General features: G+C 35.6%; 204 protein-coding genes, 3 tRNA genes and 1 pseudogene (2 of these 208 cut by a window edge). 124 read left to right on the forward strand and 84 right to left on the reverse strand.

Annotated features, from left to right (window positions below; translation table 11 throughout):
* Window positions 1-618 carry the end of an efflux transporter outer membrane subunit gene (locus tag H033_RS0101550; protein WP_026836760.1) on the forward strand. It extends 789 nt beyond the left edge of the window, so only the last 618 of its 1,407 coding nucleotides appear in the window; its start codon lies off the left edge, out of view; it ends in the stop codon at window positions 616-618.
* A 133-nt stretch (window positions 619-751) separates the two neighbouring features.
* On the opposite strand, the gene H033_RS0101555 is transcribed toward H033_RS0101550, so the two are convergent.
* Together H033_RS0101555 and H033_RS0101560 are read right to left on the reverse strand one after the other, a co-directional pair.
* Window positions 752-1,225 carry a CYTH domain-containing protein gene (locus H033_RS0101555; RefSeq protein WP_026836761.1) on the reverse strand — a complete coding sequence of 158 codons (474 nt, stop codon included), beginning with the start codon at window positions 1,223-1,225 and terminating at the stop codon, window positions 752-754.
* Window positions 1,226-1,237: 12 nt separating this feature from the next.
* Window positions 1,238-1,894 (reverse strand): NAD(P)H-binding protein, encoded by a 657-nt coding sequence (locus H033_RS0101560; RefSeq protein ID WP_034885998.1) that lies wholly within the window; start codon window positions 1,892-1,894, stop codon window positions 1,238-1,240.
* Between the two features lie 373 nt (window positions 1,895-2,267).
* Between H033_RS0101560 and dinB the strand changes: the two genes are divergently transcribed.
* A complete protein-coding gene (gene dinB, locus H033_RS0101565) occupies window positions 2,268-3,368 on the forward strand; it encodes a DNA polymerase IV (protein WP_034885999.1) in 1,101 nt (366 codons plus the stop codon).
* 81 nt (window positions 3,369-3,449) lie between these two features.
* On the opposite strand, the gene pyk is transcribed toward dinB, so the two are convergent.
* The 5 genes from pyk to H033_RS0101590 all read right to left on the reverse strand — a co-directional run bounded on the left by pyk (window position 3,450) and on the right by H033_RS0101590 (window position 7,723).
* Window positions 3,450-4,880: a pyruvate kinase gene (pyk, locus tag H033_RS0101570; RefSeq protein WP_026836764.1), complete on the reverse strand. Its 1,431-nt coding sequence runs from the start codon at window positions 4,878-4,880 to the stop codon at window positions 3,450-3,452.
* A complete protein-coding gene (locus tag H033_RS0101575) occupies window positions 4,880-5,365 on the reverse strand; it encodes an IPExxxVDY family protein (protein WP_026836765.1) in 486 nt (161 codons plus the stop codon). The genes pyk and H033_RS0101575 overlap by 1 nt, the downstream gene beginning before the upstream one ends.
* Before the next feature lie 110 nt (window positions 5,366-5,475).
* On the reverse strand, window positions 5,476-6,210 hold the full coding sequence (gene rnc, locus H033_RS0101580) for a ribonuclease III (protein WP_026836766.1): 735 nt from the start codon (window positions 6,208-6,210) through the stop codon (window positions 5,476-5,478).
* Between the two features lie 9 nt (window positions 6,211-6,219).
* Entirely contained in the window at window positions 6,220-7,473 is a 1,254-nt protein-coding gene (gene fabF, locus H033_RS0101585) for a beta-ketoacyl-ACP synthase II (protein ID WP_026836767.1), read from the reverse strand.
* A 16-nt stretch (window positions 7,474-7,489) separates the two neighbouring features.
* A complete protein-coding gene (locus H033_RS0101590; protein WP_010227409.1) occupies window positions 7,490-7,723 on the reverse strand; it encodes an acyl carrier protein in 234 nt (77 codons plus the stop codon).
* Between the two features lie 146 nt (window positions 7,724-7,869).
* Between H033_RS0101590 and purN the strand changes: the two genes are divergently transcribed.
* The 4 genes from purN to H033_RS0101610 all read left to right on the forward strand — a co-directional run bounded on the left by purN (window position 7,870) and on the right by H033_RS0101610 (window position 11,922).
* Window positions 7,870-8,472: a phosphoribosylglycinamide formyltransferase gene (gene purN, locus H033_RS0101595; RefSeq protein WP_026836768.1), complete on the forward strand. Its 603-nt coding sequence runs from the start codon at window positions 7,870-7,872 to the stop codon at window positions 8,470-8,472.
* Window positions 8,465-8,929 (forward strand): ribonuclease HI, encoded by a 465-nt coding sequence (gene rnhA, locus H033_RS0101600; protein WP_026836769.1) that lies wholly within the window; start codon window positions 8,465-8,467, stop codon window positions 8,927-8,929. Before purN ends, rnhA begins: the two co-directional genes overlap by 8 nt.
* Before the next feature lie 94 nt (window positions 8,930-9,023).
* The gene (locus H033_RS0101605; protein ID WP_026836770.1) at window positions 9,024-9,962 is read left to right on the forward strand and encodes a PfkB family carbohydrate kinase; all 939 of its coding nucleotides are present in this window, start codon (window positions 9,024-9,026) and stop codon (window positions 9,960-9,962) included.
* A 61-nt stretch (window positions 9,963-10,023) separates the two neighbouring features.
* Entirely contained in the window at window positions 10,024-11,922 is a 1,899-nt protein-coding gene (locus H033_RS0101610; RefSeq protein ID WP_026836771.1) for a hypothetical protein, read from the forward strand.
* A gap of 234 nt (window positions 11,923-12,156) precedes the next feature.
* Here H033_RS0101610 and H033_RS0101615 read toward each other — a convergent pair whose 3' ends face one another.
* Window positions 12,157-12,771, reverse strand: a complete 615-nt coding sequence (locus tag H033_RS0101615) for a superoxide dismutase (RefSeq protein WP_026836772.1) — start codon at window positions 12,769-12,771, stop codon at window positions 12,157-12,159.
* 174 nt (window positions 12,772-12,945) lie between these two features.
* On the opposite strand from H033_RS0101615, the gene H033_RS0101620 reads away from it, so the two are divergent.
* From H033_RS0101620 to H033_RS0101650, 7 genes are all read left to right on the forward strand, one after another.
* Complete coding sequence (locus tag H033_RS0101620; protein ID WP_026836773.1) at window positions 12,946-16,086, forward strand: UvrD-helicase domain-containing protein; 3,141 nt, start codon at window positions 12,946-12,948, stop codon at window positions 16,084-16,086.
* 31 nt (window positions 16,087-16,117) lie between these two features.
* Window positions 16,118-17,311 (forward strand): glycine C-acetyltransferase, encoded by a 1,194-nt coding sequence (gene kbl, locus H033_RS0101625; protein WP_026836774.1) that lies wholly within the window; start codon window positions 16,118-16,120, stop codon window positions 17,309-17,311.
* Window positions 17,312-17,559: 248 nt separating this feature from the next.
* Window positions 17,560-18,984: an OmpA family protein gene (locus H033_RS0101630; protein WP_026836775.1), complete on the forward strand. Its 1,425-nt coding sequence runs from the start codon at window positions 17,560-17,562 to the stop codon at window positions 18,982-18,984.
* A gap of 64 nt (window positions 18,985-19,048) precedes the next feature.
* Window positions 19,049-21,808, forward strand: coding sequence for a PD-(D/E)XK nuclease family protein (locus H033_RS0101635; RefSeq protein ID WP_026836776.1), 2,760 nt, complete (start codon window positions 19,049-19,051; stop codon window positions 21,806-21,808).
* The gene (locus H033_RS0101640) at window positions 21,795-22,652 is read left to right on the forward strand and encodes an alpha/beta hydrolase family protein (RefSeq protein WP_026836777.1); all 858 of its coding nucleotides are present in this window, start codon (window positions 21,795-21,797) and stop codon (window positions 22,650-22,652) included. Before H033_RS0101635 ends, H033_RS0101640 begins: the two co-directional genes overlap by 14 nt.
* Before the next feature lie 85 nt (window positions 22,653-22,737).
* Window positions 22,738-22,811: transfer RNA gene (locus tag H033_RS0101645), tRNA-Ala, on the forward strand.
* A gap of 57 nt (window positions 22,812-22,868) precedes the next feature.
* Window positions 22,869-23,072, forward strand: a complete 204-nt coding sequence (locus tag H033_RS0101650) for a hypothetical protein (RefSeq protein ID WP_026836778.1) — start codon at window positions 22,869-22,871, stop codon at window positions 23,070-23,072.
* On the opposite strand, the gene H033_RS0101655 is transcribed toward H033_RS0101650, so the two are convergent.
* Window positions 23,061-23,981 carry a transposase gene (locus H033_RS0101655; RefSeq protein WP_026836779.1) on the reverse strand — a complete coding sequence of 307 codons (921 nt, stop codon included), beginning with the start codon at window positions 23,979-23,981 and terminating at the stop codon, window positions 23,061-23,063. The two genes, H033_RS0101650 and H033_RS0101655, sit on opposite strands and share 12 nt — an antisense overlap.
* A 58-nt stretch (window positions 23,982-24,039) precedes the next feature.
* Entirely contained in the window at window positions 24,040-24,381 is a 342-nt protein-coding gene (locus tag H033_RS0101660) for a hypothetical protein (protein WP_026836780.1), read from the reverse strand.
* A gap of 12 nt (window positions 24,382-24,393) precedes the next feature.
* Here H033_RS0101660 and H033_RS19315 point away from each other — a divergent pair, with 12 nt between their 5' ends.
* Window positions 24,394-24,789, forward strand: coding sequence for a GNAT family N-acetyltransferase (locus H033_RS19315; RefSeq protein ID WP_051227723.1), 396 nt, complete (start codon window positions 24,394-24,396; stop codon window positions 24,787-24,789).
* Between the two features lie 406 nt (window positions 24,790-25,195).
* On the opposite strand, the gene H033_RS0101670 is transcribed toward H033_RS19315, so the two are convergent.
* Together H033_RS0101670 and H033_RS0101675 are read right to left on the reverse strand one after the other, a co-directional pair.
* On the reverse strand, window positions 25,196-26,935 hold the full coding sequence (locus tag H033_RS0101670; RefSeq protein WP_026836781.1) for a M14 family metallopeptidase: 1,740 nt from the start codon (window positions 26,933-26,935) through the stop codon (window positions 25,196-25,198).
* A gap of 12 nt (window positions 26,936-26,947) precedes the next feature.
* On the reverse strand, window positions 26,948-28,588 hold the full coding sequence (locus tag H033_RS0101675; RefSeq protein ID WP_026836782.1) for a M14 family metallopeptidase: 1,641 nt from the start codon (window positions 28,586-28,588) through the stop codon (window positions 26,948-26,950).
* Between the two features lie 143 nt (window positions 28,589-28,731).
* On the opposite strand from H033_RS0101675, the gene H033_RS0101680 reads away from it, so the two are divergent.
* Window positions 28,732-30,057, forward strand: a complete 1,326-nt coding sequence (locus H033_RS0101680; protein ID WP_026836783.1) for an MATE family efflux transporter — start codon at window positions 28,732-28,734, stop codon at window positions 30,055-30,057.
* A 315-nt stretch (window positions 30,058-30,372) separates the two neighbouring features.
* Here the strand turns inward: H033_RS0101680 and H033_RS19320 are convergent, their stop codons facing one another.
* Entirely contained in the window at window positions 30,373-31,767 is a 1,395-nt protein-coding gene (locus tag H033_RS19320) for an IS4 family transposase (RefSeq protein WP_051227725.1), read from the reverse strand.
* A 222-nt stretch (window positions 31,768-31,989) separates the two neighbouring features.
* Between H033_RS19320 and H033_RS0101690 the strand changes: the two genes are divergently transcribed.
* The 3 genes from H033_RS0101690 to H033_RS22260 are packed head-to-tail and all read left to right on the forward strand — an operon-like array spanning window position 31,990 to window position 33,104.
* Window positions 31,990-32,757 carry an enoyl-CoA hydratase/isomerase family protein gene (locus H033_RS0101690; RefSeq protein WP_026836784.1) on the forward strand — a complete coding sequence of 256 codons (768 nt, stop codon included), beginning with the start codon at window positions 31,990-31,992 and terminating at the stop codon, window positions 32,755-32,757.
* Between the two features lie 47 nt (window positions 32,758-32,804).
* Window positions 32,805-32,969 carry a hypothetical protein gene (locus H033_RS21735; RefSeq protein WP_196809405.1) on the forward strand — a complete coding sequence of 55 codons (165 nt, stop codon included), beginning with the start codon at window positions 32,805-32,807 and terminating at the stop codon, window positions 32,967-32,969.
* A 3-nt stretch (window positions 32,970-32,972) separates the two neighbouring features.
* Window positions 32,973-33,104 carry a hypothetical protein gene (locus H033_RS22260; RefSeq protein ID WP_262489296.1) on the forward strand — a complete coding sequence of 44 codons (132 nt, stop codon included), beginning with the start codon at window positions 32,973-32,975 and terminating at the stop codon, window positions 33,102-33,104.
* On the opposite strand, the gene H033_RS0101705 is transcribed toward H033_RS22260, so the two are convergent.
* Complete coding sequence (locus tag H033_RS0101705) at window positions 33,105-33,746, reverse strand: 2OG-Fe(II) oxygenase (protein WP_026836785.1); 642 nt, start codon at window positions 33,744-33,746, stop codon at window positions 33,105-33,107.
* Between the two features lie 296 nt (window positions 33,747-34,042).
* On the opposite strand from H033_RS0101705, the gene H033_RS0101710 reads away from it, so the two are divergent.
* The 3 genes from H033_RS0101710 to H033_RS0101720 all read left to right on the forward strand — a co-directional run bounded on the left by H033_RS0101710 (window position 34,043) and on the right by H033_RS0101720 (window position 35,608).
* A complete protein-coding gene (locus tag H033_RS0101710) occupies window positions 34,043-34,495 on the forward strand; it encodes a 6-pyruvoyl trahydropterin synthase family protein (protein WP_026836786.1) in 453 nt (150 codons plus the stop codon).
* A gap of 173 nt (window positions 34,496-34,668) precedes the next feature.
* The gene (locus H033_RS0101715) at window positions 34,669-35,424 is read left to right on the forward strand and encodes a UDP-2,3-diacylglucosamine diphosphatase (RefSeq protein ID WP_026836787.1); all 756 of its coding nucleotides are present in this window, start codon (window positions 34,669-34,671) and stop codon (window positions 35,422-35,424) included.
* Window position 35,425: 1 nt separating this feature from the next.
* On the forward strand, window positions 35,426-35,608 hold the full coding sequence (locus tag H033_RS0101720; protein WP_026836788.1) for a hypothetical protein: 183 nt from the start codon (window positions 35,426-35,428) through the stop codon (window positions 35,606-35,608).
* A 441-nt stretch (window positions 35,609-36,049) separates the two neighbouring features.
* Here the strand turns inward: H033_RS0101720 and recJ are convergent, their stop codons facing one another.
* From recJ to H033_RS0101740, 4 genes are all read right to left on the reverse strand, one after another.
* Window positions 36,050-37,744, reverse strand: a complete 1,695-nt coding sequence (gene recJ, locus H033_RS0101725; protein ID WP_026836789.1) for a single-stranded-DNA-specific exonuclease RecJ — start codon at window positions 37,742-37,744, stop codon at window positions 36,050-36,052.
* A gap of 99 nt (window positions 37,745-37,843) precedes the next feature.
* Entirely contained in the window at window positions 37,844-38,413 is a 570-nt protein-coding gene (locus tag H033_RS0101730) for a uracil-DNA glycosylase family protein (protein ID WP_026836790.1), read from the reverse strand.
* Window positions 38,414-39,085 carry a 16S rRNA (cytidine(1402)-2'-O)-methyltransferase gene (gene rsmI / locus H033_RS0101735; protein WP_026836791.1) on the reverse strand — a complete coding sequence of 224 codons (672 nt, stop codon included), beginning with the start codon at window positions 39,083-39,085 and terminating at the stop codon, window positions 38,414-38,416.
* A 28-nt stretch (window positions 39,086-39,113) separates the two neighbouring features.
* Window positions 39,114-39,869, reverse strand: coding sequence for a hypothetical protein (locus H033_RS0101740; protein WP_026836792.1), 756 nt, complete (start codon window positions 39,867-39,869; stop codon window positions 39,114-39,116).
* A gap of 201 nt (window positions 39,870-40,070) precedes the next feature.
* On the opposite strand from H033_RS0101740, the gene H033_RS0101745 reads away from it, so the two are divergent.
* The 8 genes from H033_RS0101745 to H033_RS19325 all read left to right on the forward strand — a co-directional run bounded on the left by H033_RS0101745 (window position 40,071) and on the right by H033_RS19325 (window position 49,342).
* Complete coding sequence (locus tag H033_RS0101745) at window positions 40,071-40,712, forward strand: thymidine kinase (RefSeq protein ID WP_026836793.1); 642 nt, start codon at window positions 40,071-40,073, stop codon at window positions 40,710-40,712.
* On the forward strand, window positions 40,712-41,821 hold the full coding sequence (gene alr, locus H033_RS0101750; protein ID WP_026836794.1) for an alanine racemase: 1,110 nt from the start codon (window positions 40,712-40,714) through the stop codon (window positions 41,819-41,821). The genes H033_RS0101745 and alr overlap by 1 nt, the downstream gene beginning before the upstream one ends.
* Window positions 41,822-41,880: 59 nt before the next feature.
* The gene (mscL, locus tag H033_RS0101755) at window positions 41,881-42,306 is read left to right on the forward strand and encodes a large conductance mechanosensitive channel protein MscL (protein ID WP_026836795.1); all 426 of its coding nucleotides are present in this window, start codon (window positions 41,881-41,883) and stop codon (window positions 42,304-42,306) included.
* Window position 42,307: 1 nt separating this feature from the next.
* Complete coding sequence (locus H033_RS0101760; RefSeq protein WP_026836796.1) at window positions 42,308-42,556, forward strand: hypothetical protein; 249 nt, start codon at window positions 42,308-42,310, stop codon at window positions 42,554-42,556.
* Between the two features lie 233 nt (window positions 42,557-42,789).
* Window positions 42,790-43,785, forward strand: a complete 996-nt coding sequence (locus H033_RS0101770) for an aspartate-semialdehyde dehydrogenase (protein ID WP_026836797.1) — start codon at window positions 42,790-42,792, stop codon at window positions 43,783-43,785.
* Between the two features lie 77 nt (window positions 43,786-43,862).
* Window positions 43,863-46,022 carry a prolyl oligopeptidase family serine peptidase gene (locus H033_RS0101775; RefSeq protein WP_026836798.1) on the forward strand — a complete coding sequence of 720 codons (2,160 nt, stop codon included), beginning with the start codon at window positions 43,863-43,865 and terminating at the stop codon, window positions 46,020-46,022.
* A 652-nt stretch (window positions 46,023-46,674) separates the two neighbouring features.
* A complete protein-coding gene (locus tag H033_RS0101785; RefSeq protein WP_081661792.1) occupies window positions 46,675-48,945 on the forward strand; it encodes a PAS domain-containing sensor histidine kinase in 2,271 nt (756 codons plus the stop codon).
* 4 nt (window positions 48,946-48,949) lie between these two features.
* Window positions 48,950-49,342 carry a response regulator gene (locus tag H033_RS19325; protein ID WP_196809406.1) on the forward strand — a complete coding sequence of 131 codons (393 nt, stop codon included), beginning with the start codon at window positions 48,950-48,952 and terminating at the stop codon, window positions 49,340-49,342.
* Window positions 49,343-49,464: 122 nt separating this feature from the next.
* On the opposite strand, the gene H033_RS0101795 is transcribed toward H033_RS19325, so the two are convergent.
* A complete protein-coding gene (locus tag H033_RS0101795; protein ID WP_026836800.1) occupies window positions 49,465-50,547 on the reverse strand; it encodes a transporter substrate-binding domain-containing protein in 1,083 nt (360 codons plus the stop codon).
* A gap of 219 nt (window positions 50,548-50,766) precedes the next feature.
* On the opposite strand from H033_RS0101795, the gene H033_RS0101800 reads away from it, so the two are divergent.
* Window positions 50,767-51,111: a hypothetical protein gene (locus tag H033_RS0101800; protein ID WP_026836801.1), complete on the forward strand. Its 345-nt coding sequence runs from the start codon at window positions 50,767-50,769 to the stop codon at window positions 51,109-51,111.
* A gap of 27 nt (window positions 51,112-51,138) precedes the next feature.
* Here the strand turns inward: H033_RS0101800 and H033_RS0101805 are convergent, their stop codons facing one another.
* The 4 genes from H033_RS0101805 to H033_RS0101830 form a co-directional block, all read right to left on the reverse strand.
* Window positions 51,139-52,029 (reverse strand): carbohydrate kinase family protein, encoded by an 891-nt coding sequence (locus H033_RS0101805; RefSeq protein ID WP_026836802.1) that lies wholly within the window; start codon window positions 52,027-52,029, stop codon window positions 51,139-51,141.
* Entirely contained in the window at window positions 52,016-53,635 is a 1,620-nt protein-coding gene (locus H033_RS0101810) for a glycoside hydrolase family 32 protein (RefSeq protein WP_026836803.1), read from the reverse strand. The genes H033_RS0101805 and H033_RS0101810 overlap by 14 nt, the downstream gene beginning before the upstream one ends.
* A 52-nt stretch (window positions 53,636-53,687) precedes the next feature.
* Window positions 53,688-55,004, reverse strand: coding sequence for a sugar porter family MFS transporter (locus tag H033_RS0101815; protein WP_026836804.1), 1,317 nt, complete (start codon window positions 55,002-55,004; stop codon window positions 53,688-53,690).
* A gap of 886 nt (window positions 55,005-55,890) precedes the next feature.
* On the reverse strand, window positions 55,891-56,592 hold the full coding sequence (locus H033_RS0101830) for an arylesterase (RefSeq protein ID WP_026836806.1): 702 nt from the start codon (window positions 56,590-56,592) through the stop codon (window positions 55,891-55,893).
* Between the two features lie 70 nt (window positions 56,593-56,662).
* On the opposite strand from H033_RS0101830, the gene H033_RS0101835 reads away from it, so the two are divergent.
* The gene (locus H033_RS0101835; RefSeq protein WP_026836807.1) at window positions 56,663-57,349 is read left to right on the forward strand and encodes an ABC transporter ATP-binding protein; all 687 of its coding nucleotides are present in this window, start codon (window positions 56,663-56,665) and stop codon (window positions 57,347-57,349) included.
* Window positions 57,349-59,907 carry an ABC transporter permease gene (locus tag H033_RS0101840; RefSeq protein WP_026836808.1) on the forward strand — a complete coding sequence of 853 codons (2,559 nt, stop codon included), beginning with the start codon at window positions 57,349-57,351 and terminating at the stop codon, window positions 59,905-59,907. Before H033_RS0101835 ends, H033_RS0101840 begins: the two co-directional genes overlap by 1 nt.
* Window positions 59,908-60,154: 247 nt before the next feature.
* Here H033_RS0101840 and H033_RS0101850 read toward each other — a convergent pair whose 3' ends face one another.
* Window positions 60,155-62,752 (reverse strand): M14 family zinc carboxypeptidase, encoded by a 2,598-nt coding sequence (locus H033_RS0101850; RefSeq protein ID WP_026836810.1) that lies wholly within the window; start codon window positions 62,750-62,752, stop codon window positions 60,155-60,157.
* Between the two features lie 166 nt (window positions 62,753-62,918).
* Here H033_RS0101850 and H033_RS0101855 point away from each other — a divergent pair, with 166 nt between their 5' ends.
* Window positions 62,919-63,890 carry an ABC transporter ATP-binding protein gene (locus H033_RS0101855; RefSeq protein WP_026836811.1) on the forward strand — a complete coding sequence of 324 codons (972 nt, stop codon included), beginning with the start codon at window positions 62,919-62,921 and terminating at the stop codon, window positions 63,888-63,890.
* Here H033_RS0101855 and H033_RS0101860 read toward each other — a convergent pair.
* From H033_RS0101860 to H033_RS0101870, 3 genes are all read right to left on the reverse strand, one after another.
* Window positions 63,887-64,330, reverse strand: coding sequence for a GreA/GreB family elongation factor (locus tag H033_RS0101860; protein ID WP_026836812.1), 444 nt, complete (start codon window positions 64,328-64,330; stop codon window positions 63,887-63,889). The genes H033_RS0101855 and H033_RS0101860 overlap by 4 nt on opposite strands.
* A 1-nt stretch (window position 64,331) precedes the next feature.
* Entirely contained in the window at window positions 64,332-65,003 is a 672-nt protein-coding gene (gene mtgA, locus H033_RS0101865; protein ID WP_026836813.1) for a monofunctional biosynthetic peptidoglycan transglycosylase, read from the reverse strand.
* 98 nt (window positions 65,004-65,101) lie between these two features.
* Window positions 65,102-66,220 (reverse strand): NAD(P)/FAD-dependent oxidoreductase, encoded by a 1,119-nt coding sequence (locus H033_RS0101870; protein ID WP_026836814.1) that lies wholly within the window; start codon window positions 66,218-66,220, stop codon window positions 65,102-65,104.
* Window positions 66,221-66,781: 561 nt separating this feature from the next.
* Here H033_RS0101870 and H033_RS0101875 point away from each other — a divergent pair.
* Together H033_RS0101875 and H033_RS0101880 are read left to right on the forward strand one after the other, a co-directional pair.
* Window positions 66,782-67,123, forward strand: coding sequence for a hypothetical protein (locus tag H033_RS0101875; protein WP_026836815.1), 342 nt, complete (start codon window positions 66,782-66,784; stop codon window positions 67,121-67,123).
* Between the two features lie 58 nt (window positions 67,124-67,181).
* Window positions 67,182-68,102 (forward strand): transposase, encoded by a 921-nt coding sequence (locus H033_RS0101880; RefSeq protein ID WP_026836816.1) that lies wholly within the window; start codon window positions 67,182-67,184, stop codon window positions 68,100-68,102.
* A 554-nt stretch (window positions 68,103-68,656) separates the two neighbouring features.
* Here H033_RS0101880 and accC read toward each other — a convergent pair.
* From accC to pdxA, 6 genes are all read right to left on the reverse strand, one after another.
* Window positions 68,657-70,009: an acetyl-CoA carboxylase biotin carboxylase subunit gene (accC, locus tag H033_RS0101885; RefSeq protein WP_026836817.1), complete on the reverse strand. Its 1,353-nt coding sequence runs from the start codon at window positions 70,007-70,009 to the stop codon at window positions 68,657-68,659.
* A gap of 54 nt (window positions 70,010-70,063) precedes the next feature.
* Window positions 70,064-70,567: an acetyl-CoA carboxylase biotin carboxyl carrier protein gene (gene accB, locus H033_RS0101890; RefSeq protein WP_026836818.1), complete on the reverse strand. Its 504-nt coding sequence runs from the start codon at window positions 70,565-70,567 to the stop codon at window positions 70,064-70,066.
* A gap of 26 nt (window positions 70,568-70,593) precedes the next feature.
* A complete protein-coding gene (locus H033_RS0101895; protein WP_026836819.1) occupies window positions 70,594-71,589 on the reverse strand; it encodes a beta-ketoacyl-ACP synthase III in 996 nt (331 codons plus the stop codon).
* Window positions 71,590-71,761: 172 nt separating this feature from the next.
* A complete protein-coding gene (gene rpmF, locus H033_RS0101900; RefSeq protein ID WP_010228148.1) occupies window positions 71,762-71,959 on the reverse strand; it encodes a 50S ribosomal protein L32 in 198 nt (65 codons plus the stop codon).
* A gap of 9 nt (window positions 71,960-71,968) precedes the next feature.
* Complete coding sequence (locus H033_RS0101905) at window positions 71,969-72,511, reverse strand: YceD family protein (protein WP_026836820.1); 543 nt, start codon at window positions 72,509-72,511, stop codon at window positions 71,969-71,971.
* Between the two features lie 95 nt (window positions 72,512-72,606).
* Window positions 72,607-73,653: a 4-hydroxythreonine-4-phosphate dehydrogenase PdxA gene (pdxA, locus tag H033_RS0101910; protein WP_026836821.1), complete on the reverse strand. Its 1,047-nt coding sequence runs from the start codon at window positions 73,651-73,653 to the stop codon at window positions 72,607-72,609.
* Between the two features lie 59 nt (window positions 73,654-73,712).
* Here pdxA and H033_RS0101915 point away from each other — a divergent pair, with 59 nt between their 5' ends.
* Window positions 73,713-74,300 carry a riboflavin synthase gene (locus H033_RS0101915; protein ID WP_026836822.1) on the forward strand — a complete coding sequence of 196 codons (588 nt, stop codon included), beginning with the start codon at window positions 73,713-73,715 and terminating at the stop codon, window positions 74,298-74,300.
* On the opposite strand, the gene H033_RS0101920 is transcribed toward H033_RS0101915, so the two are convergent.
* Window positions 74,297-74,656, reverse strand: a complete 360-nt coding sequence (locus tag H033_RS0101920) for a hypothetical protein (protein ID WP_026836823.1) — start codon at window positions 74,654-74,656, stop codon at window positions 74,297-74,299. The two genes, H033_RS0101915 and H033_RS0101920, sit on opposite strands and share 4 nt — an antisense overlap.
* Window positions 74,657-75,427: 771 nt before the next feature.
* Between H033_RS0101920 and H033_RS0101930 the strand changes: the two genes are divergently transcribed.
* The 6 genes from H033_RS0101930 (at window position 75,428) to H033_RS0101960 (ending at window position 85,883) form a co-directional block, all read left to right on the forward strand.
* Window positions 75,428-76,483 (forward strand): site-specific integrase, encoded by a 1,056-nt coding sequence (locus tag H033_RS0101930; protein ID WP_026836824.1) that lies wholly within the window; start codon window positions 75,428-75,430, stop codon window positions 76,481-76,483.
* A 632-nt stretch (window positions 76,484-77,115) separates the two neighbouring features.
* Complete coding sequence (locus tag H033_RS0101940) at window positions 77,116-77,967, forward strand: AraC family transcriptional regulator (protein ID WP_034886006.1); 852 nt, start codon at window positions 77,116-77,118, stop codon at window positions 77,965-77,967.
* 485 nt (window positions 77,968-78,452) lie between these two features.
* Complete coding sequence (locus H033_RS0101945; protein WP_026836826.1) at window positions 78,453-81,653, forward strand: SusC/RagA family TonB-linked outer membrane protein; 3,201 nt, start codon at window positions 78,453-78,455, stop codon at window positions 81,651-81,653.
* A gap of 10 nt (window positions 81,654-81,663) precedes the next feature.
* Window positions 81,664-83,094 (forward strand): SusD/RagB family nutrient-binding outer membrane lipoprotein, encoded by a 1,431-nt coding sequence (locus H033_RS0101950; protein ID WP_026836827.1) that lies wholly within the window; start codon window positions 81,664-81,666, stop codon window positions 83,092-83,094.
* Window positions 83,095-83,110: 16 nt separating this feature from the next.
* The gene (gene ggt, locus H033_RS0101955; RefSeq protein WP_026836828.1) at window positions 83,111-84,793 is read left to right on the forward strand and encodes a gamma-glutamyltransferase; all 1,683 of its coding nucleotides are present in this window, start codon (window positions 83,111-83,113) and stop codon (window positions 84,791-84,793) included.
* 19 nt (window positions 84,794-84,812) lie between these two features.
* Window positions 84,813-85,883, forward strand: a complete 1,071-nt coding sequence (locus tag H033_RS0101960) for an alpha/beta fold hydrolase (protein WP_026836829.1) — start codon at window positions 84,813-84,815, stop codon at window positions 85,881-85,883.
* 271 nt (window positions 85,884-86,154) lie between these two features.
* Here the strand turns inward: H033_RS0101960 and H033_RS0101965 are convergent, their stop codons facing one another.
* The 3 genes and pseudogenes from H033_RS0101965 to H033_RS21130 form a co-directional block, all read right to left on the reverse strand.
* Window positions 86,155-87,198 carry an IS5 family transposase gene (locus tag H033_RS0101965; RefSeq protein WP_026836830.1) on the reverse strand — a complete coding sequence of 348 codons (1,044 nt, stop codon included), beginning with the start codon at window positions 87,196-87,198 and terminating at the stop codon, window positions 86,155-86,157.
* Between the two features lie 1,165 nt (window positions 87,199-88,363).
* Window positions 88,364-90,595, reverse strand: a complete 2,232-nt coding sequence (locus tag H033_RS0101975) for a TonB-dependent receptor family protein (protein ID WP_026836832.1) — start codon at window positions 90,593-90,595, stop codon at window positions 88,364-88,366.
* A gap of 204 nt (window positions 90,596-90,799) precedes the next feature.
* Window positions 90,800-90,949: pseudogene (locus H033_RS21130) on the reverse strand (transposase); the annotation flags it as partial.
* 1,391 nt (window positions 90,950-92,340) lie between these two features.
* Between H033_RS21130 and H033_RS22430 the strand changes: the two are divergent.
* Window positions 92,341-92,550, forward strand: a complete 210-nt coding sequence (locus H033_RS22430) for a hypothetical protein (RefSeq protein WP_410503514.1) — start codon at window positions 92,341-92,343, stop codon at window positions 92,548-92,550.
* Between the two features lie 122 nt (window positions 92,551-92,672).
* Here H033_RS22430 and H033_RS0101985 read toward each other — a convergent pair.
* Both H033_RS0101985 and mce read right to left on the reverse strand, forming a co-directional pair.
* A tRNA-Ile gene (locus H033_RS0101985) sits at window positions 92,673-92,746 on the reverse strand.
* 161 nt (window positions 92,747-92,907) lie between these two features.
* Window positions 92,908-93,315, reverse strand: a complete 408-nt coding sequence (gene mce / locus H033_RS0101990) for a methylmalonyl-CoA epimerase (protein ID WP_026836834.1) — start codon at window positions 93,313-93,315, stop codon at window positions 92,908-92,910.
* Window positions 93,316-93,449: 134 nt separating this feature from the next.
* On the opposite strand from mce, the gene rbfA reads away from it, so the two are divergent.
* Both rbfA and H033_RS0102000 read left to right on the forward strand, forming a co-directional pair.
* The gene (rbfA, locus tag H033_RS0101995) at window positions 93,450-93,842 is read left to right on the forward strand and encodes a 30S ribosome-binding factor RbfA (RefSeq protein ID WP_026836835.1); all 393 of its coding nucleotides are present in this window, start codon (window positions 93,450-93,452) and stop codon (window positions 93,840-93,842) included.
* Between the two features lies 1 nt (window position 93,843).
* The gene (locus H033_RS0102000; RefSeq protein WP_026836836.1) at window positions 93,844-95,043 is read left to right on the forward strand and encodes an ABC transporter permease; all 1,200 of its coding nucleotides are present in this window, start codon (window positions 93,844-93,846) and stop codon (window positions 95,041-95,043) included.
* Here H033_RS0102000 and dusB read toward each other — a convergent pair.
* The 8 genes from dusB to H033_RS0102040 form a co-directional block, all read right to left on the reverse strand.
* On the reverse strand, window positions 95,040-96,032 hold the full coding sequence (gene dusB, locus H033_RS0102005; protein ID WP_026836837.1) for a tRNA dihydrouridine synthase DusB: 993 nt from the start codon (window positions 96,030-96,032) through the stop codon (window positions 95,040-95,042). The two genes, H033_RS0102000 and dusB, sit on opposite strands and share 4 nt — an antisense overlap.
* Before the next feature lie 95 nt (window positions 96,033-96,127).
* Window positions 96,128-98,563: an outer membrane beta-barrel protein gene (locus H033_RS0102010; protein WP_026836838.1), complete on the reverse strand. Its 2,436-nt coding sequence runs from the start codon at window positions 98,561-98,563 to the stop codon at window positions 96,128-96,130.
* Between the two features lie 139 nt (window positions 98,564-98,702).
* Window positions 98,703-101,648 carry a glycoside hydrolase family 3 N-terminal domain-containing protein gene (locus H033_RS0102015; RefSeq protein WP_026836839.1) on the reverse strand — a complete coding sequence of 982 codons (2,946 nt, stop codon included), beginning with the start codon at window positions 101,646-101,648 and terminating at the stop codon, window positions 98,703-98,705.
* A 6-nt stretch (window positions 101,649-101,654) separates the two neighbouring features.
* Entirely contained in the window at window positions 101,655-102,872 is a 1,218-nt protein-coding gene (locus tag H033_RS0102020; RefSeq protein WP_034886008.1) for a C40 family peptidase, read from the reverse strand.
* 232 nt (window positions 102,873-103,104) lie between these two features.
* Window positions 103,105-104,115, reverse strand: coding sequence for a dipeptide epimerase (locus H033_RS0102025; RefSeq protein WP_026836841.1), 1,011 nt, complete (start codon window positions 104,113-104,115; stop codon window positions 103,105-103,107).
* Between the two features lie 15 nt (window positions 104,116-104,130).
* On the reverse strand, window positions 104,131-105,762 hold the full coding sequence (locus tag H033_RS0102030; RefSeq protein ID WP_026836842.1) for a glycoside hydrolase family 10 protein: 1,632 nt from the start codon (window positions 105,760-105,762) through the stop codon (window positions 104,131-104,133).
* A gap of 73 nt (window positions 105,763-105,835) precedes the next feature.
* A complete protein-coding gene (murQ, locus tag H033_RS0102035; protein ID WP_026836843.1) occupies window positions 105,836-106,654 on the reverse strand; it encodes an N-acetylmuramic acid 6-phosphate etherase in 819 nt (272 codons plus the stop codon).
* A 23-nt stretch (window positions 106,655-106,677) separates the two neighbouring features.
* Complete coding sequence (locus H033_RS0102040; RefSeq protein ID WP_026836844.1) at window positions 106,678-107,964, reverse strand: sugar MFS transporter; 1,287 nt, start codon at window positions 107,962-107,964, stop codon at window positions 106,678-106,680.
* A gap of 287 nt (window positions 107,965-108,251) precedes the next feature.
* Here H033_RS0102040 and lepA point away from each other — a divergent pair, with 287 nt between their 5' ends.
* Complete coding sequence (lepA, locus tag H033_RS0102045; protein WP_026836845.1) at window positions 108,252-110,048, forward strand: translation elongation factor 4; 1,797 nt, start codon at window positions 108,252-108,254, stop codon at window positions 110,046-110,048.
* Between the two features lie 154 nt (window positions 110,049-110,202).
* On the opposite strand, the gene H033_RS0102050 is transcribed toward lepA, so the two are convergent.
* Both H033_RS0102050 and H033_RS0102055 read right to left on the reverse strand, forming a co-directional pair.
* The gene (locus H033_RS0102050) at window positions 110,203-112,233 is read right to left on the reverse strand and encodes a cation:proton antiporter (RefSeq protein WP_026836846.1); all 2,031 of its coding nucleotides are present in this window, start codon (window positions 112,231-112,233) and stop codon (window positions 110,203-110,205) included.
* Between the two features lie 265 nt (window positions 112,234-112,498).
* Complete coding sequence (locus H033_RS0102055) at window positions 112,499-114,364, reverse strand: cation:proton antiporter (RefSeq protein ID WP_026836847.1); 1,866 nt, start codon at window positions 114,362-114,364, stop codon at window positions 112,499-112,501.
* A 304-nt stretch (window positions 114,365-114,668) separates the two neighbouring features.
* Here H033_RS0102055 and H033_RS0102060 point away from each other — a divergent pair, with 304 nt between their 5' ends.
* From H033_RS0102060 to H033_RS0102085, 6 genes are all read left to right on the forward strand, one after another.
* The gene (locus H033_RS0102060) at window positions 114,669-115,532 is read left to right on the forward strand and encodes an MBL fold metallo-hydrolase (protein ID WP_026836848.1); all 864 of its coding nucleotides are present in this window, start codon (window positions 114,669-114,671) and stop codon (window positions 115,530-115,532) included.
* Window positions 115,533-115,539: 7 nt separating this feature from the next.
* Window positions 115,540-117,216, forward strand: a complete 1,677-nt coding sequence (locus H033_RS0102065) for a S8 family peptidase (RefSeq protein WP_026836849.1) — start codon at window positions 115,540-115,542, stop codon at window positions 117,214-117,216.
* Between the two features lie 6 nt (window positions 117,217-117,222).
* Window positions 117,223-119,070, forward strand: coding sequence for a M1 family metallopeptidase (locus tag H033_RS0102070; RefSeq protein ID WP_034886009.1), 1,848 nt, complete (start codon window positions 117,223-117,225; stop codon window positions 119,068-119,070).
* A gap of 196 nt (window positions 119,071-119,266) precedes the next feature.
* Window positions 119,267-119,659, forward strand: a complete 393-nt coding sequence (gene rnpA / locus H033_RS0102075) for a ribonuclease P protein component (RefSeq protein WP_026836851.1) — start codon at window positions 119,267-119,269, stop codon at window positions 119,657-119,659.
* Window positions 119,640-121,274, forward strand: a complete 1,635-nt coding sequence (locus H033_RS0102080) for a S41 family peptidase (RefSeq protein WP_026836852.1) — start codon at window positions 119,640-119,642, stop codon at window positions 121,272-121,274. The genes rnpA and H033_RS0102080 overlap by 20 nt, the downstream gene beginning before the upstream one ends.
* A 341-nt stretch (window positions 121,275-121,615) precedes the next feature.
* Window positions 121,616-122,857: a cation:proton antiporter gene (locus tag H033_RS0102085; RefSeq protein WP_026836853.1), complete on the forward strand. Its 1,242-nt coding sequence runs from the start codon at window positions 121,616-121,618 to the stop codon at window positions 122,855-122,857.
* A gap of 330 nt (window positions 122,858-123,187) precedes the next feature.
* Here H033_RS0102085 and H033_RS0102090 read toward each other — a convergent pair whose 3' ends face one another.
* From H033_RS0102090 to rpiB, 3 genes are read right to left on the reverse strand one after another with little or no spacing between them, the layout of a single operon-like run.
* The gene (locus H033_RS0102090; RefSeq protein WP_026836854.1) at window positions 123,188-123,628 is read right to left on the reverse strand and encodes a GNAT family N-acetyltransferase; all 441 of its coding nucleotides are present in this window, start codon (window positions 123,626-123,628) and stop codon (window positions 123,188-123,190) included.
* Between the two features lie 11 nt (window positions 123,629-123,639).
* The gene (locus H033_RS0102095; protein WP_026836855.1) at window positions 123,640-124,548 is read right to left on the reverse strand and encodes a cation diffusion facilitator family transporter; all 909 of its coding nucleotides are present in this window, start codon (window positions 124,546-124,548) and stop codon (window positions 123,640-123,642) included.
* Window positions 124,549-124,551: 3 nt separating this feature from the next.
* Entirely contained in the window at window positions 124,552-124,983 is a 432-nt protein-coding gene (rpiB, locus tag H033_RS0102100) for a ribose 5-phosphate isomerase B (RefSeq protein ID WP_026836856.1), read from the reverse strand.
* 1,109 nt (window positions 124,984-126,092) lie between these two features.
* On the opposite strand from rpiB, the gene rnr reads away from it, so the two are divergent.
* From rnr to H033_RS0102120, 3 genes are read left to right on the forward strand one after another with little or no spacing between them, the layout of a single operon-like run.
* Window positions 126,093-128,288 carry a ribonuclease R gene (gene rnr, locus H033_RS0102110; RefSeq protein WP_026836857.1) on the forward strand — a complete coding sequence of 732 codons (2,196 nt, stop codon included), beginning with the start codon at window positions 126,093-126,095 and terminating at the stop codon, window positions 128,286-128,288.
* Window positions 128,288-128,962, forward strand: a complete 675-nt coding sequence (locus H033_RS0102115) for a head GIN domain-containing protein (RefSeq protein ID WP_026836858.1) — start codon at window positions 128,288-128,290, stop codon at window positions 128,960-128,962. The genes rnr and H033_RS0102115 overlap by 1 nt, the downstream gene beginning before the upstream one ends.
* A 31-nt stretch (window positions 128,963-128,993) precedes the next feature.
* Entirely contained in the window at window positions 128,994-129,719 is a 726-nt protein-coding gene (locus tag H033_RS0102120; RefSeq protein WP_026836859.1) for a LysE family translocator, read from the forward strand.
* Between the two features lie 70 nt (window positions 129,720-129,789).
* Here H033_RS0102120 and H033_RS0102125 read toward each other — a convergent pair.
* Together H033_RS0102125 and folB are read right to left on the reverse strand one after the other, a co-directional pair.
* Window positions 129,790-129,863 (reverse strand) — tRNA-Cys (locus H033_RS0102125).
* 54 nt (window positions 129,864-129,917) lie between these two features.
* A complete protein-coding gene (gene folB / locus H033_RS0102130; RefSeq protein WP_026836860.1) occupies window positions 129,918-130,274 on the reverse strand; it encodes a dihydroneopterin aldolase in 357 nt (118 codons plus the stop codon).
* Between the two features lie 198 nt (window positions 130,275-130,472).
* Here folB and H033_RS0102135 point away from each other — a divergent pair, with 198 nt between their 5' ends.
* The 4 genes from H033_RS0102135 (at window position 130,473) to H033_RS0102150 (ending at window position 133,240) form a co-directional block, all read left to right on the forward strand.
* Window positions 130,473-132,146, forward strand: coding sequence for a glutamine--tRNA ligase/YqeY domain fusion protein (locus H033_RS0102135; protein WP_026836861.1), 1,674 nt, complete (start codon window positions 130,473-130,475; stop codon window positions 132,144-132,146).
* Window positions 132,147-132,273: 127 nt separating this feature from the next.
* The gene (locus H033_RS0102140) at window positions 132,274-132,648 is read left to right on the forward strand and encodes a YtxH domain-containing protein (protein WP_034886011.1); all 375 of its coding nucleotides are present in this window, start codon (window positions 132,274-132,276) and stop codon (window positions 132,646-132,648) included.
* A gap of 4 nt (window positions 132,649-132,652) precedes the next feature.
* A complete protein-coding gene (locus H033_RS21145) occupies window positions 132,653-133,003 on the forward strand; it encodes a phage holin family protein (RefSeq protein ID WP_081661793.1) in 351 nt (116 codons plus the stop codon).
* Between the two features lie 9 nt (window positions 133,004-133,012).
* Window positions 133,013-133,240 (forward strand): DUF6327 family protein, encoded by a 228-nt coding sequence (locus H033_RS0102150; protein WP_026836863.1) that lies wholly within the window; start codon window positions 133,013-133,015, stop codon window positions 133,238-133,240.
* Between the two features lie 68 nt (window positions 133,241-133,308).
* Here H033_RS0102150 and H033_RS0102155 read toward each other — a convergent pair whose 3' ends face one another.
* Window positions 133,309-134,295, reverse strand: coding sequence for an SPFH domain-containing protein (locus H033_RS0102155; RefSeq protein WP_026836864.1), 987 nt, complete (start codon window positions 134,293-134,295; stop codon window positions 133,309-133,311).
* 71 nt (window positions 134,296-134,366) lie between these two features.
* On the opposite strand from H033_RS0102155, the gene H033_RS0102160 reads away from it, so the two are divergent.
* Window positions 134,367-135,044: an outer membrane beta-barrel protein gene (locus tag H033_RS0102160; protein ID WP_026836865.1), complete on the forward strand. Its 678-nt coding sequence runs from the start codon at window positions 134,367-134,369 to the stop codon at window positions 135,042-135,044.
* 6 nt (window positions 135,045-135,050) lie between these two features.
* Here the strand turns inward: H033_RS0102160 and gltX are convergent, their stop codons facing one another.
* Window positions 135,051-136,565 (reverse strand): glutamate--tRNA ligase, encoded by a 1,515-nt coding sequence (gene gltX / locus H033_RS0102165; RefSeq protein WP_026836866.1) that lies wholly within the window; start codon window positions 136,563-136,565, stop codon window positions 135,051-135,053.
* Between the two features lie 165 nt (window positions 136,566-136,730).
* Here gltX and H033_RS0102170 point away from each other — a divergent pair, with 165 nt between their 5' ends.
* From H033_RS0102170 to H033_RS0102190, 5 genes are all read left to right on the forward strand, one after another.
* Complete coding sequence (locus tag H033_RS0102170) at window positions 136,731-140,048, forward strand: glutamyl-tRNA synthetase (protein ID WP_026836867.1); 3,318 nt, start codon at window positions 136,731-136,733, stop codon at window positions 140,046-140,048.
* Window positions 140,029-140,463 carry an rRNA maturation RNase YbeY gene (gene ybeY, locus H033_RS0102175; protein WP_026836868.1) on the forward strand — a complete coding sequence of 145 codons (435 nt, stop codon included), beginning with the start codon at window positions 140,029-140,031 and terminating at the stop codon, window positions 140,461-140,463. Before H033_RS0102170 ends, ybeY begins: the two co-directional genes overlap by 20 nt.
* Before the next feature lie 12 nt (window positions 140,464-140,475).
* Entirely contained in the window at window positions 140,476-142,347 is a 1,872-nt protein-coding gene (gene mnmG, locus H033_RS0102180) for a tRNA uridine-5-carboxymethylaminomethyl(34) synthesis enzyme MnmG (RefSeq protein ID WP_026836869.1), read from the forward strand.
* Between the two features lie 74 nt (window positions 142,348-142,421).
* A complete protein-coding gene (locus tag H033_RS0102185; protein ID WP_051227733.1) occupies window positions 142,422-143,285 on the forward strand; it encodes a class I SAM-dependent methyltransferase in 864 nt (287 codons plus the stop codon).
* 226 nt (window positions 143,286-143,511) lie between these two features.
* Window positions 143,512-144,021: an OmpH family outer membrane protein gene (locus tag H033_RS0102190; protein ID WP_026836871.1), complete on the forward strand. Its 510-nt coding sequence runs from the start codon at window positions 143,512-143,514 to the stop codon at window positions 144,019-144,021.
* A gap of 226 nt (window positions 144,022-144,247) precedes the next feature.
* Here H033_RS0102190 and H033_RS0102195 read toward each other — a convergent pair whose 3' ends face one another.
* Together H033_RS0102195 and H033_RS0102200 are read right to left on the reverse strand one after the other, a co-directional pair.
* Complete coding sequence (locus H033_RS0102195; protein ID WP_026836872.1) at window positions 144,248-144,643, reverse strand: hypothetical protein; 396 nt, start codon at window positions 144,641-144,643, stop codon at window positions 144,248-144,250.
* Between the two features lie 8 nt (window positions 144,644-144,651).
* The gene (locus tag H033_RS0102200) at window positions 144,652-145,806 is read right to left on the reverse strand and encodes an ATP-binding protein (RefSeq protein ID WP_026836873.1); all 1,155 of its coding nucleotides are present in this window, start codon (window positions 145,804-145,806) and stop codon (window positions 144,652-144,654) included.
* A gap of 70 nt (window positions 145,807-145,876) precedes the next feature.
* On the opposite strand from H033_RS0102200, the gene H033_RS0102205 reads away from it, so the two are divergent.
* The 3 genes from H033_RS0102205 to H033_RS0102215 are packed head-to-tail and all read left to right on the forward strand — an operon-like array spanning window position 145,877 to window position 149,710.
* Entirely contained in the window at window positions 145,877-147,064 is a 1,188-nt protein-coding gene (locus H033_RS0102205; protein ID WP_026836874.1) for a phosphoglycerate kinase, read from the forward strand.
* Window positions 147,065-147,111: 47 nt separating this feature from the next.
* The gene (locus H033_RS0102210; protein WP_026836875.1) at window positions 147,112-148,710 is read left to right on the forward strand and encodes a lytic transglycosylase domain-containing protein; all 1,599 of its coding nucleotides are present in this window, start codon (window positions 147,112-147,114) and stop codon (window positions 148,708-148,710) included.
* A gap of 19 nt (window positions 148,711-148,729) precedes the next feature.
* Window positions 148,730-149,710, forward strand: a complete 981-nt coding sequence (locus H033_RS0102215) for a DUF4837 family protein (RefSeq protein ID WP_026836876.1) — start codon at window positions 148,730-148,732, stop codon at window positions 149,708-149,710.
* Between the two features lie 48 nt (window positions 149,711-149,758).
* Here H033_RS0102215 and tatA read toward each other — a convergent pair whose 3' ends face one another.
* On the reverse strand, window positions 149,759-149,971 hold the full coding sequence (gene tatA / locus H033_RS0102220) for a twin-arginine translocase TatA/TatE family subunit (protein ID WP_026836877.1): 213 nt from the start codon (window positions 149,969-149,971) through the stop codon (window positions 149,759-149,761).
* A 116-nt stretch (window positions 149,972-150,087) separates the two neighbouring features.
* On the opposite strand from tatA, the gene H033_RS0102225 reads away from it, so the two are divergent.
* From H033_RS0102225 to H033_RS0102255, 7 genes are read left to right on the forward strand one after another with little or no spacing between them, the layout of a single operon-like run.
* Window positions 150,088-150,957, forward strand: a complete 870-nt coding sequence (locus H033_RS0102225; protein ID WP_026836878.1) for a M23 family metallopeptidase — start codon at window positions 150,088-150,090, stop codon at window positions 150,955-150,957.
* 6 nt (window positions 150,958-150,963) lie between these two features.
* The gene (locus H033_RS0102230; RefSeq protein ID WP_026836879.1) at window positions 150,964-152,454 is read left to right on the forward strand and encodes a GH3 auxin-responsive promoter family protein; all 1,491 of its coding nucleotides are present in this window, start codon (window positions 150,964-150,966) and stop codon (window positions 152,452-152,454) included.
* A gap of 11 nt (window positions 152,455-152,465) precedes the next feature.
* Window positions 152,466-154,151, forward strand: a complete 1,686-nt coding sequence (locus tag H033_RS0102235; protein WP_026836880.1) for a DUF6909 family protein — start codon at window positions 152,466-152,468, stop codon at window positions 154,149-154,151.
* 4 nt (window positions 154,152-154,155) lie between these two features.
* Window positions 154,156-154,701 (forward strand): dTDP-4-dehydrorhamnose 3,5-epimerase, encoded by a 546-nt coding sequence (gene rfbC / locus H033_RS0102240; RefSeq protein WP_026836881.1) that lies wholly within the window; start codon window positions 154,156-154,158, stop codon window positions 154,699-154,701.
* On the forward strand, window positions 154,698-155,549 hold the full coding sequence (gene rfbD / locus H033_RS0102245; RefSeq protein ID WP_026836882.1) for a dTDP-4-dehydrorhamnose reductase: 852 nt from the start codon (window positions 154,698-154,700) through the stop codon (window positions 155,547-155,549). The genes rfbC and rfbD overlap by 4 nt, the downstream gene beginning before the upstream one ends.
* A gap of 13 nt (window positions 155,550-155,562) precedes the next feature.
* Window positions 155,563-156,552, forward strand: a complete 990-nt coding sequence (locus tag H033_RS0102250; protein ID WP_026836883.1) for a UDP-glucuronic acid decarboxylase family protein — start codon at window positions 155,563-155,565, stop codon at window positions 156,550-156,552.
* Between the two features lie 10 nt (window positions 156,553-156,562).
* Window positions 156,563-157,336: a glycosyltransferase family 2 protein gene (locus tag H033_RS0102255; RefSeq protein ID WP_026836884.1), complete on the forward strand. Its 774-nt coding sequence runs from the start codon at window positions 156,563-156,565 to the stop codon at window positions 157,334-157,336.
* Here H033_RS0102255 and H033_RS0102260 read toward each other — a convergent pair.
* Window positions 157,329-158,636 (reverse strand): phenylacetate--CoA ligase family protein, encoded by a 1,308-nt coding sequence (locus tag H033_RS0102260; protein ID WP_026836885.1) that lies wholly within the window; start codon window positions 158,634-158,636, stop codon window positions 157,329-157,331. The two genes, H033_RS0102255 and H033_RS0102260, sit on opposite strands and share 8 nt — an antisense overlap.
* A 90-nt stretch (window positions 158,637-158,726) precedes the next feature.
* On the opposite strand from H033_RS0102260, the gene purD reads away from it, so the two are divergent.
* Complete coding sequence (gene purD / locus H033_RS0102265; RefSeq protein ID WP_026836886.1) at window positions 158,727-160,001, forward strand: phosphoribosylamine--glycine ligase; 1,275 nt, start codon at window positions 158,727-158,729, stop codon at window positions 159,999-160,001.
* On the opposite strand, the gene H033_RS0102270 is transcribed toward purD, so the two are convergent.
* Window positions 159,993-160,223, reverse strand: coding sequence for a DUF6341 family protein (locus H033_RS0102270; RefSeq protein WP_026836887.1), 231 nt, complete (start codon window positions 160,221-160,223; stop codon window positions 159,993-159,995). The two genes, purD and H033_RS0102270, sit on opposite strands and share 9 nt — an antisense overlap.
* A gap of 45 nt (window positions 160,224-160,268) precedes the next feature.
* Here H033_RS0102270 and H033_RS0102275 point away from each other — a divergent pair, with 45 nt between their 5' ends.
* From H033_RS0102275 to H033_RS0102285, 3 genes are all read left to right on the forward strand, one after another.
* A complete protein-coding gene (locus tag H033_RS0102275; RefSeq protein WP_026836888.1) occupies window positions 160,269-161,195 on the forward strand; it encodes a DUF6427 family protein in 927 nt (308 codons plus the stop codon).
* A 150-nt stretch (window positions 161,196-161,345) separates the two neighbouring features.
* Window positions 161,346-161,954 (forward strand): DUF4254 domain-containing protein, encoded by a 609-nt coding sequence (locus tag H033_RS0102280; protein ID WP_026836889.1) that lies wholly within the window; start codon window positions 161,346-161,348, stop codon window positions 161,952-161,954.
* A 2-nt stretch (window positions 161,955-161,956) separates the two neighbouring features.
* Window positions 161,957-163,054 carry a glycosyltransferase family 9 protein gene (locus tag H033_RS0102285; RefSeq protein ID WP_051227735.1) on the forward strand — a complete coding sequence of 366 codons (1,098 nt, stop codon included), beginning with the start codon at window positions 161,957-161,959 and terminating at the stop codon, window positions 163,052-163,054.
* 131 nt (window positions 163,055-163,185) lie between these two features.
* On the opposite strand, the gene H033_RS0102290 is transcribed toward H033_RS0102285, so the two are convergent.
* Entirely contained in the window at window positions 163,186-164,232 is a 1,047-nt protein-coding gene (locus H033_RS0102290; RefSeq protein ID WP_026836891.1) for a ferredoxin--NADP reductase, read from the reverse strand.
* Window positions 164,233-164,328: 96 nt separating this feature from the next.
* On the opposite strand from H033_RS0102290, the gene H033_RS0102295 reads away from it, so the two are divergent.
* The 12 genes from H033_RS0102295 (at window position 164,329) to atpG (ending at window position 175,343) form a co-directional block, all read left to right on the forward strand.
* Window positions 164,329-165,813: a DUF5687 family protein gene (locus H033_RS0102295; protein WP_026836892.1), complete on the forward strand. Its 1,485-nt coding sequence runs from the start codon at window positions 164,329-164,331 to the stop codon at window positions 165,811-165,813.
* Window positions 165,814-165,823: 10 nt separating this feature from the next.
* Window positions 165,824-166,543, forward strand: a complete 720-nt coding sequence (locus H033_RS0102300) for an ABC transporter ATP-binding protein (RefSeq protein WP_026836893.1) — start codon at window positions 165,824-165,826, stop codon at window positions 166,541-166,543.
* Between the two features lie 105 nt (window positions 166,544-166,648).
* Window positions 166,649-169,207, forward strand: coding sequence for a tetratricopeptide repeat protein (locus tag H033_RS0102305; protein ID WP_026836894.1), 2,559 nt, complete (start codon window positions 166,649-166,651; stop codon window positions 169,205-169,207).
* Window positions 169,208-169,211: 4 nt separating this feature from the next.
* Window positions 169,212-169,622, forward strand: a complete 411-nt coding sequence (locus H033_RS0102310; protein ID WP_026836895.1) for a polymer-forming cytoskeletal protein — start codon at window positions 169,212-169,214, stop codon at window positions 169,620-169,622.
* Complete coding sequence (locus tag H033_RS20795; RefSeq protein ID WP_026836896.1) at window positions 169,591-169,818, forward strand: AtpZ/AtpI family protein; 228 nt, start codon at window positions 169,591-169,593, stop codon at window positions 169,816-169,818. The genes H033_RS0102310 and H033_RS20795 overlap by 32 nt, the downstream gene beginning before the upstream one ends.
* A gap of 9 nt (window positions 169,819-169,827) precedes the next feature.
* Complete coding sequence (locus H033_RS0102320; RefSeq protein ID WP_026836897.1) at window positions 169,828-170,214, forward strand: DUF6168 family protein; 387 nt, start codon at window positions 169,828-169,830, stop codon at window positions 170,212-170,214.
* Window positions 170,215-170,347: 133 nt separating this feature from the next.
* Window positions 170,348-171,430 carry a F0F1 ATP synthase subunit A gene (atpB, locus tag H033_RS0102325; protein ID WP_026836898.1) on the forward strand — a complete coding sequence of 361 codons (1,083 nt, stop codon included), beginning with the start codon at window positions 170,348-170,350 and terminating at the stop codon, window positions 171,428-171,430.
* Window positions 171,431-171,458: 28 nt separating this feature from the next.
* Window positions 171,459-171,680, forward strand: coding sequence for an ATP synthase F0 subunit C (gene atpE, locus H033_RS0102330; RefSeq protein WP_026836899.1), 222 nt, complete (start codon window positions 171,459-171,461; stop codon window positions 171,678-171,680).
* Between the two features lie 80 nt (window positions 171,681-171,760).
* Window positions 171,761-172,255 carry a F0F1 ATP synthase subunit B gene (locus H033_RS0102335; protein WP_026836900.1) on the forward strand — a complete coding sequence of 165 codons (495 nt, stop codon included), beginning with the start codon at window positions 171,761-171,763 and terminating at the stop codon, window positions 172,253-172,255.
* A gap of 4 nt (window positions 172,256-172,259) precedes the next feature.
* Window positions 172,260-172,814 (forward strand): ATP synthase F1 subunit delta, encoded by a 555-nt coding sequence (atpH, locus tag H033_RS0102340; RefSeq protein WP_026836901.1) that lies wholly within the window; start codon window positions 172,260-172,262, stop codon window positions 172,812-172,814.
* 46 nt (window positions 172,815-172,860) lie between these two features.
* Window positions 172,861-174,441 (forward strand): F0F1 ATP synthase subunit alpha, encoded by a 1,581-nt coding sequence (atpA, locus tag H033_RS0102345; protein WP_026836902.1) that lies wholly within the window; start codon window positions 172,861-172,863, stop codon window positions 174,439-174,441.
* 41 nt (window positions 174,442-174,482) lie between these two features.
* Complete coding sequence (gene atpG / locus H033_RS0102350) at window positions 174,483-175,343, forward strand: ATP synthase F1 subunit gamma (protein ID WP_026836903.1); 861 nt, start codon at window positions 174,483-174,485, stop codon at window positions 175,341-175,343.
* A gap of 257 nt (window positions 175,344-175,600) precedes the next feature.
* On the opposite strand, the gene H033_RS0102355 is transcribed toward atpG, so the two are convergent.
* From H033_RS0102355 to H033_RS0102370, 4 genes are read right to left on the reverse strand one after another with little or no spacing between them, the layout of a single operon-like run.
* Window positions 175,601-177,313: a hypothetical protein gene (locus H033_RS0102355; RefSeq protein ID WP_026836904.1), complete on the reverse strand. Its 1,713-nt coding sequence runs from the start codon at window positions 177,311-177,313 to the stop codon at window positions 175,601-175,603.
* 15 nt (window positions 177,314-177,328) lie between these two features.
* Window positions 177,329-178,486 (reverse strand): DUF4249 domain-containing protein, encoded by a 1,158-nt coding sequence (locus H033_RS0102360; RefSeq protein ID WP_026836905.1) that lies wholly within the window; start codon window positions 178,484-178,486, stop codon window positions 177,329-177,331.
* A gap of 16 nt (window positions 178,487-178,502) precedes the next feature.
* On the reverse strand, window positions 178,503-181,253 hold the full coding sequence (locus H033_RS0102365) for a carboxypeptidase-like regulatory domain-containing protein (RefSeq protein WP_026836906.1): 2,751 nt from the start codon (window positions 181,251-181,253) through the stop codon (window positions 178,503-178,505).
* Complete coding sequence (locus H033_RS0102370) at window positions 181,250-181,987, reverse strand: hypothetical protein (protein ID WP_026836907.1); 738 nt, start codon at window positions 181,985-181,987, stop codon at window positions 181,250-181,252. Before H033_RS0102370 ends, H033_RS0102365 begins: the two co-directional genes overlap by 4 nt.
* Before the next feature lie 403 nt (window positions 181,988-182,390).
* Between H033_RS0102370 and H033_RS0102375 the strand changes: the two genes are divergently transcribed.
* The 8 genes from H033_RS0102375 to H033_RS21525 all read left to right on the forward strand — a co-directional run bounded on the left by H033_RS0102375 (window position 182,391) and on the right by H033_RS21525 (window position 189,846).
* A complete protein-coding gene (locus tag H033_RS0102375) occupies window positions 182,391-182,834 on the forward strand; it encodes a membrane protein (protein ID WP_026836908.1) in 444 nt (147 codons plus the stop codon).
* Between the two features lie 149 nt (window positions 182,835-182,983).
* Window positions 182,984-184,444 (forward strand): oligosaccharide flippase family protein, encoded by a 1,461-nt coding sequence (locus H033_RS0102380; RefSeq protein ID WP_026836909.1) that lies wholly within the window; start codon window positions 182,984-182,986, stop codon window positions 184,442-184,444.
* On the forward strand, window positions 184,441-184,875 hold the full coding sequence (gene dut / locus H033_RS0102385) for a dUTP diphosphatase (RefSeq protein ID WP_026836910.1): 435 nt from the start codon (window positions 184,441-184,443) through the stop codon (window positions 184,873-184,875). Before H033_RS0102380 ends, dut begins: the two co-directional genes overlap by 4 nt.
* A gap of 162 nt (window positions 184,876-185,037) precedes the next feature.
* Complete coding sequence (locus tag H033_RS0102390) at window positions 185,038-186,048, forward strand: sugar phosphate nucleotidyltransferase (protein ID WP_026836911.1); 1,011 nt, start codon at window positions 185,038-185,040, stop codon at window positions 186,046-186,048.
* Between the two features lie 24 nt (window positions 186,049-186,072).
* On the forward strand, window positions 186,073-187,443 hold the full coding sequence (locus H033_RS0102395; RefSeq protein WP_026836912.1) for a tetratricopeptide repeat protein: 1,371 nt from the start codon (window positions 186,073-186,075) through the stop codon (window positions 187,441-187,443).
* Window positions 187,444-188,211, forward strand: coding sequence for a DUF4292 domain-containing protein (locus tag H033_RS0102400; RefSeq protein WP_026836913.1), 768 nt, complete (start codon window positions 187,444-187,446; stop codon window positions 188,209-188,211).
* Complete coding sequence (locus H033_RS0102405) at window positions 188,211-189,434, forward strand: murein hydrolase activator EnvC family protein (protein ID WP_026836914.1); 1,224 nt, start codon at window positions 188,211-188,213, stop codon at window positions 189,432-189,434. The genes H033_RS0102400 and H033_RS0102405 overlap by 1 nt, the downstream gene beginning before the upstream one ends.
* A 253-nt stretch (window positions 189,435-189,687) precedes the next feature.
* On the forward strand, window positions 189,688-189,846 hold the full coding sequence (locus H033_RS21525) for a hypothetical protein (protein WP_155827671.1): 159 nt from the start codon (window positions 189,688-189,690) through the stop codon (window positions 189,844-189,846).
* 4 nt (window positions 189,847-189,850) lie between these two features.
* On the opposite strand, the gene H033_RS0102415 is transcribed toward H033_RS21525, so the two are convergent.
* Complete coding sequence (locus H033_RS0102415; RefSeq protein WP_026836915.1) at window positions 189,851-190,360, reverse strand: acyl-CoA thioesterase; 510 nt, start codon at window positions 190,358-190,360, stop codon at window positions 189,851-189,853.
* A 58-nt stretch (window positions 190,361-190,418) separates the two neighbouring features.
* Window positions 190,419-191,351: an SPOR domain-containing protein gene (locus H033_RS0102420; protein ID WP_026836916.1), complete on the reverse strand. Its 933-nt coding sequence runs from the start codon at window positions 191,349-191,351 to the stop codon at window positions 190,419-190,421.
* Window positions 191,352-191,527: 176 nt separating this feature from the next.
* Between H033_RS0102420 and dprA the strand changes: the two genes are divergently transcribed.
* On the forward strand, window positions 191,528-192,628 hold the full coding sequence (dprA, locus tag H033_RS0102425) for a DNA-processing protein DprA (protein ID WP_026836917.1): 1,101 nt from the start codon (window positions 191,528-191,530) through the stop codon (window positions 192,626-192,628).
* Here the strand turns inward: dprA and trpS are convergent.
* Complete coding sequence (trpS, locus tag H033_RS0102430) at window positions 192,625-193,593, reverse strand: tryptophan--tRNA ligase (RefSeq protein ID WP_026836918.1); 969 nt, start codon at window positions 193,591-193,593, stop codon at window positions 192,625-192,627. The genes dprA and trpS overlap by 4 nt on opposite strands.
* Before the next feature lie 74 nt (window positions 193,594-193,667).
* On the opposite strand from trpS, the gene H033_RS0102435 reads away from it, so the two are divergent.
* Complete coding sequence (locus H033_RS0102435) at window positions 193,668-194,408, forward strand: lysophospholipid acyltransferase family protein (protein WP_034886016.1); 741 nt, start codon at window positions 193,668-193,670, stop codon at window positions 194,406-194,408.
* A gap of 7 nt (window positions 194,409-194,415) precedes the next feature.
* On the opposite strand, the gene H033_RS0102440 is transcribed toward H033_RS0102435, so the two are convergent.
* The 4 genes from H033_RS0102440 to recA all read right to left on the reverse strand — a co-directional run bounded on the left by H033_RS0102440 (window position 194,416) and on the right by recA (window position 197,965).
* Complete coding sequence (locus H033_RS0102440; RefSeq protein WP_026836920.1) at window positions 194,416-195,738, reverse strand: hypothetical protein; 1,323 nt, start codon at window positions 195,736-195,738, stop codon at window positions 194,416-194,418.
* A gap of 2 nt (window positions 195,739-195,740) precedes the next feature.
* Window positions 195,741-196,283, reverse strand: a complete 543-nt coding sequence (locus H033_RS0102445; RefSeq protein WP_026836921.1) for an RNA polymerase sigma factor — start codon at window positions 196,281-196,283, stop codon at window positions 195,741-195,743.
* A 24-nt stretch (window positions 196,284-196,307) separates the two neighbouring features.
* Window positions 196,308-196,727 (reverse strand): hypothetical protein, encoded by a 420-nt coding sequence (locus H033_RS0102450; RefSeq protein ID WP_026836922.1) that lies wholly within the window; start codon window positions 196,725-196,727, stop codon window positions 196,308-196,310.
* A gap of 221 nt (window positions 196,728-196,948) precedes the next feature.
* Complete coding sequence (gene recA, locus H033_RS0102455; protein WP_026836923.1) at window positions 196,949-197,965, reverse strand: recombinase RecA; 1,017 nt, start codon at window positions 197,963-197,965, stop codon at window positions 196,949-196,951.
* Between the two features lie 367 nt (window positions 197,966-198,332).
* Between recA and H033_RS0102465 the strand changes: the two genes are divergently transcribed.
* The 6 genes from H033_RS0102465 to H033_RS0102490 all read left to right on the forward strand — a co-directional run bounded on the left by H033_RS0102465 (window position 198,333) and on the right by H033_RS0102490 (window position 205,387).
* On the forward strand, window positions 198,333-199,364 hold the full coding sequence (locus tag H033_RS0102465) for a rhodanese-related sulfurtransferase (RefSeq protein WP_026836924.1): 1,032 nt from the start codon (window positions 198,333-198,335) through the stop codon (window positions 199,362-199,364).
* Window positions 199,365-199,481: 117 nt separating this feature from the next.
* The gene (locus H033_RS0102470; protein ID WP_026836925.1) at window positions 199,482-200,648 is read left to right on the forward strand and encodes a stage 0 sporulation family protein; all 1,167 of its coding nucleotides are present in this window, start codon (window positions 199,482-199,484) and stop codon (window positions 200,646-200,648) included.
* Entirely contained in the window at window positions 200,641-201,126 is a 486-nt protein-coding gene (locus H033_RS0102475) for a gliding motility lipoprotein GldH (protein ID WP_026836926.1), read from the forward strand. The genes H033_RS0102470 and H033_RS0102475 overlap by 8 nt, the downstream gene beginning before the upstream one ends.
* Before the next feature lie 13 nt (window positions 201,127-201,139).
* Window positions 201,140-203,461 (forward strand): penicillin-binding protein 1A, encoded by a 2,322-nt coding sequence (locus H033_RS0102480; protein WP_026836927.1) that lies wholly within the window; start codon window positions 201,140-201,142, stop codon window positions 203,459-203,461.
* 250 nt (window positions 203,462-203,711) lie between these two features.
* Window positions 203,712-204,410 (forward strand): CoA transferase subunit A, encoded by a 699-nt coding sequence (locus H033_RS0102485; protein WP_026836928.1) that lies wholly within the window; start codon window positions 203,712-203,714, stop codon window positions 204,408-204,410.
* A gap of 323 nt (window positions 204,411-204,733) precedes the next feature.
* Complete coding sequence (locus H033_RS0102490) at window positions 204,734-205,387, forward strand: CoA transferase subunit B (RefSeq protein WP_026836929.1); 654 nt, start codon at window positions 204,734-204,736, stop codon at window positions 205,385-205,387.
* A 78-nt stretch (window positions 205,388-205,465) separates the two neighbouring features.
* On the opposite strand, the gene H033_RS0102495 is transcribed toward H033_RS0102490, so the two are convergent.
* The 4 genes from H033_RS0102495 to H033_RS0102510 form a co-directional block, all read right to left on the reverse strand.
* Window positions 205,466-206,458: an acyl-ACP desaturase gene (locus H033_RS0102495; protein WP_026836930.1), complete on the reverse strand. Its 993-nt coding sequence runs from the start codon at window positions 206,456-206,458 to the stop codon at window positions 205,466-205,468.
* A gap of 151 nt (window positions 206,459-206,609) precedes the next feature.
* Complete coding sequence (locus H033_RS0102500; protein ID WP_026836931.1) at window positions 206,610-207,338, reverse strand: metallophosphoesterase family protein; 729 nt, start codon at window positions 207,336-207,338, stop codon at window positions 206,610-206,612.
* A gap of 1 nt (window position 207,339) precedes the next feature.
* Window positions 207,340-208,476 carry an ATP-binding protein gene (locus H033_RS0102505; protein ID WP_026836932.1) on the reverse strand — a complete coding sequence of 379 codons (1,137 nt, stop codon included), beginning with the start codon at window positions 208,474-208,476 and terminating at the stop codon, window positions 207,340-207,342.
* Window positions 208,477-208,738: 262 nt separating this feature from the next.
* Entirely contained in the window at window positions 208,739-209,500 is a 762-nt protein-coding gene (locus H033_RS0102510) for an SDR family NAD(P)-dependent oxidoreductase (protein WP_026836933.1), read from the reverse strand.
* A 174-nt stretch (window positions 209,501-209,674) separates the two neighbouring features.
* Here H033_RS0102510 and H033_RS0102515 point away from each other — a divergent pair, with 174 nt between their 5' ends.
* The 12 genes from H033_RS0102515 (at window position 209,675) to can (ending at window position 222,715) form a co-directional block, all read left to right on the forward strand.
* The gene (locus H033_RS0102515) at window positions 209,675-210,499 is read left to right on the forward strand and encodes a DUF4382 domain-containing protein (protein WP_026836934.1); all 825 of its coding nucleotides are present in this window, start codon (window positions 209,675-209,677) and stop codon (window positions 210,497-210,499) included.
* 156 nt (window positions 210,500-210,655) lie between these two features.
* Window positions 210,656-211,660, forward strand: coding sequence for an AAA family ATPase (locus H033_RS0102520; protein WP_026836935.1), 1,005 nt, complete (start codon window positions 210,656-210,658; stop codon window positions 211,658-211,660).
* A gap of 70 nt (window positions 211,661-211,730) precedes the next feature.
* Complete coding sequence (locus H033_RS0102525; RefSeq protein ID WP_026836936.1) at window positions 211,731-212,597, forward strand: DUF58 domain-containing protein; 867 nt, start codon at window positions 211,731-211,733, stop codon at window positions 212,595-212,597.
* Between the two features lie 9 nt (window positions 212,598-212,606).
* Window positions 212,607-214,301: a hypothetical protein gene (locus H033_RS0102530; RefSeq protein WP_026836937.1), complete on the forward strand. Its 1,695-nt coding sequence runs from the start codon at window positions 212,607-212,609 to the stop codon at window positions 214,299-214,301.
* Window positions 214,301-215,305 (forward strand): vWA domain-containing protein, encoded by a 1,005-nt coding sequence (locus H033_RS0102535; protein WP_026836938.1) that lies wholly within the window; start codon window positions 214,301-214,303, stop codon window positions 215,303-215,305. Before H033_RS0102530 ends, H033_RS0102535 begins: the two co-directional genes overlap by 1 nt.
* 44 nt (window positions 215,306-215,349) lie before the next feature.
* A complete protein-coding gene (locus tag H033_RS0102540) occupies window positions 215,350-216,390 on the forward strand; it encodes a VWA domain-containing protein (protein WP_026836939.1) in 1,041 nt (346 codons plus the stop codon).
* A gap of 1 nt (window position 216,391) precedes the next feature.
* Window positions 216,392-217,291, forward strand: a complete 900-nt coding sequence (locus H033_RS0102545) for a tetratricopeptide repeat protein (protein ID WP_026836940.1) — start codon at window positions 216,392-216,394, stop codon at window positions 217,289-217,291.
* 38 nt (window positions 217,292-217,329) lie between these two features.
* Window positions 217,330-219,087 carry a BatD family protein gene (locus H033_RS0102550; protein WP_026836941.1) on the forward strand — a complete coding sequence of 586 codons (1,758 nt, stop codon included), beginning with the start codon at window positions 217,330-217,332 and terminating at the stop codon, window positions 219,085-219,087.
* Between the two features lie 2 nt (window positions 219,088-219,089).
* Window positions 219,090-219,836 carry a tetratricopeptide repeat protein gene (locus H033_RS0102555; RefSeq protein ID WP_026836942.1) on the forward strand — a complete coding sequence of 249 codons (747 nt, stop codon included), beginning with the start codon at window positions 219,090-219,092 and terminating at the stop codon, window positions 219,834-219,836.
* An 81-nt stretch (window positions 219,837-219,917) separates the two neighbouring features.
* A complete protein-coding gene (locus H033_RS19335) occupies window positions 219,918-220,205 on the forward strand; it encodes a hypothetical protein (RefSeq protein WP_034886018.1) in 288 nt (95 codons plus the stop codon).
* A 269-nt stretch (window positions 220,206-220,474) separates the two neighbouring features.
* Window positions 220,475-222,064 carry a SulP family inorganic anion transporter gene (locus H033_RS0102565; RefSeq protein ID WP_026836943.1) on the forward strand — a complete coding sequence of 530 codons (1,590 nt, stop codon included), beginning with the start codon at window positions 220,475-220,477 and terminating at the stop codon, window positions 222,062-222,064.
* A 15-nt stretch (window positions 222,065-222,079) separates the two neighbouring features.
* On the forward strand, window positions 222,080-222,715 hold the full coding sequence (gene can, locus H033_RS0102570) for a carbonate dehydratase (protein ID WP_026836944.1): 636 nt from the start codon (window positions 222,080-222,082) through the stop codon (window positions 222,713-222,715).
* 65 nt (window positions 222,716-222,780) lie between these two features.
* Here the strand turns inward: can and H033_RS0102575 are convergent, their stop codons facing one another.
* Entirely contained in the window at window positions 222,781-223,308 is a 528-nt protein-coding gene (locus H033_RS0102575) for a CvpA family protein (protein WP_026836945.1), read from the reverse strand.
* A 46-nt stretch (window positions 223,309-223,354) separates the two neighbouring features.
* Here H033_RS0102575 and H033_RS0102580 point away from each other — a divergent pair, with 46 nt between their 5' ends.
* From H033_RS0102580 to H033_RS0102595, 4 genes are all read left to right on the forward strand, one after another.
* Window positions 223,355-223,711 carry a hypothetical protein gene (locus tag H033_RS0102580; RefSeq protein ID WP_026836946.1) on the forward strand — a complete coding sequence of 119 codons (357 nt, stop codon included), beginning with the start codon at window positions 223,355-223,357 and terminating at the stop codon, window positions 223,709-223,711.
* A gap of 67 nt (window positions 223,712-223,778) precedes the next feature.
* A complete protein-coding gene (pheS, locus tag H033_RS0102585) occupies window positions 223,779-224,801 on the forward strand; it encodes a phenylalanine--tRNA ligase subunit alpha (RefSeq protein ID WP_026836947.1) in 1,023 nt (340 codons plus the stop codon).
* A complete protein-coding gene (locus H033_RS21740; protein WP_196809407.1) occupies window positions 224,802-224,969 on the forward strand; it encodes a hypothetical protein in 168 nt (55 codons plus the stop codon).
* A 2-nt stretch (window positions 224,970-224,971) separates the two neighbouring features.
* On the forward strand, window positions 224,972-225,367 hold the full coding sequence (locus tag H033_RS0102595) for a hypothetical protein (RefSeq protein WP_026836948.1): 396 nt from the start codon (window positions 224,972-224,974) through the stop codon (window positions 225,365-225,367).
* Window positions 225,368-225,378: 11 nt separating this feature from the next.
* Here H033_RS0102595 and H033_RS0102600 read toward each other — a convergent pair whose 3' ends face one another.
* Both H033_RS0102600 and H033_RS0102605 read right to left on the reverse strand, forming a co-directional pair.
* Entirely contained in the window at window positions 225,379-226,281 is a 903-nt protein-coding gene (locus H033_RS0102600) for an EamA family transporter (RefSeq protein WP_026836949.1), read from the reverse strand.
* 44 nt (window positions 226,282-226,325) lie between these two features.
* Window positions 226,326-227,321, reverse strand: a complete 996-nt coding sequence (locus H033_RS0102605; RefSeq protein WP_026836950.1) for an NAD(P)H-dependent glycerol-3-phosphate dehydrogenase — start codon at window positions 227,319-227,321, stop codon at window positions 226,326-226,328.
* A gap of 299 nt (window positions 227,322-227,620) precedes the next feature.
* On the opposite strand from H033_RS0102605, the gene lysM reads away from it, so the two are divergent.
* Complete coding sequence (gene lysM, locus H033_RS0102610; protein WP_026836951.1) at window positions 227,621-228,121, forward strand: peptidoglycan-binding protein LysM; 501 nt, start codon at window positions 227,621-227,623, stop codon at window positions 228,119-228,121.
* 147 nt (window positions 228,122-228,268) lie between these two features.
* Here the strand turns inward: lysM and nadD are convergent, their stop codons facing one another.
* The 4 genes from nadD to H033_RS0102630 form a co-directional block, all read right to left on the reverse strand.
* Window positions 228,269-228,853, reverse strand: a complete 585-nt coding sequence (gene nadD, locus H033_RS0102615; protein ID WP_026836952.1) for a nicotinate (nicotinamide) nucleotide adenylyltransferase — start codon at window positions 228,851-228,853, stop codon at window positions 228,269-228,271.
* Entirely contained in the window at window positions 228,850-229,437 is a 588-nt protein-coding gene (gene gmk / locus H033_RS0102620) for a guanylate kinase (protein ID WP_026836953.1), read from the reverse strand. Before gmk ends, nadD begins: the two co-directional genes overlap by 4 nt.
* Complete coding sequence (locus tag H033_RS0102625; protein ID WP_026836954.1) at window positions 229,437-230,294, reverse strand: YicC/YloC family endoribonuclease; 858 nt, start codon at window positions 230,292-230,294, stop codon at window positions 229,437-229,439. The genes gmk and H033_RS0102625 overlap by 1 nt, the downstream gene beginning before the upstream one ends.
* Before the next feature lie 73 nt (window positions 230,295-230,367).
* Window positions 230,368-230,686: the 3' portion of a YheT family hydrolase gene (locus tag H033_RS0102630; protein WP_026836955.1), read on the reverse strand. The gene runs 647 nt beyond the window's last position; 319 of the gene's 966 nt are visible here — the last part of the coding sequence; its start codon lies beyond the right edge, outside the window; the stop codon is at window positions 230,368-230,370.

Here is a 230,686-nt window from a genome sequence, read left to right on the forward strand (position 1 = left end):
CAAAGAGGAAATCTTAATGAACAGGAGATCACCGCAGATCTTGAAGTTGGTGTTCCAATGCAATTATTGAAAAATAGACCAGATCTTATTGCTGCAGAGTATAATTTGGTAAATGCCTTTGAGCTTACAAATGTGGCGAGAAGTAATTTCTATCCTTCTTTAAGTTTAACTGCTTCCGGTGGATTTCAAAGTTTAGATATCGATGAACTTTTTAGTGTGAATTCTCTTTTTGCAACTCTTATTGGTTCTTTAACCCAGCCAATTCTTAACGGAAGAAAGATCAGAACCCAATTTGAAGTAGCACAATCTCAAAAAGAACAGGCGGCTCTTAATTTTGAAAAATCACTATTAATTGCAGGAAAAGAGGTTTCTGATGCCTTGTATAATTATAAAGCAAGTACAGATAAGATAGAAGCAAAATCTATGGAGTTTCAAGCATATTCTGATGCTACCGTATATTCTGAAGAATTACTTAAAAATGGTTACGCTAATTATCTGGAAGTATTGACGGCTAGAGAGAATGCCTTGAGCTCTCAGTTAGATCTTGTTAATGCCAGATTCAATCAGTTGAAATCTGTGGTGGATCTTTATAGAGCCCTAGGTGGTGGGTGGAGATAAAAATTTATTAGTTGTTAGTTGAAGCATCCCGAAAGTTTTAAAGCTTCTGGGATGTTTTAATCTAGAACCTCGGGGGAATTAAATCCTCAATGAGGGAATTTTCCGCCTTTGGCTGTCCACCAAGGCTGCATTTCTATTTTGTCCAGTTCTTGTAGGGATTGATGCAAAGTTGAGAGTTATAATAGTTGTTATTCCCTGTTACTTCCTCGCCTAACCAATTAGGTTTTTCAAAAATGTCCTCCTCAGAAAGCAATTCAATTTCTGCTATAACTAGCCCTTGATTACTTCCAGAAAATTCATCTATTTCGAAAGTGAATTCTTTAGATTTCACTAAATAGCGCACTTTTTCAATAGCGCCTGGCTCACAAAGTTTTAAAAGCTCCAAAGCTTCCTCTACCGGAATCTCCTTTTCCCATTCAAACCTTGATAAACCACTTTCAGAAGACTTCCCCTTAATAGTTATAAACGCTTTTTTATCCTGAATCCGGATTCTGGTGGTTCTTTCCGGGTGCGAGTTTAAATAGCCTTGTTTTATTTCTGAACTTTTAAATGCTTCAGTTTTATATTTATCTGAAGTCACTAAAAATTTTCGTTCTATTTCTATCATAAATTTCGAGAGTTATTCTGAAGCTAATTTCTGAATTTCATCAGATTCGATCAATATCTTAGGATAGCCAGAATTTGCGCAAATATGCATTGCTTTTGCGATAGTTTTAGGATGAATAGATCTATATTTTTTTAGGGAACCAACCAGTAGGTTATTGAAAACCTTCATTCCTTTAATAGCTAGTTTTTCGAAAAATCTTTCTTCTTCTCTATCTCCAGCAATTAATGAAGGCTGAAAAATATAGGTGTTCGTAATTCCTTGTTCCAGTACTTCATGCTGCATCTCCCCTTTCACTTTATTGTAAAAAACACCGCTATTGGCATCGGCCCCAAGTGCAGAGATCACCAAGAAAGTATCTATTTTATTCTCTCTACAAAGTTTAGCAGCGGTAACCGGAATTCCCATGTCAATTTTTTTATAGGTTTCCTTGTCTGGGGTTTGACTTTTAGTTGTACCAATACAGCAGTAGACTTCGTCTGCATTGAAACTGTCTTTATAATCCTCTACCTTGAGTAGATCTACTAAATGCTCTTCCAGTTTTTCATGCTCAAACCCAACACTAGATCTGGAGAACACCTTCACTTTTTTGTAATTAGGATCATTCAGTAAAATTTTTAATAAGTAACCTCCTGTTAACCCCGTTGCCCCTAATAGTATCGCTGTTTTCATAATATCAATTTCTTTGATTTGTTAACAATTCCAATAATTCCCCATGCTGAGACCCGTGATAAAAAAATTATCCAGCCGAGGAAATTGATGTATGAAAGATGCTGAAACGAGTTCAGCATGACGGCAGTTAAAACAATACCGTCACCCTGTCCCGATACTTCGGGAGTTTCAGGGTCTCTTATTCAGAGTAACTTTGAAAATACGTCAATGGTAACTTGTTTCAGCATCTAATAAGTGACCTAAGCCTAAGCTTTTTGGTTTTATATTAAAATTTATTGACTATCCAAAGATAGCGGATTATAACCTAGTCAAAAACATTAGTTAATAAGGTTACTTAGTATTAGGCTAATTCAAGTTTCACTAAATTTACGATGTGAAAACCCAATTCCCAATAAGAAAGATAATTCATATAGATATGGATGCATTTTACGCATCTGTAGAGCAATTGGATGATCCCGATCTACGGAATAAACCAGTTGCTGTTGGTGGGAGTTCAGAAAGAGGTGTGGTTTCTGCTGCTAGCTACGAAGCTCGTAAATTTGGTGTAAAAAGCGCCATGAGCAGTGTGATCGCAAAGCGAAATTGCCCAGAGTTAATCTTTGTAAAACCCAGATTTGAACGATACAAAGAAGTCTCAAGTCAAATAAGAGAGATCTTTTTAGAATATACAGATCTTGTTGAACCACTGTCTTTAGATGAAGCTTATTTAGATGTTACTGAGAACAAAAAAGGGATTCCTAGTGCATCTATGATCGCCAAAGAAATCAGGGAGAAAATAAAGGAAAAGACTGGTTTAAATGCTTCGGCAGGAATTTCCATAAATAAGTTTATTGCGAAGGTTGCAAGTGACATTAACAAGCCAAACGGACAAAAAACAGTAAACCCAGAAGAGGTAGAAGCCTTTTTGGAGCAATTGCAGATCAGGAAATTCTATGGTGTTGGAAAAGTAACTGCCGAAAAAATGTACCTTTTAGGGATCTTCAAGGGGATTCAATTAAAAGAAAAATCTGAAGAGTTCCTCACAGAGAATTTTGGAAAGAGCGGAAGATATTATTACAATGTAGTTCGAGGGATTCATACCAGTGAGGTAAAAACAGATAGAATTAGGAAATCCCTTGGTGCCGAAAGGACTTTTAATGAAAATATCGCTTCAGAGATCTTTATGATGGAGCGTTTAGAGAATATAGCGGAAGAAATTGAACGCCGACTTAAGAAGAGTAAAGTTGCCGGTAAGACCGTCACTTTAAAGATAAAATATAGCGATTTTACTTTACAAACTAGAAGCAAGACCCTGCCTTATTATATAGGTTCAAAAGCTGTTATTTTAGACACAGCAAAGGAATTATTGTTTCAGGAAAAAATGAAAAATTCTGTTCGACTCTTGGGAATTACACTTTCCAATTTAAACACAGGAAAAAAGGAAACTCACGTAAAAGAGAAAGAAATAGCGGTACAACTAAAGTTTGATTTCTAATTAAGTGTTTTTCACTAAAAAGCCACGAATACACTAATAAAACATTAGTGTATTCGTGGCTTTTTTATTTTAATCTAGGTGTTATTTTATTTCAGAAACACGTAGGGTATTTACCATTCCTTTATCGGCAATTGGCATAGCGGCCAGATTTATTATAAAATCTCCAACTTCTGCATAACCATTGTCACTTGCTATTTTATTAATATCCTCGATGGTCTCATCTGTGCTTGAAAACTTATCATAGAAGAAAGCTTTTACTCCCCACAGTAAACTTAACTGAGATAATATTCTATGGTTAGAAGTAAACACCAAAATCGTTGATTCAGGACGCCAAGCCGAAATTTGAAATGCAGTATATCCACTATTTGTTAAGGTACATATTGCTTTTGCTTTTATTTCGTTAGCCATTATCGCTGCATGAAAACACACAGATTTTGTGATATACCTGTTAGTTCTAACATGTGGAGGATCGTGTGGCACCTTAATAAGCGGTGAGTTTTCTACACTCTTAATGATCTGTGTCATTTTCTCAATCACCTGTACCGGATATTTTCCAACAGAGGTTTCCCCACTTAACATTACCGCATCTGCACCATCCATCACAGAATTTGCCACATCATTTACCTCTGCTCTTGTTGGAGTAAGGCTTGTGATCATGGTTTCCATCATTTGAGTAGCAATGATAACGGGAATTCTTGCTTTTTTGGCAATTAGCACCAATTGTTTCTGGATAAGCGGAACTTCTTGAGCAGGGATCTCTACACCAAGATCTCCACGTGCTACCATTAGCCCGTCGCAGTATGCAACTATTTTATCTATGTTCTCTACGCCCTCAGGCTTTTCGATCTTAGCAATAATTGGAATTTTATGATCACTGTGCTTTTTGATCAATTCCTGTAATTCCATAAGGTCTTCTGCATGTCTCACAAAAGAAAGCGCGATCCAATCTACTTCTAGTTCACAGGCAAAAATCGCATCTTTTATATCCTTAGTTGTAAGTGCCGGTAAAGAGATCTTTGTATTAGGAAGATTCACCCCTTTTCTGGATTTTAAAGGACCTCCCTGAATTACTTTTGCAACTACTTCATCGGTTTTGTTAGTGCTTATAATTTCAAACATCAACTTCCCATCATCCAATAAAACTCGTTCTCCAGGTTGCACATCTCTTGGAAACTGTTCGTAGTTCATATAAACTCGAGATGCAGTTCCTTTAAATTCTTTTCCTGTGGCAAAAATGATTTGGTCTCCTGGGTTAACAACCACTTCTTCCTTCATTTTTCCCACCCTTAATTTAGGGCCCTGGAGGTCGGCAAGTATTGCTGCGGTATATCCAAATTCTTCATTAAGCTCCCGAATCATTTTAATTCGCTCCTTCACATCTTCATAATCTGCGTGCGAAAAATTAACTCTAAACACATTTACCCCTGCTTCTAGCATATCTTTCAACACAGATTTTTCGCTAGTTGCTGGTCCTAATGTGGCTACAATTTTTGTTCTTTTATTTGCTGGCATTAATCTACAATTAAATTATTTCTTGATTTTAGCTGATTTACATCAACTATATATGTTGTTATAACTCTTGGAATCCTGCTAATGGCATTCAAGAGATCCTGAATAAGCTCTTCCCCTAGATCATCTTCTATTTTTAGAAAATAATCTACCTTTTTATACTCTGGAATTAAATGCGTGAGTTGAGTAGAATTTTCTTCTTCTACAAATAACGACCCCGAACTAACCACTTTTTTTACAGATCCTTTATACTTGTTCTTGAACAAATAATACGTACGGTATTTTGTAGGTTCTCTAAAAAAATAGAGCGGATACAATGCCTGCACCTCCCCGTGATTAAAATCCACGTCGAAAGGAGTACGTTTAAGGCTTAATTGCAGGTTCATATTCAATAAAAAAGCCATTTTAAATTCCTCTAAAGAACTATGGATGGCCAATAAATGATAATCATCCTCTACATCATCCAAAAGTAATTTGTGGGATAACATACTCTTAATCTTTAATGTTAAAGATAGAATAAGAATACAGAATTCTAAGGAAATTAGAACATTTTTTGCGAAATACTTACGAAAACGTTATAGTTGGAAAGAGTTGATTTCTAGTTATCTATCTTAGTTTGAAGCGCGTAATATGCCCTTTTAGATGCCTTTTCTTCTGCTTTCTTTTTTGAAGTAGCCCTTGCTTTTGCCACCACTTTATCTTCGATTCTAAGTTTTACAGCGAAGTGTTTCATTTCTTCATTACCAGAATCATCATAAACCTCGTAATTGAAGTTTTTCTTGGTTTTTTGGCACCATTCTATAAGTAAGCTCTTATAACTAATCACTTTTCCTTCCAGCTGTTCGATATCTACATATGGAATGATAACCCTATCAAATATAAATTTCTTGCAATATTTATATCCACGATCCCAATAAATTGCTCCTATCAGGGCTTCAAAAAGGTTTCCGTGAATATTTGCTCCAAACTGTTCCTTTGGAATATTAGTTTGCACGTGACCAATAAGATTCAGGTCTTTACCCAATTCATTCAAATGCTTTCGGCTTACAACCTTAGAGCGCATCTTGGTAAGATACCCTTCATTGCCACCTGGAACTGTCTTAAACAAATAGGCTGCTATTACTGCACTAAGCATAGCATCTCCCAAAAATTCCAAACGTTCAAAATTTATAGCATTCCCTTCTTCATCTCTTTGATTTAAAGATCTGTGAGTAAATGCTTTTCTATAGAAATTGATATTCTTAGGTCTAAATCCCAAGATCTTTTGCATTTCTATAAAAAAATTCCCGCCTTTAGAAGAACGGGAATTTAATATGTTTCGAATAACACTCATTGCGATAGGTTATTCATCTAATTTTTTAAACAGTACACATGCGTTATGACCTCCAAATCCAAAAGTATTACTCATTACTAGGTTAACTTCGCGTTTTTGCGCTTTGTTCAAAGTAAGATTTAATTCCGGATCTATGTTTTCATCTTGATGTTCGTGATTGATCGTTGGAGGGATAATTCCATGCTTCATAGAAAGTATTGAAGAAATAGCTTCAATAGCTCCCGCAGCTCCTAACAGATGACCTGTCATGGATTTTGTTGAATTGATATTAATATTCTTAGCGTGTTCTCCAAAAACTTTAGAGATTGCTTTCAGTTCAGCTACGTCCCCTAGTGGTGTAGATGTTCCATGAGTATTAATTGCGTCTACATCTTCAGGTTTTAAACCTGCATTTTGCAAACAATTCTCCATTACTGCAATGACACCAATTCCGTCTGGATGTGGCGCCGTCATGTGGTAGGCGTCAGAAGAAAGTCCTCCGCCAACAAATTCGGCGTAGATCTTTGCTCCACGTGCTTTTGCATGTTCATATTCTTCTAAAACCAAAGCACCTGCTCCTTCTCCTAATACAAATCCATCTCTGGTTGCATCAAAAGGTCTAGAAGCCGTTTCGGGACTTTCATTTCTTGTAGAAAGAGCATGCATGGCATTAAATCCTCCCATTCCCGCTTTTGTTACTGCAGCTTCAGATCCGCCAGAAATAATCACATCGCTATATCCCAAGCGAATATTATTTAAAGCATCAAACATAGCATTAGCAGCAGAAGCACAAGCCGAAACTGTTGTGTAGTTTGCTCCCATGAAACCATGACGAATCGAGATATTACCAGGAGCAATATCTGCAATCATCTTAGGGATGAAAAATGGATTAAAACGCGGTGTTCCATCTCCTTCAGAGAAATTGATCACCTCATCCTGGAATGTTTCCAGTCCTCCAATTCCTGCTCCCCAAATCACTCCAACCCTATGTTTGTTAACAACATTCAGGTCTATTCCGGAGTCTTTAATGGCTTCATCTGACGCAACAATTGCGTATTGCGCAAATCTATCTAACTTTCTAGCTTCTTTCCGATCGAAAAAATCAAGCGCATTAAAATTTTTGAGTTCACAAGCGAATTTTGTCTTAAACTTTTCAGCATCGAAATAGGTTATAGGTGCACACCCACTCTTACCAGCTACCAATGCATTCCAATATTCTTCAACATTGTTTCCAATAGGCGTGAGGGCTCCTAAGCCTGTAACTACTACTCGCTTTAACTCCATATAGTACTATTCTTTTTTATTTAGCTTTTTCAATATAAGAAATTGCTTGACCAACTGTAGCAATGTTTTCTGCTTGGTCATCTGGAATCTGGATATCGAATTCTTTTTCAAATTCCATGATCAATTCCACAGTGTCTAATGAATCAGCGCCTAGGTCGTTCGTGAAACTTGCTTCTGTAACAACTTCGTTCTCGTCTACGCCTAATTTGTCAACGATAATCGCTTTTACTCTTGATGCAATGTCTGACATAATATTCTATTTTAATTTTGATTAAGTGGCAAAAATAAAAAACTTTACTTTAAAACTCGTTTTTAGTTTAAAAATGTGACGGGAATTTACGTAATTTTCATTTAAACCCTTTATTTTTACACTTAATAATTGTTAATAGCGAAGATTTGTCCCCATCAAAAAGAATATTTTCCAAGAAAATTGTTGTCTTCGCATCTGGCTCAGGCTCTAACGCTGAGAACATTATACGATATTTTAAAGCTTCTGGCACCACCGAAGTGGTTTCTGTACTATCCAATAAGCCTTCAGCAAGAGTTTTAGACAGAGCACAGAAATTAAATGTGAAAGCACTTTATTTTGATAGAGATGCATTTTATAACACGAATGATGTTTTAAATATTTTAGAAGACACCAATCCAGATCTTATAGTATTGGCTGGCTTTCTTTGGCTATTCCCCTCTTCTATTCTAGAAAAGTTTCCAAATAAGGTTATAAATCTTCATCCTGCATTACTGCCTAAATATGGCGGAAAAGGAATGTTTGGAAATAATGTGCATCAAGCTGTGTTAGATAATAAAGAAAAAGAAACCGGAATTACTATACATTACGTGAATGAGAATTATGATGATGGCCAGATCATCTTTCAAAAAGCATTTTCCATTTCTTCTACAGAAACACTTACAAGTCTTACTGAAAAAATTCACGAACTAGAACATCGGCATTTCCCGAAAGTGATCGAGAATCTATTAGAATCTTCAACAATTGATTAATCCTGAAGTTCATATTTATACGGACGGTGCCGCACGTGGCAATCCCGGTCCTGGTGGTTACGGAATTGTAATGGAATGGGTAGGCAAACCTTATAAAAAAGAATTTTCTAAAGGTTTTAAGCACACTACCAATAATAGAATGGAATTGCTGGCTGTTATCGACGCCTTAAAAAAGCTCAAAAAACCCGGAGTATCTATTCTGGTATTTACAGATTCTAAATATGTGGTAGATTCTGTAAAAAAAGGCTGGGTCTTTGGTTGGGAGAAGAAAAAATTTAAAGAGAGGAAGAATACAGATCTCTGGAAAGATTTTCTTGTAGAATACAGAAAGCACAAAGTAGATTTTCATTGGATTAGAGGCCACAATAACCATGTTCAAAATGAACGCTGCGATACGCTCGCGGTGGCAGCATCTAAAGAAAAACGTCTTCTTATAGACGAAGGTTTTGCTGAATAGATCCTCCTGTGAAAATTGATCTCATAATTTTCAAAATTGCTAAGTGTCTTGAAAAACAAACCGTATATTTGCAGCACATTTTTGAAACGTAATTATGAGTAAATTATTGATAGTAGGCACAGTAGCCTTCGATGCAATTGAAACCCCATTTGGAAAAACCGATAAAATATTAGGTGGTGCTGCCACATATATTGGTTTATCTGCTTCCCAATTCAACGTTAAAAGCGCTATAGTTTCTGTAGTAGGAGAAGATTTCCCACAGGAACATATGGATCTTCTAACCAGTAAAGAAATAGACATCCAAGGAATTGAGGTAGTAAAGGGAGGAAAAACTTTCTTTTGGAGAGGAAAATACCACAATGATTTAAATACCAGAGACACTTTAGATACGCAATTAAATGTGTTAGCCGATTTTAAACCTGTTGTTCCTGTAGATTTCAAAGATTCAGAAATTGTGATGTTGGGGAACCTTCATCCTTTAGTTCAATTGAGTGTTTTAGAACAGGTTAACAACCCAAAACTAGTTGTATTAGATACAATGAACTTTTGGATGGATAACGCACTAGAAGATCTCAAAAAAGTGATCGCTAAAGTAGATGTAATAACTATTAACGATGAAGAAGCTCGCCAATTGACTGAAGAGCACTCTTTGGTTAGAGCAGCTAGAAAGATCGAAAAAATGGGCCCTAAATATGTAGTGATCAAAAAAGGAGAGCATGGAGCATTATTGTTTCATAAAGACCAGATCTTTTTTGCACCTGCATTACCATTAGAAGAAGTTTTTGACCCAACTGGAGCAGGAGATACCTTTGCAGGTGGCTTTACCGGTTATTTAGCACAATCTGAAGATATTTCTTTTGAAAACATGAAGAATGCTGTGATCTATGGATCCAGTTTAGCTTCCTTTTGTGTAGAGAAATTCGGAACTGAAAGAATGGAGAATCTAAAACATTCTGAATTAGAATCACGCCTTCAAGAGTTTCAGAGCTTAACACAATTCGATATAGAATTAACGCCTACAAAAACCCTGTAATTTCAGGGTTTTTTTTGTGACTAAAATTATTTTTCAACCCTATTGAGGAAAGGTATTTATTATGAGTGACGCATTAAAACATGAGTGTGGGATTGCACAGATCCGACTATTGAAACCCTTAGAATTCTACAAAGAAAAATATGGGAGTGCATTTTACGGAGTAAACAAAATGTATTTAATGATGGAGAAGCAGCATAACCGTGGACAAGACGGAGCGGGCTTTGCTAGTATTAAATTGAATACAGATCCTGGAGATAGGTACATTAGTAGATTACGATCTAATGCTTCTCAACCTATTCAGGATATATTTGCCCAGATCAACGAACGTATTAATACAGAATTAATTGAGCACCCTGAATATGTTAATGATGTAGCCCTTCAGAAAAAAAATATTCCATACATAGGAGAACTTTATCTAGGACACGTACGCTACGGAACTTTTGGTAAGAACAGTATTGAGAGCGTTCATCCTTTTCTTCGCCAGAACAACTGGATGCACCGTAACCTTATTGTCGCCGGGAATTTCAATATGACCAATGTCTCCAAGCTTTTTGATAAGCTGGTAGAACTTGGCCAACACCCTAAAGAACGTGCAGATACTGTAACGGTGATGGAGAAGATTGGGCACTTTTTAGATGATGAAGTTCGTAAATTATATAAGAAATTAAAGAAAGAAGGCTATACAAAAGTAGAGGCATCTCCATTAATTGCAGATAGGCTTAATGTTGCAAAGATCTTGCGGAAGTCTGCAAAAGACTGGGATGGTGGCTATGCAATGGCCGGATTATTAGGCCATGGAGATTCATTTGTGCTAAGAGATCCTTCAGGAATTAGACCAGCATATTATTATCAAGATGATGAAATTGTAGTAGTTGCTTCAGAAAGACCTGTAATTCAAACAGTTTTCAATGTGAAGTTTGAAGATGTAAAAGAATTAGAACCCGGGCATGCAATTATCACTAAGCTGGATGGAGAAGTATCCATTAAACAAATTTTAGAGCCATTAGAGAGAAAAGCATGCTCCTTCGAGCGAATCTATTTTTCTAGAGGTAGTGATGCAGAAATTTATAAGGAGCGTAAAATGCTTGGCCGTCTTTTAATGCCAGAGGTATTAAACTCTATAGATCACGACACTATTAACACCGTTTTCTCTTTTATTCCAAACACGGCAGAAACCTCTTTCTTAGGAATGGTGGAAGCAGCGCAGGATGAATTGAACAAGCAAAAAAATGAAGCCATTCTTTCTGAAAAAGATACTCTTACAGATGAAAGGCTTAAAGAAATCTTGGCTCACAAGCTAAGAACTGAAAAGGTTGCTATTAAAGATGTGAAACTTCGAACTTTTATTACTGAAGACAGTAGTCGGGACGATCTGGTAGCACATGTTTACGATGTTACTTATGGAGTGGTAAAACCCGAAGACAATTTGGTGATCATAGATGATAGTATTGTTAGGGGAACAACCCTCAAGAAGAGTATCATTAAAATGATGGATAGATTAAATCCGAAGCAATTGGTTGTGGTTTCATCTGCTCCACAAATAAGATATCCAGATTGTTATGGGATAGATATGGCGAGGCTTGAAGGTTTAGTGGCTTTTAGAGCAGCACTTGAACTTTTAAAAGATGCCGGTAAATATGATCTTATAGAAGAGGTTTATAATAAGTGCAAATTACAGGAGCATCTGGAAGACAAGGATGTGAAGAATTTTGTAAAAGAAATTTACGAACCGTTTACAGACCAAGAGATCTCTGATAAGATTGCAGAATTGCTAAGCGAACCAGAAGTAAAAACTAAAGTAAAGATCATTTATCAAACTGTAGAGAATCTTCATAAAGCCTGTCCTGACCATTTAGGAGACTGGTATTTCACTGGAAACTATCCTACTTTTGGAGGAAATCGTGTAGTAAATAGAGCTTTTATAAACTTTTATGAAGGAAATGAAGGAAGAGCTTACTAAGTTCTTATGTTTTAGCGAATAATTTACCGTTTAACTAATATCTGGGTTGTTCATCTAAAAGTGTTTGTGTGGCTGTATTAATTACATATATTAGCAAAGCCATAGCATAAGTAGGTTAAGTTCATGGTAGATTTGGGGCAAAAAAAGGTGGATCTCATCCACCTTTTTTTATGCGCAATAGTGAACAAAAAAAAGCCGAGTTTCCTCGGCCATTTTCATTTTATATATCAAGATCTATTTTTCTTTCTCCTGAGCGTATCTTGCAGAAACCTCTTTCCAGTTAATCACATTAAAGAATGCATTAATATACTCTGGACGCTTATTCTGATATTTTAAATAATAAGCGTGTTCCCAAACATCCATCCCTAAGATTGGTTTTCCACCACATCCTGTTTTTGGCATTAAAGGGTTGTCTTGGTTTGGAGTAGAACAAACTTCTACCTTTCCTCCTTTATGCACACATAACCATGCCCATCCAGATCCAAATTGTGTAGCTCCAGCTTTAGAAAACTCATCTTTAAAAGAGTCAAAAGAGCCAAATGCAGCGTCTATAGCTTTTGCAAGTTCCCCTTCTGGTTTCCCACCTCCATCTGGTGACATAACTTCCCAGAATAATCTATGGTTATAAAAACCACCACCGTTATTTCTAACAGCTTTATTCTTCATGTCTAGGTTCTCAAGGATATTCTCTATCGTTTTGCCTTCATTATCTGTTCCCTTAATAGCGTCATTTAACTTGCTTGTATATCCCGCATGATGCTTATCATGATGAATCTCCATTGTTTTGGCATCTATATGTGGTTCTAATGCATCAAAGGAATAGTTCAACTTTGGTAATTCAAAAGCCATAATTATATGTTTTTTAGTTAATATTTATTCAATTGTTTCAAATTTAAGCATTAAGGAATTTAATCTAAATGTTTTTGTGTTATAAAATACTTAAAGATTGTGTTTTAATTAGAAGGATTTATTACCATATTCCTTTAAATTTAGACTCGCTAACTATCATAAAACTCCATTTAGTTGATCAATCCCAACACCTTTACCATATATAACGCTTCTGCAGGCTCAGGCAAAACTTTTACTTTGGTAAAAGATTACCTAGTATTACTTTTAAATAGTAGCAGAGATGATGCTTATAAAAACATTCTCGCAATCACTTTTACCAACAAAGCTGTTGGTGAAATGAAATCTAGGCTTATTGTTGGATTGAGTTCTTTAGCAAAGCAGGAAACTCCTGCTAATAGCGAATCTCTTTTGACACTTCTTATTAAGGAGACCAATTTGACTAAGGAAGAAATCCAGAAACGATCAAAAAGGATCCTTAAGAATATTCTTCATAATTACGCTGCTTTCGATATTTCAACGATAGATAGGTTCACGCATAAAATAATAAGGACTTTTGCCAAGGATCTTGGAATTCCAGTGAATTTTGAAGTGGAGCTTAATTTAGATCTTATTCTGCAAGAGGCAGTAGACCGGGTTATCAATAGAGCAGGAGAAGAAAAAGAACTTACTAAAGTGCTTTTGAAGTTTACATTAGATAAAACCGATGATGACAAGAGTTGGGATATTAGTAGGGATCTATTCTCTTTCTCAAAATTGCTCATTCGTGAAAGTCAGCAGCAATATGTACAACAACTGAAAGGAAAAAGTCTTCAAGATTTCGCCGATTTTTCTGAAAAAATGAAATTGGGAATTATTTTAATCGAAGAAGATATCACAGGATATGCTAAATCCTTTTTTGAGCTTGTAACGAATTTTGATCTCAGCGAAAAAGATTTCAATGGCGGTTATTTGTTTAAGTATTTTGCTAAAATTAAAAATCAGAATTTTATAAAATTATTTGGAGCTAAATGGCAAGATAAACTTGAAGATTCTCCTCTTTACCCACAAAGATTAAGTGATGATAAGAAAGCTGTTTTAGATCAACATCAATCTGAAATTGCAGAACTTTTTAATAGATCTAAAAGAGCTATTCTTAAACGGGACTATTTAAAAGCTATCGATAAAAGTATCATTCCGCTTTCTCTGTTAAGTGAAATTTCCAATGAGATTGATAAGATCAAGAAAGAACGCTCCCTTGTATTGATCTCCGATTTTAATCCAACCATCGCCAAAGAGATCAACAATCAACCTGTACCTTTTATATACGAGCGTCTTGGAGAACGCTACAAGAATTACTTTATAGACGAGTTTCAGGACACTTCAGAAATGCAGTGGACCAATATAATCCCATTAGCAGATCACAATCTTAACACCATACAATCCGATACTGAGCCAGCCGCAAACATAACCTTAGTTGGAGATGCGAAACAGTCAATTTATAGATTTAGGGGTGGGAAAGCAGAACAGTTCATCGATCTCTGTATGACTGAAAATCCATTCCAAGTAGAAAAAGAAGTAATAGATCTTCCTTCTAATTATAGAAGCGCTAAAGGAGTAGTAGAATTTAATAATTCCTTCTTCCAGTATATTTCTAATAAGTTCGAAAGCAACACCTATAAAACTCTTTTTATGGGAAGTGCTCAAGAACCCATCAGGCAAGTAGGCGGCTATGTGAATGTTTCTTTTTTGGAAGCTAAAAAGAAGGAGGAAGAATTAGAATTGCACCCTATAAAGTCTTTAGAAATAATTAAAAATCTAGATGAGCAAGGTGTCTCCAGAAGTGATATTTGTATTTTAACAAGGACGAGAAAGGAAAGTTTTGCCATTGCAAACTATTTAAATGAGCAAGGTTTAGCTATAGTTTCATCAGAATCCCTGTTGGTGTCTAATTCTCCAGAAGTTCGTTTTATAAATAATCTATTTACTGCTTCATTAAATCCTCGCGATAAAAATATAAAATGGGAGTTGCTTAATTATCTGGTTCAGAAATTAGATATTAAAGATGCTCACAAATTATTCCTTGAAAATTTAGAAAAGGAACATCAGGAATTTTTTGGTTGGTTAACAGAGTATGATATTTATTTTGACATTAAAAAAATTCAGATATTATCTATATATGAAGCTGCCGAATATATTATAAGAGCATTTTCTTTAATTAAAAATTCCGACTCCTATCTCCAGTTCTATTTAGATTTTGTTTTTGATTCCTTAAATAATAAAAACATTGGTGTATCAGAATTTTTAGAGCTCTGGAATCAAAAAAGAGAAAAACTAAGCATCCTCGCCCCAAAGTCTGATGACGCGGTCCAGATAATGACCATTCATAAATCTAAAGGCCTAGAATTCCCAATTGTGATCTACCCTTTTGCAAATTCTGCATTACAGGATATCTCGCGAGAATCTATCTGGTTGCCTTTACCTGAAGGTTTAAACGATATCCCTATTGGATATTTAAAAGCTTCAAAAGGAATGTTGGATTGGGGAGAAACAGAAGCGAACGCTTATCAAGAGCTTTTGGATAAAACAGAGTTTGACAGCATCAATATTCTATATGTGGCATTTACCAGAGCATCCCAACAACTTTATATAATTTCTAATTTAGACATTAGCTCTAAAGGAGAGATAAATGAAAATAAAGTATCTGGTTTGCTCATTGGATATTTAAAAGACAAGGGTGTATGGAATGATGACCAAGAAACTTTCGAGTTTGGATTGAAAAGGATAGAAAACTATAAAATTTCAGAAACTCCTACTAACCTTAAAAACAATCATTTTTTCTCATCATCAACGCAAAATAATGCCGTACAAATAATGACTAAATCTGGTTTGCTATGGGATTCCCTTCAGGAAAAAGCGATTATAAAAGGGGATTTGTATCATGATATATTTTCAGAAATAGATACTTTAGAGGATATGTCTTCAGCGATCAAAAAATTTACTCAGGATGAAAATTTATCTGAAAGCGAACTTCAGGAATTGGAGAAATTAATTTCAGAAGTTATTCTTCATCCAGAACTATCAGAATATTATACTTCGGATGCTTTAGTAGTTAAAGAAAAGAATATTTTAAGCCCTAATGGGGAGGTTTTGCGTCCTGATAGATTGAACATAAATGACAAATTTGTTACAATTATAGATTATAAAACAGGAGCTTTCCAAAAATCGCATCAGCTTCAAATGGAACAATATGAAAACATCTTATCCGAAATGGGATATACTAGCCTTAAAAAAATACTGATATATATTAATACAGAAGTGAAGCTCACATTTGTTTAAAAGATGTTTATTTTTGAATAAAATTAAAATTATGTACGGATCAATAAAAGAGCATTTAGAAGCTGAAATAAAAGAGATAAAAGAAAATGGACTTTATAAAAAAGAACGCATAATTACTTCTCCCCAAGGAGCTGCTATAAAAATAAGTACTGGCCAAGAGGTTCTTAACTTTTGTTCTAACAACTATTTAGGACTGTCTTCTCATCCAGATGTAATCCAAGCGGCTAAAGATACTATGGATTCTCATGGATTTGGAATGTCCAGTGTTCGATTTATTTGTGGAACTCAGGATATCCATAAAGAGCTGGAACAGAAAGTAGCCGATTTCTACGGGACAGAAGATACTATTTTGTATGCTGCGTGTTTTGATGCCAATGGTGGGATCTTTGAGCCTTTATTATCTGCAGAAGATGCAATAATATCAGATTCTTTGAATCATGCTTCTATTATCGATGGAGTTCGTCTTTGTAAAGCTGCAAGGTATCGTTATGCGAATGGCAATATGGAAGATCTGGAGAAACAACTCCAAGCCGCTAATGAAAAAGGTACTAGATTTAAATTGATCGTGACCGATGGCGTTTTCTCCATGGATGGTTTAGTTGCTCCTTTAGATAAAATATGTGATCTAGCCGATAAATATGATGCCATGGTAATGGTAGATGAATGTCATGCAACAGGATTTATTGGGAAGACAGGTATTGGAACCATGGAAGAAAAAGGTGTTTTAGGTAGAATAGATATTATTACCGGAACCTTTGGTAAGGCCCTTGGAGGCGCAATGGGAGGTTACACAACCGGTAAGAAAGAGATCATAGACCTTTTAAGACAACGTTCCAGACCATATCTATTTTCGAATTCCTTAGCTCCTTCTATAGTTGGTGCCTCTATAAAGGTTTTCGATATGCTTAAAAATGATACAAGTTTAAGAGATAAATTAGAGGATAATACTAAGTATTTCAAAGAAAAAATGAAGGCTGCAGGTTTTGATGTTATAGATGGGGATTCTGCAATTGTACCAGTAATGTTATACGATGCAAAGTTATCTCAGGATATGGCAGATAAATTACTAGAAGAAGGAATTTATGTAATTGGCTTCTTTTTCCCAGTAGTCCCTAAAGATAAAGCAAGAATTCGAGTTCAACTTTCTGCTGCGCATGAAAGAGAACATTTAGACAAAGCCATTGCTGCTTTCACAAAAGTGGGAAAAGAATTAAAAGTAATATAAAGGACTAACCTAATCAATCATTTGTTAAAAACATTGATTTAATCTAATTTTTTAAGGCTAATATTGATAATTTTATAGCCTAAAAATTAGATGAAATAAACTGGTTTTTTAACTTAAAACAAAGCAAAACCCTTTAAATACAGTATATATAGAGGTCAATTAAGAAAACTTTATTATTTTTATCTTTGTTAATATCGAATTAGCACATACTTTTGCTTCAATTAACACTTAAAACTAAATCAACAAATATGAAACATCTTAGCAGATTTTTATTAGCTTCAATGTTTGTTTTGGGCTTCTCTTCAATGCAAGCACAAGACGAAAACAACCCGTGGGCCATAGGTATTGGCGTAAACGCGGTTAATTATGGTGGTACTGGTGATGACACCCCGGGTATGGTCGGTAACGGCGTGGCTGGAGGAGAATTTGGAGACAAATTCTTCGATACTAACAAATGGAATATTCTTCCTTCTGTTTCTAGACTTTCTGTTTCTAGATACGTGGGTGGTGGATTCGTAGTTGAGGTTGCAGGTTCTGTTAACCAAATAGATACTTTTGGAGATCAAAGTGTAGACGATTTATCTTACTACGCTGTTGATGGTATGGCTAACTACAGTCTTAGAGCTTTATTGAACGACGGATGGTTTGACCCGCAACTTGGAGTTGGTGGTGGTTACAACTGGTTAGATGAAGAAGGTAACGGAACTTTAAACGGTAAAGCTGGATTCAATATCTGGTTCTCAGACAATATCGCTTTAAACGTACAGTCTACTTACAAACATGCTTTCAAAGATGAAGCAGATTCACATTTCCAACATGCTGCTGGTATTAAATTCATCTTCGGAGGAAAAGATACTGACGGCGATGGAATTTATGACAAAGATGATGAATGTCCTGAGACTGCTGGTTTAGCAGAATTCAACGGATGTCCTGATACTGACGGTGACGGAATCGAAGATCGTAAAGATGCTTGTCCTAACGAGGCTGGTTTAGCTGAGTTTGACGGATGTCCTGATACTGACGGTGACGGAATCGCTGATCCTAAAGATGAATGTCCTACTGTAGCAGGAATTGCTGCAATGAATGGATGTCCTGATGCTGATGGTGATGGTGTAAAAGATAGTGAAGACGAATGTCCTAACGAAGCTGGTCCAAAAGAAAACAACGGTTGTCCTTTCGAAGATAAAGATGGCGATGGTGTTTTAGATAAGGATGATGAGTGTCCAGAGGTTGCAGGAACTGTAGCTAATAACGGATGTCCAGAACCAACTGTAGTTGTAATTGCAGAATTGAACGAATATTCTAAAACTGTATTGTTTGATTTAGCTAAAGCTTCTATACGTCCAGATTCTGGTTCTGCTTTGAAATCTATTGCAGATATCATGGAAGAATATCCAAACACTATTTTCCATATTGGAGGTCATACAGATTCTCAAGGTGGTGATGAGTATAACTTGAAACTATCTAAAGAACGTGCTTCTTCTGTAAGAGAATTTTTAATCTCTGCTGGTATTCCAGATAACAGATTAACTTCTGAGGGTTACGGTGAGTCTAGACCAATTGCAACTAATAATACTGCAGCTGGAAGACAAGATAACAGACGTGTTGAAATTTCTTTAGATAAAGACAGAGAAATGAAAAACACTGAAAAAGATTCTACTGATAAAATGTAGTAGAAAACTTTAAAGTTTTTTAAAAAACGCCCCGATTCTTCGGGGCGTTTTCTATTTTTAACCTATGACATCTTTTATCTCCCAAATTCTTAAAAAACTCCTTTTACAAGAAAAGGATATTTCTAAATTGACCTTTGTGCTACCCAGTAAACGTGCTGGTGCCTTTCTTAGAAAAGAACTTGCAAACTTGGTAGATAAACCTATCTTTTCTCCAGAAGTAATTAGTATTGAAGAGTTTTCAGAAAAAGTATCTGACTTAAAAACTATAGATACTGTACACTCCCTTTTCGAATTATATGCAGTCTACAAGGAGCTTACCCCAAAAGAGAAACTAGAAGATTTCGAAAGTTTTGGCAATTGGGCACAAACCCTAATTCATGACTTCAACGAAATAGATAGATACCTAATAGACCCAAAGCAAATCTTCAATTATCTCTTTGAAATTCAGGATACCAATCACTGGTCTTTAGGTGAAAATCAAACAGACATAGTTAAGAACTATCTTGTATTCTGGAAAAAACTGCCTGAATATTACAACTTACTTAAAGAGAATTTATTAAATAAATCTGAAGGGTATCAAGGTTTAATTTATAGACATGCTGCAGAGAAGATTGATGAATTCGCTAAATTAAATGCCGCGAATTATGTGTTTTTGGGATTTAATGCCTTAAACAATGCAGAGCAGCATATAATTCAATCTATGTTGGCGAATAAAGCAAGGATCTTTTGGGACATAGATGAAGTTTTTTTGAAAGACGATACGCACGATGCATCTTTGTTTATAAGACAATACCTAGAAAACTGGCCTTATTATAAAACCAACAATTTTGAATTTGCTTTGAATACCTATAATTCTGAAAAGGAAATTGAGATTATTGGAGTTCCAAAAAACATTGGACAGGTTAAGTTTGTAGCAGAAACACTTTCAGAATTAACTAAAGATCAACTTAATTCTACTGCATTGGTGTTAGGCGACGAATCGCTTTTGCTACCCATGCTAAATTCTATTCCTAATAATATTGAAGCACTGAACATTACCATGGGATATCCCTTAAAATATAGTGTGTTCTCCAGTTTCTTTGAAAAATTATTTGAAATATATCAAATAGAAAATAATCAGATCTATTATAAAGATGTCGTTGCTATTTTGAGTTCTCCCCTTATTATCAAGGCGACTAATTTTAGATCGGAAGAGGTTATAAATAAGATTAAAACTGAAAATTTGCTTTATCTAAGCAAGCAGCAAATAGAAAGCTTTTTTTCAGCAGAACAACAGGAATTAATTTCGGCCTGTTTCACAGATACAAAGCTTAACCCAGAACAAGTTTTACGAAGCTTCGAAGTTATTATAAAGCATTTTAAGGAGCTATTAAATAAAGATGAAGACAGCCTGTCTCTTGAGTTTTTATATCATTACCATCTAGTAGTTGAAAGATTAGCTGAGTTAATAAATGAATTTCCGCATTTCACGTCTTTGGTTTCACTGCTTCAGTATTTCCGGGAACTTAGTAGTCAGCAATCATTAGATTTTCAAGGAAGGCCTTTTCAGGGTTTACAACTTATGGGAATGTTAGAAACACGGGGACTGGATTTTGAAACAGTTATTCTTACCTCTGTAAACGAAGGAATTCTACCCGCAGGAAAGAGCAATAATTCTTTTATCCCTTACGACCTTAAAAAAACATTCAATCTTCCTACCTACAAGGAGAAAGATGCCATTTACACTTATCACTTTTATCATTTGCTTCATAGAGCCAAGAAAATTTACTTGCTCCATGATACAGATACAGAAAGCCAAATGGGAAGTGAAAAAAGCAGATTCTTATTGCAGTTGCTGCATGAAAAGCAACCTGCCCATATAATAACCTCTTCCATAATTTCTCCCGAAGTTCCAGTAGTTAAAAATGAGCTTCAGCAGATTGAAAAGACGGCTGAAGTTCTAGAGAAATTAAAGCTATTAGCAGGTCGCGGATTTTCACCTTCAGCCCTCACAACTTATATAAGAAATCCTTTAGACTTTTATAAGCAATACATCCTTGGCATTAGAGATATTGAGGAGGTTGAAGAAACAGTTGCTTACAACACTTTAGGTACTGTAGTGCATGATACTTTAGAAGTGTTTTATAAACCTTTTATTGGGAAAGCGCTTACTATAGAAAAACTGAAAGAACTCAAAAAAGGAACTGCAAAAGAAGTTAAGATTCAATTTGAAAAAACCTACAGTAAAGCACCTTTAAGCTTAGGAAAAAACCTATTGATCTTTGAGGTTGCAAAGCGATATGTTATAAATTTCCTGAATATGGAAATCAAGGAATTGGAAGCAGGAAGAAATATCATTATTAAAGAAGTGGAATCTAATCTCACCTCAGTACTTTCCATTCCTGAACTTGATTTCCCTGTTAGTATTAGAGGAAAAGTGGATCGTGTAGATCTTTTAGATGGAGTTTTAAGAATCGTAGATTATAAAACGGGCAAGGTGATGCAAAATCAGTTAGAAATAGCAGATTGGGATTTACTCATTTCAGATTATGATAAGTATTCCAAACCCTTTCAGGTTTTAACCTATGCTACTATGCTCCTAAACAATACAAGTAATAATGGAGAAGTAGAAGCCGGAGTGATTTCCTTTAAAAATTTGAAAGAAGGATTTTTAAAATTCAGTTTAAAAGAAAAAAAGGGTGGAAAATCAATAAAAAATGCGAACATTACAGAAGAAATTCTAAATGATTTTCAGGTGCAATTATCAAGTTTGATTTTGGAGATTTGTAACCCAGAAATCCCATTTATAGAAAAAGAAATAAAACCCGCTTATGGAGCTTATTAAAAAGAACAATATTCAAATTACAGGAAAACATAATAAACCTATTTTAACAGATCTGGTTTATTCTGAAAACAATAAACCGAAATCAATAGTGATCTTTTGTCATGGCTATAAAGGTTTCAAAGATTGGGGCGCATGGGACTTGATGGCTGAAGAATTTGCCGAAAAAGGTTATTTTTTCCTGAAATTCAATTTCTCGCATAATGGCACAACTCCAGAAGATATGACAGAATTTTTGGATATTGAAGCATTTGGAGACAATAACTACATAAAGGAATTAGACGATCTACAATCGGTTATAGATTGGTTATTTTTATCTAACAATAAGTATCACAAGGATTTAAACACTTCAGATATTACAGTAATAGGTCACTCCAGAGGAGGAGGAATAAGCATTATAAAAGCGGCAGAAGAAAAAAGGATTACAAGATTGGTTACTTTTTCTTCGGTATCTGACTTTGCTTCTAGGTTTCCTTCCGGAGATGTTTTAAAAAAATGGGAAAAGAAAGGTGTAAACTATATTGTGAATACTAGAACCAAACAACAATTACCTCATCATTTTCAGTTTTATACCAATCTCAAAGAAAACAAAGAGCGGTTAACAATTGCTAGAGCTGCAAAAGCATTAAAGATTCCGCATTTGGTGGTTCATGGAAGTAAAGACACTTCTGTGCCTTTGAGTGATTCTGGAAAATTATTCGATTGGAGTCCAGATTCAGAACTTCTCTTGGTAGAAGGAGCAGATCACGTGTACGCGGTATCACATCCTTGGGAAAGCGATGAACTTCCTTCAGATTTTCGTTATGTGTTGGATGCAACCTTAAAGTTTATTTCCAAAAGAGCATAGCCAAACTGGGGAAAATAATCGTCTCTTAGAACTCAAAATAAATTTCGCTCCTATAAATAAATGTTTAACTTTGAAATCGAAATTTGGGGGATTAGCTCAGTTGGCTAGAGCGTTTGGCTGGCAGCCAAAAGGTCATCGGTTCGACTCCGATATTCTCCACGCAAAACCATCCATTTTAGGATGGTTTTTTTATTTTAGTCCTTTAGTAGAGAAAACATGAAAATTAGGCAAGCTTATCAGGAAGACCTTTTAAAAACTAAAGCTTTAACAGAAGCCTGTGCTGTTAGAATGCAACAATTAGGCATCATTCAGTGGAATGAACATTATCCTTCTTTAGAAAAGCTTCAGCAAGATATAGATCACACGGAATTATATGGGATCAAACCATATTATTGGGGAGCTCAAAAATTATGCATATAATTTAGTTAGTCTATAGAGGAAGAATTTCACATCTCTGACACCTCTAAATGAAGCTCTGAATTCTTTTATTTTGGCATTAAAGGATTCCGCTGAAGCGTTGGTGCTTCTGTTGTTAAAATAGTTTAGGATGGTCTCGTAGTGCAGTTGTACGGATCTTGCAATGGTATTGAAAGACTTAAATTCGGAATTGTCGACTTTGTTGTACCAGTGTGCCAATTTTAGCCTAGCTACATCTTTATTTGTGTTGTTTCTAAAAATATGGCTTAGCCCTTGAGAGAAGTTGTATGCTTTTTCAATAGTTGGGTATAGATCAAATAATATTTCAGCCCTTTCTATTTGTCTTGCCGTCCATTTGGCTTTTGATTTGAACAATAGATATCGGCCTCTAGCGAGGAGCTGCCTGTGCGTGTCCCCATTACTGAGAAGCTCTGGTTTATATGTTTTTTCATTTTTCCTGGCTTCTTCAATAGCTTTGTTTTCTTCTTCTATAATTTCCCACCTTAATCGGATACGTTCTTCTTGCACTGCTTCTGAGGCCAGTTTTTGAACATGGAACCTATCTGTGACTATTTCGGTTTTGGGGAAACATTTTTTAGCGATCAAATTCATGCTCCCGGCCATATCCACAGTGACTTCCTTTACCATATTGCGCCTTTCTACGGGGATTTCCTTTAGTACCTCAATGACATCAACTGCTTTGGTTCCTTTAACAATGGCCACTATGCTGCCTTTCTTTCCCTTGGCTACTTTGTTTGTTAGAATAGTGTAAAGCTCACCGTTGGATAAAGAGGTTTCATCTAAACTCAAATATTTGCCCAAGTTCTTTCCATAGAGCAGCCAATCTTGTGAATGCTCTTTTTGCGCCCAATCCTTAAAGTCGCTGAGATGGTTTTTGTAGTGGTACTGCAGCGCTTTGCCATTGGTCTTATAATAGTCACCAAACCGTTTGGCACTTACCGCATGAGTATCAAGCGATACCTTTTAAAAAAGAGCCAAACTCGTTAGTTATCCGAGTGCCTTTAGCTATTAAGTTCCAATCTCTTTTTACTATCTCTCCTGTATTGACCAGGGTCCAACGCCTACGTTTTATATGGAGCAATACGGATTTACCCCTTAGCGGAAAATCTTCAACCGTTATTTCTGGTAAGAAGCCTTTGGATTGTGCTATTTCTGATTGATATTCTTTGGGTAGAATGTTCTTCTCTTCTAAATAGAAATGAACCTTGTCTGTTGATGATTTATGACTGATGATCTCAAAATATTCTAATATGCCTTCTGGCAATAAATAGCGGGCTAATTCTTTATCCAAGTTCTAAGTGTTTTGCTTGCAAAGATACATTTCTCCCCAAGTATTTACCTTGATCCATTATATGTCTTAGAAGAAAATGACCAGATCTTAGGAATCATTGTGCTTTCAGAAATTATGGACGAAGAATATAAGCACATTTCTTGGTTAACCCATTCTAAAAAAAATCTTTATATCCACCGTTTAGCAACACATCCCGATAGTTGGGGAAAAGGTTTCGGGCAAAAATTAATGGATTTTGCTGAAGAATTTGCCAAAAAACTAAACTTCAATTCTATCAGGTTAGACACTTTCAGCTTAAATAAAAGAAATCAGAAATTCTATGAAGCTCGAGGTTATCAAAAATTGGAAGACATTTACTTTCCGAAGCAAAGTGCTGCGCCATTTCATTGTTATGAATTAATTCTGTGAAATATCTTTAGAAACCTAAAGATAAGACTGAATCGAACTTAACACGAAGCTATTAAATTCCAACAGATCAAGTTGAATTTAACTCCCAGATAATTCATCGAAAATCTGAATAATTCGTCCTTAGACATACTTCATAAAAAAGCCAACTTCCTCTAAAGTGAAAGTTGGCTTTGTACTCAATGATCAAGAACCGCTGGGCAAGCCCGCCCCAAACAGTTCGGGCAGGCCGGACCGAACTGTACGATACGATACGGGCAGGCCCACTAGGTATGGATTAGAAAAATAATTTTTCAAGGTAAGCCTCGCGGAATTAGACGCTCAATGAATGATTAAAAACCGATTTTGAAAAATTTTAGGCATCCCGAATGCAAACTATCGGAACTCAGAATCAAAGCCTGAAATAGGCTTATTTCTTCCATTCAGCAATTCCACCTTTCGCAGAATCTACGCTGATTTTATAATTCCCTCCTCCTGAAACGATCCAGCGAACTTTTACCGAATTCATTCCAGGAATGTTTTCTACCAACATTTTCTCTGGATTCACTTTTTGCTCTTCAACTTTATTGAAATCGGCATCTTTCACAAGCATCCCTGTTACGACATTAGTACCGGAAATAGACACATAATCTGGCCGTTCTATCTTATATTTAAGATCCTGACTACTGTGGGTGGGCATCAAACGTTCATTATAAATTGTGGCGGTTATTTGCTTAAGGCCACCGCCCAGGTTTTCCTCTTCAACATCGGTAATACTTATTTTGGGTGTGTGAAACGCGTGATATATTGTAAATGCCATATTTCTATGTGCATCCTGCTCCAGTAAAAATCCCGGATGTGCACGCCCAAAATTCTTTTTAAATCCGCCAACTTCAATTTTACCATATTGCGGATGATCATATTCTGCCCAATCTACAAAGGCATCCCCAAAGGTTAAATACCTGTCTACCTTCATTTCCTCATCTTGATTTCCACGACCTTCGTTTTGATGGAAATAAAGGTAAGAGACCATCAATTCATTGGTGTAAGTATAAACACCACGGCTTCCGTAAAACCAGTCCAATTCACCTCCAAAAACAGAATAAAGATCTTTGTAAACAACCAGATATTTATATCCAGGGATCATTTCCTCCCCTTTTTTTGCAATAGCATCATAGATTTCTATGTCTTCCTGGTTATAGATATCCTTATCTTCCTCGGCTCCAGGTCCTCTTAAGATCATTCCTCCATAATTATGATAACTCTGCGCGCCTGCTATATTGGGATGTTTCATTACAAATTCCATTACCGCACGGTTTTCCGGTAAACTAAAAGGATATTTATAAGCTCCCCGCTGTACATAATCCGGCTGCCATTTCCAACCCCAGTCGCGGTTTGGATCATAATAGCCAATTCCGTCTTCATTTACTTCCCCGTCCCCATCGGTATCTATCCCTTCATACCCTAACATTTCATATTCACCCTTTTCTTCAGCAGCAACCCTAATGAGTTTTCTATCATCCATTTGATCTTTAATATATCTACCGGTAGGTGACTTCCGAATCATCATCGTGATGTGATTATCTTCGTTTAAATCATTAAACCCATCTTCCCCGGCTTCTCCGTCGCCATCATTATCAAGGACGATCATTCCAGATCTTGGAGAATGCGGAGTGTTGGGATTATTCATATATTCATTCCTCGCATCTGGATTAATGGTAGGGTTGATATAAAAAGTCTTATCCTGAAGCAGTTCTTTGATAAAATCAAGATCATCGAACATTTCGGTAAGATACCAGGCAGTATAAAGAGAAAATTCAGCTCCTTGTATTTCGTTGGAATGTATATTCCCGTCAATATACATCGCCGGTTTTTTTGAAGGATCCCCTTTCTTAAAATCAGAAATCGTCAATAAATAGATGTCTTTGCCTTGAAAAGATTTACCGATACTTTCAAGTTTTGCAAGTTCAGGATGTGCTTTTGCAATTTTTTGCATAATATCCACTATCCCTTCATAGGTATAATATCGGTTCCAGCTTACCTGTACTTCCGGCTCATGTGGAGTACCAATAGCTCGAAAATATTTCTCCTGTGCCTGACCTGTAGGAATATTCAGCAACAGACTAAAAAACCCTAAAATCGCAGTATTTCTTATATTTTTTAAATTCATTTTTACCAAAAATTAAAGTTTTACATTCATAGTTACATACCCCGTATGCGGTGCTCCTACTTTTATATTTGCTGTTCCCCCACCTTTAACGATCCAGGAAAGGGTCTCTTTTTCATAAGCTCCAAGTTTATCCAATAGCTTGATAGTATTCCCTGCAAGTAGGTCCTTTTTATCTTTATTTACGGTAATCTGTAATTTTTGAAGCCACCTGGAACGTTCTCCAAGTTCTGAATGTGTTGGAAGCGGGGAATTGTTAAATAGATCTACGGTGATTCTGGTTAAACCTCCACTCAGTTTTTCTTTTTTTAAATTATGAAATTCCAGTTTAGGCTGAATTTCAGCGAGTTTCACTATAAAATTCGTATGATTTTCAGCAATGCTATCCACCATTCGGTATGGAGGATTTACCATTACAAAGGGTTTAATTCCACCAACCTCAACTTTTTGATTTGGGAAATCGGAGTGATTAACCTCTTGCCAGGGAATAAATACATTTTTTAGATCTTCCCTTTGTGCCCAGGCCAAAAAGTTAGTTTCTGGGGTAACTTTTACTTCTTTGATCTCTTTGTTTTCTTCGATCATTGTGGAATCTTTGGCTTCCGCTTTGACCTCTGGCACCCACCATCCTGGTGTGCTAAAACTCAATCTTCCAAAGTGAAAATAGGCCCATTGAAAATAATCTCCTTCTGTACCCTGATTTTCCTGATTGTAGGCTTTGTGTGGGATAGTTTCATTATAAATTTCTGAAACCATTTTATTGATTTCTACATCCTTTTCCAACATAGAACTCACAATCCTTTTTTCTGCATCACTTTTGTCGAATTTTAAAGGAGCTGAAAGGTTATTGGCAGGACTAAAAGTTACAAATGCAAAAATATTCCATCGCTCGAACAGGTAATCCAGCAAAGCCCTGCTTTCTTTTTGCGAAACCGGATAATCCCCTGCAAAAGGTTCAAATGCCGGAAATTTGTAAGTCAGGCTCTTATTAAACGCGATCCCTTCTTCTGAATCTTCATTATATTTTTCGTCTTTATCATTATCTATTCCTTCAGAAAACATTTTATATCGGGTAGTACTTTTACCATCATTTTCTGCTTTCACCAAAACCCGGGGATCCTTTTCGTGAGGAACATAGTCCCCTAAAGGACTTTCTACCCGAAACTTTGTTATAAATCCATCCTTATTTAAATCCTCATATCCATCTTCGCTCAATCTGCCATCCCTGTCTTGATCGATTTTTACTGTATTCCCCCTGCGCTCATATTTGATGTTGCTAAAATACTGCGAATAAGCATCCGGAGACATATTTGGAAAAACATAAAAGGTGGTAGTTTCCAGCAGTTCAGAATGATCTTTCAACAATCGGTTTGCAACCTGTAACGCCAATTCGACACTTAGAACGTGATAGCCTTCCACGCCACCTGTAATAGCGATAGCTGGTTTATTCTCAAGATCGCCTTTTCCTATTTGAAGAGCCCAAATATCCTGTCCGCCTTCTGTTTTAGTGAGTGAGATTAATTTCGAATTTCCCGAGGTGGCCATTTGTTGCAATCGTTGTGCTACCTCCTGGTTTGTTGGGTAATCCTGCTGTGCGGTCGCTGTAAATATTCCAAAAAAAGCTACTGCAAACAGGCATATTAGATTTTGATTCATAGGGGTTGAATATAATTATTGAAACTATTCCTTCAAAAATAAGATTATAATTAAGCATTTCTAATTAATCTCGCCGGATTTCTCCCGAACGCATCACTCTGAAAGCAATTACTTATTTTATATTTACCGTTCAAACTTAAAGATTGTCTGCAATAAGTTTTAAGAACATCAACAAACTCGCTATCCCGGCAATTATCGCGGGGATTGCAGAACCGCTTATTTCCCTAACCGATATCGCAATTATCGGGAATGTAGACACAAACCCCATTGAAGCCTTGGCGGCTGCTGGAATTGTTGGCTCTTTTCTCTCTGCTATTATATGGATCGTGGCACAAACAAAAACTGCCATCTCCTCGATTGTTTCTCAACATTTAGGATCGAATAGAATACACGCCGTAAAAACGTTGATTCCGCAAGCCATATTTTTTAACCTATTATTAAGCATTCTAATCTATGCCATAACTGCTTTTTTTGCCAAAGCCATTTTCAGCAGTTATAATGCAGAAGGGCTTATTTTGAATTATGCTGAAGAATACTACCAAATAAGGGCTATTGGCTATCCACTAACCTTAGTGACCTTTGCCATTTTCGGGGTGTTTAGAGGTCTTCAAAACACCTTATGGGCAATGAAATGTAGTCTTACCGGAGCTCTTGTAAACGTGGTGCTGGACTATGCGCTAGTTTATGGCGTAGGAGACTTTATTCCTGCCATGCACCTTAAAGGAGCTGCTTATGCAAGTTTAGCAGCACAGGGAGTTATGTTAGTGATGGCGCTATGGTTTTATTTTAAGAAAACACCTTTCAATTTAAAATTGAGCTTTAATATTAATCCAAGGCTTAGAGGTCTGCTTTTAATGGCCGGGAACTTATTTATAAGAACGGCTGCGCTTAATTTTGCCATTTATCTAGCCAACGCTTATGCAACAGATTATGGCAGGAATTATATCGCAGCTCAAAGTATTCTTATGAATATCTGGTTGTTCTTTGCTTTTTTTATAGATGGCTATGCAAATGCAGGAAATGCGATTGGAGGAAGACTATTGGGTGCGAAAGACTATGTAAGTCTTTGGGAGCTGAGTAAAAAGATAAGTAAGTATTCTGTGATAATCGCTCTTATGTTAATGGGAATTTGTGCTGTTTTCTATAATGAGATCGGACTCATCTTCAATAAAGAAGCCAGCGTATTGGTTTTGTTTTCATCTGTATTTTGGTTAGTGTTGCTAATGCAACCAATCAATGCAATCGCTTTTATGTTCGACGGGATCTTTAAAGGATTAGGCGAAGCAAAATATTTGCGAAATCTTCTATTGGTTGCCACTTTTTTAGTGTTCACCCCTATTTTATTGATAGGTGATTATTTCGGGCTAAAATTATATGCCATTTGGATCGCGTTCTTTGCCTGGATGCTTATTAGAAGTAGCGCCTTGGTATTTAAATTCCGTAGAAAATATCTAAAGAAAGACATTTAAATTATTGATTATGTTACTCTGAGCATTATAAGATAAATTTTATGCAACCAAGTATTATAGCAGCGGAAATAAAATATTAAACTTTAATAATATATACTCAAATATTAGAGATTCTTCAATCCGTTTCACTCCTTTCAGAAAGACACCAAGAGAGGCTTGTCATTCCGTCGAAGGAGGAATCTCATTTGAAAAAATATATTCCTATAGCGGAATCACTCTTTTCAAAATAGTAATATCAACCTTTAACACATGATATAAAAATTTATCTAGCTCAGAGAATTGAAGCATGAAAGATCCTGAAACTCCCGAAGTCTCCTATCGTGTGGACATATCTTTATGAATGGTCCACCCTTCCATTGCGGCTTTAAAATATTTCAATCCTATCCATAGGGTTGTTATACCTGGATGTCTTTTGCTTTCATACCCTTTCCAACCACCAAGTCTAGCTATCGCCCAAACATATCTTTTTAGCTCTTTTTTCTTATAGTGGTTTTTTTGTTTCTCTGTTTTACCTTCCAGACTTTTTATTTGGAGCTCTAAAAACTCTTGCTCTTCTTCTGTAAAACAGCTATCGGCGCTCATCTCTCTTTCTGGTTCTGCATACGCTAGACGCATTAGGAACAGTTTGATGACGACCTCCATTATCAATAAGCTTAGTTTTCTTACCGATGACCCATACTCCAGCTCTGACGCCTCAACATTGTAACCCTCTTTTTTTAATATTTTGAACACCTCTTCTATCGTCCATCTCCACTTATACCATTCCACGCACATTTCTGCCATTTCTATTGTCTGTATAGGCAAGGTTGTCAAGAGCCTCCAGCATATTTTATCGGGGCCAGTATAGTCAGCCTCTTTGGCCTCTACCAGATATAGTTTTATGCTGGATGCCACTCCTTTGCTTGTTGCGCTGGTTCTTTTGAGCTCCACCTCTTTATATCTGATTTCAATTTTTGCCGTCCTTTTTTTTCTTTTGGTCTTTGCACAGGCATCCACCTGTACCTCATAAAACCCTTGACAGGGTTGATCTTCCAGGCAACTGAATAATTTTGACCTATCTGCCAATGTTCTATCCACACGGGCTCTTATCAACAGATCTGTTTGTGCATCTGGTATGATTGCAAACTGTTCGTAAATATCCCCTTCTCTATCTTGTATGATCACCATTCCCTCTACCACATCCCGTAGTGAGGCCTGTGTGTTTTTGGACACCTCTATCCATTTATAGGATTCTTTTTCTTCTATGGGCAGTTTACCGTACTGTCTTTCATGCTTTGATTTGAACTCTAAGGGCCTGTTCCAAACTTTAATATCAGAATAGCCGTAGGGGGTACCAGTCACGGCATCCAAGACCAAACTTGGATGAATAAAGAATCCCAATCCTTGGGAGCCCTTTGCATTGGTAGTGCCCACAAAGCTATCTTTGTTGATCCTTTTACCATGGCTGCTTAAGTTGATTTCTGTGGTATCTTGGATACAGACAACGAATCTGCCGGCACATGCCGTGCGGCAATTATGAATCAAGTTTTCTATAATATCTTTTTCACTGACCCTGTCGTTCTGCAAAAAACGGTAAACCGCTTTTGCCTCTGATTCATTCCTGCTAATCTGACGGATTGAATGGACGCTCTTACTGAATAAATCCGATAAAATCTTATTGCCTCTATAAACTAAACGTTTATCCTCTAAGTCTGTGAATCCCCTTTTCATTTTATTAGCAAAACTATTATTAGTCAGCTAAAATATTAAAAAATTGTGTCCACACGATAGGAAGTCTCGGGACAGCATGACGGAAGATAAAACCAGCATCGTCTCCCTGAGCGGAGTCGAAGGGTCATTTAAACCTTTTGCTTAAAATTCTATCTTGCAACTTGAAGCTTTTTTCTTTTCAGGCATTCTCTTTATCTTTACATTTGATAAAATTTATTTCTTATGAGCACTACCCGCGAGAACGGAAGTTTATATACAAGCATTCAAAATAAAATTGCCACAGTAGAATTTGGGCATCCTGCTAGCAATTCCTTTCCTTCAGAATTATTAGAGAGACTTCAAAAAGAATTTCAGAAATTATCTGAAAATGAAGAAGTAAATGTGATAATTCTTAAATCTGAAGGTGAAAAAGCATTTTGTGCGGGAGCATCTTTTGATGAATTGGTAGCGATTGAGAACCTCGAGCAAGGAAAACAGTTCTTCTCCGGCTTTGCCAATGTAATAAATGCTATGAGAATGTGTAAGAAACCTATTATTGGTCGCATTCAAGGAAAAACCGTTGGTGGTGGAGTTGGCTTAGCCGCAGCTTGCGATTATAGTATGGCTACAGAAGCAGCTGCAATTAAACTATCTGAACTTACTATAGGAATTGGCCCTTTTGTTATTGCTCCTGCAGTAGAACGTAAAATGGGATTAGCCGCTTTATCTGAGTTAAGTCTTGCTGCTCACGAATGGAAGAATGCCTATTGGGCGCAAGAAAAAGGCCTTTTCGCAAAAGTCTTTGAATCAATTTCAGACCTAGACAAGGAAGTAGAATTATTGTCTGAAAAATTAGCTTCATATAATCCGCAGGCTACTCAAGAAATGAAAAAAGTGCTTTGGGAGAACACTGCTCATTGGGATAAATTATTGATCACTCGGGCTGCAGTCTCAGGCGAATTGGTGCTATCGGAATTTACTAAAAATGCCTTATCAAAATTCAATAAATAGTATCGCCCCAACAGATATAATGAGTATATTTCTATAAAATTCAAACTATGTCATTGCAAATAGGAATACCAAAAGAGAAACAAGCAACCCCAGAACAAGAGTGGGGATTTACCATTTGGGAATTCCTCCTAGAGAATAAATGGTATATCTTTGCCATCTTTTTAATTGTGGCCATCTTTCTGTATTCTAGAAATTACATGAAAAAACACTAGAAAATGACACAAAATGAGGTGCCTGTAAGTGAAACCACTTATGATATTTTTTCGTTTTTGAGTGGAATGGGATTTTGGTTACTTATTGCCATAGCCCTCATAGGGGTTGTGCTTTATAAGAAATTCAAAAAATAACTAGCGTGTTTTCAACCATCCGGTAATACTTAATCGCATGGTATTTACAGGCTTTACTTCATGTTCTAAGATCTGACTTTCAAAAACCACAACTCTTCCAGGAAAAGGATAAATAGTAATAGGGTTTTCTTTACCAGCTTCATTTTTATAGATCACTAATTCTCCACCATTTTCTGGTTTCCAATCTTCATTATTCAAATAACAAACCAAAGAAAGCTTACGCCTGTCGTCATTTTGAAAGGTGTCCAAATGCCTTTTATAAAAAGTTCCTGTTGGATATAAAGCATAATGGAATTCCTTAAAAAGAATCCCTAAGAAACAGGTCTTGTTCAAATAAGAGATAAATGGATTTATTTTATTAAAAAAGATCTTTTCATTCTCACCTGCATCAGCCTCATTTAGCCAAAGAATAAAATCTCCACGCACAGATTTTTCAATGACTTCATTTACTCTATTCCCTATTGCAGCCTTCTTAAAATTGTCCTCTTCATATTCCTGTAATAAGGTAGCACGTAATTTTCCAACCTCTTCTAAATTAAAGAAATCATCAATTATGCTGTATTGTTTTGTAACAAGATCTGTAATAATGCGTTCGTAAAGAGGATTCTCTTGGAACTCTAATTGTTCATACAATTCTAACATTTCACTCATCCCCTTCCTATATTAAGTATTTGGAACATTAAGTTGTAATTTCTCCCCAAATCAAGAACCTCGGGGCAAGCCCACGAGGTATGACTTGGAAAATATTTTTAAAAATTCGAGGCAAGCCCGCCTGAATGAAATTTTTTTCGGGCAGGCCTCTGGGAACCTGCCCAGCCGGTCAGGCGGGTTAAACCCTCAATGAGGGATTAAAGCTTACAAATGTAGGGATAGAAAGCTTTGATTGTATCTAAAACTTTTAGAAGGAAAATCTAGTACCTTTGCATCAAATTGCAGTTATGAGTAAGATTAGGATCACCAAACAATTTTCTTTTGAAACCGGTCACGCGCTTTACGGCTATGACGGGAAGTGCAAAAATGTGCACGGCCATAGTTATAAGCTAAGCGTTACGGTAATTGGAACCCCAATTACAGATACCAACAATGTAAAATATGGAATGGTGATAGATTTTACCGATCTCAAAAAGATCGTGAAATCGGAGATCGTAGATAAATTCGATCATGCTACTGTTTTCAACAAAAACACTCCACACATAGAGCTTGCAAGAGAATTAGAAAGCAGGGATCATAATGTGATCTTGGTAGAGTACCAACCAACAAGCGAGAATATGGTGATAGATTTTGCCAATAAGATCAAGAGTCAGTTACCTTCCCAAATTAAGTTGTTCTCTTTAAAGCTACAGGAAACCGATACCTCTTTCGCAGAGTGGTATGCAAGTGATAATACTTAGGGCGCAACCTTGCAGAAAAGCAAGGTCGGGCTGTGCGCTCTATCCCCGATAAAGATCGGGGGATGCCGCTGCCATCCCTTGCGCAAAACTGCTTACAAATAAAGGAAGAACTGAAATCCAATAGTTCTGCTACTTTCCTAAAATACTTATATTTACACGTCCAAACTCGAAACATGAATATTCCGAAAGGCAAAAAATTATACTTTTCAAGCGATAATCATTTAGGCGCACCTACTCAAGAGGAAAGCAAACCTAGAGAAGCAAAGTTTGTAAAATGGCTGGACGAGATAAAAGAAGATGCTGCTGCAATATTCTTACTAGGTGATCTTTTCGATTTTTGGTTCGAGTATAAACATGTAGTTCCAAAAGGATTTGTACGCACCTTAGGAAAACTTGCCGAAATTAGGGATAGCGGAATTCCCATCTATTTTTTCGTGGGGAATCATGATCTCTGGATGAAGGATTATTTCGAAAAAGAACTCAATATTCCCGTTTTTCATGAACCAAAGGAATTCCAATTCAATTCCAAAACATTCCTGATTGGTCATGGTGACGGTTTAGGCCCTGGCGATAAAGGATACAAGAGGATGAAAAAAGTATTTACAAATCCATTGTTTAAATTTTTATATAAATGGTTACATCCAGATATCGGTGTGCCTATAGCGCAGTATTTATCTGTAAAAAACAAATTGATCTCTGGAGTAGAAGATGAAAAATTTTTAGGGGAAGAAGGGGAATGGTTAATACAATACTGCCGTAAAAAACTAGAAACTCAACACTTCGATTATTTCCTTTTCGGGCATAGACATCTGCCTTTGGAAATTGAACTATCAGACACCTCAACATATATAAATACTGGAGATTGGATCGAATATTACACTTTTGCTGTTTTTGATGGCGAAGAATTGAAACTTGAAAAATTAAGTTGATATGATAATATTACTATCTAATTTAAAGAAGGCTCAAAAAATTGGAATTGCAATTTTAGTTCCAACTCTTTTGATAGCATTATTTTACTATAATGATGATTATAGTGTAATCTACGGTTCATTAACTGGAGCCGGAGCGGGTTTACTGCTTTGGAGTAAAGACCCTAAAGAAAATAAAAAATAATTCTATATCTATTGAATGTCTAAGTTTGTTGCATCAAAACCATATTTCGACAAGCTCAATATGACGAATCCCGTTTGTCACTTCAAGCGTTCCGAGAACTATTTATAAATTTAAGTTTTCTATAGAATGAAAACTCCAGTTTTTGTCATCCCGACGACAGGAGGGATCTCCAATAAAGATGATTCTGGTTCATAGAGATTCTTCAATCCGTTTCACTGCTTTCAGAATGACATCACAATCCCTTCAAACGTCGCTATATTCATTCAAAAATCAAATTTTCTTATAGAATGAAATCTCCATTTTAGTCATCCCGACGACAGGAGGGATCTCCAGTAAAGATGATTCTGGTTCATAGAGATTCTTCAATCCGTTTCACTGCTTTCAGAATGACATCACAATCCCTTCGAGCAATCTGATAAGCATCGGGATCGAGTAAATCATTTAAGCCTTAATATCCTTAAGCTTTAACTGCAAACTCACATTCCCATTCCATTCATTCTCATCTATGGAATAAACGGCATCAAAAGATTGTGAATTAATTATCAGTTCTTTTTTAGCACCCAAATTAAAACCAATAGCTCCAATTTGGCTTTTAGTTTTTCCTTGTTTCACTGCACATTTTAAATGAAGATCATCTCCACCGACACATTTGCCATAGCCTGTGTCTTTCAGATTTGTACTTAAGAAAACAGGAGACATATTTCCCGGACCATGAGGTTCAAATTGCTTTAATATTCTATGAAATTTCGGATTGATATCTGCTAGTTTTATTTCAGCATCTATAGAGATCTCTGGAGATAGCATATAATTCTCGATACTTCCGGAAACTACTTCTTCGAATTTTAATTTAAATGCATCATACTGAGATTCAGCTAAAGTTAATCCAGCTGCATACATATGTCCCCCAAATTGTTCTATATGTTCTGTACAGGCTTCAAGTGCATTGTACACATCAAAACCTTTTACAGATCTAGCCGACGCCGCTAGTTTATCTCCGCTTTTAGTAAACACCAAGGTTGGTCTATAGTAAGTTTCAATCAATCTACTCGCTACAATACCAATGACTCCCTTATGCCAGTTTTCCTGATAGACAACGGTTGTAAAACGCTCCTTTTCATCCAGATCTTCTACTTGTTGCAATGCTTCAACGGTAATACCTTTATCGGCTTCTCTACGCTCGGAATTATATGCTTCAATTTCTGATGCGAATTGTTTTGCAACTTCCAAATCATCTTCTACCAATAAATTCACCGCATGCAAGCCATGCTTCATTCTTCCAGCCGCATTTATTCTTGGTGCCAGAATAAAAACAACATCGGTTATAGTGAGAGTTTCTTTTTTTATTTGTGCTATAATCGCTTTAAATCCAGGCCTTGGAGCTACATTTATAACATGAAGTCCGTGATAGGCCAAGATCCTATTCTCTCCGGTTATTGGAACAATGTCTGCTCCTATTGCCGTAGCGACAAGATCTAAATAGGGAAATAGAATATCTAATGGAATGTCCTTTTTAATGGTCCAGGCTTGCAAAAGTTTAAAACCAACTCCGCAGCCACAAAGCTCTTTATATGGATAGTCGCAATCTTCTCTTTTTGGATCGAGAACCGCCACAGCTTTTGGAATTTCTGTGCCCGGCCTGTGATGATCACAAATAATAAAATCTATATTCTTTTCAGCTGCATAAGCGACTTTTTCAATTGCCTTTATTCCGCAGTCTAACGCAATTATAAGAGAGATATCATTATCTGCCGCAAAATCGATTCCCATATAAGAAACTCCATAGCCTTCCGCATATCTGTCTGGGATATAGGAAACCACATTTGGATAAAAGGTCTTTAAATAAGAAGAAACCAAGGCAACGCTAGTGGTTCCATCTACATCATAATCTCCAAAGACCATAATATTCTCCTCTTGCTCTATGGCTTTTTCTATTCGCTCTATAGCCTTATCCATATCCTTCATTAAAAATGGATCATGTAGATCTTCCAAAGAAGGCCTGAAGAATTTTTTAGCTTCTTCAAAGGTTTCTATTCCCCGTTGCACTAACAATGAGGCAATAGGAATTTCTATTCCAAGTTGTGAAGCTAGTTTACTAACAATTTCACTATTGGGTTTTGGCTTTAGCGTCCAGCGCATATTTTATTAAGATTGAAAACTGATTACAAATGTAATGTGACTCATTTTAAATATAGCTTAATTAGGAGTCAACACTTGTGTTTTGCTGTTAAAAAACGATCAAGATAGAATTGAGGCAATCTTTTGTTGAAGTTTTGGCACCACCGTTTCTTCAAACCAGGGGTTTTTCATTCTCCAAAATCTATTTACAGGAGATGGATGTGGTAAGGTCCAGAATTTAGGGAGATGTTTCTCATAATCTGCTACTTTTTCTGTAAGCTTGGTTTTTTCATCTGGGAGATAATAGGTGGAGGCATAAGCACCTATCAAAAGAATTAGTTTTACGTTATTCAATTCTAAAAAAACCTGATCATGCCAAAGGGGAGCACATTCTTTTCTAGGCGGCATATCACCTGTTTTGGCTTTACCAGGATAACAAAATCCCATGGGTAAAATGGCAAAATTAGAGGTGTTATAAAAAGTATCTTCATCTACTCCAAGCCATTCTCTCAATTTCTTTCCACTTTGATCTTTCCAAGCAATTCCCGACTCATGCACAACTCTACCCGGTGCCTGACTGATCAATAAAATCTTAGAGTCTTTAGATGCTTCAATAATTGGTCTAGCGCCTTGAGGTAAATGTTTTAAACAAACCTCACACTGCCTTATGGTGTCTAATAAATTTTGCATTTATGCCTTCCCTTGAACCACAATAACAATTTCGCCTTTTGGGGGTTTATTCGTGTAGTATTCCAAAACTTCTTTTGCTGTTCCGCGGATGGTTTCTTCGTGCATTTTCGTTATTTCTCGGGATACAGAAACCAATCTTTCTTCTCCAAAATATTCCATGAAATTGGCAAGAGTCTTCAGCAATTTATGAGGAGATTCATAAAATATGATTGTTCTGGTTTCTTCTGCCAAGGTCTTAAATCTGGTTTGCCTCCCTTTCTTCGGAGGTAAAAATCCTTCAAAAACAAATTTATCGTTAGGGAAACCGCTATTCACCAAAGCAGGTACAAAGGCTGTGGCACCTGGCAAACAGTCTACCTCTACTCCTTCTTGTACACAAGCTCGGGTTAGTAAAAAACCAGGATCACTTATAGCAGGAGTTCCGGCATCACTTATCAACGCAAAAGTTTCCCCATTCTTAATTCGTCTTACAATGTTTTCGACCGTTCTATGCTCATTGTGCATATGATGGCTTTGCATTGGAGTGTTTATTTCGAAGTGCTTCAGCAATTTTCCACTAGTGCGTGTATCTTCAGCAAGAATAAAATCTACCTCTTTTAAAACACGGATTGCCCTAAGAGTGATATCTTCCAAATTACCAATAGGTGTTGGCACCAAATATAATTTCGACATAATTAAGTGAACTTAATCTTTGGAAGATCTAATGGTTGAATTTATTTTCTACAAGCGCCATAAAACGCTCTTCGTACTCTTCTTTTCCTTCCCAGTTCTTATAGTCTGGCTTTACGACTTGCTGAATAAATTTATGTGCATCGTCTAGTTTATCAAAGGTGTTTAATTGAGAGATCACTCTATTATAATCATTCGTGTGTCCATCAAACAAATGCTTTATAAAAGATAAGCGTTCATTAAGACCTATATTAATTCCTTTTTTAAGTCGGTCGTTTAGAGATCTAGGCTTTTCTTTTTCCTGTCTTTTAACAGGTTCAAAACTTGGAAGATTATCATAATCTACTCCTATATCTCTAAAGTCGCTTTTCATGAAATCATCTGAATTTTCCGGTAACTTTCCGTTACTGCTTTTAGCAATGATGTTGTCTACCATACTATCCACATGCGCTGTTTCCGGAGGCATCTGGGCAACGATATCCTTGATCATTTCGGTATTAAGCTCTGTGATCGCTTCTGTATCATTATATTCAGTTCCATCTGGCAAATATTCATCTTTAGTAGATTCTGTCGCCTTTTCTGGTGTAATTTTCTCTTGCTTTACAGCAGTAGAAACATTTGGTGTTTCTTTCAATCCGGATAAATTTTCTTCAGTAAAAGCCACTATGGTCAATTTCTCATAAAGCTCTTTTGCTAGTTGCTTTAATTGCGCAGTAGAAGATCCGGAGGCGTTGTTAAGTATAGTGTTTGCTAAATTTTTTAATTCAGATTCCAATTTCTTTTTCATCACAAGTATTATTTTTATTTAGAAGATAGATACTATAAAGTGCAATAATGCTACCAAGTTTAATTTATCTTAGCTTCCGTAAGTATTAATTGGTTTACAAATTTACTTTAACGAACATCCACCTCGGTTGTATTTTTAATAAATTTGTTTCAACTTTATGCCGATTAGGTATAAATCCTAAACTGCACTGAAAAATACAAAATGTTTCTCGAAAATACAGTAAATCATAAGGAGCAATTTGGCTGGATAGAAGTTATATGTGGATCTATGTTTTCCGGTAAAACCGAAGAATTGATCCGCCGACTTAAACGAGCCACTTTTGCAAAACAAAAGGTTGAGATCTTTAAACCTGCCATAGATAAACGTTACCATGAAGAAATGGTAGTGTCTCACGATGCTAATGAAATTAGATCTACTCCGGTTCCATCTGCGGCACATATCCGCATTTTAGCCGATGGTTGCGATGTGGTAGGAATAGATGAGGCCCAATTTTTTGATGATGAAATAGTGACCGTTTGCAATGATCTTGCTAATAGCGGAATTAGAGTGATCGTTGCCGGACTGGATATGGATTTTAAAGGAAATCCTTTTGGGCCGATGCCAAATCTTATGGCAACTGCAGAATATGTTACCAAGGTACATGCGGTATGCACAAGAACTGGCAACCTCGCTCAATTTAGTTATAGAAAAGCGGTTAATGACGATTTGGTGTTTTTGGGAGAAAACGAAGAATATGAACCTTTAAGTAGGGCTGCTTATTTTAAGGCAATGCTTAAAGAACGGGTTAAACATTTTTCTGTAAAAGATGCAGAAACTGTAGATCCGGGAAAAACACCTACCTAATGTCTAGCGTTCACGAAACTACTTTAGAGATCGATCTAGGAGCTCTAACTCATAATTACAATTACCTAAGTTCTAAACTGGCCAAAGGTGTAACATTAATGGGCGTTGTGAAGGCTTTTGGATACGGCAGTGAATCTGCTGAAATAGCTAAAAAATTAAGTGAGTTAGGGGTTAGTTATTTTGCAGTAGCATACACAAAAGAAGGGGTTGCACTTAGAGATGCAGGCATCACAGAACCTATTTTGGTGCTTCACCCGCAATCTATTAATTTTGAAGAAATAATAGAAACATGTTTAGAACCTAGTATCTATAGTGAATTCGTTCTTAGGGAATTTATAAAAACAGCCGAAAAACTTGGTCTGAAAAATTATCCCATTCATTTAAAATTAAATACCGGTTTAAATAGACTTGGCTTTATTGATCCTGAATTAAATACCGTTTTTGACTATCTAGGAAAATCTGATGCTGTTAAAGTGAGATCTATCTTTTCCCATCTTGCCGCAAGTGAAGATTGGAGGGAACGCGAATTTACATTGCAACAACTGGGAAAATTCAGGAAAATGGTTTTTAGATTATTCGAAAATTTGAATTATAAACCCTTTCTTCATATAAGTAATACTTCAGCAGTAATCAATTATCCCGAAGCTGCTTTTGACATGGTGAGATGCGGAATTGGACTTTACGGATTCGGTAATGACGAAAAGATCAATGAGAAGCTAAAACCAATTGGCACCTTAAAAACGATTATTTCTCAGATCCATGAAATTGCGATAGGAGAAAGTGTAGGTTATAACAGAGCATTTACTGCAACCAAAAAAACTATGACCGCTACTTTACCAATTGGTCATGCAGATGGTATTAACAGGCAATATGGTAATGGCCGGGCAGGAGTTTTTATAAAAGATCAATACGCCCCCATTATTGGAAACGTATGTATGGATATGCTCATGATAGACATTACAGGCATAGATTGTAAGGAAGGGGATGAAGTTATTATTTTTGGTGGCCCTCAACATGCCACAGTTTTTGCTGCAAAAGGAAATACTATTTCTTATGAGTTGATTACGGGGATTTCACAACGCGTGAAACGTGTGATTATTGAGGAATAGGCTCTACAATTAATATTTTTCTGTAAATTGTGGGGTACTATCATAAAACTTGAACATTTATGGCGTTTTTTTCTGATTTTAAAGCCTTTTTAATGAAAAAGGATATCGTTGCCTTAGCAACTGCCGTAGTTATTGGAGCTGCGTTTAACAAAGTAATTTCTTCTGTAGTTGCAGATATATTTATGCCTGTAATAAGTGTGTTAACTGGAGGAACAGATTTTACTCAGAAATTCATCTCGTTGGATGGTCAAAAATACACCACTTTAGAAGCAGCACAGGAAGCAGAAGCTGCGGTCTTAACTTACGGAAATCTTCTTCAGGCAATTATTTATTTCATATTAGTTGGACTTTTTGTGTTCTTATTCCTAAAAGTTTACGAAAAAACTAAAAAGAAAGAGGAAGAAGCTGCTCCTGCTCCAAAAGGACCTACACAAGAAGAGTTACTTATAGAAATTAGAGACGAATTGAAAAAGCAAAATCCCTAAGATGAGGAATATCTACCTATATTATATTGCAATCTTAGCCCCATTGGCTTTTCTTCTTTATTTTATGAGAACAGACCAATTAAACTCATGGGTTTTAATTCTTGGTATAATTGTATATTCCATAGTTTATAGAACTTATATAGATGGTTTAAGACTAGTAAGTAAAGGGATCATTGAAAGATCTGATATTTGGAAGATGGCATACAACGGGAGACGATTTCAATATTTCAAGGAATTATATTTTAAATAAAAAACCTATCTAAATCACCGCTACATTATATATTCTAAACCTAAACCCTTCACTCTGTGGAGGGTTCTTTTTTTTACTAAAATTAAAAATGTGTTCAATTCCGTAGAATCGTCATAAATTATTGTTCTTAAACTATCCAGATATTTTTTTGTGCAATACATTTGCAAAGATTGTTAAAAACAACATTTGGAGAAGCTAAATCCTTCTCTAATTCATTTATATAAACAAACAGCATGAGAGTAGCAGTAGTTGGTGCAACCGGAATGGTTGGACAAGTAATATTAAAAGTTTTAGCAGAAAGAAATTTCCCGATTACAGAATTATACCCGGTAGCTTCAGAAAAATCGATTGGAAACAGCATTCAGTTCAATAATAAATCATTTAAAGTAATTGGCCTAGAAGAGGCAGTAAGTCTAAAACCAGATCTTGCACTTTTTTCTGCAGGTGGAGACACTTCTTTAGAATGGGCTCCAAAATTTGCTGAAGTCGGTACAAAAGTGATCGATAATTCCTCAGCCTGGAGAATGGATCCTTCAAAAAAATTGGTTATTCCAGAGATCAATGCAACAGAACTTTCTTCTGAAGATCTAATTGTTGCAAATCCAAATTGCTCTACAATTCAAATGTTAATGGCCTTAAAGCCGCTACATGATGCTTATAAAATAAAACGAGTGGTTGTTTCTACCTATCAGTCCATCACAGGAACTGGTGTAAAAGCAGTGCAGCAGTTGGAGAATGAATACAACAAGGAACAAGGAGAAATGGCATATCCTTATCCAATTCACAGAAATGCTATCCCTCACTGCGATGTTTTTATGGACAATGGCTACACTAAAGAAGAAATGAAGCTTTCTAATGAAACCAAAAAGATCTTGGGAGATGATTCTGTGCAGGTTTCAGCTACTGCAATTAGAATTCCAGTTGTTGGAGGACATAGTGAATCGGTAAACATCGAATTCGAAAATGACTTCGAAGAAAATGAGGTGAGAAAATTATTAAGCGATTTTCCTGGAGTTACCGTACAGGATAATACTTCAGTAAATACCTATCCCATGCCTATTTATGCCGAAGGAAAAGACGATGTTTTTGTGGGTAGAATAAGACGTGATTATTCCCAACCAAACACTATAAATATGTGGATAGTTGCAGATAACTTAAGGAAAGGAGCTGCGACCAATGCCGTACAAATCGCCGAATATATGCTTAACAATGGGTTGTTGCCTGCATAAATTGGGTAAATACCTTTTAAAATGTAACTTACAGGCTATAATTGTCACCTATATCAAATAAACATCTTTAAGTCACTATGAAAAAACTATTAATCGGAATTATTGCAATAGGAAGCATTTTTTCCTGCAAAGAAGATTCCAACCAAGAACAAGCAGAAGTATTGAAATATCCTGACACTAAAAAAGTTGATACCGTTACCACTTATTTTGGAACCGAAGTTAAAGATCCTTACCGCTGGCTGGAAGACGATAGAAGTAAAGAAACAGAGGAATGGGTAAAGGCAGAGAATAAAGTTACTTATGACTATCTGGCTAAGATCCCTTACAGAAAGGAACTTAATAATAGGTTAACAGAACTTTGGAATTACGAGAAATTAGGCGCGCCTTTTACTGAAGGGGATTACGATTATTTCTTTAAAAATGATGGACTACAAGATCAATATGTGGTCTATCGCAAAAAAGGAGATTCTGAAGAAGCAGAATTATTTTTAGATCCAAATAAATTCAGCAAAGACGGCACTACCTCTCTTGGTGGCTTAAGTTTTTCTGACGACGGAAAAATGGCAGCCTACAGTATTTCTGAAGGTGGAAGTGACTGGAGAAAAGTGATCCTTTTTGATACTGAAGCTAAAGAAGTAATTGAAGATACGCTGATAGATGTGAAATTTAGTGGAGTTTCCTGGAAAGGAAATGAAGGTTTCTATTATTCTAGTTATGAAAAGCCAGAAGGTAGTGAGCTTTCAGCAAAAACAGATCAGCACAAACTTTTCTATCATAAACTGGGAACCAAACAAAGCGAGGATAAACTTGTTTTTGGAGGTACAGAAGCACAAAAACATAGATATGTTGGTGGGTCTGTAACAGAAGACAATAATTACTTATTTATTTCGGCAAGAAATTCTACTTCCGGCGGAAAGTTATTTATGATGGATCTTACCAAACCAAATCCAGAGTTGGTTACATTAATTGGTAATGAGGATACAGATAGCTATGTGATAGAAAATGATGCAAGCAAACTCTTTATTGTAACCAATCTTAATGCGCCAAACCAAAAGATAGTTACTGTAGATGCAGCAAACCCAGGTTCAGAGAATTGGAAAGATTTTATTCCTGAAACCGAAAACGTATTAACGCCTTCTACAGGTGGTGGGTATTTCTTTACAGAGTATATGGTAGATGCTGTTTCTAAAGTAAAGCAATACGATTATGATGGTAAGTTGGTAAGAGATGTGGAATTACCTGGAGTTGGATCTGTGGGTGGTTTCGGTACTAAAAAGGATAAAGATTATTTATACTATTCCTTCACTAACTATGTAACCCCTGGAAGTATCTATAAATACGATATTGAGAGTGGCTCTTCAGAATTATATAACAAACCAAACATAGATTTTAATCCAGAAGATTATGAAAGCAAGCAAGTTTTCTTTAATTCAAAGGATGGAACTAAGATTCCAATGATCATTACTCATAAAAAAGGAATTGAGCTTAACGGAAAGAACCCAACCATCCTTTATGGTTATGGAGGATTCAATATTAGTTTAACTCCTTCATTTAGCATTGCAAATGCAGTTTGGATGGAGCAAGGCGGTATTTATGCAGTCCCAAACTTACGGGGTGGTGGTGAATACGGGAAAGAATGGCACGATGCGGGCATTAAGCTTAAAAAACAAAATGTTTTTGACGACTTTATTGCCGCTGCAGAATACCTTATCAAAGAGAAATATACTTCTAGTGACTACTTAGCAATTCGCGGTGGTTCTAACGGAGGATTATTAGTTGGCGCAACAATGACTCAGCGTCCAGAATTAATGAAAGTAGCATTACCAGCAGTTGGCGTTATGGACATGTTGCGTTATCATACATTTACTGCCGGAGCAGGATGGGCTTATGATTATGGTACTTCTGAAGACAGTAAGGAAATGTTTGATTATATATATGGGTATTCTCCTGTTCATAATGTGAAAGAAGGGGTGAAATATCCGGCAACTATGGTTACTACCGGAGATCATGACGATCGTGTAGTACCTGCACATTCCTTTAAATTTGCTGCCGAATTACAAGAAAAGCAGGCTGGAAACAATCCTGTGTTAATTAGAATTGAAACAAAAGCCGGTCATGGCGCAGGGAAACCAACTGCAATGATCATAGATGAATATGCAGATATCTTTGCCTTTACCCTTTTTAATATGGGATTTGAGGTTTTACCTGAAAAGCTTAGCGATAAAGTGAAAGGATAATCAATAAAATTTATAATTTTTATCCCTCATTGAGGGTTTAATTTCCCGTCCCGATAGCCATCGGGATGCCTCGAATTTTTAAAAGAATATTCCAACTCATACCTCGTGGGCTTGCCCCGAGGTTCTTGATTAAGGTCGGAGATACAAAGTATTTCCGACCTTTTTATTTATAAAAATCCAATAGTAAAGTATGCTGAAATCAAAAAATGCCCCTTTTGATTATAATGAAAACCCGGTTTTTAAAAAAGATTTAATTACAAGTTCCTTTTGTTCTGCTTAAATAAATTATCAGTAATGATCTTGTCGTTACTAGGGCTGTTTGGTTGGAGTACTGTAAAAAAGTAGTCGCCAAGAAGCTGTTTTCCATTCTAATGGGAAGAGGCTTTTTCGGGTTTAGAAGGTTTTCAGTCACCTGAACACTTTTGTGATTAATCACAATTAACCTTATTTTGATGATTCCTAATTGCAGTAGCTTATGTAGGAAATTAATTACATATAGTTTTTACTAAATTTGCTCATTTATCATAAATATGTTAAAAGTATTTTATTTTATAGCTTTTAGTTATTCAGATTATAATATTTTCATATTTTTTCCCTCTAACATAATTGGTTATTATAATAACATAATTAATTATTGAAAAAATAATTTCTAATGACCTACCATCAGAAAATTTTTAAAAACATGCCTTTTCCTTGCCTCTTATTTGAGAGAAGAGAGGGGGATTTTGTTATTAAAGAGTCGAATACTCAATTCTGTAAGATTACAAATAGTAATGAAGAAGAATTAAAAGGGAAATTAATTGAAGAAGTTTTTCCTCAAAATTCATTTTCATTAGGCTCAAATGAAATCGTCGAATCTTTTAAGATCGCATTTACAAGTCAGGAGCCCCACAAAATAGATGTTCTTAGATATGATATCTATGATAAGCAAAATGATAGTTACCAAGACAAGTACTGGGAGATTGAGAATATTCCTTTACTAGATGAAAACCATGAAAGCGAATATATTTTAAATGTTGTTAGAGATATAACATTTGACGTTTTAGAGAGTGAGCGGTGCAATGTTCTGCAGTATAATTTTGATACCAAAACTGAAAACCATGAAGAATTTATTGAACGAATTACCGATGGCCTTTTTTCTTTAGACCTGGAAGGGAATTTTGTGAGTCTCAACAAAGGGCTTATCGATATTGTAGAAACGCCTGAGTCCGAATTGTTGAAAATGAATTTTCTGCCATTTTGCGGTCAGGATCATCGTGAAATCATCGTTAAAAAGTTTAATGTAGCCATAGGTGGAAAAAATCAAAAATTTGAAGCAAATTTTATTTCGGGAAAGGGAAGAAAGATGTTCCTGGAAATTTCACTTGTTCCTTTAAAAAATGAAGGAAAAATAACCGGGTTATATGGTATTGCAAAAGATATTAGCAGGTTAAAAGAATCTGAAAATGCCTTATCTCAAAGTGAAATAAAATTTAAGTCACTGGTTCAGGAAGGTTCAGATCTTATTGGAATACTTGATTTAGAAGGAAAATATAAATTTGTTAGCGAAACTTCCTATCCTGTGCTGGGTTTTGCCCCGGAAGAATTTATTGGTAAAATGGCTTTTGATTTTATTCATCCTGAGGATAAAGAAAGGGTGATAAAGCAATTCTCAGAATTGGAGTTGAAAAGGCAAATTGAAATCCAACCTTTTCGTTTTAAAAATGCTAAAGGAGAGTGGAGATGGATCGAAACAAAAGCAACCAACTTTGCGAACGATCCAAGCGTTAGTGGTATTGTGACAAACTCAAGAGATGTTACAGAGCATATAAATTCTCAAAAAGCAATTAAAGAAAGTGAAGAACGGTATCGCTCTTTTTTTGAAAATAGTATAGATGCGGTTATGGTAACAATTCCAGATGGTAGAATATTAGCCGCTAACCCAAGTGCTTGTAAAATGTTTCAAAGAACTGAAAAGGAGCTTTGTTTGATGGGCAGAGCAGCCGTAACTGATCCTATGGACCCACGACTGGCAGAAGCTCTTAAATTGAGAAGAGAAACAGGAACAGCTAGTTTGGAGCTAAGCTTTATTCGGAAAGATGGTTCTAAATTTCCGGGTGAAATTACTTCCTCTATTTTTAAAGATGCTAATGGGGACTTACGAAGTTCCATGATCATTAGAGATATTACAGAAAGGAAGGCTACAGAAAATAATCTGTTGAAATTAAATAAAGAGCTTAAAAATTATACTAAAGAAATTCTAACTGCCAATGAAGGTTTGGAACAATTCTCTTATATAGTCTCTCATAACCTAAGGGCTCCCATTGCCAATATTATAGGTCTTGCTAATTTATTAGAAAACAATGACCAGCCTGAGGAAATTCAGAAAGAACTATTTAATGAGACATTCACAAATATTCGTCGCCTAGATAATGTAATGCAGGATTTGAATGAAACTTTAAAACTAAAAGATGATTTTTCAAAAAAGCGGGAGTCCGTAAATTTAGAAAGCTTAACACAAAGCATTATAGCTTCAAATCAGAATTTAATAGATACAGAGAATGTTAGTATTACAAATAATTTTGGTGCAATTGATAAGGTTTACACCGTAAAAAGCTACCTCTATAGTACTTTTTTTAATCTTATTTCCAACAGTATTAAATATCGTAAACCAGATGTTTCTCCTGTAATCGAAATAAGAACTGAGCGTCTAGACGATCAAGTAATCATTCATTTTAAGGATAATGGTTTAGGAATAGATCTGGAGAAAAAAGGAGATCAAATTTTTGGTTTTTACAAACGTTTTCATAAGCACGTAGAGGGGAGAGGTCTGGGATTATTTATGGTTAAATCACAGCTAGTAATGCTCGGAGGTCAAATTGAAGTAAAGAGTTTATTAGGCCATGGAACAGAATTTACAATCTACTTACCAAACAACAAATAAAAATATGCATTCTTTTAATTACATGGTAGTTGATGATGATCGCACCAATAATTTGATTTGCCAATTGATGATTCAAAAGTTTGATGAGGGTGCAGAAATTAAATTATTCTTAAAGCCAGAGGAAGGCCTAGAATATATTGAAAATTATGTGGATAAACCCACAGTGCTTTTCTTGGATGTAAATATGCCTACAATGTCAGGCTGGGAATTCTTGGACCAATTTTTAGAATTTAAACCTGAAATTAAAGAGAAGCTTCATATTTATATACTCACTTCAGCTATTCAGAGTTTTGAAAAAGAAAAAAAAACATATCCATTTGTTAAGAATATTTTGTCTAAACCTCTTAAAAAGGAGTATTTGATAGAGATGAAAAATTCATTTGAAAAACAAGTATAATCTAAGTTGAACACCAATTAAAATCATTGATGTCTAGCCCTCTATAGTTTAAAGCTGATGTCTCAATTACTCGATTAGCCTTTTAATTTTAATCATTGTAAAACATATAGAGTAAACTGTTTTTATTGATAATCCTTTATAAAATTGTTCCACTCCATAGTTTTTAAAGTGGCGATAAGTACCGGGTTAATTTTTTCCACAAGGCGCGATCCTTTTGGAAAACTGTAACTGTAATAATCTCTTTTCAATGTTTTCTGAAGTACTTCAAGTTCATCATTTAAATTTCTCCTGTCGATCTCATATTTTAATATTGGCTGGTCATAAACAAATAAAGCAGATTTCTTATCCCGAATTTTTTGAATACCCTCCCGTTCATTGACTACTTCTTCACTTCTTATGTTGTATTGATTAAGAAGCTCCTGTGCACTTGATCCGGCTACTGAAATAACTTCAAAATTATCCAAGTCATGAATGGAGTTTATCTCGTCGGATATATTTTGAACAGTAAGAGAAGATGCAATTCCCGCAGTTAAACTGGAGATCATAATTATAGCCATAAACATCCAGATTAATCCAATGAACCGGCCTCCAAAGGTTTTAGGAGATTTATCCCCGTAACCAACGGTGGTCATTGTTACAGCACTCCACCAAAATCCCTGGAAAACTCCTTTCAATCCACTTCCAAATTCTTCTTTATTCTTCTTCCTTTCAAATAGCCACACAAGAAAACCGAAAAGAAGGATCACACCCAACAGGATAAGGATGGCAGATATAAAGTTCCAGCTAATTATATTGGCCAGATAAGACCAGATCATAGTTTCACTTTTTTTTGCGATGCCTGTATAGGAAATAAAATATGGCTGGGAAAAATCCAGTCGTTTCATTCTTGAATTTGTCACCGTAACCGGGTTGATACTTAAATCTACCTCGTTATTTTCAACGGCCTCCATTAAACTTACAAGGGAAGGATACGTTTTATACTCATATTCCAACTCTAGAGATTCATTAACAAGTTCCCATGAGGAAATACTCAATCCAGAAAATTCACCGCCCTCCTCTACTATAAAAGGAGGAGTTTCCGTAATCCCTATAACAAGCTTTTTATTTATAATCGGTGCTGTTAAAGAATCTGATGTTTCCTGTGCGCTCCCTATTTCTGAAAAAAAGAAGATATTAATTAGAAATACGGCAATAATAGATTTCATGTTCTTGGTTTTGGTAACTCCCAAAATAAGAATTTTTTTTCGGCTGAAGCGAATGAAAAAGCTACTTTGCCAGATTTACCATGGCAACCACCGAGCAATGATAGATTAAAACAAAATTATGTCCTTCAGCAAATTGTGTAAATTTAATACAACTTTATATTTTTCGATTTCTACAAACAAGCTAATGCATTACCTTTGTTTGTAATAATTTTTCAGAAAATGGAAGAAGAAAAAAAAGATATTTATCAAACTGCCGAAGTGATCCTAATGATCATTAAATATGAAGGTGAGATTGAAGATGTTATTGAATATCCCTTAGAATTTGAAGCCGCTTACAAGGAGTTGCTAGAATACAAGATCATAAAAAAAGGAGAGGAGAAATACCTGCCAGACCTTAATTTCAATAAAGCTCACGAACTGGGCTTCAGTAAATATGTTGAAACGATTAACAAACCATCAAAATTTAAACAATACATCACCAGCAAACCAGCCCTAGGCGTATTAGCCGGTGCTGTTTTGGTCACTGCCGGTTACCTGATGCGGACTGAAAAAAAGTATAACTAATCAAGAAAATCGAGTCAAGCCTAACTATTACTTCGGAAACATAAAATCTTGAATCTGCCTTGTTGTGATCTCAGGATTTGCGCCATTACTTCCGGCAACAAGTGCTCCCATAGCACAGGCAAAATCCAGTGCGGTTTGAGGGTTCTCTTTTTGAAGTAATTTTGCGGTTAATGAGGCAAGGAAGGAATCTCCGGCACCAACAGTGTCTTTCACTTTAATTTTATATCCACTATTATAATACCATTTTTCCTTATGAAAAAGTACAGCTCCGTGATTTCCTTTGGTGACGCAAATTGTATTTGGCAGAAAGGTTTTGGCTATAAACTTTATATTCTGCTCAAGAGAATTGAATTTCGAACCCATCATTTCTGAAATTTCAAATAATTCATCATCATTGAATTTTACGAAATTTGAAGATCGCAGTAGATGTTCAAGCACCTCTTTTTTATAATGTGGAGGACGTAAATTGATATCGAAAACTTTATAGGTTTCCGCCCTTAGTAATTCGAATAAGGTATTTCTGCTAATTTCATCCCTACAAACCAGACTTCCGAAGATGAATACATCCGATTTTTTGGTGATGTCCACTTTGGTTTTTGAAACTTCAATTTTATCCCAGGCCGCCGGATGTTTGATCTCGTAAGATGCAGAACCTTTTTCATTTAAAATTACCTGAACCTCCCCGGTGGGATAGTTGGAAGTACTGGAAACCGCATCTACAGATATCCCTGAATTTTTTAAATAATCACGGATTTCTTCGCCGTTTTTATCCGCTCCAATCTGACTTATAACTGAGGTTTCAATACCCAAAGAATTCATCCTAAAGGCGACATTCAATGGAGCACCACCAATTTTTTTATGATTTGGAAATACATCCCATAAAACTTCCCCAAAGCAAACGGCTTTAATTTTTTCCATCTGCATTCTTATTTCCAAAATTAAACTGGCTTATCTCTATATTTTTCAGTTCAAAATCCCCTTCGGCTTTTACAGAAAATGAGGTGTAGGGTTTTTTAGGAAAGAAAATCTCGGTCATTAAAGTTTCTCCTTTATCATAAAACAATTCAATGGAAGTCCTGTCCAGTATCATTAGCACAGATAAAGTATCAGATGAGGAGGTGCGGGGGCCATAGGAAATAGTTCCTGCAAATTCATCATTGAAATCTATGATTCCTGACTCTTCCCTGTTGATATAAAATTGTTTTTTAGAATGCTTATATCCAAATTTTAAATTTTCTCCTTCTGCATTACTTAAGCTAAATTCATAGTTCGTTTGCTTCAGATTGGGAATTTCAAATTTTATTTCGGCCATGGTAAGGTCTTTTTCTACTTCAGAAGCAATTTCAGCCGAATTTTTTACCATAAGTTGATCCTTCTGAAATAGGGTTTCCTTGTAGGTATCGAGTTCTTTTACCGGCATGGAAAATATCCTGTAGGTATCACCCACTTTTTTCAGGCTGAGTTCTCTTGCAACTGTCATTGCGCTTCTCCAGGTTTCAGTTGGGACTTCTTGTGCATATAACCAGTTGGACATCCAGCCCATAAATAATTTTCGTCCATCACTGTCAGGAATATTCGACCAAGTAACGCCGGCATAATTATCTTTTCCATAATCTATCCAGTGATCATGTTTTTCAGGAAGGTTTTCCATAGAAGGATCCACCTTAAACTCTTTTCCATTAAAATCACCAACGAAATATTGAGTCCCGGAACCGCCATTAAATCCACCGGGATTGAGGCTTTGAATGAGCACCCATTTAATTTCTTCAGAATTCTCCACCTTCATTGGGAAAAAGTCCGGACATTCCCAAACTCCGTGGTGAGCTCCGGTTTCTTCTCCAAAATCTGAAAGCAGTTCCCAGTCTTTTAAATTTGGTGATCCATAAAACAGGCTTCTATCTACAGTAGCCAAAGCCATAAGCCATTGTTGATTTTGTTCATCCCATATCACCTTAGGATCGCGAAAATCCTTTATATCTGGATTGGCTATTACAGGATTAGCTTCATATTTGGTCCAGGTTTTTCCTTCGTCCAAACTGTATGCAATAGCCTGAGACTGATAATCTATCCTACCTTCTGCTTCCCCTTTTGGATCATGGTAGGTAAATATTGCTACAACTGGCGGGGTAGTTCCATTTCCAAAACCCGAGGTGTTATCAACATCTACCACGGCACTTCCGGAAAAAATATAGCCAAGTTCATCCGGTTCCAATGCGATAGGCAGTTCCTCCCAAGTCACCATATCTTTACTCGTTGCATGTCCCCAATGCATGGGGCCCCAAACATTCCCTTCAGGATAATATTGAAAGAATAAATGGTAGGTACCATTTAGGTAGAACATTCCGTTAGGATCATTCATCCAGTTTTCCTGAGGCGTAAAATGGAAATTGGGACGAAAGATCTCATCTGCGGCTACCTCAGCAACTTCCAGTTCTTCGGAATCCTGCTTTTCATTATTCTTACAAGAAGAAAGGCTCAATATGCCAAATATTGCAAGGCTGAGTATTGTTTTGGTTTTTTTCATTTCTGAATTTTTAATCCCTCATTGAAGGTTTAATTCCCCCGAGGTTCTTGATTTATTTAAAAGATAATTCTTCGCTGAGTTGCTCCAGGGATTTCCCTTTAGTTTCTGGCATTATAAATAGGACGAACAATAACTGAAGGAACATCATAAAAGTGAAAAATGCAAATACATAACCTGCTCCTATCGTAGAAAAAAGATAGGGGATCATAGCTGGAATAATAGCAGCCAGAACCCAATGAGTGGAAGCACCGAAAGATTGACCTGAAGCTCTTAAATGGTTTGGAAAAACTTCCGATATAAACACCCAAATTACGGCTCCCTGGCCTATGGCATGGGAAGCAATAAACAGGAATAGGAATATAGGGATCCATAATCCGCCCCAATTAAGAAAAAATGCAGCTGCTACCAGGCCTAAGGAAATAATGTATCCAATGGAGCCAAAGAGCATCAGTTGTTTTCTACCGAGTCTGTCAATAAGAAAAACCCCCAGTAACGTGAAGAGCAAGTTTACCACTCCAATTCCAATGCTGCTTAAAAGTGCTGTACTTACTCCCAAACCTGCCTCTTCAAATATTCGGGGAGCATAATAAAGGAATGCGTTTATTCCTGATAACTGATTAAAGAATGCGATAAGGAAGGCCAGCAGAAGTGGGAACCTGTATTTTCGCATAAAGATATTTTCCCCTGATAATTCCACCTCCGATTGTGCCTTAATTTCCACCATCTTTTGCTTCACATCATCTTCAGGATTGATGATGTGAAGCACTTTTTCGGCCTCTTCATACTTTTTCTTAGAGATTAACCAGCGGGGACTTCTGGGCACAAAAAACACAAAAATAGTATAGAAAACAGCGGGGATCGCTTCAACACCCAACATCCATCTCCAGGGTTCTGCCCCGGTATTTCTAAGAAGATAGTTCGATAAAAATGCGATCAAAATCCCTAAAACGATATTGAATTGATAAAGGGAAACCAAACGGCCCCGGTCTTTTGCAGGGGCGATCTCTGAAACATAGGTAGGTGCGGCAATTGTGGAAACTCCTACTCCTACACCACCCAAAAATCTAAAAATCGCGAAGGTTACGGGGTCATTTGCAAATGCCGATCCCACGGCAGAAATCACATAAAAGATTCCAATCCAGATCAGGGTGGTTCTTCTACCTAAGCGGTTGGTGGGGATACCACCAAAAATTGCTCCCGCCACGGTTCCCCATAACGCCATGGTCATAACCACGATTCCATGATAAGCATCAGAGGTTCCCCAAAGTTCCTGTAATTGCTTGTCTGCACCTGAAATTACAACGGTATCAAAACCAAATAAAAAGCCGGCCATAGCGGCGGTTATAGACCATACCAAAATCTTATTCATATGTATATGTTTATTGTTTTTTAATCCCTCATTGGGGACTAATTCACCTTCTCTCTAGCTATCGGGAGCAATTCGCATATCTTCAGCAGTGCTTGTATCGTATTCCCTTAATGCTCATTTCATATGTGGTTATTTTTAGGTTATATGAAATTAGCATAACTCGATTGAGACTAGCAACGAAATTCATGTTAAGTTGATCTTATATAGAGGATTTAGGAGAGTGTTCAGCTGTTCATCAGAAATAAATAACTAGTATCCATATTTAAATCTACGTAAATTTAAAATAATAGTTGAGACCTATCATAAGACTTCATAGAACTTATAAAACATAATTTCCTGCTAAAATTTGTTAATTGTAATCCCTTGGAAAAATGCGATTGAAATTGAAATGGAAGATCTTAATTCAAAAACCGATTCCTGTCCCCAAATAAATATTATTTTTTATCCTATGGATGGTAAAAACTTCCTAGTTGGATGTATCTCTTGAAAAGGACAAAAATGATATGGGTTTGTTTCCGACCACACTTATCAAAAATGCCGCTCAAATTTTTAAAAATATGGGATACCGATTATATAAGTTTTCATTGTCGTCCGACAAAAGATATAAGATCGCTGCGCTGCTAGATTCAAGACGTAAGACTTTATTCCAACTAATTGAAAATCAATATTTTAATCTGTATAAGTTTTTGAAAAAGGAAAAAATAATTCTGTGTTCCAATAGCAAGCTTCTAAACATTGAAAACAGTCTTAATCCGCGTTACTTCTAGCCTCACCGAAATCCAGAATTTTTTTACCGGACAATACTAATAAGTTTTATATTATTCTGTTAGACTACGCTCAGAAAGATGAAAATTAAGCGGAAGGGATTAACAATTTAAGTTTGTATTTATAAGGAATTCTCTACTTTATCTTTGACTATTGGCCCTAGAACATCCCAAACATTCTCTGCCAGGATCTTTTGTCCTTCCGCTGTGGGATGAATTCCATCTGACTGGTTAAGCTCAGGGTTTCCACCCACGTCTTCAAGTAAGAACGGAACCAGATAAACATCATTTTTTTCAGCAAGTTCGGGAAAAATGTTTCTGAAGCCTGAAGCATATTCCTGCCCCATATTTGGAGGGATTTGCATTCCTGTGAGAATTATTTTTGTTTGAGAATTTTTTGCTTGAACTGTGTTGATAATTGCCTGTAAATTATTCCGGGTCTCCTCTAGCGGAACTCCCCGTAACCCATCATTTGCACCTAATTCCAGCACGAAAATAGCTACATCCTGATTTAGTACCCAATTAATTCGATTTCTTCCAGCAGCTGTGGTTTCCCCACTTAAACCTGCATTTACAACTTCATATTCCAGACCCAAGGAATCGATCTTTTTCTGAATTATTGCAGGAAAGGCATCTTCCGGATCAAGGCCCATTCCGGCTGTAAGACTGTTACCAAAGAATAAGATAATTCCATTTTCTTCAGAAGTTTCCTCACCAGAAACCTGCTCTTCCACAACAACTTCTTTGTCCTTTTTTGCTGTTTCACCACAAGAAGTTAACAGAAGGAAAGCAAACAAAACATAAAATATCGACAAGTTTCTCATAGCAAAGGTTTTAAATCAAAATCATTTCTTTATTTTGTTTTATCCGAATTAAAAATTACAAAATCTAAAGATGGCAAAGATATTAAACGTTCACAACTTAGATAAGACCTATTCTAGCGGATCTAAAAAACTGACCGTGCTGCAGGATATCAGCTTCAGCATTGAAGAACGTGAAACTTTTGCCATTGTTGGACCTTCCGGAAGCGGAAAAACAACTCTTCTTGGACTTTGTGCAGGACTTGACAGGCCCAATTCCGGATCTATAGAATTGTGCGGAACAGAAATTGAAAGCCTTACTGAAGACGAAAGGGCAGTCCTTCGAAATAAGAATGTAGGCTTTGTTTTTCAAGATTTTCAACTCCTTCCCACTCTTACGGCCTTGGAAAACGTTGCTGTCCCACTGGAACTTCAGGGTTCAAAGAACGCTTCCAAAATAAGTCGGGAACTTCTTGAAAAAGTTGGATTGGGAGACCGATTTCATCATTATCCAAGTCAACTTTCAGGAGGGGAGCAACAGCGTGTTGCTGTGGCAAGGGCTTTTTCTAATGGACCTTCAATTCTTTTTGCAGATGAGCCTACAGGAAATCTCGATGCTGAAACCGGAGAAAAAGTTATTGACCTTTTGTTTAACTTAAATAAAGAATCAGGTACAACTTTGGTAATAGTAACCCACGATCTTGAGCTGGCGCAAAAAACACAGCGCATCCTTAGGCTTAAAGGTGGAAGAATCATTGAAAATCCAATATCTGCATCCTGATGATTAGCGACAAAGTCAACACATCCTCGCGCGCCAATTTTGGGTGGATCTTAAAAATGGCCTGGAGAGACGGGAAAGCCAGCGGGAGCAAACTGATCCTTTTTATGGCGTCCATTGTTTTGGGAATTGCCGCGGTAGTTTCCATTCAATCTTTCGGTCAAAACCTTAAAGAAAACATTCAGCTACAATCTAAATCCTTAATGGGTGCCGATTTCACTATTGACAGTGATAAACCCGTAAATGAGAAGGTGCAGGGGATTATAGATTCTCTTGGCGGTGCAGGTGCCCGAGAAATAAATTTTGCTTCCATGGCCGCTTTTCCTTCCACAGCAACTACAAAACTGGTACAGGTAAGAGGCATTGAAGGGAATTTCCCTTTTTATGGAGAACTGGAAACAGAACCTGCTACTGCTGCCAATACATATCAACAAAAAGGAGCCGCTCTTGTAGATGCAACTCTTATGCTGCAACTTGGCTTGAAGACTGGTGACAGAATTAAAATAGGAGAAATAAGCATCCCTATAGCAGGAACCCTTATATCTGTTCCCGGAAGCACTTCGATTTTCAGTTCTATCGCGCCGCCGGTATTAATGCCTTATGAACTTATTGAAAAAACAGGACTGGTGCAAACCGGAAGCAGAATAGGTTATGACTATTATTTTGTAGCAGATCCCGAGACAAGCATGGAAAAACTGGAGAACAGCCTGGAGGATTTACTAGACATTAACGATGCCGATCTGGACACCCATACTTCTACAAGTAAACGTTTAGGCCGCAGATATGAAAATTTTGGAAAGTTCCTCAATCTTGTCGCCTTCATCGCTTTGCTTTTGGGATGTGTAGGAATAGCAAGTGCTATAAGTATCTATATAAAAGGAAAACTACGTGCAGTTGCAGTTTTAAAATGTATTGGAGCTTCCCGGAGACAAACTTTCCTCATCTACCTTACTCAAATAGCTGTTATGGGATTGCTGGGAGGAATAATAGGAACGGCCGCAGGTATTTTACTTCAGCAACTATTCCCATTATTCTTAGGAGATTTATTGCCCGTAGATGTGCAAATGAGCTTTTCACCACGTGTAATTTTCATGGGTGTTTTACTTGGGGTTTTTATGTCTGTTTTATTTGCGCTCTATCCACTGATGGGAACTTTGTATGTTTCCCCACTTCAGGCTCTACGAGTTCAAAGTGAAGGGAAAGAAAATTCTGGAAAAGCAGGAATTCTGGTTTTAGTAGGAATATTCCTTTTTATCCTACTTTTCTCTTATTGGCTTCTGGAAGACTGGAGATATTCCCTAGCATTTGTGGCAGGAATTGTTATTACCTTTTCTATACTTTCAGGAATAGCCAAATTGTTTATGAAAGCTATTAAAAAATACTTTCCATCCTCCTGGGGTTTTCCTGCACGACAGAGTTTATTAAATCTCTTTCGCCCTCAAAATCAAACACTCACTTTAATCCTTTCTATTGGGGTAGGAACTTTTCTTATAAGTACCTTATATTTTACAAAAGATGTATTGCTCGCACAAGCCTCAATTGAAGCTCAAACTGACAGTCCCAATATGATCCTGCTCGATGTACAAACAGGGCAGCAGGAAGATGTTGCACAAACAATTTCAGAAAATGATCTGCCAGTAATAAATAATATTCCAATTGTTACGATGCGGGTTAACAGCATCAGAGGAAAACCGGTTAACGAGATCGAAAAGGATTCAAATTCTGGGGTAAACAACTGGATTTTGAACCATGAATTTCGGGTGACTTACAGAGATTCTATTATTGCTTCGGAAACTATCGAACAGGGAGAATGGGTTTCTAACATTAAGGACACAGAGCTTGTACCTATATCCATTAGTGACAATTTTGCTGAAGATGCAAAAGTTTCCGTGGGTGATAGATTAACTTTTAACGTTCAGGGAGTGCTTTTAAATACCGTTGTAGGAAGCGTAAGAACCGTTGACTGGAGCCGGATGCAGATGAATTTTTCTATTGTTTTTCCTGAGGTGGTTTTGGAAGATGCACCACAATTCCGCGTATTGACAACCCTTATTTCAGACGAGGAATCTTCAGCACGACTACAACAGGAACTGGTAAGTAAATTTCCTAATGTTTCTATAATAGATCTCAGGCAGGTTTTAAATGTTATTGAAGGACTTCTTGCCAAGATCTCATGGCTTATCAATTTTATGGCCTTTTTCAGTATTCTAACCGGAATTATAGTGTTGCTGGGTGCTGTACGTACAAGTAAATATCAAAGAATTAAAGAGAGTGTATTGCTAAGAACCATCGGCGCCACAAGTAACCAAATTTTAAAGATATTAGCTTTAGAATATATCTATCTTGGAGTTATTGGGGCATTATCTGGAATATTGCTGTCCCTGATAAGTAGCCAATTGTTGGCCTGGCAGGTTTTTGACACGCCATTTGTCCCTTCTCTGTTCCCGTTCCTGGTCCTTCTTCCCGGAATAAGCCTTTTGGTACTTATAATTGGTTTGGCAAATAGTATAAGTGTTATAAAAAGTCCTCCCCTTGTGGTACTAAGAAAAGAAGGGTTGTAAAATAATCCGGTTCCTTTAGGCACTTCACAAGTCTTATAAATCTTTTTAATCAATGCGTTTACTTTGAAGGAATTTAAGAATTCATCTTTAAGTAAGGAAACCTCTTGGTTTCCTTACTTAAAGATGAATATTGATACTAAAGGCTTCAAAAAAACACCTACTCTGAACCATTGGCTCGAAAAGCCTGCTTTTTATTTCTTCTCAAGAATACTTTCTCAGTTTTCTAAACATTTTTCAGTAGAAACTATTAATTCCCTGCATTTGGAACATTGATAATTGGTCCGAAGAAAAGCGCGTTGAAAAACAGCTTATTCGTACCATACCAGGTTCCCCTAAAATTAGGGTTATCAATAAAAGAGATCACCTTTCCTGAACCAACTTTACTCACCATAATAGAACTTGTACCAGGAAGCTTCTCAAGGTTTTCTTTGGAAACATATCCGCTAACCAAAGGATTCTCCTTATAAATGGCCACATTGCTGTAAGGATTCTTAGATTGTTTAAGGAGCGTATTGGAATTCCTGTAAACCAGTAAATCTCTGTCTGTATATCCAAAACCTAGAGGGTGTGTGGTATCTAGGTCTGCGCGATAAATGGAACCTCCAATTACTTTTGCTCCTTCTCTGGCTTCTGCACTCGCATAATCATAACGCAACTTCCCAGTATCTTCCTTTACAAGCGTATCGCTTTCCTTCACCAGTTCTTCATTGATCAGTTTATTATTGATCGCCCAGTTAACAGCCGATTTTTGAGCTATAAGGGTTCCACCGTTGTCAACCCATTCTTTGATCCTTTTTACACCCGATTCTTGCAGAAGGCTATAATTTCCGTCCACCATAATCAGCTCATTATAATCTTCAAGGTTCAACCTTTCAAAATCCAGAATATCAACCTTGGGCAATGGCATATCAAGTTTCATATCCATCAGAAACCATATCTCTCCTGCTTCATAACTGGAAACACCTTCTCCAATAATCATTAGTGGTTTTGGAGAGATCACTTTTTCAAAGTTCCTGCTTCCCAAATCAATTCCGGAGCTGCTCAGGCCTCCACTTACAGCCTGGATATCTAGTTGGTGTTCATCAGCAAGATCCTGAAGAAGTTTGTGTAAATTTTCCGAAGACATTTTTTGCATCGCTACAGGCACAAGGATACTCCCCGGAGTATATTGTTTTAGGCCATTCCCGGTTTGAATGCTGAAAGGTTGATATGCAGTTTTGGTAAGGATCTCTTCTTCCAGCAACTCCCGAAGCACCCGGGGCGCGTTGTAATCCTGCCAGCTGAACAAATATGCATAGTCACTTTTACTCACCGGATAATTCTTTGCTGCAAGGAAACTGGAATCTATTTTTTCTCCCAAACCGGCCGAACTGAATTGCCTTGAATTCAAAGTCGCGGAAGGTAGTCCGTAGGCGTGAACCATTGACCAGGCTGAAGTGTCGTAAAAAAGGCTGTCGTGGAATTCCACAACCGTATCAAACATGGTCGCAACCATCCTGAACTGGGCCTGTTCCCCGGGAACGATATATGAGGATTCCTTAGCAAAGTTGCGGTTAGCGGTTTTCAGATCCTTTTGTGACTGATATACCTTGATCTTATGTTGAAGCAAAAGATCTATGAAAGCCCTTGCTTTATTCTTATCGCCACCATCGCTGAAAACATATCCTTTCCCGGGATGATCTTTAGCCTGTTCTACAGCCGATTCAAAATATTCTTTCTGATGTTTGAGAAAGACATTTTTATTTTCCACCGCAGCTTTTACAGTAGCAATGCTATTCACCAGATGATTCCTGATGGTAAACGGAAAAGAAAGATCTCCGTGAATACTTTCCTGAAGATGTCCCCGCGAACTAGCCTGTTCAAAAACCAGCCCCAAGCCTCCCTGAATATCCGGATAAGTGGAACCATAACCGGGATAGGAATTGTCAAAAACTTCCTTTGTAAAATATAAGGAACCTATCTCATTCATCGCATTGGCAAAATAAGGCTCTAACAAATAGTTCAACTGATCGTAATTACTTCTGGGGATAATTGGATTTTCAGATCCGTATTGTTTTGTCGGTTCAAAAAAATAGGTGCTGTTTGCACCCATCTCATGAAAATCTGTCACAACATTGGGATACCATTTATGATAAAATTTCAACCTCGCCTGACTTTCAACATGTGCCAGCGGCAACCAGTCTCTGTTGAGATCAAACCAGTAATGATTTGTTCTTCCGCCGGGCCAAGCTTCATTATGCTCACGGTCTACTGCACTTGCCACAGGTGGAAAACCTCTGTGGCTGTTTGCCCAGGTGGTATGACGATCCCTGCCATCCGGATTTAGTACCGGTTCTACAAAGATCACTGCTTTTTTAAGATATTCCTCAACCTTTGGATCCTGAGAAGCAGTAAGATACCAAGCGGTTAACATAGAAGCTTCACTGCTTGATGGCTCATTCCCATGAACGTTATAACCTAACTGAATGATAACCGGCATTCCTTCAAGGGAAGGCAATGGTACCTGAGGATCGGCAAGCTTCAAATGCTCCTGCCGGATGTTTTCTAGGTTGCTGTAATTCTCCGGACTAGTAATGGTAGCCACTATCATTGGTCTTTGTTCATAGGTCTCCCCTATTTCCTGCACATGAACCTTATCTGAAATTCGCGCTAGTTCCCTGAAATAAGCAACAATCCTATCATGCCGCGTATGAAATTCCCCAACATCGTAACCAAGAAATTCTGACGGAGTCGGAATTTCTGGATCAAAGGAACTTTGATTTGGGAAAAAATAATCTTCCTGGGAGAACAGCGGAAAAGACAGAAATAGAAAAATTAAAATTGAGGTGGTATATCTTGTTTTCATAGAAGAATTGTGATTGTTTTCATTATTTCAGGCTCCCTTAAAAAAGCAATTATAAAATTGGCGGAAGGATCTAAATGAGCCTCCAATATAATTATAAAAATTAAAAACTCCTTCCTTTAGGAAATTGTTTCCGACCTTGTTATTTAATAGAATCCAATAGCGAAGTATGCTAAAGCTAAAAAATGTCTCTTTTGGTTACAATGAAAAACCTGTTTTAAAGAAAATCACATTACAAATTGCCGAAGGGGATCATGTATCCCTGATCGGGGAAAGTGGCTGTGGAAAAAGCACCTTGCTTCAATTGATCTACGGGCTTCATCACACCAATGGCTTAGTTTCTTGGAATGAAAAGGAGTTGAAAGGCCCAAATCACAACCTGGTTCCGGGAGAACCCTTCATTAAATATTTAGCTCAAGATTTCGACTTGATGCCTCCTCTTACTGTGGCACAAAATGTTGGAAAACATTTGAGTAATGCGTATCCAAGAAAGAAAAAGAAACGGATTTTAGAACTTTTGGAAGTTGTAGAGATGGCAGATCTTGCTAATATCAATGCAGGAAATCTAAGTGGAGGACAACAGCAACGAGTAGCTTTAGCTAGAGCTCTTGCTAACACCCCAGAATTGTTATTACTTGATGAACCCTTCAGCCATATAGATCATTTTAGAAAGAACAATCTTAGGCGCAAACTCTTTGCTTACCTCAAAGAAAATAAAATCACCTGCATTATTGCTACCCATGACAGCACCGATGCGCTGTCTTTTGCAGATAAAACCATTGTGCTTAAAAATGGAAAGATCCATGCAAATGAGACTCCTCAGCAACTTTATAATAATCCGCCAAATAAGTATATCGCATCTCTTTTTGGAGATATCAATGAAGTGATGCTAAAAGCCATCTCGCCTAAAGAAACAAGTAGAAAACTGATCTTGTTATACCCTCACGAAATAAAAATGGTTAAATCTTCAGACATAAAAGTTGAAGTGCTTGCATCTTATTTTAAGGGAGATACTTTTCTTATAAAAGCGGCTCTAAAAAAGCAGATCATCTATTTTGAAAATTCGGAAGAAATTCAAGTTGGAGAAATCGTGAATCTAGCAGTAGACAAGAATCTTATTGCTTCTAGAATCCGAAGCTAACTTATTGAAACGATAGTTCCAGAAACAGCATTAAAACTAAAAGAATCTCCTACAGATTTACCAATTAATGCCTGGCCTATTGGAGAACCAGCGCCAATTACATATGCTTTTTTTTCGCCTACTATCACTTCGCCTATTGGAATACAGATAAAATAAATAGCGTTAGTAGCTTCCACCAAACTTCCCATTTTAACTATCTCGGTAGCTGCGTTACGCTTTGCAAGCTCTAAAGTAACCTGTAGTTTTTGAAACTGTTGTAATTGCGTAGAAAGCTTATGTATCTCTATATTGATCATCTCTCTACTAGTTTCATATTTATCCCCAGCGCTACTCTTAGATTCATTGGTTAAAGCCGATTCCAGATCTTGTATGGAATGGGATATCCTAGGTATCTTTTCTTCCAAATAGCCTTCACACTTTTTATAAAGTTCCTCTTTCATTTTAATTTTTAATACTGAATGGACCATAATTTCGCATTTGGCGAACGATCCAAGTTTTTCTTCGTGCAATATAACTACTTGCGGGATTAGCTCTATAAACTCTTGGATTTGGTAATATGGCTGCGATAGCTGCCGCCTCGTAAGTATTCAATTTTGAAGCTTGTTTATTAAACCAATGTTGGGAAGCAGCTTCTGCACCATATACCCCTTTTCCCATTTCAATACTATTTAGATAGACTTCCATAATGCGCTGTTTGCTCCACATGGTTTCTATAAGAAAGGTGAAATAAACTTCCATACCTTTTCTAAACCAATTCCTACCAGGCCATAAAAACACATTTTTAGCAGTTTGTTGAGAAATAGAACTCGCACCGCGAACACGTTTTCCTTTATTGTTGTTTTCAATAGCCTTTTCTATGGCCTTCATGTCAAATCCGGAATGATTCAAAAAGTTTTGATCTTCACTGGAAAGTACTGCCAGTGGCAAATATCCTGAGATTTCATTATAAGAAACCCAATCATGTTTGATAGGTTCTTCCGGGTTTTCAAAATATCTAATTACCATTAGCGGGGTTAAAGGAACCGGAACCCATTTATAAAGTAATACCATGAATATGCTAAAGCCAATAAGGCCAAGGATAAGCTTTAAAAGGAACCTGAAAAATTTCTTCATATTATAATTTAATGTAAACAATCATTTCGAAAGTTCAAGAAGCAGAAGGCTTGAAAACCAATTTTCAAATTTGAGAAAGTCCTTGGAAAATTAAACCCTCAATGAGGGATTAGATCTGCTAATTCTCTCCCTACCAAACTTCCAATGGCAACGCCCATTCCTCCCAATCTAACCCCACAAAAAGTATTGTTGGAAAGCTGCTTTATAATCGGTTTCTTTTGAACCCCTACTCCCATGATTCCGCTCCATCGCCTATCTATTTCGAAATCTACATTCGGCAAAATAGTCTCTCTCAAAAGTGCTTCTAATTTATTCTGAATAAGAGCTGTTTCACCAAGAGTGGTAGTTTCTTCTGTCTCAATATCCAGATTTCTCCCGCCTCCAAGCAAGATACGACTATCTATATTTCTGAAATAATAAAAACCTTTGTCTAAATGAAAAGTTCCTTTTATCTGAAGGTTTTCTATCGGCTTGGTAATAAGAACCTGAGCTCTTGCCGGTTTTACCGATTCTAGACCCAATTGGGCAGCAAATCCGTTGGTGGCGATAAGTAGCTTTTTTGTGGAAAATTCAAATTGATCTGTCTTGATCTTTACTGAAGAATCTCCTTCAGAAAACTCTTCAACACTAATATTATTTAGGATCTTGATTCCTGCTTTACGCGCTTTTTGAAGCAAGGCTTCCATCATTTTCCCGGTGTTTATCTGACCTTCAAATTTGTTGAAGATCACCGCTTCTTCAATCTTTTTAAAATTGAATTTATTTGGAACTTTACTAAAAACATCCTCATTGAATACAGGATTTAAAAGCTTATTCACATAATCCATTTTAGAGTGGCACTCTTCCAAAAGTGATCTGTCCTCTGGAGTGAAAAGCTCATATCCTCCCCATAGATTGAAGTCTATGGCGTTATCTCCTAAAGTCTCACGTAACAAGGCTAACCCATCTAAACGTTTTTGAACCAGTTGCACTACTTCTTCCTCCGAGTGCGAATTAAGATCATCCAGAATTTCGGAAAGGCTTCCAAAACATGCAAATCCGGCATTCTTGGTACTTGCTCCATTTGGTAAAAATCCGCGTTCTAAGATCAGGATATTGTCTTTCGGGAATTTTTCTCTGAGTCTGAGGGCTGCATTAAGACCAACAATTCCGCTGCCAATAATAGTGTGATCTATATTAGATAGCCAAGACTGATGTTCCCAGTAGGATAAGTTCATGCGTTTAATTTAGCTGTGAAATTACATAAAGTTTGGGAGAAAATTTTATGGAGAAATCGCTTCTCTCCCAATAATTATCGTGAGAGAAGTGACAATCGTGATGCATTTTGTCATCCTGACGAAGGAAGGATCTCATATTAAAGAAGATTACTGCTTCTAAGAGATTCTTCGCTATGCTCAGAATGACAAGTCCGATTAATGATGATTAGCGAGTTACGACAGGGCAAAAGTGACAATCGAAATTCCATTTGTCATCCTGACGAAGGAAGGATCTCATATTAAAGAAGATTACTGCTTCTTAGAGATTCTTCGCCATGCTCAGAATGACAAGGACTATTAATGATGATTAGCACATTTCGACGGGGCCGAAGTGACATCCCAATATTATATCGAGACAATACTAGTGACAATCGAAATTCCATTTGTCATCCTGACGAAGGAAGGATCTCATATTAAAGAAGATTACTGCTTCTTAGAGATTCTTCGCCATGCTCAGAATGACAAGGGATCAAGGTAAATACTTGGGGAGAAATGTACCTTTGCAAGCAAAACACTTAGAACTTGGATATAGAATTAGCCCGTTATTTATTGCCAGAAGGCGTATTAGAATATTTTGAGATCATCAGTCATAAATCATCAACAGACAAGGTTCATTTCTATTTAGAAGAGAAGAACATTCTACCCAAAGAATATCAATCAGAAATAGCACAATCCAAAGGCTTCTTACCAGAGATAACGGTTGAAGATTTTCCGCTAAGGGGCAAATCCGTATTGCTCCATATAAAACGTAGGCGCTGGACCCTGGTCAATACAGGAGAGATAGTAAAAAGAGATTGGAACTTAATAGCTAAAGGCACTCGGATAACCAACGAGTTTGCCTCTTTTTTAAAAGGTATCGCTTGATACTCATGCGGTAAGTGCTAAACGGTTTGGTGACTATTATAAGACCAATGGCAAAGCGCTGCAGTACCACTACAAAAACCATCTCAGCGACTTCAAAGATTGGACGCAAAAAGAGCATTCACAGGATTGGCTGCTCTATGGAAAGAACTTGGGCAACTATTTAAGTTTAGATGAAACCTCTTTATCCAACGGTGAGCTTTACACGATTCTAACAAACAAAGCAGCTAACGGAAAGAAAGGCAGCATCGTAGCAATTGTTAAAGGAACCAAAGCAGTTGATGTCATTGAGGTACTAAATGAAATCCCAGTAGAAAGGCGCAATATGGTAAAAGAAGTCACTGTGGATATGGCCGGGAGCATGAATTTGATCGCTAAAAAATGTTTCCCCAAAACCGAAATAGTTACAGATAGGTTTCATGTTCAAAAATTAGCCTCAGAAGCAGTGCAAGAAGAACGTATCCGATTAAGGTGGGAAATTATAGAAGTAGAAAACAAAGCTATTGAAGAAGCCAGGGAAAATGAAAAAACATACAAACCAGAGCTTCTCGGTAATGGGGACACGCACAGGCAGCTGCTCGCTAGAGGCCGATATCTATTGTTCAAATCAAAAGCCAAATGGACGGCAAGACAAATAGAAAGGGCTGAAATATTATTTGATCTATACCCAACTATTGAAAAAGCATACAACTTCTCTCAAGGGCTAAGCCATATTTTTAGAAACAACACAAATAAAGATGTAGCTAGGCTAAAATTGGCACACTGGTACAACAAAGTCGACAATTCCGAATTTAAGTCTTTCAATACCATTGCAAGATCCGTAAAACTGCACTACGAGACCATCCTAAACTATTTTAACAACAGAAGCACCAACGCTTCCGCGGAATCCTTTAATGCCAAAATAAAAGAATTCAGAGCTTCATTTAGAGGTGTCAGAGATGTGAAATTCTTCCTCTATAGACTAACTAAATTATATGCATAATTTTTGAGCTCCCCAATAATATGGTTTGATCCATGACAAGTCCGATTAATGATGATTAGCGAGTTACGACAGGGCAAAAGTGACAATAGAAATTCCATTTGTCATCCTGGCAAAGGAAGGATCTCATATTAAAGAAGATTACTGCTTCTTAGAGATTCTTCGCCATGCTCAGAATGACAAGTCCGATTAATGATGATTAGCACATTTCGACGGGGCCGAAGTGACATCCCAATATTATATCGAGACAATACTAGTGACAATCGAAATTCCATTTGTCATCCTGACGAAGGAAGGATCTCATTTTTAATACGATGATAGTGCTTCATTGAGATTCCTCACTGCACCCAATAGTTCTTAAGATAGTTTGATCAGGAACTAAAAGGCTTCTCGTCTCCACTCAAAGTGACAATGAAAACGTAATATTTGGGTTAGGGATAGCAGCGGGTAGCTCCCAAGACCTTTTTGGATTGGGACTATGAGCGTATAGCCCGGCCGCTCTTTTAAGAGGAGCGGAAACCCCATAAAAAAAGCCCCGAAAATTCGAGGCTTATAAGTTATTCTTCTTTGATGGGATCCATTTTCCAGTCCTCCATAAATTTAGTAGTATAATTACCCTCTTTATAATCTGGATGATCCATTAACTGCCTATGGAATGGTATAGTGGTTTTTACACCTTCTATAACGAACTCATCCAAAGCGCGTTTCATTTTACTGATAGCTTCTTCTCTGGTTTGAGCAGTTGTGATCAATTTTGCGATCATAGAATCGTAGTTTGGAGGAATAGAATATCCGCTATATACGTGCGTATCTATTCTCACACCATGACCTCCAGGTGCGTGTAAATTGGTGATCTTCCCTGGTGAAGGTCTAAAGCCGTTATAAGGATCTTCCGCGTTGATTCTACATTCTATAGAGTGCAGTTTTGGGAAGTAATTCTTCCCGGAAAGCGGAATTCCAGCTGCAACCAAAATTTGCTCCCGAATAAGATCGTAGTCTATTACTTGTTCTGTTATTGGGTGTTCTACCTGGATACGAGTATTCATCTCCATGAAGTAGAAATTCCTATGCTTATCTACCAAGAACTCTACAGTTCCGGCTCCTTCATATTTAATATATTCTGCTGCTTTTACAGCTGCATCTCCCATTTGCTTTCTCAACTTATCTGTCATGAAAGGCGAAGGTGTTTCTTCGGTAAGCTTTTGATGTCTTCTTTGGATAGAGCAATCTCTTTCTGAAAGGTGACATGCCTTTCCTGTGCTATCTCCAACAACCTGAATCTCGATATGGCGTGGCTCCAAAATGAGTTTTTCCATATACATCCCATCATTTCCAAAGGCAGCGGCAGATTCTTGACGAGCAGAGTCCCATGCATCTTCCAGATTCTCTTCTTTCAATACGGCCCGCATTCCTTTACCACCTCCACCGGCAGTAGCTTTAAGCATTACAGGAAAGCCCATATCTTGTGCAGTTTTCAAACAATCTGCATAATCTTTAAGCAAGCCTTCAGATCCCGGGATACAAGGAACGCCTGCAGCCGTCATGGTTGCTCTGGCTGAGGCTTTATCTCCCATTTTATCGATCATATCTGGACTGGCACCAATAAATTTGATGTTATGTTCCTGACAGATCTTAGAGAATTTAGAGTTTTCAGCTAAAAATCCATATCCGGGATGAATAGCGTCTGCATTTGTTATTTCTGCTGCAGCAATTATGTTTGAAATTTTTAAATAAGACAGATTACTAGGAGGTGGTCCTATACAAACTGCTTCATCCGCAAAACGAACGTGAAGACTTTCGGCATCTGCAGTAGAATATACTGCAACCGTTTTTATTCCCATTTCTCTGCAGGTACGGATAATTCGCAATGCGATCTCACCCCTGTTGGCAATTAATATTTTTTTAAACATACCTTTATATTTTTTACTGAAACAGTAAAATTAAAATCTATTAGGAAGGTCGATTTAAGACGGATCTACCAAGAATAATGGCTGATCGAATTCTACTGGGGAAGAATCGTCTACTAGTACTTTTATAATCTTACCAGAGACTTCACTTTCAATTTCATTGAAAAGTTTCATCGCTTCGATCACACAAAGAACGTCTCCTACTTTAATGCTGTCTCCCACTTCCACAAAAACAGGTTTATCCGGAGATGACTTACGGTATAAAGTTCCAATAATTGGAGACTTTACAGTGATGTATTTTGAAGATTCGTCTGGGGAAGATTCCTGAGAATCGCCGGCAGCGGCTTTAGGAGCTTCTTGTGCGGCAGCCGGAGCCTGTTGTTGCTGAGGCATGGCTTGCTGCATTTGTCCTTGCATTGGCATTTGTTGAAGATAAGTTGGTTCCTTATCTTCAGATCCTGTTTTGATGGTGATTTTAATGTCATCCATTTCAAGTTTTACCTCACTAGCACCAGACTTTGCTACAAACTTGATTAAATTTTGAATTTCTTTTATATCCATAATAAGAATATTAGGGTGTTGGTTTATTAAGAATTGTATGCCCATTTAAGATAGATAGATCCCCAAGTGAATCCTCCTCCGAAAGTGGCGAATATTAAATTATCTCCTTTTTTAAATTTATTCTCGAAATCGCTCAATAATAATGGCAAGGTCGCAGAGGTTGTGTTTCCGTATCGCTCAATATTCATCAATACTTTCTCCTCTCCGAGATTCATCCTGCTTGCAGTTGCACCTACAATACGTTTGTTTGCCTGGTGTGCAATTAACCAATGAACATCATCATTAGTGAGATTATTCTTTTTCATGATCTGTTCACTAACATCGGCCATATTGGAAACTGCATATTTAAATACTGTTTTTCCATCTTGCTGAACATAGTGTCTTTTACTTCCTACCGTTTCTTCTGAAGGCGGCATCAAAGATCCACCGGCTTCGATCTTTAAAGAATGTCTTCCAATCCCATCGCTGCGTAAAATTTCGTCCTGTAAACCTAATCCTTCAGTATTTGGTTCAAACAAAACAGCTCCGGCACCATCACCAAAGATGATACAAGTTGTTCTGTCTGTATAATCTATTATAGAAGACATTTTATCGGCTCCTATAAGCAATACTTTTTTATATCTACCAGATTCTATATAAGCACTTGCAGTAGACATTCCATATAAAAAACCGGAACAGGCAGCTTGAAGATCGTATCCAAATGCATTCGTAGCTCCTATTTCTGTAGCCACATAAACAGCTGTTGCTGCTACAGGCATATCTGGAGAAATTGTGGCTAGTATAACCAGGTCTATTTCTTCAGGATTAATATTTGCTTTAGATATAAGTTCTTGGGCGGCTTTTATAGCCATAAAGGAAGTTCCTAAAGAAGGGTCTTTAAGGATGCGGCGTTCTCTAATTCCTGTACGTGAAAAAATCCATTCATCATTGGTGTCCACCATTTTCTCCAAATCTTTATTGGACAAAACATCGTTAGGGACATAGGCACCTACAGCCGTAATTGCTGCTGTGATTTTATTCATAAAAATCTAATTTTAAAGTCTTTGCAATAGTAAAGTACTATTTCTTAGAGAAAGAAAAGTACTGAAAATTCTTTTGAATCGGGTTGCAAATTAAGGCCTTTTTAGGACTTATTCAACTTAAAACAAAAAACTCCCACAACGTGAGAGTTTGTATTCTAGCAAAGCTCTATAATTAGGCTTGTACCTCTTCTGTATTATCAATTAAAACCTGACCACGGTAATATAATTTACCTTCATGCCAATGAGCTCTGTGATACACATGTGCCTCTCCTGTAGTAGGATCTTTTGCAATTTGTGGAACAGTAGCTTTATAATGTGTTCTTCTCTTATCTCTTCTCGTTTTGGAGATTTTTCTCTTAGGATGTGCCATTGCTACGTATTATTTATCGTTTAATAAGTTTTTTAATTTATTCCAGCGAGGATCTATATTTTCCTCATTGTCATTATCTTCATTATTTCCTTTCGGACTTAATTCTTCCAGTTTATCGAGTACATCAGATTTTAATGTTCCATCTTCTATACCCGGATGAATTCTTTTATGCGGAACTGCCAACACGATGATCTCATACACATATTGTGCTATGTTAATCTCGTATTCTCCATGAGGCAATATTAATAACTCCTCATTTTCATCGTTAAATTCATCTCCAAAATTCACAACCAATCTCAAACTACCAGAAATTGGCATATCGAAAGGTTCGTTTGTGAGATCGCAATTAACGTTCACAGTTCCCGAAGTTTCAAAAAAAAGCTCCATCATAGTTGCTTTCTTATCTAACACCAAATCTACATGTAGATTTGCGTTATTGAAATCTTCGTATTCAAAATGTTCAAAGAACTCTTTACCAATCTCGTACTCAAAACCATGGCTTCCAATCTTTAGCCCTACAAATGGAATTGTATATGCCGCTAATTTCCTCATATTATCATCGTTTTCAAGCACCCGCCCTCGAGCTAAGGCAGGTGCAAAGATATAAAATATAATGAATTAACTATTCGTTATAAACAATATTTTGTTTATATCTTTTTCCCTAGTTTTTTCAGGGGGTTTCGAGTGATTTTTTGATATTCCTCTCTCGTTTTATATATTTCTAAGGCTTTAAAGACCGCTTCTTTAAATGAATTTATGTTCGCACAATCTTTACCGGCAATTTCAAAAGCTGTCCCATGATCTGGAGAGGTTCTAATCTTTCTTAAACCGGCAGTATAATTTACCCCTTCTCCAAAAGATAAGGTTTTAAATGGAATTAGACCTTGATCATGATAAGATGCGATCACAGCATCAAAATTCGCATGATTCTTTGAACCGAAAAAACTATCTGCTGCATAAGGGCCATATACCAAATGCCCTTTATCTCTAATTTTTTGAAGCGTAGGCTTTAATATTTCTTCATCTTCGTTACCTATTAATCCATTATCTCCACTATGAGGATTAATTCCTAATACTGCGATTTTTGGTTTGGAAACTCTAAAATCTTGCTTCAGGGTCTGGGTAATAGTGGCTATCTTCTTTTCAATCAATTCTGGAGTGATCACGTTTGCTATGTCCTTTAATGGAACATGATCTGTTAGCAAACCAACTTTTAAATTATCGGAGATCATGAACATCAAGCTATCTCCCTTTAATTGTTTCGCTAAATAATCGGTATGACCCGGAAACTTAAAATCTTCAGACTGAATTGTATTTTTATTAATTGGGGCTGTTACCAATACATCGATTTCATCGGCAACTAAAGCATTTGTTGCAGCTTCCAGAGATTTAAAGGCATATTTTCCACTTTCCGGATCTTCTTTTCCGAAGTTTATTTCTACATTTTCCTTCCAAATATTTACAACATTGATCTTTCCTTCAATTGCATCAGCAGCAGATTCTACTCCTTGAAAATTTAGAGAGAGTTTAAAATGTTTCTTATAAAAATTTAAAGTTTTAACAGAAGCAAAAATAATAGGGGTACAAAAATCCAGCATTCTAGAATCTTCAAAAGTTTTTAGAACTATTTCTCCACCAACACCATTAAGATCTCCAATACTGATTCCTAGTTTTATCTTTTGAACGGACTTCATAATTATTCCCCTTTTTTATTTATATTTTTACACCACAAATGTAACAATAATCTACAACCATGTTTACCGGAATCGTTGAAGAAGTAGGAGAAATACTTGAAATTAAGAAAGATAAAGGCAATCTCAATATTTATGTCGCTGCCTCTATGACCTCAGAATTAAAGATAGATCAGAGTGTAGCTCATAATGGGGTTTGTTTAACTGTAGTTGCTATTAATGATAATTCATATCTGGTCACAGCTATTCAAGAAACATTAGAGAAATCTAATTTAGGAAGTTTGAATGCGGGAGACCGCGTCAATTTAGAACGAGGAATGAAACTCGGAGCCCGTTTAGATGGACATCTTGTGCAAGGACATGTAGACCAAACTGCTGAATGTGTTGGTGTTAAAGAAGAAAATGGAAGCTGGGTCTTCACGTTTAATTATGATTCGGCCTTAGGGAATATTACTATAGAAAAGGGGTCTATTACCATAAATGGGGTTAGCCTTACTATTGTTAATTCTGGGATTCATCAGTTTAGTGTAGCCATTATACCTTATACCTATGAACACACCACTTTTAAAAATTTAAAAGATGGGGATACCGTTAATCTGGAATTTGATGTTATTGGGAAGTATGTAAAGCGTTTAACTCAAATGGGTTAAGACACTTTTTTAGATCTTAAATAATAGATCCCAAGCCCAAGTCCGGCAATTAGTAAATAAGGTAATTTAGAATCTATTGGTAAGCCTGGTGGCGGTGGTACACCTTGCCTGCATTCTCTAGCAGGTCTACAATCCCCCCTGCAAAATCGTTCTCCTGATTCGCAGTTTGGACCCTTTTGTTGCGCATTTGATTCCAAATTTATAGAGGATAAAACAATAAGGGCAATTACAAAAGAGCGTAAAAGATATTTGGACATTTTGAAATTTCTACATCCAATACTGTTAAAAAGTTTTATTCCGAATAAAAAAACCGCTCTTATTTCTAAGGCTATGTAGATCAAGGCTTTTCTCATCATAATTACGTGCAATTTACTTTATATATAAATCACTTAAAAACTTGTTACGCAATATTAACGTATTAATTCCCAACGAAGTTTCAAAAATTTAAAATTAATCGAATAAAAGAATCAAAATAACTTTTCCCTAAATTTTGAATAAGCATAATGAGATTAAGTCTAACACTATTTATTTGATCGGCTTATTTTGTAAGCCAACTATGAATTTTAATAAAATTTTTAGGGTTCTTAATCTATTCAAGCTTAAACAGATAAGTAGAATAAAGATACATATCTTAATTTCATTTCGAAAATTAATTTTAAACAGTATTTGGGCATAGAATTCAAGACTGATTAATGAGATTGCGACATAAAAAAAGCCCTACATCTCTGTAAGGCTTCTATTTTAGAGTGGTCCCACCTGGACACCTATGAATTTAATTTTATGATTTTCTAAACCACTGCAAACCACACGATAAGCCCCCCTATTTATAGGTTATTAGACGATATTGTATTTAAATTTTATTAAAATTAACCAAGTGGAATTAAGGTTAATTCAGATTTGGGCGGTACAAATTAGTATAAAAACATGAGTTCTCTAACTATCAGATTAAGACCAGGAATTGATAAATCACAAAAAATTTATATCCATTTCAACTACGGGAGAAAGAAACAGTTTAGATATTCAACTGGATTAAGAATATTTCCCATTGGAGTGAATCCGGTAATTCAATTAAAAATGTAAAAGCTGAACCCGACTCTAATATAAAAAATGAAGAACTAGGAAAATTAATGTCGTTTTCAAGAACTTTAATTAGTGATCTGGAAAAAAGTGAGCTCCCAATTGATAATAGAATACTTAAGCAAAGATTGGATCAATTTAGTAAAAATGGTGAGACATCTAAAAAAGTAATTTCTTTTACAGACTATTATGATTGGTTTATTGACTATTACACTATTAAACCCCGACCCAGAACTCAAAAACCTTTAGCAAAGAGCACACTTAAACCTCATAATAATTCTTTAAGGATCTTAAAAGATTTTGAGAAATCTATAAAGATAAAACTCACTTTTGAACACATAACCTTAAATTTTCATTCAGATTTTATTGACTATCTGCAAAGTGATAATTTTACTGAAAACTATATCGGAAGTCAAATCAAAAACATCAAGACGGTTATGAATGTTGCCTTCGAAAGAGGACACCATACTTGCATGGATTATCAAAAATCTGGTTTTACCAAGCCAAGAGAGGATGTAAACTATATATACTTGATTATGGAAGAAATTAAAGATATTAAGAAAATTGACTATTTGAAAAAGCCTCATTTAGATGTTGCCAGAGATTTGTTCGTTATAGCCGCAGTTACCGGTTTAATAGTTTCAGACTATAAAAGTCTTACCACATCTAACATTAAGCAGCATAATTCAATTAATTATTTAGAAGTTAAAACCCAGAAAACAGGCGAAATCGTACATATCCCGTTACATCCCTTTGTAACTGATATTTTAAATAAGAGAGATGGCGAGTTTCCAAAAATGATTGCTGAGCAGAAAATAAATGATGCCCTAAAGATTATAGGTAAAAAAGCTAAATTAAATGAAGAAATTATAATTGAGCGCACAAGAGGAGGAATACGTAAAGAAGAACCTTATAAAAAACATAAACTATTGACTAATCACACAGCTCGGAGAAGCTTCTGCACTAATGCTTATAAGGCAGACATGCCCGTTATAGACATTATGGCTATCAGTGGGCATACTTCTGAAAAGATCTTTTACAACTACATTAAAGCTTCTCCTATGGAACGTTTAGAAAAAATATCTAAGCATACTTTTTTCAATTAAGGATTATAAAAAATCTTATAAATAATATTTTTTCAATAAGCTTGGAAACATTAAATAGATGAAATTGCACCAAACATATCGACATCATAAACGCCACCCGATATCATTTGTTTATATGGGCTTTTTAGCCGAGGATGAGATTAGAAGCTCACAATATAATTTATACAAAAAGCATTGATTTTTGACGATGAAGTAAATGCTCAAAATTTATTGTAGATAAAGCCTTAAAAAGTGTTTCCACAATAAATTTGATGTTGCAGAAAAATGCAATTCGGTAGATTCGCGTTTGATTGCTGTTAAGAAGTATGAACCTGAATTGTTTTTTTGGACATTCAATTATCAAAATAAAAGCTTTGAATGCCTTAATTATTATAGGGATAAAAAATGAAGTCATATTTACCACCGCCTATAATCCAGATACTCCGACATTTAATTATTCCTCTATGTTTTATAGAAAGCAATAGGGTCAAATTGATCCTTATCAGTGAATTTTGTCGTGACATAAAGTTTTACGCCTTCTAATTTTATTGTATTGTTTTAAATAAAGATAAATATTAGCTTGGAATGATATTCTACTAACCTATATTTCATTTCTTAATTCCATTATGTGAATTTTATTATAAATTAAGAAAATGCCAAAAGTTTTACCTTTTAAAATACCAAAACCAGAATTAGATGCTCTTGTGTATCAGGAGGATCACGAGATTGTATTTTATAATCAACTCCATCAACATGAAGAAATTCAGATAAGCTATATAGTTCAGGGATCAGGATCATTAATAATAGGGGATAGTATTAATTACTATAAGGCTAATGATATACTTGTAATTGGGGAAAATATTCCCCACGTTTTTACAAGTGATCCTTCAGTTAGCCCGAAATCTATTATGTACACTTTATTTTTTACCAAAGATTCTTTTGGTAAGGATTTTTTTAATATCAGCGATTTAATTGAGTTGAGTTCGTTTTTTAACGAATCATTTTATGGGATGAAACTTTTATCTCATCAAAATATGATCATCGAGCACTTTCGTGAATTGAAAGATAAAAATCGGATTTTACGTATTGCTTCCCTTTTAAACATTTTAAACATTGTTATACAAGCAGAAAAAGAACAATTATCTTCTTTTATATATAGAAAGAAATATACAGATGCTGAGGGGAAAAGGATGAACGATGTGATTCAATATGCAATGGATCATTTTAATAGATCTATTTCCTTGGAAGATATTTCACAAAAGGCTAACATGAGCAAAAATGCATTTTGCCGATATTTTAAAAATCGAACTAATAAAACCTTTTTCCAATTCCTCATTGAAATTCGAATTCAAAATGCCTGTAAACTGCTTTATAAAGAAAAAGAGTTTCCAGTAGCTTTGATTTCAGAACTCTGTGGTTTTCAAAATATTGCAAATTTTAATAGAAAGTTCAAAGAACTGAAACATTTGACACCTACTCAATATAAATCTCGATTTTTAAATTGAAGTCAAAGAGGTAATTAAATAGTTCATGTTAAAATATTTATTAATCTTTTGTGTGTCAGGTTGAGACCCAAGAAAATATTTTTTTCATGGCAATAGTTCTCGATTGAGCTAGAACTGACTAAAGAACTATTTTTATAGTGTTAATAATCTATAAGTGAGATTTATAGAAGTATATGCTATTTACCACGGACCTCTATAAATTTTTATTCCTTTAATTTCACACTTATCCCAACTCTTGAGGTTTAATCTCACCTATTCCTAATTCTCCTTAAAGTTATCTTAAAATCTACTTTATATAAATAAAAGAAATTTTCAAAGAAAGTTGCTTATTTACTAGAGGGATATTATATGTCTTTTTAATTTTTGATATGCTACATTTTAGGGTAATATAATATCATTATGGGATAATTTGATGTTAATGGTTTCTTAAAACAATTTTCTAATTTTGGTTAAAATAATTATTGAGTATTTAAAACACATGTAATATGAACAAAAAACTATTTCTCTTATTTATTTTAGGGATACTTACCATTTCATCGGTGTATGCCCAAGAAATGACGATTACTGGTACAGTAACCGATGATACAGGCCTTCCTTTACCAGGAGTTAACATTGTGGTAAAAGGAACCTTAAAAGGAGTGCAATCTGACTTTGATGGGAATTATTCTATTGAAGCAGCTAAAGGTCAGGTGTTAGTGTTTTCTTTTATTGGTTTAAAAACCGCAGAATATATTATTGGCGGCATTAGTGTTATTGATGCAATGTTGGCAGCAAATGCTGCAGAGTTAGACGCCGTAGTTGTAACGGCCTTTGGAATTCAAAGGGAAAAAAATACGCTGCCTTATGCTGCCCAACAAATTGATGGAGATGAGGTAAACCAAACCAAAGTGGGCAATGTTGCCACGGGATTATCGGGGAAAATATCTGGTTTGCAAATTACTCAAGGGAATGCCGTAGGTGGATCTGTAAATGTGGTAATTAGAGGGGCAAAATCTTTAACAGGTAACAATCAAGCACTTTTTGTTGTTGACGGAGTTCCGATAGACAATTCTAATACAAACTCAGCCTCCCAACAAACAGGGGGTGGAGGATATGATTATGGAAATGCCGCTGCAGATATCAACCCCAATGACATAGAGTCTATTAATGTTCTAAAGGGAGCCGCTGCCAGTGCTTTATATGGTTCGAGAGCAGCAAATGGAGTGGTTATGATCACTACTAAAAAAGGGGGGAAAGGTTTAAATATTTCTATTAATAGTGCTATTATCGTTGGTAAAATTGATGAATCTACTTTTGTGACCTATCAAAAAGAATATGGAGCAGGTCGTTCTGCTGAGTACGGTAGAAATGGGTTCTTATTATCGGACGTTAATGGAGATGGGACAGAAGATCTAGTGGTTCCCACTTTTGCTCCTCGTTCTTGGGGTACACGATATGATGAAAACTTATTAGTTTATCATTGGGATGCATTTGACGCATCATCCCCCAATTTTCAAAAGCCTAAACCGTGGGTATACCCAAAAAATGGACCAGAGACTTTCTACGAAACCTCTGTGTCTACAAATAACAGTATCATTATAGATGGCAATATTGCGGACAAAGGTTCTGTTAAGTTTGGTTATACTAGAAATGATGAAAGAGGTACTGTGCCCAATAGTCAGGTTTTGAAGAACATAATTAGTCTTGATGCAAGCTATAACCTAAAAGAAAACTTAACCCTGTCTGCAATGGCTAATTATTCACAGGTTGATGGTAAAGGAAGATATGGAACTGGGTATGATAGTGGCCGAAATATAAATAGCACATTCAGACATTTCAATCAAACCAATGTTGATATCCAGGAACAAAAGGATGCTTATTTTAGAACGCGAAGAAACATAACCTGGAACTGGGCAGATCCTACTACAATGGAAGGAATAAGACCGGCATTTTCCAATAATGCTTACTGGACCATATATGAGAATTTTCAAGATGACCAGAGAAACAGGATTTTCGGAAATATCTCCCTTAACTATAAATTGACAGACTGGTTACAGTTGCTTGGCCGTGTTTCTGTAGATAATTATAATGAATTCCAACAACAGCGAGTGGCTGTAGGTAGTTCAGGAATCGCTTCATATTCCAGATTTGACAGAAGGTTTAATGAAACAAATTATGATTTTTTGGCAACGGTTAATAAAGAATTATCAGAAGATTTTGATTTAAGTGCGTTAGCAGGAATTAACATACGAAGAAATACTGTAAGTTCTACTTTTTCATCAACTTCAGGAGGTTTGGTAGTACCCAAATTATATGCGGTTTCAAATTCTTTAGGAACCATTCCCGCTCCAATAGAAACTTATCAACCCAAAGCCGTTGATGGTTATTTTGCAGGAGCTACCATAACCTACCAAGATTTCTTAACCTTAGATGGAACCTTTAGAAGAGATATATCTTCTACCCTTCCAAAAAATGCTAATGCTTATAACTATTACGCACTATCTGGAAGCTGGCTTTTCTCTCATCATTTAGAAGATGTGGAATGGATTTCATCTGGGAAGATTAGAGCCAATTATGCTACGGTGGGTAATGATGCGCCTTGGGGAAGTCTTAAAGATGTATATGACAAACCTAACCCATTTGGAAGCGGCTTATTATTTTCTTTGCCTGATACAAAAAACAACAGCAATTTGAAGCCTGAGATGACTGAGAGCAAGGAGATTGGATTAGAAATGGCATTTTTTAAAAATCGTTTTGGGTTTGACGGCTCCTACTATCATACAAACACTGTAGATCAAATAATACCAGTAGCAGCTTCCTTATCAACTGGATATTCAAGTAAATTCGTTAATGCAGGTAATATAGAAAATAAAGGAATAGAATTATCATTATTTGGCTCACCTGTTCGGAACCAAAATTTTTCCTGGAATGTTATTGTCAATTTTTCAAAAAACAAGAATAAAGTGCTTTCACTTTACGAAAATAGCACAAATCTTCAGCTAGCTTCTTTCCAGGGAGGAGTAAGTTTAAATGCATCTGTTGGTAGACCTTATGGAGAGTTGCAAGGTGGCGATTACGAGTACTTAAATGGGGAAAGAGTAGTTAAAGAAAATGGGTTATGGAAAGTATCCTCTACTACTTCTAATATTATAGGAAACATAAATCCAGAATGGATCGGTGGTATAAGTAACACTTTTAGATATAAAGACCTTTCGTTAAGTTTCTTAATTGATGTACGTAAAGGTGGCGATCTGTTTTCATTAGATATGTATTATGGAAGTGCTGCAGGACTTTATCCACGTACGGCTGGTTTGAACGAATTAGGAAATCCTGTTCGGGATGCCGTTGAAGATGGGGGAGGAGTTATTTTGCCAGGAGTAACAACAGATGGAAGTCCTAACGACAAAAGAGTAACTATAACATCTAATAACAGTTTTTATGAACCACAGTCAGAATTTGTTTATGATGCCAGTTACGTAAAACTAAGGGAGCTATCTTTATCTTATTCTGTACCAGAAAAATGGACTTCTAAGTATTTTAAGGATATTGATTTATCTATTATTGGAAGGAACCTTTGGATCATCCATAAAAATGTTCCTTATGCTGATCCTGAAGAAAATCTTTCTTCTGGTAATATTCAAGGATATCAAAGTGGTTCTTATCCTACAACCAGAACAATCGGTCTTAATGTTAATTTGAAAATATAATTATACGATTATGAAATATACATATATATTAATTATTCCGTTTATCTTATTATTCTCCTCTTGTACTAAGGATATTACAGATTTTAACGAAGAAACAAAAAGAGCAGCAGTAATTCCCCCAGGCCCTTTACTTACAAATGCAGTTAAAAATCTATCTGATGGTTTAGCCACTGCCAGTATAAATGTTAATATTTTTAGACATTTTGTGAAGCACTGGGGGCAGGCAGTTATCCAACAGGAAACTCAGTACGATTATATTACCAGAGCTGTCAATGAAAATTGGTGGAGCATTATGTACAAGGATGTTTTAAACGATCTAAAGGAATCTGCAAGAATAATCAACGAAGATGAATCACTTAGCCCAGGACAAAAAGCTAATCAACTCGCAATGGTAGATATCATGCAAGTTTACACCTATGATATTTTGATTAAGACTTTTGGGGACATTCCTTATACAGAAGCTCTTGATAATAATAATCTGTTTCCGGTATATGATGACGCTCAAACTGTTTATAATGATTTGCTTCGAAGGTTAGATGAAGATATTGCAAATCTGAACACTTCTGCCTCCGGCTTTTCAGCATCTGAGGATATTATTTATCAGGGAAATGTTTCCAACTGGATGGCTTTTGCAAATTCTTTAAAATTAAGAATGTCGATGACTTTAGCGGATGTTGACAGTGGAACCGCCAAAACAGCTTTTGAAGAAGCAAATGCGAACGCTATTAATTCAAAAGATCAAAACGGTTTTATTGAATATTACGATTCACCGCCAAACAACAATCCATTATATGATCAATTGGTATTAGCAGGAAGAACAGATTTCATCGCTTCAAAAGATCTTTTGGATAAGCTTGTAGAATTGGATGATCCCCGTTTACCAGGGTATTTCGGATTAAATGATAATGGTGAGTATTCCGGCGGAGTTGTTGGCCGTGCTACTAGTTATTCTGATAGTTCAAAACCTAGTGACCGTGTCGCCGCGCCTGATGCTCCGAATGTACTTATCGATTTGGCTGAAGTTGAATTTCTTCGCGCAGAAGCTGTAGAAAGAGGATATGATATACAGGGCTCTGCAGAAGAACATTATAACAACGCAATAATAGCTTCAATTATTTATTGGGGAGGAACTGCTGAAGAAGCACAAGAATATTTAAATCAACCTGAAGTGGCCTATTCTTCTGCAGCAGGAGATTATAAGCGAAAAATTGGTTTACAAAAATGGATAGCCTTATATAACCGTCCTTTTGAAGCTTGGACAGAGATGAGAAGACTGGATAATCCACAATTACCATTGGCAGAAAATGCAATTTCAGGTTTTCCAAATAGATTGAGATATCCTGGAAATGAACAACAACTAAATAATGCAAATTACATTGTTGCCGCGTCTAACATAGGTGGAGACGAGACAGAAACTAAGTTATTTTGGGATATTTTTTAATAAGAAAAAAATTTAAATGAAAATAAAACTTTTTACACTACTTGTCTTTCTGAGCATATCTACATATGCTCAGGATAGACTAACGGGAAGGAATTTTGCAACACGATCTGAAGTAATAGGCAAAAATGGGATGGTGGCGTCAAGTCAACCACTTGCGACTCAAATTGGTTTGGATATTTTAAAGAAGGGTGGCACTGCTGTAGATGCTGCAATAGCAGTAAATGCAGCTTTAGGATTAATGGAGCCAACTGGAAGTGGAGTTGGTGGTGACCTTTTTGCTATTGTATGGGATTCAAAAACGCAAAAGCTTTATGGATTAAATGCTAGTGGAAGATCTCCAAAGACATTAACTATGGAGTATTTTAAGAAAAATAATATTACAAAAATTCCGGCAACAGGTCCCCTTCCAGTAACAGTACCGGGTTGTGTTGATGGCTGGTTTGAATTGCACAATAAATTCGGAAAATTATCTATGGATGAAATTCTTTCTCCTACTATAAAGTATGCAGAAGAGGGTTTTCCTGTTACTGAACTTATTGCTTATTATTTAGAAGGTTCCGTTTCAAGATATATGAAGCAATTCCCTAACGTTGAAGAAACCTATACAAATAACGGAAAGATACCTGAAAAAGGCGATCTATTTAGGAACCCATTATTAGCTGAAACCTACAGAAAAATTGCCAAAGATGGTCGTGATGTGTTTTATAAGGGAGAGATTGCTAAAACTATCTCGAGTTTTATTAAGGAACAGGGAGGATTTCTTAGCTATGAAGATCTTGCTAATCACCATTCTGAATGGGTAGAACCTGTTTCCGCCAATTATAGAGGGTATGATGTTTGGGAACTTCCACCGAATGGGCAGGGGCTTGCAGCATTACAAATGCTCAATATTATTGGAGGTTTTGATTTTAGTGATATTCCATTTGGCAGTGCACAGCATTTGCATATTGTTAACGAAGCCAAAAAATTGGTTTTTGAAGACAGGGCCAAGTACTACGCAGATATGGATTTTGTGAAAGTGCCTGTACAACAAATGCTTTCAAAGGAATATGCAGATATAAGAAGAGAATTGATAAATCCAGATAAAGCGGGAACTTATCAGGCCGGAAAAGTAAAACATACGGGAACAGTATACCTGACCGTAGCGGATAAAGAAGGAAATATGGTATCACTGATACAAAGTAATTATAGAGGAATGGGTTCTGGAATGGTTCCTCCAAAATTGGGCTTTATGCTACAAGATAGAGGGGAGTTATTTGATCTACAAGAAGGAAAACCAAATTCATTCGCGCCGCAAAAACGTCCCTTTCACACCATAATACCAGCCTTTGTTACCAAAGATGGAAAACCTTATATGAGTTTTGGAGTAATGGGGGGAGATTTTCAACCTCAAGGCCACGTACAAATCTTAATGAATATTATAGATTTTGGTATGAATTTACAAGAAGCAGGAGATGCCCCCAGATTTGAACATATAGGATCATCTACCGTTACAGGCGAGCTTGCATTAGGTAAGGGTCAAATATTAATTGAAAGCGGTTTTGATTTTGAAGAAGTTCAAAAGTTAATGTATATGGGTCATGAAGTTGGTTTTGGAGGTTACTACGGAGGTTATCAGGCTATAATGCAAGATGCTGAAAAACAAGTGTTTTTTGGAGCTTCTGAATCCCGCAAAGATGGGCAAGCAACCGGGTATTAATTAAATTAAAAATAATCTTATGAAATATAAATTTCTAGTATCAATATTTGCTTTTATTTTAACTGTCAGTTTGTTTGGGCAGAATTATCCTACTCCGGTGGAAGGGGATTATGTAATTAGTGATTTCGAATTTGAAAGTGGTGAAGAATTAGAGAATTTAAACCTTCATTATACTACGCTGGGCAAACCGACCAAGGGTGAAGATGGAAAAGTAAATAATGCCATTTTAATTAAACATGGAACTACTGGAAGTGGAAAGGGTTTTTTAAGCTCTAAATTTGCGGGAAATCTTTTTGGTTCCGGGCAGACTCTGGATGCAACTAAATATTTTATAATCCTAACAGATGATATTGGACATGGCAAATCTAGTAAACCAAGTGATGGATTATTGATGGATTTCCCAAAATATAATTATGACGATATGGTTCTCGCAAATTATAAATTATTAACAGAGCATTTAAACGTAGATCATTTACGATTGGTAATGGGCACATCCATGGGCGGAATGCAATCTTGGGTTTGGGGATACACTTATCCAGATTTTATGGATGCTATAATGCCCTTAGCTAGTTTACCAGTAGAAATAGCCGGAAGAAATAGAATGCAAAGAGCATTGATTGTTAATCTTATAAAAATGGATCCTGAGTGGAAAAATGGAAATTATAAGGAGCAACCAAAGCTTGGTTTATCAGGTGCTGTTGGGCAACTAATGTTCATGGTAAGCAGTCCACTTCAGTGGCAGAAAAATGCTCCTACTAGAGAAGAATCAGAAAAAATGCTGGATAATTTAGTGGACAGATATGTGTCCATCATGGATGCGAATGACATGATGTATGCTTTTGAATCATCAAGATTTTATAATCCTGCCCCACATCTTTCTAAAATAAAAGCACCCTTAATTGCTGTGAATTCTGCTGATGATCAAGTGAACCCTCCGGAATTAGGTTTGATGGAGAAAGAAATTACCAAGGTGAAAAAAGGAAAATTCATCTTGTTGCCAATAACTGATGAAACCAGCGGACATGGAACTCATTCTGACCCTACCATTTGGGGAAAATATTTAGAAGAATTAATGTCCATTTCGGAATAAAAGTTAAGAATCACCATGATTAATTTATCTGTTAAAAGGTTTTTATTTTTTTAGGTTAGGTGTTAAGAAGCCTAAATTTGAATTGCCATTCGGCTGGAGCTTAGCTCTAGCCGTTTTTTTATATCTGAATAAGACTACTTGAGACCGTTGCAAAATTCAATAAATTACTGCAATCCATTTTTTAGATGGATTTCCGATTGTTTTTTATCAAGAACTGTGGTTTTTACTTCGTTTTTTTGTCTTTAGAATTCATTTTCTTACTGTTTTTCTCTTATTTTTTACCATTGGACGCAATTATCCTTGGACTTCGATACAAATTATAGCACATGGCCTCCATCAGGTTTTGGGTATGCATTTTTTCCATTCCCCGGTATCTTGCCAATCCTCCGCTGAACCATCTTTTTATCCCGCCAAATGTCCGCTCTACCTTGAACCTTGTTTTACCGATCAATTTATTGAACTTCTTCTCCCAATAGGTCAATGGTTTATTCTTTTTTGCCTTTTTTAGAATATGATTTTTCAGATTCCTTTTTTTCAACAGCTCCATGTTTTTCTTCGATTGATAGCCTTTGTCGGCTTTTAATGGAATATCTTTTGGCAAATCTACGTTCACTGTTTCCAGCACTTCTTCTAAATTGGCTATCTCGTTTTTACTTGCCGTGGTGGTCAATACTCCCAAGACAAGTCCTTCTTGATCTGTAACGTGATGTTTTTTAAACCCAAAATGATATTTCCCTCTTTTCTTTAGCCAGGTACCATCTTTATCTACACTCTCGGCATACTCTTTTTGTACTGCTACCTCTTGGTCCGAGCGATCTTCGGTTACCTTGTGATTGGTCTTTCCTTTTGGTCGAAGTGGCGTGTCTATGACACTGGCATCCACTATAATTCCTTTTTTGACAATGATCTTGTGAGCCTCAAGCTGGTCATTGATCGAACCGAAGAGCTTCTCAAAGGTCTTGGTTTTGGTTAGTGCGGTTCTAAATCTGCTTAAGGTACTATGGTCGGGTGCAACTTCATCTATGTGCATTCCACAAAAATAACTGAATGAGATACTATCGTTCAATCGATCTTCTACTTCATAATCGCTCAATCCGTACCAACTTTGCAAAAGACACATTTTAAATAACAACAGGCCGTTATAGGAAGGTTTGCCTACAGCACTTTTTCCTTTGGAATAATCGGTATCTATTAGTTTTTCGATTGTGTCCCAATCGATCAGCGCATTTATTTGATTAAAAAATGTTGTTTTTATCTTTCTTGCTCTCAAATCGCAAACTGTGTCTGCCAATGTGGGTTGTTTCTGTAATTTCATACATTAAAAATAAGACTTAACCAGTTAAATATCAAGTGATTAAATTGTTTTTATACTCCGATTTTAAACAATTTATTCCTTGAAACGATCTTAAATGATGCTTTAAAAAAAATAGGTAAAAAAGCGAAACTCAAATCGGAAGTTATTATCGAAAGAACTACAGGAGGAGTTTTAAGGGACTATCTCATAAAGTGTGTAAGTTAAAAAATGATTCTATTGGTTGGCGCACGGTGGATACCGACTTAGAAAACAGATCATTGGCGGCCCTGTCGAACTTCTTTTCCTAGTCGCTTTGCCCCTTTACCTCTTTTACTGGAGTGTACATTGTTCAGTATTTTTTACCTTTTAGTTTGTGGAAAAAATCCTTGTCCGAGTATATTTTATTGCCAAAAAAATGCCTGTTGGCAATGCCCGACCACGAATTCTTGAAAACGTTTAGCTCGTTTTCACAGGCTGGTGTGATGAGCAATTGCTCTGGAAAAGGCAACTTTCCTGCTCGTCGAAACCCCAGGGCATGTAGCTTTAAGCGATGGTACCACATGTTTTTTGTGGAACAATAACTTTTGTCAACAAGTTCCCTTGCCACACGTGGGGTTCGTTTTCCCGAACAGGTGACAACGGGCATCGAATCCAATAGGCTTTGTGCCGAAGAACAGTCCGAAGGCCTGAAATCCGAGATCAAAGAATTCCCCAGTTGGCCAAATGCCCCGGATAGCCTCTTTATCCTGTTGTTAAATGCCGCATAGGAACCAAGTTCGGGAAATCGTCATTATTTATTGGTCTGTCAGTTTTGGTTCGTCGTTGTTGCTGCTGAACCTTTGGCAATGGTATTTCAAATCTTCATTGTACCTTTCACAGATATAAAAGTAAATTTTCACTAGTTTTAGACTTTTAGCATCGGAGATCATATCTTATGATTGTGTGATTATAATCATATTACATACTGATTTCCAGTCTTTTAATCTAATATTTTAAGCCTTATCTCTCTGGTTTTTAGAGAAGTATATCAGCAATTTTTTATTGATAACCAACCCTTGATTCGCATTATTAATTCAAACCTCTAAGAACGAACTGATACTTGAATAGAAATAAAGCCTAAAAAGCCACAGATTTAATAGTAGATCCGTGGCTTTTTAGGCTTTATTAGTTCTTTTTTAGCGAATGCCTAAAATTGAAAATTCAATCCAAGATATGCTCCAAAAGGATGACCGGGTCTTAATCCAGATGGTACTCTTGCTACTGCATATTCATTATCCAGGGCATTTATCACATTTCCTGTAAAGCTTAAGTAGGAGGCAAGATGATAATTTGCTGCAACATCTATGATGAAATTGGAATCTACACGCTCGTTATTAGAGATGTCACCGCTTCCGGCCATAGTTCTAAATTCTCCCATATATCTTCCGTTTAAATTCACACTAAATTTAGAATGCTCCAATCCAATTCCAACATTGAACTGATGATTTGGGATATAGGGCATTTCATCCCCTGCATTAATTTCTCCCCAAATCCCCTCGCCACTTGCAAAGCTGTTTTGGAACTCTGTATTCGTATAAGTGTAGGAGAAATTCAGTGGTAATCTAAACTGGCTGCTTCTTTTTTCCAGAAGATCGTAATTCAAAAGGAATTCAATTCCTTTAACCTCTACTTCTCCTGCGTTGAACTGTTCCAAAGTCCCTGTTCCGCCGGTTGCTGCCAGGTCACTTCCCAAAAGGTTGCTGTAATCATTATAAAAACCTACCAGTTCTCCTTGTAAACCAGCAACATTAAATCTGGAACCAAGTTCATAATTTATACTCTCTTCAGGGTCTTCGCCCGTGCTGTTTCCCGGTGGGGAAAAACCTTTATGAACCCCTCCAAATAAAGATACTCTGTTGTCAAACTTGTAGTTGAATCCTACACCAGGGATAAATATATCCACTTTATTCTCTTTGGTTTTTAAATCTGTTCCCGAACGGGTCACATCATTTTTCCCAAAATCTTCCTGAGCTAAAGTGATATTTTCATAGCGTATTCCTGGAGTGAACGTCCAGTTATTAAATTTGATTCTATACATAGCAAAAGTAGCAAGGGCTTTAGCATTGCTTATCCTGTTAGCATCTGTTCCGGGAGTTCCAGCAGTGGTTAAATTCATAACTCCATTGTTGATATTGTAAGCATCTACCCACTGGAAACGGTCTTCCTCATCATAATGATATCTCAAACCAACCTCGATATCGTGAAATACATTTTCGGTAGTCCAGTGGTAGTCCAATTTGGTTTGGACACCTTTAGAAACGTATTCTCTGTTGTTATTTTTTACATTCAAGGCATTTGCTCCAGAATTGATTCTCCCTGTAACTATGCCAAAGGCCTCCGGGAAATTTGATGGATTATCAAGAAGGTTGGAAATGCCCACCTTTCCTTCTGCAGAAACAACATCGTTTAATTTATACCAGTTTCGGCTAAATTCATTGAGATATCCGGTTGTGGTTATTCTGAAATAATCACTGAAACTCAGGGTATGAGTAGCCATAAGTTGAAGGTGATCTGCATTCATTTGATCTTTTTGTGAACCAGAATACCTTCTGAAGGGGTTTTCATTGAAATCATTTTCGGTTAAACCCAAATAAGTTTCATCAGAGGTTTCATCAGAATATTGAAATTTCAAATCAAGGGCTTGTCCAACCTTAGCATCAGGATTTGTATTTACCCTAAATTTTGCAACGATATCGTCTTTATTAAATCCAGTATCCCCGCCGGAATCCAGGTCCTTAAACCCATCAGATCGATAATTTTGATATTCTACAAGATACCCTATATTTTTATGTGAATTCCCGGCTTTTGCATGCAGGTTAGAGGTATTAAAACTTCCATAATTAGCAAACAAAGAGCCGGAGAAATCTGTAGGGATTTGTGAGGAAATAAAATTGATAGCTCCTCCGGTGGTATTAGGGCCATACTGAATCTGGCTGCTCCCCTTTAGAATCTCTACGGCTTCCATTCTGGCTATAGAAGGGAAATAATAGGCCGCTGGAGCACTATATGGTGCCGGCGCGATTAAAACCCCGTCTTCCATCAAGGTAATTTTCGAACTGCGTTCAGGAGATGTTCCTCTTAAACTAATGTTGGGGCGTAGTCCAAACCCATCCTCTTCATAAAAATTTACCCCGGGAACCTGGCCCAGGACGCGATTTATATTTGTATACCGGTGTTCTTTTAGTTCTTCCGAAGAAAGGTAATATGCAGAACCGGTTCGATTTTCTACTTCAAATTTACTTCCTAGAAGAACTTTTGCTGAAATAATAACCTCATTTAAGGTTTCTACAGAATCTTTAGATTTTTTAACTTTTTGTTCTTGTGCCTGAAAAGTAATTGATGCCATCCCTAAAATGGCAACGAATAAACATCGTCTCATCTTTATATAATTAAGGTTTCTAATTTAGATTGATTTTAGATAACGGCGCAAAAGTAAATCGCTTTTATGTTTCAGGCAAGCTTATTTAGACTTAATTTAAATAAAAAATGAAACTATTTCATTATTAATTCTTTACAGTTAGAATTTATGTTTTGTTGAGTGCGATTGGGTTAAAGCATCTTATTCCTTTTTTTTTATATCCGTTTAATGTCCACTGGCTGTAATACTTGCTATTACCATTCTATCAAATATACGATCATCAAAATACCTCCTATTGAGTTTATAAACGAACTCATTGAGGTATAGCTGCAAGTATTTTTTCTTGATCTTATGATATGTACCCACAATCCTTTTGTTGACCTGACCTTGCTTGCCCTTTGAAAATCTGTTTTTGCGATCAACCAGTTGAAAAATGATTCTATTGGTTGGCGCAAGGCGGATACCGACCTCGAAAACAGATCATTGGCTGCCCTGGAGAACTTCTTTTCCTAGTCGCTTTGCCCCTTTACCTCTTTTACTGGAGTGTACATTGTTCAGTTTATTTATCTTTTCAGTTTGTGCAAAAAATCCTTGTCCGAGTATATTTTATTGCCAAAAAAATGCCTGTTGGCAATGCCCGACCACGAATTCTTGAAAACGTTTAGCTCGTTTTCACAGGCTGGTGTGATGAGCAATTGCTCTGGAAAAGGCAACTTTCCTGCTCGTCGAAACCCCAGGGCATGTAGCTTTAAGCGATGGTACCACATGTTTTTTGTGGAACAATAACTTTTATCAACAAGTTCCCTTGCCACACGTGGGGTTCGTTTTCCCGAACAGGTGACAACGGGCATCGAATCCATTAGGCTTTGTGCCGAAGAACAGTCCGAAGGCCTGAAATCCGAGATCAAAGAATTCCCCAGTTGGCTAAATGCCCCGGATAGCCTCTTTATCCTGTTGTTGAATGCCGCATATGAACCAAGTCGGGAAATCGTCATTATTTATTGGTCTGTCAGTTTTGGTTCGTCGTTGTTGCTGCTGAACCTTTGGCAACGGTATTTCAAATCTTCATTGTACCTTTCACAGATATAAAAGTAAATTTTCATTAGTTTTAGACTTTTAGCCTCGGAGATCATATCTTATGATCGTGTGATTATAATCATATTAAATACTGATTTCCAGTCTTTTAATCTAATATTTTAAGCCTTATCCCTCTGGTTTTTAGAGAAATATATCAGCATTTTTTTGTTGATAATCAACCCTTGATTCGCATTATTAACATCGGAAGCCCCAATTGGAGAGTATTATTTTATTCTAAATAAAACAGATTATTGTCTAAATCAAAGATTATTTGGAATTAGAGCTGATCCAAAAATATTATTACCAGAGTTACTTTATTGTTTTTTTTCATCAAATGTGTTCAAAACCAACTGTTAGGAAGAGGTTCTGGTTCAACTGTACAAGGAATAAAGCAATCAGAACTTCGTAAACTAAATCATTGTCGTCCGACAAAAGATATAAGATCGCTGCGCTGCTAGATTCAAGACGTAAGACTTTATCCAACTAATTGAAAATCAATATTTTAATCTGTGTAAATTTTTGAAAAAGGAAAAAATAATTCTGTGTTCCAATAGCAAGCTCCTAAACATTGAAAACAGTCTTAATCCTCGTTACTTCTAGCCTCACCGAAATCCTGAATTTTTTTACCGGACAAAACTAAATATTATAATCCCAAATATGGATAATCAAATAAACGTAGCAAAAAGTTTATTTGGATGGCGACTGGCGGATTGATGAATCTTAAATATGATCTTCTGAAACCCTGGGCCAATCGAAAAGTAATTTTATTCCCGGATGCAGGATGTTTCAAACTTTGGAATGATAAAGTTAAAGACCTGCCTAAAAACATACATTTCATGATTTCAGATCTTGTAAAAATAAGTCAACTGACGAAGAAAAGGAAGAAGGCTGGGATATAGCAGATTATATCTTGCCTATTTGGCTAAGTAGAAACTAAATTTAGGGCGGTACAACGGGCGGTACAAATCTTAATAAAAAATCCGTAAAACGCTTATATATTGCGTTTTACGGATCGTGCATGTGGTCCCACCTGGACTCGAACCAGGGACCACCTGATTATGAGTCAGGTGCTCTAACCAGCTGAGCTATAGGACCGGCTCAATAGGTGTAATGAGGGCGCAAATTTATGTAATTGCTTTTTAGTGAACAAGCATTTTTTAAAGAATGTTTTCCGGCTTTCTTCCCTAAAAACACTAATACATTTATTTTCAGCATCAAAATCGAAAAATTAGATCTTATTTTTCGATATTAATGGACTATTTGGTAACTTTTTCTTGACACAATTCCACCAGAACTCCGTTAGCAGATTTTGGATGCATAAACGCAACTAACTTATTGTCGGCTCCAGGTTTCGGGAAATCATTCAGTAAGACAAAGCCTTCTCCTTTTAAACGTTCAATTTCAGATTGAATATCTTCTACATTAAATGCGAGATGATGAACCCCTTCTCCCCGCTTCTCCAGGAATTTAGCAATAGGACTCTCTGGGTTTGTAGCTGCCAGTAATTCAATTTTGCTGTCTCCTACTTTAAAAAAAGAAGTATCTACTCCTTCGCTTTCTACTTTTTCTGTTTTATAACTGGCTACTCCTAGAATCGCTTTGTACGTTTTATTGGCCTCCTCTAAATTTTTAACCGCAATACCAATATGTTCTATCTTATTCATTCTTTATTTTATTTTCTAATTATGTTGCGGATCTGGTATAAAAACTGGTTGATCCGCCTTTTGGTTTTTCGTAACTTCTTTCAGTTTTCCGATTATAAAAATACTATAATCTTTAAATATGGTACTTTTGCAAGATGGAAACAAATAGACAAAAAAAAATAGGTGGGGTTTTGCAACAGGATTTAGCTGAAATCCTTCAAAATCACTTGAGAGATTCTGGGGTAACGGGTATTTTGATCTCGGTTTCTAAAGTAAAAGTAACTACAGATCTTTCTATAGCAAAAGCATATTTGAGCGTTTTTCCTTCAAAAAATGGAGAAGCGATCCTAAATGATCTTAATGAAATAAAATATAAAATTAAGCATGAGCTGGCACAACGAACTAAAAATCAGTTACGCAGAATGCCAGATCTAACATTTTATGTAGATGATTCCTTAGAATATATAGACCAGATTGAAAAATCCATGAAAGGGGAAGATAATCCCATTTCTAAACCGGATCTTTTAGACAAAAGGAAAAAATCTTAATTTGAATTTCCCCTTTTATATTGCAAAGCGGTATTTGTTCACCAAAAGTTCGAATAATGCCATAAATATAATTACCATAATTGCTGCAATAGGGGTTTTTGCGGGTGCCTTTTCATTATTCATAGTGCTTTCCGGTTTTTCAGGGCTAAAAGATTTTAGCCTTTCTTTTACTAATGAATTTGATCCCGACCTTAAAATACTTCCAGAAAGTGGAAAAAACTTTAACTTTTCTGAAACTGAAAAAGGAAAGTTATTAGCTATTGATGGAATTCAAGCTGCTTCAGAAATAGTTGAAGAAAGAGTATTTCTTGATTACAAATCTAAAAATCACACTGCTTTTATTAAAGGGGTTGATGCAAATTATAGAAAAGTAAACTCCATTGACAGCACTATTGTTTTTGGTACCTGGTTAACACAAAGTGAATTCCAAGTAGTTGCTGGAAATGGAATATCCAGGCTACTCTCCTTAAACACCTTCGATTATAACAATCTTTTGGACATCATGGTGCCGCGACCCGGGAAAGGCCAAATCACTAATGCCTCTCAAGCTTTTAACAAAGAGAGTGTAATAGTTACCGGGATCTATAGCGTAAATGAAGAGTTAGATAGTAAATATGTTTTTACCAATATTCAGTTTGCCCGAGATTTACTGCAAATAGAGGAAGGACAGGTTTCTGCAATAGAGCTAAAGGTAGATCCAAGTGTAGATCTGGAAGTAATTCGAAATGAAATTGGAGGAATTTTCGATAATAAAGTGATTATAAAGGATCGAGCGCAGCTAAATGAAACGCTTTATAAAATGCTAAATACCGAAAATCTTGCGGTATATCTCATTTTTACCTTAGTATTAATCATTGCGTTATTTAATGTAATAGGATCTATAATCATGGTGATCCTGGATAAGCGAGAGAATATTAAAACACTTCATAACCTTGGGGCTACCAAAACATCTATAAGGAATATCTTCTTTTTGCAAGGTTCTTTAATGACTATCGTTGGCGGACTGCTAGGTTTATTTTTTGGATTAATCCTGATCTATCTGCAGCTACAGTACAATTTTGTAATGATAACTCCCAGCCTGCCTTACCCAGTAAAGATCAAAGCTGAAAATATTATCCTGGTATTTTTAACCATTAGTGTTTTAGGGATCTCTGCTTCTTATATAGCAGCTAGTAGAAGTAAAAGTGCACTAAACTCTTAAGCAAATTCGAAGCCGGAGAATTCTCTTTCTACCTCATTAAATGCCTCAAAAACATCTACAGAATGATCACTAGTCACCATTTTCATTCGGTATTCCTTGAAATGTGGAATCCCTTTGAAATAATTGGTATAGTGTCTACGGGTTTCAAAAACACCTAATTTTTCGCCTTTCCAGTCAATCGCCATTTGCAAATGACGTCTTGCTGCATCTACACGTTCTTCCAAGGTTGGAGGTCCTAAATGTTGACCTGTTTCGAAGAAATGTTTCACTTCCCTGAAGAACCACGGATAGCCAATACTAGCTCTCCCAATCATCGCACCATCTAAACCGTATTTATCGCGCATTTCCATCGCTTTTTCTGGCGTATCCACGTCTCCGTTGCCAAATACAGGAATGTGCATTCTTGGGTTCTCCTTTACTCTAGAGATTGGAGCCCAATCGGCATTTCCTTTATACATCTGAACTCTGGTTCGTCCGTGAATTGAAATAGCCGCGCAACCTACATCTTGTAAGCGTTCAGCAACTTCAACTATCTTGATAGAATCGGTATCCCAACCTAATCTGGTCTTGACTGTAACAGGTAAATTCGTATGTTCTACCATGGCTTTGGTCAAAGAAACCATAAGATCTATATCTTTTAAAATACCCGCGCCTGCTCCTTTTGAAACTACCTTTTTTACGGGACAGCCAAAGTTGATATCTATAATATCTGGGCCAGATTTTTCAACTATTTCTATAGATTGTAGCATAGATTCCAAGTTAGCACCAAAGATCTGGATACCAACAGGACGCTCTTTTTCGTAGATATCTAACTTCATCATACTCTTCGCTGCATCACGAATAAGTCCTTCCGAAGAAATAAATTCTGTATATACCACATCTGCTCCTTGCTCCTTGCAGAGCGCACGAAAAGGTGGGTCACTCACATCTTCCATTGGTGCAAGCAACAACGGAAACTCTCCTACATCTATATTTCCAATTTTGGCCACTACTTTTTATTTAAGTGCTGCAAAATTAAGAAATTAGATCGAGTTTGCTAGTAACTAAAGTTTAAGATAGAAATGTATTTCAGAATTAAAAAATTTTACATCATCTGTTGAGCTTCCAAGCGGTCTTTTTCATCTGCCTCCAATGCTCGCTGATTATCTCTTAACTTGAAATTTCCGAATTTATAAAGTAAGCCAAATCGGATACTTCTGGACTCTGGCATAGCGAAAAATGAATTATCCTGATTTAAATAATTTGACCGTAATGGTATATTATAGGTATTGAAGATGTCTTCCACGTTTACAGTAGCGCTTAATCTATCATTAAAAAAAGTTTTTCTTAAACCTAAAGAAACTCCATATTGAGGCTCATCGAAATCGTATGACCCTGCAATGAAGTCTGGCGAATATGTTGCTGTCAAATTTCCTGAGAATGAACCATCTTTTGATAAAGTAAGATAATTAGACGCACTTAAATAAACACTTGTTACCTCATTATTTACTTTCTGGTTTTCACTTTCAAAAGCTATAAACTCATTTTTCATTTTAAATATAGAGCTATATATGTACAAGTAGTACCAATCTGTAACATATTCATAATAAGAAATATCGAAACTAAACTGCTGATCATAGATTAAATTATCTGTTACTGATCTCAAAGTTCGATTTTCATTATTTTGAAAAGGAAGAATGGCTGGCGAATCATCTATTTTGTCATAATATAGATCGAAAGACAACTTATTCTTAAATGTATAGTTTAAGCTGATTTTATTAGAAATACCTGGCTTTAAGTTGGGATTACCAACCTGAAAATTATTTTCATTTAAAAAATAACGATACGGATTTAAGCTTTGAAATCTCGGTCTTGTAATCCTTCTGCTATAATCCAAACCAAAAGAATGATTTTCACCCACGCTATGCATTAAATAGAAAGTTGGGAATAATTCGAAATACTCTTGAGTATTCACAGCTCCAAAAGATGCAGAATTTCCTTCAATATCTGTATACTCTCCACGAAGACCCGCTTTTAAACTCCAAGTATCCCAATCCTTGGCAAGACTAACATAACCTGCAAGGATGTTTTCATTATAATCAAATTCATCTGAAAGCGCATCTACAAAATTTCTATTTCCTGTATTTGTATCGAAAAAATCCAATCCGCTTTGAGAATCTATTCCCGAATATTTAGCTCCATATTCAGAATCAAGTCCGGCAATGCTTGAAGTAAAATCTATCTGACCTGTATAAATATCGGTGCTCTGATTGGCAACCGTATAAAAGGAATTGTCACTCAATATGTTTCCCGAAGGAGCGAAATATTGAGTTAAAAGATCCTGAGTTTGGTCGTCTTCATATTTTATATAATTTGCCTGAGCAGAAAATGTGCTTCCATTCTCACCAAGACTGGTCGAGTAGTCTGCATTAAGCAATATGTTGTCTTGATTATTCTCTAATCTACTATCTGTGGTATAAAGTGAATCCAACTGCATTTGCGGATTAAAAATATCTGTTCTCCCGTCAATATCAGAATTAGCCTTTGGAGTGTATAAAATATTTGCACTTAAGCTAAGCTTGCTTTTTTCAGAAAGTGTAAAATCCAGGATTGTACTTAAACTGTGAGATTCCCTTTTGGTTTCTTTATTAAATTCATCTTCCCATCTGGAATTTATTCCTCCTGCTGGATCAAAATAAGTGATGTTTCCCAGATCTGTTTTTACATCGGTCCTGGTGTTGTAGTTGTAACTAGCAAATGCATTCAGCCAATCGGTTTTGTAATAATGGCTGGTCCCTACAGAATATTTTGGTTTAATGGCAATCGTGTTAGAAGCATTAAGGCTTCCTTTATATCCAACAGACAAGTTTTTGGAAGTGATTATATTCAGAATGGATCCTCCTTCTGCATTGTATCTTGCAGGCGGATTAGTAATAACCTCAACCGACTTTACATTTTCTCCTGAAAATCCTTCTAGCAATTGCTGAAGTTCTTGTGAGGTTAAATAAACCTTATTGTCGTTGATATAGACATCTGCAGGCCTGTTCTTGATTAAAAGTTGCCCTTGGCTCACAATTACCCCAGGCGTTCTTTTTAAGATCTCGTAGGAGTTTCCTGAAGAAAGCACCGAGTTTTCCACGTTAAAAGTAATTCTATCTACACTTCTAGAAATGGTAGGTCTTTTTGCAGTAAGGGTAACCTCATCTAGATTTGAAGCCGATTCTACAAGGACTAATTTTCTGAGATTTGTATTCCCTTTGACTTCAATTTTCTTGACGAAATTCTCATATCCAACAAATCTAACTTCCAGAACATATTCGTTATCCTCGACAGCTTCAATTAAAAAACTTCCATCCTCTTCAGATACAGTTCCTTTATAAACAGTTGTAGAATCTGATGCTTGCAAAAGGATCACGTTGGCAAAGGGAACAGCTTTTTGGTTTTCATCTATCATAACTCCTTTTAGGGAATTCTGAGCGTGGGTAGTGAATGACAGTAGGGAGATCAGACAAAAAAGGGGGGTAAAATAAAAATTTTTCATTCTTAGAATTTGGCAGACTTGTTTGAGGATTTGATTGATATAGTGAACAAATATAACATTTCCTATAACATACATGCCAAATTCCAAATGGAATATCTCTTAATTTTAAGTATAAAATTCTAATACAATCTCCTGTGATTTATTCTATAATCGCATCATACAGAATCTGCTGAATATTGGTTCTCGTGTTTAGTTTATAAAGCAAGGTATTGTCTCGAGTAGGTTGCACCCTGTTTGATAGAAAAATGTACAAAAGTTTAGTTTCAGGATCCATCCAAACCATAGTTCCCGTAAATCCAGTATGACCAAAACTAGCATCACTAGCTGAGATTGCAGTATTCCCGTTTATTGAGCGTTCATTTAAAGATGGTTTGTCAAAACCTAAGCCTCTTCTATTCCCGTTCTCGGGAAATTGATATTTCGTGAATTCCTCTAGAGTAGCTTCAGAAATATAGTTCACTTCACCATAAATTCCTTTATTAAGATACATCTGCATCAATTTAGCTACATCATTTGCGTTGGAAAAAAGGCCAGCATTCCCGGAAACACCGCTCATCATTATAGCACCTTCATCATGCACTTTTCCATGAATAGTTCTTTTTCTGAAGAAAAAATCGTTCTCGGTAGGAATAATTTTATCCAGATCATATTTCTTCATTGGATTATAAGTAAGGCTAGTTGAACCTAACTTATCATAGAAATTAGCATCTAAATAACTTGTAAATTCTTCTTTAGATAGGTTTTCAATAATGCTTGGCAACAAATAAAAGGCAAGTCCGGAATAAAGATATTTTTGTTCTTTTTCCAAGTCAGATCTTTTGATCTGCTTAAAGATCTCTTTCTGATAATTCTTAAAAAGCCACATATTTTCAGCGATCTTTACAGGAAATCTTGCCGAAGAATCCTTCTTAATGGTTTTCCATTTATAGGTGCCATTTCTTCTAAGAGTAGTTTCCCAATAAGGGATCCATGATTTAAAGCCTGCTTGATGTGCCAGGATCTTTCTCATGGAAATACCCGACTTATTAGAGTTTTTGAAATAAGGAAGATAGGTGTCTATTCCTGCTTCCAAACTAAATTTCCCTTCATCCTTCAGTTTCATTAAAGCTGGCAGAACAGAAGTTATTTTAGTAACAGATGCAAGATCATATAGATCTGATAATTTCACTTTTGTGGTGTCTGAATAACTTTGGTAACCATAAGCTTTATGAAAAACGACTTTTTGATCTCTTGCTACCAGAATTTGTCCTCCGGGAATAGCCTTTAAATCCATTGCCTGTTGCATCAGGGAATCGATCTTTCTATTTAAAAGTTCGGCATTCATATCAGCATCTTCGGGCAATGTATATTTAAATCTGAGTCCACCAGAAAATGTTAATCCATCACCTTCTATATATTTATTTCCAATACTTACAGGAAGTTTCCCGTTGGCTCCTACTCCACCAAAGATTAATTGCGCTGCTAGGTCTTCTGAATTTTTACTGTCCTGATAAGTAAGTATCAAGGCCGAAGTACTTTCAGCAACCTCAAGATTTGCTAAGGAATAGGGATTCTTGAAAAATGTAAGAATGCTTTTCTTCGTTTCAGCGATAGCTTTCAGAAATGATTGCACTTCTGCAGAGATCTTCATATTGTTTCTAGGATACTTGCTGTCATCATGAATTCCAATGATCACAAGATTGAATGCTGAAATATTATTTTTTACCGAATCCAATTCCGTTTTAGTAGCTTCATAAGGAATGTTGAAATGTTTTATTTCTGAATACAATCCCAAAGTCTTCTGAAACTGATTGTTTGCTTCCCCTCCAACAGATATAGAAGCGATTTTTAAAGAATCAAGTCTTTGTAATGGCAATAGTTCTGACTCATTCCTTAGAACCGTTAAGGAAGCTTCGGTAAGGTTTCTGTTTAAAAGCTCTGCAGAAGAGGAATTGAGATCTTCATCAATATTCTTTATAGCTATTGGCTTGTAATTGTTAAGTCCAACCCATTGTTTTATAGCTAGAATTTTTCTACATCGATCATCGATCTCTTTTTGAGAGATCAATCCTTTCTTAATTGCTTTTTTGATCTCCTGAATTGCTTTTGGAACATCCTCTGTAAATTCCAGAAGATCATTTCCCGCAAGAATTGCATCTTTATCGACAACACCGGGAGAATTATCTTTGGTAACACCTTTCATGTTCATAGCATCGGTAACTATTAATCCTTGAAACCCAAGTTCGTCCTTTAATAAACCCGAAATAATAGGTTTAGAAAGTGTGGATGGAATTCCAGTAGAATCTAAAGCTGGAATGTCCAAATGAGCCACCATAACCCCGCCAATTCCAGCTTTTATGATCTCCCTGAAGGGATATAACTCTGTGTCGTCTAGTCTTGCTCTGGAATGCATTATTCTGGGCAGAGCGTAATGAGAATCGGTATCGGTGTCTCCATGACCAGGAAAGTGTTTGGCCGTTGGTAAGACTCCGTTATCTTGCAAGCCAAGCATATAGGCAATTCCTTTTTCTGCTACTTTCACTTTATTCTCCCCAAACGACCTAAAATTGATCACAGGATTTGCAGCATTATTATTTACATCTACCACAGGGGCAAAATTTAAATGCAGTCCTACCCGCTTAATCTGTTTGGCAACTTCAACTCCCATAGCATAGATCAAACTATCATTTTGAAGGGCACCTAAACTCATCTGAAAAGGATAAATTATAGTACTATCCAAGCGCATCCCAATTCCCCATTCCGCATCTATCGCTCCTAATAATGGCACTTCTGAAGCTGCTTGATATTCATTAATTAGTTTAACCTGACGCACTGGCCCGCCCTGAAAAAAGATAAGACCACCGATCTTTTGTTTCTTTACCAGCTTTAAAATTTCTTGCTTATGTTCCTCTCCTCTATTGGAATAAGCAGCAACCATTATAAGTTGGGCAATTCTTTCTTCTTTGGACAAAGTTGTCATTACAGAATCTACCCATACGCTTTGCGTGAATTTTAAAAATTCAGGTGATTTTATAGAATCCTTTTGGGCATACCCAGAAAGGTTAAAGCAGAAAAATACTAAGCAAAGGAATTTGAAAGATCGCATAGTGATTTACTTTTGGGCATCTATTTTTCCGTAGAGATCACTTTGTGAAAGTCGAATTACTTTTTCGCTGTCCGGCAAAATTCTCTTAGTTCTAAGGTATCTGTTGTAATTATATTCGTCAAAATCTGCAGCAGTGGTATCTGTAGTGCTAATATGTACATTCCCTAAAGAATGAATAAATTGGTTATCACCTATCCACATTCCTACGTGTACCACCTTCTCTGAAGTAGAATCTGTTGCTTTTCTTCCGAAGAATAAAAGGTCTCCGGGAATCAATTTTTCGAAGTTTCTGGTAGAATCAATCAGTTTTCCGGCATGGACTTGTTGAGAAGCATCCCTTGGTAGAACAATTCCATTCAAGAAATAAATAGTTTTAGTGAATCCGCTACAATCTACTCCTTTAGAAGAAGTGCCACCCCATAAATAAGGTAATCCCATCAAAGATCTGGAAGTGTTTACCAAATTTTCTTCGGAAGGATCTAAGGATTTTATCCATTCTGGATATAATTTAGCTTCATCTTTTTTGATAAAAGCAGGAGTTCCTGAAGGATATTTAACCTCATAAAAAGAGCCTTTTTCGCTCACTATTTCTACAACATTTCCTGCAACAAGATCTGAAACTACTTGTGCTTCATCTGAAGCTTCGGTAAAGGAAGATCCAAAAGTATTTGTGAAAATAAGTTTAGGTTTGTTTAACCAGATTTCCATTTCTGAATCCGACATCAATTGGATTCCGCCTTGATCTACCCATGCTAAATATTTGTCCGGTGTTTGCACCAAATACCAATCTCCTTCATGTTTAAGAACATTTAAAGGAGTTCCCATAGTGGCCTGTGTAGCTAATTCTGCAGAGTGTGCCGGATTAGATCGAATATTCGCTACTGAGATCTTAACCACAGCATTTGAGGTGTTCTTAAGCTCACCCTCTGGTAAAAGATGTAAACTATCTATAAATGCAATGTTTTTAGCTGCTAATTGAGACCTTAAGCTATTAACCGCATTGGGAAGATTTGAATCTCCTTTCACGATCAATTTTCCATCCTTTTTATAAGATTCAACTTCAAAAAGAGCTACTCGTTTATCTGGAACATATTCATTTTTTACCTCCAAAATAATAGAATCTGCTTCTGAATTTATTTCCTCTTTCTCCTCCTTTTTATCACAGGAGGTTATTACTAACCCAATTGCCGCTAGTCCAATTACACTTTTTATATATTTTCTCATTTCAAAATTTTCTGTTTGTATTCATTTAAATCCAATTTAATAGACTTTGTCATTCCAGCCTGATTGCCATCGGTAAATCTCTATGAAATGAGATTCTTCTTTGTCATTCCGTTCCGATTGCCATCGGGAGAGGAATCTCGATAAAATGAGATTCTTCTTTGTCATTCCGACGAAGGAGGAATCTCGACACAAAGAGATTCTTCACTCCATTACATTCCGTTCAGAATGACAACTAAAGCAACTCAACTCCTGTTCCATTTCTCTCAGGAAATATAATTTTTCCATTTGCTGATTTGACGCCATCTGCAATGTCATTTTTCAGCAATAGTGCGCCATCCATATCCACATAATCTAGCAAAGGCAATAGTTGTGCTATTGCAGAAATACCCACACTAGATTCGGTCATACAACCCACCATGACTTTCAAATTCAACTTTCTGGCTTCAGAAATCATTCGTAATGCAGGAGTAATTCCGCCGCATTTAGTGAGTTTTATGTTGATGCCATGGAAAAATTCACTGCATTTTACAACATCCTTTTCTACTAAGCAACTTTCATCTGCGATTATAGGTAATACCGAATTTTTAAACACTTCCGGCATCCCTTCATTATTATCTGCAGCTAATGGCTGTTCAATAAACTCAACTTTTAATTCCTTTAATTTTATAGCGTTTTGTATGGTTTCTTCTACTCCCCAGGCACCATTTGCATCTACCCTAAAAGTTGAATCGGTATGTTTTCTTAGTTCCTTAATGATCCTAACATCATCTGTAGTCCCCAGTTTTATTTTATAGACCGGCCAAGGAAACTGACGGATCTTATCGATCATTTTCTCAACAGAATCTATTCCAATGGTATAATTGGTGATCGGAAGATCCTTTAGCTCTAAGCCCCACATTTTGTAAAGAGGTTGGCCGTTCCTTTTTCCATGCAGATCGTGCAGCGCCATATCTAAAGCACATTGTGCAAATGGCTGATCTTTTAATAGCGGATAAGTAAGTTCCCAAAGTTCTTCTGGATTTCGCTGAACATTCTCCTTTAAAATTGGTTCCACCTTTTTAATAGCCGCAATCATTCCTTCTGTAGAAACACCGTAATAAGAAGTGGCAGCAGCTTCGCCATATCCCGTGACATTACCTTCAGAAATAGCGACGATCAAGGTTTCTTGAAAATTTCTAGACCCATGCGAAATGGTAAAAGTGTCCTTTAGTTCCAGATCGAAGGTGAAGAATTCCAGTTTCATAGTTGATTTTTATAACTAGAGTTTTATCTCTTTAAAATCGCTTTCATTTCCTGTTCTTCCAACAGCAGTTACTCCTACTGCCAGTAAAGGAATTTTCTTTCCGTTCTCAATAAGTAGTTTGTCAATGTCTAGATTGGTTTCTTTTCCACTTAATATTTTATATTCCCAGCTTGAAGCATATTTGTAATAAACCACCCAATTTGAGATCTCTTGAGTATCTGCTTTTTCCCATGCTATATTAATTTTTCCTCCTTCAGAAATAATTTGAGTCTTTGGCGCTGCTGGCGATTTTTTGTTCAGCCACGGGCTAGCCGGTATTAAGGCTTCGTTTTTATAAGGACCATCTATTAATCCTTTAGATATTATAGGATATTTAAGCAAAGAACCGATACTCCAGTGAACCGCACCTTTACTATCTGGCAACATGCCTCTTGTAAGCATGATCTGGTTGATGGTTTCATCTACATTCTTGGTATCTCCCCCAAAATCTATATTTATTCCTGGCCATAAATGGCGTTTTTCGGTGTTCTCACTTTCCCACCATCCCAATAACACTGGAAAACTCTGAGCCGTTTGATTTATCTTCCAATACAACTGTGGTGTAAAATAATCTATCCAACCTTTATTCAACCATAACTTGGCATCGGCATATAATTCATTGTATTGATCCAAGCCAGAGATAGATTTTGGAAATCCCGGTCTCCAGATTCCAAACGGACTTATTCCAAATTTAACCTCCGGTTTTTCAGCTTTAATATCTTTATAGATACGCTCTACAAAACCATTTACTTCATCTCTTCTCCAATCTGGCTTAGTAAGCTTTCCGCCTGTTTTTAAATAAGCTTGGTAACTTTCTGAATCCGGGAAATCCTGTCCTTTATTATAAGATGCATAAGGATAGAAATAATCGTCGAAATGAATTCCGTCTATATCATATCTTTTAACGATATCCATAACCACAGCAGCAGAATGATCTTGTGTTGTCTGTTTGGAAGGATCCATCCACCACATTCCGTTCTTTAAACTCACCATAAATTCCGGATGCATTTTTACCGTAGATTTTGGACCAACTACTCCACCTGTAGAATGATGTGCACGATATGGGTTTAACCAAACATGTAATTCCATCCCGCGATTATGGGCTTCGTTCACCCAAAATTCCAAGGGATCGTAATATGGATCCGGAGCTTTTCCTTGTTCCCCAGATAAAAAGAAAGACCAAGGTTCTAAATCACTTTTATATAAGGCGTCTGCCTGAGGCCTTGCCTGAAAGATCACTGCATTAAAATTATGATCCTTTAAATAATCTAAAAGAGCGAGTGCTTCTTTTTGTTGTTGTGCGGTAGAAAGTCCAGATTTACTTGGCCAGTTAATATTGGCAACTGTAGCAACCCATGCTGCTCTAAATTCGCGCATTGCAGTTGGCCCTTTGCGGTCTTTAAGTTCTGCAATTGGTTCTTCAATTTCCGGTTTCTCTATAATTTCTACGGAATGAATTGGTCGTTCGGGAACGTTCTTATTTAATACTTCCGGAACTTCATGTTTCGGTTTTTCCGGAGTTTTTGTAACGGCTTTTTTGGCTGAACAAGCTGAAAGTAGCGTCAGACTCACAAATAGAAGCGCAAGAATGATTTTATTTCTACGCATAGTTTTTATTGGGGTTATAAGTGAATTTTTGAAGTCTTCTTAAAGTAAAAACTACTAAAGAGTTCCAACTATTTTAAAGCTCATTTTTATGTTTTTTAAGCACCTCTCGAACATTCTTATGCTCTTGAAGCATTTTTGCAGCCAATTGCTCTTCCACATTCAGCTCTGCCATGATCATTCTAATTCCGCGATCTACCAACTTACTATTAGAAAGCTGCATATCTACCATTTTATTGCCTTTTACCTTGCCTAATTTTATCATGACTGCAGTAGAGATCATGTTTAAAACCAATTTTTGGGAGGTTCCAGATTTCATTCTGGTGCTACCGGTAACAAACTCAGGGCCTACTACAATTTCTAATGGATATTCTACAGCCTTGGATAATGCCGAATCTGCATTATTGGTGATACACGCAGTTACAAGTCCGTTCTTTCTAGCTTCTTTTACACCTCCTATTACATAAGGAGTGCTTCCAGAAGCTGCAATACCAAGCAAGACGTCATTCTCATTAATATTGAATCTCTGAAGATCTTTCCAGGCCTGTTCTTGATCATCCTCTGCATTTTCTACCGCTTTTCGTAGTGCTCCATCGCCACCTGCAATTAAACCGATAATTACATTATCTGAAACTCCAAATGTTGGCGGGCATTCTGAGGCATCTAATACTCCTAACCTTCCGCTGGTTCCTGCTCCAATGTAGAAAAGTCGGCCATTGTGCTTGGAGATCTTATCCACTATCACATTAACCACTTCTTCGATCTTCGTGATAATCTTTTCTATGGCTTGGGGAACTTTTTTGTCTTCAGCATTCATGTTCTTCAGCAATGCTGAAGTGCTCATTTTTTCCAGATCCTCGTAATTAGAACTCTGCTCTGTGGTCTTCTGATTCATGGGTTTTATTTCAATAGTCAAATTTAATCTCTTCTAATTTTATATCCAGAGGTCGCGAAGAATAATATGAACAAATAACAAGGGATCACTACCCAATAGGCCTCTTGCGGAGAAGAAAGATCTGCGAAATATCCATAAACCAATGGCATAATAGCTCCACCGGCAATTGCCATGATTAAAAACGAAGAGCCAACTTTAGTAAATCTCCCTAATCCTGAAATTGACATTGGCCAAATTGCCGGCCAAACCAAAGCATTTGCAATACCCAATAATGAGATGCACAATACTGATATAAATCCATCGGTGAATATGGCAGCAAGCCCAAGTACTAATCCGATAATTGCAGAGATCTTCAATGCTTTTTCTTGAGATAGATATTTAGGAATACAAAGAATCCCTATTAAATATCCAACCAACATAGCGATTAAGGTGTATGTAGTAAAGAATTTCGCATTTGCAAAAGATATTCCTTGAGCCACCCCATAAATAATCACGGTGTCCCCGGCAATCACCTCTACTCCTACATATAAGAATAGTGCCAATGCTCCCAATAATAAATGTGGGAATTGAAAAATACTTGTTTTTTTACTATTGGTATTTGCCAGTTCTTCATCTTCCTGATCTGTATCTACTTCAGGTAAAGTTGAGAAATAGATCAAAATTGCCAGAACAATTAGTACTGCCATCATCACTAAATATGGAAAGATCACTCTTTCTGAAAGCAGATCCAGTTCTACTATTTTTTGTGCTGTCGGCATAGTTTTAAGGTTCTCTACCAAAGCATCCACGTCTTTTAATGCGATAGCTCCAAGAATAATTGGAGCTATAGAACCAGCTACTTTATTACAAATTCCCATAATGCTTATCCGCTTTGCTGCACTTTCTATAGGTCCAAGAATGGTTACATATGGATTAGCAGCCGTTTGAAGTATTGCCAAACCTGTTCCTTGAACGAACAAGCCTAACAAGAACAATTCATAAGTACGAGAATAAGCTGCAGGCACAAAAATCAGCGATCCAACTGCCATTACCAGCAGACCCAGAGACATTCCTTTTTTGAAACCCGTAATTTTTAAGATCCAGGCTGAAGGTAATGCCATTACCAAATAGGCGATATAAAATGCGAAGGTCACTAAATAAGCTTCAGAATAATTTAACTCGCATGCAATTTGTAAATAGGGAATAAGCACCGAATTCAACCAGGTTACAAACCCGAAAATGAAAAACAAAGCACCGATAATAAATATAGATTTGTTTGTACCGGAGGATTTATTTACTTCAACAGGATTGGCAATAATAGGGTCTTTCATGTATAGAATTGTTGCTGCTATTTAGCTATTTCTTCAGAAAATTTCGGTTTTAAAAGAATTCTTTTAAAAATTAAACCAAGATATACATTTCAAGCAGAAAGCTTAAAATCAATCTGTTTAATTTCCGAAGAAAAAAGACCAGAGTGAATATTTCATAAAATACAATCTGCCAGAAGACTGCTATTTATCTATTTAAGATAAATTCTTTAATGGTTTCTAAAAAAACTATATTTGTAAGCTTAAATAAGATTGCCAATTACAGGCAATACCTACTCTGAAATTGACTCATGAAGAACATACGTAACTTTTGTATAATTGCACATATAGATCACGGAAAAAGTACTCTGGCAGATAGATTGCTTGAATTTACTGGATCTGTGACCGATCGTGAAAGTCAGGCCCAATTACTGGACAGTATGGACTTGGAACGTGAACGCGGAATAACTATCAAGAGTCACGCGATCCAAATGAATTATACCTATAAAGGAGAAGAGTATGTATTAAATCTTATTGATACTCCGGGACACGTTGATTTCTCTTATGAGGTATCTCGATCTATCGCCGCCTGTGAGGGCGCATTACTAATTGTAGATGCAGCACAGAGTATCCAGGCACAAACTATTTCTAACTTGTATTTGGCATTAGAGAACGATCTGGAAATTATTCCGGTACTTAATAAAGTGGATCTTCCAAGTGCAAATATAGAAGTGGTAACAGATGATATAGTCGAATTATTAGGATGTGAAGTAGAAGATGTAATTCCTGCCAGCGCAAAAACCGGGATTGGGATTGAAGAGATCCTTTCAGCAATTATAGAAAAGATTCCTGCGCCAACAGGGAAAATAGATGCTCCGCTTAGAGCTTTGATCTTCGATTCTGTTTACAATCCTTTTAGAGGGGTAGAAACTTACTTTAGAGTTATAAATGGTAGCATTAAAAAAGGCCAACACATAAAATTCGTTGCCACAGGAAAGGATTATTTTGCAGATGAAGTTGGTACCTTAAGATTGAAACAGGAACCAAAGAAAGAAATTTGTGCAGGGGATGTAGGATATTTAATTACTGGGATTAAAGAAGCTCGTGAAATAAAAGTAGGAGATACTATTACTGATGCAAAAAATCCAACTACTGAAGCCGTTGCAGGATTTGAAGATGTAAAACCAATGGTTTTTGCGGGAATTTATCCTGTAGATACCGAAGATTATGAAGATTTGCGTTCTTCTATGGAAAAACTGCAATTAAATGATGCTTCCTTAGTATTTATCCCAGAAAGCTCTGCAGCTCTAGGTTTTGGGTTTAGATGTGGATTCTTAGGAATGCTTCACCTAGAAATCATTCAAGAAAGATTAGAGCGTGAATTTGATATGACAGTTATTACGACTGTTCCTAACGTATCTTATCATGCATTTACTCATAAAAATCCCGAAGTAAAGATCCTGGTAAACAACCCAACAGATCTTCCAGATCCTTCAAGTTTAAATAGAGTAGAAGAACCTTATATAAAAGCTAGCATCATTACAAAATCTGATTTTGTAGGGTCTATAATGTCTTTATGTATTGATAAACGAGGACAGATTACCAATCAAAACTATCTTACTCCTGAACGAGTAGAACTAACTTTTGATATGCCCTTAGCAGAGATCGTTTTCGATTTTTATGATAGGCTAAAAACTGTTTCTAAAGGATATGCTTCTTTCGATTATTCCCCAATAGGAATGAGAGCATCTAAACTTGTAAAGGTAGATGTCTTGCTTAACGGAAGTATTGTTGACGCACTTTCTGCATTATTACATGCAGATAACGCTTATGATATTGGTAAGAAAATGTGTGAAAAGTTAAGGGAATTAATCCCAAGACAACAATTTGATATCCCTATACAGGCCGCTATTGGTGCAAAAATCATTTCCAGAGAAACCGTTAAAGCATTGAGAAAAGATGTTACCGCAAAATGTTATGGTGGTGATATTTCCAGAAAGAGAAAGTTATTGGAAAAACAGAAAAAGGGTAAAAAACGCATGAGATTGGTAGGTAACGTAGAGATTCCTCAAGAGGCATTTATGGCTGTTCTTAAACTGAACGATTAATACGCTGAAATATCCTCCTTACGCAAAGAAAATAAAAATAAACGCTGAGAGCATACTCCAATTTATCAATTACCATGGAGCAAGTTCATGAGATATTTAAAAACCCCAACAGATTTCAAAATCTGTTGGGGTTTAATTTTATTTAAACAGAGGCTTATTGTGGAAAAACCATGATCCTTGCATTTTCATCAAAATAAGTTTCCATTTTTAAAGGGATTGTATCGAGAACTGGCTGGTAGGCCACACTGCCTTTTCTTGCGCTAATAAGCATAATAATATCTTCCGGTTGAACATTTTTGGAAATAATAAGAAAGTCTTCCCAGTTACTAAATTCCTTAAATTCAAATGGAGCTTTTAAATTTAATTTATCTGTAAGTTCCTCAATAGCAGCCTGGGTTTTCTTTGTGCAGTTTACAATTATGGGTACACTTAGCTCCTCTGAAATTTTAATGACCTTTTTTACCCAAAGCTCAAAACCCTCCATATCTTGAGATCTTTCAGGTACAGCCAAAATAATTTTTTGATGTGTGGCCCAGGGTTTATCGCTATGGCAAAGAAAGATGGTTTTGGTAGTATTCTCTATTATACCGTGCATTTTTTCACCTATCACTTTAGCCTTTCCAGAGCTTGTAGGCCAGCCCATCACGATTAAATCGGCGATAAGTTCCTTGGATTTCCTGGAAATTCCATTGGCAACATCTTGATCTATAGTAGAAGTTATATTTACTTCAGTTTCTGTAGCAGAAGCTTGCTTTATAAAATCCTCCAGCTTTGTTTTCGCTTGGGCGATATTTAATTCTGCTTCCTCATCGTTAGGAACAACGGTAAGTATAGAAACCGGATTTTTGGAACTCTTGTCTTTTATAAGAATTGAAAATTCCAACAATTTTTCAAGGTTTATCATATTGGCCAAAGGAAGTAAAATACTTTCCATTTTATAACTTTCAGATTCCTTGATCTCCTCCGGATTTGTATCTTTAGCTTCAGCAACCATAATTTTTGAAGCATTTTCAGTTGCTAAAGTTGCCACGATTGACGTTATAAGTATAAGTATAATAGTTCCGTTTAAGATATTGATATCAATTATTTCGGCATTATAACCAACAATAATTACTGCCAAGGTAGCCGCGGCATGCCCGCTGCTTAAGCCGAAGATCACTTTGCGTTGTGAGGCGGTATATTTGAAAACGTACTGAGTGAAAAATGCGGCAAGCCATTTCCCTGAGATCGCAACCACAGAAAGTGTAATTGCGATGACTATAGCCATATATCCTCCAAAGATCACGCTTATATCTACCATCATACCTACGCTAATAAGGAAAAATGGAATAAATAAGGAGTTCCCCATAAATTCAATTCTGTTCATAAGCGCCGAGGAATGAGGAATAAATCTATTAAGAGCAAGTCCTGCCAAAAACGCTCCAATAATGTCCTCTACCCCTGCCAGTTCAGCCAAAAAAGCAGCTAAAAACATTACGGTGAGTACAAAAATATAATGAGAGTGTTTTTCTTTTTCAAGATTAGTGAAAAACCATTTTGCGATTTTTGGTACTACAAAAAACATGATCAAACAAAAAATCGTGAGTGAGATTACGAGTCGTATCCAGAAATCCAATGTTAAACCACCATCCTGAGCATTCCCCATAATTACGGCCAGAATAATAAGCACGGCGGTATCGGTTAAAATAGTACCACCAACGGTAATTGCCACAGCCTCATTCTTGGAAACCCCCATTTTACTTACAATAGGATACGCTATAAGAGTGTGAGTTGCAAACATACTAGCTGTAAGAAAGCTGGCATTAAAATCATACCCCAACAGATAGAAACAAACTGGAAATCCTATAGCAAGTGGTATTATAAAGGTGAAAAATCCGAACAAAAAACTTTTATTTTTGTTGACTTTGAATTGATTCATATCCAGTTCAAGGCCGGCTATAAACATAATGTAAAGCAGGCCTATCTTAGAAAAAAGATCTATAGCCGAGTTCTGTTCCAGAAGACCGAAACCAAATGGCCCGATAATTATTCCCGAAATAATCAACATGATTATACCAGGAATATTAAGTCTTTTAAATATAACAGGAGAAACTAAAATGATTAACAAAATAAGGGAGAAAACCAATACAGGATTGCTAAATGGCAATTCAAATTCGTGATATAAAATCTCTAAAAATTCATTCATCTAAAAACCTTAGTATGTTAAAAAAATTATGTTGGAATTTATTTTCTAAAAAATATTTAGCCCAAAAATAAAGAAATGAAAGTCAAATTTAACAGTGCATAATCCAAATTTCTACAAAAAATTCATAAAACATAGAGCCTTTCCAATAAGTTTACGGTATGTGGGGAGCAAACTTTTAATGAGAGATTCAATCCTGGATTGAAATTGATCTATATTTTAAGCGAAATAGCATCAAATTCCACAAACGTAATTTATCAATATTTTTTTAATTCTCTTTATCTACAGCCTCCTCGTAATCTTTTTCTGTTTCATCTTTTTGAATCTGTTTTCCTAAATAAACAAACTTCGAATCTTCCATAATTTCCACTTCTGCGCTATGTGAAGGTATTATTTCAAGTTGCCCCTTCTCATTTTTTACAAAAAGCGGAATAATATCGGGATCCGTTTTAGAAATTTCGATAAGGCCTTCATAATGCTGTTTACTGTTTAGATCGATTTCGTGGATCTTCGGATAATTACGGGAAACTTCGGTTAATTTAATGTAATCATCTGTTTGGGAAAACAATCCTTCCGCAGGATTTCTTTCGGGATCACTCATTTCATCAGAAGAAATTACCCTAAAGGAACCTTTTTCCCCAAACTGCTTCTTGAACCTGGTGATGGCAGTTTTGTTTATATCACTGTTTCCCGTCATAGCCATTAGGTAACCAATATCGTTTAGTTCTATATTATTAAAAAGATCATCTGCATAAACACTGCCGTTAATAGCATCAAGACCAACCGCTTTAGACTTATTGATGTTATCATTGTTACTATCCACAAGCACGACGTGGCGGTTATTATCCTGAAGATATTTTGCGATAAGCCTTGCAACCGAAGAAGCTCCAATAATGAGAATCCCTTCAGCATTTTTCACATAAACACCTACCATTTTGGCAAATATTCTGGCGGTTGTTGCATTTAACAGAACAGATCCTAAAACCATCATAAACACCAGCGGGGTGATATATTCTGCTCCTGGAACTCCTTCTTTTACCAGCCTTAACCCAAATAATGATGCAATCCCGGCCGCAACAATTCCTCTTGGACCTACCCAGCTAACAAAAGCAATTTCGTTTGCCTTTAAACCAGATCCAAGAGAACTTAAAATCACTCCCAGGGGCCTTATAACAAGGATCACAACTACGAATAAGATCAGGGCTTTCCAATTGAAAATGAGCAGTAACTCTTCGATCTCGATATTTGCCGCCAAAAGGATAAATAGGATTGAAACCAGCAAAACACTTAAAGATTCTTTGAAATATAGCAACTCCTTGATATTGGGAAGGTCTTTATTCCCCATAACCATTCCCATCACTACTACTGCCAAAAGTCCGCTTTCATGTGCAAAAGTATCTGCAAGTACAAATACTCCCAGCACGGTTGCAAGGATAAAAACGTTTAACAAATAATGCGGGATCACGTTCTTTTTTATAAGCAATGCCAGAACATTTGCAAAAGCGAATCCGAAAGTAAAGCCGAAAAGAATAATTTTTCCGAATTCGATAAGAGCGGTTTCCGTAAAATCCTGACCGCCCTCTACCCGGATAAATTCAAAGACTAAAACGGAAATAAGAGCTCCAATGGGGTCAATCAATATACCTTCCCATTTTAAAATTGAGGAAACGTGGGTTTTCAGCGGTATATTTCTAAGGATCGGGGAAATAACCGTGGGGCCGGTAACTATTATTAATGCAGAAAAAAGAAAGGATATTTGCCACGAAAACTCAAAGATAAAATGGGCGGCCAGACCAGCTCCAAAGAAGGTAACTGCAACTCCAACACTGATGAGTTTCAAAATTACCGGGCCAATATTTCCCACTTCGCTTCTTCTTAAGGTAAGCCCACCTTCAAATAATATAATTGAGATTGCAAGGGATACAAAATAAAATAGACTTTCTCCAGGAAAAAGTCCTTCTTCCCCATTCCAAATTGGTTCCAGCCACTTGGTCCCGTCTTCAGAAATTAAAGTTGAAAAAGGCCCCACGAAAAGCCCTATGAGTATTAAAGGTAAAATGGCCGGAGTTTTGGTTTTCCATGCAAGCCACTGGGCAAGTATTCCAAGTATTATTAATCCTGCTAATTCTAACATTGAAGTTCTATTGTCTATTTAATAATAATGAGCTCTGTCGCATAAAAATAGTGCTATTTACGAAAGTGGAAAATTTTCTGGATATTATTACATCAAAATTCCTTTTAATAACTTGCAATATATCTATTTTTCAGCGTATTATATTTTCTAAAAATTAGATTGAAATGTCGATTAGTGAAATAACCGGTTTTGAGCAAATTTCTGTTTTACTTTAAAAAAAAAATTGTTAAAAAAAACAAAATAAAAACGATTGAATTTAAGCATGTATTGGGGTTTTAGTACTTTGCATGTTAAATCATAAATTATGAAATTATATCCTATTGAAGCGGGTAACTTTAAACTGGATGGGGGAGCCATGTTTGGAGTGGTACCAAAATCTTTATGGAACAAGACTAACCCTGCAGACAATAACAATATGATTGATATAGCTGCGCGGTGTTTATTAATTGAAGAAGGCGATAAGCTGATCCTGATAGATACAGGAATGGGCGACAAGCAAAGTGATAAATTCTTTGGATACTATTACCAATGGGGAGATCATTCTATTGATAACTCTCTAAAACAACACGGGTTTCATAGAGACGACATCACCGATGTATTTATGACCCATCTTCATTTTGACCACTGCGGGGGAAGCGTGCAGTGGAATGAAAACAGGACCGGATACGAACCGGCATTTAAGAACGCCCGGTTTTGGAGCAATAAAGACCATTGGTTATGGGCAACCCAACCTAATGCTCGTGAAAAAGCGTCTTTTTTAAAAGAAAATATCATCCCAATGGAACAAAGTGGGAAGCTTCATTTTCTAGAAAAAGAAGCTACTAGCAACCTAACAACTGCAGAGGAACTCGGTTTTGGTGTGTTTTTTGCAGATGGACATACAGATAAACAAATGATCCCTCATATTTCATATCAAGGAAAAACATTGGTTTTTATGGCAGATCTATTGCCAACGGTAGGGCATATTCCATTGCCGTTTGTAATGGGGTATGATACCAGACCTTTACTAAGCCTTAATGAGAAAGAACTTTTCTTGAATAAAGCGGCAGATGAGGAATTCTATCTTTTTCTAGAACATGATGCCCACAATGAGATAATCACCCTTAAACACACCGAAAAAGGTGTGAGATTAAATAAAACTTTTACTTTTAACGAATTATTTAACTAAAGCCCATATGAAAATACCCTTTTATAAACCCCTATTTATTGCAAGTATAGCGTTTATATTCGCTGCCTGTGGTACTACAAATCCAGTTCTTATTTCTACACCGGTAGAAAACATAGATGAAATTCCTTTAAAAGTTACACCGCTCACAGATATTCAATTAAAAAATTGGGGGCAGTATGATCTGGTTACAGATACTATCCCAGGAATGAGTATAGATAAAGCTTACAGCGAAATCATTAAAAATAAAACCGGAAAATCTGTTATTGTTGCTGTTTTAGATAGCGGTGTGGATATAGCTCATGAAGATCTAAAAAGTGTTGTTTGGGTAAACAGAGATGAAGTAGCCAACAATGGTAAGGATGACGATAACAATGGATACATAGATGATGTTAATGGCTGGAATTTTCTTGGAGATGCGGTTAAGGAAAACATGGAATATACACGTATCTATAAAAGATTAAGATCTAAATATGACGGAAAACCAGCAAGTGGGATAAGTTCTGGAAATAGAGCTGAATATGATCTATATGTAAGTGCTAAGGCAGAATATGAAAAAGAATATAATGAGACGGTTCAAAATAAAACTCAATACGACCAGATAAAACAACAACTTACAATTGCCCATAAAGCGGTTTCAGCAAAACTTGGAAAAGAAGATTATACCAAGAAAGAATTAGCAGCTATGGAAGCTACTACTCCAGAAATGCAGCAGTATAAAGCAATGCTTTCTCAAATTCAGAATAATGTAGATGAAAATATCCCAACAGCATTAAAGGAATTGGATGAGGCTATTGAGTATTTTGCAAATAGAATAGATACTCACTTCAATTTAAACCTTGATGGAAGAGCTATTGTGGGGGATAATCCTTACGATATCACAGACAATAAATATGGAAACAATAAAGTTTCTGGGCCAACAAAAGATAAAGAAGATGTTAAGCACGGAACGCATGTTGCTGGAATTATCGCTGCAAAAAGAAATAATAACATCGGGATAGATGGGGTAGCCAACAATGTTAAAATCATGGCTGTTCGTGCAGTGCCAGATGGGGATGAATATGATAAAGACATCGCATTAGGAATTCGTTATGCAGTAGATAACGGAGCAAAAGTAATTAATACCAGCTTTGGGAAATACTTCTCTCCAAATCCTGAATTTGTTTATGACGCCTTAAAATATGCAGCTTCTAAAGATGTTCTAATCGTAAACGCTGCTGGAAACGAAGGATTGGATCTGGATACCAAAATGGTATATCCAAACGATCAAACTCCACAAAATTCAACTGAAATAGTAGATAATGTGTTAACAGTGGGAGCTTTAAATTATGAATATGGTTCTGGTTTGGTTGCAGGCTTTTCAAACTTCGGAAAATCCAATGTAGATGTTTTTGCACCGGGAACTAAGATCTGGTCTACTACTCCAAATAACACTTACGAATATTTAGAAGGAACTTCTATGGCAGCACCTGCCGTTGCAGGAGTAGCTGCAATAATTAGATCTTACTATCCAAAATTATCAGCCGCTCAGGTTAAGAACATTATCATGAATAGTGGTGTTTCTACCAAAGCAACGGTAGTTGTAAGTGAGAATACCCTAAATAAGAAGTTTACAGATCTTTCCGTTTCTGGAAAAATGGTAAACTTATATAACGCATTAATTTTAGCTGAAAAAGAATCCAAATAATATATTATGAAGAAAATATTTATAGCAATTACATTATTTACAAGCATTTGGGCGCAGGCTCAAAACAACACTTCCTATTGGCAACAGCATGTAGATTACAAAATGGAAGTGGATATGAATGTGGAAAACTTTCAGTACACAGGAAATCAAGAATTAGAGTACACGAATAATTCTCCGGACACTTTAGTTCGTGTTTTTTATCACTTGTTTTTTAATGCCTTCCAACCCGGAAGCGAGATGGATGTTAGATCCAGAACTATAAAAGATCCAGATAGTAGAGTAGGAGATAGAATTTCTAAATTAACCGAAGCAGAGCAAGGTTATTTAAAAGTGAATACTTTAACCCAAGATGGAGCAAGCCTTTCTTTTAAGGAAGTTGGAACTGTATTGGAAGTTGAACTTAATAAGCCACTTTTACCTGGTGAAAAGGCAACTTTTAAGATGGATTTTAAAGGGCAAGTACCTCAGCAAATTAGAAGATCTGGAAGAAATAATGCCGAAGGAGTAGCGCTATCTATGACGCAATGGTATCCTAAAATGGCAGAATATGATTTTCAGGGATGGCATGCAGATCCTTATATAGGACGTGAATTTCATGGAGTTTGGGGAGATTTTGATGTAAAGATCTCAATAGACAAGAAATTTACAATAGGTGGAACAGGATACCTTCAAAACCCACAAGAAATTGGACATGGTTATGAAGCTGAAGGAACTAAAGTAAAACAAAAAAAGGGGGATAAGCATATCTGGCATTTTGTAGCACCAATGGTGCACGATTTTGCTTGGGCTGCAGACCCGGAATTTATTCATGATAAAAGAACTGCTGCAGATGGAACTGTATTACATTTCTTATACAAAAACAATCCCGAGATAAAAGAAAATTGGAAAAACCTTCAGCCAAAAACCGAAGAGTTATTGCTTTATTTTAACGAGCATATTGGTCCATACCCATGGGATCAATATTCTGTAATCCAAGGTGGAGATGGTGGTATGGAGTATGCCATGGCTACTTTAATTACCGGAGAACGCAGTTTTGGAAGTTTAGTTGGGGTTACGGCACACGAAATGGCACACGCCTGGTTTCAGCATTTAATGGCAACTAACGAAAGTGTGAACGAATGGATGGACGAAGGTTTCACGTCTTATATTTCAACATTAGCAGAAAATGAGATCAGCGATTCTAAAGAAGAGAATGTATTTGCACGTTCTTTTAGAGGATATGTTGGTTTGGCAAAATCTGGAGTAGAGCAACCACAAAGCACGCATGCAGATAGATATACTCTTAACGGGGCTTATGGAGCCGCGGCTTATACCAAAGGTTCTGTTTTCTTAGCACAGTTAGGATATATAATTGGGCAGGAAAACCTTCAGAAAACATTAAATAGATATTATGACGAGTGGAAATTTAAACACCCAACTCCAAACGATTTTATTAGAATTGCTGAAAAAGTTTCTGGAGCAGAGTTAGATTGGTATTTAATAGACTGGACGCAAACAACCAATACTATAGATTATGCGATCACAGATCTTACTGAAGAAGGACAAACAACAACAGTGAATCTTGAACGCAAAGGATTAATGCCAATGCCATTAGATATTAAGGTTACTTATACCGATGGAACTTCAGAAATGATCCATATTCCGCTTAGAATGATGCGTTGGGTTAAACCAGCAGAGACAGGTATGGACAGAACACTTGCCAAAGATTGGGCTTGGGCTTATCCTACTTATAAATTGACCATTTCTAAGCCAAAGGCTTCTATTAGCAGCATTGTTTTAGATCCGGCCGGATTAATGGCCGATATAAACAGAGAAGATAATGTGTTTCCTATGACTGCTTCTGAAAACAAGTAGTTAGTATAGATAAATACATTATTTAAGAGTAAATAACCTCTGGACAATTCCACGAGGCTTTCATTCTAGGTTTAACTAACTATTTTAAATTCGTTGCTTTGCACCTTTTTAAAACAGAGTTTCACTAATAAAAGAAAATCCGTTTTGGGAATTCCCAAAGCGGATTTTTTTAATTTAGCCGAATCAAATAGTAATAATGAACGAAACATTTCCTGCTTCAGAAAAACTGAAAAGCAAAATTTTAATAGATATCCTTTTTACTGAAGGGAATTCCATTAAACAGTTTCCCATTAAACTACTCTACCATCCTATTAAAAACCCAGAAATTACTACTTGTAAAACCGGAGTTTCGGTTCCTAAGAGGAATTTTAAAAAAGCCGTAGACCGCAATTATTTGAAAAGGCTTATGCGAGAAGCTTTCAGGAAAAATAAGTATCTTGTAGAAAGCAACTTAAACCAGAAATATGCGTTGATGTTCATATTTACCGCTCGTAAAAATTATGAAGCTCAAGAGATCTCAGATTGCATTATTAAGCTTTTGAACAAATTAAAAGAAAAGGAGACCGCTCATGAAAACCAGGATCATTAAAAGAATTTCGGTAGTATTTATTGCTATAAGCCTCTTTATTGGTGCTAGCTCTTTTAGAACCGATTTTTTCGAAATAGCTAAACAATTAGAAATATTCACTACTCTTTTTAAGGAGCTGAATATGAATTATGTAGATGAGACCAATCCTGCAGAGTTGATGGATACTGCTATTAAAGCAATGTTAGCAGATCTGGATCCTTATACTAATTATTATAACGAACAAGATGTTGAAGCTGCAAGAATGAATACCGCCGGGGAATACCAGGGAATTGGAGCCGCAGTGAGAATTCAGGAGAAAAGTTTTGTTATCCTCGAAACCTATAAAGGTTTTCCGGCAGATAAAGCTGGTTTAAAGCCTGGAGACGAAATAATAGAGATTGGAGGCCTGTCTGTAGCCGATTTTACCGATAATGCTTCAGACTTGCTTAATGGCGCTCCAAATTCACAGATTACTCTTACTTATTTAAGACAAGGAAAGAAACTTTCTACAACCTTAACCAGAGGCATGGTTACTCTAAAAGCAGTTCCGTTTTATGAATTATTAAGTGATAAAACGGGGTATATTGTGTTATCCAGATTCAATGAAAATGCTTCTTCTGAAACTATTAAAGCTTTAAAGGATCTTGAAGCCCAAGGAGGAACCAAGATTATTTTAGACCTTAGAGGCAACCCAGGTGGTTTATTGAGCGAAGCTATAAATGTGAGCAATATTTTTCTTGATAAAGGCCAATTAATAACCACAACAAAATCTGTAATAGAAAAGTACAACAGGGAATATTTCACCCAAAAAGAACCTATAAACACTAAAATTCCATTGGTGGTAATCATAAATGGGCGCAGTGCATCGGCAAGCGAAATTGTAGCAGGTGCTATACAGGATCTAGATAGAGGTGTGATTGTTGGTGCTAGAAGTTTTGGAAAAGGGCTTGTGCAACGTCCTAAGGAGTTAGCATACGGCACTCAGTTGAAACTCACCATTTCCAGGTATTATACCCCAAGCGGACGCTGTATTCAAGCCTTAAATTATCGCGAACGAGATAAAGATGGGAAAGCGATTCGTACTAAAGTGGAAGATTATAACGAGTTTAAAACCAAGAGCGGAAGAAGTGTTTTTGATGGAGGAGGGGTCTTGCCAGATGTTACTTTAAAGACTTCAGAATTTAGTGCAATTACCAACGCCTTATTGGCTAGCAATGCTATTTTTGATTTTGCTACTCAATATTATTATACCCATAAATTAGAGAGTCCTCAAGATTTTAAATTTACAAATGAAGATTATACTGCTTTTAAAACATATTTAAATACAAGTGATTTTAGTTACCAAACTCGTACCGAAAAAGACTTGGAAGAGGCATTATTCACTGCTGAACAGGAAGGTTTTAGTGAAAATATTCTTAATAATTATAAGCAAACCTTAGCTGAAATTGAAACAGCAAAAAAAGCAGATCTAGAAGTTAAAAAAGCAGAGATCACCACGCTTTTGACAGATGAAATAATTAAAAGATATTTCTATCAGGAAGGTTTATACGAACACTACGTTATTAACAATCCTGAAATAACCGAAGCACAGGCTATTTTGGAAAATAATTCGAGATATTCAGGGATTTTGAAGTAGAAATCAAAATTTTTAGATAAGCTACGCCACCTGAATTTTTTTAATGTGTTTATAAACTATCATTAACGTATTTTCTAAGTTGCCGCCGAATAAAAAACCCTGAAACTCCAGCTTCTGGACAGGATGAGGATATTATTTTAACTGCCGTCATACTGTTCCGAAAGCTATCGGAATCGTTTCAGCATCTTTCATATCTCAAAAAATATTCATTTAAAAAATGTTACAGTTTTGCAAAATTCTGCAGTATCATTTTAAAATAGGGTAATTTTATTTACTAGATTAAAACTAACATTGGAGTTCTTTTAATCTATGGCAAAATATCTGTTATAACTATATTTCCTATGAATGAACATTATCTAGTGCTGGCTTCATTGGGCTTTGCTACATTGATAATGGCATGGTTACCTTCAATTTCCAAAAAAGTAAAAATCAGTTTTCCTATCATTCTGATCCTCCTAGGATTCTTATTATATGCTATTGGAGCTCCATTAGCCTGGCCAGATCCATTATGGAGTGACATCAACCTGATGTATTTTTCTGAATTAATAGTCATTATTGCCTTGATGGGAGCCGGCTTAAAAATAGGCAGCGTTTTTTCTTTTTCGACGTGGAAAAGACCATTGCTGCTGGTTTTTATAACTATGCCCATCTGCATTGCAGCTGCATATTTTATGGGCATTTATTTTCTTGCCTTCAGTATTCCGTCTTCTTTGCTTCTTGCGGCCATCCTCGCACCTACAGATCCCGTACTTGCAGCTGAAGTTCAGCTAGAAGAACCAACCCGGGAAAAGGAACCGGAAGATAAAAGAAAATTCACCCTAACCACAGAAGCAGGGCTCAACGATGGAATGGCTTATCCCTTTACATACCTGGCAGTAATGGTTGCACAAGCCGGTGGCTGGGCAACTTTAAATTTTTCTAACTGGGTTTGGGATAAACTGCTGTTAAAAGTAGTGATAGGAATTATTATAGGTATTGTAATTGGAAGATTGATTGGTTACTTACTTGACAGGCTTCATGTAGTTACTGGTATAAAAACCTTTGATGGCTTTGTTTCACTTTCCCTTACATTTATGACTTATGGCCTCACAGAAATCCTTCATGGCTACGGCTTTCTTGCGGTTTTCTTTGTGGGTTTAACTTTACGGTATTATGAACGAATAAGTGGAGATTATAAAACCAAAATGCACGATTTTATTCATGAAATTGAAAGACTTTTATTAACCGTTTGGGTAATCCTATTTGGAGGCTCTATCCTTAATGGAATTCTCACCCTTACAGACTGGAAGGGAATTCTTTTTGCTTTTATTTTTGTTCTTATTATTCGTCCCCTAGCCGGTCTTATCGGTTTAATAGGAGTTAAGGATCCTATAAAAACGAAACTTGCGATCAGCTTTCTGGGAATACGGGGAATTGGTTCTGTATTTTATATATCCTGGGCATTTGTACAGTATGATAATTTTGAAAATAAAAATGAACTTTACGCCATTACTTTTTACGTCATTCTTATTTCTATTGTGATACATGGGTTAACGGCACCAAGAATAATTGCCTATTTTGACAAATTAGGTAATAAGGAGTAAATGAAAGTTGAATTGACCTACCTCAGGGCAGAGCCATCGTGGAATCAGAAATAAGATCGCTGCGCTACAAGAACCAAGAAACTAGGCTTTTTTTCTTGGTTTTTGAATTTTGTTTCTCAATAGTGTGCTTGTTTGTATCGATGCTACACCCGAGGCAGAACCACGGGGAATTCTATTGATTAATGAGGGATTAACAAAACCATTTAATATTAGAGTAAAATCTGCGCAAATCTGAGGGAGAAGTCAGGAGAACTTATTTTTCGAGAATACAAAAGCTAGCTTTGTTGCAGTTTATTACAAATTTAAGGCTGCTATCTTAACAGCATTACGTTAAGATCTTAGCATTTCAATATGCGGGATTCCATCTTCCAAATATCCTTCTCCAATCTGCTTAAAACCGTGACTTTCATAAAATTTGATCAGATATTTTTGAGCGGATATCTTTATAATTTCTGAATTGTATCTAGACTTAATTTCTTTTACTGATGCTTCAAAAATAATATGTCCATACGCATGCTTACGGTGATTTTCTTTAACTAGAACCCTTCCTATAGAAGCTTCGTCAAAATAATCTCCTTTCTTAAAACATCTTGTATAGGCCACCAATTGTTCATCTTTATACCCTAAAATATGAAGAGCCTTTTGATCTTTTCCGTCAATATCCTGATATATACAATCTTGTTCTACCACAAAAACTTCAGACCTAAGAGCTAGCACTTCATATAATTCTTTCAAGCTTAACTCCTGAAATGTCTTTACTTTAATTCGCATATTTTTAATTTTTAATCCTGAACTATAAGATCTTTATTTTCGCACTTTCCAAATTCAGGTTGAATATTCACATGATTAATTCCGTAGGAATGATACACCAATTCTTCAATTTCAGAAAGGAGCTCTTCAAATTTTGAAAGGCTTATATCTTTATGAAAATCTACATGTGCCTCCAGATGAATTTCGGCTTCGTTTAGTTGCCAAACATGTAGATGATGTACATTTTTTATTTGTGAAATAGTACAAATCTTTTCAGCTATGTCTTCCAAAGCAAGATCGCTTGGCGTAAAAAGCATAAGCACTTTAGTTGCCGATCTCAACAGATCGTATCCTACAATTATCAGATATACCGCGATAGCTAATGTAAGTACACTATCTACCCAGAAAATTTGATAATACTTCATTAATAATCCACCGGCAAGCACAGCGACAGAAGCCATCATATCTGTTAGCAAATGTAAATATGCAGACCGCATATTAAGGTTAGCTTTACTGTCTTTTTTTAAAAGCAAAACACTTAAGCCATTACCTACAATCGCCAAAAGGGATAGCCAAATAACGAGATTGGAATTTATAGGTTCTGGATTCTGAAATCTTTGAACTGCTTCAATAATAAGAATAACGGCCACTACAATAAGGGTAGAAGCATTTACAAAAGCTGCTACTATCTCGGCTCTTTTATAGCCAAAAGTGTGTTTTAAAGAAGCATCTCTTTTAGAAAGAATATTAGCTATATAACTTACCAGTAAAGAAAGTACATCACTAAAGTTATGTAGCGCATCTGAGAGTAATGCTAAACTTCCACTTAACAAACCACCAATTACTTGCGCAAGTGTAATTCCTATATTTAGAAATATAGAAAACAAAAGGTTTTTACCTTTTATATCTTGAATAGGTCCATGATCGTGGTTGTGTCCCATTAATTAGTTAGCGGGTATTTTTTCTACTCTGGTTTGATGACGTCCAGCTTCAAATACTGTATTTAAAAAAGCATCTACCATATCTACAGCTTGCGTTTGTGATACATAACGAGCAGGAATGCTTAGTATATTAGCATTATTATGTTGTCTGGCAAGTTTGGTGATCTCAACTGTCCAGCATAATGCGCATCGTACTCCTTGATGCTTATTAGCTGTCATAGAAGCTCCATTTCCACTTCCACAAATAATAATTCCTAGATCAACTGCTTCACTTTCAACATCGTTAGCAACAGGATGCACGAAATCTGGATAGTCTACACTTGCTTCAGAATCTGTTCCGTAATTAGTAACGGTAATTCCTTTAGATTCTAAATAAGCTACAATAGCAAACTTATACTCGGTTCCTGCGTGATCATTTCCAATAGCAATTTTCATATTATTTGTTTTTAAAGGTTGAACAAAGGTAAAAAATGGGTTGTTAACTATTAATATTTACGTTGTTAATTACTATTTCTAAATACCCTGTTTTTAAGCGGTTAAGATTTTTGATGAAATGTGAATAACAATATGCTAGAATATAACAACTAAATTTGTTTTTCTACTCAGAAATTGGAATAGCAATATAAAATCGTTTTCTCCTAATTATAACTATAGAATTTCTTGGGAAGTTATGAGCAGCAAAATGAAGATTGTGAACAACCAAAAGTGATATAGTTTTTAAGAATTACTATTAACATATTATTGTTAACCATTGTTAAGTAAATATTAAAATAACAAGAGTATCAGTTCCTTATAAATATATTAACCTGTTAACAAGTCTATCTAAAATGTTGGTATCTCAAAAACCTATTTTTATTAAAAAAAGTTATGCTAGAAGTTAACAAGCTATAATCACCAACAGTTTTAATTTTTTAAAAAGAAGAAAACAAATGAATATAATATAAGTGTTTATAACTTCAGTTTTAAAGCAGTCAGCTTAAAAAAAGTTTCTAATAGAATTTAAAAAAAATACTTAGATTAAATTTGTAATCATATTCAGTAAAACCTAATTAATATACTGTAAATGAATTATTTATAATTTAAATTATAATAATTGAAGAAGAATAAAACAATCTAAATGTTATATAAGTATGTGATTTCTAGTAAGTATTCTTCACATAACTTTGTGAGGTAATATTTACTGAAGGATAAAGATCCAGATTACTTCTTTGATTTAGTGTTTTATTTATAATAGAAAAAACACTTAAGATTCCCAAGAGAAATATAAGATAGAATAAAAGCGAGATTTTAGTTGACTTATTCATTAAAATCACTTTTTCTTACAAATATGTGGGGAAATTTTGAAAGATATGTTATATTAAAATTAAGAAAATTTTATGAATTAGAAAATAAAATAGTTAATTTTTTTATAGCTAAATATCTGAATATCAAAAGAAGTTAATTAAATTTCTTTACCAGTCCGTATTTAGGGGCTTAACAAAACTTTATTGATAGATTAATTTAAAGTCACATTTTAACTGTAATTTTATAGCTTATTAAGATTTATGAATAGAAAGAATAAAGGATCAAAACCAAGGAACGAAGGAAATCTTTCCAAAAGTATCCTGGATATATTAAGAAAATCTCCAAGCACAAGCTTTAACTACAAACAAATTGCTGCAAAACTAGATCTTACAGATGCTAGTTCCAGGAATCAGATAATTAGGAATTTAGCACAATTAGCCGCTAAGAAGCAGATTGAAGAAGAAGAAAAAGGAAAATTCAAGATGGCTGGAAACCCCGAATATTATCAAGGTAAACTTGATATGACAACAAAGGGATTCGGTTATGTTGTAGTTGAAGATATGGAAGAGGATATTTTTATTCCAGCAAATGCCTTGAATAAAGCATTGAATGGGGATGAAGTGGAAGTTTACATATATAATAAAAGAAAGAAAAGAAAATCTGAAGGAGAGATTGTTCGCATCGTTAATAGGAAAAAAACTGAATTTGTTGGTGTTTTACAAATGCAGCCAAACTTTGGGTTTGTTGCAATACAAGACCCTAAAATGTATACAGATATTTTTGTTCAAAAGAATAAAATGCTGGATGCCCAAGATGGAGATAAGGTAGTTGTAACCATGGAGGACTGGCCAGAAAAGGCAGATTCTCCCTTTGGAAGCATCAAACAAGTTTTAGGTAAACCAGGAGAGCATCATACAGAAATGCATGCTATTCTTGCACAGTATGGGTTGCCACATGAATTCCCTAAGGAAATTGAGGATTTTGCAAATAATATAGATACTTCTATCAACGAAGACGAAATTAAGAAACGTAGAGATCTTAGGGACACTCTAACTTTTACCATAGATCCAAAAGATGCAAAAGATTTTGATGATGCCTTGAGTTTTAAAAAGCTGGATAATGGCAATTTTGAAATAGGAATTCATATTGCAGATGTTTCCCATTACTTAAAACCTGGAACTATTTTGGACGATGAAGCTTATGAGAGAGCAACATCTGTATATTTAGTAGACAGAGTAGTACCAATGTTACCGGAGGTTTTATCCAATAATGCATGTTCTTTGAGACCGAATGAAGAAAAATACACTTTTTCTGCATTGTTTGAAATAGATGCTAAAGGATATGTGAAAAGCGAATGGTTTGGTAGAACAGTAACTTTATCTGATGAGCGTTTTGCTTATGAAGAAGCTCAACATATCATTGAAACTGAAGAAGGAACTATTCCCACAGAGATATCAATTCGTGAAGACGCATATAACGTAGGAGATAATATCGTAGATGCGGTTGTAACTCTTAATGATCTTGCAAAGCAAATGCGTGTTAGGCGTATGGCAGATGGTGCCATTTCTTTTGATAAAGTTGAAGTAAAATTCAATTTAAATGAAGAAAATGAACCTGTCGGAGTGTTTTTTAAAACTTCCCAAGAAGCCAATAAACTGATTGAAGAATTTATGCTGCTGGCTAATAAGAGGGTAGCACAGTTCATAGGAAAACAAACACCAAAAAAGACCTTTGTTTACAGATGCCATGATGAGCCGGACGAGTCTAAATTAAACACCTTACAAACGGTGATTTCTAAATTTGGATATAAGATCAACTTAAAAGATAAAGCTTCTATCTCTTCTTCTTTGAATAGTCTTTTAAGCGATGTTCAGGGAACAAAAGAGCAAAACTTGGTAGATACCCTTACTATTAGAACAATGAGTAAGGCTTATTATAGTACTAAGAATATAGGACATTACGGATTGTCTTTTGATTATTATTCACATTTCACTTCTCCTATTAGAAGATATCCAGATGTAATGACGCATAGATTATTGCAAAATTATTTGGATGCAAAACCTTCTGCTAAAGAGGAGGAATACGAAGAAAAATGTCATCATAGTAGTGAAATGGAGAGCTTAGCTACTAATGCAGAACGTGATTCCATAAAATTCATGCAAGTGAAGTTTATGTTAGATCATAAAGATGAAGAATTTTTAGGAGTGATTTCTGGTGTTACAGAGTGGGGAATCTATATAGAAATTGTTTCTAATAAATGCGAAGGAATGGTGCGTCTAAGGGATATTAGAGATGATCATTACGATTTTGATGAAGATCAGTATGCAATAGTTGGTAGAAAAAATAAGAAAATGTACCAATTAGGGGATGAAGTATATATTTCTGTTAAGAATGCAGATCTAGTAAGAAGACATCTAGATTTCAATTTAATAGGAAAGAAAGAACAAATTGATTAATGATGAAATATATTATATTATTAATTCTATTTTCTTGGGCAGCTACAACATTTGCTCAGGAAATAACACTGGAGTTAGATAATTTTACCGAGGTCGAGGTTACAAAAGGGCTTAAGGTAAACCTAACTCAAGCTGAAGAAAATAAGGCAATTATAACTGGTAGTAGTCGCAATAATGTAAATCTAAAGGTTAAAAACGGAGTACTAAAGGTGAGTGTAGATTTGGATCATCTTTGGAATGAAGATAACACTATTGTAAACATCTATTTTAAGCAGTTATTAAAGGTTGAAGCAAAACAAAATTCAAAGATCGATATCTGTGGTAAACTTTCACAATCAATGTTTAATATCAGAGTTCAGGAAGGAGCAGATGTAAAAGCAAAAGTAGAATTAGTAAATTTGTATGCTAGTGTTGTAACTGGAGGGAATCTCTTTATAATTGGTACTGCAGCAAAACAGGAAATAGATGTAAAAGCTGCGGGCGATTTTAAGGGGGAAAATCTAATAGGAACAGATGTTAAGGTAAGTATTTCTGGTGGGGGAACTGCTAGTATATTCTCTAAAGCCTATGTAAATGCAAAGGTAAGAGCGGGAGGAACCATCTATGTGTATGGAAATCCTAATAAAATAGACGAAACGACCACCTTTGGCGGAAACATTAAGAAGATAAATTAGAAAGTTATCTTTGTGAAAATCTATTAGTTTTATGGTGCAAGATATTTTGGCTGCAATACCAATGGGAATCTTTTTAGCATTCTTATTAGGTCCTGTTTTCTTTGTGTTGCTGGAAACTGCTGCATTAAAAGGTTTTAGGGCAGCTATTTCTTTTGATCTAGGTGTTATTCTTGCAGATATAGTTTTTCTTTTAATAGCATATTTAAGTACTTCTAAACTTTTATCTACATTAAAAGATGATCCTGGATTATTTATTTTTGGAGGGATGATTCTTGGTACATACGGGATAATGTCCTTTATACAAACCAAAAAAGCTATTACGGTAGAAGATGATACTCCAGAGGTAAGAAAGTTAAGCAGAAGTGATTATTTTGGTCTTGCAGCCAAAGGTTTTCTATTGAACTTTATTAATATTGGAGTTCTAGGATTTTGGCTGGGACTTATAATTGTATTTGGTCCTACCTTAGATATGGAACCAAACCGTATTACTATTTTCTTTTCTACTGTTCTAGGAACCTACCTTTTCCTTGATATATTTAAAATACTACTCGCTAAAAAATTAAACAGAAAACTTACACCAGGGCGTATTTTTAAGATGAAAAGAGCGATAAGTATACTTATGGTGATATTTGGAGGTATTTTAATTACCAGAGGGATATTCCCTAGGAAAATTGAACGCCTTCAAGATCAAATAGAGATTTTAGAGCCTGAAAATGTGGTCTTTTATATTGATAAAAATGACCATTCCAAAGAATAATCTTAAACATTCAATTCTAAGAATTTTTAAATTTCGAAGCATAAAAAAAGCTCCCTGTTAAGGAAGCTTTTGGAGGCATCGAGCGGATTCGAACCGCTGTACGAGCTTTTGCAGAGCTCTGCCTAGCCACTCGGCCACGATGCCATTAATTTAATGGTTGGCAAATGTAATAAAAAATATCTGTTCGCCCACAAGTTTCTATCTCGATTTAGTACTGGAAACAGTCACCATTCCAACATCACCGCCAATAGGAGGGTTTATCTTAGAAACATCTACACGTGCTTTTTCCACCAGTTCCAGCTCTTCAAAGACCCGTTTCAGAATTCTTTCAGCAACGGTTTCCAACAACTTTGTTCGTATAGCCATTTCTTCCTTAACGATCTTATTTAGATGCACATAGTCTATCGTATCACTCAAAGAATCCGTCTGTGCAGAGTGGGTTAAATTTCCTTTTACCATGAGATCTACTCGGTAATCACTTCCTATTTTTCCTTCTTCATCTAGACAACCGTGGTAAGAGAAAACCTTGATGTTTTTTAATGTTATTTTACCCAAAATATTTTTTTACAAAGGTAGAGCAGCAGCCTATATTATTGAGTATTTCTGAAGAAAATTCAACTTAAGGGTTAGCTTTTCTTATAAAAGCTGAATTCTAAATCCAAATTCCTATTTGAATATACATTCTAAACCTCTAGATAATGGATTTTCCGTGGTAATTTTTGATAACTTTGCGGTATATTTTGAAATATAATTATGTCTGAAGTAAAAAAGTCTCTCAATTTTATTGAGCAAATTATTGAAGAAGATCTTAAAGTGGATTATACTGAACAAGAACTTAAATTTCGATTCCCACCAGAACCAAATGGATACCTCCATATTGGCCACGCCTCTTCCATATGTTTAAATTTTGGTTTAGGAGAGCGATATAATGCCCCAGTGAACTTAAGGTTTGATGATACGAACCCTATAAAAGAAGAGCAGGAGTATGTAGATGCTATAAAGGAAGATGTGGTTTGGTTAGGTTTTAAATGGGACAAAGAGTGTTATGCTTCAGATTATTTCCAACAATTATATGATTGGGCTGTAGAGCTAATTAAGTCTGGAAATGCATATGTAGATAGCCAGTCTTCGGCAGAGATCGCTGAACAAAAAGGTACTCCCACAGTTCCTGGCTCAGAAAGTCCATATAGAAACAGATCTGTTTCAGAAAATGTGGAACTTTTCGAGAAAATGAAGAACGGGGAAACTCCAGAGGGAGCTCATGTTTTAAGAGCTAAAATAGATATGACTTCTTCTAACATGATAATGAGAGATCCTGTAATGTATAGAAGTTTGCATAAAAAGCACCATAGAACCGGGGATGATTGGAAGATTTATCCAATGTACGACTGGGCTCATGGGGAAAGTGATTTTATAGAAAGTGTATCTCACTCTTTCTGCACATTAGAGTTCTTACCACACCGTGAATTATACAATTGGTTTATAAGTAAGATAAGTAATAATGAAGATTTTATTCCGAAGCAAAGAGAATTTGCTAGGAGAAACCTAAGTCATACTATTGTAAGTAAACGTAAACTATTACAATTGGTAGAAAATAAGGTGGTGAATTCTTGGGACGATCCTAGAATGCCTACTATTTCTGGTTTTAGAAGAAGAGGCTATACACCAACTTCTATTAGAAAATTTGCAGATACTATTGGGATTGCTAAAAGAGAGAATATTATTGATGTTTCACTTTTAGAATTCTGTATTCGTGAAGACCTTAATAAGATTGCGCCTCGAGTAATGGGAGTATTAGATCCGGTAAAGCTTGTTATTACTAACTATCAAGACGGAGAAGAATGGCTGGATACAGAGAATAATCCTGAAGATGAAAATGCGGGTACTCGAAAAATACCTTTTTCAAAAGAACTTTACATAGAGCGTGAAGATTTTAAAGAGGAGGCAAATAGAAAATTCTTTAGATTAACATTAGGAAAAGAGGTTCGTTTAAAAAGTGCATATATTATAAAAGGAGAAAGTGTAGTAAAGGATGATGCAGGAAATATTTTAGAAATTCATTGCACATACGATCCTAAAAGTAAAAGCGGGAGTGGTACCGAGGAGTCTTTGCGTAAGGTTAAAGGAACATTACACTGGGTTTCTATACCTCACGCTATAAAAGCGGAAATAAGACTGTATGATCGTTTATTTACGGTTGCAGCACCAGATGCAGATAAAGAAAAAGATTTCATGGATTTTATCAATCCAGATTCACTTCAAGTGATAACAGGTTACGTGGAACCTAGTTTAAAGGATGCTAGTGTAGCCGATAAATTTCAATTTCAAAGAATAGGATATTTTTGTATAGATAAAGAAAGTACAAAGGAAAACCTTATCTTTAATAGAACAGTTACATTGAGAGATTCTTGGGAAAAAATTAGTTAAAACAAATCTCACGGTAGTGTATTAAGAATACTTTAATAAAGTAACTTTACATATTAACCGGTTATTAACAGGAATGTTTTGTGGTTTAACTTAAATTTGTAGAATTAATTATAAAAACCAGAAAATTATGGCAAATACAGGGAATACACTTTTAGCATTAATAACAGGAGCTGCAATAGGAGCTGCAGTTGGATTATTATACGCTCCAGAAAGCGGGGAAGAAACAAGAAACAAATTGAATAAGGATGCTAAGAAGGCTCAAGATAAATTCAACAAAAAATATAAAGAGACAAGTTCTAATCTTTCCTCTAAAGCTAAACAAGCTAAGTTAGATTTTGAAACTCGTTTAGAATCTACTTTATCTTCAGCTAGTTTTAAAGCAGACGATATCTTATCTGCATTAGAATCTAAATTAGAAGACCTAAGAACGCAAAACGCAAAACTGCAAAAAGACGTTAAGGTAGAACAAGCTAAGACAACAGCTAATAAAGCAGTAGTATAAGCCTATGGCATTTGAAAAACTAACCAACAGCATAAACGATCTTAACGATAATGTTCGTGATCTTGCCAAAAGCAGTACCGAATTTTATAAACTTGATCTCTATAAAAAAATCATTAAAGGGGTTATATCTTTGGTGAATATGATGTTGCTAGGTTTTATATGTCTAATTGCTTTGTTGTTTATCTCTATTGCATTAGCACTCTTAATAAGCCATGCGCTTAGAATTCCCAGTGCCGGATTCTTTATAATTGGTGCATTGTATCTTTTGATATTCATATTTATATGGTTCTTCGGAAAAAAACATATAGAGAAAATCATTTTGATAAAATCTTCGAGAACCTTCTTTAACGACTAAATAATTTTTATGAAAGAGTATAGTTCATTTGAAGAAATAGACCGGGATTTGAAGATTTTGAAACTTCAAAATCAGATAGATAAAGAAGAAATCCGTCTTAGTGTGCAGCATACCAAGGAAAGTCTATCTCCAATTTCATTGCTTGGTGGCTTAATAGGTTCTATTGCACAAAAAGCATTTGTTTTAAAAGCAGTATCAAAAATATTTGGACTGAAAAAAGTAATAACTTCAACATAATTCCAAAAAAAATTAAAAGGCGGATATTCTAATGAGCATCCGCCTTTTTCTATTAAAAATAATACGTTCTATTCTATTTCTTCTTCTCTATCTGGAGTATCTCTTTTTCGTTTTGGTTTCGGTTTTTCCGCTAATATTTTAGCATTCTTCTCCCTCATAGCTTCTCCAATCTGGTTGGATGCAGTAAATGATGCAATCATATTATTCAGCATATCGCTTCCTGCTTGCGGGGAGTTAGGTAATAATATTAAATTACTATGTGTAGATTCTCCAATGGATTGCAAGGTGTCATAATGCTGCGTCACGACAATAAGCGCTGAAGCTTCTTGAGAATTTATCCCTACATTATTTAATACATCTACACTTTCTTCTAGTCCTCTTGCAATCTCCCGGCGTTGATCTGCAATCCCTTGTCCCTGTAAACGCTTACTCTCTGCTTCGGCACGAGCCTTAGCAACGATTTTTATACGTTCTGCCTCTGCAATATACTCTGCGGCTACTTTCTCTCTCTCTGCTGCGTTAATTCGGTTCATGGCAGCCTTTACCTGAGAATCAGGATCTATATCTGTAACCAAGGTTTTAATAATATCGTATCCGTAATCCGACATTGCCTGATTTAGCTCTCTTTTAACGGCTATAGCTACATCATCTTTTCTTTCAAAAACATCATCTAATTTCATTTTTGGAACTTCAGCTCGAACAACATCAAATACATAAGCAGTAATCTGGTCATGTGGGCTTTCAAGTTTATAGAAGGCATCGTACACATTGGTTTTTATAACCTGAAACTGTACAGAGATCTTCAGTTTCACAAAAACATCATCTTTGGTCTTTGTTTCTACTAAGACATCTAATTGCTGAACCTTTAAGTTTATTCTACCTGCGATCTGGTCAATAATCGGAACTTTAAAATGTAACCCGGAATTCCGAATACTTCTATATTTTCCGAAGCGCTCCAAAATTGCAGAAGTTTGTTGTTTTACTGTAAATATCCCTGTAAAGAGAATGATAAAGGAAAAAACGACTAAAATGGGGACTAAAACTGTTGCTATCATATAGTTTATATAAATTTTGAAAGCTTAAGATAGCAATATTTAGGCTAGATTTACTTTTAAAGTTATTTATCATGCGCTATTTTTATCTGTTTTTGTTCATTATAATTTGTTCAATTTTTAATCCACTAGCTGCCCAAAGACGTAATTCTCCTGGAGATAGTTATAATAGGTTAGGGGCACAGGCCGGACTTACTTATGGAAGAATAGATAGCGATCATTTTAATACCAATAAGACTACGGGGTTTATGGGAGGTTTGACCACACGGGCTAATGTTTATAATAATTTCTTAGTTGTGTATGGAGTAAACTTTTATTCCATGAAATCCGGGATCATGGGTCATCCTCTAAGTAGTAATGAATTAGAAAACATCGAATTTCAGACAACAGGAGTGCAATTAAATTTATTTGCTGGCCATAAGATCATAAAAGAGTATTTAAGCATAGAGGCGGGGCCAGTTCTTCAAGTGAACAGCAAATGGGAAGTAGACAACCAATTTAAAGATCATCTAATAGAAGATTATTATTTTACGGCGCAAGACCTGGAAGAGGTTTCAAGAGTAAATTTAAATCTTGCAGCGAGCTTGTCGGCTGGGATTGCAGATGTAAAATTGTGGTTTCAATATCAATATGGAGTAAGTAATTTTCTAAAGAATTTAAACGAAGGAGATCTTCAAAATAAAGACTCCCGCGCAGCAAATCTAGAAGGTCATCTAGGCATGGCAACTGCAGGAGTTGTTTATTATTTCTAAAAAATTTTATTGCTTAGCTAAGAGAGATTTTAATCTTTTAACTGTTTCTTCTTTTCCTATAAAAGCAGAAATATCAAATACATCTGGTCCTTGTAAAGATCCCACTAAAGCAATTCTAAAAGGCTGCATTACTTTTCCAAAGCCTATTTCATTAGATGTGATCCATCCTTTGATATTATCTTGGACATTTTCTTTAGTATAATCTGAAGTTTCAGATATCAATTGGATTAGTTTCTCTATAATTATAGCAGTATCCTCTTTCCATGCTTTTTTCAAAGCTTTTTCATCATAAGAAGTAGGGCTTACAAAGAAATAGCTTCCTAATTCCCAGAAATCAGTCACAAAGATTGCCCGTTCTTTTAAAAGGGCAATTACTGAAGTTGTATAATCTAATGTTGCTGTAACACCTTTATTTTCTAAGATCTTCAAAAAATCCTTTGCGAGTATTTCGTTATCGGTTTTCTGAAGGTAATGTGCCTGAAACCATTTGGTTTTTTCAGGATCGAACTTAGCACCAGATTTATGCACTCTAGAGATCTCAAAAGCCGAAATCAACTCTTCCAATTCAAAAAATTCTTCCTCTGTCCCTGGATTCCAACCTAAAAAGCTCAGCATATTAACCACGGCTCTAGGATCGTAATTCTCTTCTCTATACCCAGAAGAGATCTCCCCAGATTTTGGATCTTTCCATTCTAAAGGAAATACGGGAAAGCCCATTTTATCTCCATCACGTTTGCTTAATTTTCCTTTTCCCTGTGGTTTCAAGATCAAAGGCAAATGCGCGAATTTTGGTGCATCCCAATTAAATGCACGATATAATAAATAATGTAATGCTAAAGAAGGCAACCATTCTTCCCCACGAATTACGTGAGTGATTTCCATTAAATGATCGTCTACAATATTAGCAAGATGATAAGTAGGTAAACCATCGCTCTTAAAAAGCACCTTATCGTCTAGTATGCTAGAATCTACCTGCATATTTCCACGAATCTCATCTGTTAATTGTAAAGTTTCGGCTTCCGGTGACTTAAATCGTATTACGTAATTCTCTTTAGCATCTAATCGTTTCTGAACTTCTTCAGAAGAAAGCGCAAGAGAATTTTGTAATTTCAATCTATTATGCCAATTATAGATAAAGGTTTTTCCTTTTTCTTCATGATCTTTTCTATGAGCATCTAAAGCTTCTGAAGTATCAAATGCATAATAAGCATCTCCAGTAGAGATCAGTTTTTCAGCATATTCATAATACAAATTTGCTCGTTCACTTTGTCTATAAGGTCCAAATCCACCATCTTTCCCGGGGCCTTCATCAAAAGGAATTCCACACCAATTTAAGGCTTCAACTATATATTGCTCTGCGCCTTCTACAAATCTATTCTGATCTGTATCTTCTATACGCAAAAGGAAATCTCCTCCATGTTTCTTAGCAAATAAATAATTATATAAGGCTGTTCTTACTCCTCCAATGTGTAAAGGTCCTGTAGGACTTGGTGCAAAACGAACTCGTACTTTAGCAGACATAAAATTGTAATTTTAACGGCAAAGATAACCGATTCTTAATGGAAAACCCACCAATTTAAGCCTGTCCTATTAATTGCCCGGATAAATTTAAAATGCTGAAAACACCGCTAGATAAAGTAAAATGAAATTTGTAGTTTTAAGAGAAGGAAAAGTAGGGGGGTAATCATGGAGGAATTTAGTGTTATAAAACAAAAGCTGACAGCATTTATTAGACGGTATTACCTGAATAAATTATTGAAAGGTAGTATTTTGTTCTTTTCTGTTTGGTTGTTATATAGCATTATTATTTTGCTGATAGAATATTTTTTATGGCTTGCTCCGCCTTATAGAAGTTTGTTGTTTTGGGGCTTCATTCTATTTTCAAGCCTGCTCTTTTTTAGATTTATACTCTGGCCTCTGGCAAAACTCTTTAAGTTATCCAAAGGTTTAGATCTCACAGCTGCTTCTATTCTTATAGGAAAACATTTTCCTGAGGTAAATGATAAACTTCTAAACGTACTTCAGCTTGAAAATTCCTCTGAACAATCTGATCTGTTGCTCGCAAGCATTTCACAAAAGTCAAAAGAACTGAGTCCTGTTCCCTTTAAAACTGCGGTCAATTTTAATACAAGTCTTAAATATTTGAAATATGCGGCCTTTCCGGTTTTAATAATCTTAGCCATTATTTTCACCGGGAATTCTTCTATTTTTTCTGAAAGTTATACTCGGGTAGTGCATTATAATACTGCTTATGAGGCACCGGCACCATTTTCTTTTATAATTAATTCAAGTGAGTTGGTGGTTGAAGAAGGCAAGGATTTTAATCTAGAAGTCCAGACCATTGGGAATCTTATTCCTGAAACCGTTGCCATTCACTTTAATGAGGAAGAATATTATTTGAAGAATTCTTCGCTGAATTCTTTTCTGTACTCCTTTGAAGGATTAAAAGAAGATGTAGAATTCTATTTTAGCGCCAATAATGTTACGTCCAGAACTTATAAAATCCGCGTTATCCAAGTCCCAAAATTACTGGATTTTGAGATGAAGCTCAATTTCCCTGCTTATTTAAGAAAGGAAAATGAAATAGTAAAAGGAACAGGGAACGCAACGGTGCCAGAAGGGACAAAAATTTCGTGGGTTTTAAAAACCCGTGCTACAGACGACGTCACGTTTAAAACTAAAGACAGCATTCTGGGTTTTGAGAAAAATGCTTCGGAATTCAAATATTCAGATAAGATCTTTTCTCCGCTGCAATATTCCATCAACACGTCTAATAACAATGTAAGGGATTATGAATCTTTAAAATATGCTATTGACGTTATAAAGGATCAATATCCGCAAATAGATGTTCAGCATAAACAAGATACAGTTGCTACAGATGTTAATTATTTCTTCGGAAAAGTGTCTGATGACCACGCTATCACAAAGGTAAATATGGTTTATTACACTGAAAACAAAAGTGATGATAGTCAAAAAGTGCCGATTCCCATTGTTAATCAGAATATTGGAGAATTTTTATATACGTTTCCGGGAAATTTAGAATTAGAACAGGGAACTAACTATGCTATCTATTTCGAAGTATTTGATAATGATGGAGTTAGGGGTTCTAAATCTACTAAGACTGAAGTTTTTAGCCTCAGAATAAAATCTGAAAAGGAATTAAGTGCTGAAAAGTTAAATCAGCAAGGAGAATCTATTCAGGGAATTTCAGAAAGTCTTGAAGAAATGCAGGAATCGAATAAAGAATTGGAAGAATTGTCGAGAATTAAAATAGAAAAAAATCAGCTAAATTATAGTGATAAAAAGAAGCTAGAAGAATTTTTGCAACGGCAGAAAGAGCAAACAGCAATGATGAAAAATTATTCTGAAAAGCTTAAAAACACCTTTGAAGATAAAACTGGTTCCAAAGAAAACAAAAAGTTTGAAGAAGAACTTAAAGACAGGTTAGATAGAAACGAAGAACGTTTGCAGGAAAACGAAGCCTTGTTAAAAGAACTACAGGAGTATGCCGATAAGATAAGTGAGGAGGACTTGTTAGATAAATTGGAAAAACTATCCAAACAGAATACCGCTGAACAAAAAAACCTTGAGCAGTTACTGGAACTTACCAAACGTTATTATGTTCAGGAAAAGACTCAGAAACTGGCAAGAGATATTGAAAGAGCAGGAGAAAAGCAAGAGAATTTGGCAAAGCAAGATTCTTTGAATTCTTTGGAAGAACAAGAAAAGTTATCTGAAGATTTTCAAGAATTTAAGCAGGAAATGGATTCTTTGGAGAAAGAGAACAATGCACTTAAAAAGCCTTTTGATTTAGATAGAGAGACAGAAGAAGAACAGGAAATCCAAGAAGAGCAAAAGAAAGCGGAGGATCAATTAGAGCAGAACAATAAAAAAGCCGCAAAATCTCCTCAGAAAAAAGCAGGAGAGAAGATGAAAGAAATGAGTACGAAAATGAAGTCTGCTCAAGCTAGTGCTCAAGGAGAACAATTAACTGCTGATATTGAAACCATGCGACAAATTTTAGATAATCTCATGGTGTTTTCTTTTGAACAGGAAGCATTGATGCTCAATTTTAAAGGCATTAGAATTAATAATCCAGCCTATCCTAAACAATTGAAAAAGCAACAAGTTCTTAAAGAACACTTTGAACATATAGATGATAGTTTGTTTGTGCTTGCCATGAATAATCCTATGATCACAGAAAAGATCACTACCAAATTAACTGATATAGAATTTGATATTAACATGGCATTGGAGCGACTTGCACAAAATGAACTCCCGCAAGGAACCGCTAGCCAACAATACGTAATGACCAATACAAATGAATTGGCCAATATGCTTAGTGAGGTTTTGGGCAATATGCAAGAAATGGCAAATTTAAGTCTCTCTCCAAATGGAAGTGGCCAAGGAATGCAGTTGCCTGACATTATTAAAGCTCAGGAAGGACTGAACAAGGAAATGGAAGAAGGTCTTAAAGAAGGCGAAGGAAAACCAAAACAGTACGGTAAAGATAAACCTGGAGAAGATGGTGATGATGGCAAGGATGGAGATAAGGAAGGGCAAGGAGAGGGTGAAGACAGACTAGGAGAGGAAGGAAGTGCTAAGCTGTATGAGATCTTTAAAGAACAACAACAATTACGGCAGCAACTGGAAGATAAATTAAGAGAGGCGGGCCTCGATAAAAAGAATGCTGATGTGTTGAGTGAAATGGAGCGCATAGAAAGACAGCTTTTAGAGAAGGGTTTCACCAAAGAAACTCTAAGTAGGATGAATCAAATTCAGCATAGATTGCTTCAGTTAGAAGAGGCTGTAAGAGAGCAGGAAGAGGAGGAGCAAAGAACTTCAAAAACAAACCAGGAAAACTTCAAAAACAGTACTCAGGATCAAAATCTTAGAGCCAAAGAATATTTTAATTCTACTGAAATTTTAAATAGACAAAGCTTACCTTTGCGGCAAATTTATAAGACTAAAGTAAAGAGGTATTTTGAATCTGTCGAAAATTAATTTTTATTCTGAAAACGAATTTGTACTTGAGGATGAAGCAAGATATGCTTCATGGATTGAGAGCGTAATTACTTCTGAAGGAAGGACTCTGGAAGAAATTAGTTATATTTTTTGTAATGATGAATATCTCCTTAAGATCAACATTGAATATCTAGATCACGATACTTATACAGACATTATAACTTTCGATTATTCTGCGGGTAAAATTTTGCAGGGTGAAATATATATAAGTACAGAGCGTGTTCGTGAAAATTCTGAAACATTTAATGTAAAGTTTGAAGATGAATTGCGACGAGTATTAAGTCATGGGATTTTACACCTTAGTGGCTACAAAGATAAAACAGAAGAGGAAGCTGCTCTTATGAGAAGCAAAGAAGAGGAAAAAATGAAATTGTTCCACGTGGAACAATCTTAAAAAAAGAGATTTATGTTTAGTGAAATATATGATGTAATTGTTGTTGGAGCAGGTCACGCTGGGAGTGAGGCCGCTGCTTCTGCTGCTAATATGGGTTCTAAAACCTTATTGGTAACTATGAATTTACAGAATATAGCTCAAATGAGTTGTAATCCCGCAATGGGAGGAATTGCAAAAGGTCAGATAGTTCGTGAGATTGATGCTTTAGGCGGATATAGCGGATTGGTTAGTGATACTAGTGCAATTCAGTTTAAAATGTTGAATAAATCCAAAGGGCCTGCAATGTGGAGTCCAAGAGTGCAAAGTGATAGAATGATGTTTGCAGATCACTGGAGGTTGCGATTGGAAGGAACACCAAATCTAGATTTTTATCAAGAAATGGTAGCTGGATTAATCGTAGAAGGTGGTGCGGTAGTTGGAGTGAAAACAGCGCTTGGATTAAAGATAAAAGGAAAATCTGTTATTCTTACCAACGGTACATTTTTAAATGGATTGATACATATTGGAGATAAGAATTTTGGCGGAGGTAGATCTGGAGAAAGAGCTTCAACAGGAATAACAGAAGAGCTTATCCAATTGGGTTTTGAATCTGGTAGAATGAAAACAGGAACTCCTCCTAGAGTAGATGGGAGATCTTTGGATTATTCTAAAATGGCTGAGCAACCCGGTGATGTGAAACCTTCTAAATTCTCTTATTTAGATGATACAAAACCTCTAACAAAACAAAGATCTTGTTATATGACTTACACTTCTCCGGAAGTGCACGAGTTGCTTAAGGAAGGTTTTGACAGGTCTCCAATGTTTAATGGGAGAATACAAAGTGTTGGGCCGCGTTATTGCCCTTCTATAGAAGATAAGATCAATAGATTCGCAGATAAAGACAGGCATCAGTTGTTTGTAGAGCCAGAAGGTTGGAAAACTTGTGAGGTATATGTAAATGGCTTTTCTACTTCTTTGCCAGAAGATGTTCAATTTAAAGCATTGCGTTCTGTTGTTGGTTTTGAAAAAGTGAAATTCTTTAGACCAGGTTATGCAATAGAATATGACTATTTTCCACCTACACAATTAAAACACACCTTAGAAACAAAGCTTGTAGAAGGTTTATATTTCGCTGGCCAAATTAACGGAACTACAGGATATGAAGAGGCAGCCTCTCAAGGTTTAATGGCGGGTATTAATGCTGCCTTAAAAGTTCAAGAAAAAGAGCCGTTTATTTTAAAAAGAGACGAAGCTTATATCGGAGTTTTGGTAGATGATCTTATTACAAAAGGAACAGAAGAACCTTATAGAATGTTTACTTCTAGAGCAGAATATAGAACCTTACTAAGACAAGATAATGCCGATTTTAGACTTACTCAAAAATCGTTTGATCTAGGTTTAGCTTCAGAAAAACGTCTCCGCAAGATGGATGAGAAGAAGCAAAAATCTTTAAGTTTTGTAGATTATTTACATGATACTAGTGTTACTCCAGAGTTCTCAAACCCAGTTTTAGAAGCTAAGGATTCGGCTCCAATGAAACAAAGCGATAAGATATTTAAGATCTTTTCAAGACCAAACATCACGATGGAAGATGTGATGGAATTCCCTGGAGTAAATCAATTTATTTCTGAGAACGAACTGAATGAGGAGATGCTAGAGCAAACCGAAATTCAGGTAAAATATGCTGGATATATAAATAAGGAAAAGAACAATGCAGACAAATTGCATAGGCTAGAAGATATTAAAATTCCGCAAAACTACGATTATTCCAATATTAAATCCATGTCTTTTGAAGCTCGGGAGAAATTAAATAAAATTCAACCTGTAACAATTTCCCAAGCCTCAAGAATTAGTGGAGTTAGCCCAAGTGATATTTCTGTGCTTCTTGTCTATATGGGAAGATAAATTGTTTCACGTGGAACAATCTGATTTTTCCTCTATATTTAGCATTTAAAATGTCTTAAAAAATTTCCATATTTGTGAATAGTTCCAATCAAAAAAACGTAAACACTATTTATATCACTTGTAAGGATCATACAGTTTCTGGAGAAGAATTTGAATTGATATTAGATCCAGAAATGCATCTTCTAGTCACTACTCCAAAACCAGATCTAGACCAATTACCTTCCTATTATAAAAGTGAAGATTATATTTCCCATACCGATTCTCAAAATTCCATTACCGATAAAATTTATCAAAGCGTTAAAAAACGAATGCTTGTTAAAAAGTTAAGTTGGATAGATTCTCATTTTCCAGTGCAGGGAAAACTATTGGATATTGGAGCGGGGACAGGTGAGTTTTTATTGAGTGCAAAAAATAATGGTTGGAAAGTTAAAGGGGTTGAACCAAATCAAAATGCCAGAACGCTAGCAAAACAAAAAGGGATTAAATTAGTTCAAGATTCCTCTAAATTTAAAGCTGAAAAATTTGATGTAATTACTATGTGGCATGTTTTTGAGCATGTCTACGATTTAAAGAATCAAATTATAGAATTAGAACAGCTTCTAAAAAAAGATGGGTTATTGATTATTGCCGTTCCAAATTTCAAAAGCTATGATGCTTTATATTATAAAGATCATTGGGCAGCTTTTGATGTGCCAAGACATTTATGGCATTTTTCCCGTAAGAGTTTCGAAAAACTTTTTAGCGGCACCTCTTTTTCTCAGTTTGATGAAAAACCTTTATTGTTTGATTCATTTTATGTGAGTCTTCTTTCAGAAAAATACAAGACTAAAAAGAGTAATTTCTTAAAAGCTTTTTTTATAGGACTAAAATCCAATCTAAAAGCAAAAAAGTCTTTAGAGTATTCTTCGATTGCCTATTTCTTCAGAAAATCGATCTAAAACTTAATTTGGAGCTATTTCAGAGCGAAACTCACACGCAGCTAGATAATTGTGGTCACTAAGAGGAAAAACTCATTAAAGCCCTCTATACCCCCTTGATTTTGATTGAAATAATTTATTTTTCAAAATTTTACTATAAGATTTGCCTATTATAGGTAATAGAGATTATTTTTTTCTTTTTTTCCATTGATACTTTATTACTTTTGCGCCAAACAAAATTTATATTATGAAGAAATTATTATTGGTTGTTTTAATTGCAGCCGGACTTACAAGTTGTACTGAACAAAAAACAGCTTATGTAGATACAACCAAAATTATTAAGGAGTATCGCGAAATGAAAGAAGTGGAAGAGGAATTCACTTCAAAATCTGATAAGGTTAAAATCGAGCTAGATTCTTTGGCTCAAAGTTTTCAAAAAGAAGTGCAAGAATACCAAGCGAACATGAATGGAATGTCTACTGCACAAAGACAAGAAAAGGAACAAGAATTAATGGCTAAGCAACAAACCATCCAACAGCAACAACAAACGATGGGGAACCAGCTGCGTCAAGAAAGCGATGTTGTAATTGATTCTATTGTAACTAAAGTGAAGGAATACGTAAAGGAATACGGTAAGGATAACGATTATACATATATTTTCGGGTCTAACGAGTCTGCAAACATCATGTATGCAAAGGATGGTTTAGATATTACTGAAGAAATTCTTGAGAAATTAAACGAGAGTTACGAGAAATAGCAATTTCCTAATTCCCTAAAACAAAAAAGCATCGGTCTTATTGAGATCGATGCTTTTTTGTTATTGGAAATCTTACTGATTGCCTGTTTATTTATAACCAGTTTATTCAGGTTATTCTTCATGCTAAACATGTTTCAGCTTCTAATCTTCGAAGGAGACTTTGAAACTCCCGTTGCTGTTTATTAATTGGTGAATATATGTTTAGAAAATAAGGATATCTAAAGTTTTAAGACAATAAAGTAACTCCTAAAATCACCACGATAAAGTAACCTACAATGGTAAAAGCTCCCGCATAATCCTTAACTACGCGCTGTCCAAATAACAACATCAACAAGGTAACTGCGGCCAAGACGTTCGCATAAAGTGCTATTTCGGTTTGTCCGCTGCTTATAATATAGAATATTCCAACTAAGGCCATAATCCCAGCTATTACTTCTACGACCAAAATTATGCCAACCATTAAAGGTACTTGCCCTGCAAGAAAAGTTTTAGAAAAATGTCCCTTCAGCCATCCAATATTACCTTTCCAATCGGTGATTTTATCTAAGCCAGATTGCAAAAAAGTAATTACTATAAATAAAAGGATAAGGATCTCTGTAATATAATTTGTAATGTTTTCCATAGGTTTTTTTAAGCTACTTTTTTATGAATTAATCTTGTGAGTTTAATAGACAGATCTGTAAGAATTATCTTTGCATTCCCATTTCTTTCTATGTGGTAGATAGCATCTTCAATTTCTGAAGTGATCCCTAATATATTTGCTCCTGTTATATATGGAGAAAATTTTTCTAATTTAAAATTGGCAGTTTTAGGCTGAATATAAACTAGTCCTTCTGCCTTATAATTATAAAGTAAGGCTTGGCGAAAAAAGTCTAAACAATAGTGTAAAAAACTTTTTTGTGTTTCTCTTCCCGAAGCAGCTATAGTATCGCTCCATGAGATTAGCTCTAAAATGGAGGCTTTATTTCCCTTTGCCTTAAAGGCTGTTCTAACCCAGGTAATAAACCAATTTTCAAATTGTTCATCTCCAGAATCATTTTTTAATATATGTTGTGCTTGAGAATAGCTTCCATTTGCCTGTACCGCAATTTTCTTTGCAGATAAAGCATCTACTTTGGAAGTTGCCATCAATTTTTCTTCAATAACAGTTTCAGAAAGAGGTGGAAATCTTAAAATCTGGCAACGAGACTTAATAGTTTGTATTATTTGCTCCTCGTCTTCAGCAATAAGTATAAAAAGTGTCTTATTTGGCGGCTCCTCTATTAACTTCAACAATTTATTGGAACAGGCAGTATTCATTTTATCTGCCATCCAGATCAACATTATTTTATAACCGCCTTCATAGGATTTCAATGATAGTGATTTCAAAATATCCTGAGCTTCATCTACCCCGATTTGACCTTGCTTATTTTCTATTCCTATTTCCTGATACCAGTCGAACAAACTTCCATACGGATTCTTATTAAGGAAAGTTCTCCAATACTCCATAAAATGATTGGAAACTGGATGCGTTTTTATCTTGTCGTTTGTGGCTACCGGAAATGCAAAATGAAGATCTGGGTGTGATAAATGATTGAATTTTAAGTTACAAGCAGTATTCCCGGTATTATTCTCAGAATTTGTGTTTCCACACAATACATATTGCGCATAGGCAATAGCCATTGGTAATAATCCACTCCCATGATTGCCCACAAATAATTGCGCATGCGGAATACGGCCCCGGTCTGCCGTGGTGGTTAAATGATTTTTAATATGGGGTAAGCCTAAAACTTCAGAAAAGAGCATGGGCAAAGATAAAATTAATCTTCACTTTATATCTTTAGAAAAATTTATATTTGTAGTATACACATTGCTTATGAAAACAATAGACGACTACAATTTTAAAGACAAAAAGGCACTTATTCGGATAGATTTCAACGTTCCATTAGATGACGAAGGAAATGTAACCGACAGTACCAGAATAGAAGCCGCTAAACCTACCATAATTAAAGTTTTAGAAGATGGCGGAAGCGTTGTTCTAATGACACACTTGGGAAGGCCTAAGAATAAAGAAGCTAAATTTTCTTTGCAACAAATTGTTTCTAAGATTTCTGAAATAATGGGTGTGGAAACCAAATTCGTTAACGATTGCGTAGGTGATGTTGCTGAAAATGCAGTAAATGATCTTAAACCAGGCGAGATTCTTTTGCTTGAAAATTTAAGATATCATCAAGAAGAAACAGAAGGAGATTCTGGCTTTGCTAAGCAATTATCCAACCTAGGAGACATATATGTAAATGATGCCTTTGGAACAGCTCATAGAGCCCATGCTTCAACAACAGTTGTAGCTAAATATTTTGAAGAGAAATGCTTTGGCTATCTTTTAAAGCAAGAGATAGAAAGCTTAAATAAGGTGTTGAATTCTGCTGAGAAACCTGTTACTGCAATCATTGGTGGTGCTAAAGTATCTTCTAAGATCACGGTTCTGGAAAATATTTTGGACAAAGTAGATCATTTAATAATTGGTGGTGGAATGGCTTTTACCTTTATTAAGGCTCAAGGCGGAAAAATAGGAAGTTCTCTCGTAGAAGACGACAAGCAAGAACTGGCTTTGGAGATCTTGAAAAAAGCTTCTAAAAAGGGAGTGGAAGTACACTTGCCGGTAGATTCTATTATTGCAGATAGTTTTTCTGAAATGGCAAATAAAGATGTTTGCCCTATAGATGATATCCCGGAAGGATGGATGGGACTGGATTCAGGTCCAAAATCTGTAGATCTATTTTCTGACGTTGTTTTAAAATCTAAAACGATCCTTTGGAATGGACCGATTGGAGTTTTTGAAATGGAAGCTTTTGCTGAAGGAACCATGAAACTTGGACAAGCTATTGGGAAAGCAACTGCAAATGGAGCATTTTCACTTGTAGGTGGAGGAGACTCTGTAGCCGCAGTGAAAAAATTTAATTTGGAAAATGATGTGAGTTACGTTTCTACCGGTGGTGGTGCGATGTTGGAAATGCTAGAAGGGAAAACACTTCCTGGAATTAAGGCAATTTCTGAGGACTAAGTAAGAAATTGAAATATTAAACGTTTCTGTACCATAGATGTAGAAATATGAAAAAGATAATCACCATTTTAATGTTGTTCGTTTTTTTTGGCTCCATGGGTCAGAAAAATCCAGTAAAAAACAACCCGAAACCAACAAATAAGGCTGAAAAGGCGAATTTTAGAGTTCAAGTTTTTAAAAAATCTGATAGTGCTAAAATAGAATTAAAAAATCCCGATCCTGAATTCAAGGATAGATTACCAATTTCAGCAAAAATAAATAAGACTAGTATTAAAGATCTTAAAGATCTACCTCATGCTGCTGTTATAGATTCGGTATGGAAGAAGGAACTTTTAAACTCAGATCTTTACGAAGAAATGCAAGATGAGATCCTAAAGCAGGATTATTCTGAAGTTGTATTTAAAGAATTACCCACAGATACTCTAAAAGCGAGACTCGCAAAATTAAATGCGCGGACGCCTTTTAATATTGAATATAATCCAATTCTGGAGAGTGTAATAAAATCTTATCTTAAAAGGAATAAGAAATCTATGGAACGCCTCATGGCGTTAAGCGAATATTATTTCCCGATGTTCGAGCAGCAATTAGATAGGTATGATGTTCCTTTGGAGATAAAATATCTGGCCATAGTAGAATCTGCACTTAATCCTCGAGCAAAGTCTAGGGTTGGAGCAACTGGTTTGTGGCAATTTATGTTCGCTACGGGCAAAATGCAGGGCTTAGACGTGAGTTCTTATGTAGATGAGCGCATGGATCCTATAATGGCTACGGAAGCAGCTGTAAGATATCTAGCGAGTTTATACAAGACATTTGGAGATTGGGACATGGTGTTGGCTTCTTATAATTCTGGCCCTGGAAATGTAGCCAAAGCAATCAGAAGGAGTGGAGGTTCTACTAATTATTGGACATTAAGAAGCTATTTACCACGGGAAACCGCAGGTTATGTTCCTGCTTTTCTAGCGACACTTTACTTATTTGAATATGCAAAGGAGCATGATTTCCAGCCAAACGGACCAGAAGTTGCCTTTTTTGATACAGATACGCTACATGTAAAACAAATGCTCACTTTTGACCAGATCAACAAAGTATCTGGTGTAGATAAAGAAATGTTACAGTTTTTGAATCCTAGTTATAAATTGGATATTATTCCTTTTGTGGAAGATGAAGCGTATGCGCTAAGATTACCCAGAAAAAATGTTGGCATATTTGTAAATAATGAAGATGCTATCTATAATTTCGCTAAAACAGAATTAGCTGAAAAAGAAAAGGAACTACCTCAATTTTTAGAGGCCGAAGATAAAGTAAGGTACAGAGTTAAAAGCGGAGATTATCTTGGTAGAATAGCTAGTAGATATGGGGTAGGAGTAAGCAGTGTTAAAAAATGGAATAATTTAAGAAGTAACAACCTTAGAGTGGGTCAATATCTAACCATCTATCCTAGAAAACCTGTTGAAATAACAAAGAGCACGGTGAGTAGTTCTAAGCCTGCTACCCAGGCTAAAACCTATACCGTTAAAAACGGAGATTCACTCTGGACTATTTCACAAAAGTTTCCAGGAATTACGGTACAGAATTTGAGAGCATGGAATAGGATGTCTAGCACATCTCTTAAACCCGGAATGAAGTTAAAGCTTTCCGGAAGCTAGTATTAATTAAATTATAATTATGAAGAATTTTGTATTCCTAAGTTTATTTATCTCCTTGTTATTTACTGGATGTCAAGATTCCGAAAGTAAGAATCCTATACTTTTAGCTACTTCTTCAGGGAATATCAACAATATCTCTGTAGTTATTGAAAATGAGATGTGGGAAGGTTCTGTTGGAGAAGCACTTAGAAAATCTTTAGCATCTCCTGTAGATGGATTGCCTCAGGAAGAACCTATTTTTTCCCTAAATCAGATGCCACCAGAAGCTTTTTCTGGTTTTGTGCGTAAGAATAGATTGTTTGTGAAGATTGAAAAAGGTGAAGCTGGGAGATTTAAAATTTTCAATGATCCTTTTGCCCACCCACAAAAAGGAGTTGTAATTACCGGGCAAGATTCTGATGAGATTATCGAACAGATCAATAAAAATTCAGAAGAAATTATTAAAACCCTTCGAAATATTGAAATTAAAGAAAAGCAAAGAAGGATCAATAAGTCATTAAAAGAGGACGAAAAGTTAAAAAACAAACTAGGAGTATCACTTAAATTTCCAACCGCTTATAGGTATGCGATGGAAAATGAAGAATTCTTTTGGCTCCGGAAAGACATCCCTAAAGGTAATATGGAGATTTTAGTATATGCCGTGCCCCTTGATCAAATTGATAGAGATACCAGCGTAATTGCCAATATTATAAAAATGAGAGATTCTATTGGGAAAACTTATATTCACGGTGCTTTAGAAGAGAGATATATGATTACAGAAGAAGCTTACGCTCCTTACTTATTTGACTCTGAAATAGACGGGAAGTTCGCTTTTGAAACGAAGGGAACGTGGGAGATGAAGAATGCTTTTATGGCCGGACCCTTTATTAATTATGCCGTTAGAGATAGTGTTAACAATAGATATATCATTCTGGAAGGATTTACTTTTGCTCCCGCAACAGCCAAACGCGACAATATGTTTGAGTTGGAAGCAATATTGAAATCGGCAAAAATAGACTAAAAAAAGGCCCAATTTTAATTGGGCCTTTTTTAGGATATTATAAGAAATTTATTTTTTGTCTTCAGGAATTTTTTTGTCTCCAGGGGTTTTATTGTCTGTGTCATCATCATCCTTAGAGGCATCTTTAAATTCTTTAATACCACTACCTAATCCTCTCATTAATTCAGGAATCTTTCTTCCTCCAAATAATAATAATATCACAATGACGATTAAAATTATTTGAGGTGCGCCTATCATTAAAGGTAAAAACAATGCGTTCATAATTAAAAAATTTTTGTTACTACAAACTTAGCAAGAAATCATTAATATAAACGTTTATGAGCATTAAAATAGTATAAATTTAACTTTATGCTATCTTTGTAATAGCAGCATAAATTATGTCTCAAACAAAAGAAAACAATAAAAAATTCAGTAAAAAGTTACTTCATAAATACAGATTGGTTGTATTAAATGAAGACACTTTTGAGGAGCGTCTTTCATTTAAGTTAACTCGATTAAATTTATTTGTAGCAATTACTTCTAGTGCTATATTGTTAATTGCCTTAACAATCTTCATTATAGCTTTCACAGGATTAAGGGAGTATATTCCTGGATATTCTTCAACAAAACTGAAGAGACAGGCCACAGAATTAACTTATAAGACAGATTCCCTACAAACGGCTTTGATGTTAAATAATCAATATTACGAATCTATAAGAAAAGTGCTTACCGGAGACCTGGAAATAGGGCATCTCAATAGAGATTCATTATTAAATACCCAACAAATAGATTCAGAATATATAGATCTATCGCCTTCAAGGGCAGATTCTTTATTGAGAGAAGAAGTGGCTTTAGAAGATAAATATAATGTTCTTCAAACAGCTGGTTCTAATATAGAATTCGCATTATTTCCACCAGTTAAAGGGCCAATTACCGAAGGCTATAATGTTAAAACAAGACATTATGCAATAGATATTGTGGTCGCTAAAAACGCCCCTGTTAAAAGCGTAGCAGATGGGCGGGTGATCTTTGCTGAATGGAGTTCCGGAACTGGATATGTGATTATAATAGAGCACAATTACGGATTGCTTTCTGTTTATAAGCATAATTCGTCACTAACAAAAGAACAGGGAGATTTTGTGAAATCTGGAGAAGTGATCGCTGCGGCAGGATCTGCCGGAGAACTCACAACAGGCCCACACCTACATTTTGAATTATGGAATGAAGGGAATCCCGTAAATCCAAAAGATTACATTGATTTTGATTAAATTTTTATGTCTATAAAATCCATAGCTGCAAAGATCTTTGCAAAACACATTCGCAATAAAATTAATAAGTGGGCCTCTAATCCAGAAGCTACACAAAAAAAAGTTTTTAAAGAACTTTTGGAAAAAGCGAAGGACACCCAGTTTGGTTTAGATCATCATTTTAAAAACATCAATAATTATAAAGAATTTGCATCTAATGTTCCCGTTCGCGATTATGAAGAACTCAAGCTGTATGTAGATAAAATGGTAGCAGGAGAAGAAAATATACTGTGGCCTGGAAAACCACTTTATTATGCCAAAACTTCTGGGACCACAAGTGGTGCAAAATATATTCCTCTTACTAAGGAATCTATGCCCACTCATATTAACGCGGCTAGAAATGCCATTTTATGCTATATAGCCGAAACTGGGAAGTCTAAATTTGTGGACGGAAAAATGATCTTCTTGCAGGGAAGCCCAGAGTTAACAGAGAAGAACGGAGTGAAACTGGGCAGATTATCTGGGATCGTTGCACATTTTGTCCCTTCGTATCTTCAGAAGAATAGGTTACCTAGTTTAAAAACTAATTGCATTGAAGATTGGGAAACAAAGGTAAGTGCGATAGTAGGAGAAACAAAAGATGAAGATATGACCGTGATAAGCGGGATACCATCTTGGGTGCAAATGTATTTTGAAAACCTTCAGCAGACCACAGGAAAAAAGGTGGGAGATTTGTTCAAGAATTTCGATCTGTTTATATATGGCGGAGTAAATTACGAGCCCTATCGCGCTAAGTTTGAAAACTTAATTGGAAGAAAAGTAGATAGTATAGAACTATATCCTGCTTCTGAAGGGTTTTTTGCTTTTCAAGATAAACAGGGAGATAAGGGAATGTTACTTCAATTGGATTCCGGAATCTTCTATGAGTTTATTAAATCTGAAGAATTCTTTGACGAAAAGCCTAAACGATTAACTATAGGAGAAGTAGAAGTAGAGGTAGATTATGTAATGATCGTTTCTAATACAGCTGGTTTGTGGGGTTATAATTTGGGAGATACAGTTCAGTTCACTTCAGTAAAACCATATAAATTGATTGTTTCTGGGCGGATAAAACATTTTATTTCGGCATTTGGAGAGCATGTTATTGCCAAAGAAGTAGAACAGGCAATGCAAGAAGCAACTTCAAAGACGGGAAGTAGAATCACAGAATTTACGGTAGCTCCGCAAATCACTCCAGAAGGCGAGCAGTTACCTTATCATGAATGGTTCGTAGAATTTGAAAAAGAACCTAAGGATTTTCAGCAGTTTTTGGAGATCTTAGACCAATCTATGCAAGAACAAAATTCTTATTATTTAGATTTGATAGAAGGCAAGATCCTTCAAAAATTAAAAATTAAAAAAATTCCCGAGAATGGATTTCAGCAGTATATGAAATCTATTGGAAAACTGGGAGGACAAAATAAATTACCAAGACTCTCTAACGACAGAAAGATCGCAGAGGTTTTGGAAAAAATATAAAGCAATAATATATGGTGAATTTGAAATTGATGGGAAGAACCCGGGCGCAAGAAAGTACTAATGCAATAGAGCGAATGTATATAACCATGCGACATTTATTTAATCGCGGATTTTACAAACCCATGGGGATTTCTGGAGAAACCCTAAGGGAATCTTTGCTCACATTAAGACCAGAAATCTACGGAACTATTGCAGAAGAAAAAGTAGAATTAGACGGACTATTATATGTGATAGAGCGGCTTCCTGTTGGAATAGAACAGTGTAGATTCATCAATCTTACAAGTGACGAGGGCTATGCGAACTCTCATTTTACGCCAATTGTTCCACCAAAGAGAAGAAGAAATTGTTATAGAATAGATGAAGAGCAAATGAATATTGAGGTAACTCGGGGAAGATCTGAGATCTATGATATTCTTACTCACCTAACCTTTCTGTTTATAGAATCACATAAAATTATGCGACGCGTAATTATAGACGAAGAAGGAAGTGTTACACGAGATTGGATGAAGCTGGAAGCGGCGGTTTTAAAACCTAGCTTAACTCAAAATGAGAGAGAAATAGCACTTACGCATACTGCCAATATTCTGGGAAGAACCTTTAAAGAGGTTACTACTATGTATCCTAAATTTATGATCCCTGAGAATGAAGAGCGTTTTCTGGAGATAATTTATTGGTTAGGGAAACTGGCAATGGACGAGACCATAAATAACAATAAGAGAATTGTAACCTTTAGCCCTGTACTTAGAGAGCGTTTAGGGCACCATATACATGGGGAGATCTGGGCAGATTCTATCAAGCAATATTTGGTGGAGAATAATTTAATGTATAGGCCAATTCATATTATCAGTGCGAATATGCACAGTGTTATGAATACACTTTTTAGCCCAATTGCTTTAGAAGAGGAGTTAAAGGAAAAGAAACCAATGCAAGTTTATGAGGAGTTGAGTAATAGCGGTAATGGCCAGCTTAGAAATAAAGTAATGAAAGTTGCTTTAGAAAATGGTATGAAGTTTATTGAAGATGCCAGCGGAACCAATATTGACGTGCAGGTATTTGATACTGCAAAGATCAAAGACGGTTATAGAAGTCCGAATTTTAACAATAAGTCTATAAATGACAAACCAGTTATAGTTGTAATGGATTATGCTTTTGGAGAACAAGCCTATGAAACTATGGATGAACTACTGAAACCATATAGATATGATGACAATGAGATTCATTTGAATGTAGATTCGGTTTCTATTATGGGTAAAGCAGGAATTTTAGATGGAGGAAAAGGTGATATCATGATCCCTTCAGCCCATTTATTTGAAGGAACAGCAGATAACTACCCGTTTTATAATGAGCTCAAAAAGGAGGATCTTGACGGGAATGGCATAAAGGTCGTAGATGGCTCTATGATCACAGTCCTTGGAACATCGCTTCAGAATCGTGATATCTTAAAATTCTTTCAGGAATCTACATGGGATGTAGTTGGATTGGAAATGGAAGGAGTACATTATCAAAAAGCAATTCAATCTGCTTCCAGATTGAGAGGGAATATTAAAGAAGATGTAAAAGTAAGATATGCTTATTACGCTTCAGATAATCCGCTTGAGACAGGGAGTACATTAGCATCTGGTGGTTTAGGGACTACCGGTGTAAAGCCAACTTATTTGATCACCGAAAAAATATTAGAACAAATTTTTAATTCATAGTTTAATGAAGTTTGAAAACACCCCTCTAAAAGATTGTTTTATTTTAACATTACAGGTATATCCAGACCATCGGGGTATTTTTTTAGAGAGTTATCACAAAAAGAAATTTAATGAAATTACAGGCTTAGATCTGGAATTTGTCCAGGATAACCAATCGGTATCTAAAAAAGGGGTATTACGTGGTTTGCATTTCCAATCTGGTGGGTTCGCTCAGGCTAAACTCGTTCGTGTAATTTATGGCGAAGTATTGGATGTTGTAGTAGACCTAAGACCAGACTCTCCAACATTTAAAGAGTCTTATAATATCATTTTATCCGATCAGAATCAGCATCAATTATTTATACCTCAGGGTTTTGCACATGGATTTATCACCTTGTCTGAAACTTCTGTTTTTTCTTATAAATGCGATCGGTTTTATTATCCGGGCTCAGAATCTGGAATTATCTATAATGATCCGGATCTTGCAATAGATTGGAAATTTCCGGAGGATGAGTTAATTCTGTCAGAAAAAGACACTAAATTACCAACACTCAAAGAATTATTTTCATGAAAACGGTATTGGTAACGGGCGCATCTGGACAATTAGGTAAGTGTATTCAAAAAATTGCGGCAAAAGAAGATACGATCGATTGGCTATTTATGGACTCTTCAGAAATCGACATTACTTCAACTTGTGACCTAAGTATGTGCTTTGGAAACAAACAAATAGACTATTGTATTAATTGCGCTGCCTATACTAATGTTGAAAAAGCCGAATCTGATAAGGAAAAAGCTTTCAGTATAAATGCTGAAGCAGTAAAAAATTTAGCTGAAATCTGCCGAAAGCATAAAACGGTGCTTATTCATATCTCTACAGATTATGTTTTTGATGGCACCAATACTGGCCAATATAAAGAAGAGGATAAAACAAATCCAATTAACGTGTATGGCGCTTCAAAATTAAAAGGGGAGCAACACATCCAGAATACAATTGGCTATCATTTTATTTTTCGCACCTCTTGGTTGTATTCTGAATATGGGCATAATTTTTATAAGACCATTTTAAATAAAGCTGCAGAAAATGCTACTTTAAATATAACTACTGCTCAAAAAGGGACACCTACCAACGCAAATCATCTTGCTGAACTACTAGTTCAAATCATAAAGGAAGAGAATGAAAACTATGGTTTATACCACTATAGTAATGCAGGGGAAACTACCTGGCACGGATTTGCAAAAGAGATCTTAAGACTTTCCAATAAATGTGACGAGGTTATTTTAAATGAGGATAATTCTTATAAAACTATTGCAGAAAGGCCTGAAAATAGCGTTTTAGATAAAACTAAATTAAAGACCAATTTTGAGGTAGAAGTGGCCTCATGGCAGGACGCCGTTTTAGAATTATACAATAATAATTAGATAAAGATTTTAGATGTCTAGAAGGATATTAATAACTGGAGCGGCAGGGTTTTTAGGCTCTCATCTATGCGATAGATTCATAAAAGAAGGTTATAAGGTAATTGGGATGGATAACCTGATTACTGGAGATATGAAAAACATCGAACATCTTTTAAAGATGGAAAACTTTGAATTCTATCATCATGATATCACAAAATATGTACATGTTGCTGGAGAACTAGATTATATTCTGCATTTTGCCTCTCCGGCAAGCCCAATAGATTATTTAAAAATACCAATTCAGACTTTAAAAGTAGGCTCTGTTGGAGTATTGCATCTACTTGGTTTAGCTAAGGAGAAAAATGCGCGAATTTTAATCGCATCGACATCAGAAATTTATGGAGATCCTTTGGTGCACCCACAAACTGAGGATTATTATGGGAATGTGAATTCCATAGGTCCACGCGGGGTGTACGATGAAGCAAAACGTTTTCAGGAATCCATGACTATGGCCTATCATCGTTTTCATGGCTTAGAAACTAGGATTGCCAGAATCTTTAATACCTATGGCCCAAGAATGAGATTAAATGATGGTCGGGTAATTCCTGCATTTATCGGCCAAGCATTAAGGGGAGAAGACCTTACTGTGTTTGGAGACGGTTCTCAAACTCGTTCTTTTTGTTATGTAGATGATCAGGTAGAAGGAATTTTTAGATTGCTTTTAAGTGACTATTCAGATCCGGTGAATATTGGTAATCCCGATGAGATTACTATCAGAGAATTTGCAGATGAAATAATTAAACTCACCAATACTAATCAAAAGATAGTTTGTGTGCCTTTACCAGAGGACGATCCAATGCAACGTCAACCTGATATTACTAGAGCTAGGGAGATCTTAGGTTGGGAACCTAAAGTTTCTAGGGAAGATGGGATGAAGATCACCTACGATTACTTTAAAAACCTTACTAAAGAGGAATTGTTTAAAAGTGAGCATAAGGATTTCGCAAAGCACATAAGACGCTAATAACAGCTAAATGGAAGAATCGCCATTAGTATCGGTAATAATGCCTGCATATAATTCGGCTGAATTTATTGCTGAATCGATTCAATCTGTTTTGCATCAATTTCATTCTAACTGGGAATTATTGATAATAGATGATGCTTCTGAAGATAATACAGTTGAAATCATCGAAAAATTCGCATCAGAAGATCCCAGAATTCAACTTTTTCAGAATAAAACAAATCAGGGAACGGGTATCAGCAGAAACATTGGTATAAAAGAAGCTCAGGGCTCATATATTGCGTTTTTAGACGCCGACGATCTTTGGCTCCCCGAGAAGTTAGAAACTCAATTAGATTTCATGAAAAGCCATGATCTTGAAATGACCTATTCTAGTTATTACCTGATAAATGAATTTGGACAGGAGCTTCAGAAAAAAATTCAAGCTTTGCCTATTCTCTCCTATAAAAAATTACTCAAATCTAATTATGTAGGGAATCTTACTGGAATTTATAGCGTTGAGAAACTGGGGAAAATCTATAGTCCCACATTAAGAAAAAGGCAGGATTGGGCATTATGGTTAGCTATTTTGAAGCGGATAGAATCCACAAAAGGAATCATAGAACCATTAGCCAAATATCGAATTAGAGAAAATTCTATTTCCAATAATAAGACCGCCCTATTAAAATATAACTATTTGATCTACAGAGAATTTTTGAAATATAGTAAGCTTAAGAGCTTAGTGAAAATGGGAGTTTTTTTAAAGGAACATTTCTTTATTAAGAAAAAGCAGGTAGTTTCTAAATGATGGAAGTAAACTGTTTCAATTTCCCACTTTTATTTCTTTTTAGAATTGGCATTTTCTCAAATTCTACTTGGAGGTTTTTACCCACGAAAGTCTCTATGGCAGCTAATATTTTCTGAACCTGCCCGTCAGAAAGGACATTCTCACTAACATATTCTATTTTAAATTTATCTAATGCAGTTTGTACAATTAGAAATTCTTTAATGCTTCCAGCATCTTCAATAATAGATTTGGTCACATAATAAAAAGTAAGTCCGGGGACTACTTTTCCATCTGCCAAGCGAGCCACATCATTAGTTCTTCCGGTAAGATTTAATAGTACAGGATGTTTAAAAGTACTGTTCTTTGCCAAGGTACCGGTATCTCCAATGTCATACCGAATCATTGGATGTGCTTTATTATATAGAGAGGTAATAACAATTCTTCCTTCCTCGCCATATGGCAAGCTTCTATTATTATCGTCCAAGATCTCTATAAACAAGCTCTCTGCATTTACTATCCATTCGTTATCAGTATTTTCAAAAGCGATAAGCCCTACTTCGCTTGCTCCATACTCATTAAATACGGGGATTCCGAATGTTGCTTCAATAAGCTTCTTATCATTCTCAAAAAGTTTTTCTGAAGTAACAATACAAACTTTCAAAGTGGGACAGGTTTCTTTTAAAACAATTTTTTGTTTCTTTAAATATTTTGCAAAAAGTAAAATTGCGCTGGTATATCCATTAATATAGTCGAATTCAGATTTTTTAAATCGAATTAAAAATTCTTCCATCTTCTTTTCGCTAAGATCGAAGACGTTAAATCTTCTTCGCAAGCTTACCTGATCTTTGAAGCGTTCCGTTAAATTTCCGTAGAAATCTAAAGGGATCCCGTAAAACCTAGCCTGTAAAGATTTGTTGAGGTCTATATCTATCCACTTATATCGGTCTATAAACTCTGCCCAGGTTACCGCATGGCAAAATCGATCTTTTGCAAAAATAAATGGATGCCCACTGGAACCAGAGGTCTTCCCTATATAACTGTTCTTTTTATTATATTTCTTGCTAAGCCTATCGTTTAAAGGTCTCTGCAGATCTGACTTTTGCATTACCGGAACTTCCTCCCAATCTGTAAATTCTTTATTTCCGAAGAAATCTTTATAATAAGAGTTATGCGATAAATGATAATTTACAATGGCTTTCCTGCGATTATGCACATAATCTTCGAATTCTTCCTCTGGAATATCCTGAATTTCTTGTAATAGCTTTTGCGCCCTATTTATAGGGAATTTATTAAGCTGAAGTGAGATTTTGAACCAATTCAAAGGCTGGGAGTGCTTTAATTTATTCGAAATTATTAGTGCTTCAATTTACAAACAATTATTTTTGGGGCAAGAACTTAAAACAACTTCCACATGAATATTTTGATATTAGGTGCCGGTGGCCGTGAACATGCATTTGCTCACAAGATTTTAGAGAGCAAACATTGCGACCAACTTTTTGTTGCTCCAGGTAATGCAGGAACTGCCAAAATAGCTACTAATATCAATTTGAAGGTAACTAATTTTGAAACAATCAAGGAGTTTGTTCTTAAAGAAAATGTGGAAATGCTAATTGTAGGACCAGAAGATCCTTTAGTTCTTGGTATTGCAGATTTCTTCACAAACGACCCTGAATTAACTGAAATAGCTGTTGTAGGACCTTCCAAAAGAGGAGCTTTACTGGAAGGAAGTAAAGAAAGAGCTAAGGAATTCATGTCTATGCATAATATTCCAACAGCTGCTTATCAAAGTTTTACTGCTGAAAGTCTGGAAGCAGGAAAATCGTTTTTAGAAACCTTAAAAGCGCCATATGTGCTTAAAGCAGATGGCCTTGCCGCAGGAAAAGGAGTTCTAATCCTTGAAGACCTGGAGGAAGCTAAAAAAGAACTGGAACACATGCTTGTTAATAGCAAATTCGGAAATGCGGGTGAAAAAGTCGTAATAGAGGAATTTCTGGACGGTATAGAATTAAGTGTTTTTGTCTTGACCGATGGGAAAAACTATAAGATCCTTCCAACGGCTAAAGATTATAAAAGAATAGGGGAAGGAAATACGGGTTTGAATACAGGAGGCATGGGAGCAATCTCTCCAGTTCCTTTTGCAGATGAGGTATTGATGAATAAGATTGAAGAACGTATTGTGAAACCAACGATTAACGGACTTCAAAAGGAAAACATAGATTATAAAGGCTTTGTGTTTATAGGCCTGATAAAAGTTGGAGAGGAACCTTACGTGATAGAATATAACGTAAGAATGGGAGATCCTGAAACCGAAGTGGTTTTACCAAGAATAGAAAGTGATCTAGTAGAGCTTTTCCAATCCTTGAAAGATCAGAAATTAAATGAAGTAAATATAAAGATCTCCCCAAAAACTGCAGCTACAGTTATGCTGGTTTCTGGTGGATATCCGGAAGCTTACGAAAAGGGTGCTGAAATTACGGGATTAAGTGAAATTGAGGATTCCCTTGTTTTTCATGCTGGAACTACTCAAAAAGATAGTAAAGTGGTAACTAATGGAGGAAGAGTAATTGCAGTAACCTCTTTTGGAAAAGATTACAAAGAAGCATTAAAAAAATCTTATCAAAATGTAGATAAACTTCATTTTGATAAGATGTATTATAGAAAAGATCTAGGTTTTGACTTAGCCTAGGAATGAGTGTGCTTTAGGATCACGATCTTCTTCACCGCTATCGTTAAATTTTTTCAACTGCAACATCCAGTAAACTAAAGCTGCAAAACATATAATCACAAAGATCCAGTTCATAAAATTGGCTAGAAACCAATATTCGTCTTGTAATTCTCTTAAGGCATTAAAAGGAATAAATAATATTTCTGTAAAAAGCCAAGCGATTCCTTCAAAAAAATCTTTCATTGTATAACTTTGTTATATTATAGTACAAAAATATAAAAAACGAACATGCTAACAAGCTTTTTTAGCAAATCTAAACCAGTAATTTTGTTAACGGTCATTCTTTTTATGACTGTTTTTTACATTTTGGCTAATTTGAAACCAGTATTTCAGGAATTTGAAATGTACACGCTCTTTACAAAATTTGGGGTGTTGGTGAGTTTTTTGGTGAGTGCAATGGTGCTAGATTTTATTGCAAAGAAGAACGAACTTACCAAAAGGAGCGGTTTTAAGATTCTAATATTTGCAGTCTGCTCGGTTTCCTTTTGGGCGATTTTGCAGGATAATCAAATAATTGTGGCCAACTTTTGCATTCTACTTTCTTTAAGAAGAGTGATAAGTTTAAAGTCTAGAAAGGATATTCCTTTGAAGATCTTTGATGCTACTTTTTGGATTTGTATTGCATCGCTTTTCTATTTTTGGTCTATTCTTTTTATTTTTATTGTTTATAGCGGAATATTATTTCATGCAATTAATTATTTTAAAAACTGGCTGATTCCACTAGTTGCAATTTTCATAGTTTTTATATTAGTTACTGCCTTTCATCTTTTGGTCAATGACGTATTTTATACCTGGGCTGCCTGGTTTCAGGAGAGTTCTTTTAAATTCGAAAACTATCAAAATCTAAGCGTTTTAATTCCCATAAGCATTATCTTGGCATTAACCTTATGGACGCTATCTCACTATTTCAAGCTCTTTCAAAAATCTGGAATTAGATCTAGACTCACCTACATGTTGGTGTTCATTACGCTTCTGATTTCTGTTTTTGTGGCGATCCTATCTCCTGTGAAGGATGGCAGCGAGTTGCTATTTTTCTTTGTTCCATTCTCTATAATAGCATCTAATTATTTTGACAGTAATAAAGAGAAGGGTTTTAAAGAAGTGCTTTTAATAGCGCTTATTTTAATGCCTATTTTGCTTCCGGTCTTTCTATAATTTAACTTATTTAGGAGCTTCGGATATAAATACCTACAGGCTTTCCAATATTTCAAAATATAATACCTTTGTTTTCCTATAGAAATTTCAATTAAATTATAGACTCCTATAAGGAGTTGCATTTTTTATAAATAAAATAATAAATCAAACATGTTTTCAGCTAAAGCAAATAAGATCTTCAAAGAGGTAATAGATAAGTATCATTTGGTTAACTCTGTAGATCAATCATTTGAGAATCCATACAACAAAGACACTCAACTTATAGAACATTTACTTTTTAGAAAGTGTTGGATAGATACGGTACAGTGGCATTATGAAGATATTATTCGCGATCCTAATATAGACCCAGTTGCAGCTTTAACATTAAAGCGACAAATAGATGCTTCTAACCAGGACCGTACAGATATGGTGGAGTTTATTGATAGTTATTTTTTGAAAAAATTCAAGGAAGTAACGGTTAAATCTTCTGCAACTATTAATTCTGAAAGCCCTGCTTGGGCAATAGACAGACTTTCTATTTTGGCATTAAAGATCTACCATATGGATGAAGAGGCTAATAGGGGAGATGCTTCTGAAGATCACCGCTATAAATGTCAAATTAAACTGAATGTTCTTTTGGAACAACGAGTAGATCTTTCTTCAGCAATAGATAGGTTACTTGAAGATATTCAAAATGGTGATAAATATATGAAGGTGTACAAGCAGATGAAGATGTACAATGACGATGAGTTGAACCCTGTTCTAAGAAAGAAGAATTAGTTGTGAGTTGGAAAACCAATATATCGAAACCATCTAAAGATAAAAGCAATTTGCGACAATCTGAGGAAGCGCATATATTGGTTATTAGACTATCTGCACTTGGTGATGTAGCTATGTTAGCTCCAATACTACGAGTAGTCGCCGCTACTTATCCTGGCTTAAAAATAACCTTACTTACTCGTGCTTTTTTTACCCCTATTTTCAAAGACATCCCAAATGTAAGTGTATATGAAGCTGATATTAACGGGTTTCATAGTGGTGTTTTTGGATTAAGCAGATTAGCTAAAGATCTTAGGGATCTGGGTATTGATGCTGTAGCCGATATGCATGACGTGTTGAGAAGCAATGTTTTAAAATCGGTTTTTTATTTCTACGGAATTCCAGTTAAGCAAATTGATAAAGGAAGATCAGAGAAGAAGGCGCTAACCGCAGCAAACAATAAAGTTTTTAAACAATTAAAAGCAACTCATGAGCGCTATGCCGATGTTTTTGCTGAATTGGGATACCCTATAGATCTTAGTCTACATGAGTTTCCAGAAAAACAGAAGATCTCACCAAATACCCGAGAGATCACCGGCAAGAATCCTTTAAAATGGATTGGAGTAGCACCCTTTGCTCAACATAATTCTAAGGTATATCCATTAGACCTTATGGAAAAGGTATTGTCTCAATTAAATATCGCAGGGAAAATTCAAGTTTTTCTTTTTGGTGGAGGAAAAAAGGAAGCAGCGATGTTGGAGGAACTGGCAGAAAAATATGAACGTATTACTTCACTTGCGGGAAAATTAAAGTTCGAAGAAGAATTGGCACTTATTTCAAATTTAGACGCTATGCTCTCTATGGATAGTGGGAATGCTCACTTGGCGGCTATGTATGGAATTCCTGTGATCACGCTTTGGGGCGTAACGCATCCATACACCGGATTTAAATCTTTTGAACAGCCCTTAGAGAATTGTATTTTGCCCGACCTCAATAAATATCCTCAAATCCCAACTTCAATCTATGGAAACAAAGTTCCGGATGGATATGAAGATGTAATGCGGACAATCTCTCCAGAACTAGTGGTTCTAAAGATCAATTCAGTTTTAAATATTCCTTAAGAATCTGTTTAAAAAATAAAGAACCTCATAACAATTTGGGGTATGTCCTGAATTCTCGGGAGGAAAACACACTTGAAAATTTGACCTATCCCGAAAGCTGTCAAGACGGGGGATTTAAACCTCAATGAGGGCTATACATCGTCGTAATCTACCTTTAGGGTAGGAGTTGTAGGATGCGCTTGACAAGTAAGGATTAAACCTTCAGCGATCTCACTATCTGTAAGGATCTGGTTTTTTGCCATCTCTGCTTTTCCTTCAGTAATTCTCGCGATGCAGCTACTGCAAATTCCACCTTGACATGAATAAGGAACATCTAAGTCTTTCTCTAAGGCTGCATCCAGAACTGTGTCTTTTTTGTTCATAGAAAAAGTGGTTTCCTCATCATCTACCAATACAGTAAGTTTGGTTTCACCTTCTAAATTGGCTTCAACTTCTCCAGAATCGCTAGAGGTAAAAAGCTCGAATAAGATCTGTTCTTTTTCAATTCCATTTTTCAACAGAACTTCAGAAACGCTATCAATCATTACCTCTGGCCCACATAAGTAGAACTTCTCGAAATCTAGATCGTCAAACTTATTTTTCAGCACGTAGTTTACGGTACTATTTTCAATTCTTCCGAAGTGAGCATTCTCTTCTTGAGTTCTACTGTAAACAAATTCAATATATAATCGCTCTGGGTATTCTATTTGAAGTTTTAAGAGTTCCTTAAAGAAAATAGTGTCATCTGGGGTTTTATTACCATATACCAACACGAATTTACTGTCGGTTTCCTTGGTAAGTGCTGTCTTAATAATAGATAAAACAGGTGTGATCCCGCTTCCTGCAACAAATGCAGCATAATTGTGTTTGGTACTGCTAGCCTCAAAGACAAACTTTCCTTCTGGTGGATGCACTTCTAACACATCTCCAGCTTTCAGTTTGTTATTTGCTAAAACAGAAAAAGTCCCACCTTCAACCTCTTTAACGGTAACTTTATATTCGTTTGTATTTGGAGCAGAACATAAAGAGTAGGCTCTTCGCACTTCTTTTCCTTCTAAGTTTGTTTTAAGAGTAATATATTGACCAGCTTTAAAAGAAAAAAGTTCTTTAAGATTATCCGGCACTTCAAAAGATAAACTGACCGCTTGTGCAGTTTCGCGGATAATTTCTTTTATATTTAGGCTATAAAATTTATTCATAACATTCAATTTGGCTGCAAAAATACAAAGTCTATCCTTTTTTATTTGTAACAAATTGGTAAATTTCCACACTTCTATATATAAACACTAACTATTATGTTCAAGCGCTTATTCTCGCTAGAGTGGAAATCATTTTTTAGATCGGCAAGCTTAGGCAAGAGTATGGGCCTCAAAATTCTAATGGGATTTTTGGGTTTGTATTTTATTGCTGCATTCCTGCTATTCGGGATTGGCTTATATCCCCTTATTAAGGAATATTTCCCGGGAGAAGAGCCCTTGTATTTAGTTAACAGATGGTTTTTAGTATGGTTGGTCTTGGAGCTGGTATATAGGTTTTTACTTCAAAATTTACCCATCATGGATATCAAACCATTGATGCTGCTGCCTATCAAGAAACGAAAAATGGTGAATTTTGTGCTTCTAAAATCCTTGTATTCGTTCTTCAATTTCCTTCCCCTACTAATTATTATTCCTTTTGGAATCTTTAATATTTACAAACAAACCTTTAGCACGGGAGCAATAATAGCATGGATGATCGCCATGATAGGCCTTACTCTTTCTGTGAATTACGCGAACTTTATAATTAAAAAGAATTTTACCGATAATATAAAAGCATTAATTCCTGTAGTTGTAAGCATTGCGGTGATAGTAATCTTAGATTACTTCAAGATCTTTGAAAGTAGTGTTTGGTTTGGAAAAGGACTTAATGCAATTCTTGAGTTTCCTTTACTGGCGCTTATTCCTATTCTAATTGGTGTCATTTTTTATAAATGGAACCAGAAGGATTTAGAAAGTAAATTTTATTTGGATACCACTTTAAAGGATGAAGTAAAAGACGCAAACACCAACGAATTTCTATGGACTAGACGATTTGGAGATATAGCACCGTACTTGCAACTAGACCTGAAAATGATCTGGAGGAATAAAAGACCCAAAACAACGGTTTACATATCTATTCTGTTTCTGGCTTATGGCCTCATCTTTTATGGTAATGATGCTTATCAAGGGATGCCGGTAGTCTTTGTTTTTGCTGGGATCTTTATTACTGGGATCTTTATGATCAATTTTGGGCAGTTCATTCCAGCCTGGGATGCGGGATATTATCCACTTATTATGGCACAGAATATCCCATTAAAGAAATACTTAACAGCCAAAGCGGGTTTAATAACCTTTAGCGTAGTTGTGCTAGCAATCCTTTCAACCCCATATTTATATTATGGCTGGAAGATCTTTTTAATTAATTTGATATGCGCAGTTTATAATATAGGGGTCAATATTCCCATTTTGCTTTATGCAGGATCTTTCAATAGAAAAAAGATAGATCTGGATAAAAGTCCATTTATGAATTACCAAGGAACGGGAGCTACACAGTATATAGTAGGACTTCCACTCCTGCTAATGCCATTGCTTATTTTCTGGATAATTAATAAGTTCATTTCTTTTGAAAGCGCTCTTACCGTATTATTCGTACTAGGAATAGTAGGATTAATTTTAAGGAATCGCGCTATCGGCTTTATTGCGCAACGTTATAATAGACAGAAATATGCTATGATTGAAGGTTTCAAACAATCTGGCGAATAAAATTACAACCATGATCACAGCTACAAACCTTACAAAGAAATATAAAGGAACCACGGTTCTAAACATAGAACATCTGGATATTCCTACAGGCCAAAGCATGGGTTTGGTAGGAAATAACGGTGCTGGAAAAACTACATTTTTTAGCATGTTATTAGATCTTATTCAGCCAACAACAGGAAACATTTTTAATCACGAAATAACCGTGAGCCAAAATGAAGAGTGGAAGGAGTTTACAAGTTCTTTTATAGATGAAAGTTTTTTGATTGGATATCTTACTCCTGAAGAATACTTCTATTTTATTGGAGACCTTCGGAAGCAAAACAAAGCCGATGTAGATGCACTGCTTTTAACTTTTGAAGATTTCTTTCATGATGAGATCTTGGGGAAACGGAAGTATTTGAGAGACCTTTCCAAGGGGAATCAGAAGAAAGTTGGAATTGTAGCAGCTCTTATAGGAAGCCCAAAAGTTATAATCTTAGATGAGCCTTTTGCTAATTTGGATCCAACCACGCAAATACGGTTAAAAAAAATAATTAAAGAGCTTACCGCCCAAAAGGAAACTACTATTTTGATCTCTAGTCACGATCTTATTCATGTTACAGAAGTTTGTGAACGGATTGTTTTGCTAGATAAGGGAGATCTTGTAAAAGACCTTATGACTTCTACAGCTACTTTAGATGAGTTGGAAACTTATTTCTCTAAGGATTTAACTCTGAAAGAAGAAGCTTAGTTTTTAGATTGCTTTTTCAACTTATCAATTTCTAAAAAGAAACGTATTTTAGCATACTAAATGTAAAGGACTTCTGTTATTTATAATATCAAGAACTTATTGATTTTGAATAAATTCACACACGTATTGGGTTGCCTGTTTTTGGTGATTGCGCTTTCCGGTTGTTCCAGAAAAAAGGATAAGTTCATCAACAGGGGTTGGCATGCTATAGGTACAGAGTATAATATTCTATATAATGGAGGCCTTGCTCTGGAGCAGGGTAAGCAGGAAGTTGCAGGTTCTTATAACGAGAATTTCTGGGATATACTACCGGTAGAAAGAATGCAAATTTCTGAAGAGATCTCTTTGCCCGGAACGGTGAAAAATGAATCTTTTAAGCTTTCTGAAGAAAAAGCAACTAAGGCCATTCAAAAACATTCGATGCTTATTGAAGGAAATGAAAATAACCCTCAAATAGATGAAGCCTATCTAATGCTTGGAAAAGCACGTTATTTCGATCAACGATTTTTCCCGGCCTTGGAAGCCTTCAATTATATTCTTCATAAATATCCTGCCAGTAATACTATAAATCACGCACAGATCTGGAGGGAAAAAACCAATATCCGACTTCAGAACAATAAATTGGCCATCAAGAATCTTAAACGAATTATTAAGGCTGAGACCTTAAAAGATCAAGATAAGGCAGATGCTAATGCTATGTTGGCACAGGCATATATCAATATCAGTCACCCAGATAGTGCTATTACACCTATTAGAACTGCTGCAGAATATACGAGTAATAACGACGAAAAAGGCCGTTATTACTATATCCAGGGGCAACTATATAATTTATTGAAACAAAGAGATAGCGCCAATTATTCTTTTGATGAGGTCATAGAACTCCAAAGGAAAACTCCACGAGAATATTTAGTGAATGCTCAAATTGAAAAGACCAGAAATTTCAATTTTGAAACTGAAGAGCCGGCCTTATTGCTGGCGCGTTTAAAGGAAATGGAAGAGAATCGGGAAAACAGGCCTTTTCTGGATAAGATCTATTTTCAGCTAGCCGAATATTACAATCATATAGATTCTACAAATGTCGCAACATCCTATTATAATAAATCTCTGAGAGAACCTTCCAAAGACAATTATTTATTTTCTCTTAATTATGAAACGCTTGGAAATATAAATTTTGATAAAGCTTTATATCGAGAGGCCAGCGCGTATTATGATAGTACCTTAACCAAGATCCCAAATACTTCTCGTGATTATTTCTTTGTTGAACGCAAACGAGATAACCTTAAGGAGGTTATTTTTTACGAAAGCATAGTAGAAAAAAATGACAGTATCTTAGGCTTTGTGGCAATGCCAGAAGATGAACGTGTAGATTATTTTACCCGATATGCTGAAGAATTAAAAGAAAAAGCTGTAGCTGAAGCAAAAGAAGGATCAGTTCCGGAGGCTACCCAGCCTACAACACCTGCTTCCCGTAATACTCCGGGTGCACCACCTGCTCTGGGAGGTAACGATCCAGCAAATACCTTTTATTTTTATAACCCAAGAAGGGTTTCCTCAGGCCTAGAGAGCTTTGTTAGAACTTGGGGGCCAAGAGAATTAAGGGATAATTGGAGATTGAATTCAAGTAATTTTACCAACATAGAAAAAGATGGTTTAGATGAGGTTTCCGGTCTTATTATTTCTAACAACCCTAAATTCACGGCTCAAACCTACCTGGACCAAATACCAAGTGATCCGCTTCAAATTTCAGAATTAGAAAAAGAGCGAAATGATGCTTATTACAGCTTAGGACTAATTTATAAGGAGAAATATAACAAGCCTGATTTGGCTTCAGAAAAACTTACAGCTTTATTGGACTTCACGGAAGAAGAGCGGTTAGTGATTCCTGCTAATTATTATTTATATAAAATAAACCTCGAAAGAGGAAATAATTCAGAAGCCGAAAGATTTGAACAAGTGGTTTTATCCCAATATCCAGATTCTAGATATGCCTCTAGAATTAATAATCCAGATCTTGCCATTGCTCAAGAAGATGAAGCTGAAAACAAATATAAGGAGCTCTATATTCTTTTTGAAAAAGCTGAATTTTTAAAGGTGATTGAAGAGGCAAAGATTTTTGTAAATGAATATCCTGAAGAAGAGTTGTTGCCTAAAATTGAATTATTGAGAGCTAGAGCGATGGGAAGAATTTATGGAGTGAATGCCTATAAAGAAGAATTATCTACAATCGCAGCTAATTATCCACAAACTCAGGTGGGGATTACCGCCTTAGAATTGTTAAATACTGCAATTCCTGAAATGGAGAAAAGCACACTAGAGATAAATAGCAATACAGCTTCTAATTTAAAGTTACTCTATTCCGTTGAAGTTGCAGACCAACAAAAAAGCAATGTTTTAAAAGAAGTCCTTGAAAAGGCTATTTTGGAGCTGGATTACGCGGGGCTATCTGTTTCTCAAGATGTTTACAATTACAAGTTGAAATTTGTTGTCGTTCATGGACTAGATGCATATAGCAACGCAGAAGGTTTTGCAGAACTGCTTAACATCAATAAGAAATACAAAGTGGAGATAACTCCGGTTATAGTTTCTTCAGAAAATTACAGAGTAATTCAGCTAAAGAAAAATCTGGATACTTATATAGAATTAATTAATAAACAAGAACCCTAGATCAATGTTTAATAGCCCAACCAAATCAAAAGAAAAAACGGAGACCAGTAAAGAGCAAAATCGAATATCAGCAGGAACAGTTATTACTGGAGATATTGAAGCAAAAGGTGGTTTTAGAATAGAAGGAAGCCTTATAGGAAATTTATCTACCTCTGGAAAAGTGGTTATTAGCAAAGGAGGTTTAATAAAAGGAGATCTAACTTGCCAGAATGCCGATTTTGAAGGATCTTTTGATGGGGAACTTAATGTTGAAGAAACTTTATCTTTAAGGTCCTGTGCTGTTATTGATGGAGAAGTGAATGCAGGGAAATTATCTATTGAGCCTGGTGCTTCTTTTAATGCTACTTGTACTATGAAAGGTGCTGTAAAATCCCTAAAAAAAGATGACCAAAAACAAAAAGAACGCTCCGCTTGATAAGTACTTGGAGTTTGTAAATATCGCTTTTCAGATGGCAATTATCATTGGAGCAGCATTGCTCCTGGGAATTTGGCTAGATAAAAAATTTCCGAATAAATTTTCGGGTTTTACTATTGGGATAACGCTTTTAGGAGTGTTTGTAGCCCTATTTCAGGTGATTAGAAAAGTTAGCAAAATGAGTAAAGAACAGTAAACCCTTCATATGAAACAAAAACTACTTGATTTTTCAAAAATATTTCTCCCTTTTTCATTAATTCTGTTTGTAGTCCATTTTATCACAAACCAGATATTTTTCGAAGAAATCATCTTTTATTATAGTATTTGGGGTATTTATGCCTTTCACATTACTTCTACATTCCTGATTTATTTTTTGCTGGTTTACGTGTATTTGAACCTTAGTGACAAAACCGGATTTGCATTTATGGGTGCCAGTCTTTTTAAAATGCTGGCTGCGGTTTTGTTTTTGCTGCCAATGCTAATAAATAATGAAAACAGTCCTTTTATTAATTTACTTTCATTTTTTATACCCTATTTTCTATACCTTATTTTGGAAACCATCTTTGCGGTAAAGCTTATTAATTCAAGGTAACTATTTGAATCTCAATTAAATTCATATAAATACGAAAAGAGACAAAAAAAAGAATTATTGCTTTTAGATTTAATTAAAAAGCATACCTTTGCACCGAAATTTTGAGCCCACCATTATTAAGTTTAACAGGATTATGACAGCACAAAAATCTTTTAAGATTGTAATGGCATTTGCCCTAGCCTTTCTTCCTTTACTTGCTTTTTCTCAGGAAGAATCATCTGTAGAGGAATTTGCAGAAGAGTTTAACGCCACAGAAATGATCATGCATCACATAGGTGATTCTCATGGTTGGCATTTTTTTGGAGAAGGTGAGAATTCTTACACAATACCATTACCGGTTATTCTTTTTACAGATAATGGATTTGTAACTTTCATGTCCAGTGAGTTTCATCACGATACCGAAGCTAAGCATATTGTTGAGAAAGACGGAATGCGTTTTGTAAATTATCACGAGGATATTTACCAGCTGGAATCTGGGGCGAATACTGTAGAATTTGATGAAGAAGACCACCCATTAAATGCTACTACTTCGTGGGATTTCTCTATTACCAAGAATGTGGCGGCTATGTTCATAACCGTTATTCTTATGTTGATTTTCTTTTTGTCACTCGCTAATTATCATAAAAAGAACTCTAAGGCTCCTTCTGGATTTAATAATGCCTTGGAAGCGCTTGTCTTATTTGTAAGAGATGAAATAGCGATCCCTCAAATAGGGGAAAAGCAGTATATGAAGTTTATGCCATTTTTACTCACGGTATTCTTCTTTATCTGGATCACGAATTTATTAGGCTTACTGCCAGGAGCAGCAAACGTAACTGGAAATATCGCGGTTACAGTTTCTCTGGGGTTGTTTACGTTGGCCCTTATTATTATCAACGGGAATAAAGCATATTGGAAACACATTTTCTGGATGCCGGGAATTCCTACATGGGTAAAACCTATTCTTGCTATTGTTGAAGGTGCCGGGGTAATAATTAAGCCTATAGCATTAATGATTCGTTTGTTTGCGAACATTACGGCGGGGCATATAATTATTTTGAGTTTAATTGGATTGATATTTATTTTAGAAAATGCGGGAGTTGCAGGTATATCTGTTCCTTTTGCATTATTTATAACAATTTTGGAATTGCTAGTAGCATTCCTTCAAGCGTTTATTTTTACGATACTGTCTGCCCTGTTTATCGGGATGGCAGTTGAGGAACATGAACATCATTAATTATTTTTAATTATTTAATTTATTTATTATGGAATTATTGTATGTAGGTCTTTCGGCATTAGGAGCCGGTCTTGCGGTTTTAGGAGCTGGAGTTGGTGTTGGTAAAATTGGTGGTTCTGCAATGGATGCTATTGCCCGTCAACCAGAAGCTTCAGGAAAAATCCAGACAGCTATGATTATTGCCGCTGCACTTGTAGAAGGGGTTGCTCTTTTTGGAGTTGTTGCCTCTTTGCTAGGTGTTTTAAGGTAGTTAATTTCAAAATCTATTCGCAACGGTTGGTTGCGAATAGATTTTTAAAAATGATGTTTTAAACTTTTATTGAATATACTATGGATTTAATTACTCCTGAAATAGGTTTGTTTTTTTGGCAAACCATCGTCTTCTTAGTCTTGTTATTCGTTATGGCAAAATTTGCCTGGAAACCAATATTGGGTGCTATAAAACAAAGAGAGAACTCTATTAATGATGCTTTACTTTCTGCAGAAAATGCTAAAAAGGAAATGCAAAACCTTCAGGCTGATAATGAGAAACTGTTAAATGAGGCAAGAGCGCAAAGAGATGCAATGCTTAAAGAAGCACGCGAAATAAAAGAGAAAGTTGTTTCAGATGCAGCTGCAGAAGCTCAGGCTAAAGCAGATAAGATTGTTGCTAATGCACAGGTTATTATCCAGAACGAGAAAAATGCTGCAATGGTAGACCTTAAAAATCAGGTTGCTACTTTATCTATCGAGATCGCAGAAAAAGTTATTCGTGAACAATTATCTACTACAGAGAAACAACACAAATTGGTTGAGGATATGTTAGCAGATGTTACGTTAAAATAAGTTTATGGAAAGTACCAGAGCTGCACAGAGATACGCGAAAGCAATTTTAGAATTGGCAAAAGATCAAAACGCTACTGAGTTGGTCAATAATGATATGGTTTCCATAAATGAAACTATTTCTTCCAGTGAGGAGCTACAAGATGTTTTGGCTAGTCCGGTTGTGAAAGACAATGTTAAAAAGAGTGCATTGAAGGAAATCTTTAAAGCAGCTCACACTATAACCTTGGGAGCTTTTGATATTCTTGTAGACAATAACAGAATTATCCAGCTTCAAGCTGTAGCTAAAAGTTATACTGCTCTATTTAATGAAATGAACCACATACAAGTTGCTGAAGTAACTACAGCGGTTCCATTAGATGCTAATCTGGAAGCTAAGATACTTGAGAAAGTAAAGGAGCTTACAGGAAATGTGGCAACTTTAGAAAGTAAAGTAGATCCAAGTATATTGGGAGGTTTTATCCTTAGAGTAGGAGATCTTCAATACAATACCAGTGTTGCAAAAAGTCTTAGTAATTTAAGCAGAGAGCTTACTAACAACACGTATATTTCAAAAATTTAATGAAAACAGATACGCTTTAGGTGTATCAATTTTATTCTAAATAATTATGGCCGAAGTAAATCCAGCTGAAGTTTCAGCAATATTAAAAAAACAACTTTCAGGTTTTGAAGCAAAAGCTACTTTAGACGAAGTAGGAACAGTACTAACCGTTGGGGATGGTATTGCACGTATTTATGGTTTAGCTAATGCTCAATATGGAGAATTAGTTGAATTTGAAAGTGGATTAGAAGGAATTGTACTTAACCTTGAGGAAGACAATGTTGGGGTAGTACTTTTAGGACCTTCTAAAGAGATTAAAGAAGGGTCTGTAGCAAAAAGAACTCAGCGTATTGCTTCTATCAATGTTGGTGAAGGAATTACAGGTAGAGTTATAGATACTTTGGGAGCTCCAATAGATGGAAAAGGTCCTATTCAAGGAAAAACTTACGAAATGCCATTGGAGCGTAAAGCACCAGGGGTTATTTTCCGTGAGCCAGTTACAGAGCCTATGCAAACAGGGATCAAAGCTATTGATGCTATGGTGCCAGTTGGAAGAGGACAAAGAGAATTAGTTATTGGTGACCGTCAGACAGGTAAAACTGCTGTGTGTATTGATACTATCTTGAATCAAAAAGAATTTTACGATGCAGGACATCCTGTACATTGTATATATGTGGCTATTGGACAAAAAGCTTCTACTGTTGCTGGAATTGCTCAGAAATTAGAAGCAAAAGGTGCTTTAGCTTATACTACTATTGTTGCGGCAAACGCATCAGACCCTGCTCCAATGCAAGTATATGCTCCTTTTGCAGGTGCTGCAATTGGTGAGTATTTTAGAGATACTGGTCGTCCTGCACTTATTGTGTTTGATGATCTTTCTAAACAAGCAGTAGCATACCGTGAGGTTTCGCTATTATTACGTCGCCCACCGGGACGTGAAGCATATCCTGGGGATGTATTTTTCTTACACTCTAGATTGTTAGAGCGTGCGGCAAAAGTAATTAACAATGACAAGATCGCTTCAGAAATGAATGATCTTCCAGATTCTATCAAGCATTTGGTAAAAGGTGGTGGTTCTTTAACTGCATTGCCAATTATTGAAACTCAGGCAGGAGATGTTTCTGCATATATTCCAACCAATGTAATTTCGATTACAGATGGTCAGATCTTCTTAACATCAGATTTATTTAACTCTGGGGTTCGTCCAGCGATTAACGTAGGTATTTCTGTATCTCGTGTGGGTGGAAATGCTCAGATTAAAGCGATGAAAAAGGTTGCAGGTACTTTAAAATTAGACCAGGCGCAATTCCGTGAATTGGAAGCATTTGCTAAGTTTGGATCCGATCTTGATGCTGCTACTTTAAATATTATTGAAAGAGGAAAGCGTAACGTAGAAATCTTGAAACAAGCAGAGAATGACCCTTTCCCGGTAGAAGATCAAATTGCAATTATTTTTGCAGGAGCTAAGAACCTTTTAAGAGATGTTCCTGTTAACAAGGTAAAAGAATTTGAAAAAGAGTATTTAGAATACTTGAATTTAAAACATCGTGCTACTTTAGATGGTTTAAAAGCTGGAAAACTTACAGATGAAATTACAGATACTTTGGTGTCATCTGCAAAAGAGATTTCTTCAAAATATAAAGCATAAAAAATTCTTAATTATGAATTGAGAATTCAGAATTATATAATATGGCAAACTTAAAAGAATTACGTAACAGGATTACTTCGGTTTCATCAACCATGCAGATTACCAGTGCCATGAAATTGGTGTCGGCTGCAAAGTTGAGTAAAGCACAGGATGCCATTACTGCAATGCGACCTTATTCTGAAAAGTTGACGGAATTGCTACAAAGTCTTAGTGCTTCTTTAGATGCAGATAGCGGAAGCCCATATGCTGAACAAAGAGAAGTTAGCAAGGTTTTGATAGTTGCTATATCTTCTAACAGAGGATTGGCTGGAGCTTTCAATACAAATATTGTTAAAGGTGCTCGTGCAGTTGCTGCTTCAAAATACAGTGATAAGAACGTAGAGATCTTAACTTTAGGAAAAAAGGCGAATGATGTTCTAAGTAAGACTTATACAGTTGCAGAGAACAATAATGCTATTTTCGACGATCTTAAGTATGATACTGTAGCTGCAATTGCAGAAAATATTATGCAATGGTTCTTGGATGGAAAGTATGATGAGATCTCAATTGTTTACAATAGGTTTGTAAATGCTGCAACTCAAGATGTAATAACTGAACAGTTCTTACCTATAGAGAAATTTGAAACTGAAGAGAATGTAACTTTAGATTATATTTTCGAACCAGAAAAGGAGCGGATTGTAAAAGATCTTATTCCTAAGTCTTTAAAAATGCAGTTATTTAAAGCGATGAGTGACTCGTTAGCATCAGAGCATGGAGCTCGTATGACGGCGATGCATAAAGCAACAGATAACGCAACAGAATTGAGAGATTCGCTTAAATTGTCTTATAACAAAGCAAGACAGGCAGCTATTACTAATGAGATCTTAGAGATCGTTGGTGGAGCTGAAGCATTGAATAACTAAATCTAGCGGTGGCGGACTCAAATCACTCACTTTTTGAAGCTATTAGCAATTAGAAATAAAGCATTTTTGTTTAATACCAACCAGTATTAGTCGTGGCCCTCACATTTTTTAATGCCAGTTTTCTGATGGTATTTTATTGAATCTGCGTTGGTCAATTCTTATTAATGTATGTTAATTTTATCGTTTATAACTTAAAACCAAAAATATCTTTGATTATAGCTACGAATTTGTCCTCAGAATAAAATTAAATCTTAAGCTTATTTAACTTCAAAAGTTTTACTTAGAGATATCGGTTTTCCATCACTTGTAAACCCTTCCAGATTTATCTCGAAACTCCCTTCGAGATCTGAAGTGAAAAATCGGAGCTTATTTCCGGTTGTTTTAAAGTTTATTTCGGGATTCCACAACAATTGATACCTATAATCTGGAATTCGTTCTAAGTTTTCATTATTATAATTAGGGCTATAATATATCTTTAAAATTTGGGCAGTAATAACTTCTTTAAATTTTATAGAATCATCTCTAAATTCATCCGGAAAATTTCCATCTTTGGTTTCTACTACAACCACTCCCTGATATGTTTCGGGACCAAAAAAGAATTTGCTTCTAAGAAGACCAATGCTTTGAATCTTTTCAGCATCAAAAGAAACCAGTTTATCGTGGTCCTGCACGACAACTCCGTCAACGATCAATAATGCGGGTAATGTAAATTCACCATTGGTGTTTTGGTTTCGTACTAAAATGCTATGTGTTCCATCGCCATTCCTTTTAACTCTTCCATATTCAATAATCTCGACAAAGGTTTGCGTAACATCAGGAAACCTTGTATAATTATCTAAGTTGAATTTTAAGAGTTCGTTGTTAAAGAAATATCTTTTATTCTTAGGGAAAATCGATTGGTCCGCTTTAGTTATGGAATAAGCATTTTCGATTTGATTGTATACACTTTTTTCAATAATATATTCTTTAAAACCATCGTCAATAATCGGTTTTTTGAAAACTAATTGAGAAATATCTGGTTGAATTGTTTGTTTTAGCTCTACGTTAAAATCCTGCTGCTTGTCACCTACCAATTGCAATAAAAGTTCATTTACAGCCAGGTCATTATTAATAGTAAAACTAAATTCGCCCATGTCGTTTATGGAAACAATATTTACCTGACTTTCTTCTCCAGGAGAAGATATTATTAAATTTTTGGATTTTAATAAAGAATTATCTTTTACAACCACTCTACCACTTACAAGCGATCCTCTTACTTCCGGGAGAATTAAAGTATCCGAATAATTCCAGCTTATGTTCTCGTAAAGTTTATTATAATTGATACTTTTTATTCTTTTTGGTTTACTAAAATTATCTATCCGTCTTACAGAAATTGAGAAATCACCTAATATTTCATATGATGTTTCAAAATTCACCACAACTTCCTCTCTCAGTGAAAATGAATTTTTATTAAGTTTTAACTTAAAATCAGATGACACTTCAGGCTCACTTTTTTGCGACAATATTTCAGGATTTTCTTCAAGAATAAATCCTTTGTTTTCTTTTTGATATGGATTTAAAATATGAATATCCTGTTCAAAATAATTTTTTTCAGCATTCAACATCCAGGAAGTATAAGCTAAAATTTTATAAGCTCCTGAAGGCAGGTTGGAAGGAATAAAGAAATCTGAATAAGACTGGCCGTGCTCTAGGTTCAACTTCTGTTGAAATACTTCTTCTTTATCTGAATTCAACAATATCACCCAGCCAATTTTGCTTAGATCACTTAATTTATTGGTTTCTGTATTTAGGCAATAGAATTTATAAAGCAATTTTTCTCCGCTAAATAATAAACTACTGTTTAAATGAAGATAGACCTGTTCTTTGTAAATCTCATTTTGAATAAAATTTTCATCAGTTAGGGTTTGCGCATTCAACCAGTTGGTGAATGTTGTATAAAAAACGAAAAATATAAAAATGTTTTTGATCATTCTTTTAGTTTGTAATTAATCTACCCAAAATTCTGGTTTTTCATTAGTGCCAAAAACTGTACAATCTACACATCGGGTTGGAACCACGAGGAAAGCGCCACCTGGAGTTGTACCAGACCATTTTACGCTACCTTGTTCTAATTGGGCTATTAAGGCAGTGGTGCTAGGTGTTGTTTCTTCGCAGGCAGCATAAGGCACAAAACGAGTTCTTATGCTGTTGGGATTGTAAAAATCTTCATAATTAAAATAGATTCTTTTTTCGGAAACAGATGATACATTAAAAAAACCAATTACTTTTTCATCTGGATTATTAATGTTTGAGATATTGCCCGCAAAAAAACCTGGCTGACTTTGAGAAAAAAGGTTATCGGAACTCGACAATTCTTTAAGAATCTCATAATAGGTATAGGCTTCTCTGCTAATAATAAATTGCTTTACAAGAAGGCTGTATCTATTAGAAACACCAGGATTGTTTGACTCTATAAATTTAATTAGTAGGTCGTTTACACTGTTTTCAGAGAGGGAGTTCGTATTGGCCAGTATTATTTCCTGCGAATTGGTAGTACGGTAACACGTATACTCTTCTTTTTGTTTAGGGACTTCTACAGGCACCCCATCTTCAATAATTAAATCATTGACTTTAAAATAATTTGAATTGAATTTAAAAGTCTCGACATATTCGTATTTGTAATAATTAGCAGTGCCATTGGAAGTCTGGTTGTTTAAAGTGATCGCCACACCATTTTCTCCCCTATAGTCAATTCTATTTGCTTTTAATTGATCAATGCTGTTAGTTCCGAGTAATTCCATTGGCTCAGACTCATATTCTTTGCCATTTGCTAAAATATTAAGTTGGTAATAGATACCTAGCTGGGCTGCAAAACTATCTCTGGAAGTATAAATTCCCGACTCGCCTTCTTCGAAAAAATATTCGATATTTCCTATTACTTTTACAGTAGCCCCAGATAAAGGATTGGGTCCTGTGGTATCTATAGCAAAAGCCTGAAATATTTTAATCTGGTGCTGCTTTACTTCATTGGTTATAGTTGCCTCTATAACAATTGCCTCCTCAAAACCTGAAGATTCCAAGGGGATTTCTTCTACACAAGAAACTACTAACGCTATTAAAACGAAGAGGATCATGTAATTTTTATTTTTTAAAAGTAATTTCATCAATTTCATTAGTTATTTAAAACCTAAAATTATAGGTGATGGTAGGAATTGGAATAGAGAAAATAGAGCTTTGGTAGGCCTTAACTTCCCCATTATCCGTCACAAAAAATATCGAGTATGGATTATTTCTTCCCAAAACATTATAAATCGAGATATTCCAAAAACTATGCGCAAATTTTTCGATTTTATGATTTCCTTCTACGTTAAAGCTCAAATCTAGTCGGTAATAATCGGGTATTTTGAATTGGTTTCTATCACTATATAATACAAATTCCGAATTATTAGAACTGTATTTCCCAATAGGATACGTTACCGGTCTACCAGTTTGGTATGCTAAGTTAGCTGAAAAGCTAAAACGTTGGGTGAGCTTATAATTTAACACCGCACTAAAATCGTGAGGTTTATCAAAATTAGTTGGAAAAAATGCAGCATTATTTACTGTCTCCTCCCTAAAATTTCCGGCTAATTTTATGAAAGATCGAGAATAGGTATAACCTAAGTATCCATTTAACCTCCCCGTATTTTTTCTAATTAGAATTTCTACACCGTAGGCTTTACCTTCTCCCTGTAAAACTTCGGTTTCAATATGTTCATTTAGGAATAAATCGGCACCAACTTTATAGTCTAAGAGATTATCTGAGTTTTTATAATAACCCTCCAAACTTAGTTCGTAGATATTATCATCAAAATTTTTGAATAAGCCTGCAGAAAATTGATTTGCCCTTTGCGGTTTTACATATGAGTCTGAAAGTTTGTAAGTGTCGGTTGGAGCTGCAGTTGTGTTATTGGATAACGTATGAATATATTGATAGGTATTATTATAACTTAATTTAGCGGAAAATGTAGGTGTTAAAAAATACCTTCCTGAAACTCTAACCTCGGGCCCACCGTAGGTTTCTATAACTTCTCCACTACCAAAGGTTTCCACCCCTGTAACCGTATTATCATTTCGGGGCAAATTTTCTTCATAGGTATTTAATTGAGCTGGTCCAAAAGCGGTGTAGAAAGAATATCTTAATCCCGCATTTATTAAAAGTTTTTCGGTTATTTCAAAACTGTCTTCAATATAAATAGCGGTTTCTATAGCTCTTTCCTCTGGAATACTAAGTGATTCAATTAAAGATTCAGCACTGCCGGGATTAATTTTTCCAGGCGAAACCATATAATATTTTCCGCTTATACCATAATTAAAAGTATGGGCTTTGCTATAAAAATATTTCATTTTCAATTTTAATTCAGAATCATTAATCGTGTACCCCGATTCAAAATCATTGTTAAAATCACTCTCGAAATCCAAATTAAAATCATAATTGCTGTTGGTTACCACAATTTCTCCTTGGTGTTTTTCACTAAAAAACTTATTATAAGACAGGGAAACTACCCTGTTAGTATAACTAAACAAGGAATCTGAAGTAATACTAAAAACATCATCACTGTAATAACCGCTTACATTTAACTCGTCATTATTGTCAAATTTATGGTTGTATTTTGCCACAACATCGTAAAAGGAAGCCTGGCTATCTTTTAAGGATTCATCTTCTAGAAGATTTAAAATCCAATCGGAATAAGTACCTCGACCCCCCACAATTAAACTCGATTTACCTTCAACAATAGGGATCTCAAGGCTTACGTTTCCTGTTACAGGCCCTATGGAAACCTCACCAGCAAGTTCTTCTTTGTTTCCTGTTTTGGTATTTAGGTCAAAAACAGAGGACAACCTTCCTCCATATTCGGCGGGGATACTTCCTTTATAAATACTTACATCACCCGTAGTAAAAGGGTTTAACCCAGAAAATATTCCGAAGAAATGAGTGGGATTATATATAACTCCTTCGTCAAGTAAAATTAAATTCTGATCGGTTTTTCCTCCTCTTACATTATATCCACTCGCAGCTTCACCGGCGGTGGTAATTCCTGGTAGGGTGGTTGCAACTTTTAAAATATCACGTTCACCCAGAACCAAAGGAATGTTCTTAATATTGGCAACATTTATTCTTTCTACTCCCGTAAGAGCAGAGCGTACATTTTCCCTTGCATTGGATGCTACCAAAACTTCGCCTAGCTCCTCAAAACTCTCTTCCAGTTGTAGATTTAAAACCCCGTCATTATAAACTATAAGGCGCTTTTTAACTTTATCTACTCCTAGGGCTTGAGTTTCCAGAATATTTATTCCTTTAGGAAGCCTAATTTCATAATTTCCATTAATATCTGTAACTGTTCCTATATTTTGATCAGCAACCAAAATATTTAATCCTGAAATGGGTTCTCCTTTTTCTGAAATCACCCTACCAGAAAGTCTATACGAACTCCTACTAGATTGCCTATCTTCTTTTCCTATTAAAACGGTTTCAACTAATTCAGCCTGCTCTTTATTATCATTATAAAATAGAGGATCTGTATTTTGAGTTTCTCCTACGACTTTTGTTTCCTTCGGAGTTTCTAAAAAGCCTTCTGGCAGTCTATCATAAATTATACTACCGCGGGTTAGAATGATACGCTCCCCTTTTATAAAGTAATTAATATTGGTTTTCTCCAGTATGCTTTCTAATATTTCTGTCAATTTAGTTTGTGAATATTCACCTGAAAATTTTTTGGAACCAAACCAGTTTTCTTCAAAAAAAAATTGGTATTCGGTTTTTGTTTCAATTTCAGTTAAAATTTCAGGGAGTTCTTTGTTTTTAAAGCTTAAAGATATCTCTGGGACGCTTGTTTGTGCGTAGGCGAAGGGGAAAGATATAAGTAATATAAGGAGTAAATATTTTCTCATTCTTGAATTTTGTTTGTAGAATTTGAAATCAGGGCATTCATCTCACTGGCTAGGTTATTCATAAAAGCATCTGGATTATCCCTGGATTGCTTCCTATATTTACTATAATAATTTCTTATATCACTTTTCAGATTGGAAAATTTAGAAAATAGATCTCTTCGGTTATCCAACTCAAAAAATTCATTGTTGAATTGAAAAACATAATCTGCGTCTGCATTACTAAACTCAGTATAAGCAACACTCTTATCTCTAATTTCCATCCGGTTCTTAAGATGTTTTTTAAAAATCTTAAACCGACCTTCTTCATTAATAACTTCGTAAAAACCAATGATATCTAAATTATTATTGGCTTTAAGATACCTGAATATATGGTCGTTAATCTGAAATTGATTTACTTTATCACTAAATAGTTGAAAAATAAAATTTCCTAGATCCTTATGCAGATTCACCAGAACTAGATCATCATAAACATTATATTTTAAAGACACTTTGAAAAAAGTTTGCCCATCATAATTCACAGAGCCATTCTGAAACTTCTGAGTTTCGAAAAATTTATGTTTTTCGTTTACCATCCTATCCGTTTCCAAATACTCCATCCCTCTAAATAAAATAGAATTTTCAATTCCCGTTTGCTGATCGAACCAAGAATAGATTATTTCTTTAGAATAATTCTGGGAAAAAGTGGAAACAGAAATTAAGAAAGTTGAAAAAGTAAGAAGGTAAGTTTTATACATTCAATAGGTATTGGACAAATAATTCGTAATATTTTGAGTAAAATACAAAATAAAATAATTATTCCTCACTATTTTATCTTTTAAATTATATTAGTGTGGTCCGGAAAAAAAACTCAGGATGTCGTTGAGGCTAGAAGCAAAGTGGATTTAAACTGTTTTTATATTCAGGGCTTTCTTTTGAAACACAGAATTATTTTTTTCTTTTTGAAAAATTAATCTAGATCAAAACATGGATTTCAATTAGTTAAAATGAGGTGTTATGTCTTGGATCTATCAGCGCAGGGGTCTTATATCTTTTGTCGGACAACAATGAAAGTATATACTTAAATCCCTTCATAACTATGGAGGGATTTTCTTTTGGCACTCATTTTGTTTTATACAACTCAACTAAAACAAAATCATCATGAAATATCTTTACCTACTTTTAAGTGCGACTATATTTACTGCTCTTTTTGCAAACTGTGCTGGCAATAAAGATCTACAAAAAAAAGCTCCCGTAAAAATGGATAACGCCTATTATACTGCTCAAGGAGAGATCATCAATTTATACATTCCTGTAACTACCATTCAAACAAACAGAGTGAGTTTAGATAGTGTGTACTTCAGAAATAAAAAAGCAGCCTTAGTTGCTAGCCCAGATCCTCCTGGAGTATTTAGGGCGACTTTCAATACAGGAAAGCCAGATATGATAATGAGTTCAGATCCTAAAGAGGAGTATGGGAATAAAATGCCTCAAAAAACAGATAAAATGGACTTTGAGCTGAAGGATGATGAAGCCATTTTAATATTCACTCAGAACTCTAAAGTGAAATATTACAGGCTTACTGGCGTTAAAGAAAGAGTATAATCTTATATTTATTAACCATTAGAAACGGAATGAAACTTTTTTCATTCCGTTTTTTATTGAATTTAAATCAAAAATTAAGTGTGTGCGGTTTTAGTTGTGCCCTATCACTTAATTGAATAAATTTATCCCCTCTAACTAGTACAACCTCATTGGGTTCATTAAAAAAACTTTTTCAGCAAACCTTTATATACGGTCTGGCAACAGTATTGCCCAGAATGTTGAGCTTTATACTGGTTCCACTTTATACAGATATACTCCCAAAAAAGGAATATGGGGAAGTTTCCATCATTTTTTCCTGGATCATCCTTTTTAATGTGATCCTGTCATACGGGATGGAAACCGCCTTTTTTAGATTTTTTAATAAGGAAAAGGATAAAAAGTTGGTTATTTCTACTGCCACAGTTTCTTTAATTATTAGCACCTTATTATTTTTAGTTTTGGCTTTTTCTTTGAAAGATCAACTGGCAAATTGGTCTGGTATTAAGGCTGAATATATTTCATATACCATCATCGTACTTGCTTTAGATGCGCTGGTCATTGTTCCATTTGCTTGGTTAAGAGCAAATCAGCAGCCAATGCGCTTTGCAGTCATGAAAATATTGAATGTTGCTGTTAATTTAGGTTTGAATGTTTTCTTTTTATTGCTGCTTCCCGAAATGGCTTCAGAAACTAAAAATGGAATTCTAGAATCAATTTATCAACCAGACTTTGAGCTTTCCTATATTTTTATTTCAATGGTTATAGCAAGTGCTATCAACTTAATAATACTTATTCCGTTTTACTTTAAGATTAAATACAGTTTCAGTAAAACTCTGTGGAAAGAAATGCTCAAGTATTCTTATCCCATACTTTTTGCAGGAATTGCATTTGCTATAAATGAGTCTTTTGATAGAATTCTATTAGGTTGGTTGTTGCCAAGTGACATTGCTGAAGGAGCGGTAGGAGCATATGCAGCTTGTTATAAATTAGCAATTTTCATGGCTTTATTCAGCACTGCCTTTAGAATGGGCGTAGAACCCTTTTTCTTTAGTAAAGCAACAGATGAAAATGCTCCAGAAACTTATGCCTTAATTACTCGCTATTTTGTAGCATTTGGATCTATTATTTTATTGACGGTAATAATATTTTTAGATCTCCTAAAAGAGCTAATCATTAGAAACAGTGATTATTGGGAAGCCATGAAAATTGTTCCACTCATACTTCTTGCTAATTTTTGTATGGGAATTTATCACAATCTTTCTGTTTGGTATAAAATTACAGATAGAACCAAAATGGGAGCATATATCTCAATAGTTGGCGCTGTAGTTACTCTTGGCATTAACTATGCTTTAATTCCTACTATGAGTTATGTGGCGTCTGCCATTGCAACTGTTTCTGCTTATGGGATTATGATGTTCCTTTCCTATTACTTAGGTCAGAAATATTATCCAATTCCATATAACCTCAAAAAAATAAGCTTGTATTTTATAGTTTCTGTCATTTTCTCCGGGATTTCATTCTACCTTTTCAGAAATAATTATTTTGTAGGTATCGGGTTATGGCTAGCTTTTATAATTTTGGTATATAGTCAAGAAGAAAAAGCATTAAAAAAAATAATATTAAGAAGATGAAAGTGAAAATTATAAATAAGTCGGCACACGACTTACCAAATTATGAAACTGCATTCTCTGCAGGAATGGACTTAAGAGCCAATATTTTAGAACCAATTACGTTAAAACCTTTAGAAAGAGCTATCGTGAAAACAGGGCTTTTTATGGAATTACCATTGGGCTTTGAAGCTCAGGTAAGACCAAGAAGTGGTTTGGCGGCTAAGAAGGGAATTACAGTATTGAATTCTCCTGGAACCATAGATGCAGACTACCGTGGGGAAATAGGCGTAATTCTTGTAAACCTTTCCAATGAAGATTTTGTAATTGAAAATGGAGAGCGAGTAGCGCAAATGGTCATTGCTAAGCATGAACAGATTACTTGGGAGCAAGTAGAAGTACTGGAAGACACTAGTAGAGGAGCTGGAGGCTTTGGAAGTACTGGTAATAAATAATTTAATAACCAAAAATTTATATTAGGAGATTAATTGTCAAGCTGCTCCGATGGTTATAGGAATCGATTCAGCTTCTCATACATTATTGATTTTATTGAGATCCTGAAATAAATTCAGGATGACGAATTAATATTTCTAACCGAATCAGAATAAAAATATAAGATGAAGATAATAGTACCAATGGCCGGTCGTGGCTCAAGATTAAGACCTCATACCTTAACAGTACCTAAACCATTAATTCCTATCGCGGGAAAACCAATTGTTCATAGATTGGTAGAAGATATTGCAAAGGTTTTGGATGAAAAGGTAGATGAAGTTGCATTTATCATCGGTCAGGATTTTGGAGAGAAGGTAGAAGCCGATTTAAAGGCGATTGCAGAGAGCTTGGGAGCTAAAGGAACAATCTATTATCAGGATAAACCTTTAGGGACTGGACACGCTATAATGTGCGCTAAAGATTCTCTTTCTGGTCCGGCAGTAGTTGCTTATGCGGATACACTGTTCAAAGCAGATTTTACACTGAACAAAGATGCAGATGCGGTGATTTGGGTAAAACAAGTTGAAAACCCAAATGCATACGGAGTAGTGAAATTGAATGAGAAGAATGAGATCACCGAATTGGTAGAGAAACCCGAGGAATTTGTTTCAGATCTTGCTGTAATAGGAATCTATTATTTTAAAGACGTTGCAGTTCTTAAATGGGAGCTACAAAAGGTATTGGACCAGAATATTATTCGTGGTGGAGAATACCAGATAAATGATGGTATTAAAGCTATGCAAGCTAGTGGAAGTGTTTTTGTTCCTGGAAAGGTTGACGAATGGATGGACTGCGGAAATAAGCAGATCACTGTAGAAACCAATGGAAGAATGCTTAATTTCTTACATCAAGATGGCGAAAAATTGATCTCAGATTCTGTGAAGATCACAAATTCTGAAATTACCGAACCTTGTTTTATCGGTGAGAATGTTGTGCTTACAAATGCTAAAATAGGTCCGAATGTTTCTATTGGAAATGGTACAAAAATTGAAAACTCAACTATCAAGAATAGCCTTATTCAAAATGAATCTGTTATCATGAATGCTAATCTGGATAATGCCATGATTGGTAGTAATGCCAAGTTTGATGGGAATTTCACTCAAATCAGTATTGGAGATTATTCTGTTTTGGAATAGTATAAAAATATAATTCTAATTCTAATGAAGCATTTACTCGTCTATGTTTTCCTTTTAATGGGAGTTTGGACTTCAGAGCTTAGTGCTCAAGAAGCGCCGGCGCCATTACAAGAAGTTGCAGTAGACGATCTGGGCGAGGTAAGCGACGCGTTTCAGGAACATTTTTTTGAAGCGCTAAAGCAAAAGGCGATTGAGAATTATGAAAAAGCAATTATTGCACTCAAGGCATGCGAAAAAATTCAGCCTAATAACCCGGTTGTTTTTTTCGAATTAGGGAAGAACTATAAATTCCTTAATGATCTCGATAAGGCTATAGATAATTTTCAAAAGGCAAACAGGTTAGAACCTAATAGAGAGTGGGTCCTTCAGGCTTTAATGGAATCGTATTATCTGAACAAGCAATACGAGCCGGCTATTTTGATTAATAAAGAATTAGTTTCTTATAATGAGAAATATTACGACGATTTAGCGAAGATGTATTTTGAACTTCAGCAGTTCGATAAATTGATCGCCTTATTAGATCAGTTAGATGCCGAGCTTGGTGTTACAGAATATAGGAATAGTTTAAGGCAACAAATTTATGCGCTTACCAATAATACTTCGGCACAAATAAAGACACTTAAGGAATCTATAACGATCAACCCGGAGAATGAGATGAATTATCTCAATCTTATCTTTGTGTACAGCGATGAAGGATTAGAAAAAGAGGCTTTCGAGGCAGCGCAGAAAATGCAACAACTCTTTCCCACTTCAAAAGTGGTACACCTGGCTCTTTATAAGTTTTATTTGAATAAGGATAGAACTGAAGATGCGTTAAGCTCTATGAGGTTAGTGTTGCAATCTGAAGAGATTGATACGGCTTCAAAATTCAAGGTATTGAATGATTTTTTATTGTTTGTAAATGAAAATCCGAAGTATGAAGAAGACTTAAAACAGGTAGCTGCTATATTTTCAGAAAAAGAGAACACCCCTGAGATCTTTCAGAAGTTTGGAGATTATTTTCTTCAGAAAAAGGAAAAAGTACAGGCACTTACTTTTTTTGAAATGGGAATAGGTGAAAACCTTGATAATTATGAATTGCTTAGAAATACATTATTGCTTCAGCTAGATCTATTGAAATTCGAGGATGCTTTAAAATTAAGCAGTTCAGGATTGGAGGTGTTTCCTGCACAAACCTTATTATACCTTATAAAAGGAGCCGCTTTAAATAATTTAAAGAAGTACGAGGAAGCACAAGAAATACTTACATTTGGCCTGGATTATTTAATAGATGATATGGATATGGAACGTGATTTTTATGAGCAATTGTCGGTTGCGTATTCTGGATTAGGAAATTCATCTAAAGCCTCTGAATTTAAAGAAAAGGCCAATTCAATTAAAAAAACAGAAAACTAAATGATCAAGAAGATATTTACCCTAACACTTGTTTCCCTTTTATTGATTGGATGTGGAAGTAAAAAGAAAGCATTGGTTATAGAGGATGCTGCGGTTAAAAAGGTTGTTGCCATGCATTATAGCAACGAACCAGACTTTAAAACTTTAAATAGCAGGCTAAGATTGCATTATCAGGATGATGAGCGCTCACAATCTGTTACAGTGAGTTTTAGAATGCAAAAAGATAGTGCGATTTGGATGAGCGCACAGCTATTGGGAATTCCTTTGGCAAAGGTTTTAATCACTCCAGACAGAGTGAGTTATTATGAGAAAATAGGGAAGACGTATTTTGATGGAGATTATGCTTTGGTAAGTAAATGGTTGGGAACTCCATTGGATTTTAAAAAACTTCAGAACCTATTAATTGGCCAAGCGATCTATGACCTTAGAGAAGATAAATATGTATTAACAGAATCTACCCAAGGTTATCAATTAGTGCCATCCAACACTTTGGAATTGGTAAAAAAGCTATTCTTATTAGATGCTAAAAATTATAAGGTACTTGCGCAACAATTAGCTCAGGAAAAGGAAAACAGGAACGTAACAGTTACCTACCCAAAATATCAGAAAGTGAATAATCAGAATTTTCCTGAAGAAATTAAGATTGTTGCCAATAGTGAGGGAAAAGGAACTCAGGTAGATATTGCCTATAGGTCGGTTACTTTTAATGAATCGGTTAGTTTTCCTTTTGATATCCCTTCTGGTTACGATGAAATTCAGATAGAATAATGAAGTTACATACCTACTCCAAACATATTTTTATAATTGCATTCCTTTTAATTGGATGTGCTGAAGTTTATTCTCAGGATACTCGTGAGAGTCTAGAAGAGCGTAGAATAGAACTACGTGATGAGATCCAAAAAATAAATAGCTTACGTTCTTCGAATAAGAAAAAGGAGAAATCTGTACTTACGGAAGTTGAAGATCTGGATAGGCAGATTCGTACTACAGAGAATTTGATTAAAGTTACCAATCAGCAAGCCAATATTCTTACCCGTGATATAAGCTCTAACACCAGTAAAATTCAGACACTTCGGAAAGAATTGGAGAGTTTGAAAGAGGATTATGGCAAAATGATCCAAAAATCTTATAAAAGTAAATCTCAGCAGAGTAGGATCATGTTTCTACTATCTTCACAGAATTTTCTCCAAGCCTACAAGAGACTGCAATATATGAAGCAGTATGCCAATTATAGAAGGAAACAAGGAGATGAGATAAAAGTAAAATCTGAAGAATTACAGGTGCTTAATACGAATTTACTGGATCAAAAGAAAGTAAAAGAAAAGCTTGTAATAGAGAACAGAGCAACTAGAGCGCAACTGGCACAAAATAGAAAATCTCAAGAAGTACTCATTAAAAGTATTCGTAGTAAAGAAGGTGTTTTTGCTTCTCAAATAAAGAAAAAGCAACAAGAAATAAATGCTATAGATAGGCAAATAGACGAGATTATCCGGGCTTCTATTGCAAAAGCCAATAAAGAAAGTGGTTCTAGTTCTCGAGATGTATATGAACTTACTCCGGAAGCTAAAGCTTTGGCAGCTAATTTCGCAAGTAATAAAGGAAAACTGCCTTGGCCGGTAAGATCTGGTGTAATAAGTATGAGATTTGGAACACAACAACACCCAATCGTAAAATCTACAACCATAGAAAGTAATGGGGTACGTATAGATACAGATAAAGGCGCTAAGGCAAGGGCAATATTTGGCGGAACGGTAAGTGAGGTGCAGGCTGTAAAAGGAGCAAACAAGGCTGTAATGGTTCGTCATGGGGATTATATTACCATCTATAACAACCTTTCTAATGTTTATGTTACCAAGGGAGACGTGGTTTCTTTAAATCAAGATATTGGAGAAGTAGCTACAAGTTCAAGCTCAGGTAAAACCACTCTACACTTCCTGATATATAAGAACACAGATAAAATGGATCCGGAAGTTTGGATTGGAAAAATGTAGCTTGGAGGAATTTAAGACGAACTATGGTTATAATGCGCTGATAATGTTATGTGTATTATCGGCTATTCTCTCACCGGTCATTTTATACGACGAACATTGGTATTTTTACGCGTTCTATCCTTTTGTGTTTTATTTACTTCCATATATTGACAACTCTAGAACAAAATAGCAAATCACATCCAAAGAATTGGTGATAGAAAAAATCTTCAATAAGCAAATAATTTCTACTAACAGAATAAGGAGAGTGGAGATTGTGGAAAAGAAAAAATGGATTCAGATTCTCAATGGAAAACCCAATCGCTATGTATCTGTTCAATTCAACAAATTTGATGAAATTCATGTATTTCCAGAAAACCCTGAAAAATTTAAAAAAATGCTTTTAAAACAAAAAGAGCCTGAAATAATTTTATAGGATCTTACTCAAACAATGCTTTTAGCTCTGTGGCATCTTTAGGTTTCATTTTACCTGCTAAAACCAGGCTTAGTTGTTTTCTTCTCAAAGCAGCTTCATATCGTTCTATTTCAAGCTCAGTTTCAGGATTTAATTCGGGTACATTTACAGGAGTTCCTGTTTCATCTACAGCTACAAAAGTATAAATAGCTTCATTGGCTCTAGAGCGTTTTCCGCTTTCACGATCCTCCACCCAAACATCTATAAAGATCTCCATAGAACTCTTAAAAGCTCTGGAAACAGCAGCTTCTACTGTTACAACACTTCCTAGCGGAATTGCTTTATTAAAGGCAACATTGTTTACTGATGCAGTAACAACAATTCTGCGACTATGTCTACGGGCTGCAATACTAGCAGCTCTATCCATACGAGCTAAAAGTTCACCTCCAAAAAGATTATTTAATGGGTTAGTTTCACTTGGAAGTACCAAGTCTGTAAGAATAGTTCTCGAATCTTTTGGGTTTTTTGCTTGCATTGTGCCAATTTTGGGCAAAGGTACTGCCCTAATCTAGTCTAAACAAGTTAATAGATTCTTAAAGTTCTTGAACTAGTAACCAAGATCCTGAATTGGTTTTTTGAACTTTATAAAGTGCATTTATAGCATCTCTTCTGGTTAGATAACTACTGTAAACTACTTGGTGTAAGCCATATTTGTTTTCCCCAATGTATCTTGCTTTATGACCTTCTGCACGCAATTCTGTTACTTTTTGATGTGCATTTTCTTCCACGCGGAAGGCTCCGGCAACAATATGATAATCTCCACTTTGATTGGTCACAGTGAAGGTGATTTCCGGCAGCGGATTGTCTATAATAAAAGTTGCTTGCTGTATTTTTTGCTGAAGCTGAGATTCTGCAGCTTGCTGCTCCGCAATATTATGATTGCTCACTTGGTTGCTATATAATTTCAACCCTGTAAATCCGCTTAATCCCAATGCTAATAATCCAATAGCAGCATATTTTAAATAAGGAGTTTTACTTCTTCTTTCTGGAGTAAATAAAATAGGTGCTTTTTCCTCTAATTCTTCAACTTGTTTTTTAAGCTCTTCTCTAGATACTGAAAGTGCAGGGATGGAAGATAATCCAAAAGAATCAGCTAAAAAGTTAGTGGTAGTTAACGGCTCAAATTGCAGTTTTCCTTCACCAGAAACTTCAAAGGTTCCTATATTTTTAATTGTATAATTCTTATCGTTTTCTAGCTGAAATTGAAGCTGTTGCACATACTCTTCAATTTTATAGACAGCCTGTCTATACCCTAAGTTTTCTACTTCGGCAATATAGTTGGCTAACAAGCCATCATTTTTATTTAACTGGGAGTTAAAAGAAAGTTGCTTTTTTGGAGGATAGAAATTTTGCTGTTTTTCATTGAATTCAGCAGAAACCTTTTGAGATAAAAAGGCACCGAATCCAGGCAAAATTACACACTCATATCTGTAAAGTAAATCGGAAATGTAGATCGCTATAGTCATCAAAACAAAAATAAGGATTTATGTGATACTCTAAAAATAGCCAAAGATATCTTATTAACAAATCTTTTTATTAAAAATTTCCTTATATAATTCCTTCGGAAACAATTGCATATCAGTTAAATAACGTATTATTAATTTAAATTCAATAAAATAAAAATTAGCGCAATTTTCTGTTTATGACTGATTCTGAATTACTTTCAACCTTAGCATTACAAAGCGCTCCAAACCTTGGAGACAGTACAGCTAAAAAATTGATCAGGCATTTTGGCTCTGCGGAAGCAATTTTTAGTACTAAGAAAGAAAGTTTATTGAAAATTGACGGGATTGGAAAGATCAAGCTGCAAGGCCTTTTTGATGCTGATAGATTTAGACTGGCAGAATCTGAATTGAAATTTATACAGAAAAACGGCATAAACATTCATTATTATCAAGATCTTGATTATCCAGAAAAACTTAAACATTGTAATGATGGGCCAATTTTGTTATTTTCAAAATGGAATATAGATTTAAACAAGAAGAGAATCCTGAGTATAGTTGGTACAAGAAAGATCACTTCTGCTGGAGCTATTTTTTGTGAAAAGCTTATTGAAGAACTTACTATACTAGATCCGGTTATAGTTTCCGGTTTTGCATATGGGGTAGATATCACCGCGCATAAAGCTGCTTTAAAAAATGGCCTGCAAACTATCGGATGTTTGGCCCATGGTTTTAATCAGATATACCCAAAAACCCATGCGAAGTATCGTGCTTCGATAGAAGAGAATGGCGGGTTTTATACTGATTTTTGGAGTTCAGATAATTTTGACAGAAATAATTTTTTAAAACGGAACAGAATTATAGCGGGATTAAGTGAGGCAACGGTAGTTATTGAAAGCGCGGCTAAAGGAGGCTCGTTGGTAACCGCAGATATCGCCAATTCTTATGATAGGGAAGTTTTTGCAGTTCCTGGAAGACCAACAGACTCGCAAAGCTCTGGATGTCTCAATTTAATTAAATCTCAAAATGCGCACGTGTTAACTTCAGCTGCAGATCTTATTTATATTTTAAACTGGAATGTTCAAAATTACTCTGCAGCTGTACAAAAACAATTATTTGTAGAGTTGGAAGCTCGGGAGCAGTTGGTTTATGATTTTCTGCAAGATGCGGGAAAGCAACAACTGGATGATATTGCTTTAAATTGCAAAATGCCCACTTATCAGGCAGCGGGCATTTTGTTGGAAATGGAATTAAAAGGGGCAATTCGCCCACTTCCTGGTAAATTATTCGAGGTTATTTAATATCCTAACTTGGTTCTCACTTTCTCTAGAACAGTACTTGCCACACATGTAGCTTTTGCAGCTCCTTTTTCTAAAGCAGCGTCTATTTCAGATAAATTATTCATGTAATAAGTATACTTTTCACGTTCAGTGGCGTACTTATTAATAATTAGTTCATATAAAGCTTGTTTTGCGTGGCCATATCCAAAATTCCCTGCTAAGTATTTTTGTTTCAATTCTTCCACTTCGGTTTTGTCTCCTAATAATTTGAAGATTGAGAATACATTACAAGTGTTTGGATCCTTCGGGGCCTCCATGGGAGTGCTATCTGTTTCGATACCCATGATTTGTTTCCTGAGTTTTTTATCTGTCTGGAACAAGTTGATCACATTATTCTTGGATTTACTCATCTTTGCACCATCTGTTCCAGGAATGTACATAGAATGTTCTTCGACCTTGGCTTCTGGGATTACAAAGGTTTCACCCATTTGTGCATGAAATCTGGAAGCAACATCTCTGGTCATTTCTATATGTTGCAATTGATCTTTTCCAACCGGGACAATTTCAGCATCATACAAAAGGATATCTGCTGCCATTAGCATTGGATAAGAGAACAAACCAGAATTTACATCTTCTAACCTATCTGCTTTGTCTTTAAAAGAATGCGCAAGCGTTAATCGCTGGTACGGAAAAAAGCAACTTAAATACCATGAAAGCTCAGTTACCTGCGGAATATCACTTTGTCTATAAAAAACAGTCTTTTCAATATCCAAACCAAACGCTAGCCAAGTTGCTGCGGTAGAATACGTGTTTTCTTTAAGTAATGCTGCATCTTTAATTTGGGTAAGGGAATGTAGATTGGCAATAAACAAAAACGATTCATTTTCAGGCTTATTGGCCATTTCTATCGCTGGAATTATTGCTCCAAGTAAATTTCCTAAGTGCGGAGTTCCCGTACTTTGTACGCCGGTAAGTATTCTTGCCATGGAATTTTTTAAATTTTCACAAAGGTACTTCTTTTGTTGAATTCGCTTAATTCATTTTAGTATTTTTGGAAACTATGAACATATTAAAAGCTGGTTTAATTGCATTGTGGAGAATCTGGTTCTTTATTCTTATGGGTCTTCCTATAATTGTGATGCTCCCTTTTTTATTGGTTTTTTCGTCTTCAGAAAAATTTTACTCCCAATATTTTTATTGCACCCGAATTTGGGCTAAATCTATTTTATATGGAATGGGTTTTATTCCGAAGAAATTGAACGCTGCTAATTTAATTAAGGGCAAGAGCTATATGTTTGTTGCCAACCATACATCTATAATAGATATCATGATGATGTTGGCTGTGATAGATCATCCTTTTATTTTCGTTGGAAAGAAAGAGCTCACTAAAATTCCGTTATTCGGATTCTTCTATAAACGTACATGCATTGTTGTAGATAGAGGCAATCAGCAAAGTAAATTGCGAGTATTCAAGGAGTGTCAACGAAGATTAAATCAAGGGAATAGTATATGTATCTTCCCAGAAGGAGGTGTGCCAGAGGACAAAGCTAGAGAGTTGGTTGCTTTTAAAGATGGCGCTTTTAGATTGGCTATAGATCATCAAATTCCTATTGTACCTATTACATTTCACGATAATAAAAGACGCTTTTCTTACACCTTCTTTTCTGGAAGCCCAGGAATTATGAGAGCCAAAGTGCACGAAATAATTCCTACAGTTAACCGGAGACAAGAGGAAAAAAGGGAATTAAAAAAAGAGGTTTACGATGTTATTTTAAACGAATTAAGAAATCCGTCCTTATAATTAGTTCTTAGAATTTGAAGCTAAACCCAGAATACACTCCAAAATAATAAGGATTTACATTTCCTGTAGTTTGAGTAAAAGTATTTAGTTGATACTTAAAAATTGGTTCTAAGTTCAATTGAAATTGAGGAGAAATATTATAATCTATACCAACTCCAAGGTTTGTAGTGAAACTAATATTATTCAAGTTATTTGCTTCTCCTAGGTTCGTAGAAAAGTCTGTAGAATTTAAGGAGATCATATTATCATTAAGGAATAAGGTACTACCCCCACCAATAATATTCAAGCCTATCTTTTTGTCTATAATAACATACTCTATTTCCAAAGGAACCTCAATAAATCCTAATTTTTGGTTTAAATAACCAGCCGTTGGTGAAGCTAAGCTAGCCCTATTAAATTCAGCAGAAGCACTCAGATTACTAAACTGGCGAACTGTTCTATTCTCTATCCTATAATTAGGAACTTTCCCTTCAGAATAATTCACACTGCTTAATGCTGTAGGATTTACCGCTGCAGTAAAGGCAATGTTTTTTGTGTTATAGCTTAAGTCCACTTTGCTAATACCAGATCTAATTTTTATCTTTTCTGAAATTTGATAGGCTAGATTGATTCCGTAGGAGATTGATATTTCACCACTACTCGCATTATTTTCGAATTGCGAATCTATAGAGGTGCCGCTTCCAAAATTATCGTAATAAATTGGTGCAGCCATAGTGGAAACTCTAAGTTTTTTGGGTGAAAGTGTGTTTTCTGCTAAAGAGATTTCTTCAGGTATTAAGGATGGGATCGGAAGATCTTTTTTATTCTCTAAGGAAGTTTTGCTTTCTTTATTTTCTTTAGGAGCAGTATTTACAACAGAAGTATTATAATCGCTAAAAGTATACTTTTCGCTTGTAACCATAGAAATCACTTTTGTATTTCTTTGATTCCCTTCAGTATTGGAGCCGTTTATAATATTCCCATTAATCCCGTCTGCTTTTTTATTATTCGTGTCCTGTATTATAGCCTTAAGTATGATGGAAGACCTTATCATGTTTTGGGTGTATTGCTGAGAGGCCAAACTAATGTTTAGAGCATCGTCATTAACCAGCGTAGATATTGTTGGAGAATTGCTAGCGGGATTCTTGAATAGACCGCTGGTATAATTTATAAATAAGGCAAGTAATGCAGCAACCCCTGCTATTTTATACCATAAAGGTAAAACTCTATTCTTTCTTTTATTTTCATTTAATCGTGAGGAGATATTCTCCCACACAACATCGCGTGGAGTAGCTTCGAAATCCTTAAATTTCTCTTGAAAAACTCTATCTATGTGTTTTTTTTCTTCCATTCTTAATAAGACTGTGCAACAGGCATAACTTGACTGGCTTCAATCTTTTCTTTTAATATAATTCGTGCTCTTGCTAAATTAGATTTGGACGTACCTACCGAGATTTGCATCATTTCTGCTATCTCTTTATGAGAATATCCATCTAATGCGTAAAAATTAAATACCTGCCTATATCTATCTGGCAATTCTTGTATGATCTTTAATAAATAATCTACGGAAACTAATTCATCATCAATTTCTACTTCTGGTTCTTTTAGATGCTCTTCATTAACAATTTCAAAAACCGTCTGTTTTCTATATTTCTGAAGTGTATTATTTATCATAACACGCTTCATCCAACCTTCAAAAGAACCTTTATCTTGGTACTGTTTGATTTTATTAAATATTATAATAAAGCCATCCTGCAGGTTATCTTCAGCCTGCTGATAGCTATTAGAATATTTTAAGCAAACAGAAAACAATTTATTGGCGTAAAGCCTATACAATTGTTCCTGTGCTTTTATATCCTGTTTTTTACAGTTATGTATGAGTTTTTCTAAACTCAATAGTTGGGGTGATTTTATTAATATTTAAAGATCTGACGGGATAATGGGAACCTCTTTTGTTAAAAACATGTCTTCACCTACTGAAGATTTTCCCTGCCAGAACCTAAAGATATAAAAATCCTCCCGTTCTACAACAAAATTTAATTTTGCTGTTTCCTGTAAATTACCGTTTGTACTACAATTATTATTGACTGATCTATAATTATTTACAACACCAACTACAATTGTATTCTCATCTTTAGAGACGTCAAAGCCCGAAAAATAATGACAATGAGTAGTTTTTTTATAAAGAACATCAAACTCGTAAGCTTGCCCAGTTTTTAAACTATCTGGGATGTTTACAGATACTGTTGGAGCTAATTCTTGATTTAAAGATTCACCATCATCTTTTGAACAACCTAATATTAGGCAAGCAACAAATATCAATAACGTTAGTTTTTTCATTTCAATAACCATCAAACCTTACAGGTTCCATATTTTACAGATGCGTTTTTAACTAAAGGGTTGCGTATAAACATAAAAAAAACCCGCAATCGCGGGTTTTAAATCGAGAACCTCGGGGCAAGCCCACGAGCTATGAATTGGAAAATACTTTTAAAAATTCGAGGCAGGCCTCGGGGAATTAAACCCTCAATTAGGGTTTAAAAAGTCTTTAAAAGTGGAGCTTATTGTTCCTTAGCAATTTTAATTGCCTTTGTAATTTTTTCTTCCAATTCATCCATTAGATCTGGATTATCTTTAAGAATTGCTTTAACAGCATCACGACCCTGTCCTAGCTTTGTGTCTTCATAACTAAACCATGACCCGCTTTTTTTAATGATCTCATAATCTACGCCTATGTCTATAATTTCTCCAATTTTAGAAATTCCTTCTCCGTACATAATATCAAACTCTGCCATTCTAAAGGGTGGCGCAACTTTGTTCTTCACAACCTTTACACGAGTTTTATTACCCAATACGTTACTGTTACTGTCTTTTATTTGAGTGGATCTTCTTATATCCAACCTCACAGAAGCATAAAACTTAAGAGCATTTCCACCAGTAGTTGTTTCCGGATTTCCGAACATTACTCCAATCTTCTCTCTAAGTTGGTTAATAAATATTACAGTACAATTGGTTTTGCTTATGCTCGCAGTAAGCTTTCTAAGTGCCTGAGACATTAGTCTTGCATGCAGTCCCATCTTAGAATCTCCCATTTCTCCTTCAATCTCACTTTTAGGAGTAAGTGCAGCAACAGAATCTATTACAATAATATCTATAGCACCAGAGCGAATCAAATTATCAGTAATTTCTAGAGCTTGTTCTCCATTATCTGGTTGTGAGATAATTAGATTTTCAATGTCTATACCAAGATTCCCAGCATAAGTTCTATCAAAAGCATGTTCAGCATCAATAAATGCAGCAATTCCACCAGCTTTTTGTGCTTGTGCTATAGCATGAAGGGTAAGCGTGGTTTTTCCTGAAGATTCTGGCCCGTAAATCTCGATTACTCTTCCTCTTGGATATCCGCCAACACCTAAAGCAACATTAAGACCTAAAGATCCTGTGGAAATAGCTTCTACATCTGAAACCGCTTGGTCACCCATTTTCATAACCGTTCCCTTACCATAAGTTTTGTCCATCTTATCCAGGGTAAGCTTCAAGGCTTTTAACTTTGCTTCTTTTTCTTTTTCGTTGCTCATTTCTTCTTTTTTATTTGCGTGCTGCTAAAATAGTACAAGTTTTCCTTCACTACAATTTTAACACGCAACCTTTTTAAATTATAAGCATCTTATTTATAGTAAGAACAATAAGTATGCGTTTTATAAAAATAAGTTTAATCTTGAATGGAGTTGATTCTGGTATTTCTATACTTGGGGTTGGAAATATTAGAATTGATGGTGGATAAGGTTATTTGATTGTTTTATCGAAAAACTTAAAATAATAAATAACAAATTAGCCATTCAGAAAAAATGCCTTGAAAAATGAATTTCAAGGCATTTTTTTTGCTTTACTTTAAAGTTTTATCTTTGCAAAAAATATTCTTTAAACTTAAAATATTAGTATAGCATGCAACTGTACAATAAACTAAGCGCAAAGGAAAGAGCTACTCTTATCGAGGAAGCCGGGGAAGACCGGTTGACACTTTCTTTTTACGCCTACGCCAAAATTGGAAATCCAAAATTATTTAGAAATTATCTTTTTATTGCCTGGGATGCGATGGAGGTTCTTGGAAGGATTTATATCGCCCACGAAGGCATAAACGCACAACTTTCTGTTCCTGCTAAGAAATTCGATGAATTCAAAAATTTCTTAGATAGCATTTATTTTCTTGAAAATATAAGGTTGAATATTGCAATTGAGCATGATTTAAAATCTTTTCTGAAGCTAAAAGTGAAAGTTAGAGATAAGATTGTTGCAGATGGTTTGGAAGACGAAAGCTTCGATGTTACCAACAAAGGGGTGCATGTTGATGCCGATAAATTTAATGAACTTCTAAATGATCCCAATACCATTTTGGTAGATATGCGAAATCATTATGAGAGCGAAATAGGCCATTTTAAAGGCGCTGTAACTCCAGATGTGGATACTTTTCGGGACTCTTTATCTATAATAGAAGAAGATCTAAAAGAGCATAAAGAAGACAAGAATCTGGTAATGTATTGTACCGGAGGGATTAGATGTGAAAAGGCTAGTGCATATTATAAACACAAAGGTTTCAAAAAGGTTTTTCAATTAGAAGGCGGGATTATTGAGTATGCCAGACAAGTTGAAAACCTATCTTTAGAAAATAAATTTGTGGGTAAAAATTTCGTTTTCGATCATAGACGTGGAGAGCGCATTACAGATGAAGTAATTTCCAATTGCCACCAATGTGGAAAAGCTTGTGACACACATGTAAACTGTGCAAATGAAGCCTGCCATTTGTTGTTTATTCAATGCGAAGAATGTTCTAAAACAATGGATACGTGTTGTTCTAACACGTGTAAGGAGATAAACGCACTTCCTTTTGAAGAGCAAAAAGCACTTAGAAAAGGAATTCCAAATAGCAACAAGATCTTTAAAAAAGGAAGGTCTGAAGTGTTAAAGTACAAGCATTAAGTAATCTGGGGGAAATTCCCCGAGACCAATAAATATTGGTATATTTACTTTTTGAGAATTAATAATAACTCCAAATCCAACAAGCCTTGTTTTGTTAGGGTTTTCAATATATATAGTATGGGATGTAGTACTTGCGCGACCGGGAAAGACGGTCAGCCAAATGGATGTAAAAATAACGGAACCTGTGGTTCTGATGGTTGTAATAAATTAACTGTTTTTGATTGGCTTGCGAACATGTCTTTACCCAATGGGGTAGAGCCATTCAACTGTGTAGAGGTTCGATTTAAAAATGGTAGAAAACAATTTTTTCATAATCCCGAAAATTTAACTTTAAGCATTGCAGATGTGGTAGCTACGGAAGCTTCACCGGGTCACGATGTTGGTGTTGTAACACTTACCGGGGAATTGGTAAGAGTTCAAATGAAAAAGAAGAAAGTTAAAGAGGACAGTGAAGAGGTACTTAAGATATATAGAAAAGCTTCCCAAAGAGATATAGATGTTTGGCAGGAAGCAAGAGATAAAGAAGATAAAATGAAGGTTCGTGCCAGAGAAATAGCCATTAGGTTAGATCTTCGCATGAAAATTAGTGATATAGAATTTCAAGGAGATGGTTCTAAAGCCACTTTCTATTATACTGCTGAAGAACGAGTGGATTTCCGTCAGCTTATTAAGGAGTTTGCAAGAGAATTCAATACCCGTATAGAAATGCGTCAAATTGGATTCCGTCAGGAAGCAGCCCGATTAGGTGGAATTGGATCTTGTGGAAGAGAATTATGTTGTTCTACATGGTTAACAGATTTTAGATCTGTAAATACTTCCGCAGCCAGATATCAACAATTATCATTGAACCCACAAAAATTAGCAGGTCAATGTGGGAAACTGAAATGTTGTTTGAATTATGAGTTGGACACTTATCTAGATGCGCTTAAGGATTTTCCGAAGACAGACACCAAACTTTACACTAAAAAGGGAACAGCTGTTTGCCAAAAAATAGATATTTTCCAAGGTGTGTTATGGTATGCCTATGAAGGGGAATGGATGAATTGGCATAAATTAACTGCTGAACAAGCTTCTAAAATTGTGAAAGCAAATATCGAAAAAGAGACGATTGCTAGTTTAGAAGAATATGAAGTTTTAGTAGAAGTTGAAAAAGCTTCAAAAACAGACTACACCAATGTTGTTGGGCAAGATAGCCTTACAAGGTTTGATACTCCAAAGTCAAACAATACTAAGAAACGAAGAAAAAATAAACGTAAAAAAGGAAAACCGTCCAATAATGGCTAGATCTTTTTTATTGATTTTATTATTAGCTACTGTTTTTATTGGCTGTGATAAAGATCGAGTATTCGACGAATATAAAAGTCTTCCTAATCAATGGAATAAAGATTCAGTTTTAACGTTTACTCTTAAAAACATAGACACTTTACAAAGCTATAATTTGTTTATCAATGTTAGGAATAATAACGATTTGGAATACAGTAACCTGTTCTTAATTTCAGAGATCCAGTTTCCACAAGGCAAAGTTATTACAGACACTTTGGAATATGAAATGGCAGCTCCTAGTGGAGAATGGCTTGGCATAGGATTTGGAGATGTAAAAGAAAATAAACTTTGGTATAAGGAGCAAGTTAAGTTCCCAGAGTCAGGAAAATATAAGGTTTCCCTTCAACATGCTATGCGTAAGAATGGAAACGAAAAAGGAATAGAAAATCTTAAAGGGATTACTGAAATAGGTTTCCGAATTGAAAAAACTCCCAATTAATGTAATGGCACCCATGGCAAATCCTTCAAAAAAAACAACCCCAAAAAACTCTAAAAAGAACAGCAGTTTTAGAAAATATATTATAGGATTCTGGACTCTTTTTGGTGCTGGAATTTTGTTTATCATAGTCTTGTTCTTGCTTGCTGGATGGGGCGCTTTCGGAAAAATGCCGAAATTCGAAGAACTGGAAAATCCTGAAACAAATTTGGCAACAGAAATATTTTCTTCTAATGGCGAAACACTTGGGAAATATTATAGCGAGAATAGAACTCCTATTAAATTTGATGATCTTCCAGATCATTTAATAGAAGCCCTTGTTGCCACTGAAGATGAGCGTTATTATCAACATTCTGGAATAGATGCTCAAGGGACTTTAAGAGCTGCTATCTTTTTAGGAACCCGAGGAGGTGCAAGTACGATTACTCAGCAACTAGCAAAATTATTGTTTACCGATGACGTCTCCAAGAATTTTATGGGAAGGGTAATGCAAAAGTTTAAGGAATATATCATCGCTATCCGTTTGGAACGCCAGTATACCAAGGAAGAAATAATTACCATGTACTTTAATAAGTACGATTTCATTTATCAGGCAGTAGGAATTCGTTCTGCTTCAAAGATCTATTTTGACAAAGAGGCAAAGGACCTAAAATTGGAAGAGTCTGCAGTTTTGGTTGCAATGCTGAAGAATTCTGCCCTATACAATCCCGTGAGAAGACCAGATCTTGTTGAGCAAAGAAGAAATCAGGTTTTCAAACAGATGGAGAGAAATGGGTTTCTTACCAGAGAAGAAAAAGATTCTTTACAGCAAATCCCCATGAAGATAACCTTTACGCCACAAGGGCATGACGAGGGAATTGCTACCTATTTTAGAGTATACTTGCAAGGTTTTATGAGAGATTGGATCGAAAAGAATCCAAAGCCGGACGGAAGTAGTTATAATATATACAGAGACGGATTGAATATCTATACAAGTATAGATTCTAGAATGCAGGAATTTGCTGAAGATGCTGTTGCAAAACATATGGCAAATCTTCAAAAGGAATTTGACAGACAAAATGAAAATAATAAAACCGCTCCATTTAGAGATATTAATGAAGATGAGGTAGCAAGTATCGTGAAAAATGCGATGAGAGTTTCTGAAAGATGGCACAAAATGGAAGCTCAAGGAAAATCCAAGGAAGAGATCATAAAATCTTTCGATGAGAAAAGGGAAATGAGGGTTTTTAGCTGGAAAGGAACTAGAGATACCATTATGACACCAAAGGATTCTATTTTATATTATAAATCGTTCTTACAAGCTGGAATGATGTCTATGACACCACAAACGGGGGAAGTTAAAGCTTGGGTTGGTGGAATAGATTTTAAGAGTTTTAAATATGAGCACGTAAAGCAAGCAAAAAGGCAAGTAGGATCTACCTTTAAGCCATTTGTATATGCTACAGCAATAGATCAGCTAAAACTATCTCCTTGTGATACCCTACCAAGAAACCATTTTACTATTGAAGCGGGAAAAATGGGTGCGCAAAACGATTGGTCTCCTTCAAATAGTCCTCCTGAGTATGATGGGATGTTGACATTAAAACAGGCATTGGCACAATCAGTAAATACTATTTCTGCAAGATTAATAGCCAAAACTGGTCCAAGACCTGTAATAGAATTACTAGATAAATTAGGTGTAGATACAAAAGATATTCCTGCAGTACCATCTATCGCATTAGGAACGGCAGATATGAGCTTGTTCGAGATGGTTTCAGCTTATAGCACTTTTGCAAACGAGGGTGTTTATGTGAAACCGGTAATTGTGAATAGAATAGAGGACAAGAACGGTACGGTACTTTATCAACATGTTCCAGATACTAAGGACGTAATAAGCAAGGAAACTGCTTATATTACGGTGAATCTTATGGAAGGAGTTACTCAATCTGGAACGGGAACCAGGTTAAGAGGCAGTTGGGGTGTAAATGATGCTTTTTATAAAAATACAATGACAGGCTATCCATATGATTTTAAGAATCCAATTGCAGGTAAAACAGGTACTACTCAAAATGGGAGTGACGGTTGGTTTATGGGTATGGTTCCCAATTTAGTGACCGGAGTTTGGGTTGGTGGTGAAGATCGGGCAGTTCATTTTCCTGGAGTCCGTTATGGACAAGGAGCTACCATGGCCCTGCCTATTTGGGGAACCTATATGAAAGATGTATATTCAGAAAAGGATTTAGGGGTTTCAAGTGGAGCGTTTCCAAGACCAGAGGACCTCTCTATAGAAATAAATTGCGATATTTATAAAAAAGGAAAAAATGATTCTCAGTTGATTCCAGACGAGTTGGATTTTTAACCCCTCACTGAGGGTTTAATTCTTCATTCCAATAGCGGGACAGGCCTCATGAGCTTACTCCGAGGTTTTTGATGGAACTTTTAGGTTACAATAAATATTTTAAGATCGAGAACTATTTCAATATAGTTCTCGATTTTTTTTACTTAAAAAAGTTAGAATCTATATTTCTTATATCATTTTAAGAAATTGCCTTATTGAAATCGTTGTAGTAAATTCAAACTTTTTGTAAATTTCCACAAATGAAATTTCAATGATCAAAAAAACTGTAAAGAACGTTCAGGAAGCACTAGAAGGTGTAAAGGACGGGATGACCATGATGCTAGGTGGATTCGGACTTAGCGGTATTCCGGAAAACTCCATTTCAGAATTAGTAAAACTTAATGTCAAAGACCTTACGTGTATTTCCAATAATGCTGGGGTAGATGATTTTGGATTAGGTTTACTTCTTCATAAAAAGCAAATTAAAAAAATGATCTCCTCTTACGTTGGGGAAAATGCTGAATTTGAACGGCAAATGCTGAGCGGGGAATTGGATGTAGAACTTACACCTCAAGGAACTTTAGCTGCTAAATGTCAGGCTGCGCAACAAGGTTTTCCTGCAGTTTATACACCTGCTGGATTCGGAACTGAAGTTGCCGAAGGTAAGGAAACACGTGACTTCGATGGTAAAATGTATGTTTTGGAACATGCCTACCAAGCAGATTTTGCATTTGTGAAAGCATGGAAAGGGGATGAAGCTGGAAATCTTGTTTTTAAAGGAACAGCCCGAAACTTTAATCCTTTAATGTGTGGTGCGGCAAGAATTACAGTTGTTGAAGTTGAAGAATTAGTGAAGCCGGGAGAACTGGATCCAAATCAAATTCATATTCCTGGAATATTTGTTCAACGAATCTTTGAAGGAAAGAATTACGAAAAAAGAATTGAACAACGAACTGTGCGACAAAAATAATTTGAGAATTAGCGAATTTGAAAATTGAGAGATGATAAAACAAATATTATCGTTAAAAAGACTTTCGATTTTTCGTTTAAGATAATTGAATTCACAGAAGAATTAAGAAGTGTAAGAAAATTGATTGTAAGTAAAGTCTCTTAAATTATTAAAGCACATCATTCTGAACTCGTTTCAGAATCTTATAATCCTGTAAATCAACACAATAAATATAGACCCTGAAATAAATTCAGGGTGACGACATAACTTTATATCGAAAATTATCAGTTCTGCTAAAAACAGATAATTTTCAAATCAACACATTTTCAAATCAACACATTAATATGTTAGATAAAAACGGAATTGCACAACGAATTGCTCAGGAAATCCAAGATGGATATTATGTGAATTTAGGGATTGGTATTCCAACCTTGGTTGCCAACTTTGTAAGAGACGATATAAATGTAGAATTCCAGAGCGAGAATGGAATTTTAGGAATGGGGCCATTCCCTTTTGATGGGGAAGAGGATGCCGATCTAATTAACGCAGGGAAGCAAACTATTACCGCCTTACCAGGTGCTAGCTTTTTCGATTCTGCAATGAGCTTTGGAATGATTAGAGGACAACATGTAGATCTTACAATTTTAGGTGCTATGGAAGTTGCTGAAAATGGAGATATAGCCAACTGGAAAATTCCGGGAAAGATGGTAAAAGGAATGGGAGGCGCCATGGATCTTGTGGCTTCGGCAGAAAATATCATAGTTGCAATGATGCATACTAATAGAGCTGGAGAATCTAAATTATTAAAAAGATGTTCCTTGCCCTTAACAGGAGTTGGCTGTGTTACTAAAATAGTAACAGAATTGGCCGTGATCGAGGTTACAGATAAAGGCTTTAAATTATTAGAAAGAGCTCCAGGGGTAAGTGTAGAAGATATCAAAAAAGCAACTGAGGGAACTTTGATTGTTGAAGGGGATATTCCAGAGATGAAATTGTAACATTTCTAAAATATTAATTACTTAGAAACAGAAAAACCCGAGATTTTCGGGTTTTTCTGTTTTAAAATATAATGGAAGTTATAAAATTCCATTGGCTCCCACCCATTTAAACTGATGTTGGTCTTGAGGGATAGAAATCCTACTTGCAATACGCGTCATTCTATCTGGCAATGCCATTAGATAATCTCTAGCCTTTTCAGCATCATCTGTAAGAGAGGTATATTTATCTATTTGCCAGTAATCATTAAGCTTTCTCAAAATATCTATATAATCATAGGTTGTATAAACACCTAAGCGTTGGGCGGCATTGGAGAAATTTTCAAAAGCTTCTGCAATCCCTTGTCCAGATTCTCTAATGAACTGAGCAGGCATTACAATTTTCTTTTTCATCATATCTTGAAAAGCCAGCATCATCTCACTTGGATCGTGTTCAAAAATGATATTTACAAACTCTCTGTATGCCAAATGATGTCTCATTTCGTCTCCGGAAATCACATTACACATTTTAGCAAGCATTTTATTGCCTTTATTCTTAGCTAATTGCCCAACTCTTTTATGGGAAATATTGGTTGCTAATTCTTGAAAACTGGTATAAATAAAGTTTCTATATGGATCACGACCGGTACCAATATCAAAACCATCATTAATAAGATATTGTGTAGTTTTTTCAACTTCACGCATATCTACCCTTCCAGACAGATACAAATATTTATTTAAAGTATCACCGTGGCGATTCTCTTCACCGGTCCAATGTCTTATCCATTTAGCCCATCCATCTTGTCGCCCGTGTTGTTGCACTCCTTCCATATCCATTAACCATGACTCGTAAGTTGGTAAGGCCTCTTCTGTAACCATATCTGATACTAGCACCACCCAGAAATCATAGCCTAATTCCTTAGACTCCTCACGGATCTGTTTAATTTCTTCCATATAATTTTCGTTTTGAAGATTTGGCAATAAATCTGTTGGTTGCCAAATTTCCTCAACGGGAATCAAATACTTATCTACGAAACTGTCTACCTGTTTCTCGACAGTTTTCATTACTTCTAAACGGATATTATCTAAAGCCATAGCTTACTTTTTTTAGGGTTTCCAAACATTACAAAACTGAATTCTGTAAAGCGCTGGAGTAACTTTCTATATTAAATATCAAAAATGATGCATAATATAAATTTATTTTCAAATATATGAAGTTATTAAGGTTTGTATGCCAAATTTTTTCTTAATTTCTACCGTCCTCATCAGGATAAAGCTCATGCACAGGATCACTTTGCCAAATTTCTTTAGTTTTTATCTCTATTGCAGAAATTTTCCCTTTAAAAGCTGCACCCGTATCTGTATTCCAAACGTTTGCCATATTTACTGGTTTGTCTTCCCCGATTCTAGTTACGGGAGTATGACCAATAAAGATCTCTTTAAATAATAGTAAGCGTTTAGGATAAAATTTATGATCAGTAGGGATTTTATTATCTAAAGAAAGCGCCATTTCCCAAAGCGTCCTATCCCAGTAGAAAGCAGTCTCATGATATTCGTTTTCTACCCCACGAATATTTGTAAAACCAGCATGTACGAACAATCTATTTTCCTTGTCTATATAATAATTAACCATTTGCTTAAAAAAAGCAAGATGTTCTTTAATTTCTTCTGAAGTAAAATTTCTATAGGCATCAATACTAGATTGCCCACCATGTTGAAGCCATTGCTCATTCAACTCCCCAGTTCTTAACCATGCTTCAGTAAGATCATCGTGATTACCACGTATAAAGATGCAGGTGTTTTGCTTGGCCAGTTCAATTAAATAGGTAACAGTATTTGCAGAATCACTCCAACCATCTACATAATCTCCTAAAAAAATAAGTTTATCGTTTGGAGAAAGATCTAACCTTTTTAGTAGCTGAATTAGTGCTTTAAGTCCTCCATGTATGTCGCCAATGGCAATCGTCCTATCCATATTAATTATATTTTACCTTTCTAAGGACCCTAATACTTTCTTTATAAGATTGATATGCTTTTGTACTGTGAATCTTTAAATACTCCTTTGCTTCTTCTAATTTATCTATGGAAGCATCAAATTCATTAAAATAACATATTAAATAAGCCGCAGGCATTTTAAGCAAATCCTTTTCCTCGATTTTAGTAAGTTGAGAACCATTTTTTAGTTTGGCAACCAATGCATTGTTTGAATTATAAATATGATAAAGTGTTTTTTTGTCGAATTGTGGCGGCTTAAAGAGTAGTTTGCTTTCCATATCGTAGCCAGCATTATCTTTAAAACTGATACTCACTTCCTCTAAAGGATAATACTGATATTTATCCTGAAGCCCTAAATGCACATACTCCACAATTTTAAAATAATCTATATCTATACTTATACTTACTACGTCGAGTTCTGAATAAAACAATTTCACTTGTTCATTGATTAATTCTATGTCCAGTCTAGAATAGTAGGTTTCTCCTTTAATTTGTTTGATTTTTCCAGCCCAACAAACCACAAAATATTCCTTAAACACTTTATAAGAAGGGTGAAAATCTTTGCGTTTTTTCATAAAATCGAAAACTCCGTCTAAGGTGAGCTCGATATTATTTTGGGCATGATTCTCTATGGATGCAACAATATTAGAATTAGTATCTTTTAGTTCTATTCCAAAATTCTTGGGCATACTAATACTTCCTTCCCTAATATAAACCGCCCCACCATAGTATTTCCAAATATTCTTGCGCAAGGCACATACTTTTCCATTATTAGGTCTAATGGTAACCAATCCAACTACAAGATGGTCTGGGAGGTGAGGAAATGGGATATTCTCATAAGCAACCAAAGGGGGATTATCTAAATAGGCATTTATTAAATTCTGGATTTTACTATCATCAAAAAAATCGACTCCTGTAATAAAGTTGTCTTCATCTTCTACTCCAATCACTATGTAAGAATTATTCCTGGGATTCGAATTTGCCAGAGCACAAACATGTTTTAAGAACTTAGCTTTTCCTTCTTTTTGACCAATATTCAACGTCCGCTTTTTATCATAAAAGCTATTCTCGTCGTTATGAGCGAGTAAGTTTTTTATTAAAAGGCGTTTATTGATCATTTTAAATATTCCTTATTTTCTAATTTTATTTTTTATTGTCGAATTTATCATAACGGGCCATAAATAATATAAATTTGATTGTCCGATAAGTGTCATAAACTGAAAATAGACGTCATTCTGTCCCGAAACTTCAGGAGTTTCAGAATCTCACCATATTTTAAATGATTACAATAAATTGAGAACCTGAAATAATTCCGATAGCTATCGGAACAGGGTGACTATATATTATATTATGACAAAAACCGGATATACAATATACTAATTAAGAATCTTTATTTTTATTCAAAATAGTACTGCTTGCTTGTGCTGAAGGCATTACAGTAAGATCTGCAATATTTACATGATAAGGTCTGGAAACCACAAAAGAGATAATATCTGCAATATCTTCAGGCTGAAGCGCTTCAAACCCCTGATACACCTTTTCTGCTTTTTCTTCATCTCCCTTAAAACGCACTTTGCTAAAAGCTGTTTGGGTTAATCCTGGATTTACGGCACCCACTTTAATTCCTGTTTTATTAAGGTCCATTCGCATCCCTTGGTTTAAAGCATCTACTGCAAATTTACTGGCGCAATACACATTTCCATTTGGATACACCTCTTTCCCTGCGGTAGAACCAATGTTTATAATATGTCCGGATTTTCGCTCGATCATTCCGTGAATAATAGCTTTGCTCACATAAAGCAATCCTTTTACATTAATATCCAGCATGGCGTCCCAATCTTCCAAGTTACCATCTTGGATAGGATCTAAGCCATGAGCGTTCCCTGCATTATTAACTAGAATATCTATATTCTTAAAAGTTTCTGGCAAGCTTTCAATTTTTTTGAATACTTCAGTTTTATCCCTTACATCAAAATTTAAGGTGGTTACGGCGACTTGTTTAGATAGTTCTATTTCCAATTCTTTTAAAACCTCTGTTTTTCTTCCGCATAAGATCAAACTGATATTATTTTTTGCTAATGCAAAGGCGGTTGCTTTTCCAATTCCGCTGGTGGCTCCTGTGATTAATGCAATTTTTGTCATGTTATAGTATTGAGATTTTAAAGATCCTTTGAAGTTATAAAATGTATTAAGAATTAGATTGGTATGAATTGTAAACGAATGTTAAGTCTTGTTAAAAATAGTTAATTGTGGGTGTACCATGAAATCTATTAGACAATGCTTCGTTATCCTCTCCAAAACCAAATCATTTATAATATGAAAAAGCGATTAACAAATATGAAAATGAAGAAATTTACAGGATTTTTAGTAGCAATTCTTGCTGTAACTGTATTGTTTAGTTGTAGCAATGATGATTCTAACGGAAATGAATCTGCCAGAGTTAAGGTAAGAATGACAGATGCTCCGGGGGATTACAAGGCAGTTTTTGTGAATGTGACAGATGTAATGATTAAATCTGATGCATCAACTTCAGAAGAAGAAGCTTGGATTAGTTTAACTGGAGTACAAACAGGAATGTATGATCTTTTAACTTTAACAGGTGGAGTAACACAATTGTTGGCAGATGCAGAGGTGGAAGCTGGATACCTTAGTGAGATAAGATTAGTACTTGGGGGAGACAATTATTTAATTTTAAATGATGAGTCAAGACAAGAGCTAAGTACTCCAAGTGCTCAACAATCTGGATTAAAAATTAAAGTAGATCAAGAATTAGAAGCTGGCCAGGAATATGAATTCTTGTTGGATTTTGATGTAGATAAATCTATAGTAAGCGCAGGTAATTCGGGAGGGTTTATTTTGAAGCCAGTTATTCGTGCTACTGCTACTGCTGAAACCGGAACAATAATAGGTGAGGTACATCCAACTAATTTCCAAAGTGAGATTACAGCACAAAACGCAACTACCACAATTTCTGCTTATACGAATGCCAATGGAGAGTTTGCATTAAATGGTGTTCCTGCAGGTATTTATAAAGTGACAATTAAACCTTCCTTATTATCAGGTTTTCAAGTGAAAACTATTAATAATATTGAGGTTACGACTAATGGAACTATAGATTTAGAATCGATCTTTTTGGATTAGAGGTTAGATTTCTTTTTCAGATGGGCTCCCTAAAATTGAGAAATTTTAGGGAGCCCTATTTTTTTTCTTCTTATTTTAACGGTTATGGTTCAATAATTGTTCTATTTGCACCTTTCGTAATTTGTAAATATCTTCACATACTTAAAAGTAATATCCATGATAGAAAATAATACCACGGTAGACATTTCAAGTCTTAATGAGAAAATAGAAAAAGAAAGTGCTTTTGTAGATATTCTTACATCCGAGATCAATAAGGTGATCGTTGGGCAAAAAGAAATGGTAGAGCGTTTGTTAATTGGTTTATTGGGGCAAGGACATATCCTTTTGGAGGGTGTTCCCGGGCTTGCAAAAACCTTAGCAATTAATACCCTGTCTCAAGCGGTACATGGGAGCTTTAGTAGAATTCAATTTACGCCAGATCTTTTACCTGCAGATGTTGTGGGAACGATGATCTATAATATGAAGCTGAACGATTTCAGCATTAAAAAAGGACCGATTTTCGCCAATTTCGTATTAGCAGATGAAATTAACCGTGCTCCAGCAAAAGTGCAATCGGCTTTATTAGAGGCCATGCAGGAGAAGCAAGTTACTATTGGAGATGAAACATTTATTTTAGATAGACCATTTTTAGTTATGGCCACGCAGAATCCTGTAGAGCAAGAGGGAACTTATCCGTTGCCAGAAGCACAGGTAGATAGATTCATGCTGAAGACAGTGATTAAATATCCTGACATGGCACATGAACAACTTATTATAAGAGCCAATTTAAAAGGAGGATTCGAAAAAGTGAATCAGGTGGTTACCTTGGAGCAAATTGCCAGAGCGCAAGCTGCAGTTCGTGAAGTGTATATGGATGAGAAGATCGAGAAATATATTTTGGATATTGTATTTGCTACCAGATTTCCTGAAAAATACAATTTAGAAGAATTAAAACCACTTATCAATTTTGGAGCTTCTCCTCGTGGAAGTATCAATTTGGCCATCGCAGCTAAATGTTATGCATTTATAAAACGAAGAGGTTATGTGATTCCTGAAGATGTTCGCGCTATTGTTTACGATGTGCTAAGACATAGAATTGGAATTACTTATGAAGCTGAAGCAGAAAATATAACTTCCGAAGATATTATCCAGAAGATCATCAACGAGGTAGAAGTACCTTAGAATGATCACAAAACCCATTTTTATTTCCAAACATTAATTTTATTCTACCTTCATCAGAGCTTTAAGAGCTATGGATACTAAAGAACTACTTAAAAAAGTCCGGAAAATTGAGATCAAGACCAAGCGTCTGAGCAATAACATGTTTGGGGGCGAGTATCATTCTACCTTTAAAGGGAGAGGGATGACTTTTAGCGAAGTTAGGAGTTATCAATTCGGGGATGATGTAAGAAACATAGATTGGAATGTAACAGCTAGATATAATGAGCCTTTTATAAAGGTGTTTGAGGAAGAGCGGGAATTAACCATGATGTTGGTGGTAGATATTTCGGGATCCGAATTTTTTGGAACAAAACTTCAGTCTAAGAAGGAAATCATTACAGAAATCGCTGCTACATTGGCATTTTCGGCAACACAAAACAATGATAAAATTGGATTGTTGCTATTTTCGGATCAGATGGAATTATTTATTCCGCCGAAAAAAGGAAGATCACACGTGCTTCGAATTATTCGGGAATTATTAGAATTCGAGCCAAAAAATAAAAACACAGATCTGGTTGAAGCCCTTAAATATGCGAGTAGTGTGATGAAGAAAAAAGCGATCATTTTTTTGCTTTCAGATTTTATGACAGATGGTTATCAGCAAACCTTAAAGATCCTTAGCGGGAAACACGATGTTACTGGAATTCGTATTTACGATGAGCGCGAAGAAGAGATCCCAAATCTAGGATTGGTACAAATGTTAGATGCCGAAACTGGAGAGATGATGATGGTTAATACCGGCGCCAAATCTGTTAGAACCGCTTATGCTAAATATTTTAGAGAGCGAGAAGTTTATTTTAAAGATAGCTTTAATAAAAGCGGAGCAGGCACTATAAATACACGCGTAGATGAAGGTTATGTAAAAAAACTGTTGGGTTATTTTAAAAGAAGAAGTTAAGAATTTATAATGACACAAAAATATTCAACATTTAGAAAGTACGGTTTACAAATAAGGCAACTTGCTTATGTCTTAAATTTTTCTAGCTATGTGAATGGCTTCGGAAAAATGGCGTTTTTCGGACTTTTATTATTCTTATCGCTAAATAGCTTTGCTCAAATCCCACAAATTTCTGCGGGAATAGATTCTACTTCCATAAAAATTGGAGAGCAAATAAAATATCAGATATCTGTTGAAGCAGATTCCACTGCGCTAGTAGTTTTTCCAGAAGGAGCCACATTTAATCCTTTGGAAGTAGTTGAGTCGTTAGCTACAGATACTTCCAGGATAGAAAATAGATTTAGATTACTTAAAGAATATTATTTAACTCAGTTTGATTCGGGTAGCTATACTATTCCGCAGCAGCGAGTTTTAATAAATGAGCGCCCTTTCTTAACCGATTCTTTTCAGGTTGAGGTCGCAGATGTAGTAGTAGATACTACCAAACAAAAAATGTTTCCTATTAAGCCAGCAATGGATGTGCCCTCTGGATTCCAAATCCCGAATTGGATTTGGTGGGTCTTGGGAATACTTATAATAGCTGGTATTGCATTCTTTTTTATCAGAAGAAAAAAGAAAAGAGATGCCGCGATCAAGCAATTGCCACCTTATGAAAGAGCCTTATTTGAGCTGGAGCAATTGGATAAATCTCATTTATTGGAGAACAGGCAGACTAAGGAATACTATTCAAAATTAACTGAAGCGGTTAGGAGATATATAGAAGATGAGGTTCATTTAAGGGCAATGGAAAGTACCACTTCAGAGCTTATTCATTTCTTGGAACTCAAAAAAGAAACCGGGGAGTTAAAATTAAGTGATCAAACTATCACAGATCTTCAAGTAATCCTTCAAAGAGCCGATCTTGCTAAGTTCGCCAATTCCAAACCAGATATTATTACAGCTAAAGAGGACAGGTCTAAAATTGAACATGTTATTATAGATACCAAAGCTGCAATTCCTGAGCCTACAGAAGAGGAATTACTAAAAGATGAAGAATATAGACAGCTTCAATTAAAAAAGAAAAGAAAGAAGAAGATCCTCACGATCTCTCTTTCAGGATTGGTATTAATCTTTATTATAGGAACTGTATTGGTGAATACTAATGGCTATACTTATTTGGTAGATCTTTTTGGCGGAAACCCAACAAAGGAGTTGCTAGATGGAGAATGGATACAAAGTGAATATGGAGATCCATCGGTTAGCATAGTTACCCCAAGGGTATTAAAGCGCGGTGAAATAGACATGCCGAATGAAGCGAAGGAAATGTTGGTGGGTAATGAAACTTTTATAGACGGAAACCTAGAAGAAGAATTGTATGTGGTTCTAAGTACGGTAAGGTTTCGAGAAGATGTAAAATTTGAATTAAATACTGCTGTAGATGGCGTTTATGCTAATCTGGAAAAGAAAGGCGCCAAGAATATCATCACAAAAGATGAAGAATTTACCACCTTAGAAGGGGTAGAGGGCGTTAAGGTCTTTGGAACGCTGGAAATGGAAATACCGAAAAAGGATAGGAGCATTAATAAGAAATATATTATTCTGAATTTTGCTGTTAATGGTGGTTTTCAGCAAATAACAGTGATTTATAATGAGGAAGATGCTTATGCCGATGAGATCGCAAATAGAATAATCAATTCAGTTGAATTTGAAAAACCCACAAGTTAATGTTTGACAATTTCACATTTGAGAGTCCCCAGTTTTTCTGGCTTTTGGTTTTACTGCCGATAGCCGCGGTTTGGTATTTTTGGAAACGAGACAAACAGCAGGCATCTTTAAAGATGTCCAGTATTCAGGGATTTAAGAAAAATCGCAGTGTACTTCCTTATTTAAAACATGGACTATTTGTATTGCGTTTACTGGCTTTAGCATTGCTTATTATTGCGATGGCAAGACCTAGAACTACAGATGTTTCAACAAAAACAACCTCTACAGAAGGGATAGATATTGTACTTGCAATAGATGTTTCAGCAAGTATGTTGGCTCGCGATCTAAAACCTAACAGGCTGGAGGCTTTAAAGGAAGTAGCTAGTGAATTTATTAAAGGCAGGCCTACAGATAGAATAGGACTAGTGCAATACGCCGGCGAAAGTTTTACAAAAACTCCTATCACAAGTGATAAGGCGGTTGTTTTAAGCTCTTTGAAAGATATAGATTATAGCCCGGTTTTGGTAAATGGTACAGCAATTGGAATGGGATTAGCAACAGCGGTAAACAGGATTAAAGACAGCAAAGCTTTAAGTAAAGTAATTATTTTACTTACAGATGGTGTAAATAATGCCGGATTTATAGATCCCAAAATAGCTAGTGAATTGGCAGTTGAATATGGTATTAAAGTATATACTATTGGAGTTGGTAGTAACGGGATGGCACTTTCACCGGTAGGGATTTTGCCAAATGGGAATTTTCAGTATGGCAATCAGAAAGTGGAAATAGATGAAGAACTGCTTAAGGAAATAGCGAGTACAACCGGAGGAAAATATTTTAGGGCAACAAATAATGAGAAATTAGAAGATATCTACAAGGAAATAGATAGTCTTGAAAAAACCGAAGTAGAAGAATTCAAATATTATAATTATCAGGAAAATTTTAGGATGCTGGTTTTAATTGCCGGATTCATATTACTGATGGAATTACTTTTAAGGTTCACGATTTTTAGAAGTTTTATTTAAAAGAAGCAAGAGCAAAAGCTCATATTTTATAAAAGAACATATTGATGTATATTTTAGAAGAAGAAAAATTTTTCTGGTTATTGCTGATCATCCCTGCTTTGATCGTTCTTTTTATAGGCTTATTATTTTGGAGAAAATCCAAGCAAAAGCAATTTGCAACTGCCGAAATGCTGGAGCAGCTCACACCCGATAAATCTGTTTTTAAGCCTTGGTTAAAATTCAGTTTACTTCTTTTGGCTTTCGCGCTTTTAGTAATTGCTTTGGTAAATCCGAAGATTGGGACTAAGATGGAAACCGTTACCAGAGAAGGGGTCGATATTGTTTTTGCGATAGATGTTTCTAAAAGTATGGAAGCAGAAGATGTAGCTCCTAACAGGTTGGAAAAGTCCAAACAATTGGTCACGCAAATTATAAATAATCTTGCGAGCGATAGAATTGGAATAATCGCTTATGCAGGAAGTGCATTCCCGCAATTGCCAATCACTACAGATTATGCTTCGGCTAAGATGTTTTTACAGGCGATGAATACAGATATGGTTTCTTCCCAAGGGACCGCTATAAATGAAGCGATAGAACTTTCTTCTACTTATTTTAATGAAGAAGACCAAACCAGCAAAGTGCTTTTTATAATAAGTGACGGGGAAGACCATGAAGGAGATATAGGTAATGTTGCAAAAGAAGCAGCTGATAAAGGGATACGTATCTTTACCATTGGAGTAGGTTCTCTAAAAGGTGGGCCAATCCCAATTAAACGAAATGGTGTTATCCAGACTTATAAAAAAGATCAGAATGGAGAGACTGTAATCACTAAGCTTAATGAGGCTACATTAAAGGATATTGCCAACGATGCCAATGGAGAATATATTCAAGGAAATATAACTAAGAATGTGCTGGAAAAAGTGACAGAAAATCTTCAGAAGTTGGATAAAACCGAGTTTGAAGCAAAACAATTTGCAGACTATCAGTCACAATTTCAGTGGTTTTTGGGATTGGCAATATTGTTGATACTTTTAGATGTCTTTTTATTGGAAAGAAAAACAAGATGGATCAAGAAATTGAATCTGTTTAATGAACATAAAAAATAAGATGCAGAACTTTTTGAAAATTCAATTAATCCCTTTGCACATCAATCTGATTTTGATGTACTTTTTCTTCTTTGTTTCAGGATTACAAGCACAATCGCTTCAGGAGAACGATAAGAAATTGAATCGTGAAACCAATAAAATTTTAAAAAATGCAGAAGAGGAATTAGGGGAAAACGATTTTTCTTCCGCAGAAGCCTCCTATAGAAAAGCGGTTTCGAAAGATGAATCTAGTGCGACAGCCAGATATAATATGGCCAATATGTACTACGGTAAAGAAAAACCTGCACAAGCTACTTCCAGATACAAACAAGCAGCAAAAGTGGCAGAAACAAAGGAAGATAAGCATGATGTTTTTCATAATATGGGGAACTCCTATATGGATCAGAAAAAATACGCTGAAGCAATAGGTGCTTATAAAAATGCGTTGAGAAATAACCCGACAGATGAGCAAACCAGATATAATTTGGCTTTAGCTAAGAAAATGTTGGAAAAAGAGCAACAGGAAAACAAAGATCAGGACGATAAAAAGGACGATAAGAAAGATAAAGAGAAGGAAAAAGAAAATCAGAATAAAGATAAGAAGGAAGACGATAAAGGAGAAAAGGATAAAAAAGATCAAGGCGATAATAAGGAAAATGAAGGTGGAGATAAAGAAAAGGAGCCTAAAAAAGAACCTGAAAAGCCAGACGATAAAGGAGAGCCAAAAGATCAGAAAGAACAAAAAGACGAGAAAGGGGAGCAGGAAAAGGAACAGCCACAGCAGCCTCAGCCAGGACAACTTTCTCCTCAGCAAATAAAAAATTTATTGGAAGCCATGAACAACGAAGAGAAAAAAGTTCAGGATAAAATAAATGCTGAAAAGGCAAAAGGGGCAAAAACAAAATCAGCTAAAGACTGGTAGAAAGAATCTGGGATTCAATAAAAAAGAGCATTTAAAGAATGAAATTAAGAATAATCATATTATCGTTTTTTCTAGCGATCTCTACAATTTCTGTTGCTCAGGTGAAATTTGAAGCCAAGGCTAGCAAGAATAAATTAGGGGTAAATGAGCGCCTTCGGGTAGACTTTGAAATGAATAAGGACGGGGACAACTTTAATCCACCTTCTTTTAAAGGTTTTACCGTTGTTGGTGGGCCTAATCAGGCAGTTAGTAATAGTTGGATCAATGGAAAACGTACCTACTCTAAAACCTACAGTTATTTTCTAGCGCCAACATCTCGGGGAAAGTTCACGATTTCTCAGGCAGAGATTACCATAGATGGTGATATATATAAAACTACGCCTATTCAGATCGAGGTTACTTCAGCCGTGGAAACCCCTACAGATGGTAATAACTCCGATTTCGTTGCTTCAGAAAACCTGCATCTTGTTGCAGAAATTTCCGATTCTAATCCGTTTTTAAACGAAGCCATTACGGTGGTCTATAAATTATATGTGAGTCCATTAGTGAGTGTGAGTAATTGGCGGGAAATGGACAGTCCGGTTTACAGTGATTTTTGGAGCCAGAATATAGATATTAGACAATTAAAAATTGAATCTGGTGAATATCAAGGAGAGCCATATAGATTTGTAGTGCTTAGAAAAACTATACTATATCCTCAAAAAACAGGGGAACTAGAAATACAACCACTGGCCCTTTCTGTATCTGTAGATGTTCCAAGTGAACGCCGTGATATTTTTGGTGGCAGATTGTACACCACAGTAGATAAAACGGTTACTGCCGGGAAAAGAGACATAAACGTAAAGCCACTGCCGCTTGCAAATAAACCAGCAAATTTTACAGGCGCTGTTGGAGACTTCGATTTTGAGATTAGTGCCAGTAAGACCAAATTAGCAGCTACCGAATCTTTAACATTAAAGGTTCAAGTTTCTGGAAAAGGAAATTTAAAACTCTTTGACCTTCCTAAGTTGGAAGTGCCAAGTTCTATTGAATTATATGAGCCGGAACGAATTGAGAACGTAAGAACAGATCTTAATGGCACCCAAGGAAGCATTGCAGACACCTATACTGTAGTGCCCAATCAAAAAGGGAATTTCCCTATTCCTGCCTTATCGTTTTCATACTTCGATCTTAGCAGTAAAAGTTATAAGACCATTAATACTGAAGAAATTTTGTTGGAAGTTTCAAGCGCTCCTGCCAATTCTTCTTTTTCAGCAGGGAATACCATAAACAAACTTCCAGTTGAAGCAACCGGGAAGCAATTTGAATACATTAAGTTGAGTACCAATCTAAGACCTATTAATTCGGGTCCTTTTTTAGGTTCGGCTTTATTCTGGACCTTGTTATCACTTCCTATTGCAGTTGTATTTTTAGGGATCCTTCTTGGTAAAAAGAGAAGGGAAATAACAAATGATGTACAGGGCAAAAAGATCAAGAAAGCGAATCGCCTTGCCAAGAAATACCTTTCTGAAGCTAAGAATAATTTGGGAGATCAAAAGGCGTTTTATATAGCTCTGGAGCGAGCATTACACAATTATCTCAAAGCTAAGTTGCATATTCAAACCAACGAAATGAGTAAAGATAAAATCGATGTTCTGTTGCAAGACAGGAAAGTGGATCCCGCAACAAATAAAGAGTTCATTTCTCTTATAGAAACTTGTGAGTTCGCAAGATATGCTCCTTCTTCTAGTGTTACTATGAATGAGGATTACGAGAAAGCTGCAGCTACAATTTCAGCATTAGATAAACAGTTATAAGCATGAAAAGAATACTGTTCCTTTTACTATTAATTTGCGCTCCTTTGATGGGGCAGAATAAGGCTTTATTTGAAAAAGCTAACACAGCTTATAATGCTGGTAATTATCCCGAGGCTGTTAGCCGATATACAGAAGTACTTAAAAATGGGGAAGAATCGGCAGAGTTATACTTTAACCTAGGGAATGCCCATTATAAACTCAATCATATAGCCGAAAGTGTTTATAATTATGAAAAAGCCTTATTATTGGATCCGGCAGACCAAACTATCAAAAACAATTTGGAATTTGCTTGTAACATGGTTTTAGATGATATTAAAGTGGTTCCAAAATCGGGATTATCTAATTTTATAACTACTGCGATCAGCGTTTTTAGTTTTAATGGATGGGCGTGGATCGCAATATCAGGAGCAGCAATTTTTTCAATTCTATTTTTACTCTATTATTTTAGTATTGCCAGTAAATGGAAACGCGTATTTTTTACGGTTGCAATTACAGCAGTAGTAATTTCGTTTATCTCCTTGATATTCGCATTTTACATGAAAAATGATACTCAAGACAGGGAATTCGCAATCGTATTTGCTGAAGAAGTTCCTGTACGGAATGAACCTAATTTAAGAGGCAATGAGCTGTTCATGCTTCATGAGGGTACAAAGGTGCAAATTCTCAATACCTTTCAGGATTGGGTTCAATTAGAATTAGCAAACGGCTCAACGGGTTGGGCAGATAAAACTTCTCTCAAATTCTTATAGATAGATTTTGCAAATACTAACAATAGGTTAATTTATAGGGATTCTTTTTTCTAATTAAACAATATTGTTATTTTTGCCGAAATGTTGAAAACGGCCTATATATTAGTATTTATTTTCGTGAGTTTTCTCATGGTGCCAACGATTGTGGTACTTATAGATAACAATACCGATATTTCATTTATTTCTTCTACTGCTGAAGAGGAACAGGCCAAGAACAATATTTCTACAGAGTTCACAAATAATGAGGTAAGAGAAAATCAATTGAGTATTGATTTTCTAAGTAAAAAATCTGTGATCCTTCACAGGGAAAAGCACAACTTACAATCGCTTTATTTTGAAGTTATATCACCTCCGCCAGATCTGGCATAATATCTTTCGATTTTCATGTTACCATTAATTTAAGTTAGATTTTCTAAAACCATACATCTATTGAAGGTTTGGTAAGAAAACTATCACACTTATCTTAAAAGTAATTCCCCTTATTAATTAATTATAAATAAAGGAATTGTTTAGGATATGGGCCAAAAATAGGGTCCGTTATCAGATATCTTATTGCAAATCTCTATGAGATTAGCAGTGGGGGATTTCCATTTTTAGGAAGATCCAAAATCACAGTTCCTGTTACACATATTATTTACATGTTTAAGAATTTAAAAAGTGATTTACCAGCAAGTTTGGTGGTATTTTTTGTGGCCCTACCTTTATGTTTGGGTATTGCTCTTGCCAGTGGGGCACCATTATTTTCCGGCGTTATTGCAGGAATTATTGGAGGAATAGTTGTTGGGATTGGATCTGGTTCTTCCCTAGGAGTTAGTGGTCCTGCAGCAGGATTGGCAGTAGTAGTGCTTACAGCAATCTCAGATCTTGGTAGTTATGAGTTGTTTTTAGTGGCCGTAGTTCTTGCCGGAATTATGCAGATTGTTTTAGGATTATTAAAGGCAGGAGTAATTGGATATTTCTTTCCATCTTCTGTGATAAAAGGAATGTTGTCTGCCATTGGAATCATTATATTTTTAAAACAAATTCCGCTCGCTATGGGGTTCGATAATCAATCTGATAGTGTGTTTTCTTTTTTTGAAACTACAGGACGAGATACATTTTTGAGCCTTGCCCATATGACAGATTTTGTATCGATTGGAGTAATAGTTATAACAGCTATTTCTTTATTGATATTGTTGGTTTGGGATAATGTCTTGGCTAAGAAGAATAAATTTTTCAAACTTGTGCCAGGACCCTTGGTTGCAGTTATAGCTGGTATTAGCTATCAATTAATTTTTAGTGATACTACTACCATTTTTGAAATTACAGGAAAAAATCTTGTAAATGTACCTGTGCCAGATAACGTTTCAGATTTTATTGGGCAATTTACTTTTCCAGATTTCACACAACTGGGCAACTCTGATATATATATTGTTGCAATCACCATAGCAATCGTAGCAAGTTTAGAAACTCTATTGAGTGTTGAAGCAACAGATAAGTTGGACCCAGCAAAGCGAGTAACCCCAACCAATAGAGAATTAATAGCGCAAGGTGTAGGAAACACTTTTTCCGGATTAGTAGGAGGTTTGCCAATTACTCAGGTAATTGTAAGAAGTTCTGCCAATGTTATGAGCGGAGGGAAAACAAAACTTTCAACAATTCTTCACGGTTTTTTATTGCTTTTTAGTGTGCTACTAATTCCTCATTTTCTCAACTTAATTCCACTGGGAGTATTAGCTGCAGTATTGTTAATAATTGGATACAAACTGGCTAATCCAAAACAATTTATTCAAATGTTCAAGTTGGGTAAATCTCAGTTTATTCCCTTTCTAGTAACGGTTGTAGCAATTGTAGCAACAGACCTTTTAGTAGGTATTTTGTTAGGACTAGCAGTTGGAATTATTACCATTTTAATAAACAGCTACAAAAACTCACATTTTCTGCATATGGAAGATGTATCCAATGGCGCCAGAAAAATAAAAATGGTTTTTGCTGAAGAGGTAACATTCCTAAACAAAGGAGCTATACAGCGAGAGCTCAACACATTACCAGCTAATACTTTTCTAGAGATCGATGTTACTAAGACAAGATCTTTAGATTTAGATGTTTTAGAGATCCTAGAAGATTTTGCGGTAACAGCAAGGAACAAGGATATAAAGATTAAATTTATATCTGAAAGAGGGATTTTTGAAAACCCTGTTAGTTATAGAGAGATTTTTGGAATAGAAGTATTTGAAGCAGCCCATTAATAAAAAGAAAATTAGATGCAAGACCTATATAAAAATTTAATAGAAAACAATAAAAAATGGGTAGAGAGCAAGTTGAAGCTTGACCCAGAATATTTTAAGAAATTAGCTAACGGGCAACAACCTCCAATTCTGTGGATAGGTTGTGCAGATAGCAGGGTTCCTGCGAATGAAATTATAGGGGCAGAGCCTGGGGAAGTATTTGTACATAGAAACATAGCCAATATGGTGGTGCATACAGACATGAATATGTTGAGTGTGCTGGATTATGCTGTAAACATCCTTAAGGTAAAGCACGTAATTGTATGTGGCCATTATGGTTGTGGAGGTGTAAAAGCAGCGATGGAACAGCAATCTGTTGGCTTAATAGATAACTGGATACGCCATATTAAGGATGTGTACAGATTACATAAAGATGAATTGAATGCTATTTCTGATGAAAAAGAGCGTTTTGATTCTTTTGTAGAATTCAATGTAAAAGAACAAGTTTTTGATCTTGCTAAGACGTCTATAATTCAGAACGCATGGAAGAATAATCAAGATCTAAGTGTTCACGGATGGGTATATGGAGTAGGATCTGGAATTATTAAAGATCTGGAAGTAAACTTTAGCAATGATTCCCAACTGGAAAAAGTCTATCAGTTAAATTTCTAGGGAAATAATCAAGAATATGATCCGCCAACATGATTCAATTTTATTGAATTAAGTTGGCGGATTTTTTATGCTTCAGCTTTTTCTTCTTCTTTGATAAGATCTAGATCTCGCGCTTCTATTAGAATGGCAGGAATTAAAATAGGAGCGATAGTTCTTATAGGAGCATATAATATAGAATCTTCCAAGGTCTCCTGCTCTACTATTTTTATATCCTCATTGGTAGATCCAAAGAACATAATTACAACACTCACTACAAATGCAACTTTTATAAAGCCGAAACTAGCACCAATAAGTTTGTTTAAAACACCAAGAGCAGCAAATCCGGCCACTTTGGTTAAAAATTGCCCAGCAAGCGATATTAAGAACACAACCATAATAAATGTGATGGCAAAAGAGGCCAGGTTAACATACCTCATATTCCACGCAACCCTTTCTACTAAGTAGTCACTTATATAATGCGAAAAATAGACTGCTATATATATTCCTAGAATAAAACCAACTAAAGAAGCCAATTCAGCAAAAAAACCACGAAAAAACCCTCTTACCATTCCGTATAGTAGGATTACCCCTAGTATGATATCTACAATATTCATCTTTTTTGGATAGTGTTACAAGTCCCAAGATACGTATCTTTGCCAAATGGCAAGAGATGAACAATTAAAAGAGCGTTGGAGTGCTTTACAGCAAAAAATCTCCAATCAATTTGCAGATGGAGATTTGTTAGATCTAGATGCAATTATATATTTAGTAGGAGTACAGGAACTTGGACAACCTCATAAAAAATTCAAAAAAGATCATAAATTAGATCTTATGCATATTGCAATATGCAGGCTTTTGGAGCCTTATGGATACTATGAATTTGAATATTTTGATGAAGATAAGTGGCCTCATTATAAAACTATAGAAACATTACCAAGCTTAAAAGCTGGGGAGCAATCGGTTTTAATGAAAGAAGCGATCGTGAATTATTTTATGGAAAATGGATATATAGAATAAGCCAATTAGGATAGTAGGCAAAATGCTCAATTTTAGTAAATTTGCCCCTCTTTAAAGAAATGTAGTGATGATTGATAAGATAAAGGAACATATTTCAAAGGTTGAAGGATTCAGTTCAGACAATCCTTCAGAAATAGAAGCTTTCAGAATTGAATATTTGGGAAAGAAAGGTTTTTTAAATCAGTTTTTTGCTGAATTTAAAAACGTTCCCAACGAGGAGAAAAAAGATTTTGGTCAAGCCATTAATACGCTAAAGAACGCTGCTACTGAAAAAGTCACCATTTTAAAGGAAGCTTTGGAGGGCAAGCAAGAAGAAAAAGGTAAATATGGAGATCTTACACGACCTTCAGAACCTATACAAATAGGATCCAGGCATCCAATTTCTATTGTTAAAAATCAGATTATAGAGATTTTTTCGAACATTGGTTTCAATGTTTCTGAAGGGCCAGAAATTGAAGATGACTGGCATAACTTTACGGCATTGAATCTTCCTGAATATCATCCTGCGAGAGATATGCAGGATACGTTTTTTATACAAACAGATCCATCAGATATCTTATTGCGCACCCATACATCATCTGTACAGGTGCGATATATGGAGGAGAATAAACCGCCAATTAGAACTATTTCCCCGGGAAGAGTTTTTAGAAATGAAGCGATTTCTGCTAGATCTCACTGTATTTTTCACCAAGTAGAAGGCTTGTACATAGATAAGGATGTCTCTTTTGCAGACCTTAAACAAACTTTACTCTACTTTACCAAGCAACTCTTCGGGAAATCAAAGATTCGCTTAAGACCTTCGTATTTTCCATTTACAGAACCTAGTGCTGAGGTGGATATTTATTGGGGACTGGAAACCGAAACCGATTACCGTATTACCAAGGGAACCGGTTGGTTAGAAATTATGGGTTGCGGAATGGTGGATCCTAATGTTTTAAAGAACTGCGGAATAGATCCTACAGAATATTCTGGTTTTGCTTTTGGAATGGGAATAGAGAGAATAGCAATGTTATTGTATCAAATAGGAGATATTAGAATGTTTTATGAGAACGATGTACGTTTCCTCAAACAATTTAAATCAGCATTATAGATGAAAAAAATGGGCTTCTTGTTACTTGCAATCGTAATATTTGCAGTAATTATTTATGTAACTCTTATTATTGCTGTTGTTGAGATAGCGATTGGAGCTATTCTTTTTCTTGCTGCTGCAATCTTACTTTGGATCGCATGGAATAAGATAAAACAAACATTCGATTAGATTTGAGAAAAGACATTGAAATACCTGAAGTGAAAGATGTTTATGTTGCGGCTGTTTATGAACAGCATCCGGAATATAAAACGATGGACTGGAACGCCTATATTATTAATGACAGGAATGATCCCTTGGAAATGATCCTTATTGTTACTAGTGGCTCTAATGAGAAGCAAATCACTCCTGCTATGAGACATTCTATTAAGCTGCTTCCGGCTAAATATTTCGCTAAGATCGAGTTCTTACAGGAAAAGCTATTAAAGTTAGATAACAAATTCTCCATTACATTTTTTGCTGAAGGTAAAATGTACGAACGCACTTTTACATTGCCACAAAACACAGTAAAAGAAAGCGCATTAACAGAAATCCCTATCATGAATTTGAAAGGTATTTTGGCCGTCTAGATTTTGTTTACTTAATTCTTCTTAGCCTTAAAAAGCTTAGGCATATTCATAAGAATCACAGAGGCTATAATAATTACGATGCCTGTCCATTGATAAATATTTATCACTTCATCTAGTAAAAAGTAGGCTAGTATTACAGCCACAGGTAGTTCTACTGAAGAAATAATTGCTCCCAATCCTACATTTATCTTTGGCATTCCTCTAGTGAAAAGAATAGGAGGCAAGATGGTTCCGAATAAGGCTAATATTAATCCCCATTTTTTAAAGATATCTAGATTAAACTGTTCTAAGAGAAATGGAGCCGATATTATGGCAATTATTATAGTTCCGCCCAACATCATCCACAAACTTCGTCTAAAGGAATGTAAATGAAGCGCTACTGTATTAGAGGTGTATATTGTTACGGTGTAAGATACCGCTGCTAAAAGTCCCCAGCCGATACCTCTCCAATCCAGTTTTATAGAGTCAATTAAGATATTTGTTGCCAATACAGTTCCAATTAGTATAACTATTACAGCAAGTATCTTATTTAATTCAGGCTTTTTCTTGGTTATAATAGACTCAAGTAATACGCTAATCCATACACTTTGCATTAGTAGGACTATACCTATAGATACTGGGATATATTTAACTGCAAAATAGTAAAAGATACTGGTAAGACCTAGAGAGGTCCCTGCAGCCATCAGTTTTAAAATACTTTTGGTCTTGGTTTCCTTTATATAATTCTGTTTCTCCTTTACGAATAAGAAATTAATAATAATTAGGCCGATAAGACCCAAAATCATTTGAGAAAAAGTGATCTCATACGATGTGTAGCCTTCCTCATATGCCATTTTCACAAAAGTAGTAAGCATTCCATAACTGGAGGCTCCTAAGGCAACTAATATGCTGCCTTTTAGGATAGAATTATTCATAAAATAAAATAAGTTGATTTTGTTTAGAAGCTAAACCGGCGAGGCTAGTTTAATTTTTCGGCTAATTTTTTAAAGACGGCCTTTGGATTTTTCCCTTCATATAAAATGCTATAAACTGCATTTATAATTGGGGTTTTAGCGCCTTTATCTAGGTTTATCTTATAAGCACTTTCGGTTGCATAATAGCCCTCAGCCACCATATTCATTTCCATTTGTGCACTTTTAACGGTATATCCTTTTCCAATCATATTTCCAAACATTCTGTTTCTACTAAAAACAGAATATCCAGTTACAAGAAGATCTCCTAGATAAGCCGAATCGTTGATGTTTCGTTTCATCTTATGCACTTTCTTAATGAATTTTTTCATTTCTCGAATGGCATTGCTCATTAATACACTTTGGAAATTATCTCCATAGCCTAATCCGTGAGCAATTCCAGCTGCAATGGCATAAATGTTCTTAAGCATAGCAGCATATTCTGTACCTGTAACATCGTCACTAGTCTTGCAAGTAATATAATCACTCTGTAAATGCTTAGCCACGATATTTGCTTTTTCCTCATCTAAACAAGCAATTGTTAGATAAGAAAGACGTTCAAGAGCAACTTCCTCAGCATGACAAGGTCCTGTGATCACTCCAATATTTTCCTCTGGCACAAAATATTCCTGATTAAAATGTTCTCCTACAATTAAACTGGTTTCTGGTACAATACCTTTAATAGCAGAGAAGATCACCTTACCATCTAAAGATTCAGTAAGCTTGTCTAACTCTCTCTTTACAAATGCTGAAGGAATTGCAAATATCAGATAGTCTGAATTTCTCACTACTTCATTAATATCACTGCTTAAATGAAGTTTTTTTACATCAAATTCAACAGAACTTAAATAGTTAGGATTATGGTCTTGAGTTCTTATATGTTCTATGGCTGTTTCGCTGCGCATATACCAATTAATCTCATCGAGATTTTCAGCAAGCATTTTAACGATCGCTGTGGCCCAACTTCCGCCGCCAAATACACCAAATTTAGGAGTGTTATTCATAATAAATTTTCTTCACTTCAAAAATACATAATTTTAACACAATGTAAATTCTTCAGGTTTTATTATTAGTATACTACAATTTTTTTATTTTAATACCGTTATAAAATAGAAGATTGGTAATGGTTGATATTATCGTCTTTAATTTAGTTTTTTGGTTGGTTATTTAATGAAACAGCGTAGAGTTTAATAAGCTCTGCGCTGTTTTTTTAAATACTAACAAAATTTTAATACAAACAATGTAGTTAGTGTAGTGCTGAATTTGTAATTTGTTTATAGAAAACTAACTAATAAATTACGTAATGGGATTATTTACTTTTATTAAAAATGCAGGAGCCAAAATTTTTGGTTCTAAAAAGAATACTAGAGATAAAACTCCCGTTGTAGGTGGAGAAAATGATAAAGCAGAAGAATTAGAAAACAAAAAGGCTGCTAAAAAATTAGAAACTACCATTCATGATCTTAATCTTAAAGTAGAAAATCTTAAAATTCATATTAGTGATGATATGGCCAGAATAAGTGGAAAAGCATATGACCAAACCACTAGAGAAAAAATTATTTTAGTAGTTGGAAATGTAGAAGGAATTGCACAGGTAGATGATAATATGGTAGTGGAAAATAAAGAGCCTGAGGCTGTTTTCCATACTGTTGAAAGAGGAGATTCTTTAAGTAAAATAGCAAAAGAACATTACGGATCTGCAAATAAATATCCAGAGATATTTGAAGCAAACAAGCCAATGCTTACAGATCCAGATAAAATATATCCTGGACAGGTTTTACGAATTCCGGCTTTGAAAAAATAAATTTTGATATTTGATTATTAGAGAACTGTTTAAAAAATTTGAGGTTTTATATTGAGCGCAGTCGATGTGCTAGGTTATAGTTCCATAATGAAAAAAGTAGGATCAATTAACTCAACTGAAGATCAAAATAATTTTTTAAACAGTTTTTTATTTATAGAAATTCATCTCATCTAAGTACTTCCAGACTTTCTCTGGTAACATAGGCTTAATATTCTTCCCTTCTTTAACCGCTTTTCTTATAAATGTAGAAGACATTTCTATTATTGGAGCAGGAACTCGTGTGATTTTAGCATGAGTTAGAAACTCATTTTCTATCAATCCTTTAGATATTCTTGGATATACAAAAATGGAGTATCGCTCTAGGATCACTTCATAGTTTTTCCACTTATGAAAACTCTTTAAATTATCCTCCCCCATAATTAGGGCAAATTCCAGATCTGGATATTTCTCCTCTAATTGGATCAAGGTGTTTACGGTGTAATTTGGTTGCGGAAGGCCAAACTCAATATCGCTAGGTTTTAAATTAGGATAATCTTCACAGGCTTTATAGACCATCTCTAAGCGATGATGATTATCTAGAAGGCTACTTTTATTTTTAAAAGGATTATGTGGTGTAACAACCATCCAAACTTCAGTAAGCTCAGAAAATTCAACCATATAATTAGCAATTATAAGATGTCCGGAATGGATAGGGTTAAATGTGCCAAAATAAAGTCCTACCTTTTTTTTCATCCTAATTCGCTATTGGCTTCAACAAAGGTGGAAACAAGATTATAAGCTTCATCCAAGGCAATTTGTAGATTGTTGTTCTCTATAATAAAATCGAATTGAGGTGCGGTAGCAAGCTCTATAGAAGCTTTTGCAACTCGCATGTTTATCTTATCCTCGCTTTCTGTCTTGCGCTTTTTTAATCTAATTTTAAGCTCCTCAATACTTGGTGGTTTTACAAAAACCGCCAAGGTTTTTTTAGGATAAATATGTTTTATGTCTAAACCTCCAACTACGTCTATATCGAAGATCACATTTTTACCATGTGCCCATATACGTTCTATTTCTGCCTTTAAAGTTCCGTAAAAATTATCACGATATACTTCTTCCCATTCTAAGAACTCTTCCTTTTTGATCTTTTGTTTGAATTCATGTAAATTCAAGAAATAATAATCTTTCCCTTCCACTTCATCTCCCCTTGGTTCGCGTGATGTTGCTGAAATTGAAAATTCCAGATTTAACTCTGAATGAGCTAATAAATGCTGAACTATGGTAGTTTTTCCTGATCCCGAGGGTGCAGAAAAAACGATTAATTTACCAGTTTTCATTACAATACGTTTAAAAGTTGTTCTTTTATTTTTTCCAGCTCATCTTTCATTTGCACAACCAATTGCTGCATAGGAGCATAATTGGATTTGCTACCAATAGTATTGATCTCTCTACCCATTTCTTGGGAAATAAAACCTAATTTTCTTCCATTAGAGTCAGGAGAATTAATGGTTTCTAGAAAATAAGATAAGTGGTTTTCCAATCGAACCTTTTCTTCTGTGATGTCAAACTTTTCTATATAATATACCAATTCCTGCTCGAATCTGTTTTCATCCACCTTTTCCTGAAGATCTGCAACCCCTTTTCTTAAACGTTCTCTTACCCCTTCAATTCTATCTGGATCCATCGCTATAATGTCCTGAAGCAATTGTGCGATATTGGAAACTCTAAACATGAGATCTTTCTCCAAAGCATTTCCCTCATCAGTTCTAAAAGAATTGATCTCGGTTAAGGCTTGTTGCAAAGTTTTTTCGATCTCGATGAATTCTGTTTCTTCAATTTCTTCCCTTTCAGATTTCATGGTATCTGGCATACGAATAGCCATTTTTAGCAATTCATCATCATCTATATTAGCAATTTGCCTCAACTGCTCCATATATTTTTTTACTACTATAGGGTTTATGGAAGAAGTAGTTTCCTCACCGGTAACTTCAACATATAAAGAAAAATCCACTTTTCCTCTAACTAGCGATTTTGCTATAATATTTCTTAGAAGCAATTCTTTTTCACGGTATTGACCCGGGATTCTGGCATTAAGATCCAGACTTTTGCTGTTAAGAGATTTAATTTCTATAGTAATTTTTTTGGAAGGAAGCTGTAAAAGGCTTTTCCCAAAACCGGTCATTGACTGAATCATGCTTGATTTTTAAAAGGTTGGGCAAAGATAACCAAATCTTAAGCAGGACAAAGAATCTTAAGGAAAGTATGAGCTATAAATGGTAAGTTATAAATTCTAAAGCCCGCTCTTCGGTATAAGTGGCATCTTTATTCTGAAGAAATCCTACATGACCTCCGTACTCCGGAGTCTCTAAATAAAAATCCGGATTGCTTTTTGCGATATCAATGGGAGATGAATTCTCTGAAAGAAATCCGTCATTCTTAGCATTTATTAGCAGTGTTGGAGTTTTAATGTTAGACAGAAAACTCAAGGCGCTACTTTTTTCGTAATACTCTAACGCGTTCTCATAACCATGGGCCTGACTGGTATACAATTCGTCTATTTCATACAAATTGGAGCAATTGGCGATC

Source organism: Gillisia sp. JM1 (assembly GCF_000424645.1).
Classification (GTDB): Bacteria; Bacteroidota; Bacteroidia; order Flavobacteriales; family Flavobacteriaceae; genus Gillisia.

Excerpts from the sequence above, each read along its gene's own strand:
- rpiB (WP_026836856.1), bottom strand. The coding sequence starts at position 124,983 with ATGAAAATTGCTATTGGAAATGATCACGCAGGAACCGAGTATAAGTTT.
- H033_RS0101575 (WP_026836765.1), bottom strand. The coding sequence starts at position 5,365 with ATGTTATCCCACAAATTACTTTTGGATGATGTAGAGGATGATTATCAT.
- rfbC (WP_026836881.1), top strand. The coding sequence starts at position 154,156 with ATGAAGTTTGAAAACACCCCTCTAAAAGATTGTTTTATTTTAACATTA.
- H033_RS0102150 (WP_026836863.1), top strand. The coding sequence starts at position 133,013 with ATGAAAGAGTATAGTTCATTTGAAGAAATAGACCGGGATTTGAAGATT.
- H033_RS0102520 (WP_026836935.1), top strand. The coding sequence starts at position 210,656 with ATGATAGAAAATAATACCACGGTAGACATTTCAAGTCTTAATGAGAAA.
- mtgA (WP_026836813.1), bottom strand. The coding sequence starts at position 65,003 with ATGAAGAAATTTTTCAGGTTCCTTTTAAAGCTTATCCTTGGCCTTATT.
- H033_RS0101715 (WP_026836787.1), top strand. The coding sequence starts at position 34,669 with ATGAATATTCCGAAAGGCAAAAAATTATACTTTTCAAGCGATAATCAT.
- H033_RS0102085 (WP_026836853.1), top strand. The coding sequence starts at position 121,616 with ATGAATGAACATTATCTAGTGCTGGCTTCATTGGGCTTTGCTACATTG.
- H033_RS0102230 (WP_026836879.1), top strand. The coding sequence starts at position 150,964 with ATGTCTATAAAATCCATAGCTGCAAAGATCTTTGCAAAACACATTCGC.
- H033_RS0102370 (WP_026836907.1), bottom strand. The coding sequence starts at position 181,987 with ATGTATAAAACTTACCTTCTTACTTTTTCAACTTTCTTAATTTCTGTT.
- recJ (WP_026836789.1), bottom strand. The coding sequence starts at position 37,744 with ATGCGCTGGACGCTAAAGCCAAAACCCAATAGTGAAATTGTTAGTAAA.
- murQ (WP_026836843.1), bottom strand. The coding sequence starts at position 106,654 with ATGAATCAGAAGACCACAGAGCAGAGTTCTAATTACGAGGATCTGGAA.
- H033_RS0101815 (WP_026836804.1), bottom strand. The coding sequence starts at position 55,004 with ATGAATAAGATTTTGGTATGGTCTATAACCGCCGCTATGGCCGGCTTT.
- H033_RS0101675 (WP_026836782.1), bottom strand. The coding sequence starts at position 28,588 with ATGAATCAAAATCTAATATGCCTGTTTGCAGTAGCTTTTTTTGGAATA.
- H033_RS0101730 (WP_026836790.1), bottom strand. The coding sequence starts at position 38,413 with ATGCAAAATTTATTAGACACCATAAGGCAGTGTGAGGTTTGTTTAAAA.
- H033_RS0102540 (WP_026836939.1), top strand. The coding sequence starts at position 215,350 with ATGTATATTTTAGAAGAAGAAAAATTTTTCTGGTTATTGCTGATCATC.
- trpS (WP_026836918.1), bottom strand. The coding sequence starts at position 193,593 with ATGGCAAGAATACTTACCGGCGTACAAAGTACGGGAACTCCGCACTTA.
- H033_RS0102060 (WP_026836848.1), top strand. The coding sequence starts at position 114,669 with ATGAAATTATATCCTATTGAAGCGGGTAACTTTAAACTGGATGGGGGA.
- recA (WP_026836923.1), bottom strand. The coding sequence starts at position 197,965 with ATGAGCAACGAAAAAGAAAAAGAAGCAAAGTTAAAAGCCTTGAAGCTT.
- H033_RS0102050 (WP_026836846.1), bottom strand. The coding sequence starts at position 112,233 with ATGAATGAATTTTTAGAGATTTTATATCACGAATTTGAATTGCCATTT.
- H033_RS21145 (WP_081661793.1), top strand. The coding sequence starts at position 132,653 with ATGGCATTTGAAAAACTAACCAACAGCATAAACGATCTTAACGATAAT.
- can (WP_026836944.1), top strand. The coding sequence starts at position 222,080 with ATGCAAGACCTATATAAAAATTTAATAGAAAACAATAAAAAATGGGTA.
- rnpA (WP_026836851.1), top strand. The coding sequence starts at position 119,267 with ATGAACGAAACATTTCCTGCTTCAGAAAAACTGAAAAGCAAAATTTTA.
- H033_RS0102255 (WP_026836884.1), top strand. The coding sequence starts at position 156,563 with ATGGAAGAATCGCCATTAGTATCGGTAATAATGCCTGCATATAATTCG.
- H033_RS0102070 (WP_034886009.1), top strand. The coding sequence starts at position 117,223 with ATGAAGAAAATATTTATAGCAATTACATTATTTACAAGCATTTGGGCG.
- H033_RS0102605 (WP_026836950.1), bottom strand. The coding sequence starts at position 227,321 with ATGAATAACACTCCTAAATTTGGTGTATTTGGCGGCGGAAGTTGGGCC.
- H033_RS0101805 (WP_026836802.1), bottom strand. The coding sequence starts at position 52,029 with ATGGAAAAAATTAAAGCCGTTTGCTTTGGGGAAGTTTTATGGGATGTA.
- H033_RS0101770 (WP_026836797.1), top strand. The coding sequence starts at position 42,790 with ATGAGAGTAGCAGTAGTTGGTGCAACCGGAATGGTTGGACAAGTAATA.
- H033_RS0101835 (WP_026836807.1), top strand. The coding sequence starts at position 56,663 with ATGGCAAAGATATTAAACGTTCACAACTTAGATAAGACCTATTCTAGC.
- H033_RS0102200 (WP_026836873.1), bottom strand. The coding sequence starts at position 145,806 with ATGCTCTTTTCTGAAGTTTTAGGCTTACCCCATATTAAAAATCATTTA.
- H033_RS0102545 (WP_026836940.1), top strand. The coding sequence starts at position 216,392 with ATGCAGAACTTTTTGAAAATTCAATTAATCCCTTTGCACATCAATCTG.
- pheS (WP_026836947.1), top strand. The coding sequence starts at position 223,779 with ATGATTGATAAGATAAAGGAACATATTTCAAAGGTTGAAGGATTCAGT.
- H033_RS0101610 (WP_026836771.1), top strand. The coding sequence starts at position 10,024 with ATGAGTGACGCATTAAAACATGAGTGTGGGATTGCACAGATCCGACTA.
- H033_RS0102565 (WP_026836943.1), top strand. The coding sequence starts at position 220,475 with ATGTTTAAGAATTTAAAAAGTGATTTACCAGCAAGTTTGGTGGTATTT.
- H033_RS0102395 (WP_026836912.1), top strand. The coding sequence starts at position 186,073 with ATGAAGCATTTACTCGTCTATGTTTTCCTTTTAATGGGAGTTTGGACT.
- accC (WP_026836817.1), bottom strand. The coding sequence starts at position 70,009 with ATGTTTAAAAAAATATTAATTGCCAACAGGGGTGAGATCGCATTGCGA.
- H033_RS0102195 (WP_026836872.1), bottom strand. The coding sequence starts at position 144,643 with ATGGAAAACATTACAAATTATATTACAGAGATCCTTATCCTTTTATTT.
- H033_RS0102360 (WP_026836905.1), bottom strand. The coding sequence starts at position 178,486 with ATGAAATTACTTTTAAAAAATAAAAATTACATGATCCTCTTCGTTTTA.
- H033_RS0102090 (WP_026836854.1), bottom strand. The coding sequence starts at position 123,628 with ATGCGAATTAAAGTAAAGACATTTCAGGAGTTAAGCTTGAAAGAATTA.
- H033_RS0102320 (WP_026836897.1), top strand. The coding sequence starts at position 169,828 with ATGAAACAAAAACTACTTGATTTTTCAAAAATATTTCTCCCTTTTTCA.
- H033_RS0102210 (WP_026836875.1), top strand. The coding sequence starts at position 147,112 with ATGAAAAAGATAATCACCATTTTAATGTTGTTCGTTTTTTTTGGCTCC.
- mnmG (WP_026836869.1), top strand. The coding sequence starts at position 140,476 with ATGTTTAGTGAAATATATGATGTAATTGTTGTTGGAGCAGGTCACGCT.
- H033_RS0101760 (WP_026836796.1), top strand. The coding sequence starts at position 42,308 with ATGAGGAATATCTACCTATATTATATTGCAATCTTAGCCCCATTGGCT.
- H033_RS0101855 (WP_026836811.1), top strand. The coding sequence starts at position 62,919 with ATGCTAAAGCTAAAAAATGTCTCTTTTGGTTACAATGAAAAACCTGTT.
- H033_RS0102375 (WP_026836908.1), top strand. The coding sequence starts at position 182,391 with ATGAAATATCTTTACCTACTTTTAAGTGCGACTATATTTACTGCTCTT.
- H033_RS0102160 (WP_026836865.1), top strand. The coding sequence starts at position 134,367 with ATGCGCTATTTTTATCTGTTTTTGTTCATTATAATTTGTTCAATTTTT.
- H033_RS21735 (WP_196809405.1), top strand. The coding sequence starts at position 32,805 with ATGTCATTGCAAATAGGAATACCAAAAGAGAAACAAGCAACCCCAGAA.
- H033_RS0102575 (WP_026836945.1), bottom strand. The coding sequence starts at position 223,308 with ATGAATATTGTAGATATCATACTAGGGGTAATCCTACTATACGGAATG.
- H033_RS0102190 (WP_026836871.1), top strand. The coding sequence starts at position 143,512 with ATGAAGAAATTATTATTGGTTGTTTTAATTGCAGCCGGACTTACAAGT.
- H033_RS0102020 (WP_034886008.1), bottom strand. The coding sequence starts at position 102,872 with ATGAGAAAATATATAAAAAGTGTAATTGGACTAGCGGCAATTGGGTTA.
- H033_RS0101615 (WP_026836772.1), bottom strand. The coding sequence starts at position 12,771 with ATGGCTTTTGAATTACCAAAGTTGAACTATTCCTTTGATGCATTAGAA.
- H033_RS0102010 (WP_026836838.1), bottom strand. The coding sequence starts at position 98,563 with ATGAAAAATTTTTATTTTACCCCCCTTTTTTGTCTGATCTCCCTACTG.
- H033_RS0101555 (WP_026836761.1), bottom strand. The coding sequence starts at position 1,225 with ATGATAGAAATAGAACGAAAATTTTTAGTGACTTCAGATAAATATAAA.
- H033_RS0101895 (WP_026836819.1), bottom strand. The coding sequence starts at position 71,589 with ATGAATAAAATCACAGCAGCAATTACGGCTGTAGGTGCCTATGTCCCT.
- H033_RS0101710 (WP_026836786.1), top strand. The coding sequence starts at position 34,043 with ATGAGTAAGATTAGGATCACCAAACAATTTTCTTTTGAAACCGGTCAC.
- H033_RS0102275 (WP_026836888.1), top strand. The coding sequence starts at position 160,269 with ATGCTAACAAGCTTTTTTAGCAAATCTAAACCAGTAATTTTGTTAACG.
- H033_RS0102115 (WP_026836858.1), top strand. The coding sequence starts at position 128,288 with ATGATGAAATATATTATATTATTAATTCTATTTTCTTGGGCAGCTACA.
- rfbD (WP_026836882.1), top strand. The coding sequence starts at position 154,698 with ATGAAAACGGTATTGGTAACGGGCGCATCTGGACAATTAGGTAAGTGT.
- H033_RS0102485 (WP_026836928.1), top strand. The coding sequence starts at position 203,712 with ATGATCAAAAAAACTGTAAAGAACGTTCAGGAAGCACTAGAAGGTGTA.
- atpB (WP_026836898.1), top strand. The coding sequence starts at position 170,348 with ATGACAGCACAAAAATCTTTTAAGATTGTAATGGCATTTGCCCTAGCC.
- H033_RS0102120 (WP_026836859.1), top strand. The coding sequence starts at position 128,994 with ATGGTGCAAGATATTTTGGCTGCAATACCAATGGGAATCTTTTTAGCA.
- H033_RS0102420 (WP_026836916.1), bottom strand. The coding sequence starts at position 191,351 with ATGACTATAGCGATCTACATTTCCGATTTACTTTACAGATATGAGTGT.
- H033_RS0102025 (WP_026836841.1), bottom strand. The coding sequence starts at position 104,115 with ATGAAACTGGAATTCTTCACCTTCGATCTGGAACTAAAGGACACTTTT.
- H033_RS0102015 (WP_026836839.1), bottom strand. The coding sequence starts at position 101,648 with ATGCGATCTTTCAAATTCCTTTGCTTAGTATTTTTCTGCTTTAACCTT.
- H033_RS19320 (WP_051227725.1), bottom strand. The coding sequence starts at position 31,767 with ATGAAAAGGGGATTCACAGACTTAGAGGATAAACGTTTAGTTTATAGA.
- H033_RS0102270 (WP_026836887.1), bottom strand. The coding sequence starts at position 160,223 with ATGAAAGATTTTTTTGAAGGAATCGCTTGGCTTTTTACAGAAATATTA.
- H033_RS0102140 (WP_034886011.1), top strand. The coding sequence starts at position 132,274 with ATGGCAAATACAGGGAATACACTTTTAGCATTAATAACAGGAGCTGCA.
- H033_RS0102080 (WP_026836852.1), top strand. The coding sequence starts at position 119,640 with ATGAAAACCAGGATCATTAAAAGAATTTCGGTAGTATTTATTGCTATA.
- H033_RS0101810 (WP_026836803.1), bottom strand. The coding sequence starts at position 53,635 with ATGAAAAAAACCAAAACAATACTCAGCCTTGCAATATTTGGCATATTG.
- lysM (WP_026836951.1), top strand. The coding sequence starts at position 227,621 with ATGGGATTATTTACTTTTATTAAAAATGCAGGAGCCAAAATTTTTGGT.
- dprA (WP_026836917.1), top strand. The coding sequence starts at position 191,528 with ATGACTGATTCTGAATTACTTTCAACCTTAGCATTACAAAGCGCTCCA.
- H033_RS0101785 (WP_081661792.1), top strand. The coding sequence starts at position 46,675 with ATGACCTACCATCAGAAAATTTTTAAAAACATGCCTTTTCCTTGCCTC.
- H033_RS0101630 (WP_026836775.1), top strand. The coding sequence starts at position 17,560 with ATGAAACATCTTAGCAGATTTTTATTAGCTTCAATGTTTGTTTTGGGC.
- H033_RS0101830 (WP_026836806.1), bottom strand. The coding sequence starts at position 56,592 with ATGAGAAACTTGTCGATATTTTATGTTTTGTTTGCTTTCCTTCTGTTA.
- H033_RS0101960 (WP_026836829.1), top strand. The coding sequence starts at position 84,813 with ATGAAATATAAATTTCTAGTATCAATATTTGCTTTTATTTTAACTGTC.
- H033_RS0101775 (WP_026836798.1), top strand. The coding sequence starts at position 43,863 with ATGAAAAAACTATTAATCGGAATTATTGCAATAGGAAGCATTTTTTCC.
- H033_RS0101930 (WP_026836824.1), top strand. The coding sequence starts at position 75,428 with ATGTCGTTTTCAAGAACTTTAATTAGTGATCTGGAAAAAAGTGAGCTC.
- H033_RS0101905 (WP_026836820.1), bottom strand. The coding sequence starts at position 72,511 with ATGAGGAAATTAGCGGCATATACAATTCCATTTGTAGGGCTAAAGATT.
- H033_RS0101635 (WP_026836776.1), top strand. The coding sequence starts at position 19,049 with ATGACATCTTTTATCTCCCAAATTCTTAAAAAACTCCTTTTACAAGAA.
- H033_RS0102155 (WP_026836864.1), bottom strand. The coding sequence starts at position 134,295 with ATGATAGCAACAGTTTTAGTCCCCATTTTAGTCGTTTTTTCCTTTATC.
- H033_RS0102475 (WP_026836926.1), top strand. The coding sequence starts at position 200,641 with ATGGCTAGATCTTTTTTATTGATTTTATTATTAGCTACTGTTTTTATT.
- H033_RS0102310 (WP_026836895.1), top strand. The coding sequence starts at position 169,212 with ATGTTTAATAGCCCAACCAAATCAAAAGAAAAAACGGAGACCAGTAAA.
- atpA (WP_026836902.1), top strand. The coding sequence starts at position 172,861 with ATGGCCGAAGTAAATCCAGCTGAAGTTTCAGCAATATTAAAAAAACAA.
- H033_RS0102030 (WP_026836842.1), bottom strand. The coding sequence starts at position 105,762 with ATGCGTAGAAATAAAATCATTCTTGCGCTTCTATTTGTGAGTCTGACG.
- H033_RS0101840 (WP_026836808.1), top strand. The coding sequence starts at position 57,349 with ATGATTAGCGACAAAGTCAACACATCCTCGCGCGCCAATTTTGGGTGG.
- lepA (WP_026836845.1), top strand. The coding sequence starts at position 108,252 with ATGAAGAACATACGTAACTTTTGTATAATTGCACATATAGATCACGGA.
- H033_RS0102435 (WP_034886016.1), top strand. The coding sequence starts at position 193,668 with ATGAACATATTAAAAGCTGGTTTAATTGCATTGTGGAGAATCTGGTTC.
- mscL (WP_026836795.1), top strand. The coding sequence starts at position 41,881 with ATGGCGTTTTTTTCTGATTTTAAAGCCTTTTTAATGAAAAAGGATATC.
- H033_RS0102530 (WP_026836937.1), top strand. The coding sequence starts at position 212,607 with ATGACACAAAAATATTCAACATTTAGAAAGTACGGTTTACAAATAAGG.
- H033_RS0101560 (WP_034885998.1), bottom strand. The coding sequence starts at position 1,894 with ATGAAAACAGCGATACTATTAGGGGCAACGGGGTTAACAGGAGGTTAC.
- H033_RS0101640 (WP_026836777.1), top strand. The coding sequence starts at position 21,795 with ATGGAGCTTATTAAAAAGAACAATATTCAAATTACAGGAAAACATAAT.
- H033_RS0101920 (WP_026836823.1), bottom strand. The coding sequence starts at position 74,656 with ATGATGAGAAAAGCCTTGATCTACATAGCCTTAGAAATAAGAGCGGTT.
- H033_RS0102355 (WP_026836904.1), bottom strand. The coding sequence starts at position 177,313 with ATGATCAAAAACATTTTTATATTTTTCGTTTTTTATACAACATTCACC.
- H033_RS0101950 (WP_026836827.1), top strand. The coding sequence starts at position 81,664 with ATGAAATATACATATATATTAATTATTCCGTTTATCTTATTATTCTCC.
- H033_RS19335 (WP_034886018.1), top strand. The coding sequence starts at position 219,918 with ATGTTGAAAACGGCCTATATATTAGTATTTATTTTCGTGAGTTTTCTC.
- H033_RS0102055 (WP_026836847.1), bottom strand. The coding sequence starts at position 114,364 with ATGTTAGAATTAGCAGGATTAATAATACTTGGAATACTTGCCCAGTGG.
- H033_RS0102490 (WP_026836929.1), top strand. The coding sequence starts at position 204,734 with ATGTTAGATAAAAACGGAATTGCACAACGAATTGCTCAGGAAATCCAA.
- H033_RS0102495 (WP_026836930.1), bottom strand. The coding sequence starts at position 206,458 with ATGGCTTTAGATAATATCCGTTTAGAAGTAATGAAAACTGTCGAGAAA.
- H033_RS21740 (WP_196809407.1), top strand. The coding sequence starts at position 224,802 with ATGAAAAAAATGGGCTTCTTGTTACTTGCAATCGTAATATTTGCAGTA.
- H033_RS0102170 (WP_026836867.1), top strand. The coding sequence starts at position 136,731 with ATGGAGGAATTTAGTGTTATAAAACAAAAGCTGACAGCATTTATTAGA.
- H033_RS20795 (WP_026836896.1), top strand. The coding sequence starts at position 169,591 with ATGACCAAAAACAAAAAGAACGCTCCGCTTGATAAGTACTTGGAGTTT.
- H033_RS0101590 (WP_010227409.1), bottom strand. The coding sequence starts at position 7,723 with ATGTCAGACATTGCATCAAGAGTAAAAGCGATTATCGTTGACAAATTA.
- H033_RS0102205 (WP_026836874.1), top strand. The coding sequence starts at position 145,877 with ATGAAAACAATAGACGACTACAATTTTAAAGACAAAAAGGCACTTATT.
- H033_RS0102525 (WP_026836936.1), top strand. The coding sequence starts at position 211,731 with ATGGATACTAAAGAACTACTTAAAAAAGTCCGGAAAATTGAGATCAAG.
- mce (WP_026836834.1), bottom strand. The coding sequence starts at position 93,315 with ATGAATAAGATAGAACATATTGGTATTGCGGTTAAAAATTTAGAGGAG.
- H033_RS0102405 (WP_026836914.1), top strand. The coding sequence starts at position 188,211 with ATGAAGTTACATACCTACTCCAAACATATTTTTATAATTGCATTCCTT.
- rnc (WP_026836766.1), bottom strand. The coding sequence starts at position 6,210 with ATGAGTGTTATTCGAAACATATTAAATTCCCGTTCTTCTAAAGGCGGG.
- H033_RS0102300 (WP_026836893.1), top strand. The coding sequence starts at position 165,824 with ATGATCACAGCTACAAACCTTACAAAGAAATATAAAGGAACCACGGTT.
- H033_RS22260 (WP_262489296.1), top strand. The coding sequence starts at position 32,973 with ATGACACAAAATGAGGTGCCTGTAAGTGAAACCACTTATGATATTTTT.
- kbl (WP_026836774.1), top strand. The coding sequence starts at position 16,118 with ATGTACGGATCAATAAAAGAGCATTTAGAAGCTGAAATAAAAGAGATA.
- pyk (WP_026836764.1), bottom strand. The coding sequence starts at position 4,880 with ATGCCAGCAAATAAAAGAACAAAAATTGTAGCCACATTAGGACCAGCA.
- H033_RS0102515 (WP_026836934.1), top strand. The coding sequence starts at position 209,675 with ATGAAAAAGCGATTAACAAATATGAAAATGAAGAAATTTACAGGATTT.
- H033_RS0102135 (WP_026836861.1), top strand. The coding sequence starts at position 130,473 with ATGTCTGAAGTAAAAAAGTCTCTCAATTTTATTGAGCAAATTATTGAA.
- H033_RS0101965 (WP_026836830.1), bottom strand. The coding sequence starts at position 87,198 with ATGAAATTACAGAAACAACCCACATTGGCAGACACAGTTTGCGATTTG.
- rnr (WP_026836857.1), top strand. The coding sequence starts at position 126,093 with ATGAATAGAAAGAATAAAGGATCAAAACCAAGGAACGAAGGAAATCTT.
- H033_RS0102065 (WP_026836849.1), top strand. The coding sequence starts at position 115,540 with ATGAAAATACCCTTTTATAAACCCCTATTTATTGCAAGTATAGCGTTT.
- H033_RS0101800 (WP_026836801.1), top strand. The coding sequence starts at position 50,767 with ATGGAAGAAGAAAAAAAAGATATTTATCAAACTGCCGAAGTGATCCTA.
- H033_RS0101860 (WP_026836812.1), bottom strand. The coding sequence starts at position 64,330 with ATGAAAGAGGAACTTTATAAAAAGTGTGAAGGCTATTTGGAAGAAAAG.
- H033_RS19325 (WP_196809406.1), top strand. The coding sequence starts at position 48,950 with ATGCATTCTTTTAATTACATGGTAGTTGATGATGATCGCACCAATAAT.
- fabF (WP_026836767.1), bottom strand. The coding sequence starts at position 7,473 with ATGGAGTTAAAGCGAGTAGTAGTTACAGGCTTAGGAGCCCTCACGCCT.
- H033_RS0102280 (WP_026836889.1), top strand. The coding sequence starts at position 161,346 with ATGTTTTCAGCTAAAGCAAATAAGATCTTCAAAGAGGTAATAGATAAG.
- H033_RS0102600 (WP_026836949.1), bottom strand. The coding sequence starts at position 226,281 with ATGAATAATTCTATCCTAAAAGGCAGCATATTAGTTGCCTTAGGAGCC.
- H033_RS0102500 (WP_026836931.1), bottom strand. The coding sequence starts at position 207,338 with ATGGATAGGACGATTGCCATTGGCGACATACATGGAGGACTTAAAGCA.
- rpmF (WP_010228148.1), bottom strand. The coding sequence starts at position 71,959 with ATGGCACATCCTAAGAGAAAAATCTCCAAAACGAGAAGAGATAAGAGA.
- H033_RS0101705 (WP_026836785.1), bottom strand. The coding sequence starts at position 33,746 with ATGTTAGAATTGTATGAACAATTAGAGTTCCAAGAGAATCCTCTTTAC.
- purD (WP_026836886.1), top strand. The coding sequence starts at position 158,727 with ATGAATATTTTGATATTAGGTGCCGGTGGCCGTGAACATGCATTTGCT.
- H033_RS0102505 (WP_026836932.1), bottom strand. The coding sequence starts at position 208,476 with ATGATCAATAAACGCCTTTTAATAAAAAACTTACTCGCTCATAACGAC.
- atpG (WP_026836903.1), top strand. The coding sequence starts at position 174,483 with ATGGCAAACTTAAAAGAATTACGTAACAGGATTACTTCGGTTTCATCA.
- H033_RS0101940 (WP_034886006.1), top strand. The coding sequence starts at position 77,116 with ATGCCAAAAGTTTTACCTTTTAAAATACCAAAACCAGAATTAGATGCT.
- gltX (WP_026836866.1), bottom strand. The coding sequence starts at position 136,565 with ATGTCTGCTAAAGTACGAGTTCGTTTTGCACCAAGTCCTACAGGACCT.
- dut (WP_026836910.1), top strand. The coding sequence starts at position 184,441 with ATGAAAGTGAAAATTATAAATAAGTCGGCACACGACTTACCAAATTAT.
- H033_RS0102390 (WP_026836911.1), top strand. The coding sequence starts at position 185,038 with ATGAAGATAATAGTACCAATGGCCGGTCGTGGCTCAAGATTAAGACCT.
- H033_RS0102235 (WP_026836880.1), top strand. The coding sequence starts at position 152,466 with ATGGTGAATTTGAAATTGATGGGAAGAACCCGGGCGCAAGAAAGTACT.
- H033_RS0102555 (WP_026836942.1), top strand. The coding sequence starts at position 219,090 with ATGAAAAGAATACTGTTCCTTTTACTATTAATTTGCGCTCCTTTGATG.
- H033_RS0101945 (WP_026836826.1), top strand. The coding sequence starts at position 78,453 with ATGAACAAAAAACTATTTCTCTTATTTATTTTAGGGATACTTACCATT.
- H033_RS0101850 (WP_026836810.1), bottom strand. The coding sequence starts at position 62,752 with ATGAAAACAAGATATACCACCTCAATTTTAATTTTTCTATTTCTGTCT.
- H033_RS0101720 (WP_026836788.1), top strand. The coding sequence starts at position 35,426 with ATGATAATATTACTATCTAATTTAAAGAAGGCTCAAAAAATTGGAATT.
- H033_RS0102095 (WP_026836855.1), bottom strand. The coding sequence starts at position 124,548 with ATGGGACACAACCACGATCATGGACCTATTCAAGATATAAAAGGTAAA.
- atpE (WP_026836899.1), top strand. The coding sequence starts at position 171,459 with ATGGAATTATTGTATGTAGGTCTTTCGGCATTAGGAGCCGGTCTTGCG.
- H033_RS0101605 (WP_026836770.1), top strand. The coding sequence starts at position 9,024 with ATGAGTAAATTATTGATAGTAGGCACAGTAGCCTTCGATGCAATTGAA.
- H033_RS0102040 (WP_026836844.1), bottom strand. The coding sequence starts at position 107,964 with ATGAAAGACCCTATTATTGCCAATCCTGTTGAAGTAAATAAATCCTCC.
- H033_RS0102550 (WP_026836941.1), top strand. The coding sequence starts at position 217,330 with ATGAAATTAAGAATAATCATATTATCGTTTTTTCTAGCGATCTCTACA.
- H033_RS0101795 (WP_026836800.1), bottom strand. The coding sequence starts at position 50,547 with ATGAAATCTATTATTGCCGTATTTCTAATTAATATCTTCTTTTTTTCA.
- rsmI (WP_026836791.1), bottom strand. The coding sequence starts at position 39,085 with ATGTCGAAATTATATTTGGTGCCAACACCTATTGGTAATTTGGAAGAT.
- gmk (WP_026836953.1), bottom strand. The coding sequence starts at position 229,437 with ATGAAAACTGGTAAATTAATCGTTTTTTCTGCACCCTCGGGATCAGGA.
- H033_RS0101870 (WP_026836814.1), bottom strand. The coding sequence starts at position 66,220 with ATGAACTTATCCTACTGGGAACATCAGTCTTGGCTATCTAATATAGAT.
- H033_RS0101975 (WP_026836832.1), bottom strand. The coding sequence starts at position 90,595 with ATGAGACGATGTTTATTCGTTGCCATTTTAGGGATGGCATCAATTACT.
- H033_RS0101650 (WP_026836778.1), top strand. The coding sequence starts at position 22,869 with ATGAAAATTAGGCAAGCTTATCAGGAAGACCTTTTAAAAACTAAAGCT.
- alr (WP_026836794.1), top strand. The coding sequence starts at position 40,712 with ATGTCTAGCGTTCACGAAACTACTTTAGAGATCGATCTAGGAGCTCTA.
- H033_RS0102440 (WP_026836920.1), bottom strand. The coding sequence starts at position 195,738 with ATGGAAGAAAAAAAACACATAGATAGAGTTTTTCAAGAGAAATTTAAG.
- H033_RS0101740 (WP_026836792.1), bottom strand. The coding sequence starts at position 39,869 with ATGAAAAAGAAATTGGAATCTGAATTAAAAAATTTAGCAAACACTATA.
- H033_RS0102290 (WP_026836891.1), bottom strand. The coding sequence starts at position 164,232 with ATGAATAAATTTTATAGCCTAAATATAAAAGAAATTATCCGCGAAACT.
- H033_RS0102215 (WP_026836876.1), top strand. The coding sequence starts at position 148,730 with ATGAAGAATTTTGTATTCCTAAGTTTATTTATCTCCTTGTTATTTACT.
- H033_RS0102400 (WP_026836913.1), top strand. The coding sequence starts at position 187,444 with ATGATCAAGAAGATATTTACCCTAACACTTGTTTCCCTTTTATTGATT.
- H033_RS0102480 (WP_026836927.1), top strand. The coding sequence starts at position 201,140 with ATGGCAAATCCTTCAAAAAAAACAACCCCAAAAAACTCTAAAAAGAAC.
- ggt (WP_026836828.1), top strand. The coding sequence starts at position 83,111 with ATGAAAATAAAACTTTTTACACTACTTGTCTTTCTGAGCATATCTACA.
- H033_RS0101670 (WP_026836781.1), bottom strand. The coding sequence starts at position 26,935 with ATGAATTTAAAAAATATAAGAAATACTGCGATTTTAGGGTTTTTTAGT.
- H033_RS0102415 (WP_026836915.1), bottom strand. The coding sequence starts at position 190,360 with ATGCAAGCAAAAAACCCAAAAGATTCGAGAACTATTCTTACAGACTTG.
- H033_RS0102510 (WP_026836933.1), bottom strand. The coding sequence starts at position 209,500 with ATGACAAAAATTGCATTAATCACAGGAGCCACCAGCGGAATTGGAAAA.
- H033_RS0102365 (WP_026836906.1), bottom strand. The coding sequence starts at position 181,253 with ATGAGAAAATATTTACTCCTTATATTACTTATATCTTTCCCCTTCGCC.
- H033_RS0102335 (WP_026836900.1), top strand. The coding sequence starts at position 171,761 with ATGGATTTAATTACTCCTGAAATAGGTTTGTTTTTTTGGCAAACCATC.
- H033_RS0102225 (WP_026836878.1), top strand. The coding sequence starts at position 150,088 with ATGTCTCAAACAAAAGAAAACAATAAAAAATTCAGTAAAAAGTTACTT.
- H033_RS0102535 (WP_026836938.1), top strand. The coding sequence starts at position 214,301 with ATGTTTGACAATTTCACATTTGAGAGTCCCCAGTTTTTCTGGCTTTTG.
- tatA (WP_026836877.1), bottom strand. The coding sequence starts at position 149,971 with ATGAACGCATTGTTTTTACCTTTAATGATAGGCGCACCTCAAATAATT.
- nadD (WP_026836952.1), bottom strand. The coding sequence starts at position 228,853 with ATGAAAAAAAAGGTAGGACTTTATTTTGGCACATTTAACCCTATCCAT.
- H033_RS0102250 (WP_026836883.1), top strand. The coding sequence starts at position 155,563 with ATGTCTAGAAGGATATTAATAACTGGAGCGGCAGGGTTTTTAGGCTCT.
- rbfA (WP_026836835.1), top strand. The coding sequence starts at position 93,450 with ATGGAAACAAATAGACAAAAAAAAATAGGTGGGGTTTTGCAACAGGAT.
- accB (WP_026836818.1), bottom strand. The coding sequence starts at position 70,567 with ATGGATATAAAAGAAATTCAAAATTTAATCAAGTTTGTAGCAAAGTCT.
- atpH (WP_026836901.1), top strand. The coding sequence starts at position 172,260 with ATGGAAAGTACCAGAGCTGCACAGAGATACGCGAAAGCAATTTTAGAA.
- H033_RS0102295 (WP_026836892.1), top strand. The coding sequence starts at position 164,329 with ATGTTCAAGCGCTTATTCTCGCTAGAGTGGAAATCATTTTTTAGATCG.
- H033_RS0102470 (WP_026836925.1), top strand. The coding sequence starts at position 199,482 with ATGGGATGTAGTACTTGCGCGACCGGGAAAGACGGTCAGCCAAATGGA.
- H033_RS0102580 (WP_026836946.1), top strand. The coding sequence starts at position 223,355 with ATGGCAAGAGATGAACAATTAAAAGAGCGTTGGAGTGCTTTACAGCAA.
- H033_RS0101690 (WP_026836784.1), top strand. The coding sequence starts at position 31,990 with ATGAGCACTACCCGCGAGAACGGAAGTTTATATACAAGCATTCAAAAT.
- pdxA (WP_026836821.1), bottom strand. The coding sequence starts at position 73,653 with ATGAAGTCCGTTCAAAAGATAAAACTAGGAATCAGTATTGGAGATCTT.
- H033_RS0102450 (WP_026836922.1), bottom strand. The coding sequence starts at position 196,727 with ATGAAAAAACTAACGTTATTGATATTTGTTGCTTGCCTAATATTAGGT.
- H033_RS0101915 (WP_026836822.1), top strand. The coding sequence starts at position 73,713 with ATGTTTACCGGAATCGTTGAAGAAGTAGGAGAAATACTTGAAATTAAG.
- H033_RS0101745 (WP_026836793.1), top strand. The coding sequence starts at position 40,071 with ATGTTTCTCGAAAATACAGTAAATCATAAGGAGCAATTTGGCTGGATA.
- H033_RS0102465 (WP_026836924.1), top strand. The coding sequence starts at position 198,333 with ATGCAACTGTACAATAAACTAAGCGCAAAGGAAAGAGCTACTCTTATC.
- H033_RS0102625 (WP_026836954.1), bottom strand. The coding sequence starts at position 230,294 with ATGATTCAGTCAATGACCGGTTTTGGGAAAAGCCTTTTACAGCTTCCT.